This is a genomic window from Nocardia aurantia (assembly GCF_009604425.1).
In the GTDB taxonomy this organism is placed as follows: Bacteria; Actinomycetota; Actinomycetes; order Mycobacteriales; family Mycobacteriaceae; genus Nocardia; species Nocardia aurantia.
Genome location: NZ_WEGI01000011.1, coordinates 113,117 through 340,186, shown reverse-complemented (window position 1 = coordinate 340,186; position 227,070 = coordinate 113,117). Strand labels below are relative to the sequence as shown.

At 69.3% G+C, this 227,070-nt stretch carries 220 protein-coding genes and 5 pseudogenes (2 of these 225 only partly in view); 98 read left to right on the top strand and 127 right to left on the bottom strand.

Annotated elements, in window-relative coordinates; translation table 11 throughout:
- Positions 1-522, top strand: the 3' portion of a protein-coding gene (locus tag NRB56_RS25930; RefSeq protein WP_153346556.1) for a serine hydrolase. Its footprint begins 426 nt before the window's first position; only the last 522 of its 948 coding nucleotides appear in the window; its start codon lies beyond the left edge, outside the window; its stop codon occupies positions 520-522.
- Between the two features lie 91 nt (positions 523-613).
- Positions 614-1,645, top strand: a complete 1,032-nt coding sequence (locus NRB56_RS25925; RefSeq protein WP_153346554.1) for an ATP-dependent 6-phosphofructokinase — start codon at positions 614-616, stop codon at positions 1,643-1,645.
- On the opposite strand, the gene NRB56_RS25920 is transcribed toward NRB56_RS25925, so the two are convergent.
- The 5 genes from NRB56_RS25920 to NRB56_RS25900 all read right to left on the bottom strand — a co-directional run bounded on the left by NRB56_RS25920 (position 1,615) and on the right by NRB56_RS25900 (position 6,782).
- A complete protein-coding gene (locus tag NRB56_RS25920; protein ID WP_153346552.1) occupies positions 1,615-2,829 on the bottom strand; it encodes a hypothetical protein in 1,215 nt (404 codons plus the stop codon). The genes NRB56_RS25925 and NRB56_RS25920 overlap by 31 nt on opposite strands.
- 66 nt (positions 2,830-2,895) lie before the next feature.
- Positions 2,896-3,705 (bottom strand): NAD(P)H-binding protein, encoded by an 810-nt coding sequence (locus NRB56_RS25915; protein ID WP_153346550.1) that lies wholly within the window; start codon positions 3,703-3,705, stop codon positions 2,896-2,898.
- A complete protein-coding gene (locus tag NRB56_RS25910) occupies positions 3,702-4,322 on the bottom strand; it encodes a TetR/AcrR family transcriptional regulator (RefSeq protein ID WP_319943533.1) in 621 nt (206 codons plus the stop codon). The genes NRB56_RS25915 and NRB56_RS25910 overlap by 4 nt, the downstream gene beginning before the upstream one ends.
- Before the next feature lie 109 nt (positions 4,323-4,431).
- Positions 4,432-5,757 carry a serine/threonine-protein kinase gene (locus tag NRB56_RS25905; RefSeq protein ID WP_227838336.1) on the bottom strand — a complete coding sequence of 442 codons (1,326 nt, stop codon included), beginning with the start codon at positions 5,755-5,757 and terminating at the stop codon, positions 4,432-4,434.
- Positions 5,758-5,831: 74 nt separating this feature from the next.
- Positions 5,832-6,782, bottom strand: a complete 951-nt coding sequence (locus tag NRB56_RS25900; protein WP_153346546.1) for an undecaprenyl-diphosphate phosphatase — start codon at positions 6,780-6,782, stop codon at positions 5,832-5,834.
- A gap of 134 nt (positions 6,783-6,916) precedes the next feature.
- Here NRB56_RS25900 and NRB56_RS25895 point away from each other — a divergent pair, with 134 nt between their 5' ends.
- Positions 6,917-7,411 carry a MarR family winged helix-turn-helix transcriptional regulator gene (locus tag NRB56_RS25895; RefSeq protein WP_153346544.1) on the top strand — a complete coding sequence of 165 codons (495 nt, stop codon included), beginning with the start codon at positions 6,917-6,919 and terminating at the stop codon, positions 7,409-7,411.
- Here the strand turns inward: NRB56_RS25895 and NRB56_RS25890 are convergent.
- Both NRB56_RS25890 and NRB56_RS25885 read right to left on the bottom strand, forming a co-directional pair.
- Entirely contained in the window at positions 7,381-8,040 is a 660-nt protein-coding gene (locus NRB56_RS25890; RefSeq protein ID WP_319943532.1) for a response regulator transcription factor, read from the bottom strand. The genes NRB56_RS25895 and NRB56_RS25890 overlap by 31 nt on opposite strands.
- Before the next feature lie 470 nt (positions 8,041-8,510).
- Positions 8,511-9,767 (bottom strand): sensor histidine kinase, encoded by a 1,257-nt coding sequence (locus NRB56_RS25885; RefSeq protein WP_406603530.1) that lies wholly within the window; start codon positions 9,765-9,767, stop codon positions 8,511-8,513.
- Positions 9,768-9,933: 166 nt separating this feature from the next.
- Here NRB56_RS25885 and NRB56_RS25880 point away from each other — a divergent pair, with 166 nt between their 5' ends.
- Both NRB56_RS25880 and NRB56_RS25875 read left to right on the top strand, forming a co-directional pair.
- Positions 9,934-11,547 carry a hypothetical protein gene (locus NRB56_RS25880; RefSeq protein WP_153346542.1) on the top strand — a complete coding sequence of 538 codons (1,614 nt, stop codon included), beginning with the start codon at positions 9,934-9,936 and terminating at the stop codon, positions 11,545-11,547.
- Between the two features lie 31 nt (positions 11,548-11,578).
- Positions 11,579-12,922, top strand: coding sequence for an alpha/beta-hydrolase family protein (locus tag NRB56_RS25875; protein ID WP_319943531.1), 1,344 nt, complete (start codon positions 11,579-11,581; stop codon positions 12,920-12,922).
- 172 nt (positions 12,923-13,094) lie between these two features.
- On the opposite strand, the gene gatA is transcribed toward NRB56_RS25875, so the two are convergent.
- Positions 13,095-14,564, bottom strand: coding sequence for an Asp-tRNA(Asn)/Glu-tRNA(Gln) amidotransferase subunit GatA (gene gatA / locus NRB56_RS25870; RefSeq protein WP_153346538.1), 1,470 nt, complete (start codon positions 14,562-14,564; stop codon positions 13,095-13,097).
- Positions 14,561-14,857 (bottom strand): Asp-tRNA(Asn)/Glu-tRNA(Gln) amidotransferase subunit GatC, encoded by a 297-nt coding sequence (gene gatC, locus NRB56_RS25865; RefSeq protein ID WP_319943530.1) that lies wholly within the window; start codon positions 14,855-14,857, stop codon positions 14,561-14,563. The genes gatA and gatC overlap by 4 nt, the downstream gene beginning before the upstream one ends.
- 261 nt (positions 14,858-15,118) lie before the next feature.
- Between gatC and NRB56_RS25860 the strand changes: the two genes are divergently transcribed.
- Entirely contained in the window at positions 15,119-15,769 is a 651-nt protein-coding gene (locus NRB56_RS25860) for an ACT domain-containing protein (RefSeq protein ID WP_319943529.1), read from the top strand.
- A gap of 47 nt (positions 15,770-15,816) precedes the next feature.
- On the opposite strand, the gene NRB56_RS25855 is transcribed toward NRB56_RS25860, so the two are convergent.
- Together NRB56_RS25855 and ligA are read right to left on the bottom strand one after the other, a co-directional pair.
- Positions 15,817-16,323, bottom strand: a complete 507-nt coding sequence (locus NRB56_RS25855) for a GNAT family N-acetyltransferase (RefSeq protein WP_319943528.1) — start codon at positions 16,321-16,323, stop codon at positions 15,817-15,819.
- Positions 16,324-16,488: 165 nt separating this feature from the next.
- Positions 16,489-18,615, bottom strand: a complete 2,127-nt coding sequence (gene ligA / locus NRB56_RS25850; protein ID WP_319943527.1) for an NAD-dependent DNA ligase LigA — start codon at positions 18,613-18,615, stop codon at positions 16,489-16,491.
- A 109-nt stretch (positions 18,616-18,724) separates the two neighbouring features.
- Here ligA and NRB56_RS25845 point away from each other — a divergent pair, with 109 nt between their 5' ends.
- Entirely contained in the window at positions 18,725-19,144 is a 420-nt protein-coding gene (locus NRB56_RS25845; protein ID WP_153346534.1) for a PPOX class F420-dependent oxidoreductase, read from the top strand.
- Between the two features lie 33 nt (positions 19,145-19,177).
- Here NRB56_RS25845 and NRB56_RS25840 read toward each other — a convergent pair whose 3' ends face one another.
- Entirely contained in the window at positions 19,178-19,975 is a 798-nt protein-coding gene (locus NRB56_RS25840; RefSeq protein ID WP_153346532.1) for an ArsR/SmtB family transcription factor, read from the bottom strand.
- A gap of 64 nt (positions 19,976-20,039) precedes the next feature.
- Here NRB56_RS25840 and NRB56_RS25835 point away from each other — a divergent pair, with 64 nt between their 5' ends.
- Complete coding sequence (locus tag NRB56_RS25835; RefSeq protein ID WP_319943526.1) at positions 20,040-21,308, top strand: AAA family ATPase; 1,269 nt, start codon at positions 20,040-20,042, stop codon at positions 21,306-21,308.
- Between the two features lie 29 nt (positions 21,309-21,337).
- The gene (locus NRB56_RS25830; protein ID WP_153346530.1) at positions 21,338-21,697 is read left to right on the top strand and encodes a hypothetical protein; all 360 of its coding nucleotides are present in this window, start codon (positions 21,338-21,340) and stop codon (positions 21,695-21,697) included.
- A gap of 49 nt (positions 21,698-21,746) precedes the next feature.
- Here the strand turns inward: NRB56_RS25830 and NRB56_RS25825 are convergent, their stop codons facing one another.
- The 10 genes from NRB56_RS25825 to NRB56_RS25780 form a co-directional block, all read right to left on the bottom strand.
- On the bottom strand, positions 21,747-22,694 hold the full coding sequence (locus tag NRB56_RS25825) for an aldo/keto reductase (protein WP_153346529.1): 948 nt from the start codon (positions 22,692-22,694) through the stop codon (positions 21,747-21,749).
- A 75-nt stretch (positions 22,695-22,769) separates the two neighbouring features.
- Positions 22,770-23,825: a methionine synthase gene (locus NRB56_RS25820; RefSeq protein WP_153346527.1), complete on the bottom strand. Its 1,056-nt coding sequence runs from the start codon at positions 23,823-23,825 to the stop codon at positions 22,770-22,772.
- Positions 23,818-24,471, bottom strand: coding sequence for an HAD family hydrolase (locus NRB56_RS25815; protein WP_319943525.1), 654 nt, complete (start codon positions 24,469-24,471; stop codon positions 23,818-23,820). Before NRB56_RS25815 ends, NRB56_RS25820 begins: the two co-directional genes overlap by 8 nt.
- A complete protein-coding gene (mnmA, locus tag NRB56_RS25810) occupies positions 24,468-25,565 on the bottom strand; it encodes a tRNA 2-thiouridine(34) synthase MnmA (RefSeq protein ID WP_319943524.1) in 1,098 nt (365 codons plus the stop codon). The genes NRB56_RS25815 and mnmA overlap by 4 nt, the downstream gene beginning before the upstream one ends.
- Positions 25,562-26,848, bottom strand: a complete 1,287-nt coding sequence (locus NRB56_RS25805) for a cysteine desulfurase family protein (RefSeq protein WP_153346525.1) — start codon at positions 26,846-26,848, stop codon at positions 25,562-25,564. Before NRB56_RS25805 ends, mnmA begins: the two co-directional genes overlap by 4 nt.
- Positions 26,849-27,482: 634 nt before the next feature.
- The gene (locus NRB56_RS25800; protein WP_153346523.1) at positions 27,483-28,028 is read right to left on the bottom strand and encodes a hypothetical protein; all 546 of its coding nucleotides are present in this window, start codon (positions 28,026-28,028) and stop codon (positions 27,483-27,485) included.
- 299 nt (positions 28,029-28,327) lie between these two features.
- A complete protein-coding gene (locus NRB56_RS25795; RefSeq protein ID WP_153346521.1) occupies positions 28,328-28,663 on the bottom strand; it encodes a hypothetical protein in 336 nt (111 codons plus the stop codon).
- Positions 28,664-28,671: 8 nt separating this feature from the next.
- Entirely contained in the window at positions 28,672-29,082 is a 411-nt protein-coding gene (locus NRB56_RS25790; protein ID WP_153346519.1) for a YybH family protein, read from the bottom strand.
- Between the two features lie 369 nt (positions 29,083-29,451).
- Entirely contained in the window at positions 29,452-29,814 is a 363-nt protein-coding gene (locus tag NRB56_RS25785) for a VOC family protein (RefSeq protein ID WP_194290990.1), read from the bottom strand.
- Between the two features lie 703 nt (positions 29,815-30,517).
- Positions 30,518-31,255 carry an SDR family NAD(P)-dependent oxidoreductase gene (locus tag NRB56_RS25780; protein WP_153346517.1) on the bottom strand — a complete coding sequence of 246 codons (738 nt, stop codon included), beginning with the start codon at positions 31,253-31,255 and terminating at the stop codon, positions 30,518-30,520.
- A gap of 83 nt (positions 31,256-31,338) precedes the next feature.
- Between NRB56_RS25780 and NRB56_RS25775 the strand changes: the two genes are divergently transcribed.
- The 3 genes from NRB56_RS25775 to NRB56_RS25765 all read left to right on the top strand — a co-directional run bounded on the left by NRB56_RS25775 (position 31,339) and on the right by NRB56_RS25765 (position 33,705).
- Positions 31,339-32,004: a TetR/AcrR family transcriptional regulator gene (locus tag NRB56_RS25775; RefSeq protein WP_153346515.1), complete on the top strand. Its 666-nt coding sequence runs from the start codon at positions 31,339-31,341 to the stop codon at positions 32,002-32,004.
- Between the two features lie 106 nt (positions 32,005-32,110).
- Positions 32,111-32,932, top strand: coding sequence for an alpha/beta fold hydrolase (locus NRB56_RS25770; RefSeq protein ID WP_153346513.1), 822 nt, complete (start codon positions 32,111-32,113; stop codon positions 32,930-32,932).
- Between the two features lie 242 nt (positions 32,933-33,174).
- Positions 33,175-33,705, top strand: coding sequence for a dihydrofolate reductase family protein (locus NRB56_RS25765; protein ID WP_319943523.1), 531 nt, complete (start codon positions 33,175-33,177; stop codon positions 33,703-33,705).
- 32 nt (positions 33,706-33,737) lie between these two features.
- On the opposite strand, the pseudogene NRB56_RS40245 reads toward NRB56_RS25765, so the two are convergent.
- A pseudogene (locus tag NRB56_RS40245) lies at positions 33,738-34,047 on the bottom strand (proline racemase family protein); the annotation flags it as partial.
- A gap of 173 nt (positions 34,048-34,220) precedes the next feature.
- On the opposite strand from NRB56_RS40245, the gene NRB56_RS25755 reads away from it, so the two are divergent.
- Positions 34,221-34,916: a type 1 glutamine amidotransferase domain-containing protein gene (locus NRB56_RS25755; RefSeq protein ID WP_153346512.1), complete on the top strand. Its 696-nt coding sequence runs from the start codon at positions 34,221-34,223 to the stop codon at positions 34,914-34,916.
- 104 nt (positions 34,917-35,020) lie between these two features.
- Here the strand turns inward: NRB56_RS25755 and NRB56_RS25750 are convergent, their stop codons facing one another.
- Positions 35,021-35,545, bottom strand: coding sequence for a TetR/AcrR family transcriptional regulator (locus NRB56_RS25750; RefSeq protein WP_319943522.1), 525 nt, complete (start codon positions 35,543-35,545; stop codon positions 35,021-35,023).
- 97 nt (positions 35,546-35,642) lie between these two features.
- On the opposite strand from NRB56_RS25750, the gene NRB56_RS25745 reads away from it, so the two are divergent.
- A complete protein-coding gene (locus tag NRB56_RS25745; RefSeq protein ID WP_153346509.1) occupies positions 35,643-36,356 on the top strand; it encodes a type 1 glutamine amidotransferase domain-containing protein in 714 nt (237 codons plus the stop codon).
- A gap of 66 nt (positions 36,357-36,422) precedes the next feature.
- Here the strand turns inward: NRB56_RS25745 and NRB56_RS25740 are convergent, their stop codons facing one another.
- A complete protein-coding gene (locus NRB56_RS25740) occupies positions 36,423-37,037 on the bottom strand; it encodes a TetR/AcrR family transcriptional regulator (RefSeq protein ID WP_153346508.1) in 615 nt (204 codons plus the stop codon).
- A gap of 90 nt (positions 37,038-37,127) precedes the next feature.
- Between NRB56_RS25740 and NRB56_RS25735 the strand changes: the two genes are divergently transcribed.
- Together NRB56_RS25735 and NRB56_RS25730 are read left to right on the top strand one after the other, a co-directional pair.
- Complete coding sequence (locus tag NRB56_RS25735) at positions 37,128-37,841, top strand: SDR family oxidoreductase (RefSeq protein WP_153346507.1); 714 nt, start codon at positions 37,128-37,130, stop codon at positions 37,839-37,841.
- 15 nt (positions 37,842-37,856) lie between these two features.
- Positions 37,857-38,669, top strand: a complete 813-nt coding sequence (locus tag NRB56_RS25730) for an oxidoreductase (RefSeq protein ID WP_153346506.1) — start codon at positions 37,857-37,859, stop codon at positions 38,667-38,669.
- Between the two features lie 106 nt (positions 38,670-38,775).
- On the opposite strand, the gene NRB56_RS25725 is transcribed toward NRB56_RS25730, so the two are convergent.
- Both NRB56_RS25725 and NRB56_RS25720 read right to left on the bottom strand, forming a co-directional pair.
- On the bottom strand, positions 38,776-39,363 hold the full coding sequence (locus tag NRB56_RS25725; protein WP_153346504.1) for an NADPH-dependent F420 reductase: 588 nt from the start codon (positions 39,361-39,363) through the stop codon (positions 38,776-38,778).
- A 35-nt stretch (positions 39,364-39,398) separates the two neighbouring features.
- A complete protein-coding gene (locus NRB56_RS25720; protein ID WP_153346502.1) occupies positions 39,399-40,214 on the bottom strand; it encodes an inositol monophosphatase family protein in 816 nt (271 codons plus the stop codon).
- A gap of 138 nt (positions 40,215-40,352) precedes the next feature.
- Here NRB56_RS25720 and NRB56_RS25715 point away from each other — a divergent pair, with 138 nt between their 5' ends.
- The 3 genes from NRB56_RS25715 (at position 40,353) to NRB56_RS25705 (ending at position 43,357) form a co-directional block, all read left to right on the top strand.
- Positions 40,353-41,309 (top strand): LysR family transcriptional regulator, encoded by a 957-nt coding sequence (locus NRB56_RS25715; protein ID WP_153346500.1) that lies wholly within the window; start codon positions 40,353-40,355, stop codon positions 41,307-41,309.
- Positions 41,310-41,569: 260 nt separating this feature from the next.
- On the top strand, positions 41,570-42,883 hold the full coding sequence (locus NRB56_RS25710; protein ID WP_319943521.1) for a glutathione-independent formaldehyde dehydrogenase: 1,314 nt from the start codon (positions 41,570-41,572) through the stop codon (positions 42,881-42,883).
- A 60-nt stretch (positions 42,884-42,943) separates the two neighbouring features.
- Positions 42,944-43,357, top strand: a complete 414-nt coding sequence (locus tag NRB56_RS25705) for a GlcG/HbpS family heme-binding protein (RefSeq protein WP_153346498.1) — start codon at positions 42,944-42,946, stop codon at positions 43,355-43,357.
- 29 nt (positions 43,358-43,386) lie between these two features.
- On the opposite strand, the gene NRB56_RS25700 is transcribed toward NRB56_RS25705, so the two are convergent.
- Positions 43,387-44,007 carry a TetR/AcrR family transcriptional regulator gene (locus NRB56_RS25700; RefSeq protein ID WP_153346496.1) on the bottom strand — a complete coding sequence of 207 codons (621 nt, stop codon included), beginning with the start codon at positions 44,005-44,007 and terminating at the stop codon, positions 43,387-43,389.
- A gap of 172 nt (positions 44,008-44,179) precedes the next feature.
- On the opposite strand from NRB56_RS25700, the gene NRB56_RS25695 reads away from it, so the two are divergent.
- Both NRB56_RS25695 and NRB56_RS25690 read left to right on the top strand, forming a co-directional pair.
- Positions 44,180-45,013 (top strand): TauD/TfdA dioxygenase family protein, encoded by an 834-nt coding sequence (locus tag NRB56_RS25695; RefSeq protein WP_319943520.1) that lies wholly within the window; start codon positions 44,180-44,182, stop codon positions 45,011-45,013.
- An 87-nt stretch (positions 45,014-45,100) separates the two neighbouring features.
- Positions 45,101-45,727, top strand: a complete 627-nt coding sequence (locus tag NRB56_RS25690) for a carboxymuconolactone decarboxylase family protein (protein WP_153346494.1) — start codon at positions 45,101-45,103, stop codon at positions 45,725-45,727.
- Positions 45,728-45,803: 76 nt separating this feature from the next.
- Here the strand turns inward: NRB56_RS25690 and NRB56_RS25685 are convergent, their stop codons facing one another.
- From NRB56_RS25685 to NRB56_RS25675, 3 genes are all read right to left on the bottom strand, one after another.
- Positions 45,804-46,658, bottom strand: coding sequence for an aldo/keto reductase (locus NRB56_RS25685; RefSeq protein ID WP_153346492.1), 855 nt, complete (start codon positions 46,656-46,658; stop codon positions 45,804-45,806).
- Positions 46,659-46,774: 116 nt separating this feature from the next.
- Positions 46,775-48,061 carry an RNA polymerase sigma factor gene (locus NRB56_RS25680; protein WP_153346490.1) on the bottom strand — a complete coding sequence of 429 codons (1,287 nt, stop codon included), beginning with the start codon at positions 48,059-48,061 and terminating at the stop codon, positions 46,775-46,777.
- A gap of 11 nt (positions 48,062-48,072) precedes the next feature.
- Complete coding sequence (locus NRB56_RS25675) at positions 48,073-48,492, bottom strand: YciI family protein (RefSeq protein WP_319943519.1); 420 nt, start codon at positions 48,490-48,492, stop codon at positions 48,073-48,075.
- 221 nt (positions 48,493-48,713) lie between these two features.
- Between NRB56_RS25675 and NRB56_RS25670 the strand changes: the two genes are divergently transcribed.
- The gene (locus NRB56_RS25670; RefSeq protein WP_153346486.1) at positions 48,714-48,965 is read left to right on the top strand and encodes a hypothetical protein; all 252 of its coding nucleotides are present in this window, start codon (positions 48,714-48,716) and stop codon (positions 48,963-48,965) included.
- Positions 48,966-48,976: 11 nt separating this feature from the next.
- Here the strand turns inward: NRB56_RS25670 and NRB56_RS25665 are convergent, their stop codons facing one another.
- The 6 genes from NRB56_RS25665 to NRB56_RS25645 all read right to left on the bottom strand — a co-directional run bounded on the left by NRB56_RS25665 (position 48,977) and on the right by NRB56_RS25645 (position 53,448).
- Positions 48,977-49,576 (bottom strand): TetR/AcrR family transcriptional regulator, encoded by a 600-nt coding sequence (locus tag NRB56_RS25665; protein ID WP_153346484.1) that lies wholly within the window; start codon positions 49,574-49,576, stop codon positions 48,977-48,979.
- 108 nt (positions 49,577-49,684) lie between these two features.
- Positions 49,685-50,032, bottom strand: coding sequence for a hypothetical protein (locus NRB56_RS25660; protein ID WP_153346775.1), 348 nt, complete (start codon positions 50,030-50,032; stop codon positions 49,685-49,687).
- Positions 50,033-50,126: 94 nt separating this feature from the next.
- Complete coding sequence (locus tag NRB56_RS25655) at positions 50,127-50,861, bottom strand: hypothetical protein (protein WP_319943517.1); 735 nt, start codon at positions 50,859-50,861, stop codon at positions 50,127-50,129.
- Positions 50,858-50,986 (bottom strand): hypothetical protein, encoded by a 129-nt coding sequence (locus NRB56_RS39835; protein ID WP_264767066.1) that lies wholly within the window; start codon positions 50,984-50,986, stop codon positions 50,858-50,860. Before NRB56_RS39835 ends, NRB56_RS25655 begins: the two co-directional genes overlap by 4 nt.
- A gap of 21 nt (positions 50,987-51,007) precedes the next feature.
- A complete protein-coding gene (locus NRB56_RS25650; RefSeq protein WP_153346482.1) occupies positions 51,008-51,832 on the bottom strand; it encodes a CbbQ/NirQ/NorQ/GpvN family protein in 825 nt (274 codons plus the stop codon).
- Positions 51,833-51,924: 92 nt separating this feature from the next.
- Positions 51,925-53,448, bottom strand: a complete 1,524-nt coding sequence (locus tag NRB56_RS25645) for a nitric oxide reductase activation protein NorD (RefSeq protein ID WP_319943516.1) — start codon at positions 53,446-53,448, stop codon at positions 51,925-51,927.
- A 490-nt stretch (positions 53,449-53,938) separates the two neighbouring features.
- On the opposite strand from NRB56_RS25645, the gene NRB56_RS25640 reads away from it, so the two are divergent.
- Together NRB56_RS25640 and NRB56_RS25635 are read left to right on the top strand one after the other, a co-directional pair.
- Positions 53,939-54,808, top strand: a complete 870-nt coding sequence (locus NRB56_RS25640; protein WP_153346480.1) for a mycofactocin-coupled SDR family oxidoreductase — start codon at positions 53,939-53,941, stop codon at positions 54,806-54,808.
- 198 nt (positions 54,809-55,006) lie between these two features.
- Positions 55,007-55,942 (top strand): anti-sigma factor RsbA family regulatory protein, encoded by a 936-nt coding sequence (locus NRB56_RS25635; protein ID WP_153346478.1) that lies wholly within the window; start codon positions 55,007-55,009, stop codon positions 55,940-55,942.
- Positions 55,943-55,966: 24 nt separating this feature from the next.
- Here NRB56_RS25635 and NRB56_RS25630 read toward each other — a convergent pair whose 3' ends face one another.
- The 4 genes from NRB56_RS25630 to NRB56_RS25615 form a co-directional block, all read right to left on the bottom strand.
- Positions 55,967-58,336 carry a SpoIIE family protein phosphatase gene (locus NRB56_RS25630; RefSeq protein WP_153346476.1) on the bottom strand — a complete coding sequence of 790 codons (2,370 nt, stop codon included), beginning with the start codon at positions 58,334-58,336 and terminating at the stop codon, positions 55,967-55,969.
- Positions 58,336-62,595, bottom strand: a complete 4,260-nt coding sequence (locus NRB56_RS25625) for a HAMP domain-containing protein (RefSeq protein ID WP_194290989.1) — start codon at positions 62,593-62,595, stop codon at positions 58,336-58,338. The genes NRB56_RS25630 and NRB56_RS25625 overlap by 1 nt, the downstream gene beginning before the upstream one ends.
- 127 nt (positions 62,596-62,722) lie before the next feature.
- Entirely contained in the window at positions 62,723-63,136 is a 414-nt protein-coding gene (locus NRB56_RS25620; protein ID WP_153346474.1) for a YjbQ family protein, read from the bottom strand.
- A 28-nt stretch (positions 63,137-63,164) separates the two neighbouring features.
- A complete protein-coding gene (locus NRB56_RS25615) occupies positions 63,165-63,578 on the bottom strand; it encodes a low affinity iron permease family protein (protein WP_227838334.1) in 414 nt (137 codons plus the stop codon).
- Positions 63,579-63,689: 111 nt separating this feature from the next.
- Between NRB56_RS25615 and NRB56_RS25610 the strand changes: the two genes are divergently transcribed.
- A complete protein-coding gene (locus tag NRB56_RS25610; RefSeq protein ID WP_319943514.1) occupies positions 63,690-64,886 on the top strand; it encodes an arylsulfotransferase family protein in 1,197 nt (398 codons plus the stop codon).
- Positions 64,887-65,013: 127 nt separating this feature from the next.
- The gene (locus NRB56_RS25605) at positions 65,014-65,835 is read left to right on the top strand and encodes an IclR family transcriptional regulator (RefSeq protein ID WP_319943513.1); all 822 of its coding nucleotides are present in this window, start codon (positions 65,014-65,016) and stop codon (positions 65,833-65,835) included.
- 18 nt (positions 65,836-65,853) lie between these two features.
- Here the strand turns inward: NRB56_RS25605 and NRB56_RS25600 are convergent, their stop codons facing one another.
- The 10 genes from NRB56_RS25600 to NRB56_RS25550 form a co-directional block, all read right to left on the bottom strand.
- Entirely contained in the window at positions 65,854-67,293 is a 1,440-nt protein-coding gene (locus NRB56_RS25600) for a dihydrolipoyl dehydrogenase family protein (protein ID WP_319943512.1), read from the bottom strand.
- Between the two features lie 140 nt (positions 67,294-67,433).
- Entirely contained in the window at positions 67,434-68,903 is a 1,470-nt protein-coding gene (locus NRB56_RS25590; RefSeq protein ID WP_153346472.1) for a dihydroorotase, read from the bottom strand.
- Between the two features lie 25 nt (positions 68,904-68,928).
- Positions 68,929-70,293 (bottom strand): FAD-dependent oxidoreductase, encoded by a 1,365-nt coding sequence (locus NRB56_RS25585; protein WP_153346470.1) that lies wholly within the window; start codon positions 70,291-70,293, stop codon positions 68,929-68,931.
- 36 nt (positions 70,294-70,329) lie between these two features.
- The gene (locus NRB56_RS25580; RefSeq protein ID WP_153346468.1) at positions 70,330-70,962 is read right to left on the bottom strand and encodes an aspartate/glutamate racemase family protein; all 633 of its coding nucleotides are present in this window, start codon (positions 70,960-70,962) and stop codon (positions 70,330-70,332) included.
- Entirely contained in the window at positions 70,962-72,611 is a 1,650-nt protein-coding gene (locus NRB56_RS25575; RefSeq protein ID WP_319943511.1) for an MmgE/PrpD family protein, read from the bottom strand. Before NRB56_RS25575 ends, NRB56_RS25580 begins: the two co-directional genes overlap by 1 nt.
- Complete coding sequence (locus NRB56_RS25570) at positions 72,608-73,309, bottom strand: ABC transporter ATP-binding protein (protein ID WP_153346466.1); 702 nt, start codon at positions 73,307-73,309, stop codon at positions 72,608-72,610. The genes NRB56_RS25575 and NRB56_RS25570 overlap by 4 nt, the downstream gene beginning before the upstream one ends.
- Positions 73,296-74,030, bottom strand: a complete 735-nt coding sequence (locus NRB56_RS25565) for an ABC transporter ATP-binding protein (RefSeq protein ID WP_153346464.1) — start codon at positions 74,028-74,030, stop codon at positions 73,296-73,298. Before NRB56_RS25565 ends, NRB56_RS25570 begins: the two co-directional genes overlap by 14 nt.
- The gene (locus tag NRB56_RS25560; protein WP_153346462.1) at positions 74,027-75,091 is read right to left on the bottom strand and encodes a branched-chain amino acid ABC transporter permease; all 1,065 of its coding nucleotides are present in this window, start codon (positions 75,089-75,091) and stop codon (positions 74,027-74,029) included. Before NRB56_RS25560 ends, NRB56_RS25565 begins: the two co-directional genes overlap by 4 nt.
- A complete protein-coding gene (locus tag NRB56_RS25555; protein WP_227838333.1) occupies positions 75,088-76,107 on the bottom strand; it encodes a branched-chain amino acid ABC transporter permease in 1,020 nt (339 codons plus the stop codon). The genes NRB56_RS25560 and NRB56_RS25555 overlap by 4 nt, the downstream gene beginning before the upstream one ends.
- The gene (locus NRB56_RS25550; protein WP_153346459.1) at positions 76,104-77,354 is read right to left on the bottom strand and encodes an ABC transporter substrate-binding protein; all 1,251 of its coding nucleotides are present in this window, start codon (positions 77,352-77,354) and stop codon (positions 76,104-76,106) included. Before NRB56_RS25550 ends, NRB56_RS25555 begins: the two co-directional genes overlap by 4 nt.
- A gap of 222 nt (positions 77,355-77,576) precedes the next feature.
- Between NRB56_RS25550 and NRB56_RS25545 the strand changes: the two genes are divergently transcribed.
- Genes NRB56_RS25545 through NRB56_RS25530 form a run of 4 tightly spaced genes read left to right on the top strand, consistent with a single transcriptional unit; the run spans position 77,577 to position 81,872 of the window.
- Positions 77,577-78,764 (top strand): CaiB/BaiF CoA transferase family protein, encoded by a 1,188-nt coding sequence (locus NRB56_RS25545; protein ID WP_153346457.1) that lies wholly within the window; start codon positions 77,577-77,579, stop codon positions 78,762-78,764.
- On the top strand, positions 78,761-79,612 hold the full coding sequence (locus NRB56_RS25540; protein WP_319943510.1) for an HpcH/HpaI aldolase/citrate lyase family protein: 852 nt from the start codon (positions 78,761-78,763) through the stop codon (positions 79,610-79,612). The genes NRB56_RS25545 and NRB56_RS25540 overlap by 4 nt, the downstream gene beginning before the upstream one ends.
- A complete protein-coding gene (locus NRB56_RS25535) occupies positions 79,609-80,454 on the top strand; it encodes a cyclase family protein (RefSeq protein ID WP_153346455.1) in 846 nt (281 codons plus the stop codon). The genes NRB56_RS25540 and NRB56_RS25535 overlap by 4 nt, the downstream gene beginning before the upstream one ends.
- On the top strand, positions 80,451-81,872 hold the full coding sequence (locus NRB56_RS25530; RefSeq protein ID WP_153346453.1) for an MmgE/PrpD family protein: 1,422 nt from the start codon (positions 80,451-80,453) through the stop codon (positions 81,870-81,872). Before NRB56_RS25535 ends, NRB56_RS25530 begins: the two co-directional genes overlap by 4 nt.
- A 194-nt stretch (positions 81,873-82,066) precedes the next feature.
- On the opposite strand, the gene NRB56_RS25525 is transcribed toward NRB56_RS25530, so the two are convergent.
- Positions 82,067-84,031 (bottom strand): potassium transporter Kup, encoded by a 1,965-nt coding sequence (locus NRB56_RS25525; RefSeq protein ID WP_153346451.1) that lies wholly within the window; start codon positions 84,029-84,031, stop codon positions 82,067-82,069.
- 298 nt (positions 84,032-84,329) lie between these two features.
- On the bottom strand, positions 84,330-85,169 hold the full coding sequence (locus NRB56_RS25520) for a SigB/SigF/SigG family RNA polymerase sigma factor (protein WP_153346449.1): 840 nt from the start codon (positions 85,167-85,169) through the stop codon (positions 84,330-84,332).
- 345 nt (positions 85,170-85,514) lie between these two features.
- On the opposite strand from NRB56_RS25520, the gene NRB56_RS38455 reads away from it, so the two are divergent.
- From NRB56_RS38455 to NRB56_RS25500, 5 genes are all read left to right on the top strand, one after another.
- Complete coding sequence (locus tag NRB56_RS38455; RefSeq protein ID WP_194290998.1) at positions 85,515-85,775, top strand: hypothetical protein; 261 nt, start codon at positions 85,515-85,517, stop codon at positions 85,773-85,775.
- Positions 85,772-86,095 (top strand): hypothetical protein, encoded by a 324-nt coding sequence (locus NRB56_RS25515; protein ID WP_319943509.1) that lies wholly within the window; start codon positions 85,772-85,774, stop codon positions 86,093-86,095. Before NRB56_RS38455 ends, NRB56_RS25515 begins: the two co-directional genes overlap by 4 nt.
- A 187-nt stretch (positions 86,096-86,282) precedes the next feature.
- Positions 86,283-87,509: a PP2C family protein-serine/threonine phosphatase gene (locus tag NRB56_RS25510; protein WP_406603529.1), complete on the top strand. Its 1,227-nt coding sequence runs from the start codon at positions 86,283-86,285 to the stop codon at positions 87,507-87,509.
- On the top strand, positions 87,506-89,137 hold the full coding sequence (locus NRB56_RS25505) for a sensor histidine kinase (RefSeq protein ID WP_153346447.1): 1,632 nt from the start codon (positions 87,506-87,508) through the stop codon (positions 89,135-89,137). The genes NRB56_RS25510 and NRB56_RS25505 overlap by 4 nt, the downstream gene beginning before the upstream one ends.
- Positions 89,134-89,577, top strand: a complete 444-nt coding sequence (locus NRB56_RS25500) for a response regulator (RefSeq protein ID WP_153346445.1) — start codon at positions 89,134-89,136, stop codon at positions 89,575-89,577. The genes NRB56_RS25505 and NRB56_RS25500 overlap by 4 nt, the downstream gene beginning before the upstream one ends.
- A gap of 22 nt (positions 89,578-89,599) precedes the next feature.
- Here NRB56_RS25500 and NRB56_RS25495 read toward each other — a convergent pair whose 3' ends face one another.
- Complete coding sequence (locus NRB56_RS25495; protein WP_319943508.1) at positions 89,600-89,974, bottom strand: STAS domain-containing protein; 375 nt, start codon at positions 89,972-89,974, stop codon at positions 89,600-89,602.
- Between the two features lie 203 nt (positions 89,975-90,177).
- Here NRB56_RS25495 and NRB56_RS25490 point away from each other — a divergent pair, with 203 nt between their 5' ends.
- On the top strand, positions 90,178-90,588 hold the full coding sequence (locus tag NRB56_RS25490; RefSeq protein ID WP_194290988.1) for an ATP-binding protein: 411 nt from the start codon (positions 90,178-90,180) through the stop codon (positions 90,586-90,588).
- 238 nt (positions 90,589-90,826) lie between these two features.
- Here the strand turns inward: NRB56_RS25490 and NRB56_RS25485 are convergent, their stop codons facing one another.
- From NRB56_RS25485 to NRB56_RS25450, 8 genes are all read right to left on the bottom strand, one after another.
- Complete coding sequence (locus tag NRB56_RS25485) at positions 90,827-91,309, bottom strand: ATP-binding protein (protein WP_227838332.1); 483 nt, start codon at positions 91,307-91,309, stop codon at positions 90,827-90,829.
- Between the two features lie 544 nt (positions 91,310-91,853).
- Entirely contained in the window at positions 91,854-92,816 is a 963-nt protein-coding gene (locus NRB56_RS25480) for a lysophospholipid acyltransferase family protein (protein WP_227838331.1), read from the bottom strand.
- Positions 92,817-92,847: 31 nt separating this feature from the next.
- Complete coding sequence (locus NRB56_RS25475; RefSeq protein ID WP_194290987.1) at positions 92,848-93,699, bottom strand: GNAT family N-acetyltransferase; 852 nt, start codon at positions 93,697-93,699, stop codon at positions 92,848-92,850.
- A gap of 194 nt (positions 93,700-93,893) precedes the next feature.
- Complete coding sequence (locus NRB56_RS25470) at positions 93,894-94,718, bottom strand: YceI family protein (RefSeq protein WP_319943507.1); 825 nt, start codon at positions 94,716-94,718, stop codon at positions 93,894-93,896.
- The gene (locus tag NRB56_RS25465; protein ID WP_153346440.1) at positions 94,715-97,309 is read right to left on the bottom strand and encodes an MFS transporter; all 2,595 of its coding nucleotides are present in this window, start codon (positions 97,307-97,309) and stop codon (positions 94,715-94,717) included. Before NRB56_RS25465 ends, NRB56_RS25470 begins: the two co-directional genes overlap by 4 nt.
- Before the next feature lie 145 nt (positions 97,310-97,454).
- Complete coding sequence (locus NRB56_RS25460) at positions 97,455-98,717, bottom strand: glycosyltransferase family 4 protein (RefSeq protein ID WP_153346438.1); 1,263 nt, start codon at positions 98,715-98,717, stop codon at positions 97,455-97,457.
- Complete coding sequence (locus NRB56_RS25455) at positions 98,714-100,435, bottom strand: glycoside hydrolase family 57 protein (protein WP_319943506.1); 1,722 nt, start codon at positions 100,433-100,435, stop codon at positions 98,714-98,716. Before NRB56_RS25455 ends, NRB56_RS25460 begins: the two co-directional genes overlap by 4 nt.
- The gene (locus NRB56_RS25450; protein WP_227838330.1) at positions 100,432-101,223 is read right to left on the bottom strand and encodes a class I SAM-dependent methyltransferase; all 792 of its coding nucleotides are present in this window, start codon (positions 101,221-101,223) and stop codon (positions 100,432-100,434) included. Before NRB56_RS25450 ends, NRB56_RS25455 begins: the two co-directional genes overlap by 4 nt.
- A gap of 202 nt (positions 101,224-101,425) precedes the next feature.
- Between NRB56_RS25450 and NRB56_RS25445 the strand changes: the two genes are divergently transcribed.
- The 7 genes from NRB56_RS25445 to NRB56_RS25415 all read left to right on the top strand — a co-directional run bounded on the left by NRB56_RS25445 (position 101,426) and on the right by NRB56_RS25415 (position 107,617).
- Complete coding sequence (locus tag NRB56_RS25445) at positions 101,426-102,211, top strand: electron transfer flavoprotein subunit beta/FixA family protein (protein ID WP_153346436.1); 786 nt, start codon at positions 101,426-101,428, stop codon at positions 102,209-102,211.
- 41 nt (positions 102,212-102,252) lie between these two features.
- Positions 102,253-103,212 carry an electron transfer flavoprotein subunit alpha/FixB family protein gene (locus NRB56_RS25440; protein ID WP_153346434.1) on the top strand — a complete coding sequence of 320 codons (960 nt, stop codon included), beginning with the start codon at positions 102,253-102,255 and terminating at the stop codon, positions 103,210-103,212.
- Positions 103,213-103,612: 400 nt separating this feature from the next.
- Positions 103,613-105,007: an ATP-binding protein gene (locus NRB56_RS25435; RefSeq protein WP_153346432.1), complete on the top strand. Its 1,395-nt coding sequence runs from the start codon at positions 103,613-103,615 to the stop codon at positions 105,005-105,007.
- Positions 105,008-105,014: 7 nt separating this feature from the next.
- Positions 105,015-105,422, top strand: coding sequence for a roadblock/LC7 domain-containing protein (locus tag NRB56_RS25430; protein WP_153346431.1), 408 nt, complete (start codon positions 105,015-105,017; stop codon positions 105,420-105,422).
- Positions 105,423-105,430: 8 nt separating this feature from the next.
- On the top strand, positions 105,431-105,781 hold the full coding sequence (locus NRB56_RS25425) for a DUF742 domain-containing protein (protein WP_153346429.1): 351 nt from the start codon (positions 105,431-105,433) through the stop codon (positions 105,779-105,781).
- Complete coding sequence (locus tag NRB56_RS25420; RefSeq protein ID WP_153346427.1) at positions 105,756-106,382, top strand: GTP-binding protein; 627 nt, start codon at positions 105,756-105,758, stop codon at positions 106,380-106,382. Before NRB56_RS25425 ends, NRB56_RS25420 begins: the two co-directional genes overlap by 26 nt.
- Before the next feature lie 26 nt (positions 106,383-106,408).
- A complete protein-coding gene (locus tag NRB56_RS25415) occupies positions 106,409-107,617 on the top strand; it encodes a cytochrome P450 family protein (RefSeq protein WP_319943505.1) in 1,209 nt (402 codons plus the stop codon).
- 74 nt (positions 107,618-107,691) lie between these two features.
- Here the strand turns inward: NRB56_RS25415 and NRB56_RS25410 are convergent, their stop codons facing one another.
- Genes NRB56_RS25410 through NRB56_RS25395 form a run of 4 tightly spaced genes read right to left on the bottom strand, consistent with a single transcriptional unit; the run spans position 107,692 to position 112,210 of the window.
- Positions 107,692-108,924: a phthiocerol/phthiodiolone dimycocerosyl transferase family protein gene (locus NRB56_RS25410; RefSeq protein ID WP_153346424.1), complete on the bottom strand. Its 1,233-nt coding sequence runs from the start codon at positions 108,922-108,924 to the stop codon at positions 107,692-107,694.
- Entirely contained in the window at positions 108,921-109,193 is a 273-nt protein-coding gene (locus NRB56_RS25405) for an acyl carrier protein (protein WP_153346422.1), read from the bottom strand. Before NRB56_RS25405 ends, NRB56_RS25410 begins: the two co-directional genes overlap by 4 nt.
- 38 nt (positions 109,194-109,231) lie before the next feature.
- On the bottom strand, positions 109,232-110,911 hold the full coding sequence (locus tag NRB56_RS25400) for an AMP-binding protein (RefSeq protein ID WP_153346420.1): 1,680 nt from the start codon (positions 110,909-110,911) through the stop codon (positions 109,232-109,234).
- A gap of 15 nt (positions 110,912-110,926) precedes the next feature.
- The gene (locus NRB56_RS25395) at positions 110,927-112,210 is read right to left on the bottom strand and encodes a cytochrome P450 (RefSeq protein ID WP_153346417.1); all 1,284 of its coding nucleotides are present in this window, start codon (positions 112,208-112,210) and stop codon (positions 110,927-110,929) included.
- Between the two features lie 972 nt (positions 112,211-113,182).
- On the opposite strand from NRB56_RS25395, the gene NRB56_RS25390 reads away from it, so the two are divergent.
- Positions 113,183-113,461, top strand: a complete 279-nt coding sequence (locus NRB56_RS25390; RefSeq protein WP_153346415.1) for a hypothetical protein — start codon at positions 113,183-113,185, stop codon at positions 113,459-113,461.
- Between the two features lie 3 nt (positions 113,462-113,464).
- On the opposite strand, the gene NRB56_RS25385 is transcribed toward NRB56_RS25390, so the two are convergent.
- Complete coding sequence (locus NRB56_RS25385; protein ID WP_153346747.1) at positions 113,465-114,370, bottom strand: LysR family transcriptional regulator; 906 nt, start codon at positions 114,368-114,370, stop codon at positions 113,465-113,467.
- Positions 114,371-114,484: 114 nt separating this feature from the next.
- On the opposite strand from NRB56_RS25385, the gene NRB56_RS25380 reads away from it, so the two are divergent.
- Entirely contained in the window at positions 114,485-115,792 is a 1,308-nt protein-coding gene (locus NRB56_RS25380) for an NAD(P)/FAD-dependent oxidoreductase (protein WP_319943504.1), read from the top strand.
- Between the two features lie 321 nt (positions 115,793-116,113).
- On the opposite strand, the gene NRB56_RS25375 is transcribed toward NRB56_RS25380, so the two are convergent.
- Positions 116,114-116,818, bottom strand: coding sequence for an SDR family NAD(P)-dependent oxidoreductase (locus NRB56_RS25375; protein WP_153346412.1), 705 nt, complete (start codon positions 116,816-116,818; stop codon positions 116,114-116,116).
- A 193-nt stretch (positions 116,819-117,011) separates the two neighbouring features.
- On the opposite strand from NRB56_RS25375, the gene NRB56_RS25370 reads away from it, so the two are divergent.
- Both NRB56_RS25370 and NRB56_RS25365 read left to right on the top strand, forming a co-directional pair.
- Positions 117,012-117,911 (top strand): SAM-dependent methyltransferase, encoded by a 900-nt coding sequence (locus tag NRB56_RS25370; RefSeq protein WP_153346411.1) that lies wholly within the window; start codon positions 117,012-117,014, stop codon positions 117,909-117,911.
- Between the two features lie 51 nt (positions 117,912-117,962).
- Positions 117,963-118,604, top strand: coding sequence for a TetR/AcrR family transcriptional regulator (locus tag NRB56_RS25365; RefSeq protein WP_153346409.1), 642 nt, complete (start codon positions 117,963-117,965; stop codon positions 118,602-118,604).
- Between the two features lie 6 nt (positions 118,605-118,610).
- On the opposite strand, the gene NRB56_RS40550 is transcribed toward NRB56_RS25365, so the two are convergent.
- The 3 genes from NRB56_RS40550 to NRB56_RS25350 form a co-directional block, all read right to left on the bottom strand.
- Positions 118,611-120,257 (bottom strand): M4 family metallopeptidase, encoded by a 1,647-nt coding sequence (locus tag NRB56_RS40550; protein WP_194290986.1) that lies wholly within the window; start codon positions 120,255-120,257, stop codon positions 118,611-118,613.
- Positions 120,258-120,365: 108 nt separating this feature from the next.
- Positions 120,366-120,911, bottom strand: coding sequence for a DUF1697 domain-containing protein (locus tag NRB56_RS25355; RefSeq protein WP_153346405.1), 546 nt, complete (start codon positions 120,909-120,911; stop codon positions 120,366-120,368).
- Between the two features lie 66 nt (positions 120,912-120,977).
- A complete protein-coding gene (locus NRB56_RS25350) occupies positions 120,978-121,724 on the bottom strand; it encodes an acyltransferase (RefSeq protein WP_319943503.1) in 747 nt (248 codons plus the stop codon).
- A 331-nt stretch (positions 121,725-122,055) separates the two neighbouring features.
- On the opposite strand from NRB56_RS25350, the gene NRB56_RS25345 reads away from it, so the two are divergent.
- Complete coding sequence (locus NRB56_RS25345; RefSeq protein WP_153346404.1) at positions 122,056-123,381, top strand: outer membrane protein assembly factor BamB family protein; 1,326 nt, start codon at positions 122,056-122,058, stop codon at positions 123,379-123,381.
- A gap of 158 nt (positions 123,382-123,539) precedes the next feature.
- Here the strand turns inward: NRB56_RS25345 and NRB56_RS39275 are convergent, their stop codons facing one another.
- From NRB56_RS39275 to ctaD, 8 genes are all read right to left on the bottom strand, one after another.
- Positions 123,540-125,066, bottom strand: a complete 1,527-nt coding sequence (locus NRB56_RS39275; RefSeq protein ID WP_227838329.1) for a THUMP-like domain-containing protein — start codon at positions 125,064-125,066, stop codon at positions 123,540-123,542.
- 470 nt (positions 125,067-125,536) lie between these two features.
- On the bottom strand, positions 125,537-126,514 hold the full coding sequence (locus tag NRB56_RS25330) for a class I SAM-dependent methyltransferase (RefSeq protein ID WP_153346402.1): 978 nt from the start codon (positions 126,512-126,514) through the stop codon (positions 125,537-125,539).
- Between the two features lie 37 nt (positions 126,515-126,551).
- Positions 126,552-127,304: an enoyl-CoA hydratase-related protein gene (locus NRB56_RS25325; protein WP_319943549.1), complete on the bottom strand. Its 753-nt coding sequence runs from the start codon at positions 127,302-127,304 to the stop codon at positions 126,552-126,554.
- Positions 127,305-127,418: 114 nt separating this feature from the next.
- Positions 127,419-128,234, bottom strand: a complete 816-nt coding sequence (locus NRB56_RS25320) for an NUDIX hydrolase (protein ID WP_319943502.1) — start codon at positions 128,232-128,234, stop codon at positions 127,419-127,421.
- Between the two features lie 42 nt (positions 128,235-128,276).
- A complete protein-coding gene (locus NRB56_RS25315; protein ID WP_153346400.1) occupies positions 128,277-129,110 on the bottom strand; it encodes an ABC transporter ATP-binding protein in 834 nt (277 codons plus the stop codon).
- A gap of 53 nt (positions 129,111-129,163) precedes the next feature.
- Positions 129,164-130,024 (bottom strand): aminoacyl-tRNA hydrolase, encoded by an 861-nt coding sequence (locus NRB56_RS25310; protein WP_406603528.1) that lies wholly within the window; start codon positions 130,022-130,024, stop codon positions 129,164-129,166.
- Between the two features lie 386 nt (positions 130,025-130,410).
- Positions 130,411-131,637: a phosphoserine phosphatase SerB gene (gene serB / locus NRB56_RS25305; protein WP_153346398.1), complete on the bottom strand. Its 1,227-nt coding sequence runs from the start codon at positions 131,635-131,637 to the stop codon at positions 130,411-130,413.
- A 179-nt stretch (positions 131,638-131,816) separates the two neighbouring features.
- On the bottom strand, positions 131,817-133,553 hold the full coding sequence (gene ctaD, locus NRB56_RS25300; protein ID WP_319943501.1) for an aa3-type cytochrome oxidase subunit I: 1,737 nt from the start codon (positions 133,551-133,553) through the stop codon (positions 131,817-131,819).
- Positions 133,554-133,676: 123 nt separating this feature from the next.
- Between ctaD and NRB56_RS25295 the strand changes: the two genes are divergently transcribed.
- Entirely contained in the window at positions 133,677-134,720 is a 1,044-nt protein-coding gene (locus NRB56_RS25295) for an iron-siderophore ABC transporter substrate-binding protein (RefSeq protein ID WP_153346394.1), read from the top strand.
- Positions 134,721-134,899: 179 nt separating this feature from the next.
- A complete protein-coding gene (locus NRB56_RS25290; RefSeq protein WP_153346392.1) occupies positions 134,900-137,023 on the top strand; it encodes an MMPL family transporter in 2,124 nt (707 codons plus the stop codon).
- A gap of 232 nt (positions 137,024-137,255) precedes the next feature.
- On the opposite strand, the gene NRB56_RS25285 is transcribed toward NRB56_RS25290, so the two are convergent.
- From NRB56_RS25285 to NRB56_RS25275, 3 genes are read right to left on the bottom strand one after another with little or no spacing between them, the layout of a single operon-like run.
- A complete protein-coding gene (locus tag NRB56_RS25285) occupies positions 137,256-138,512 on the bottom strand; it encodes a type II toxin-antitoxin system HipA family toxin (protein WP_153346390.1) in 1,257 nt (418 codons plus the stop codon).
- Positions 138,509-138,985, bottom strand: a complete 477-nt coding sequence (locus tag NRB56_RS25280) for a helix-turn-helix transcriptional regulator (RefSeq protein WP_153346736.1) — start codon at positions 138,983-138,985, stop codon at positions 138,509-138,511. Before NRB56_RS25280 ends, NRB56_RS25285 begins: the two co-directional genes overlap by 4 nt.
- Before the next feature lie 2 nt (positions 138,986-138,987).
- Entirely contained in the window at positions 138,988-140,217 is a 1,230-nt protein-coding gene (locus tag NRB56_RS25275; protein ID WP_153346388.1) for a hypothetical protein, read from the bottom strand.
- 90 nt (positions 140,218-140,307) lie between these two features.
- Here NRB56_RS25275 and NRB56_RS25270 point away from each other — a divergent pair, with 90 nt between their 5' ends.
- On the top strand, positions 140,308-141,003 hold the full coding sequence (locus NRB56_RS25270) for a glycosyltransferase (RefSeq protein ID WP_194290985.1): 696 nt from the start codon (positions 140,308-140,310) through the stop codon (positions 141,001-141,003).
- Between the two features lie 221 nt (positions 141,004-141,224).
- Here the strand turns inward: NRB56_RS25270 and NRB56_RS25265 are convergent, their stop codons facing one another.
- The 3 genes from NRB56_RS25265 to NRB56_RS40240 form a co-directional block, all read right to left on the bottom strand.
- On the bottom strand, positions 141,225-141,587 hold the full coding sequence (locus NRB56_RS25265) for a hypothetical protein (RefSeq protein WP_153346384.1): 363 nt from the start codon (positions 141,585-141,587) through the stop codon (positions 141,225-141,227).
- Positions 141,588-141,672: 85 nt separating this feature from the next.
- On the bottom strand, positions 141,673-142,269 hold the full coding sequence (locus NRB56_RS25260; protein WP_153346382.1) for an LppA family lipoprotein: 597 nt from the start codon (positions 142,267-142,269) through the stop codon (positions 141,673-141,675).
- An 8-nt stretch (positions 142,270-142,277) separates the two neighbouring features.
- Positions 142,278-143,837: an alpha/beta hydrolase gene (locus NRB56_RS40240; RefSeq protein ID WP_153346380.1), complete on the bottom strand. Its 1,560-nt coding sequence runs from the start codon at positions 143,835-143,837 to the stop codon at positions 142,278-142,280.
- Between the two features lie 257 nt (positions 143,838-144,094).
- Here NRB56_RS40240 and NRB56_RS25250 point away from each other — a divergent pair, with 257 nt between their 5' ends.
- The 3 genes from NRB56_RS25250 to NRB56_RS25240 all read left to right on the top strand — a co-directional run bounded on the left by NRB56_RS25250 (position 144,095) and on the right by NRB56_RS25240 (position 145,595).
- A complete protein-coding gene (locus tag NRB56_RS25250) occupies positions 144,095-144,421 on the top strand; it encodes a hypothetical protein (RefSeq protein WP_153346378.1) in 327 nt (108 codons plus the stop codon).
- Between the two features lie 116 nt (positions 144,422-144,537).
- Positions 144,538-145,161 carry a DUF433 domain-containing protein gene (locus tag NRB56_RS25245; protein WP_153346376.1) on the top strand — a complete coding sequence of 208 codons (624 nt, stop codon included), beginning with the start codon at positions 144,538-144,540 and terminating at the stop codon, positions 145,159-145,161.
- Positions 145,158-145,595, top strand: a complete 438-nt coding sequence (locus tag NRB56_RS25240) for a PIN-like domain-containing protein (protein WP_153346374.1) — start codon at positions 145,158-145,160, stop codon at positions 145,593-145,595. The genes NRB56_RS25245 and NRB56_RS25240 overlap by 4 nt, the downstream gene beginning before the upstream one ends.
- 69 nt (positions 145,596-145,664) lie before the next feature.
- Here the strand turns inward: NRB56_RS25240 and NRB56_RS25235 are convergent, their stop codons facing one another.
- Positions 145,665-146,195, bottom strand: coding sequence for a hypothetical protein (locus tag NRB56_RS25235; RefSeq protein WP_153346372.1), 531 nt, complete (start codon positions 146,193-146,195; stop codon positions 145,665-145,667).
- Positions 146,196-146,335: 140 nt separating this feature from the next.
- On the opposite strand from NRB56_RS25235, the gene NRB56_RS25230 reads away from it, so the two are divergent.
- The gene (locus NRB56_RS25230) at positions 146,336-146,548 is read left to right on the top strand and encodes a hypothetical protein (protein WP_153346370.1); all 213 of its coding nucleotides are present in this window, start codon (positions 146,336-146,338) and stop codon (positions 146,546-146,548) included.
- On the opposite strand, the gene NRB56_RS25225 is transcribed toward NRB56_RS25230, so the two are convergent.
- From NRB56_RS25225 to NRB56_RS25200, 6 genes are all read right to left on the bottom strand, one after another.
- Positions 146,512-147,741: a TIGR02679 domain-containing protein gene (locus NRB56_RS25225; protein WP_153346368.1), complete on the bottom strand. Its 1,230-nt coding sequence runs from the start codon at positions 147,739-147,741 to the stop codon at positions 146,512-146,514. The genes NRB56_RS25230 and NRB56_RS25225 overlap by 37 nt on opposite strands.
- Positions 147,734-151,942: a TIGR02680 family protein gene (locus tag NRB56_RS25220; RefSeq protein WP_319943500.1), complete on the bottom strand. Its 4,209-nt coding sequence runs from the start codon at positions 151,940-151,942 to the stop codon at positions 147,734-147,736. Before NRB56_RS25220 ends, NRB56_RS25225 begins: the two co-directional genes overlap by 8 nt.
- The gene (locus NRB56_RS25215) at positions 151,939-153,084 is read right to left on the bottom strand and encodes a DUF2398 family protein (RefSeq protein ID WP_153346364.1); all 1,146 of its coding nucleotides are present in this window, start codon (positions 153,082-153,084) and stop codon (positions 151,939-151,941) included. The genes NRB56_RS25220 and NRB56_RS25215 overlap by 4 nt, the downstream gene beginning before the upstream one ends.
- Positions 153,085-153,105: 21 nt before the next feature.
- A complete protein-coding gene (locus NRB56_RS25210; RefSeq protein ID WP_153346362.1) occupies positions 153,106-154,650 on the bottom strand; it encodes a DUF2397 domain-containing protein in 1,545 nt (514 codons plus the stop codon).
- Positions 154,651-154,897: 247 nt separating this feature from the next.
- Positions 154,898-155,860: a class 1b ribonucleoside-diphosphate reductase subunit beta gene (nrdF, locus tag NRB56_RS25205; RefSeq protein WP_319943499.1), complete on the bottom strand. Its 963-nt coding sequence runs from the start codon at positions 155,858-155,860 to the stop codon at positions 154,898-154,900.
- 150 nt (positions 155,861-156,010) lie between these two features.
- The gene (locus NRB56_RS25200; RefSeq protein ID WP_194290984.1) at positions 156,011-156,517 is read right to left on the bottom strand and encodes a hypothetical protein; all 507 of its coding nucleotides are present in this window, start codon (positions 156,515-156,517) and stop codon (positions 156,011-156,013) included.
- A gap of 85 nt (positions 156,518-156,602) precedes the next feature.
- On the opposite strand from NRB56_RS25200, the gene NRB56_RS25195 reads away from it, so the two are divergent.
- From NRB56_RS25195 to NRB56_RS25185, 3 genes are all read left to right on the top strand, one after another.
- Positions 156,603-156,827, top strand: coding sequence for a ribbon-helix-helix protein, CopG family (locus tag NRB56_RS25195; protein ID WP_153346360.1), 225 nt, complete (start codon positions 156,603-156,605; stop codon positions 156,825-156,827).
- Positions 156,824-157,144 (top strand): type II toxin-antitoxin system PemK/MazF family toxin, encoded by a 321-nt coding sequence (locus NRB56_RS25190; RefSeq protein WP_153346358.1) that lies wholly within the window; start codon positions 156,824-156,826, stop codon positions 157,142-157,144. The genes NRB56_RS25195 and NRB56_RS25190 overlap by 4 nt, the downstream gene beginning before the upstream one ends.
- Before the next feature lie 238 nt (positions 157,145-157,382).
- Positions 157,383-157,844, top strand: a complete 462-nt coding sequence (locus NRB56_RS25185) for an RDD family protein (RefSeq protein WP_153346356.1) — start codon at positions 157,383-157,385, stop codon at positions 157,842-157,844.
- 74 nt (positions 157,845-157,918) lie between these two features.
- On the opposite strand, the pseudogene nrdE reads toward NRB56_RS25185, so the two are convergent.
- From nrdE to NRB56_RS25165, 6 genes and pseudogenes are all read right to left on the bottom strand, one after another.
- Positions 157,919-159,535, bottom strand: a pseudogene (gene nrdE / locus NRB56_RS40235) (class 1b ribonucleoside-diphosphate reductase subunit alpha); the annotation flags it as partial.
- 24 nt (positions 159,536-159,559) lie between these two features.
- Positions 159,560-160,747: pseudogene (locus NRB56_RS40230) on the bottom strand (LAGLIDADG family homing endonuclease); the annotation flags it as partial.
- Positions 160,748-160,753: 6 nt separating this feature from the next.
- Positions 160,754-161,329 (bottom strand): annotated as a pseudogene (locus NRB56_RS40225) (ribonucleotide reductase N-terminal alpha domain-containing protein); the annotation flags it as partial.
- The gene (nrdI, locus tag NRB56_RS25175) at positions 161,287-161,769 is read right to left on the bottom strand and encodes a class Ib ribonucleoside-diphosphate reductase assembly flavoprotein NrdI (protein WP_153346354.1); all 483 of its coding nucleotides are present in this window, start codon (positions 161,767-161,769) and stop codon (positions 161,287-161,289) included. The gene nrdI and the pseudogene NRB56_RS40225, both read right to left, overlap by 43 nt.
- A gap of 50 nt (positions 161,770-161,819) precedes the next feature.
- Positions 161,820-162,053 (bottom strand): redoxin NrdH, encoded by a 234-nt coding sequence (locus NRB56_RS25170; RefSeq protein WP_026343576.1) that lies wholly within the window; start codon positions 162,051-162,053, stop codon positions 161,820-161,822.
- Between the two features lie 516 nt (positions 162,054-162,569).
- Positions 162,570-163,133, bottom strand: coding sequence for an NAD(P)H-dependent oxidoreductase (locus NRB56_RS25165; protein WP_153346352.1), 564 nt, complete (start codon positions 163,131-163,133; stop codon positions 162,570-162,572).
- A gap of 91 nt (positions 163,134-163,224) precedes the next feature.
- Here NRB56_RS25165 and NRB56_RS25160 point away from each other — a divergent pair, with 91 nt between their 5' ends.
- Complete coding sequence (locus tag NRB56_RS25160) at positions 163,225-163,926, top strand: TetR/AcrR family transcriptional regulator (protein WP_227838326.1); 702 nt, start codon at positions 163,225-163,227, stop codon at positions 163,924-163,926.
- A gap of 10 nt (positions 163,927-163,936) precedes the next feature.
- Here NRB56_RS25160 and NRB56_RS25155 read toward each other — a convergent pair whose 3' ends face one another.
- The gene (locus tag NRB56_RS25155; protein ID WP_319943498.1) at positions 163,937-164,179 is read right to left on the bottom strand and encodes a MoaD/ThiS family protein; all 243 of its coding nucleotides are present in this window, start codon (positions 164,177-164,179) and stop codon (positions 163,937-163,939) included.
- Entirely contained in the window at positions 164,172-165,230 is a 1,059-nt protein-coding gene (moaA, locus tag NRB56_RS25150; protein WP_153346350.1) for a GTP 3',8-cyclase MoaA, read from the bottom strand. The genes NRB56_RS25155 and moaA overlap by 8 nt, the downstream gene beginning before the upstream one ends.
- A gap of 272 nt (positions 165,231-165,502) precedes the next feature.
- Here moaA and NRB56_RS25145 point away from each other — a divergent pair, with 272 nt between their 5' ends.
- The 4 genes from NRB56_RS25145 to NRB56_RS25130 are packed head-to-tail and all read left to right on the top strand — an operon-like array spanning position 165,503 to position 168,856.
- Positions 165,503-166,708 (top strand): molybdopterin molybdotransferase MoeA, encoded by a 1,206-nt coding sequence (locus tag NRB56_RS25145; protein ID WP_153346348.1) that lies wholly within the window; start codon positions 165,503-165,505, stop codon positions 166,706-166,708.
- Positions 166,705-167,934, top strand: a complete 1,230-nt coding sequence (moaCB, locus tag NRB56_RS25140; protein ID WP_153346346.1) for a bifunctional molybdenum cofactor biosynthesis protein MoaC/MoaB — start codon at positions 166,705-166,707, stop codon at positions 167,932-167,934. Before NRB56_RS25145 ends, moaCB begins: the two co-directional genes overlap by 4 nt.
- Entirely contained in the window at positions 167,927-168,364 is a 438-nt protein-coding gene (locus tag NRB56_RS25135) for a molybdenum cofactor biosynthesis protein MoaE (RefSeq protein WP_153346344.1), read from the top strand. The genes moaCB and NRB56_RS25135 overlap by 8 nt, the downstream gene beginning before the upstream one ends.
- 54 nt (positions 168,365-168,418) lie before the next feature.
- The gene (locus NRB56_RS25130) at positions 168,419-168,856 is read left to right on the top strand and encodes a Clp protease N-terminal domain-containing protein (protein WP_153346342.1); all 438 of its coding nucleotides are present in this window, start codon (positions 168,419-168,421) and stop codon (positions 168,854-168,856) included.
- Here NRB56_RS25130 and NRB56_RS25125 read toward each other — a convergent pair.
- Positions 168,847-169,281 carry a MarR family transcriptional regulator gene (locus NRB56_RS25125; protein WP_153346340.1) on the bottom strand — a complete coding sequence of 145 codons (435 nt, stop codon included), beginning with the start codon at positions 169,279-169,281 and terminating at the stop codon, positions 168,847-168,849. The two genes, NRB56_RS25130 and NRB56_RS25125, sit on opposite strands and share 10 nt — an antisense overlap.
- A 139-nt stretch (positions 169,282-169,420) precedes the next feature.
- Between NRB56_RS25125 and NRB56_RS25120 the strand changes: the two genes are divergently transcribed.
- The 4 genes from NRB56_RS25120 (at position 169,421) to NRB56_RS25105 (ending at position 173,533) form a co-directional block, all read left to right on the top strand.
- Positions 169,421-171,736, top strand: coding sequence for a sensor histidine kinase (locus tag NRB56_RS25120; RefSeq protein WP_153346338.1), 2,316 nt, complete (start codon positions 169,421-169,423; stop codon positions 171,734-171,736).
- The gene (locus NRB56_RS25115; RefSeq protein WP_319943497.1) at positions 171,714-172,139 is read left to right on the top strand and encodes a roadblock/LC7 domain-containing protein; all 426 of its coding nucleotides are present in this window, start codon (positions 171,714-171,716) and stop codon (positions 172,137-172,139) included. The genes NRB56_RS25120 and NRB56_RS25115 overlap by 23 nt, the downstream gene beginning before the upstream one ends.
- Positions 172,136-172,510 carry a DUF742 domain-containing protein gene (locus NRB56_RS25110; RefSeq protein WP_153346336.1) on the top strand — a complete coding sequence of 125 codons (375 nt, stop codon included), beginning with the start codon at positions 172,136-172,138 and terminating at the stop codon, positions 172,508-172,510. Before NRB56_RS25115 ends, NRB56_RS25110 begins: the two co-directional genes overlap by 4 nt.
- A 111-nt stretch (positions 172,511-172,621) precedes the next feature.
- Entirely contained in the window at positions 172,622-173,533 is a 912-nt protein-coding gene (locus NRB56_RS25105) for an LLM class F420-dependent oxidoreductase (RefSeq protein ID WP_153346334.1), read from the top strand.
- Between the two features lie 36 nt (positions 173,534-173,569).
- Here NRB56_RS25105 and NRB56_RS25100 read toward each other — a convergent pair whose 3' ends face one another.
- Genes NRB56_RS25100 through NRB56_RS25085 form a run of 4 tightly spaced genes read right to left on the bottom strand, consistent with a single transcriptional unit; the run spans position 173,570 to position 177,060 of the window.
- Positions 173,570-174,226 (bottom strand): MBL fold metallo-hydrolase, encoded by a 657-nt coding sequence (locus tag NRB56_RS25100; protein WP_153346332.1) that lies wholly within the window; start codon positions 174,224-174,226, stop codon positions 173,570-173,572.
- Positions 174,223-174,972 (bottom strand): class II aldolase/adducin family protein, encoded by a 750-nt coding sequence (locus tag NRB56_RS25095; RefSeq protein ID WP_153346330.1) that lies wholly within the window; start codon positions 174,970-174,972, stop codon positions 174,223-174,225. Before NRB56_RS25095 ends, NRB56_RS25100 begins: the two co-directional genes overlap by 4 nt.
- Before the next feature lie 23 nt (positions 174,973-174,995).
- Positions 174,996-175,955 (bottom strand): TAXI family TRAP transporter solute-binding subunit, encoded by a 960-nt coding sequence (locus tag NRB56_RS25090; RefSeq protein ID WP_153346328.1) that lies wholly within the window; start codon positions 175,953-175,955, stop codon positions 174,996-174,998.
- Between the two features lie 10 nt (positions 175,956-175,965).
- The gene (locus NRB56_RS25085) at positions 175,966-177,060 is read right to left on the bottom strand and encodes a homogentisate 1,2-dioxygenase (RefSeq protein ID WP_153346326.1); all 1,095 of its coding nucleotides are present in this window, start codon (positions 177,058-177,060) and stop codon (positions 175,966-175,968) included.
- Between the two features lie 230 nt (positions 177,061-177,290).
- Here NRB56_RS25085 and NRB56_RS25080 point away from each other — a divergent pair, with 230 nt between their 5' ends.
- Positions 177,291-178,091, top strand: a complete 801-nt coding sequence (locus tag NRB56_RS25080) for an IclR family transcriptional regulator (RefSeq protein WP_153346324.1) — start codon at positions 177,291-177,293, stop codon at positions 178,089-178,091.
- Positions 178,092-178,214: 123 nt separating this feature from the next.
- A complete protein-coding gene (locus NRB56_RS25075; RefSeq protein WP_153346322.1) occupies positions 178,215-179,063 on the top strand; it encodes a phytanoyl-CoA dioxygenase family protein in 849 nt (282 codons plus the stop codon).
- Between the two features lie 107 nt (positions 179,064-179,170).
- On the opposite strand, the gene NRB56_RS25070 is transcribed toward NRB56_RS25075, so the two are convergent.
- Entirely contained in the window at positions 179,171-180,211 is a 1,041-nt protein-coding gene (locus NRB56_RS25070) for an isopenicillin N synthase family dioxygenase (protein WP_153346320.1), read from the bottom strand.
- A gap of 128 nt (positions 180,212-180,339) precedes the next feature.
- Here NRB56_RS25070 and pucL point away from each other — a divergent pair, with 128 nt between their 5' ends.
- Positions 180,340-181,260: a factor-independent urate hydroxylase gene (gene pucL, locus NRB56_RS25065; RefSeq protein WP_319943496.1), complete on the top strand. Its 921-nt coding sequence runs from the start codon at positions 180,340-180,342 to the stop codon at positions 181,258-181,260.
- Here the strand turns inward: pucL and NRB56_RS25060 are convergent.
- The 5 genes from NRB56_RS25060 to NRB56_RS25040 form a co-directional block, all read right to left on the bottom strand.
- On the bottom strand, positions 181,242-182,735 hold the full coding sequence (locus NRB56_RS25060; protein ID WP_319943495.1) for a helix-turn-helix domain-containing protein: 1,494 nt from the start codon (positions 182,733-182,735) through the stop codon (positions 181,242-181,244). The two genes, pucL and NRB56_RS25060, sit on opposite strands and share 19 nt — an antisense overlap.
- Positions 182,736-182,843: 108 nt before the next feature.
- On the bottom strand, positions 182,844-183,932 hold the full coding sequence (locus tag NRB56_RS25055; RefSeq protein WP_153346318.1) for a CobW family GTP-binding protein: 1,089 nt from the start codon (positions 183,930-183,932) through the stop codon (positions 182,844-182,846).
- A 103-nt stretch (positions 183,933-184,035) separates the two neighbouring features.
- Complete coding sequence (locus NRB56_RS40545) at positions 184,036-186,171, bottom strand: N-acetylmuramoyl-L-alanine amidase (RefSeq protein ID WP_406603527.1); 2,136 nt, start codon at positions 186,169-186,171, stop codon at positions 184,036-184,038.
- A 142-nt stretch (positions 186,172-186,313) separates the two neighbouring features.
- Positions 186,314-186,781, bottom strand: a complete 468-nt coding sequence (locus tag NRB56_RS39265; protein ID WP_153346317.1) for a QcrA and Rieske domain-containing protein — start codon at positions 186,779-186,781, stop codon at positions 186,314-186,316.
- A gap of 78 nt (positions 186,782-186,859) precedes the next feature.
- A complete protein-coding gene (locus tag NRB56_RS25040; RefSeq protein ID WP_153346315.1) occupies positions 186,860-187,447 on the bottom strand; it encodes a sigma-70 family RNA polymerase sigma factor in 588 nt (195 codons plus the stop codon).
- 224 nt (positions 187,448-187,671) lie between these two features.
- Between NRB56_RS25040 and NRB56_RS25035 the strand changes: the two genes are divergently transcribed.
- The 6 genes from NRB56_RS25035 (at position 187,672) to NRB56_RS25010 (ending at position 192,907) form a co-directional block, all read left to right on the top strand.
- Positions 187,672-188,076 carry a hypothetical protein gene (locus NRB56_RS25035; protein ID WP_194290983.1) on the top strand — a complete coding sequence of 135 codons (405 nt, stop codon included), beginning with the start codon at positions 187,672-187,674 and terminating at the stop codon, positions 188,074-188,076.
- Between the two features lie 179 nt (positions 188,077-188,255).
- Positions 188,256-189,326, top strand: a complete 1,071-nt coding sequence (gene galT, locus NRB56_RS25030; protein ID WP_153346721.1) for a galactose-1-phosphate uridylyltransferase — start codon at positions 188,256-188,258, stop codon at positions 189,324-189,326.
- Positions 189,323-190,417, top strand: coding sequence for a galactokinase (gene galK, locus NRB56_RS25025; protein ID WP_319943494.1), 1,095 nt, complete (start codon positions 189,323-189,325; stop codon positions 190,415-190,417). The genes galT and galK overlap by 4 nt, the downstream gene beginning before the upstream one ends.
- A gap of 511 nt (positions 190,418-190,928) precedes the next feature.
- Positions 190,929-191,150: a DUF397 domain-containing protein gene (locus NRB56_RS25020; protein ID WP_153346313.1), complete on the top strand. Its 222-nt coding sequence runs from the start codon at positions 190,929-190,931 to the stop codon at positions 191,148-191,150.
- A 103-nt stretch (positions 191,151-191,253) separates the two neighbouring features.
- Positions 191,254-191,673, top strand: a complete 420-nt coding sequence (locus NRB56_RS25015; protein WP_153346311.1) for a PaaI family thioesterase — start codon at positions 191,254-191,256, stop codon at positions 191,671-191,673.
- 64 nt (positions 191,674-191,737) lie between these two features.
- Positions 191,738-192,907: a serine hydrolase domain-containing protein gene (locus tag NRB56_RS25010; protein ID WP_153346309.1), complete on the top strand. Its 1,170-nt coding sequence runs from the start codon at positions 191,738-191,740 to the stop codon at positions 192,905-192,907.
- A 9-nt stretch (positions 192,908-192,916) separates the two neighbouring features.
- Here the strand turns inward: NRB56_RS25010 and NRB56_RS25005 are convergent, their stop codons facing one another.
- Positions 192,917-193,600, bottom strand: a complete 684-nt coding sequence (locus NRB56_RS25005) for a TIGR04282 family arsenosugar biosynthesis glycosyltransferase (protein ID WP_319943493.1) — start codon at positions 193,598-193,600, stop codon at positions 192,917-192,919.
- Complete coding sequence (locus NRB56_RS25000; protein WP_319943492.1) at positions 193,597-194,262, bottom strand: glycosyltransferase family 2 protein; 666 nt, start codon at positions 194,260-194,262, stop codon at positions 193,597-193,599. The genes NRB56_RS25005 and NRB56_RS25000 overlap by 4 nt, the downstream gene beginning before the upstream one ends.
- Before the next feature lie 540 nt (positions 194,263-194,802).
- Here NRB56_RS25000 and NRB56_RS24995 point away from each other — a divergent pair.
- From NRB56_RS24995 to NRB56_RS24985, 3 genes are read left to right on the top strand one after another with little or no spacing between them, the layout of a single operon-like run.
- On the top strand, positions 194,803-196,143 hold the full coding sequence (locus NRB56_RS24995; protein ID WP_319943547.1) for a hypothetical protein: 1,341 nt from the start codon (positions 194,803-194,805) through the stop codon (positions 196,141-196,143).
- Positions 196,144-196,148: 5 nt separating this feature from the next.
- Positions 196,149-196,844, top strand: coding sequence for a response regulator transcription factor (locus NRB56_RS24990; protein WP_153346307.1), 696 nt, complete (start codon positions 196,149-196,151; stop codon positions 196,842-196,844).
- Complete coding sequence (locus NRB56_RS24985) at positions 196,834-197,913, top strand: sensor histidine kinase (RefSeq protein WP_153346305.1); 1,080 nt, start codon at positions 196,834-196,836, stop codon at positions 197,911-197,913. Before NRB56_RS24990 ends, NRB56_RS24985 begins: the two co-directional genes overlap by 11 nt.
- A gap of 20 nt (positions 197,914-197,933) precedes the next feature.
- On the opposite strand, the gene NRB56_RS24980 is transcribed toward NRB56_RS24985, so the two are convergent.
- From NRB56_RS24980 to NRB56_RS24955, 6 genes are all read right to left on the bottom strand, one after another.
- Complete coding sequence (locus tag NRB56_RS24980; RefSeq protein ID WP_319943491.1) at positions 197,934-198,995, bottom strand: NAD-dependent epimerase/dehydratase family protein; 1,062 nt, start codon at positions 198,993-198,995, stop codon at positions 197,934-197,936.
- A gap of 122 nt (positions 198,996-199,117) precedes the next feature.
- Entirely contained in the window at positions 199,118-200,320 is a 1,203-nt protein-coding gene (locus NRB56_RS24975) for a cytochrome P450 (RefSeq protein ID WP_153346303.1), read from the bottom strand.
- A 363-nt stretch (positions 200,321-200,683) separates the two neighbouring features.
- Positions 200,684-201,547 carry an LLM class F420-dependent oxidoreductase gene (locus tag NRB56_RS24970; RefSeq protein WP_153346301.1) on the bottom strand — a complete coding sequence of 288 codons (864 nt, stop codon included), beginning with the start codon at positions 201,545-201,547 and terminating at the stop codon, positions 200,684-200,686.
- A gap of 78 nt (positions 201,548-201,625) precedes the next feature.
- Complete coding sequence (locus NRB56_RS24965; RefSeq protein WP_319943490.1) at positions 201,626-201,925, bottom strand: winged helix-turn-helix transcriptional regulator; 300 nt, start codon at positions 201,923-201,925, stop codon at positions 201,626-201,628.
- Positions 201,926-202,120: 195 nt separating this feature from the next.
- Positions 202,121-202,441: a hypothetical protein gene (locus NRB56_RS24960; RefSeq protein WP_153346299.1), complete on the bottom strand. Its 321-nt coding sequence runs from the start codon at positions 202,439-202,441 to the stop codon at positions 202,121-202,123.
- Positions 202,442-202,494: 53 nt separating this feature from the next.
- Entirely contained in the window at positions 202,495-203,784 is a 1,290-nt protein-coding gene (locus NRB56_RS24955; protein ID WP_194290982.1) for an aldehyde dehydrogenase family protein, read from the bottom strand.
- A 277-nt stretch (positions 203,785-204,061) separates the two neighbouring features.
- Here NRB56_RS24955 and NRB56_RS24950 point away from each other — a divergent pair, with 277 nt between their 5' ends.
- The 9 genes from NRB56_RS24950 to NRB56_RS24910 all read left to right on the top strand — a co-directional run bounded on the left by NRB56_RS24950 (position 204,062) and on the right by NRB56_RS24910 (position 210,997).
- Positions 204,062-205,111 carry an AraC family transcriptional regulator gene (locus NRB56_RS24950; protein ID WP_194290981.1) on the top strand — a complete coding sequence of 350 codons (1,050 nt, stop codon included), beginning with the start codon at positions 204,062-204,064 and terminating at the stop codon, positions 205,109-205,111.
- Positions 205,112-205,166: 55 nt separating this feature from the next.
- The gene (locus tag NRB56_RS24945) at positions 205,167-206,216 is read left to right on the top strand and encodes an AraC family transcriptional regulator (RefSeq protein ID WP_194290980.1); all 1,050 of its coding nucleotides are present in this window, start codon (positions 205,167-205,169) and stop codon (positions 206,214-206,216) included.
- Positions 206,217-206,294: 78 nt separating this feature from the next.
- Positions 206,295-206,894, top strand: a complete 600-nt coding sequence (locus NRB56_RS24940; protein ID WP_153346291.1) for an HdeD family acid-resistance protein — start codon at positions 206,295-206,297, stop codon at positions 206,892-206,894.
- Positions 206,895-207,959 (top strand): methyltransferase, encoded by a 1,065-nt coding sequence (locus tag NRB56_RS24935; protein WP_153346289.1) that lies wholly within the window; start codon positions 206,895-206,897, stop codon positions 207,957-207,959.
- Between the two features lie 465 nt (positions 207,960-208,424).
- Complete coding sequence (locus NRB56_RS24930; protein WP_319943489.1) at positions 208,425-208,805, top strand: hypothetical protein; 381 nt, start codon at positions 208,425-208,427, stop codon at positions 208,803-208,805.
- Positions 208,802-209,581 carry a F0F1 ATP synthase subunit A gene (gene atpB / locus NRB56_RS24925; protein WP_153346287.1) on the top strand — a complete coding sequence of 260 codons (780 nt, stop codon included), beginning with the start codon at positions 208,802-208,804 and terminating at the stop codon, positions 209,579-209,581. Before NRB56_RS24930 ends, atpB begins: the two co-directional genes overlap by 4 nt.
- 72 nt (positions 209,582-209,653) lie before the next feature.
- The gene (locus NRB56_RS24920) at positions 209,654-209,911 is read left to right on the top strand and encodes a F0F1 ATP synthase subunit C (RefSeq protein ID WP_153346285.1); all 258 of its coding nucleotides are present in this window, start codon (positions 209,654-209,656) and stop codon (positions 209,909-209,911) included.
- Between the two features lie 7 nt (positions 209,912-209,918).
- Positions 209,919-210,425, top strand: coding sequence for a F0F1 ATP synthase subunit B (locus NRB56_RS24915; protein ID WP_153346283.1), 507 nt, complete (start codon positions 209,919-209,921; stop codon positions 210,423-210,425).
- Positions 210,422-210,997 (top strand): F0F1 ATP synthase subunit B family protein, encoded by a 576-nt coding sequence (locus tag NRB56_RS24910; RefSeq protein ID WP_153346281.1) that lies wholly within the window; start codon positions 210,422-210,424, stop codon positions 210,995-210,997. The genes NRB56_RS24915 and NRB56_RS24910 overlap by 4 nt, the downstream gene beginning before the upstream one ends.
- Before the next feature lie 150 nt (positions 210,998-211,147).
- Here NRB56_RS24910 and NRB56_RS24905 read toward each other — a convergent pair whose 3' ends face one another.
- Positions 211,148-211,516 carry a VOC family protein gene (locus tag NRB56_RS24905; RefSeq protein ID WP_153346279.1) on the bottom strand — a complete coding sequence of 123 codons (369 nt, stop codon included), beginning with the start codon at positions 211,514-211,516 and terminating at the stop codon, positions 211,148-211,150.
- A 62-nt stretch (positions 211,517-211,578) separates the two neighbouring features.
- Here NRB56_RS24905 and NRB56_RS24900 point away from each other — a divergent pair.
- From NRB56_RS24900 to NRB56_RS24890, 3 genes and pseudogenes are all read left to right on the top strand, one after another.
- A pseudogene (locus NRB56_RS24900) lies at positions 211,579-212,019 on the top strand (MarR family winged helix-turn-helix transcriptional regulator); the annotation flags it as partial.
- 91 nt (positions 212,020-212,110) lie between these two features.
- The gene (locus NRB56_RS24895) at positions 212,111-213,034 is read left to right on the top strand and encodes a DMT family transporter (RefSeq protein ID WP_319943488.1); all 924 of its coding nucleotides are present in this window, start codon (positions 212,111-212,113) and stop codon (positions 213,032-213,034) included.
- Between the two features lie 39 nt (positions 213,035-213,073).
- Entirely contained in the window at positions 213,074-213,700 is a 627-nt protein-coding gene (locus NRB56_RS24890; RefSeq protein WP_194290979.1) for a TIR domain-containing protein, read from the top strand.
- Between the two features lie 270 nt (positions 213,701-213,970).
- Here the strand turns inward: NRB56_RS24890 and NRB56_RS24885 are convergent, their stop codons facing one another.
- The 3 genes from NRB56_RS24885 to NRB56_RS24875 form a co-directional block, all read right to left on the bottom strand.
- On the bottom strand, positions 213,971-214,594 hold the full coding sequence (locus NRB56_RS24885; RefSeq protein WP_153346273.1) for a hypothetical protein: 624 nt from the start codon (positions 214,592-214,594) through the stop codon (positions 213,971-213,973).
- Positions 214,595-214,867: 273 nt separating this feature from the next.
- Entirely contained in the window at positions 214,868-215,449 is a 582-nt protein-coding gene (locus tag NRB56_RS24880; protein ID WP_153346271.1) for a carboxymuconolactone decarboxylase family protein, read from the bottom strand.
- Positions 215,449-215,769, bottom strand: a complete 321-nt coding sequence (locus tag NRB56_RS24875; protein WP_153346269.1) for a hypothetical protein — start codon at positions 215,767-215,769, stop codon at positions 215,449-215,451. The genes NRB56_RS24880 and NRB56_RS24875 overlap by 1 nt, the downstream gene beginning before the upstream one ends.
- Before the next feature lie 328 nt (positions 215,770-216,097).
- Here NRB56_RS24875 and NRB56_RS24870 point away from each other — a divergent pair, with 328 nt between their 5' ends.
- From NRB56_RS24870 to NRB56_RS24860, 3 genes are all read left to right on the top strand, one after another.
- Entirely contained in the window at positions 216,098-216,772 is a 675-nt protein-coding gene (locus NRB56_RS24870; protein WP_194290978.1) for an MspA family porin, read from the top strand.
- Between the two features lie 106 nt (positions 216,773-216,878).
- Positions 216,879-217,166 carry a hypothetical protein gene (locus NRB56_RS24865; RefSeq protein ID WP_153346265.1) on the top strand — a complete coding sequence of 96 codons (288 nt, stop codon included), beginning with the start codon at positions 216,879-216,881 and terminating at the stop codon, positions 217,164-217,166.
- Positions 217,167-217,330: 164 nt separating this feature from the next.
- On the top strand, positions 217,331-217,873 hold the full coding sequence (locus NRB56_RS24860; protein ID WP_153346263.1) for a DUF308 domain-containing protein: 543 nt from the start codon (positions 217,331-217,333) through the stop codon (positions 217,871-217,873).
- 24 nt (positions 217,874-217,897) lie between these two features.
- Here the strand turns inward: NRB56_RS24860 and NRB56_RS24855 are convergent, their stop codons facing one another.
- Positions 217,898-219,643, bottom strand: coding sequence for an MFS transporter (locus NRB56_RS24855; protein ID WP_153346261.1), 1,746 nt, complete (start codon positions 219,641-219,643; stop codon positions 217,898-217,900).
- Positions 219,644-219,874: 231 nt separating this feature from the next.
- On the opposite strand from NRB56_RS24855, the gene NRB56_RS24850 reads away from it, so the two are divergent.
- The 4 genes from NRB56_RS24850 to NRB56_RS24835 all read left to right on the top strand — a co-directional run bounded on the left by NRB56_RS24850 (position 219,875) and on the right by NRB56_RS24835 (position 223,950).
- The gene (locus NRB56_RS24850; RefSeq protein WP_153346259.1) at positions 219,875-220,687 is read left to right on the top strand and encodes an SDR family oxidoreductase; all 813 of its coding nucleotides are present in this window, start codon (positions 219,875-219,877) and stop codon (positions 220,685-220,687) included.
- Positions 220,688-220,705: 18 nt separating this feature from the next.
- Positions 220,706-221,944 carry an acyl-CoA dehydrogenase family protein gene (locus NRB56_RS24845; RefSeq protein WP_153346257.1) on the top strand — a complete coding sequence of 413 codons (1,239 nt, stop codon included), beginning with the start codon at positions 220,706-220,708 and terminating at the stop codon, positions 221,942-221,944.
- A gap of 11 nt (positions 221,945-221,955) precedes the next feature.
- The gene (locus tag NRB56_RS24840) at positions 221,956-223,023 is read left to right on the top strand and encodes a phosphotransferase family protein (RefSeq protein ID WP_153346255.1); all 1,068 of its coding nucleotides are present in this window, start codon (positions 221,956-221,958) and stop codon (positions 223,021-223,023) included.
- A gap of 111 nt (positions 223,024-223,134) precedes the next feature.
- Positions 223,135-223,950 (top strand): acyl-CoA thioesterase domain-containing protein, encoded by an 816-nt coding sequence (locus NRB56_RS24835; protein WP_319943487.1) that lies wholly within the window; start codon positions 223,135-223,137, stop codon positions 223,948-223,950.
- A gap of 60 nt (positions 223,951-224,010) precedes the next feature.
- Here NRB56_RS24835 and NRB56_RS24830 read toward each other — a convergent pair whose 3' ends face one another.
- The 3 genes from NRB56_RS24830 to NRB56_RS24820 all read right to left on the bottom strand — a co-directional run.
- On the bottom strand, positions 224,011-225,117 hold the full coding sequence (locus tag NRB56_RS24830) for an acyl-CoA dehydrogenase family protein (RefSeq protein ID WP_153346253.1): 1,107 nt from the start codon (positions 225,115-225,117) through the stop codon (positions 224,011-224,013).
- Between the two features lie 118 nt (positions 225,118-225,235).
- Positions 225,236-226,417, bottom strand: coding sequence for an acyl-CoA dehydrogenase family protein (locus tag NRB56_RS24825; protein ID WP_153346251.1), 1,182 nt, complete (start codon positions 226,415-226,417; stop codon positions 225,236-225,238).
- Positions 226,418-227,070, bottom strand: the 3' portion of a protein-coding gene (locus NRB56_RS24820; RefSeq protein WP_153346249.1) for an SDR family oxidoreductase. Its footprint extends 112 nt past the window's final position; 653 of the gene's 765 nt are visible here — the last part of the coding sequence; its start codon lies beyond the right edge, outside the window; it ends in the stop codon at positions 226,418-226,420.

The window sequence follows — 227,070 nt, the reverse complement described above, 5'->3', positions numbered from 1 at the left end:
ACGGTCATGACCGAATCGGACAATTCGTCCGGCGACGTGCTGTGGCAGGCGCTGGGTTCGGCGGACGCGGCCGCGAAGGCGGTCACCGCCGTGCTGCGGCAGGGCGGTGACCAGAAGACCACGGTGTCCTCGTCGCGGACCCGCGCGGATCTTCCGCCGTATCTGCAGACCGGCTGGGCGTTGACCGATCAGCTGCGGTTCGTGTCCCATATCCCGTGCCTGCCCAATGCGGATGCCATGCTCGCGCTGATGATCAAGGTCGCGTGGAATCAGCAGTGGGGCCTGGCGAAGCTGGACAACACCCAGTTCAAGAGCGGCTGGGGCACGGACACCAACGGCAACTATCTGATCAGGCAGTTCGGCATCATCACCACGTCGTCCGGTCAGGTCGCGGTCGCGATTGCGGCACAGGCGAATTCGGGCACGCTCGACGCCGGCACCCAGATCGTGACGAAGGTGTCGGATCTGGTGTCGAAGCATCTCGACGAGCAGGTCGGCGGAACCTGCGCGAAGGGGCGCTGACTCGGCGCGTCACATACCTGCTCGCGCGGCGCGCCGGGGACACCCGGGGGCGAGGCTGCGCGGTTCGCCGCGGCCCGGCAAGATAGGCGGTATGCGCATCGGAGTCTTGACCGGCGGTGGCGACTGCCCCGGACTGAATGCCGTCATCCGCGCGATCGTTCGCACCGCGAACGGTCGATACGGTGATGCGGTCGTCGGCTTCCAGGACGGCTGGCGCGGTCTTCTCGAGGACCGCAAGATCAACATCCACAACGACGACCGCACCGACAGACTCCTGACCAAGGGCGGCACCATGCTCGGCACCGCCCGGACCAACCCGGACGTACTGCGCGCGGGCCTGGGCCGGATCAAGCGGACCCTCGACGACAACGGCGTGGAGGCGCTCATCCCGATCGGCGGCGAGGGCACCCTGACCGCCGCCAGCTGGCTCGCCGACGAGGGCGTCCCGGTGGTCGGCGTCCCGAAGACCATCGACAACGACATCGATTGCACCGACACCACTTTCGGGCACGACACCGCTGTCACCATCGCCACCGACGCGATCGATCGGCTGCACACCACCGCCGAATCGCATCAGCGCGTGATGCTGGTCGAGGTGATGGGCCGGCACGCCGGGTGGATCGCGATGAACTCCGGCATCGCCGCCGGCGCGCATCTCACGCTGCTGCCCGAGGTGCCGTTCGATGTGGACGATGTCTGCACGATGATCAAACGCCGCTTCCAGCGCGGGGATTCGCATTTCATCTGTGTGGTCGCCGAGGGCGCGAAGCCGGTGGAGGGCTCGTTCCACCTCCGCGAGGGCGGTATCGACGAGTTCGGGCACGAACGGTTCACCGGCGTCGCGCACCAGCTGGGCGTGGAGATCGAACGGCGGATCGGCAAGGAGGTCCGCACGACGGTGCTCGGGCACGTGCAGCGCGGCGGCACGCCGACCTCGTTCGACCGGGTGCTCGCGACCCGGTTCGGTGTGCACGCCGCGGAGGCGGTGCACCACGGCCGGTTCGGGCAGATGGTGTCGCTGCGCGGCACCTCGATCGATCTGGTGCCGCTGTCGGAGGCCACCAAGCAGCTGAAGCTGGTCCCGGAGAACCGCTACGAGGAGGCCGCCGCCTTCTTCGGCTGATCCACGGCTGTCGGGTCATTCACGATCGGCGGCTCACCCGCGGCCATCGGCTCACCTGCCGCCATCGGCTCACCCGCGACCGCCGGCCGACCCGCGACCGCCGGCTGATCCACGGCGCGGGCGCGGCGGGTGCGGTAGCGGACGAGCGCCCACAGCAGCAACGCCTCCGCGAGGGCCGTGAACACCGTGAGAAACTGGCTGAAGTAGCTGGCCAGCACGTTCACCACGGTCAGCGACACCACGTCGGACCAGATGCCGAGGCGCACACCGAGTTCCACCCGGCCGCGCAACCAGGCGACCGCCGCGGCGCCGAATCCGGCCACGACCACCACCTGGCCGACGGCGGCGATGCCCAGGCCGGTCAGCGCCTTCCAGCCGCGGCCGGAGGTGATGTCGAGCATCCGGTCCAATTCGTTCCAGGCTGGATGCCATCCGGCGATGACCACGGCGCCGAGCACCAGCCGCAGCAGCGACCACACCGCGTGCGCGATCATCACCGTGATCAGGCCGGTGCGCAGCGCCGGCAGCGGCAGCAGGGCCGCTTCCAGCCGGCGGCCCAGCGCGGCCAGGCGATGGCCGACCGGCGGTTCGGTATCGCAGGGCACCTCGTCCAGATAGGTGGTGAGGGCCGTGACCAGCACGCGCTGCTGCGGTCCGCACCGGACCGGATCGATCCGGGCCAGTTCGGCGCGCAGCAGATCGCGTCGCGCGGTGCTGATCTCGTCGCCGATCGACTGGCCGATCTCGGTGATCACCGCGGCCAGCGCAAGTTCCGGGGTCTCCCCGCGCCGCCGGGCCGTGTACCGGGCGACGGCGACCACCAGCAGGAAGGCGAGGTAGATGATCGGCGCGGCGAGCGGGAAGAAGTAGTTGTTGTTGGCGGTGATGAACTTGCCCACCTCATCGATGAACAGGCCCAGCCCGACCCCGGCCAGCAGCGCGGCCCAGATCATCGCGGTCCGGCCGGAGGACAGCAGCAGCAACAGGCAGGAGATCACCAGCAGCAGGCCGCCGAACAGCGCATGCGCGATGTGGTAGGTGGCGCCGCCGATCTTCGGATAGCCCGAGGCCATCAGGTAGAGCCGGGTGATCACCACGGTGATCCCGAAGGCCACCGCCATCAACGTGACCCAGCGGCCGGCCTCGGGGCGCCACTGCACCTTGGTCGTCTGTGAACCGAACACGGTTCACGATGGCACACCCGCGCCGAATGTGGGCGCGATGGCGCACATTCGCCGTGGTGAGCGGTATCAGACTGCGGCGGAGCGGAATTCGGCGGCGTGATCGGCGGCCCATTGCGCGAAGGTGCGAGCGGGTCTGCCGGTCACCGATTCCGAGGTCGGGCCGACCGGCACCGGGCCGTCGCCGCCGGCGGCCCACATGTCGAGGACCGGGCGGAACAGGAACTGTGCCGCCTGCTCGTAGCTGATCCGCTCGATGCGCAGCGGCCGGCCGGTGGCCTCGGCCAGCAGTTCCACCATCCGCCGGATCGACAGCGACTCCGGGCCGGTCAAAGGGTAGATCTTGCCGGCGTGGCCCGGCTCGGTCAGGCTGGTGACCGCGGCGTCGGCGAGATCGGCCTCGTGGATGGGATTCTGCTGTGCCTCCGGGAAGGGCAGCCGCACGACGTCGTCCGCGCCGGACAGCCACATGCGCGCGTTGCCGGCGAAGGCGCCCGGCCGCAGGATGGTCAGGGGCAGACCGGCCTCCTGCCACGGTCGCTCGACCGCCAGGTGCCGATCACCGATGGGATTGCCCGGGGTCTCCGCGGCCACCGAGGAGAGCAGCGTGATGTGCTGCACGCCTGCGGCTTTCGCGGCGGCGATGAGGGCGTCGATGCCGTCGTGGGCGGCGTACAGGAAGGCGCGTTCGATGCCGTCGAACGCGGCGGTGGCGGAATCCGGATCGGCGGGGTCGAGCCCGAGCACCGGCACGCCGCCGGGCAGGGTGGCGGCGTCGGGCCGGGAACTGGTGGCGCGCACCGATTCTCCGGCCGCGAGCAGGGACGCGATGACGGCGCGGCCGACCTGGCCGCGGGCGCCGGTGACGAGGTAGGTCACTGGACTTCTCCTTCTTCGATCGTCGATGGGCCGAACCGAGTGATCATGCGCTGCAACTGTTCCGCGTAGCGCTGCTCGAATTCGGGTGTGCGCGCATCGGTTCCGAACAATTCGCGCACGGTGCCGGGCAGCAGCAGCGGAGCCATGACCATGGCCTCCACCGCCAGCCGGACCGAGGCCGGGTCCAGCTCGGCGGCGATCTCACCGCGCTGTTGCCGTTGTTCGGTGGCGGCCAGATCGTCGGGGGCGGCCGGATCGGGCTCCGGGGCCTCGTCGGACAGGCCGCGCCACATCAGCATTCGCGCGCCGCGCGGGTCGGCGAGCGCGTGTCGCAGGTACCGCACGGCCAGCTCGCCGAGCGGCAGGTCCGGATCGGCGAATTCCGATTCCCGTTGCAGCCAGCGCTGTTGCAACGCACGGTACAGGCCGGCCTTTCCGCCGAAGTAGTAGGTGATGAGCTGTTTGTTCACCCCGGCCCGGGTCGCGATGTCGCCGACCCGGGCGCCCGCGTAACCGCGTGCGGAGAATTCGTCGAAGGCGGCGTCGAGCAGACAGCGCTTGGTGCGCTCGGCATCGCGGATACGGGCGTCGGATTCGGGGGTCCGATGGGCGGGCACGGGGCCAGCCTAGCAAGTAATTTTACAAACGGATAATAAATTTAGACGGATGGATGACAACCGAGGCGAGCGGCGAAAATGCCGACGGATCAGTGCGTTTCGCGTGGGATCAGAACAGGTGTGTGAGGCTGTGCCGGGGCGTCACCGGCTGGTCGTGCTCGTGATCGCCGGAGCCGGGCAGGATGACGAGAACCACGATGCCCACCAGAACCAGCAGGACGGCCAGCCCCAACAGGATCCACGCCAGCGGCCGCGCCGAGCGCGCCGGAACGGGTTGCGGCCCGGCCGGATTCGGCGGAAAACCGACCTGCTGCGGGTAGGGGCCCGGTGGCGGGAAGGCCGGGGCGGGATCGGCCGCGCGCCCGCGCGGCGACGCCGGACCGACCGGCAGCGGGACGGAACCGGCCGGCGGTGGCACCGTTGCTGCCAGGAGCACGGGGCCCGCCGGGGCCGGTGGATAGGACCGGCGGACCGTCAGGTCCGCCGAGCCGCTCGAATCATCCTGGGGCGCAGGGGCTTCGGGCTCGATCGGTTCCGGGATGACCACCGGGACCGGGGCGCCGAACGGGGCCGGATTCACCACGATCGGCTGCGGTATCGGCGTGGGTGCGGTGAGCGCGTGCCGGGCGGCCGCCGCGAATTCCGCGCAGCTGCCGTAGCGGTCGCCCGGGCGCTTGGCCAGGCCGCGGGCGAGGACCGGATCCATCGCGGGCGACAGGCCCGCCCGGCGCATACTCGCCGGCGGCACCGCCAGTTGCAGGTGCCCGTGGATCACCTCGGAGGGATCGGGCGAATCGAACGGGCCGGTCGCGGTCAGCAGCCAGTACAGCGCGCACGCGAGGGCGTACTGATCGGAGCGGTTGTCCAGGGCCTGCCCCGTCATCTGCTCCGGTGACGCGTAGGCGAGGGTCGCTGTGAACATGCCCGCCTGGGTCAGGTGCGTGGAATCCTCACGCAGCCGGGCGATTCCGAAATCGGTGAGGAAGACCCGCTCGCCTTTACCGGCGCCGGAGCGGGCCAGCATGATGTTGGCGGGCTTGACGTCCCGATGCAGCACGCCCCGACCGTGCGCGTAATCCAGTGCGGCGGCGACACCTTCGATGATCTGCACCGCCCGCTCGAGCGGCAGGGTGTGCGGGTGCACGCTGGCCGCGTCGACGCCGTCGACGTACTGCATGCACATCCACAGCTGATCGGCCTCGGCGCCGCGGTCGTACACGGCGACGATGTTCGGGTGGTCCAGCTGCGCGGCGAGATCCGCCTCGCGCTCGAACCGCGCGCGAATCTCCGCGTCCGCGAACAACTCCGGATTGAGCAGCTTCAACGCCGTGAGCCTCGGCAGGCGTGGATGCCGGGCCAGATACACCGAGCCCATCCCGCCCTGCCCGAGCAGTCGCTCGATGGTGAACCCGGCGAAGACGTCACCGCTACGCAACAACCTACGGTCCCCCTTCCGGTGACGTCCAAGCTCGAAATCCTAGCCGATCCCGCCCCCGGGACCGTAGCCGGTCAGGCGAAGCGGAGGATCGACAACAGTCCGGCGATCAGGCAGTACACCGCGAACGGCATCAGGGTCCGGGTCTTGAAGAACCGCTCCAGGAATCGGACCGCGAACCACGCGGCGAGGCCGGCCACGATCGCACCCACGATCGACTGCCCGATGATGTCGTGGCCCTGCGGGCCCGCCAGCGTCGGCAGCTTCAGCACACCGGCGGCGAGGATCACCGGGGTCGCGAGCAGGAAGGCGAATTTGGCCGTGTCCTCGTGGTCCAGTCCGCGCAGCAGGCCGCCGACCATAGTCAGACCGGACCGGCTGAAACCGGCCAGCAGCGCACCGGATTGGGCGAAGCCGATACCCAGCGCGTCCTTCCAGGTCAGATGCGCGAGGCGTTCGCCGGACTCGGACCGGATCTCCTCCTCGACGCTGACCCCGCGGGCCTGCGCCGCCTCCCGCGCCTCGTCCTCTGCGAACTTGCGGCCGTATTCGGCGAGGCTGGGCGCGTTGCGGCGGCGCAGGCCCTCACCGACGATCAGCACGACGCCGTTGAGCATCAGGAAGATGCTCGCGAAGATCGGTTTGGCGAACATCGTCCGCAGCGGATGTTCCAGCAGCAGACCGAGAATGCCGACCGGGATGGTGGCGAGGATGATCAGCCACGCCAGCCGCTCGGTCGAGGTCTCGATGGAACGGTGCCGCAGCGTGGCGAAGAACGCGACGATGATGTCGCGCCAATCCCGCCAGTAGTAGATGAGCAGCGCGATCGCCGTGGCGACGTGCAGGGCCACCACGAACGCGAGATACGGTGTGCCATGGTCGGAATCGCCCTCGGTGACCAGCTCCTGCCAGGAGCCGCCGATCCAGGCGGGCACCAGAACCGAGTGACCGAGGCTCGAGATGGGGAACAATTCGGTGACGCCTTGCAGGGCACCGATCACGATGGCTTGGATGTAGGTGAGCATCGGTGACGAGTCTCCCACGCGCGAATTCGGAACATCCGCTCACCCGGCCGACGCCGACGGGTGGCGGCGTCGCCGACAGCGCCTGTGGTATACCGGTTCACCCAGGTCAGAGCCGAGAACGGGAGAAGGGTGGCATGGAGAAACCCACCGACCGGGTCGAGTTCGAATGCATGCTACTCGGCCGCTACGCCCTCAACCAGCGGTATCGGCGCGACGGGACGCCGATCCTGGACCGCAGCGCCTACCTGTTGCTGAGCCGGCTGGAGCTGGAGGGGCCGATGTCGATCGGGCAACTCAGCGACGCGTTCCATCTCGATGCCTCGACGCTGAACCGGCAGACCGCGGCGCTGTTGCGCGGTGGTCTGGTCGAGCGGATCGCCGATCCCGACGGTGGCGTGGCACGCAAGTTCCGGATCAGCGCCGCCGGGGAGAGGCGGCTCGACGACGAGCGCACCACCAATATCGGGGCGCTCACCGATCTGATGGACGACTGGGCGCCGGCGGATGTCACGGCCTTCGCGGATTATCTGCAGCGGCTCAACAGCCGGATCGAGGATCGCGCGGGGCAACCCTGGCCGCGGCCCGGGGTGCCGGTCGATCAGCCGGGTGTCACCAGTCCGGATTCGTAGGCCAGCACCACCGCTTGGGCCCGGTCGCGCAGATTCAGCTTCGAGAAGACCTTGGAGACATGGGTTTTCACCGTCTGCTCGGCGACGAACAGGGCCGCGGCGATCTCCGCGTTGGACATGCCGGTGGCGACCAGCTCCAGCACCTCGCGTTCCCGGGGGGTCAGCGCGTTCAGCGCGGGCGCGGCGACGGGGCGGGCCCGGCGGCGGGTCACGTCGTCGATGAGGCGGCGGGTGACCGTCGGCGCCAGCAGGGCCTGGCCGTCGGCCACCACCCGGACGGCTCGGACCAGTTCCTCCGCCGGCGCGTCCTTCAGCAGGAATCCGCTGGCTCCGGCGCGCAGGGCCTCGTACACGTAGTCGTCGATGTCGAAGGTGGTGAGCATCAGCACCCGGACGGGCGGATCGAATCCGGCGGCGAGGATGGTGCGGGCGGCTTCCAGGCCGTTCATCTCGGGCATGCGGACGTCCATCAGGACCACATCGGGACGGAGCCGTCGGGCCTCGGCGACCGCGACCACACCGTTGGGTGCGTCGCCGACGACGCTGATATCGGATTGCGCGGCGAGCAGCGCCCCGAAGCCCTGCCGCACCATCGCCTGATCGTCGGCTATCAACACGGTGATCGGCACGCACTACCTCGCTGGAACGGGGACGCAGGGACTCTCAGTGTGGCACGGGGGTCGAGGGCCGCCGCCGCGCGGACCATCCGGACGAAACGGGTGACGCCGGGCCGGTAGTGCCGATAGCCGCGCCGGTCGGCGGGTGGGCCGAACTCTGCAGGGACAGGTCGTGATCGTGGTGGACGATCAGGAGGCAGGTGCGCCCCGGCAATGCGCACCAGGCCGGGGTGGGTCGGAGCCACTCCGTGCGGCCGCACTCATCTGCCGGGCGGCTGAACCGAACTCATGCCGGATCACCCCGTTCTTCCAGCGGACGAACTGCCGACGGCACGGACGGACCAGCAGTCCCCGTGACCGAGGCGGGTCGACTCGTCCGGTATCGAGCCGATGGCCCATCCGAGTCGATCATCGGTTCGGCAACGCTGTGATCGGACGGCGGCAGGATCGGTGGCCGTGGCCGGGTCGGCTTTCGCGGGCTGTCATGCGAGGACGGCCGTGGGTGTCATCGGGCCGGTTGCCGGGAGGGTGAAAGCGGCCGACAGCGGCAGGGTGGCTCGGACCTCGAAGCCGCCGTCGGGGCGCGGGGCGGCGTGGAAGGTGCCGCCGAAGGCGGCCGCGCGGGCCTGCATGCCGGCGATGCCGGTGCCGGGGGCGCCGATCGTGGCGGGGACCGTGCCGGGCTCGTTCGCCACCGTGAGTTGCACGATGCCGGCGCGTACTGCCAGGCCCACGTGGACGGCGGTGCCGGGGGCGTGCCGCGACGCGTTCGACAGCGATTCCTGCGCGATGCGATACAGGGCGAGGCCGACGGTGTCCGGGACCTCCGACAGGGGGCCGTCGACCGTCCAGTCGATGGTTACGCCGGCCCGGCGGGCGCCGGCGAGCAGGTCGAGCAGGTCGACGGCCGTGGGTTGCGGGGCGTGGTCGGCGAGCTGGCCGTCGCTGCGCAGCAGGCCGAGCATGCCGCGGATCTCGTTCAGCGCGGAGCGGGCGGAGGCGCCGATGGATTCGAATTCGGCCACGGCGGCCGGGGACAGCTCGCCCACTCGGTAGGGGGCGGTCTGGGCCTGGACCACGACCATCGACATGTGGTGGGCGACGACATCGTGCAGGTCGCGGGCGATGCGGGCCTTCTCCTCCAGGATCGCGCGGCGCGCCCGCTCCAGCTCGTTCTCCTCCTCGCGCTCGACCAACGCCCGGCGGGACAGCACCAGCCAGCGGACCAGTAGGCCGAACGCGACCAGGCCGGTCATGGCCAGTGGCCACGCCAGGCCGGCGGAGCCGAGGCCGTCCTGGCGGGCCATCGCGGTGCCGAACAGCACCGCGGAGGCGCCCCAGCCGATCAGCACCAGGCGGATGTCGGCGCGCACCGCCGTGCAGAACAGCAGCGCGAACAGGGCCAGGATGTGCACTACCTGGAACGGCAGGTGCTGATCCGGCTGGTTCGGGATGATCAGCGCGATCCCGGCCGCCGACGCGGCGGAGATGGCCCAGCCGAGGCCGGGGTTGACCCGGATCAGCGCGAACGGGAACGCCGCGAGGCCGGCGATGAACGGCTGGGCCGCCGCGGGCACCTGGTGGGTGAGGTGCAGCGTCGGCCAGGCGACCGCGAAGAAGATGCCGGTGACCAGCGCGGTCATGCCGTCGAGCAGCCATCTGCGCCGATTGTGGTCGCGCACGGTGGCGACCGCCTGCCGCCCGAGGTGCGCCCTGCGGGTCCTGTCACGACTTGCCATTCCTCGAGAGTACGAATCGCGAGGCGAGCCGTCTTCATACCCACGGGCCAAATCACACCCCTACCCCGGTATGAGATCGGGCTCTTCGGTCCCTCCTGTCGGCGAGCGGCGAATCCGTCGCGAGCGGGAGGTGGGATTCGGGATCCGATTCCTAGCGTCGGCTGCCATGAGCGACACCACTCGACGGCGCGTCCGCTGCGTGCTCGGCTCCGCCGCCGTCCTGACGATGCTGACCACGACCGCCGTTGCGGCGCCGGTAGGGGCGGCCACGGTTCCGTCCGGCGGCGCGGCCGTGCCCGAGAACCCGTCCGCCCGAGTGGCGGTGCTGAATCTGACCGGCGCACAGCCGGATTCGGCGACACTGCCGGACGACTTCGCCGTGAGCGCCGGATATGTGCCGGGGATCCGGGACGGGCTGCTGGTCGATCCGAGCGGCGACTGCTCCTCGCCGGTCCCGCTGCCCGCCGATTTCACCGTGGCCTGCCAGGCCCACGACCTCGGCTACGACCTGTTGCGATACGCCTACGACCACGGCGAACCGCTCGGGCCGTGGGCCCGGCAGGCCGTCGACGCCGGCTTCGGACGGCATCTGCACACGATCTGCGCGGGCCGCGCCGATACGGTGAGCCGGCTCGGGTGCGATCTCGTGGCCACGACCGCCGACACGGCGGTCGACCTGAACTCGCGGCGGCAGAATTACGCGACTCCGCTGCCGGAGAACCTGTTCGGGCATCAGCTGTCCGGAAACTCCTCGGGGACAGAGCTTCTGCGGTTGATGGGGCTCGCCTTCGCGCTGGGTGCGCTGGCGGGTGGGCTCACCCTCGCCGGGCGCAGAATTGCCGGTCGTCTGCGGAGGAAGGGTGAGAGGGGCGGACGGCTGCCGCTCCCTTCACAGACCGGTCCTTTTCCCCTCGGGGCGTTCCGGACCGGGACACGGTCGGCCGGCGCGCGGCGGCTGTCCGCGCCCGGGGCCGCCGGGCGCTGGTCGGCGGCCCCCGGATCCGATGCCGTCCGGCTCCGCGCCGACCGGGCGGATACCGTGGACCTCGATATTTCTCGTTCGGGGACAATCGAATTGGATGTTCGCCAGCCGAGCGCCGACGGCTCGATCACCTTCCGGCCGGTCACCGGCCTGCTCGGCACAGCCGTGAACCCGAACGAGCGGGAGAACTCCGGACGGCAGGCCGCCGAGTCGGGAGGCGGCGGATCCGTCCCGGCACGGGCGAGCGTCGGAATCTCGGATTCCGCTCGGCCACAGGCGAGTCGGCCGAACGCCAGCCAACCGACCGCCGCTCGGTCGAGTGTCGTCGCATCCGTCGCGGCCGAACCGGATGCCACCGGACGCGAGGCCGGCCCGCGCACGCTGGTGGCTGCTCGGCTCAACGACCCCGCCGCCGCAACCGGCACAGTTGCAACGGCAGCGGTCGAGGACGAGAGCGGCCCGCACGCGCTGGGGGCCGCTCGGTTCGACCACCGCGCCACCGGATCCGGCACAGGCGGGCCGGTAGCCGTCGGGGACCAAGCCGGCCCGCGCACGCCGGGGGCCGCTCGGCTGCACGACCCCGCCGCCGAAACCGGCACAGCCGCAACGGCAGCGGTCGGGGACGAGGGCGGCCCGCACGCGGTGGGGGCCGCGTGGTTCGACTATCGCGCCGCCGAAACCGGCACAGGCAGGACGGTAGCGGACGAGGACGAGGCTGGACCGCGCGCATTGCGGGCCGCGAGGTTCCGCGCCGGGTCGTTCGGCTCTGCGGCCGCCGGGCCCGACGTGGCGTGGTGAGGTAGACATGTTCTCGGGCAGAGACTTTCGAGTGTCCCGACGAATCCCCCTGCGGTATCCGCGGATCGGGACCTCGGCGGCGGTGGCGGTCGGGGTGGTCGTGTCGTTGGCGCCGGGGTTGTTGCCCCGCACGTCGACCGCGCAGGGGTTGTTGACGGGGCTGCTGGTGGCCGTGTCGCTCGCGTTCGCGGGTGGTGTGCGAAAAGTGTTGTCGCGGTATATGTCCGGGGGTGGCGTATCGGACCGGTGGCGGGGTCCGGCGGTCGCGGTCGGGGTCGTCGCCGTCGGCGCGGCCGTGGCGCACGCTCAGCATTGGCAGAACGCGCTGCGTGCGGCGATGGGGCTGCCCGATATCGATGGCTGGTACTGGCCTCGGTGTCTGAGCGGGGCCGCGCTCGACGTGGGGCTGCTGGCCGGGATCGGGCTGGGGGTTCGGTGGGTGTGGCGGCGGCTCGGGCCCGCTCGGGGGGTCGGGCTCGTGGTGGTGGCGGTGCTGGCCGCGCAGTTCGTTCTCCTGCCGACGGTGGCGCAGTGGCGGCAGTCGGCCTATGCGGCGGCCAACGCGGCGATGGATCCGGCTGTGGTGCAGCCGGTTTCCTCGGCTCGGTCGGGTAGTGCGGTGTCGGCGGTCAGCTGGCCGTCGCTGGGTGCGGAGGGCAGGAAGTTCGTGGCGGGAGCGCCGAACCGGTCCGTGCGGGTGTATGTCGGTCTCGAGTCCGCCGCGGACCTGAATGCGCGAGTGGAGCTGGCGATTCGGGAACTCGAGCGTTCGGGCGGACTGACCCGCGGCAACCTGGTCGTGGTGGTGCCCACCGGATCCGGGTGGATCGATGCGCGCGCGGCGGCGGGGTTGGACGAGCGGTTCGCCGGCGATGTCGCGCTGGTCGGCTTGCAGTATTCGGAGGCGCCCAGCTGGGCGACGTTCGTGTTCGGCCGGAAGGCCGCCGAGACCTCGGCGCGGGCGCTGTTCGCGGCCGTCGAGCGGCGATTGGACGAGTTGCCGGTCCGGCCGAAACTCTATGTCTACGGGCAGAGTCTGGGGGCGGCGGCGGGTAGCGCGGTCTTCGGCGGGAACGCTGAGCAGGTGCGCCGGATCTGTGCCGCGGTGTGGGCCGGGCCGCCGGCCAACCGAGTACACCGCGCGAGCGCGACGGTACTGGCCAACTCCTCCGACCCTGTAGTGCGCTGGTCACCCCGATTGCTGTGGCATGCACCGGACCTCGCCGGGACTCGGCTCGATGCGCCGCTGCCCCAATGGCTTCCGGTGATCAGTTTCGTGCAGACGTCGGTGGACCTGCTCGGTGCGCTGGGGCCGACCCCGGGCCACGGCCACCGGTACGGCACCGATCAGGGGACCGCGATGGGGAGTTGCTGACGGAGTACAAGTCGAGCGCCCGCACACATGAGGCGGCACGGATACTCCCCCCGTCAATTCCGGGACCGAGGTCGCAGGCCGTCGAGAATGTTCCGGCGATGTGCGCCGAGAGCGGTACGCGCGAAACGGGTTTCGGCGGGCACCTGAGGTACCCGCCGAAACCGTTGCCGGGTCAGGAGATCGGGCCGCGGGCCGCTTCGTAGGAGGCGCCCACCCGGTACAGGCGGTCGTCGGCGAGGGCGGGGGCCATGATCTGGAGGCCGACCGGCATGCCGTCGTCCTCGCTGAGGCCGGACGGGACCGACATCGCGCAGTGACCGGCCAGGTTGGTCGGCAGGGTGCACAGGTCGGACAGGTACATCGCCAGCGGGTCGTCGACCTTCTCGCCCAGCTTCCACGGGGTGAACGGGCTGGTCGGGGAGACCAGGACGTCGACCTGTTCGTAGGCGCGGTCGAAATCCTGGGCGATGAGGGTGCGCACCTTCAGCGCCTGGCCGTAGAACGCGTCGTAGTAGCCGGCCGAGAGGGCGTAGGTGCCGATCATGATGCGGCGCTTGACCTCCGGGCCGAAGCCCGCCTCGCGGGTGGCGGCCATCACCTGCTCGGCGCTGTGCTGACCGTCGTCGGCGACGCGCAGGCCGTAACGCATCGCGTCGAAGCGGGCCAGGTTGGACGACACCTCGCTGGGCAGGATCAGGTAGTACGCGGGCAGGGCGTGCTCGAAGTGCGGGCAGGACACCTCGATGACGTCGGCGCCCAGATCCTTCAGCGTCGCGACCGCGGCGTCGAAGGAGGAGATGACGCCCGGCTGATAGCTGTCGGAGTGCAGCTCCTTCACGACGCCGACCTTGATGCCGCTCAGATCGGCGCGGGCGCCCTCGCGGGCCGCGGCCACCACGTCGGGCACGGGGACGTCGCGGGAGGTGGAGTCCTTGCGGTCGTATCCGGCGATCACCTGGTGCAGCAGCGCGGTGTCGAGCACGGTGCGGCCGCAGGGGCCGCCCTGGTCGAGCGAGGAGGCGCAGGCCACCAGGCCGTAGCGGGAGACCGTGCCGTAGGTGGGCTTGGTACCGACCGTGGCCGTGACGGCGGCGGGCTGCCGGATGGAACCGCCGGTGTCGGTGCCGATCGCCAGCGGCGCCTGGTACGAGGCCAGGGCGGCGGCGGAACCACCGCCGGAGCCGCCGGGGATGCGGTCGTGGTCCCACGGGTTGCGGGTGGGGCCGAAGGCCGAGTTCTCCGTCGACGAGCCCATGGCGAACTCGTCGAGGTTGGTCTTGCCCAGGATGGGGATGCCGGCCGCGCGCAGCTTGGTGGTGACCGTCGCGTCGTAGGGCGGGACCCAGCCCTCCAGGATCTTGGAGGCGCAGGTGGTGGGCATGTCGGTGGTGGTGAAGATGTCCTTCAGCGCCAGCGGCACACCGGCCAGCGGGGAGGCCACGGTACCGGCGGCGATCTCGCGGTCGACCTCGGCGGCGGCGGCGAGCGCCCGGTCGCCGGCCACGTGCAGGAACGCGTGCAGCTCGCCGTCGACTGCGGCGATGCGGTCCAGATGCGCCTGGGTGACCTCGGCCGAGGACACCTCGCGGGTGTGGATCTTCTCCGCGAGTTCGGCGGCGGAGAGTGTGGTCAGCTCGGTCATTCGCCCTCCCCCAGGATCTGCGGAACCAGGAACCGCTGCTCGTCGACCGCCGGCGCGCCGGACAGCGCCTCGCCGGGGGACAGGCACGGCTCGACCATGTCGGGCCGGGTCACGTTCGTGGTGGGATTCGGCGACGCGGTGGCCGGGACATCGGCGGCGACCTGCGAGATGACCTGGACGTGGCTGAGGATCGAATCCAGCTGCCCCGCATACAGGTCGAGCTCTTCGTCGGTCAGGGCGAGCCGGGACAACCGGGCGAGGTGTGCGACCTCGTCGCGGGAGATGGCGGGCACCGCGGGGACCCCTTTCGGCAGATTGAGGTACTGATCCGCCCCGCGGCGACCGAGTGGCCGTCGAGCGGGACGGATACAGCCTAGCGAGTCCGTCGGACAACCCGCGCACAGGAGGCGGGCGTACGGGCACAATTACGGGTGTCGGCCGTCTCCTCGGCCGCCCGCGCGCTTCGGCTCGAATGTCCGAGGCGGTGGGTGTAAGTATTGCGAGACTCGGGTATCCGACCAGGGCCCGGTTGCACCAGAAAGGAAGGAACGCACGTGTCATATCTGCTTCGCGTGCAACTTCCGGATCGCCCAGGAAGTCTCGGCTCACTCGCTCTCGCGCTGGGCGGCGTCGGCGCCGACATCCTGTCGCTGGACGTGGTCGAACGCGGCGCCGGATTCGCCATCGACGATCTGGTGGTCGAAGTGCCGCCCGGCGCCCTGCCCGACACCCTGATCACCGCCGCCGAATCGCTGGCCGACGTGCACGTGGATTCGCTACGGCCGTACTCCGGGATGCTGGACACCCATCGTGAGCTGGAGCTCATCGATCAGGTCGCCGGCGCCCGCGACGATCGGCTGCAGGTGCTGGTCGACGGGGTGCCGCGGGTGCTCCGGGTCGGCTGGTGCACGGTCGTCGACATCGGGTCGCAGGGGGCCTACCGGGTCGTCGGCAGCCCGAGCGCCCCGGAGACGCAGGCCGCCTCGGCGCCGTGGATGCCGCTCGAGAAGCCGATGGTGCTCGACGGCGAGGCCGACTGGGTGCCGCAGATCTGGAAGGACATGGACACCAAGCTGGCGGCCGCCCCGCTCGCCAACACCGGCAAGGTGCTGCTGCTGGGCCGGCCGGGTGGTCCGGACTTCCGGCCGTCGGAGGTCGCCCGGCTGGGTTATCTCGCCGGCATCATCGCCACGGTCCTCGGCTGACTTCGAGCAACACGTGTCATCCTCCCGATTTGCGGAAGTTGACCGGATCAGATCGGCGCCAGCCGCATGACCGTGAGCGGTTTTCCGGAGCCGGTGTACCAATCTCGTTCAGGGACATGGACGAAGCCGATCCGTTCGTAGATGCGCCGCGCGTCGGCCATGGTCGGCATGGTGGTCAGGACGACCGCCGGATAGCCGGCCCTCCGCGCGGTGTCGAGGACCGCCCCGACCAGAGCGCTTCCCACTCCCCTGCCGCGCGCGATCTTCGCGACGGCGAGCATCCGGAATTCCAGTTCGCCCGGCCGCGCGATGTCGGCGTACGGGGTGCCCGGCTCGACGACGGTGAGCGAACCGAGCAGTTCGCCGTGGCGCACCGCGACCAGTACGTCGGCTGCCTGTGCCCGGGTCTCGGTGTCGAGCAACGTCGAGAGATACGGACTGTCCGGATCGACGTGCCCCTCCCCCAGATACACCGAGACGGTCAGCGCCCCGATCTCCCCGTATTCCGCCGGCTGCGCCGGCCGGATGTCGAACCTGTTCTCGCCTGAACCCACGCTTCGATACTGCCCAGGCGCGGCGGTGACCGGCCACCCGGGTCGGCATGCGCGCATCGGGGCACGCGATATCACGTGGAGCAGCCTGCTGAGCAGGCGTGGCCCCGGGCCCCGACGCGACCCCCGGATCCGTTCCTCGGATACGGCTGGGCAGCAGTGCGCGGGCTACTGGGCCGGGTCGGCGGCGCCCGCCTCGCCGGTTTCCGCCGTGGCGGGCGACACCGCTTCCGGGCCCGACTCCAGGAGTAATCGGAACCCGTCCTCGTCGAGGATCGGGACGCCCAGCTCCTCGGCCTTGGCGGCTTTGGTGCCCGGGGCCTCGCCGATGACCACGAAGGCCGTCTTCTTCGAGACCGAACCGGCGGCCTTGCCGCCGCGGACCAGGATCGCCTCCTTCGCCTCGTCGCGGGAGAAGCCCTGCAACGAGCCCGTGACCACGATCGACAGGCCCTCGAGGGTGCGATCGATGGAGGCGTCGCGTTCGTCGGCCATCCGCACACCGGCCGCGCGCCACTTCTCGACGATGACGCGATGCCACTCGACCGTGAACCACTCCACGACCGCGGCGGCGATGGTGGGGCCGACCCCGTCGACGTCGGCCAGTTCCTCGACCGAGGCGGCCTCGATGCGGGCCATCTCGCCGAATTCCGCGGCCAGGGCGCGGGCCGCGGTGGGGCCGACATGCCGGATGGACAGGGCGACCAGCACCCGCCACAGGGCGCGGTCCTTGGCGGCGTCGAGGTTCTGCAGCAGTCGCTTACCGTTGGCGGACAGGCTGCCGTTCTTGTTGGTGAACAGCGTGGTGCCGAGCAGTTTCTCCTCGGTGAGGTCGAACAGGTCGCCCTCGTCGCCGATGACGCCGGATTTCAGCAGGTCGATCGCGGCCTCGTAGCCGAGCGCCTCGATGTCGAAGGCGCCACGACCGGCGACGTGAAACACGCGCTCCCGCAACTGCGCCGGGCAGAATTGCTGATTGGGACAGCGGATGTCGGCGTCACCCTCCTTCTCCGGGGCCAGTTCGGTGCCGCATTCCGGACAGTGCGTGGGCATCACGAAGGCGCGTTCGGTGCCGTCGCGGACGTCGACCACCGGGCCGAGCACCTCGGGGATGACGTCGCCGGCCTTGCGGATGGTGACGGTGTCGCCGATGAGCACGCCCTTGCGGCCGACCTCGGCGGCGTTGTGCAGGGTGGCCATCGAGACCGTGGAACCGGCGACGGTGACCGGTTCCATCACCGCGAACGGCGTGACGCGGCCGGTGCGGCCGACGTTGACCTGGATGTCCAGCAACCGGGTGGTGGCCTCCTCCGGCGGGTACTTGTAGGCGATGGCCCAGCGCGGCGCGCGGGAGGTGGCGCCGAGGCGGCGTTGCAGCGAGAATTCGTCGACCTTGATCACCTGGCCGTCGATCTCGTGCTCGATGTCGTGCCGGTGCTCGCCCCACCAGCGGATCCGCTCGAGGACGGCGTCGGCGCCCCGAACCCGCCGCGTGTGTTCGGAGACCGGCAGGCCCCAGGCCGCCAGCGCGCGGTACGCCTCGTGCTGGGACTCGGGGGCGAAGCCCACCATCCGGCCGAAACCGTGGCAGATCATGTGCAGCGGCCGCCGCGCGGTGACCGCCGGATCCTTCTGGCGCAGCGAACCGGCCGCGGTGTTGCGCGGATTCGCGTACGGCGGTTTACCTTCCGCGACGATGGCGGCGTTGAGCTCCTCGAAATCGGCGACCCGGAAGTAGACCTCGCCGCGCACCTCCAGCAGCTCCGGGATCGGGAACTCGTCGCTCACGCTGAGCTGGGCCGGGATGTCGCCGATGGCGCGGGCGTTGAGCGTGACGTCCTCACCGGTGCGGCCGTCGCCGCGGGTGGCGCCGCGGACCAGGCGGCCGTGCTCATAGACCAGGTTCAGCGCGACCCCATCGATCTTCACCTCGCAGACGTAGTGGATGTCGGTGCCCGTCTCGGCTTCGACGCGGCTGATCCACGTCCGCATATCTGCCTCGTCGAACACGTTGTCCAGCGACATCATCCGCTCGAGGTGGTCGACCGCGGTGAACTCGGTGGCGAAGCCGCCGCCGACCAGCTGGGTGGGCGAATCGGGGGTGCGCAGGTCCGGGTGGGCCTCCTCCAGCGCCTCCAAACGCCGCAGCAGCGCGTCGAATTCGCCGTCGGAGATGATCGGCGCATCGCGGACGTAGTAGCGGAACTGGTGATCGCGCACCTCTTCCGCCAGCTGTTGCCACTGGGTCCGCTCGTCGCCCGTCGCGGGCCGGATCTCGATCCCCGATTCGCTCACGCAGGCAGATTAGCCCAGCCCACCGACATATCCCGGCGGCTGTTCCCGCACGTCGTGGCGTATCCGGCCGGTCGGGAACAGTCCACCGGCACGGGCCGTTGCAGCCGGTATGGAACTCGATGCCGCACTGGATTTCGCCCGCACCACGCCGCGTTCGGTGCTCACCACGCTCCGCCGCAACGGTCGTCCGCAACTGTCGAACGTCACTCATGCCATCGACGACGCGGGGGTCGTCCGGATCTCGATCACGGCCGATCGCGCCAAGTACCACAATCTGCGCCGGGAGCCGTGGGCCGCGCTGCACGTGACGAGCGCCGACTTCTGGCAGTACGCGGTCCTGGAGGGTCCGGTGGAGCTGACCCCGCCCGCGGCGGAGCTCGACGACGCCACCGTCGAGGAGTTGATCGCCTACTATCGGGCGGCCAGTGGCGAGCATCCGGACTGGGACGACTACCGGCGGGCCATGGTCGCGGATCGCCGTGCGGTGGTGCGGATTCGGCCGGATCACGCGTACGGCATGCTGCCCTGAGCGATCCGGCGGTGGCCCGGAGAACGATCCGGGCTACTTCGCTCCCGGGCCGCCGGGCAGGGTGTCGCCGGTCTCCAGCAGCGTCTTGAGGTTGGCGAGGATGTGCGGCCAGCCGCCGCTGACCGCGCTCAGCAGGCCGCTGCCGGGCGCGAAATTGTCGTGCACCACAGTCAGTTTCACCGATTCGCCCTGCGGTTCGAGCTCGAAGGTGACCCGCGAGCGGGGTTCCCGGGCCCAGGCCGCCACCTGCTCGGGGTCCAAGTCCATCGCGGAGGCGAATTCGGGTGTGAAGGTGTGCCAGGTGTACGAGAGTTTCCGGTAGGGATCGGATTCCAGCACCTGCTGCTCGGGATCCTTTCCGGTCCAATTCTTCTCGTGCCACACCAGCTCCGAGCCGGGGCGCCAGTCGGTGTCGAAACTCGCGCCCCAGTAGCGCCGGGTGAACGCCGGTTCGGTCAGCGCCCGCCAGAGTTGTTCCGCGGTGGTGCGGATGTAGGTGGTGTAGACGAATTCGTTGCTCATGGTCGCGCTCTCCAATGCGGTCTTCAGGTCGGCGAGGGCGTGCACCCGCCGGTGGTCGTAGTGGTGGATCCAGCGGTCGGAGATGGCGTTGATGGGTTCGGCGTTCAGGTAGTGCAGTTTCTCCCGGCCCCGGCGGCGGGTGGTCACCAGATTCGCCGCCTCCAGCACCGCGAGATGTTTGCTGACCGCCTGCCTGGTCAGGCGGAGGCCCACGCACAGCTGCGCCAGGGTCTGACCGTTGTGCGCGTTCAGACTGTCCAGCAGGAGCCGGCGGCTGGGGTCGGCCAGTGCCTTGAACACCTCGTCCATCGGACCATCCTCCATATGCAACCCTTCAGTTGCATATGCCTACCATAGGCAACTAAAAGGTTGCGTGTCAAGGCTCGCATCCGGCCTCGCGAAACGGCAGGATGGCGGGGTGTTGCGCAGCTTCCAGGTGACGAATCATCGGTTCCTGGCCGGACCGCAGGAACTGCGGCCGGTCGGCAACCGGTCCGGTGCGCTGCCCGCACCCGTGACGGCGATCCGGGGCGCGGTCGCCACCGGCAAGTCCAGCCTCGTCGACGCCCTCGCCCATATGCGGGACGCGGTGCTGAACTCGGTGTCCGGCTGGGATCCGTACGCGGGGCCGGTCCGCGCGCCGCATCTCGGATTCGCCGACCGCCCTTCGGAATTCGCCGTCACCTTCGTCGCCGAGGGGGTGCCCTACAGTTACGGATTCCGGCTCGACCGGGCCGACGTCGTCGAGGAATGGCTGCACACCAGCCCGCATCAGCGCAAGCGGGTGGTGTTCGAGCGTTCCGGGGAGCAGATCCGGATCGGCGCGCAATTCGATTCGGCCCGTTACGGTATCGGCGCACTGACGCCGCTGGTCCGGCCGAACGCGCTGCTGCTCGGGCTCGCCGGGCAGTTGCACGCCGAGGCGCTGACACCGGCGCATCGCTGGTTCGCCGATCGCCTCGACGTGGTGGGCGGGGCCGGTGATCCGCGGGAGATCGAGCATCGGCTCGGCAGCCATCTGTCGCGGTCGGCCGAGCACGCCGCGCGGTTGCTGACGCTGCTGCGGGGGGCCGACCTGGGTGTCGAGGACATCCTCGTGCCGGCGCCGGATCCGATGTACGCCGACTATCTGCGCGAGCTCGACGGGGAGATCGCCGTCGCCACCAAGGAGGCCGACGCCTGCCTGACCACGCCGGGGCATGCCGTCGAGCTGGAGCACAGCCACGGGCTGACCCCGGCCGCGCTGAATCGGGAGTTGGCCAATCTGCGGGCCGCCCGCGACACGCTCTACGCCCGGATGGCCGACCGCCGCGGCGTCGGCGTGAGCCTGGTGCACACCGGCGTGGACACCGCGATCGATGTGGCGGCGGAATCGACCTCGACGCTGGCGCTGCTGCGGCTGCTGCCCGCCGTGCTGGACGCGCTGGACATCGGTCGGGTGCTCGTCGTCGACGATCTCGACCTGCACCTGCCCACGGACGTCGCCGCCCGGCTGATCGCGATGTTCACCGAACCGGACACCAATCCCCGTGGCGCACAACTGATCTACACCACACGCGCGGAGCCCGCGGCGGCCCGGCACACCTCGGTATGGTCGCTGCACCGGACCGAATCGGGCACCGGCGAACTCGTCGCGCGCTGAGCCCGGCGGCGCCCGCCTAGCATGGAGGCATGCTGCTACAGATCGGTTTCATCGTGGTGCTGGCGGGTGTGGTGATCGTGCTGATCACCCGATACCGCGGCGGGCCGAGGGCCGGGGCCGGGTGGCGGGGCGCGCCGCAACTGGAGAGCGGCACGCTGTACGTCACCGGGGTCAGTCCGCGACCGGCCGGACAGGGCGAGGAATTCGTGACGCTCACCGGGAACGTCTCCGGGCCCACGGTCGCGAACGAGACCGTGTACGGCCGGTTCGTCTGGGACGTCAACCAGTGGCCATCCCCCGGCGATCAACTGCCGGTCGCCTACCCACCGGGCAAGCCGGACCGGTGGCAGTTGAGCCATCCCGGAGCGCGGCCGCTGTTCGGCAGCTGAACCGGCCCGGTGCGGCGTGGCCGAACCCGCGAGCAGCCGCTCGCCGGATTCAGCCTGCGCTCGCCTGCTCGAGGGCGCGCACGTCCTCCTCGTCGAGGATCAGCTGTGCCGCCGCACCCAGTTCCCGCAACTGCTCGACCGAGGTGGCCGAGGCGATCGGCGCGGTGATGCCGGGGCGGGTCAGTTGCCAGGCGACGGCGACCGTCGCGGGCGAGACGGTGTGTTTGTCGGCGACCGCGTCCAGCGCGGACAGGATGCCGAGGCCGCGCGGGTTCAGGTATTTCGGCACGGTGCGCGCGCCGCGGGGGCTCTTGCCGAGGTCGGCCTCGGAGCGGTACTTGCCACTGAGGAAGCCGGAGGCCAGCGGGCGGTAGGTGACCACGCCGAGCTTCAGGTCGGCCACCACCGGTGCCAGGTCGGTCTCGTAGTCGGCGCGGTCGTACAGGTTGTACTCGGGCTGGACCGCCGCGTAGGCGGGCAGGCCGGTGCGGGCGCTGATCTCGGCGGCCTCGCGCAACCGGGCGCCGCTGAAGTTCGAGGCGGCGATCGCGCGGACCTTGCCCTGTTCGATCAGCGTCTGGTAGGCGCCGAGGGTCTCCTCTTGCGGGGTCTCGGCGTCGTCGCGGTGCGAGTAGTAGAGGTCGATGTGGTCGGTTCGCAAGCGGCGCAGCGAATCCTCCGCGGCGCGCAGGATGTTCTTCCGTGACAGGCCCGGACGGTCCGGCATGCCGCCGACCTTCGTCGCGATCACCACGGAGTCGCGTTTGCCGGAACGCTGGAACCAGCGGCCGATGATCTCCTCGGATTCGCCGCCCGAATTGCCCGGCACCCAGGCCGAATACACGTCGGCGGAGTCCACGGAGTTGATGCCGGCGTCGGCGAGCGCGTCCAGCAGCGCGAACGAGGCGCTCTCGTCCACCGTCCAGCCGAACACGTTGCCGCCGAACACGATCGGCGAGATCTGCAGACTCGACGTTCCCAGTGATCGCAACGACATCGGTTGCACTCCTTCCGAATTCGGAATTCGATTCGTCCCATCATTGCATCCGGGTCGCGCTCCGGCAGGACCGAACTATTCGAAGGTCAGCGACTCCGGTTCCTCGGTGTAGGCGCGGGCGACGTCGGCGGCCAGCGCGAGGGTACGGCGGGCCCAGGTCAGCGGGGCGGCGCCGAGGCCGCAGGCCGGGGTGATCAGCACGCGTTCGGCGAGCAGGCGGCGCGGGAAGCCCAGACGGTCGATCAGCCGGACACCGGGTTCGGCCATGTCCCGCCAGGTCGGCGGCCGCGCCGGGGCGGTGGTCGGAATCAGGCCGAGCGCCACGAACTTTCCGTTGTCCAGTAGTTCGCCGATGCCGTCCAGATCGGCGGTGCCGACGGTGGCGAGGTCGAAACCCACCGCGGCGGCGGCGCTGTCGCGCAGGAAACCCAGGGCGGGTCGATCGGCGCAGGTGTGCACCAGCACGGGTCCGGTCTGCGCGGCCACGACCGTGTCGAGCAGGTGCAGCGCCTCGGGTTCGGGCAGGGCGCGCACCGTGTTCAGAACGCTTGCGCCGGTGAGGGTTCCGGCCAGCACGTGCGACAGCGACGGTTCGTCCAGCTGAACGACGACGGAGGTGTTCAGGCGTTTCGCGACCTCGGCGGCGTGCCGGGCCACGCCCTCCGCGAGCGACTCCGAAAGATCGCGCACCGCACCGGGATCGGTGAGCAGGCGGTGCCCGTTGACCAGTTCGACCTGAGCGGCGAGCGTCAGCGGGCCCGCGGCCTGCACCTTCACCGGGCGGCCGGAACCACCGAGACCCGCTGTCTCCCAGGCTTCTTCGAGAGCATCCAGATCGGTGCGGAGCAGGTCGCGGGCGCGGCGGGAGAGCACGCCGGGCCGCGCGGCCAGCCGGTAGCCGCGGGTGGAGGTGTCGAAGCGGAGGTCGACCAGCAGCGCGGAGGCACGGCCGACCAGATCCGAACCCGGTCCGCGGCCGGGCAATTCGACCAGATGCGGTAGCTCGCCGAGTTCGCCGACGATGGTGGCGGCGGCCTCCCGGGCGTCGGTGCCGGGCCAGGAGCCGACCGCGGTCGCGATCCCGCCGCGCAGCAGCGCGGATTCCGTTGTCACGTCGTCGACCTCACTCATTTGCGTTCACCTGACCGGAAAACGCCGCAGTACAACGGCTTCCGGCGAAATCCGCATACCAGTCCGGGAAGGCCGACAGGTCCGGCAGCGTCACGTCGGCGCCGTAGGCGCTCAGCGCCACGAGATCGAAGGATCCCGTCGCCACCCCCACCGCGACCGCGCCGGCGGCCCGGGCGGCGTCGATGTCACCGGTGTGGTCACCGACGTAGGCGGCGGCGCCGAACCGGCGCAGCGACTCGCCCTTGCCCGCGCCGAACACCCCGCCCACGACCTCCTCGACCGGCAGGCCGAGGAATCGGACAGTCCGCTCGGTATCGGCCTCGTTCTTCCCGGAGACGACGATCACCCGGCCGCCCGCCGCCCGGACCGCGGCGATCGCGGCCGCGGCGCCGGGCATCGCGGTGGTCACCGGGATCGCCACGTCGCGATACATCGCGCGGTAGCGGTCGGCCATCGCCGCGACCCGCTCCGGCGGGAACCAGTACCCGATCTCCACCTCGAGCGGCGGCCCGATCCGCGACACCACCGCGTCGGTGTCGATCGGCACCCCGGTCTCGGCGGACAGCAGGCGATAGACGGCGGCGATCCCGGCCCGGCTGTCGGCCAGCGTCAGATCGAGGTCGAAACCGATCGCGGGGGCCGTCACCGGGAACTGTCCGTCAGTGCCCGCTCGGTGCCGCTGATGGTTCCGCTGCCGATCACCGCGTCGCCGGCCGGGTCCGGTCGGTACAGCACCACGGCCTGACCGCGGGCCACGCCCGTCAACGGCTCACGCAGCCGGACCACCAGGCCGCCGTCGGCCGCCTGCGCCACCGCCGGGGCGGTGCCGCCGTGCGCGCGCACCTGCGCCACGCACTCGATCGGGCCCCGCGGGGCCGTACCGGAGGTCCAGATCGCGCGGTCGGCGCGCACGGCCTCGACCCGGAGCTCCTCGGCGGTGCCGATCCGGACCGTGCCGGTGCCGGGATCGATGTCGGTGACGTAGCGCGGGCGGCCGTCGGCGGCCGGGCCCGGCAGGCCCAGGCCCTTGCGCTGGCCGATGGTGAAACCGTGCACACCCTCGTGCTCGCCGAGCCGCTGCCCGTCCGAGTCGACGATCGCACCGGGCCGGACCCCGATCCGCGCACCCAGGAAGGCCCGGGTGTCGCCGGACGGGATGAAGCAGATGTCGTGCGAATCCGGCTTGTTCGCCACCGCCAGGCCCCGCTCGGCGGCCTCGGCGCGGATCCGCGGCTTCGGGGTGTCGCCGATCGGGAACATCGCCCGGGTCAGCTGATCGGCGGTGAGCACGGCGAGCACATAGGACTGGTCCTTGTCGCCGTCGACGGCCCGGCGCAGCACCCCGTCCGCCAGGCGGGCGTAGTGACCGGTGACGACGGCGTCGAAGCCGAGCGCGACCGCGCGGTCGGCCAGCGCCGAGAACTTGATCTTCTCGTTGCAGCGCAGGCACGGATTCGGGGTCTCGCCGGCGGCGTAGGAGGCGACGAAGTCGTCGATCACGTCCTCCTTGAACCGATCCGCGAAATCCCAGACGTAGAACGGGATTCCGAGCACGTCCGCGGCCCGGCGGGCATCGCCGGCGTCCTCCTTGGAACAGCAGCCGCGCGATCCGGTGCGCAGTGTCCCCGGCGACGCCGACAACGCCAGATGCACACCGACCACCTCGTGTCCGGCATCGACCGCGCGTGCGGCCGCCACGGCGGAATCGACGCCGCCGCTCATCGCAGCGAGCACTCTCACCGGCTTCCCTCCTGTGTCAACTGGTGCCGATCGCCTGGCCCTTCCTGATCACGCCCGCCGCGCCGGGAACCGGCCCCGGCCAAGCCCGCGGCGCGGGCCCGCTCCACCACCTGCGGCAGCACCGCCAACAACCGGTCCACATCGGCCCGAGTCGAGGTGTGCCCCAACGAGAATCGCAGCGAACCGCGCGCGGTGCGGGCATCGACGCCCATCGCCAGCAGTACGTGACTGGGCGCGGCGACACCCGCCGTGCAGGCCGAACCGGTGGAACATTCGATCCCGGCGGCGTCGAGCAGCATCAGCAGCGAATCGCCCTCGCAGCCGGGAAAGGTGAAGTGCGCGTTGCCCGGCAGCCGGCCCGCGCCCTCGGGACCGTTGAGCACCGTATCGGGCACCTCGGCCCGCACCCCGGCGATCAGGGTGTCCCGCAGCGACAGCAATTCGACCGTGCGCGTGGACATCTCGGCGACGGTGCGGCCCAGCGCGGCCGCCAGGCCGACGGCGGCCGGTACGTCCGAGGTGCCCGACCGCAGATCACGCTCGTGGCCCCCACCGTGCAGCAGCGGCACGCAACCCACCTGCCGCCCCAGCAACAGCACGCCGACCCCGTGCGGCCCGCCGACCTTGTGGCCCGCGAAACTGGCCGCCGCCAGCCCGCTCCCACCGAAGTCGATGGGCAGCTGCGCCGCGGCCTGCACCCCGTCGCTGTGCATCGGGACATCGAATTCCTGTGCGACCGCGGCCAATTCGGCGACCTGCTGGATCGTGCCGACCTCGTTGTTCGCCCACATGACGGTGACCAGCGCGACCTCATCGGCATGCGCGGCCAGCGCCGCCCGCAGCGTGCCCGGCGACACCACCCCGTCCCGATCGACGTCGAGCAGGGTCACCCGGGCGCCCTCGTGCTGCTCCAGCCACTCGACGGCGTCCAGCACCGCATGGTGTTCGATACCGCTGACCAGGATGCGGGTGCGCCGCGGATCGTCGTCGCGCCGGGCCCAGTAGAGGCCCTTGACGGCGAGGTTGTCGCTCTCGGTGCCGCCCGAGGTGAAGATCACCTCCGAGGGCCGCGCCCCCAGATCGGCCGCGATGGACTCGCGCGCCTCCTCCAGCATCCGGCGCGCGGTCCGCCCCGACCCGTGCAACGACGACGCGTTACCGGCGACACGCAGGGCGTCCGCCATAGCCTCGACCGCGGCGGGGTACATCGGTGTCGTGGCCGCGTGATCGAGGTAGACCGTCTGGGGCACCGCACCGACCGCACCCGGAAAAGCCGACTTCATGACCAATGAACCCTATCCCACGATGACCTGCGTGTTCCTGGGGTATCCCCCCGCTGGCTCGATTCGCACCACCAGGTGCAAGCCGCTGTGGGTGCGACGGTATTCCCACGACCCCCGCGCACGAGCATCGACCTGCGCAGCGGCACGGGCCTGCCGTCCCTCCACGGGATGGGTGTACACGTTCAGGGGGGTGGTGTTGTGGTCCGCTCCACAGCGGCCGCCGGCGGATCGTCACCGGCTGCCCGTGGTGTGCATGGGTGGATCACGCGGAGCTGGACATCATGACCGGCCGCGTCTGGGCAGTCTTGCACCAAGGCGCTGTACCTCACCTGGCTTGCGGACGCCTATCTCGATGCCGGAGCCGACGCTGACGCTCTGGCAAACGTTCGCGAGGCATGTGCACTGGCCGGCGGCGATCGCTCGACCGCTTCAGCACGACCGCTGGTACGAGTACGCGAGGTCGCGCAACGGTGCGTGGCGGCCGTGAACGGCGGCACCTGCCTCGCGTGCAAAGAGTCCTGGCCGCAAGAGGACCTTCCGTGGCTCGCCCGTTTGGTAGGCGCTCCACTCCCCGAGGAAATTCTCGGCGCGAGACTCCTCTGGTTCTGGCTCGCTCGTCAGCCCGCGTTACTCGTCATGGGTTCAGCCAAACGACCCTGGTTGCTCCACCGAGGTTGCTGACGCAGCTGTTGACCATGCCGCCGATGTTCCAGTTGGTCGCTGCCTGCCACCACCAGCTGACAAGGCTGTTCGCATCCCCGGTGTCCAATGACCGTAGGGGCGAAATGTCCCAGTTGTAATCCCGAGACCCAGGCGTGAACGTGCCGTTGAGGTGGCCCTGAGTCGCCCAGGCGTAGGCGGTGCCGCTTTGAGCCTTGACTACAATCGCAAGGGCGACATTGTAGTTGCCGGCTCCCGAGTCATGGAAATGTCCAGAGAATCTACTACCCCCAGCGCCAAAGACAGTCAAAGCCCCCCATCCGCCGACCGGCACGCCCGAATGGAAGACGATAGGCCCGGTGTTCAGCGTGGTCTCACCGTGCGCGCGCGTGACGAATTGGCTCGGTTCACTCGACTCACGATCCGCCGATATTTCGGATCCCCCACTTACCAAGGAAACGCCCTCGGCAGTGAGCTTTACTTCGTACGTGCTAGTGACGTCTACATCAGCGACACTCATAGCGTCTCCTCATGTTGAGATGTTGAGCATGCGTCACAAACTTTTGCAATGGCCGATTAAAAAATTTTAGCCCTCGCTTCCCGCTCGCGTCTACCCGTCGTGAGGGTTGCCCTTGCCCTTTCGGGCGAGTTCCGGTAAGGCGCGCCATATCGGCAGCGACGACGGCCCGCTTACCGTTGGGGAGGCTGTAGCGGATCTTGAAGCCCTTGAAGTAGGCGAGCTGGGTCCGGGTGTGAGAAGACGATTCACCTTCCGTCTCGACCGCCGTCGTTCGGCGGGAAGAGAAAAGTTTCTCTTTTTCACTGCTTTTGTCGACTTGGTCCCTTGTCAGGTGTTTCGTTTCCTGACAGCGCGCTCCAGCGCTGGGCGATGATCCGTATCAGTGCGGGGTACACCAACAGGTGCCGGAAGGGTTTGAGGAAGGCCATGACCGCGCGCACCGGTAGTGGCGCGCCGTTGGGAAAATCATTGTCGTGAACGGCCGAGATAAGTCGAGGGAAGTCGTCGGGTCCGCCGGGTGTCGGCAATGCCCAGACGTCTTCGATCTCGAAGTCGGGCGCGATCTCGTGGATTCGCCACGGTATTTCGCTGTGAGCGGCGCGCGGCAGGCGCGTCGTGCCTACGGAAAGGATCATCGTGTCGCCTATCCGGGAGATCCGACTGCTCTTCGACAGTCGAGGATGGCGAACCGCCACGACCCGTCGGCCGACGGGCGGGCGACGGCCGTCGTCGTTCCGGTCGGCGAGATCCGGGCGCCGGTCGGCAACGTCGCCTCGAGGTTCCAATCAACGATGATCAGGGCCGTGTCGCCCCCGATCAGGGTAGACTTGGGCTTGTTGGTCAGGTGAGCCCGAGTCGCGACCGTCTGGACCGTCTCGGCGCGCAGCGCCTCATGGCCGGTGATGACTTTGCCGCTGAAGGTGTGCATCGTCGCGTCCGGGTGGAACAGCTCGAGGACGGCGTCGGCGTCCCCAACGTTGAGGGCGTCCGCGTACGCGAACGGGAGGCGGGCCGGATCAACGATCCGGGTGTCGACAGCTTTCTCGGAGTTCACGACTGACTCACTCCTCGTTTCGATCCGGGATCCCCGGAGCCGGCACGACCACCTCGCAGAAGGCCGGGTCGACCAGCCGCACCGATTCTACCTTCCGGCTCACTCCCGCCGGCCCATGCCCGACCCACGAGTGATCTCGACTCGAGCCCGTTCCGGGGTCCCGGCAATCGTCGAAAAGCAATGCGTACGTGTGATGTCGGTGTCAGGGTGGCGCTCTCGACTATCGCCGATCGTGGTCATTCGGAATATGCGCTACCCGGGTGCTCGCGGTTGCGGGCGCAGGCGCTCGGCGATCCTGTCCGGGGTGGCACGAATTCCCTCATCACGTTGGAGTCCGTCGCGGACCGGGTCCGCGACGGACTCCAAAGGTCAGCCGGCGACCAGACAGAACGGGTGACCGGCCGGATCCAGCAGCACCCGCCACCGGTCGCCGCCCGGCTGCTGGTCCGGCCTGACCGCGCCGAGTCCCAACGCCGACTTCTCCGCAGCGTCGAGGTCCTCGACGCGAAGGTCCAGGTGTAACTGCTGCGGCACGTCCTGACCGGGCCACCGCGGGGCCCGGTATCCGTCGACCCGTTGGAAGCCCAGGTCGCAACCCGAACCATCGGTCAGGGCGACGAACTCGTCAGCGGCATAGCCGAGTTGCATGCCTGTCAGCTCTTGGTAGAACCGGGCCAGAGCCCGAGGATCGGCGCAGTCCAGAGTCACGCCTCGCAGCGTGGCGATCGGCATCGTCCACTCCTTGGTCATCCACGTTCGCGGGCCGCGCGGCGGCCGCAGGTAGTCATCCAACCGCACTGCGGTGGCCCGGCTCCACTCCTTTTCGGGCGGCGGACAGCGCTCGTCTCGGGCTGGGTCGTGTGCGCCGTTGCACCACCATCCGCTGGGAGGACCCGGGCGACGGCCAGCGGGACGCGCGTGGTGGGCGCGAAGCCGAGACTGCGGAAGCGCTGCGGCGAGTTGGGCTGTCCTGCAACTCATCCGGCGTACACGTCGCAATTCACTCGTCGTCGGTGGATATGGGCGCGCGTGAACGGCGACAGGCGGGCCACATCGAAGCAGCGGCTCAGGCTTGTGTGGAAGATCTTGAAATCTGTTGTCAAGGAATCGGTCTCGGTAGCCGGAGATCGAGCAACTGCAGCGATGGGTCTTCACCGTCGCGACCCGCAAGCTCAGCGAGCAGGCCCGCCGGGAAGCAAGACTCTCGCGAGAGGCAGGACAGTGGCAGACGGACACGGATCGGACGGCCCGCGACTCCGATCCGGTCCACACCCACGCGGTGGCCCGGTTCACCGTCGACGAGATCATGAGACTGCCGACGAATCAGCGCATCGCTCGTTGCTTCGGGCGCACTGGGCCGCGTACGACGCAGACGCGCGGCCGGGAGTGCGCCCCATCGCTTCGTGGGAACCGGATGCGCACCACCGGCCGTCGTTCAGGCCCGGGTGTAGCCGCCATCGGCGAAGAGTTCGGCGCCGGTGACGAACGACGAGGCGTCCGAAGCCAGGAAGAGGGCGGCCTCGGCGATTTCCTCGGCGTCGGCCAGCCGCCCCAACGGCACGACGGCTTCGGCGAACTGGTCGACGCCCGGCCCCGCGGCGGCCAGCAGGCCAGGGGTCCGCGTGGGTCCCGGGCTGAGCACGTTGACCCGGAATCGGCGCTCCCGCGACTGCCGGGCCCAGTTGTGCACGAGGTTGCTCACCGCCGCCTTCGAAGCGCTGTAGACCTCGAGTTGCTCATTGGGCCGCACGCTGTTGCTCGAGCCGACGACCAGGATGGAGGCGTTCTCCGCCAGCAGCGGAAGCGCCTTCTGAACAGTGAACAGTGGGCCCTTGACGTTGACGGCGAGCGTCAGGTCGACGTTCGCCTCGGTGTGGGCGCCGAGCGCGGCGTCCGCGACGATTCCCGCGTTGGCAACCAGCACGTCGATGCGTCCGGCCTCCTCGCGAACTCGCGCGTAGAGCGTGTCCAGGTCGGCCAGGACCGAGACGTCGGATCGTACGCCGGTGGCCGCAGGGCCCATCTCCTTGACTGCCGCTTCGAGGCGGCCGATGTCCCGGCCGGTCACGAAGACCCGTGCGCCCTCCCGGACGAAGCGGTGGGCGATGGCCAGCCCGATCCCGCTGGTCCCTCCGGTGATCACGGCCACCTTCTCCTGTAGCACGCCTTGCATGTCGAACCCTTCAGTTATGGAATGGATCGTCCATAACATAGGCAGTAATGGACGATTGAGTCAAGAATGGATAGTCTGAGATCATGGCCAGGCCACGCGCATTCGACGAACGCCAAGTCCTGAATCGGGCCCGGGAACAGTTCTGGGCTACCGGCTATGCAGGAACCCGGATGGACGACATCGCCCAGGCGACCGGCCTGGGTAAGGGCAGCCTGTACGGCGCATTCGGCGACAAGGGCAAGCTGTTCCATCGCGTGTTCGGCGACTGGTGCACCGCAGTCGTCGAGGTGGCCGAAGGGCGGCTGGCAGGTGGCCCGGACGCAGAGGCCTTGGCCCGGCTGTCGGGATACGTGCACCTCATGGCGGAGAACACCGCCTCCGACACCGAGCGCCGCGGGTGCCTGTTGGCCAAGGGCGCGGCGGAACTGGCCCAGCGCGATCCGACGGTTGCCGGACGGTCGGCCGAGACCATGACGGCACTGCTGACGCTGCTGCGGAAGGAGATCAGCGCCGCCCAGCGCCACGGCGACATCGATAGCGCTGCGGATCCGGAGCGGCTGGCGGCACTGCTGCTGACGGTGGTCCGCGGTATCGAGGCGGTAGGCAAGGCCGGCCTGGCCCCGGAGACGCTGCGGAACATCGCAGACACCGCACTGGCGGTCCTGCCCATGCCCGAGGGGCAGAAACGCCTCGCAACCGGGCACAGTCCGGGCCGCGAGAACCAACTCGGTGCCATCACGGCCAGATGATCCGCCGGACAGCACTCAGAGGGTGTTTCCGGCCTGCGCGCTGTGACATCCTGGTGGGGTTGTGGGGGCATCGCCCGGATCCGGTGGTCGGCAGAAGCGGGACACGATGGTGGCGAGACGGATCACGACGGCGGCGGGTGTCGATTTCTCGGTCGAGGTTGAAGGCGTCGGGGCGCCGTTGGTACTCGTCGCCGGGGCAGGAGGGAACCGGTCGACGTGGGATCCGGTGTGGCCGCAGCTGAGTTCGATCCGCCGATCGGTCCGGTACGACTTGCGTGGTTGCGGCGCTTCGACCGACCGCACCACCGGCGCATTCCGTCACGCCGACGATCTGGCCGCGCTGCTCGATCACCTCGGTATCGAGCGCGCCACCGTCGCGGGAGTTTCGATGGGTGGACGGATCGCGCTCGATTTCGCGCTCGATCACCCCGGCCGAATCGACCGGCTGGTATTGATCAGCCCGAATGTGGCCGGCTGGGACTGGTCACCGGAGTGGGAGCACCACTGGCGGCAACTCACCACCGCGGCGCACGAGGGAATGCTCGACCGGGCTCGCGACCTGTGGTGGCGCCATCCGCTGTTCGCGACGGCCCGCCGCGACCCCACACTGGCGGCACGTCTGCGGGCCGACATCGCCGCGGACAACTGCCGTGCCTGGCTCGACGCGGACCGCGAGACACCACCACAGCAACCGCACGTCGAGCGCCTGGCCGAACTGACCGTGCCGGTGCTGCTGATCACCGGCAGCGACGATCTGAACGACCTGCGGGTCATCGCCGAAATCCTCACCGCGATGGTCGCAGATCTGCGGCGCGTCGATCTGACCGACACCGGTCATCTCACACACTGGGAACGGCCCGCCGACACGATCCACGCCATCGTCACCTTCCTGTCCGACACCGACATCCGTTCCGCTGATTCCGGTTAGACACCGACGGGCACCTCCACGACGGTACGGACGAGCTACACGGCGTTCGGCACAAACCGAACATCATGCAGCACAACCGGATTCGACGCAGCCGATTGCGCTGACGACCTGCTCGGCAGCGTGGTCGCCTATCGGTCGGCCTGGAATACCGGGGAACGATTCCGGTCAGGCGCTACTGCGTCCGCCGATGAATTCGGGCGGCCGGCGCCGTCTCATCGGTGACTCGACGAAAGGACGAATTCGTGCAAATCCTGGCGCGCCTGTGCATGACCGCTGACGGCTATGTGACGACGCCGGACGGCTGGCCGCCCCAGGTCATCGATCCGGTGCACGGTCCGGGCAGTCACGGCATCGCCGACTTCCTGAAGACCTGCGAGGCCGCCCTGATGGGTCGCACCACCTTCGAGCCCGCGCTGACCGCCGATCGCTGGCCGTGGCCGGACCTGGAGGTCTTCGTGCTCGGCTCGCACCGGCCCGAGGGCACTCCCGACGATGTGACCGTCGACGACGATCCGGAGCGGCTGCTGGCGAAGATCCGCGCGGCCAATCGCGGGGGCGATGTCCATCTCATCGGCGGTCCCGGCACGATCGAGACCTACCGCGCCCTCGGTGTTCTCGACAAACTCGAACTCGTGGTCCTGCCGTTCCTCGTCGGCAGCGGCATGCGCCTGACCGATTCGCTGAGTTCACAGACCGGTCTGGAATTCGAGAGTTCGCGGCCGTTGGACGGCGGTGCGGTGGAGATCGTCTATCGAGTGCTGCCGCACCACTGACAGGTTCGGTGGCTCGTGCGCGTGGCCGGTGATCATGTCGGCCAGGTATCGGACAGGGTGTATCCGGTCGGGAACGGGTCGGCGGGATCCACGGCGAGCGGTCCAGGCGTCACGACCACCGCGTTACGCGCGGTCAGCACTCCCTCGATCCGGGACAAACTCGGTCTAGGTGATTCCGGCGAATTCCGGGTTCTCCGGGTGTACGACCGGAATCTGCTGGGCTGCTGACGTTTTCAGCACTCGCCCGAGATCGCAGAGATCACGGGTCTCGACGGGGGTGAGCCGCAGGCCCAATTGCTGGGCGTCTACGAGCACGTAGGCCATCCTGTCTTCGCGGACGTCGTGTACAACACCCGCCCGGGGTGTGGGACAAGGGCTTCGCCACGGAGCACCGGCACGCCCAGTGCCCGGGACGAACTCACCGCACCACGACGGTGCGCCCCTCATCGAGGTCGCCGGCGCGTATATGTTCGGACCGACCCACCGACCATCACCTACCGCCCCGAGGAGATCCGATGCCGAAGATTCTGTTCGTCATGACCGGCGCCGACCACTGGACGCTCGCCGATGGTTCCCAGCATCCGACCGGCTACTGGGGTGAGGAATTCGTCGCTCCGTACGAGGCCTTCACCGGGGCCGGCCACCAGGTCGTGGTCGCGACGCCCGGCGGTGTCGTGCCGACGGTCGACAAGAACAGCCTTGCACCACAGGTGAACGGCGGACCCGACGGAGCAGCGCGGATCACCGCGGCGGTGCAGACAATCGGCGAGTTGCAGCACCCCATCCGGCTCGAGGACGTCCGGCTCGCCGACTATGCCGCGGTGTTCTACCCCGGCGGCCACGGCCCGATGGAAGACCTCGCGGTGAATGCCGATTCGGCGCGGCTGCTGACCGACACGCTGAACTCCGGCAAACCACTCGCCATCGTCTGCCACGCCCCGGCCGCACTACTCGCCACCGCCGACGCCGACGGCGTTTCGCCGTTCGCCGGATACCGGCTGACCGGGTTCACCAACGCCGAAGAGGCCCAGGTGGGGTTCGCCGACAAGGCCAAATGGCTGCTCCAAGACCGTTTGGTCGCCCTGGGCACCAATTTCCGGGAGGGCGCGCCGTGGGAACCCCACCTGGAGCAGGATCGCAATCTCTACACCGGTCAGAACCCGGCCTCGTCGGGCCCCTTGGCGAATGAGGTCGTCAGCGCGCTCCAGTGAACCCTGTGCCCGGGGCGGCCCGTCCGGAAATCTCGCCGGTCGGCACGGTGCCCACCACGGGTAATGTAAGCAACGTACACATTGCCGGTCGCCAGGCCGCCCTACTACCCTCGACCCGCTACCTCGAGTATTGCGGCCACCGCCGAATCGACCCGTTCGGTCACGACCTTCGGCGACGAAGCATCCCACTTGCCGTCGAGGTGCAAGAAGGCGAGCCCGTGCACCAGCGCCCAGACCGCAATCGCCATCGGCTCCGGATCGACATCCGGAAATACTTGCCGCACAAGCGATTCGACATACTCGTTGATCGCCTCCGCAGCCGCGGCACGCTCGGGATCGGTCGGATCGCAGGGTTCGGCGAACATCACCCGGAACATCCCGGGACGCGTCAGAGCGGACCGGACGTACGCGTTCGCCACGGCAGCCAGGCCTTCGGGCGTGGCCTGCGCGGGGTGGGCCGCAGCCATCTGTTCGGCCAGTTCCCGATAGCCCACCGCCGCAACCGCGGACAGCAGCGCATCGCGGTCGGCGAAATGGCGGTAGGGCGCCGCGGTGGACACCCCCGCCCGCCGCGCCGCCGCGCGCAACGACAGTTCGGCGACCCCGCCCTCGGGAGGAGAATTTCGCACCACGGTCGTTCGGGACGAGATCGAACTGAATCGCCACGAGGTCGCCGGACCACCGAAACGCAAGTCTTCGCACCGGTACTACAGGAGGTACGAGAATATGACCAGAGTGTTGTTCGTGGTCTCGGCCGCGGACCGCTGGACCTTGAACGACGGCACAATCCATCCCTCGGGATACTGGGCAGAAGAGGTCGCGGTCCCCTACCGGATCTTCTTTGAAGCCGGCTGGGACATCACGGTGACCACGCCCGGGGGAAAGGCACCGACGCTCGACCAGCGCAGCCTCGGCCTCACCGCCGGTATGCCTTGGAAACTCCGGGCGGTGAAGAATTATCTCGACGGTATCCATGATGTCCTCGCACACCCGGTAGCGCTGGACACCGTCGATCCGGACTCCTTCGACGTGGTGTTCTATCCCGGCGGCCATGGCCCGATGGAGGATCTCGCCTACGACGCGACCTCCGGCGCGCTGCTGACGAAACGATTGGCCTCCGGAAAGCCGCTCGCCCTGCTCTGCCACGCACCGGCCGCGATTCTGGCCGCGACCACACCCGACGGCAACTCGCCCTTCGCCGGCTACCGGATGACCGGACTGTCCAATCGCGAGGAACTGCTGAACCGGTTCGCCAGGAAGGCACCCTGGCTCCTCGAAGACAAGCTGAAAGAGGCGGGCGTCGACTATTCGAAGGCCCGAATTCCGTTGCGGCCCCATCTCGTTGTCGATCGAAATCTGTACACCGGGCAGAATCCGCAGTCCTCGGAGAAATTGGCCGAGCGGCTGGTCGCCGATGTCGGCGCGAATTCGACGAAATAGATCGAGCACCGATCGGCGGACGCTCCCACCGGCACGGCGCGGCCTGATTCCGCGCCGTCCATATTGTCAGCATCCGTTCCGCGGCAGTGGATCACGGACACCGGCAGCGTCGAGCAGAATGGTGGCGGTTTCGATGGACAGACCGTCGAGAGGGTGGGCTTGAACAACCGACCTGGCGCTGGCCCCGTCGAAGACGAGGGTCAGCCGGCGGGCGAGGAGGTCGGGGTCGTGCGCGCCGGCGCGCTCCGCCTCGTACCGGAAGAATGCGGTGAGCCCGTCCTTGTGCCGGCGGGCGACCACGCTTGCCGGATGTTCGGGCGATTTGAGCTGGACCGCCGCCGCCACATACGGACAGCCGCGAAACTGCTGGATCGGCTCGAGGTGCTCCAGTTGTTCGAAGACGTGCAGTATCCGCTCGCGCGGTGACCGATTGTCGTCGTCGGGCGGTAGCAGGGCGGCCCGATAATCCGGCGCGACGCCTTCCAGGCTCGCGGCCACGAGTTCGTCCTTGCTGTTGAACAGCTTGTACATCGATCTCTTGGAGACGCCGGCGGCTCTGCACAACGTGTCGACCCCGATGTGGACGCCCTGTTCGTGGAACAGCCGCGCGGCGGCGGCGAGCAACCGCTCGCGCGGCGACGCGGCGTCAACGGGTGCCCCGGGCGGTGTCGGATACGTCATGAAACCGACACTACCCATTCCCTTGCGCCATGGAAACCGATCTGTTTACTCTTGTGGAAACAGATCGGTTTCCTCGAAGGGGTTGTGCGTATGACCAGCATCAAAGATTCGGTAGCACTCGTCACCGGCGGCAGCCGTGGCATCGGCAGCGCGCTCGTGGACGAACTCCGGGTGCGTGGCGCCGCGAAGATCTACGCCACCGCACGCGATCCGCGAACCATCGCTCATCCGGACGTGATTCCCCTCGCGCTGGAACTCACGGATCCGGACGCGGCGGCGGCGCTGGCAGATCAGGCGCCGGACGTGACGATCCTGTTCAACAATGCCGGGACCTCGCTGGGCTCCTCGTTCCTGGACTCACCGATCGCCGAGGTCCGCCGCGAATTCGACATCAACTTCTTCGGACCGCTGTCCGTCGTCCGCGCGTTCGCCCCGGTCCTGGAACGCAACGGCGGCGGCCACATCCTCACCGTTCACTCCGTGCTCTCGTGGCTCGCCGTCCCGGGCAGCGATGCCTACGGCGCGTCCAAGGCCGCGCTGTGGTCACAGACCAACTCCCTGCGACTCGCCTTGCGCCCGAGCGGAATACGCGTCACCGGCCTGCACGTCGGCTACGTCGACACCGACTTGACCGCGGGACTCGATGTTCCCAAGACCTCGCCGCACAGCGTCGCGGCGCAAGCGCTCGACGGTATCGAAGCCGATGTGCTGGAAGTCCTCGCCGACGACCTGACACGGCAGGTCAAGGCCGGCCTCGCCGCCGACCCGGCGGTCCTCTATCCGCAAACCGTAACCAGCAGCTAGTCACAGGAGTTCGCCATGAGCACAACACAGCCCGTCGCCATCGTTTCCGGCGCATCCTCCGGTATCGGAAGAGCGGCCGCACTCACGTTGGCGGGCAACGGATTCCGGGTGATCGGAACCAGCCGCCACACCGCGAAACCTCCCCCGGCCGGGGAAGTGACCTACCTCGATCTCGACGTCACCGAGGACGATTCGGTGGCCACGCTCGTCGCGGAGGTCATCGCGCGATTCGGCCGCATCGACGTCCTGGTCAACAACGCCGGGATCGGCGCGGCCGGCGCGGCCGAAGAAAGCTCGGTGGCGCAGGCGCGCGGCGTCTTCGACATCAACGTCTTCGGCATCATCCGCATGACCAACGCCGTCCTACCGCACCTGCGCTCCCAGGGCAGCGGCCGCATCGTCAACATCTCCTCCGTCATCGGGATCATTCCGCAGCCCTACATGGCCGTTTATGCGGCCTCGAAGCACGCGGTCGAGGGCTACACCGAATCGCTGGATCACGAGGTCCGCGAATACGGCCTACGCGCCCTGCTCGTCGAACCCGCTTGGACCAGTACCGCTTTCGACGCCAACAGCGTGCAGCCCGACCGGCCGCTGGACGTCTACGCCACGCATCGGCGAATCTTCGCGGAGTACATGGCCGACGCGGTCGAGAGCGGCGACGACCCTGCTCTGGTGGCCGAGGCGATCCTCGCCGCCGCCACCGACACCAAGCCCAGACTGCGTTACCCCGTGGGCCGAACCGCTCGGGTCGGCACCATGCGCCGGCTGGTCCCCGCCCGCATGTTCGACCAGCAACTGCGCAAACTCAATCGGCTACCCGCCTGACAACCCACACCGACCATATTTCCCCGAGGCGCCACCGTCGACGAACTCCGCACCTGGGCCGACGTCGCCGGGACAGCCTGCGACCTCCCGACGAGACCCTCGGTCCTCAGCGAGCTATCGAGATGGCGAAGGGTGCGAACCCGCTGGATCGGATCACGGGCGGGACGAACAGGATTGCGGCTTCGGTGGCCCGCGCGGTCTCGATCCCGCCGAGGTCGGTGATCCACTCCCGGTGCCAGCCGAGATCGGCGAGGATCCCCGCGACGATCTGCTTGGCCGGCGGGGCGTCACCGGAGAGAAACACCGTCGGTGCCTGGGTGAGGACGGTGGGCGCGGTCATCACCGAGTACAACATCGTGTTGAGCGTCTTGACCACGCGTGTCTCGGGCAGGGCCTGCTGGAGTTGTTCCGCGAGGCTCGATCCGGGGTAGAGCAGGGCCGCGGGCAGTCCGTCCGGTCCGTCGACGGTGGCGTTGGAGACGTCGACGAGGATGGTGCCGCGCAGGGCATCGCGCAGGGCGGTGAGCCGGTCGAGCGAGCCCGCGCCGGGGGTGGCGTTGATGACGATCTGTGCCGAGCGCGCGGCGTCGGCGACGGCAGAGCGGTCGGGGGCGGTGACGTCGTGGCCTGCCCGGGTGAGGGCGGTGGCCAGGCCGCCGCCGACGCGGCCACGGCCGAGGATGGTGATCTTCATGGGGGTGCTCGCTTTCGCGGTCGGTGTTCGGTGGGTCAGCGGGAGAGTGTGGTGACGGCGGCGGCGTGCACGCCGGGCGCGGTGGCGAGGAAGCTGTCGCTGTCGGGGGTCCACGGCCGTCCGTCGGTGGTGGAGATCCGGCCGCCGGCTTCGGTGACGAGCAGGGCACCGGGGAGCAGGTCGGCGCGGGCGCCGGCGAATTGCCAGAAGGCGTCGATACGACCGGCGGCCACGTTCGCCAGATGCAGGGTGGCGGGCACGGCGACCCGCACGACGAGCGCGTCGAGGAACATCTCGGTGATCGAGGCGCCGACGCGGCGCACGACCTTCTCGTCCTCGTCCGGTCGCGCCTGGCTCGTGGCGACGATGCCGAGCCGCAGATCGGTTGTCGCCGAGACGCGCAGCGGGCGGTCGTCGAGGTGGGCGCCGGCGCCGGTGAGCGCGGTGTAGGTGTCGCCGGTCAGCGGCAGGTGGACAACGGTGAGTACGGGCTGGTTGTCGCGTACGAGGGTGGCGGTGACCGCCCATTCCGGCAGACCGTGCAGGTGGTTGACGTTGCCTTCGGCCGGATCCACGACCCACCATTCACCGCCGGGCAGTGCCCCGCCGTCCAATTCCTCCTCGACCCAGCCCGCGCCGGGGCGCAGCGCGTGCAGGCGGGGGCGCAGCAGGTCGGCGACGGTGTCGTCGTTGACGGCGAGGGCGCGCACGAGTTCCTCGCGGGTCCGGTAGGTGACGACGTCGCCGAAACGGTCCCGCAGGGCCGAACCCGCTGTGCGGACGGCGATCTCGGTCTGGGTGAGCAGTTCGGCGTCGGTGGCGGCACTGCTGGGCAGGGTGGGTTCGGGCATGGCGGTGCTCCTTGGCTGTGGAGGGGATTGATCGGCCGGGCGGGCGGGAACCTCTGGTTCTCCCGTGGTCTTTCTACGACGGTAGGACCGGCTATCGTTAACAGCAAGTGCATGTAGAACACGGATAAGATGACTGTCATGCAATTGGATTTGAATCTGCTCGCGGCGCTGGACGCCCTCCTCGAGGAAGGCAGCGTGGCGGGCGCGGCAGATCGGCTGCATGTCACGGCTCCGGCGATGAGCCGCAGTCTGGGCCGGATCCGGCGCACGACAGGCGATCAGATCCTGGTCCGCACGGGCCGCACGATGACTCCGACGCCGTACGCGCTCGCCGTCCGCGAGCAGGTGCACGACCTGTTGCAGCAGGTCCGGGGCGTGCTGGCGCCGAGCCGCGCACTGGACCTCTCGACCCTCGAACGCACCTTCACGCTGCGCTGGCACGACGCACTCGTCGCCCTGAGCGGTCCGGCGCTGCTCGATGCCGTGCGGGCGCAGGCACCGGGAGCGCGGCTGCGTTTCATCGCGGAATCGAGTATCGACACCTCCGAATTACGTCGCGGTGAGGTCGATCTCGCCGCCGACGCGGACCGCCCGGCCGCGCGCGAGATCCGCGCCGAACGAGTCGCCGAGACACGGCATGTCGTCATTGTGCGGCAAGGACATTCGCTCACCACCGGTGAAACCGTCACTGCCGCAATGTATGCCGCAGCCGAGCACCTCACCGTCTCGAGGCGCGGACGACTGACCAACCTGCTCGACGACGCGCTCGCCCGTCTCGACCTCACCCGCCGCGTGGTGGCGACCGTGCCCACCGAGCGCGCGGCGTTCGAGTTCGTGCGTGGCAGCGACCTCGTTGTCACGGCGCCGGAATCGACAGCGCGGTCGGCTGTTTCGGACCTCGGGCTGGTGCTGCTGCCACTTCCGCTCGACGTGCCTCCTGCCGCGGTCCACCTGTCCTGGCATCAGCGCTACGACACCGACCCCGCCCACGCCTGGCTGCGTGACCTCGCCCGGAACGCGTTGGCGGGCGCGATGGCGAGGCCGGTATCCACCGCCGGCAGCGCAGCGAAAGACAGGACTGAACCGTCTGCGTGACAACCATTTTCCCCGGATGCCATCGAGGGACGAGCGGAACACAAGTTCCGGCTTCGAGTCGGACCGGCAGCGCCTCGGTGGCCATGTCGGATGTCCGGTTCGGGGTGGTGGACATGGTCCCGGCATCACCCCTTTACCTGCGACGGGAGGAGCCGCCGGAGCCCTCGAATCGACAAAACCGATCCAGACCCCCCTGGCGATCGTGGAGCCGGGAGAGGAGACTCCAAGGTGAGGTAATGCGACGCTTGTAGTTGCGCTCTGTGGTGGGTTGTGACGCGAAATATGTTGCGTGCCACATTTTGATATCGGCCACAGCGCCGCTGTCTCGTCGTCTGCTCAGCGAAACGATTTCATTCGGTCGGTCGCTCACATCTAGCCGCTTATGGGCCCTGGCCGGGCAATATCCGGAATGCCGCATGTCAGGGAGTGTCGAGATGAAAGCACTTGTCTATGACGGGCCCCGTGAGGTCCATGTGAAGGATGTGCCGGATGCGAGGATCGAGCAGCCGACCGACGTGCTGGTGAAGATCACCAGCACCAACATTTGCGGGTCGGATCTGCACATGTACGAGGGCCGCACCGATCTGGAGCCCGGGATGGTCCTCGGTCACGAGAATCTGGGGATCGTCGCGGAGGTGGGCGATGCGGTGGTCAAGGTCGCCACCGGGGACCGGGTGTGTCTGCCGTTCAACATCGGTTGCGGTTTCTGCCGCAACTGCGAGGAAGGGTTGACCGCGTTCTGCCTGACGGTGCACCCGGATCCGGCGATGGCAGGCGCGGCCTTCGGTTTCGCCGGGATGGGGCCGTTCTGGGGCGGACAGGCGGAGTATCTGCGGGTGCCATTCGGTGACTTCAACTGTCTGCGACTGCCCGAGGACGCCCAGGACAAGGAAACCGACTACGTGATGCTTTCCGATATCTTCCCCACCGGATGGCACTGCACCCGCTTGGCCGACATGCGACCCGGCGATTCGGTGGTCGTCTACGGAGCCGGGCCGGTCGGCCTGATGGCGGCGTACTCGGCGATGATCCAGGGCGCGAGTCAGGTGATGGTCGTCGACCGTCACCCCGACCGGCTGCGGCTGGCCGAGCGGATCGGGGCCACACCCATCGACGACTCCCGCGGCGACCCGGTCGAGCAGGTCCTCGACGCGACCGGCGGGCACGGCGCCGACAAGGGTTGTGAGTGTGTCGGGTACCAGGCGCACGATCCGCAGGGTCACGAGGACGCCGCGATGACGATGAACCGGCTCGTCGATTCGGTGCGCTTCACCGGGCACATCGGCGTGGTCGGCATCTTCCTGCCCCAGGACCGCAACGCCTCCGACGAACTCGAGCGCAAGGGCAAGATCGCCTTCGACATGGGAAAATTCTGGTTCAAGGGGCAGAAGGTCGGTACCGGACAGGCCAACGTCAAGCATTACAACCGGCAACTGCGTGACCTGATCCACCAGGGCCGGGCCACACCGTCCTGGATCGTCTCCCATGAGCTCCCGCTGGCCGAGGCCGAATCCGGCTATCAGCATTTCGATGCGCGCGACGACGGATGGACCAAGGTCGTACTGCATCCGTGAGGCTCCGACCGAGAGGAGTACAGCGATGACGATGGCATTGCGGACCGGGACAGGTGCGTCATGACGGTGAACCAGACCTCGGTGTCTCTCGACGATGCGCAGCGGGTGATCGCCGCCGGCCGGGCCAAAGCCGCCGAGATCGAGTCGCCGTCGAATATCGCGGTGGTCGATGCCGGCGGCAACCTCGTCGCCCATGTGCGGATGGACGGCGCGTGGATCGCCAGCATCGACATCTCGATCGACAAGGCATTCACCGCGCGAGCGCTGGACATCTCGACCGCGGACCTCGCGGCCGATGCGGGGCCGGGCGGGCAGTTCTACGGGATACACACCTCCAACGGTGGGCGCATCATGATCTTCGCCGGCGGTGTGCCGCTGCGGCGCGACGGCCGGGTCGTCGGCGCGGTCGGTGTCAGCGGCGGCACCGGGGAGCAGGACAAGGCCGTCGCCGAGGCGGCCGTTGCGGCCATGTGACCACCCGTTATAACTGAGCGATTGCTTAGTCAAAGTTCATCGGCCGGCGGCCGGGGGTCCGGCGCCGGGGGCGGCATTTCGAATCGGCGCAGGTAGCGTTCGACCAGCGCCAGCATCGACGCGTGCCCGCCCGCGATGCCGAGGGTGCTCTCGAGGACGAGGGTGCGGCCGATGGAGGCGATGAGCACCGACATCGCATCCGGGGGGAACGCGGCGGTGTCGAGGCCGTGCTGCCGCATGACGAGAGTGAGTGCGGTGACCTGGATGTCGCGGTAGCGTTCGCCGGCGGCGGCGAGTTCGGCGCGAATCTCCTTGCGGTGGTTGGCCAGAGCCATGAACTCCAGCAACAGCCGGGTACCGCGCGGGTCGAAGGTCTGCTCCCACAACGCCTGCAGCGGCTGATCGGAGGCCAGCGCGGCGCGCAGGCGTTCGAGGTTGAGCTCGGTACCGCGGCGGAACACCGCGAGGTACAGGTCATCCATGCTCGGAAAGTGATAGTGCAGCAGCGGCGCCTTGACACCGGCCCGGGCGGCCACCCGCCGCGACGTCGCCGCCGCGTAGCCCTCCTCGAGCATGATCTGAGCGGTCGCCTCCATCAGCACACGGCGCGTCTCACCGGCGGCAACCGCACGCTTGCTCGGAGCTGGCATTCGAAGTCCTGTTCTGCCGGTCGGACGCGGTGGAGCATTGTGACCTCTTGACGTGGCACGACGTCGATGTTACTCATGTACCAGCCCGAATCACTGTGCGATCGCTCAGTAAGGGTGGCTCTGCCGTCCGACATCGGGCGAGGGGCGATCGAGTGAACCGGAGGGATCGACCGTGAGCATCACCGTCACCCCGTTGTCGGACTCCATCGGCGTCGAAGTCCGCGGGCTGACCGGCGCGCAGCTGGTCGACCCGGCAGTCGCCGGGCAATGCACGCACCTGCTGCACCGGCACGGCGTCGTGGTCTACCGCGAGGCCGCCGTCGGCGAACCGGACCTGGTCGCGTTCAGCCGGCTGCTCGGCGAGGTCGTCGTCGCGCCCCACGGCGGGCTCGCCGACCATCCCGAGATCTCCCCGGTCACGCTGGATCCCGCCAAGAGCACGCTGGCCGACTACCGGCGCAGCACCTTCCACTGGCACACCGACGGGCTCACCGACGACGTCCCGCAGAAGGCGACCCTGCTGATCGCCCGCGAAACCGCCGCCGACGGCGGCGACACCGAATTCGCGAACACCTACGCCGCCCACGAGGCGCTGCCCGAAGCCGAGCAGGCGCGACTGAGCACGCTCCGGGTCGTCCACAGTTTCGCGGCCTCGCAACGGCTGATCCATCCCGACCCCACCGCGAGACAACAGGCGCAGTGGGATCGGATTCCCGCGCGGGAACATCCCCTGGTCTGGAACCGGCCCGACGGGCGGCGGTCGCTGCTGATCGGCGCCACCGCCGCGGAAGTGGTCGGCATGTCACCGGCCGAGGGCCGCGAGCTGCTCGACGACATCCTCGGCTGGACCACCCGGCCCCGGTTCGTGCTGCGCCACTCATGGCACGTCGGAGACCTCGTGGTCTGGGACAACACCGGCCTGCTGCACCGCGCGCTGCCCTACGAACCGACCTCGCGGCGGCTGATGCACCGCACCACCCTCGTCGGCGAGGAGAAGGTCGCATGATCGCCCCGATGGCATCAGAACTGCGGCCGCGCAACGACACTCGCGTGCTCCCCGGCGAGGGCGCCGACGGTGGCAGGACGATCTGAGATGGCACGCATCCCCCCGCTCCCGATCCGGGAATGGCCCGCCGAGATGCGCGACGCGCTCGCCGCCATGGACCCGCCCGAGCCGCGGCATCCGCCGGCGCTCAAGCAGGACCGGCCCATGGCGCGAAACACGCTGGGCACCTTCGCCCACCACCCGGCGCTGGCACGGGCCTTCTTCACCTTCAACGGGCACGTACTGCGGGCCACCACCCTGTCCGAACGGCAGCGCGAACTGCTGATCATGCGGGTCGCGCTACTCCGCAAGTCCGGCTACGAATGGGTGCAGCACCTGTTCATGGCCCGCGACGCCGGACTGTCCGACGAGGAGGTCTCCCGCATCGCCTACGGGCCCGACGCCCCGTTCTGGGATCCACTGGACGCCGCGCTGCTGCGTGCCACCGACGAACTCATCGACGACGGGGCGATCGGCGAAACCACCTGGGCCGTCCTGGCTTCGGCGCTGGACGCCAGACAACTGCTCGACGTCATCTTCACCGTCAGCGCCTACGACGCGATCGCCAGGATGTTCAAATCCGTCGAGGTCGAGATGGACGACGACCTGCCCGAGCTGACCGCGCGCGCCAACCGGAAACAGTTGCCCCACAACGGCGCTGAGATCACCCACTGAACTCGCGTGCGGTGCGACGGATCGGGGGACGGCACTGCCGGGGACCGCCGGCGAGGCCGTCGGCGCGCACCGGGTCTCACTTGCCGCTGTACACGGGAAATACGCTGTGGTCGCCGTAGTCCCGGGCTCGCATGTGTCGCAGGAGGTCCATATCGTCGTCGGTGAGAACGAAGTCGACCTGGGCGTTGCTGCGCATGTGGTCGGGGTTGGCGGTCTTCGGCAGCGAGACGGTTCCGAGTTGCAGGGTGTAGGCGATGCACAGCTGCGGCACGGTCACGCCGTAGCGGTCGGCCATCGCCCGGACGTCCGGGTTCTTCAGGATCTCCCCGTGTGCGATCGGTGAGTAGGCCTCCACCACGATGTTCCGGCTCTCGCAGTAGGCGATGAGGTCCAGCGGGGTGTTGCCGGCGTGGACGAGCAACTGGTTCACCTGGGGGGCGACCGTGGCTTCCCGGGAGATGTTCTCCAGGTCGTGCTGCTCGAAATTGGAGACACCGATCGACCGGAGTTTGCCGGCCCGATGAGCGTCCTCCAGCGCACGCCAGGCCTCGCGGTTGCCCTCGGCGTAGTCACCGCCGCGGAAATCGTCCCAGGGCTGGGGGCTGTGGATCAGCATCAGATCGACGTAATCCAGCCCCAGCCTGGCCAGGGAACCGTCGATCGCGGCGACCGCGCGGTCGTAGTCCTTGATCTCGGCCGCCAGCTTGGTGGACACGAACAGGTCGCCGCGGGGGACGCCGCTGGTGCGGACCCCCTCCCCCACTCCTCGCTCGTTGCCGTAGGCCTGCGCGGTGTCGATATTGCGGTAGCCGATCGCGACGGCCTCGGTCACCGCGGCGGCGGCCTTGTCGTCGTCGATGAACCAGGTGCCCAGGCCCAGCTTCGGGATGGGTAGCCCGTTCGACAGCGTGTACGTTTCGGTCAGAATCATGACGTCCGCACTCCTTCGCCTCGTGGTGTGGCCCGCCCCTACCGGCAGCCGAGTACCCACGATGGCGGCGGGTACCGATCCGCCGGTCCGATCGACACCGCCTCGGCTGTCCGCGGTCAGTCGAGATCGGCGAGTTTGCGTCGCAGTACCGTCTGCTCGCGGGTGTTGCCGCACAGTCGCAGGGCGCGTTCCAGTTCGGCGCGTGCCTGGCCGGTGCGGCCGAGGCGGAGGAGCAATTCGCCGCGGACGCTGGGCAACAGGTGTGAGTGCGACAGTGTCCCGGCGGCCGTCAGTTCGTCCACGATCGGCAGCGCCGCGGCCGGTCCGTGCGCCATGGAGACCGCCACCGCGCGGTTGAGGTCGACGACCGGTGACGGTGCGAGCCGGCCGAGCACCTCGTAGAGCAGCACGATCCGTTCCCAGTTCGTCGCGTCGACCGACGTGGCGACCGCGTGGCATTCGGCGATCGCCGCCTGCACCCCGTAGGCGCCGAGGCCCCGGCCGATCCGCTGGGCGCGGGTCAGGGCGGCTCGGCCCCGGCGGATCGCGCTGCGGTCCCAGCGGCGGCGGTCCTGGTGTTCCAGCAGCACCGGTTCACCGTCCGGTCCGGTGCGGGACGGGAAGCGCGCCGCGGTCAGCTCCAGCAGCGCCAGCAGGCCGAACGCCTCGGCCTCGTCGGGCACCAGGCGGGTCAGCACTCGCGCGAGGCGCCGGGCCTCGCCGGCCAGGTCGAGCCGGATCAGATCGTCACCGGACGTGGCCGACGATCCTTCGGTGAAGATCAGGTAGACCACGCTGAGGACCGTGCCGGTCCGCTCGGCCCGCTCGGCGGCGGTGGGCACCGCGAACGGTACCCGGGCCGCCGCGAGGGTCTTCTTCGCCCGGGTGATCCGGGCCTGCACGGTGGCGGTCGGGATCAGGAACGCCTTGGCGATCTCGTCGCTGGTCAGACCGCCGACGACGCGCAGGGTGAGCGCCACCCGCGCCTCCCGCGACAGCACGGGGTGGCAGCAGAGGAACATCGACGCGAGCACGTCGTCGTCGATCCGATCCGGGTCCCACAGCACGTCCTCGGCGGCGCGGACCGGATCGGCGCTCGCGTTGCCGGCGGCGAGGCCGCCCTCGCCCAGGTCGTGGGCGAGGGCGGCATACCGTTCGTCGCGGGCGGACCGCCGGCGGAACGCATCGATCGCGCGGCGCCGGCCCACGGTCAGCAACCATCCGGCCGGGTTGCCGGGCACGCCGTCCCGCGGCCAGGTCACCAGCGCCTCCGCGAAGGCCTCCTGGGCGAGGTCCTCGGCGAGCGCGAAGTCGCCCGTGTAGCGCGCCAGGGCGCCGACGATCCGGGCGGATTCGATCCGCCAGACGGCCGCGACCGCGTCCCGGCCGGTGTGGTCCGACATCGCGGCGGCGCTCAGAGCTGGCCGGTCGCCTCCCGCCAGGCCCGTTCTTTCCGGATCCACTCGTTGTCCTGCGGGAACTCGTCGATGCTGGTGACCCGGCGGATCTCGCACTTGGAGCCCGGGCCGGCCAGCGGCGCCCGCTTCGCCCACTCCACGGCCTCTTCCTTCGAGGCGACCTCGACGATCCAGTAACCGCCGAAGAGTTCCTTGGTCTCGCCGTACGGCCCGTCGGTGACCACCGGCGGCTGGGACGAATAGTCGACGACCACTCCCTCGGTGGCGGCGTCCAGGCCTTCGGCGGCGACGAGGACGCCCGCCTGGATCATCTCGTCGTTGAACCGCCCCATCGACTCGACGATCTCGCCGAAGTCGACGTTCTGGAACGCCTCGAACGACTCGTCGGTGGCTCGCATGATCAACATGTACTTCACGGTTTCCGCTCCCACTCTGTCCGGATCCCTTGTTCGGACCCTCTCATCCCTGGGTCGAACGACGGCGCCGCCGATCGACACGTCCGCCGAGGAATTCTTCCGGCAACCTACATCGCGCCGCGGCCGCTACTCGGCAGCGACCGTTGACTGCGTGTGGATCGAGGGTCACGCTCGAACGGTAGGACCGAGATCACCGCTGTCACCGAAGGAGGGATCGACCGATGCCTGGTGAACATTTGTCCGAGGAACCTCAGGCGGAACGCGGCCCGGAGGGCTCACGGGACACCGGGGCCGATACTCCCGGCGGCGGGCCGGCGGATCGCCCGGCGGGCACGATCGATGAGGAGGAAACGACCTCGTCACACGATCGAGAACCGGCCCCCGGCACGGTCGGCACCACCGGCACCGAAACGCCCGGAGACGCCGAACCGGCCGTGCCGCCCTACGAGGGACGCACCGGCGCCGACCGGTAGCGCGGCGGGTCTCAGCGCACGCGGACGCTGTCCAGGGTTCGCGTCACGAAGTCCGCGAGCACGCCGTCGCGGTTCGCCCAGTCGTGCATGGTCGTCAGCAGGGCATACAGGCCCAGGAGGAAGAACACCGCGCTGTTCATCGGGGTCACCTGCGCGGAGACCTCTCCGCGCTCCTGCGCGGCCGCGATCTCGCGGGCGATCAGCACGATGACGGCATGATTCGCGCTCTCGTCGACCGGTGGCCTGCTCTGGGAGAAGTGCAGCGCCAGCAGATCCCGGAACAGGACCTGGCCGAGCCGCTGCTCCAGGGCCAGCACCAGCCGGACCGTCTCCGCCAGGATCGCTCCCAGGTCCCGGTGCCGGTTGGCGAATCGGTTGAGCTGGGCCGCGATTCGATCCTCCTCCCGATTCTCCACCTCGAACAGCACGTGTTCCTTGGTGGGGAAGTGGAAGAAGAATGTTCCGTGGGCCACCCCCGCGGCGGCGACGATGGCACCCACGTCCGCCTCGGCGATGCCGGCCCGCTTGAACTCGGCCATCGCGGCGCCGAGCAGACGTTCGCGAGTCTGCATGCGCTTGACCTCGCGCACCGACGGACCGTCCACCACCATCGCCGCTATCCGATCTCCGTGTGGACCGAGCCGGTCCGCGGGTTGTGCTTCGCACAGTATCGCGCGGGGGCCCGGCGGCACTGTGCTGGGTACCGTCGCCGGCGGCCCCTACTTCGGTGCTCCGTGCTGGGCGGCTTCGCGGGCGGCACGGTCGTTGTGGATGCGGACCAGTTCGCGGAAACCGAGCCGGTGGTAGCCGGGGGTCGGCTGGACACCCCACTGGTCCTGGGCCTTGTTCTTGGCCTGCGCACCCTCGGGCGGCCCGAATATCGGGTAGGGGACCTGGCATTCCTGGGTGTCGTCGGAGTACTGGATCTTGCGCAGTTCGCTACAGATCTGGGTGAGGCTCAGCGTCGGGTAGCCGTAGTAGACGGCCATGAACGGCAGGGTGAACGCGCCTTCGATGACGAGGGCGACCAGGCAGATCAGGGTGACCCGCTGGATCCATCTGTGCATGTTCGCGTACACCGGGCTGGTTCCGGCCGGTAGGTCCTGGGCCGCAGTGTCTTTCGTGGTGGGTGAGGTGGTCACGGCAGTGCTCCCGGGGGTGTCAGTCGGTGAAGATTTCGCGGTTGACCGTGTGCAGGTACGGGATCGCCAGGAATGGGCTGATGTAGAAGATGTCGTAGAGCCACCAGCCGACGACCGGGAAGATCGTGCCGTGGTATCGGACGTCCGCGTACATGGTCATGTTGAAGACGTAGGCGCACCAGATCACGATGCCCATCCAGCAGGTGATGATCATCCACTGCCGGCCCCAGCTCTTCATCTGGAGGAACCCGATCGCGGCGGCGACGCGCATCGAGAACACGGTGAGGATCAATCCGTACACATAGGACTTCTCGCCGGGGCCCGCGGCGCCGCCGACCCACAGCTCGTTGTAGTGCCAGAAGTAGCCGCCGTCGAACATGTTTCCCCAGCCGACCAGCAGCACCCGGCTGAGCAGGGTGTGGTTGCCGATCATGTCCATCGCCCAGCCCAGGCTGTTGAGGCAGCCGTCGATGAGGACGAGGTAGCCCAGCAGGGTGACGATCATCGGCCGTACCGACAATCCGGCCCGCAGGGCGCGGCGCTGTAATACGACGCCGCGCAGGAAGATCGGCAGCCCGAGGATGCCCGGCGCCCACATGCCCATCAACGCGGCGCCGGTGATCATCCATTTGTCGGCGGCGCGTTGCGCGCGGCGGGATTCGTCCTCGTGTTCGTCGAGGGCTGACGCGGGTACGGTCCCGGGTGGCGCGATGTCTTGTTTCGCGTTGCGGCGGTGCAGGTTCGGGAGGTTCACAGGTCCCACCAGCCTCGGGCGAAGGACATGTACAGCTGGATGCCGAACATCGTCAGCAGGAAGCCGTAGATGACGATCTGCAGGACGATGAGCGCTCGCTTCCGGTCCCGTTCTTGTCGGTCCATGTCGAATTCCTTTCTCGCAGTTCAGGAGATGGCCGGCGCATCGGCGGAGCGCAATGCGGCGGCGGCGATTTCGCGGAGCCCGTCGGTGATCGCCCCGTCGGTGCTCAGGGGGGCCAGGACGCAGGCTTCGGCGGCTTCGAATTCGGTTGCGCCGGAGACGATCAGGTGGGCGGCTGTCACCAGTACCCGGGTCGAGGGTGGTTCGAAGTGGAAGGCTCGATCCGCGGCGCGGACGGCGTTGGCGCACCGCACGAGTCGCTGCGCGACCGCGAGCGGGACACCGGTTTCCGTGGCGACGGTCTCGGCTTCCGCCGCCGGCGGGAGGTAGGTCATCGCGAGGGTGACGAACCGTTGCCGGAACGAGGGTTTGAGCTCCTTGAGCGAGCCGCGGTATGCCGGGTTGTAGGAACACACCAGCATGAATGTGTCCGGGGCGGTGACGATTTCGCCGGCCCGGTCCAGATACAGCGTGCGCCGGTGGTCGGTCAGGGAATGCAGGACCGCCAGCGAATCGTGGCGGGCCTCCACCACCTCGTCGAGATAGCAGATCGCGCCGGCTTTCACCGCGCGGGTCAGGGGTCCGTCGGTCCAGACCACATCGCCGCCGGTGACCATGAAGCGGCCGACGAGATCGGAACTGGTCAGGTCGTCGTGGCAGCTGACGGTGACCAGTGGCCGTCGCAGGGTCGCCGCCATGTGCTCGACGAACCGGGTTTTCCCGCACCCGGTGGGGCCGGTCAGCATGACCGGCGCGCCGCGGTGGAACGCGTGCTCGAACAGGGCCGGTTCGTTACCGTGGGCTCGGTAGGCGCCGGTCCGCCGGGCCGTGTCGGGTTCGGTGGTCATGGCCTCTCGGTCCTGTCGTGATCGGTGGTCATGGCGTCGCGGTCCGGTCGGGTTCGGTGGTCATGGCGTCTCGGCTGTGTCGGGTTCGGCGATCATGCGGCGACCAGTTCGCGGTGGACGTGGGCGAGCACCCGCGGCAATTCGTCCACGCGCCGGATGCGCCGGGAACGTAAGGGGCCGAACACTTCCGGCAGCGGGTCGACCCGGACCGGACCGACGCCGATGTAGTAGACGCACACGCCCGCCTCGGCCGCTTCCTCGACCGCGTGGGCGGCGTCGGCCCAGGCGTAGCGGCCCTCGTAGCCCTCGTCGGAGATCAGCCCGTCGCCGATGACGATCAGCAGCCGACGTCGCGCGGGCTGCGCCAGCAGCCGGGCGGTGAGGTGCCGCAGCGGTGCGCCCAGCCGGGTGTAGCCGCCGGTGACCAGGCCCTGCGCACCGGGCGGCACGAAACGCCGGTCGGTGAAGTCCACGAGGCACCGCACCTCGACCCGATGCCGGGTGTTGCCGGTGAACACGAAGACACCGTGCCGCTCCCGCGCCACCGTCATCGCCCGCGACAACGCGTCGGCGCAGGCCAGTTCCAGCCGGAAGGCCGCCCCGCCCCGCGCACCCAGCGATGAGCTGCCGTCCAGCAGCAGCGCGGTCGTGACGTCCCGGCCGGCGGGCAGCAGATCACGAAATACTCTGGGCTGGGCCGCTTTTCCGGTCATCACGGCGATGTGGTGATCGACGTACCGGTCCACGTCGAGGTCGGCGCCGTCCTCGAGCCCGCCGGTCACGGCCCGGTGGGTGGGCTGCTCGAACCAGCCGCGCAGGTCGGCCGGGACCGTGGTGCGCTCGGGAACGTGGCCGGTGTGCGGGCGTTCCACGACCGCGACATGGTCGCGCAGGAAGCGTCCGGTCCACGCGTTCCACTCCGGGTACGGGATGCCGGGCCGGCGGTCGGGGGTGACCTCGACATCGTCGTCGTCCGGGCGGCTCGGCGGTGGCAGATTCGGGTTGGGGACGCCGCCGTCCCCGCCGACCGGCACCGAATACGGCCGGGGGCGACGCCTGAGCCGGCTGGTCCACGGCAGGCGACCGTAATTGCGCCGCAACCGCTCCAGCGATCCCGCCGCGGCCGGGTACGCCGACGGCAACCCGCCGAGCAGCGGATGCGGAACCGGCGGATTGCCGGAGCCGGCCAGGGCGATCGCGTGATCGAGCATCGTCGCGGCGTCCGTGTCCGCGGCCGTGGGTTCCAGATCGGGTACGGCCCTGCGTAGTTCGTCGAACAGTCCGGGCCAGGTCGACGCGATCCAGCCGAGCGCGACACCGGCCTCGACCCGGACCAGCGCGCGCGATTCCCGGGCCGACAGCGTATCGAGCCGGTAACCGGCAACCCGTTCCTTCGACGGTGAACATTGCAGCGCCACAGCACATGTCACCAGCCGGCGGGGCCACTCCGGCGGATACGGAACACTGACCGAAGTCAGCGTCTTGTCGAGACCGAACCGCCGGCGCGGCCCGGTGACCAGCCGGGCGCCGCGGCGCCGGCCCTCCCCGAACGCCGCGGCGGTGAGTGCGCAGCTGCGCTCCAGGACCAGCGCGTCGGCCGTGGCGGGGCCGGTCACGACGCGCCACCGTGGACGGGCGACGTCCGGCTCAGAAGGTGCCCAGTTTGCTGAACATCCAATACCAGAACCCGATGATCAGGGCGGTACCGCCGTACGCGGCGATGTACCGGACACCTTCCCACAGCCATAACATGCTCGGACCTCCTCGGTGACGGGTTGCGACGGGATACGGACGCGGCCTCGGACGGCGGTGCGGCCGGGCGGCCGGAGACCCAGATGATCATGCGCGCCTTGCTCTTTCGTGTCCGCGACCGACACCGCGTGGTCGCCGTGCGGGTCGCGTCCTCTCGACTGCCAGTTGTAGAACACGATACTGACTCAAGTCAATGGTTTATGACCTGATCTGGCGAACTTGTGTCGAGATATGTTGTCGTACAGTCGATTTGGATGCACATTGAATGATTCAGCGGACATGAAGTAGTATCCAGTCAGTCGATGGGAGACCGAGCCGCAGTCGTGGCGAGCCGCAGGTTCCCCCGGCGGCGGGATGTCCCGGCCGGAGGCGCGGGGACCACAGGCCAGACAGGAGGTTGCCGTGACCGACCGACTCCTCGGCAGAGTGGCGTTGGTGACCGGCGCGGCGCGCGGTCAGGGCCGCGCGCACGCGGTCCGGCTGGCCGGCGAGGGGGCCGACATTCTGGCCGTCGATCTCGCCGGTCCGCTGCCGCCCGCGGTGCCCTACGATTCCGCCACCCCCGACGACCTCGACGAGACGGCGAAACTCGTCGAAGCCACCGGCGGGCGGATCCGGACCGCCGTAGCGGACACCCGCGATCTCGACGCCCTGCGTGCGGCCGTCGACGCGGCCGTCGCCGACTGGGGCCGGCTCGACATCATCGTCGCCAACGCGGGCATCGCCATTCCGCAAACCTGGGACGCCATCACCGCCGAGACCTTCCGCGACACGATGGACATCAATGTCACCGGGACCTGGAACACGATCGCCGCGGGCGCGCAGCACATCATCGACGCCGGCCGGGGTGGCTCGATCATCCTGATCAGCTCGTCCGCGGGAATGAAGGTGCAGCCGTTCATGGTGCACTACACCGCGAGCAAACACGCGATCACCGGGATGGCGCGCGCCCTGGCCGCCGAGCTCGGCCGGCACGACATCCGGGTCAACAGCGTCCATCCGGGACCGGTCAACACCCCGATGGGCAGCGGCGACATGGCGGCCGCCATCAGCCGCGCGCTGGAGACCTTCCCGCGACTGGCCCACATGAACACGCCGTTCCTGTCCGGATGGGTGTCCGAGCCGGAGGACGTCGCGGACGCGGTCTGCTGGCTGGCCTCCGACGAATCGCGCTACGTCACCGCGGCGCAGATACCCGTCGACCAGGGCGCTGCCCAGTATTGATCGGCCGTGCTCACCCGGCATTCCGTCGTCGGCGGCGGACCCGTCGAGCGCGGCGGCGCGGCTCGCCGGGCAGTCGATGAGCCGCGTCACGCGGGGCGATCCGGACCGCCCGGACATCCGGGTTTACGGTGTATCGGTGAGATCGACGTCACCAGTCCCGGCACGCGGCGGTCCGCCCGCTGTCGAAATGGTTCGGCGATGATGTCCGCGGCAGCCGGCGGCCCGTTCCGCCATCCGGCCTTCTTCTATCGAAGTCCGGACGAATACGTCAGCGGCACAGTGGCTTTCGTCCGTGCGGGCCTGGCCGCCGGGGAGCCGGTGGCCGTATCGGTGCCGCCCGCCAATCTGGCGCTGCTGCGCGCCGAGCTGGGGGGCGACGCGGCGTCGGTCCGGATGCTCGACATGACCGTCGAAGGACGCAATCCGGGGCGGATCATCCCCGGGGTGTTGTGCGCCTTCGCCGACCGGCAGGCCGGCGGCCGGGTGCGCATCATCGGCGAGCCCATCTGGGCCGGGCGGTCGCCGATGGAGTATCCGGCGTGTGCGCAGCACGAGGCGCTGATCAACGCGGCGTTCCAGGGGCGGGAGGTCACCATCCTGTGCCCGTACGATCTGACGGCCCTGCCCGCGCACATGGTCGAGGACGCCTGGGCCACCCACCCGACGGTGATCGGGCCCGACGGCGAAATCGTCAGTGCCGCATACGATCCCGATCGGATCGTGGACACGTACAACCGGCCGTTGCCGGATCCGCCGGCGACCGCGGTCGTGCTCGCGTTCGACGGGGGCACGCTGGCGGGGGCGCGGCGCCGCGCGGCGGATTTCGCGCGCGACGCCGGAATGGGCGAGCGGCGGATCGCCGAGGTGGAGCTGATCGTCGGCGAGGCGACCGCCAACTCCGTGGTCCACGCCGCCGGCGGCGGCACGCTCGAATTGTGGAGTGCCGACGCGCACCTGCACTGCCGGATCCGCGACGGCGGGCATATCGCCGACCCGCTGGCCGGGCGGCTGCCCGCGTCCCTGACCACGCCGGGCGGGCGTGGTCTGCTGCTGATCAACCATCTCGCCGATCTGGTGCGGATCCACACCCGGCCGGCGGGGACGACGCTGCACGTCCAGATGGCACTGAGCTGATCAACCCGCGGCGGTGCCGCCCGATCAGCCCGGCGGCGGGCTGTCGCCCAGCCCCACCTGGATGCCCACCACGCAGGTGTCGTCGTCGGCGTCGGCGTCGCTGTGGGCGAGCAGGTGGTCCAGGCACTGGTCGAGTGTTCCCCGGAAGCGGGCCGCATCGGCGAGCAACTTGTCCACGCACTCATCGATCGGCCGGTCCCGGCGCTCGATCAGGCCGTCGGTGTAGAGCAGGAGGATGTCGTCGGGCTGCAACTGGATCTCGGCCTCCTGATACGTCGCCTCCTCCACGGCGCCGAGCAGGATCCCGTCCAGGGCGGGCAGGGCGCCGGCGCTGCCGGACCGGATCAGCACCGGCGGGAGATGACCGGCCCGCGCCCACCGCAGCACCCGGGTCTGCGGGTCGTAGAGGCCGCAGACGGCCGTCGCGAAGATGTGGTCGGTCAGGGACCGCGCCACCGAGTTGAGCCAGGTCAGCATCTGCCCCGGACCGGCGCCGGTGGCGGCGAGACCGCGCAGGGCGTTGCGCAGCACGACCATGCCGGTGGCGGCCTCGAGACCGTGCCCGGTGATATCGCCGACGGAGATCATGATCTGCTTGGAGGGCAGCACGATCGCGTCGTACCAATCGCCGCCGACCGTGTAGTCCTGCTCGGACGGCTGATAGCGGACCGCGATGCGCAAGCCGAACGCGTCGATGGCCGGGGTCGCGGCGGGCATGATCGCCTGTTGCAACTGCCGGGCCAGCCGGCTCTGTTCGGCGGCGTGCTGTTCGGTGTGGGCGAGCCGGTCCTGACTGGCCGACAGGGCGGCCTCGGTCCAGTGCTGGGCGGAGATGTCCTGGTAGGCGCCCCGGACACCGAGCAGATGACCGGCTCCGTCGACGATCGGTTCCGCGATGATGCGGATGTGCCTGGTCTCTCCGTTGGGCCGGACCAGGCGGAACGCGGCCGACGCGGCGCGGCGGTAGCGCAACAGGGTCCGCAGCAGCCGCTTCACGTCCTCGACGTCGTCGTCGTGGACGTGGCCCGGCAGCTGGGCCAGCGGGATCGGTGCGGCGCCCCGGGGCAGTCCGTGCAGCGTGTACAGCTCGGCGCTCCAGGTGATGTCGCCGGTGGCCGCGTTCTCCTCGAAACCGCCGACGCGACCGAGCCGCTGCGCGTGCTGCAACAGGGCGGCCAGCCGGGCGGTCTCGTCCTCGATGCGCCACACCACCAGCACCGCGTCGCGATGCCGGCCGATGCTGAGGGCGGCGGAGACGGTGAGCGGGATCCGGTCGACCAGTTCGGTCAGCGACACCCGGTCGGCGCGGTAGGTCTCGCCCGTGGCGAAGACGTGCTCGATCAGCTCGAACAGCCGGCCCTCGCCCGCGGCCAGGGGGTACGCCTCGAACAGCGACGCGCCCTGGATCAGGCCGCCGGGGCGGCCCGCCGGATCGATGAAACACCGGTTGACGTGCCGGATCCGGAAGTCGGTCACGCTGCCCTCGGCGCCGAGCTCGGGTATCAGCACGAGGGCCGGATCGAACAGGCCGTCGGCGAGCCGGGTCAGGTCGGCGACGTCCCGGTGATCGGGCGAGTTCCAGGGGGCGGGATCGGGTTCCAGGGTGTGCGCGCACAGTTCCGCCAGCGCCTCCAGTTGCCGCTGCACCCGCGGCGGCTGCGGCTCGATCGGATGCGGCCAGCACACCTCCAGCACACCGATCAGCTTGCCGCCGGTCCCGGCGGGGATCGCCGCCCGGCCGCCGTCCCGGCCGCCGATCGACGGCAGGCCCGACTCCGCCAGATTGTCGATCCACTGGGTGTTCCGCCGCATCAGCGCCTGCCGGGCCGGGGTCGACACGCCCGGTGGCACGTACCGCCAGCGCTCGGCCTCCTGCGGGTCGATGCCCGCGAAACCGGTCAGCGTCAGCGAGGCGTCGGCGCCTGCGGACCACAGCGCCACGGCGGTGCCCCCCAGCGGGGCCACGGCGTGTTCCAGGACGGACCGGGCGACGCGCTGCGCGTCGCCGGCCGCCAGCAGTCCGCTCTCGGCGGTCCGCAGTTGCACGGGCGTCACGGACCGGCCCGGTGTGGTGGTGCGCAGCAGGAATTCGTCCACCACCGCGCTGACCTGGTCCTGCGCGGTCTGGTTGACCAGATCGGCGGCCAGTTCCAGCGGGGTGACGCCCGCCTGCCCGGCCAGCGCGTCGAGTTGCCGGGCGGCCTCCGACGGCCCGCACCGCAACCGCTCGATCAGCAACCCCTTGGCCATCTCGATCAGCGCGCGGCCGTCCGCGGTGGCCTGGGCCTCCCGGATCTCGCCGCGCAGCCGTTCCACGGTCGCGGCGAGGCGGCTGACCGCCGGTGGTTCGGGGCCGTCCGGCGCGGGGCCGGCGGCGATATCGGGGTCGGTCATCACGCGCCCAGCCACTGCTGGATGCACGCGAGCAGCACGTCCGCGTCCACCGGTTTGGTGACGTAGTCGTTGGCGCCGGAGGCCAGACTCTTCTCCCGGTCGCCGAGCATCGCCTTGGCTGTCACGGCGATGATCGGCAGGCCCTCGTAGCGCGGCATCGAACGGATCTTCGCGGTCGCGGTGTAGCCGTCCATCTCGGGCATCATGACGTCCATCAGGACCAGGTCGGTCTCCGGATGGTCGAGCAGGGTGTCGATGCCCTCGCGCCCGTTCTCCGCGTGCAGCACGGTCACGCCCTGGAGTTCGAGAATGCTGCTGAGCGCGAACAGGTTCCGGGCGTCGTCGTCGACGAGCAGCACCGTGCGACCGGCGAGCCTGCCCTCGGCGCGTTGCGGCGCGGGGTCGGGGGCCTGCTCGCCGCGCACCAGCGGCAGGACGTCGCCGGGCGCCTCGGCGGTGATGTGCAGCGCGATGCGTTCCCGCAGTTCGTCCAGGCTGGACAGCAGTTCCAGGGGGTGGCCCTCCGCCCGTTGCCGCAGCAGGTGTTCCTGTTCCGCGTCGAGCCGGCGGTTGTTGTGGCCGAGCACGGGCACCGTGCTCAGCGCCGCGTCGCCGTCCATGGTCTCCAGCAGGCGCAGGGCGGCGAGGTCGGGCATGTCCAGTTCCAGGACGACGCAGTGGAACGCCTCCGCGGCCATCGCCGCCGCGGCCTCCTGCACCCCGATCACGGTGACGACCTGGACGGGTCCGCGCGGGTCGGTGCGGTCGGCGAGGTCGGCCACCGCACTCTGCGCGACCAGGGACAGCAGGCCCTGGGGGCGCTCCTCGACGACCAGCAGCCGGCGCGGCTGCTGCGGCGCGGCGGGGGGCGCGGGATGTTCGGCGGACCGGTGCGGCAGCGCGTTCGGGGCGTCCACCGGCGGCAGGTCGTGGAAGTCCGGCCGGGCCACCGGCAGGTAGAACGTGAACGTGCTGCCCTTGCCGAGCGTGCTCTGCGCGGTGATGGCGCCGCCGAGCAGGTAGGCGATCTCCCGGCTGATCGACAGGCCCAGGCCGGTGCCGCCGTATTTGCGGCTCGTGGTGCCGTCGGCCTGCTGGAACGCGCCGAAGATGGAGTCCAGCTGGTGTTCGGCGATCCCGATCCCGGTGTCGATCACGCGGAAGGCGATCGCCGGGCCGTGGCGGCGGGCCGCGGGCGGCAGCTCACCGGCCGGCGCGGGCTCGATGCGCAACTCCACGGAACCGGTCTCGGTGAATTTCACCGCGTTGGACAGCAGGTTGCGCAGCACCTGCCGCAACCGCGAATCGTCGGTGAGCAGTTCGATCGGCAGGCCGGGCGCGGTGGTGACCCGGAAGCCGAGACTCTTCTGCGTGGTCATCGGCCGGAACGTGGCCTCCACGTAGTCCAGCAGCTTGCGCAGCGGCACCGACTCCGGCGAGACGTCCATCTTGCCCGCCTCGACCTTGGACAGGTCGAGGATGTCGTTGATCAGTTGCAGCAGATCCGAACCCGCCGAATGGATGATGCCCGCGTACTCGACCTGCTTCGGGGTCAGGTTGCGGCTCGGGTTCTGGGCCAGCAGCTGTGCCAGGATCAGCAGGCTGTTCAGCGGGGTGCGCAGCTCGTGGCTCATGTTCGCCAGGAATTCCGACTTGTACTTCGAGGCCAGCGCGAGCTCCTGGGCGCGGGTCTCCAGTTCCTGGCGGGCCTGCTCGATCTCCAGGTTCTTGGCCTCGATATCGCGGTTCTGGGTGGCCAGCAGCGCCGCCTTCTCCTCCAGTTCCGCGTTGGACCGCTGCAGTTCGTCCTGCTGCACCTGCAGTTCCTCCGAGCGGGCCTGCAACTCGGTGGTCAGCCGGCGCGACTCGTCGAGCAGTTCGTCGGTGCGCGCGTTGGCGACGATGGTGTTCACGTTGACCCCGACCGTCTCCATCAACTGATCGAGGAAGTCCCGGTGGGTGCCGGTGAACCGGTGCAGCGACGCCAGTTCGATCACGCCGAGGACCTGGTCCTCGACCACCATCGGCAGCACGAGCAGGTTGACCGGCACGGTCCGGCCCAGCCCGGAGGAGATGGTGATGTAGTCGCCCGGCACGTCGTCCACGGCGATCGTGCGGCGGCTGCGGGCCGCCTGCCCGACCAGGGACTGACCGAACGCCAGGCGCGGCGTGCCGGCCGGTTCGTCCGGACTGCCGTAGGAGCTGATCAGGCGCAACTCGGGTTGTTCCGCGGTGTCGTCGGCCAGATAGAAGGCGCCGAACTGCGCGGAGACCAGCGGCACCAGCTCGTCCATGATCAGCTCCGCGACCACGTTCAGGTCGCGCTGGCCCTGCATCAGGCCGGAGATGAGGGCGAGGTTGGTCTTCAGCCAGTCCTGGTCGCGGTTGGCCCGGGTGGTCTCGCGCAGCGATTCCACCATCGCGTTGATGTTGTCCTTGAGCTCGGAGACCTCGCCGGACGCCTCGACGGTGATCGAGCGGGTCAGGTCGCCCTCGGCGACGGCGCTGGTGACCTCGGCGATCGCGCGGACCTGCCGGGTGAGGTTGCCGGCGAGCTCGTTCACGTTCTCGGTCAGCCGCTTCCAGGTGCCGGAGACGCCCTCGACCTCCGCCTGGCCGCCGAGCCGGCCCTCGGACCCGACCTCGCGCGCGACGCGGGTGACCTCGGCCGCGAAGGCGGACAGCTGGTCGACCATCGTGTTGATCGTGGTCTTCAGCGCGAGGATCTCACCGCGGGCGTCCACATCGATCTTGCGGGTCAGATCGCCCTGCGCGACCGCCGTCGTGACCTGGGCGATGTTGCGGACCTGGTTGGTCAGGTTGTTCGCCATCGAGTTGACGTTGTCGGTCAGGTCCTTCCAGGTCCCGGCCACGTTCGGCACCCGCGCCTGGCCGCCGAGGATGCCCTCGGTGCCGACCTCGCGGGCGACACGGGTGACCTCGTCGGCGAACGCGGACAGCGTGTCGACCATCGTGTTGATCACCCCGGCCAGCGCCGCGACCTCGCCCTTCGCCTCGACCGTGATCTTCTGGCTCAGATCGCCGCGGGCGACCGCGGCCGCGACCTGCGCGATCGAGCGCACCTGACCGGTCAGGTTGGACGCCATGACGTTGACGTTGTCGGTCAGGTCCTTCCAGGTGCCCGACACCCCGCGGACCGTCGCCTGGCCACCGAGATTGCCCTCGGTGCCGACCTCACGGGCGACGCGGGTGACCTCGTCCGCGAACGACGACAGCTGGTCGACCATCGTGTTGATGGTCTCCTTCAGCTCCAGGATCTCGCCGCGGGCGTCGACCCGGATCTTCTGGGTCAGATCGCCGCGGGCGACCGCCGTGGTGACCTGGGCGATCGAGCGGACCTGCGCCGTCAGGTTGTCGGCCATCACGTTGACCGATTCGGTGAGGTCCTTCCAGGTGCCGGACACGCCCTTCACGTCGGCCTGGCCGCCGAGCCGGCCCTCGGTGCCCACCTCGCGGGAGACGCGGGTGACCTCGTCCGCGAACGACGACAGCTGGTCGACCATCGTGTTGATCGTGTTCTTGAGCTCGAGGATCTCGCCCCGGGCGTCGACGGTGATGTTCTGGGTCAGATCGCCGCGCGCGACGGCCGTGGCGACCTGGGCGATCGAGCGCACCTGACCGGTCAGGTTGGAGGCCATGACGTTGACCGACTCGGTCAGGTCCCGCCAGGTGCCGGAGACGCCCTTCACATCCGCCTGGCCGCCGAGCATGCCCTCGGTGCCCACCTCGCGGGAAACGCGGGTGACCTCGTCCGCGAACGAGGACAGCTGGTCGACCATCGTGTTGATCGTGGTCTTCAGCGCGAGGATCTCACCGCGGGCGTCCACGTCGATCTTGCGGGTCAGATCACCCTGCGCGACCGCCGTGGTGACCTGGGCGATATTGCGCACCTGCGAGGTCAGGTTGCCGGCCATGAAGTTCACCGAGTCGGTGAGATCGCGCCACACCCCGCCGACGCCCGGCACCTCGGCCTGACCGCCGAGCCGGCCCTCCGAGCCGACCTCGCGCGCGACGCGGGTGACCTCCGAGGTGAACTGCGACAACTGGTCGACCGTCCCGTTGAACACGGTGGCGATCTCACCGAGCAATCCGTCCGCGTCCGTCGGCAGCCGCATGCCGAAATCCCCGTCGCGGACCGCCGTCAAACCCGCCAGCAGTTGATGGAGTTCGGCCTGTCCCGCAACCGCGGCAGCCTCCTCCGAGGTGGCCGGCATCGCGGCCGCCGTCGTGTCCGTCATCGTCACCCTTGCCTCGAAACACATCCGACACGGGCGGCTACCCACTGAACCGGCCACGAAACATGACCATCCCGTGACTGCGGACGGTACACCGGCGAGACCCTCCCGTCAGGCACGGACCACCTGATCACCCCGGCAGGAACGACAACCGCACCTGCCGGACCGGGTTGTCGACATTGACATCGACCATCGCCACCGACTGCCAGGTGCCCAGCGCCATCTCGCCCGCCAGCACCGGGACCGTCGCGTAGGGCGCGATCAGCGCGGGCATCACATGGGAGCGGCCGTGGCCGGGGGAACCGTGCGCGTGCCGCCAGCGATCGTCGGCGGGCAGCAGGTCACCGAGCGCGGCGAGGAGGTCGCCGTCACTGCCCGCACCGAGCTCGATCAGGGCGATGCCCGCCGTGGCGTGCGGCACGAAGACATGCAACAGGCCGTCCCGGCCGGCCGCCGCCTCCCGCAGGAAGGCCGAACAGTGCGGGGTGAGGTCGTGGACGGTCTCGCGGGAACCGGTCTTCACGTCGATCAGCGTGCTCTGCATGGGCACCATCGTCCCCCGCGCACCCCGCTCAGTCGGAACTCTCGTGATTCTCGAGGCCGACGGCGGCGAGCAGTTCGCGGCGATCGCGGGCCAGCGGACGCTCGTCGCTGTGCAGGGCACCCATCAGATCGGCCAATCCGTCGGCGATGGCGTTGAGTTTCTGCTGCATCGCGGCGTCGGAGCGTTTCTGGGTGTTCTGCAACAGCGCCACCAGCAGGAACGTGATGATCGTGGTGAGGGTGTTGATGATCAGCTGCCAGGTGTCGAGATCGGTGAGGGTCAACGTGGGCGCCCACACCACCACGATGAGCACGCACAGGCAGAAGAACCAGGCCTGCGAGACGTGGTCGCCGACGGCGGTCGCGAAGCGATCGAAGATCGACGGGGTGCCCGCCTCCGACGGCATGATCGGATGTTGGGGATGAGCATCGTTGCCGGACATCGCGACTCCTGAGACTCGGCGGGACGTGCGGTGGATACCCCGCGCCGGGTCCAGGAAACCGGACCGGGTGGTTGCCAGAGGATTCTCACGAAAGCTGGTTATCTTCTCGCCGTGCGAAAGTTATTGCGTCCGTTGTCGGTGGTCGCGGGTGTGTGCGCGGTGCTGCCGGCCACCGCCCTGGCCGGGCCGCCGCCCACGCTGACCGCCGGCGTCGCGGCCTACACCGTCGATGTGAATGTGCCGGACGGGAATCCGGGCACGAAGGTGTTCTACTCCGAGGGGCTCAGTGCCGCCGCGGTACTGCCGAAAGCCCTGGCGGAGGCCGCTTCGGTGCTGCCCGGAGCGAAACCGGCGAATGTCATCGCCGACAAGGACGGGCACGTGGTGTGGCGCTACGAACCCCCGGCGGGGCAGGACGTCAGCAACTTCCGTACCCAGACCTATCAGGGCCACAAGGTGCTCACCTGGTGGCAGGGCACCACCGGGATCGGGCACGGCAGCGGCGCCGACTACATCGCCGACGAGCACTACGACATCATCGCCACGCTCACCCCGGGCGAGGGCTACACCTCGGATGTGCACGAGTTCCGGCTGACGCCCGACGGGCGCGCGCTGATCACCTCGTACCGCGAGGTGCCCGCCGATCTCACCGCGATCGGCGGCCCGGCCGACGGGACGGTGCTGGACACCGTCGCCTCGATCGTCGACGTGGCGTCCGGGAACGTGTTGTTCCGCTGGAGCGCGCTGGATCACGTGCCGCTCACGGACACCCGGGTGCCGAAGCCGCAGACCCCGGGCTCGGCGACGGATCCCTATCACATGAACTCGATCGCCCTGGATCCGCAGGGGAATCTGGTGATCTCGATGCGCGACACCTCCACGGTGTACGACGTGGACGTGCACACCGGCGACATCCGGTGGCAGCTCGGCGGGGCGCATTCGACGTTCGAGCTCGGGCCCGGCATCGGGTTCGCGTATCAGCACGACGCGGAATTCGCCGACGACACCACGCTGCGGCTGTTCGCCAACAACTCCGCGGAGCCGACCAGCTCGCTCGGGCCGTCGAGCGTCGAGTGGATCCATCTCGACTTCGCCGCCCGGCGGGCGGCGCTGGTGCGCGACCAGCCGCATCCCCAGCAGCTCACCGCCTACGCGATGGGCAACGCGCAGGGGCTGCCCGATGGCAGCACCCTCGTCGGCTGGGGGACGGCCTCGCACATCTCCGAGTTCTCCGCGTCCGGGCAGATGCTGTACGACGCGCGCCTGCCCTCGGGCACCTATCGGGCCTATCTCGACGCCTGGCCCTGACCGGGCCGGTTCCTCGGAACATATTGTGCCGCCCACCGGAACGATTCACCCGGTGGGCGGTACAGTATGTGCTAACTGGACTACAAACGTTTCGTTCAGCGAAACGCGAATCCGAGGACTGTCGACTGTGACAATCAAGAGTACCGCCGGGCGCAGGCCCGCACCGGCGGCCGACAACGCCGGAACCGAGGCCGCGGCCCGGGTGGCGGATGTCCTGCTGCTGTTCACCGGGGGCCCCCGCTACCTCGGGGTGAGCGCGATCAGCCGCGAGCTGGGCCTGTCGAAGGCGGTGGTGTACCGCATCCTGCAATCGCTGGTCTCGCGGGACGTGCTCGCCACCGACGACGGGATCTCCGGATATCGGCTGGGCGCGGCCGCGGCCGCGCTGGGCGCCAGTGCGCTGCGGCGCTTCGACGCGCGGACGGTCGCCACGCCGGTGCTGCGGCGCTTGCGCGACGAGACCAGCGAGACGACCACGCTGTCCGGCCTGGTCGGTGACGAACGCGTCTACCTCGACCAGTTCGAGAGCCCGCGCGAGATCAAGATGACCGTCGAACTCGGCCGCCGCTTCCCGCTGCACGCGGGCTCCTCGGGCAAGGTGATCCTCGCGTTCCTGCCCGAGGAGCGACGGGAGACGCTGCTGCACCGGCCGCTGGATTCGCTGACCGACAACACCATCACCGACGAGGCGACGCTGCGCGCGGCGCTCGCGGAGGCCATCCGCGAGGGGGTGGCCGTCTCGCTCGGCGAGCGGCAGGCGGGCGCGGGGTCGGTCGCGGCGCCGCTGTTCGGACCGGGCGGCGAGGTGCAGGGGTCGATCAGCATCTGCGGCCCGCAGTACCGGTTCACGCCGGAGGTGATCGAGCACTACCGCGCGCTGATCCGCGCCGCCGCCGAGGAGATCCGGACCAACTGGAGCTGGCTGCGGGACCGGCCCGGCCGGGACTGACGGTTTCCCGGCTGCGGCCTACCGGTCGCGGTAGGCCTCCAGCAGCCGCAACCAGACCTCGCTGATCGTCGGGAACGACGGCACCGCGTGCCAGAGCCGGTCGACGGGCACCTCACCGGTGATCGCGATCGTCGCCGAGTGCACCAGTTCCGCGACGCCCGGCCCGGCGAAGGTGGCGCCGAGGATCACCCGGCGTTCCGGATCGATCAGGACCCGGGCGCGGCCCCGATACTCGGGTTCGTACTGCGCGGCGCCCGCCACGGCGCCGATGTCGTAGTCGACCACGTCCACCGCGCGCCCGGCCTCGGCGGCGTCGGCCGTGGTGAGACCGACCGCCGCGATCTCCGGATCGGTGAACACGACCTGCGGCACCGCCTCGGCGTCGGCGGTCCCGGTGTGCCGGCCCCAGCGGCCGGTGTCCAGCGACTCCCCCTGCGCGCGAGCGGCGATCACCGCGCCGGCGATCCGCGCCTGGTACTTGCCCTGATGAGTCAGCAGCGCACGGTGATTCACGTCGCCGACCGCGTACAGCCAGTCGCCGTCGACGTCGGTCACCGTGTAGGAGTCGTCGGTGGGCAGCCATCCGCCCGGGGTCAGGCCGACGGACTCCAGGCCGAGGTCCGCCGTGCGGGGCGCGCGACCCGTCGCGAGCAGCAGTTCGTCGGCGACGAGCCGGCTGCCGTCGGCGAGGGTGAGGTGGACGGCGTCGTCGGCGCCGCGCTCGGCGGCGGTGATCGTGGTGTTGAAATGCAGTTGCACTCCCGCCGCCAGCAGCCGTTCGGCCACCAGATCCGCGGCGAAGTCCTCGACCCGGCCCAGCAGCCGCGACGCGCGGGCGACGAGCGTGACCTGCGCGCCCAGGGCCTGCCAGGCGGTGGCCATCTCGGTGGCCACCACCCCGGCCCCGAGGATCGCCAGCCGGCCCGGCACCGCGTGCGCGCTCGTGGCCTCGCGACTCGTCCACGGCCGCACCGCGTCCAGGCCCGGCAGCGGCGGCAGGGCCGCGCTCGTGCCGGTGCACACGACCACCGCGTGCCGCGCCGCCAGCAGTACGGTGTCACCCTCCGGGGTGCGGACGCTGACCCGCCGGGGCCCGTCGAGCCGTCCGTGCCCCCGCACGAGATCGACCTTCACCGATTCGAGCCATTCGACCTGACTGTCGTCCTTCCAGTCGGAGACCATGCGGTCGCGATGCCGCAGCACCGCCGCCGCGTCGAGCGGCCCGGTCACCACACTGCCGACGCCCGGGAATCCGGTCGCCTCGCGATACAGCAACGCGGGCCGCAGCAGCGCCTTGCTGGGTTCGCAAGCCCAGTACGAACATTCGCCGCCGACCAGTTCGGATTCGACGATCACGGTGGAGAGCCCGGCGGCACGGGTCCGGTCGGCGACGTTCTCGCCGACCGGACCCGCCCCGATCACCACGACGTCGTAGCTGCGAATTTCGTTGTCGGACACGGTTTCACCTTCCGGTTGTCGGATCAGCGGCCGGGTGCCCGCTGGGTGATCTCCTGCAGGAACCAGCCGTTGCCGTCCGGATCGTCGATGCAGCCCTTGCAGGCTACCCGGCACGGCGGCCGCCACACCCGTCCCGAGGATCAGCGCCCGCGACGCACGAACTGCCCGATCGGGTTGCCGACCACCTTGCCGTCGGCGAACACCTGGTGGCCGCGGACGAAGGTGTCGGTGACCTTCGCGGTCATGTCGAAGCCCTCGAACGGGGTGTACTCCTGGGTGGATTCCGAGTCGGCGGCGCGGACGGTCCACTGCACGTTCGGGTCGACCAGCGCGATGTCGGCGTCGTAGCCCTCGGCGATGGTGCCCTTGTTCCGCAGGCCGTAGCGCTGAGCCGGGTTGGCGGACAACAGCTTCGCGATCCGCTGCAGCGACAGGCCGCGCTTGGTGCCCTCGCCGACCAGGCCGGGCAGCAGGTACTCGGCGCCGCCGAAACCGGACTTGGCGAGGAAGACGTCGCCGCGGTCGGCGCCGAACTTCAGCTCGTCCCGGCAGCAGGCGTGATCGCTGACGACCCAGTCGATATCGCCGGCCAGCATGTGCCGCCACAGGGCCTCGACGTCCTCGCGCTCGCGCAGCGGCGGGTTCACCTTGCCGCCGATGCCGACGGCGGTGTCCACATCGGCGAGGAGGTGGCCGATGGTGACCTCACGGCGGAAGTCGATGTGCGGGAACGCCTTCTGCATGGTGAGCGCGGCCGACAGCGCCTTCTCGGAGGACAGGTGCAACAGGTTGATGTTCGGCAGCTGGGTCTCGTGCGCGAGGTACGAGGCGATGGTGACCGCCAGGCCCTCCGAATGCGGCGGGCGCGAGGCGCTGTAGGCGCGCAGACCGGTGAGCGAGCCGTCCTGTTCGACCAGCTTGGTGTAGGCGGTCATGATCTCCGCGGTCTCGCAGTGCAGCGACAGCGAGATGTGCGGCGCGTACTCGGTGAGGATCTCGCGGGCCTTCTGCACGCCGCGCATGACGAACTCGAAGTGCGCGATGTCGTAGCGCTCGTCCGGCGGGATCATCAGGAAATCGCTCTGGCTGGTCGACCGGCCGTGCAGGCCGTGGCTGCCGTAGAACATGAAGATCTTGAACGACGTGACGCCGAATTCCTCGACCAGGAACGGGATCTCCTCGATGTGCTGCGCGCTCATCGGGGCCAGGTGGTAGGCGTAGTCGACGTAGGCGTTGCCCTCGGACAGGCTCAGCACCTCGGGGAAGAAGTCCCGGTAGCTGCCGCCCTTGTTCAGGTAGTACTGGCCGGTGCGCATGTAGGTCAGCGAGGTGGTGACGCCGCCCTGCGCGCTGGCCCGGCTCTCGGTGCGGGTGTCCTCGGACAGCTCGTTGTAGATGCCCCAGTGCTGGTGCGCGTCCACCACACCCGGGAAGGCCAGCAGGCCGCGGCCGTCGACCACCCGGGCCGCGTCGTCGGCGGGCAGGTCCGCGGCCACCCGGACGATCTTGCCGTCGTTCACCGCGATGTCGAGCAGCGCCGGCTGCGCGGTGTCGGGGTCCTCGGGCCGCACGACCCGGACATTCTTGATGAGCAGTTCGGTTGTAGCCATGTCAGTCGAATCCTTCGCGTGAAATTCAGGCCGTCCGGCGAGCGACGTCGCCCGCGGCCAGGTAAGCCAGCCCGAAGGCCGGTAGGAGCCCGTTACCGGGCAAATATCCGGCGGCGCCGTGACCGGAGATGCTCGCCGCGGCGCCACCCGCGGCGTACAGGCCGGGAATCGGCCGGTCCTCGGCGTCGACCACGGTGGCGTGCTCGTCCACGAGCAGCCCACCCTGGGTGTGGAACAGCGCGGGCACCACCCGCACCGCGGCGTATCGACCGTCGAGCGGCCGCTCCCAGTTGGTGCGGCCGTACGGGTCCGGCTGCTCGCCGCGCGCGATCGCCTGCGCGGCAGCGAGTTCCGCGACCAGCGCGTCGGCGGGCAACCCGGTCGCCGCCGCCAGTTCGGTCGCGTCGTCGGCCCACACCACGGCCCCGGAGGCGACCACGTTCCGGAAGTCCTGGAACGCCTGGCACTGCTCGAAGATGGTCTCGTCCAGCACGATCCAGCCGGTCGCGCCCGGACGGGCCGCCAGTTCCGCGGCATACTCGGAGTAGCCGCGCGTCTCGTTGCCGAAGCGGTGACCGGTCGTATCGACCAGCACCGCGCCGTGGATGATCGTCGCCCAGCCGAGCAGGGTGCCCGCGCTCGCCGACACCGCGCCGTGCCCCTGGTACGCATCCAGGAAACCCGTTGCGGCGCCCAGCTTCTCGCCGATCCGCAGCGCATCGCCGAGCGACCGGTCGCTACCCTGGTAGAGCGCCTCCGCGATCTCCGGCAGATACCGCCGCACCAGATCGCGATCCGCGCCGAAACCGTTGGTGGCCAACAGGACCGCGCGGGTCGGGATCTCCTCCTCGGTACCGTCCGGATACCGGACCACCGCCGCGCGCACCCCCTCGGCATCGGTGAGCACGTCGACCAGCGTTGCGGGCACGAGCATCTCGATGTTCTCGTGCTCGGCGACCCGGCGGGCGAGATGATCGATGACGCCCGACCCGTGCCGGCCCTCGATCGAATGGCAGCGTGGCACCGCGTGACCCGGATAGTTGAAGTCGGTCACCAGCGACAGCGGCAGCCCGACCGAATCGTGCAGCCACTCCACCAGTTCCGCGCTCACCCCGGCGAGCGTGCGCGACAACCGCGGCTCGGCCTGATTCTTGGTCTTGGCCATGATGTCGGCGACGAAGGTCTCCGGCGAATCCTCGATCCCCGCCTCCCGCTGCCAGCGCGAACCCGCGCCGGGGAACATCGCGGTCGACATGGAGGTGTTGTTGCCGCGCCGGAAATGCTCGCTCGCCTCGACGACCAGGACGCTCAACCCCAGCTCGGCAGCGCGCAGCGCACCGGCGAGACCGCCACCGGCCCCGGCGACGATCAGATCTGGCCCGTCACTCATCGATGCTCGCCTCCGTTGCGGCACAACTACTCGGCATCACGCCTCCTCGACGGCGAGGAGGCGCAGCGCCAGCTCGGTCGGGTCGACGATGCGAGCGGGCAGGTCGGCGGGTTCGACGTCGACGGCCGAGCAGCCGTTGATGACGGCGGTCGCACCTTGTTCGGCGAGGTCGCGGACGGCCTCGCCGAGCGCCCGGTTCCAGACGTCGGTGTCGGCGATCGCGCTGAACGGGAGGTCCAGGACACGGCTACCGGCGTAATGGGCGCTCAGGCCGTAATCGGCGATGCGCTTGTCGAATTCGGCGGCGATGGCCTCGTTGCGGACGACCGCGCCGAAGCGGATTCCCTTGCCCGCCAAATGGGTCGCGGACAGTTTGAGCAGACCGTGCACCGGAACGTCGGTCTCGGAGACGGTGTCGGGGACCGCCGGATCCAGGACGCAGTCCGGGAAGGCGAGGTCGAAATCCGTTCCGGCCGTGGCCAGTACGGCCGCCACCTCGCGCTCGGAGGCCCGCACGGATTCGCCCGTGTCCAGCGACGTCGGCGCTGCCTCCCCGACGTCGCGGAGTTCGATCCGCAGGCCGGGTGGCGCGAGCCGGTCGTAGCGGTCCTGCCGGCGCCGGATCTCCTCCGGCGGCAGGTGGATGGGCGTCACCGCGAAGGCACGCATCAGTTCGTCTCCTTCTCTTCCTCTTCCGTACCGCCCAGCCCGCGCAGTGCGTCGCCGACGCGGGGCAGGCCGGGCAGGTCGTGACTCAGCGCGACCGCGCGGTCCACGAATTCGGGCTGCCCGGGCAGCCAACCCTTCAGCAGGGCGATCACGTCCTGTTCGCTCAGTGGGTGATGATCGGCGTCGCCGATCGGGTTCGGCACCTCCCGGACCAGCGTGCTGCCGTCGGCGAACCGGACCGTGGCCCGCACCGCGCGCTCGGCGGGCAGCCTGGCCGTGAGATCGTCGGCCGCCACCAGCCGCACCCGGCGGGCCAGCTCCCGCACGGCCGGATCGTCGAGCGCACTGTCCGGGCCGACCGTGCCGGTCAGCGCCGCGGTGGCGACCACGAACGGCGTGGAGAACATGGCCGACAACCGGTTCGACCACTCGGTCCCGGTCAGACCGGCCCCGAGCGCATGGCTCTCCACCAGGATCCCGGTGATGCCGTCGGTCCGGAATCCGGGCTCGCCACGCAGATCCAGCAGCGCGTCGGCCGCCGGATGGGTGAACGAGCACGACGCGTGCCGCTTGAAATAACCCCGGGTGATGTCCCAGCGCACCCCGAGTTCGTCGGTGAGCTGCGCCGAATCGAACTGTCCCAGCAGCGTTCCCAGCGACAGCGCGGCCGTGCCGGTGTTGCGGGCCATGCCCGCCGCCGCCATCCGCGCGGCCGCCAGCCCGGACATCGCCGAAGCCCCCATCCACGCGTTGCGCACCGGATTACCGTCGGTCGCCGAATCGAAATGGCCCGCGATCGCCATCCCCGCACCGGTATCGATCGCCGCGGCCGTGGCCTCGGCCGAAAGTCCCAGCAGCCGAGCACATCCGGCCGCAGACCCGGCGACACCCCAGTTCCCGTGCGGGTGCACACCCGCCCGCGCGCTGGTGGCCCGCCCGAATCGGGACGCCACCTCATAGGCGGCGAGCAGCGCGGCAGCCGTGTCGGCGCCGGTGCTGTCCAGTTCTGCAGCCAGCGCCAGCACGGCCGGGAACCCGTGCGCGGCCGGATGCCCCTTGGCGAACTTGTTGCCCTCGTCCAACTCCAGCGAGACCAGGGCCATGGCATTGAGCCAGGCGGCGGCATCGGTGGCGACCGTCCGACCGGCTCCGACCAGCGGCGCCGAACCGGCCGGAGCACGCCAAACCTTCCGCAGCGCACCATGTTCCGGCAACGAAGCACCGACCGCCGTCACGCCGAGCACATCGAGCAGTACCAGCGAGAGCCGGTCGATCACCTCGGCGGGAACGGCCCCGGCATCCAGCCCGGAGACCCAGGCACCCAGCGCCGCGGTCGCGGTGGCGGTACCGGGCGTCGCGGCACCCGCGGCCTTCGAAACCGCCGGCCCCGAACCCGATTCGGACTGCGAAGCACCGCCCGACCGGGCACTGCCGACCGCAGGCGCTGCCATACCGGCGGATTCGTCGCGTGAAGCTGCGGCGGCGCCCACCGCGGACGCATCGGTGACCGGTTCCGGACCCGATCGGACCAGCCCGGCGCGGGAGACGGCGAGCGCCCCGGCAGCTGCGCCGAAAGCGGCTGCCGCACCGGCGGATTCGCCGGTCGTTGTCCCGGCGACCCTGGCATCGTGCGCGGATTCGGAATTCACAGGCCCAGATACGCCTTTCGCACTCGGGGATCGTCGGCCAGTTCACTGCCGGTGCCCTGCAACACGATGGACCCGCTCTCCAGCACATAGGCCCGATCGGCAATGGCCAGCGCCTGTTTCGCGTTCTGCTCGACCAGCAGCACCGACACCCCGGTGTCCCGGATGCGTTGCACGGCCTCGAGCATCAACCAGGTCAGCTTCGGGGACAGGCCGGTGGACGGTTCGTCGAGCATCAGCAGTTTCGGGCCCGCCATCAGCGCGCGGCCGATCGCGAGCATCTGCTGCTGGCCGCCGGAGAAGGTCTCCGCGACGGTGGTGCGGCGTTCCGAGAGGATCTCGAACAGCGAATACACCTCGGCGAGGGACCGTTCGGCCTGTTCGGCGGTGCGGGTCCAGGCGCCCATCCGCAGGTTCTCCTCGACGGTCAGCGTGCCGAACAGCGCGCGATCCTCGGGGACGTGGACCAGGCCCGCGCGGACCAGTTCGTCGGGGCGGCGGCCGGCGGTCACCGCCCCGTCGAAGGTGATCGTGCCGGACAGCGGCGCGATCTGGCCGCAGATGCTGCGCAGCGTGGTGGTCTTGCCCGCGCCGTTCGCGCCGACCAGGGCCACGATCTCGCCCGCGCCGACGCGCAGGTCGATCTCGTGCAGGATCTGCATCCGGCCGTAGCCGGCGGACAGGCGCTCAAGCGTCAGCATGGGTCGGCTCCTCACCGAGATAGGCGTCGATGACCCGGGGATCGCTGGTGACCTCTTCGGGCGAGCCGACCGCGAGCACCCGGCCCTGGTCGAGAACCAGCACCCGGTCCGCGAGGCGCATGACCGCGGCCATGATGTGCTCGATGAACAGCAGGGTCACACCTTCCTGTTCGCGCAGCGAGGCGAGCAGGTCGAGGACCGGTTCGCGTTCGGCGGGGACCAGGCCCGCGAGCACCTCGTCCAGCAGCAGCACCTTGGGCCGGGACGCCAGCGCGCGGGCCAGTTCCAGGCGTTTGAGCCCGGCCGTGGGCAGTTCGGTGGAGACGCGGTAGGCCCACGGGCCGAGGCCCACCCGATCCACCACGTCCAGGGCGTGTTCGCGCAGCTTGCGGGCGCCGAGCCGGTGATGCTGCGCGGCGAGGCTCACGTTCTCCAGCACGGTCATGCTGCCGAACGGCCGCATCAGCTGGAAGGTGCGGACCATGCCCGCCCGCGCGATCTTCTCCGGCGCGGCGCCGGTGACGTCGCGACCGGCGAACGAGACCCGGCCGGTGTCCGGGCGGATCGCCCCGGCGACCACGTTGAACAGCGTGGTCTTACCGGCGCCGTTGGGGCCGATGATGCCGAGGATCTCGCCCTCGGCGACGTGGAAGTCCACGTCGGACAGTGCCCGCAGGCCCCGGAACGCCTTGCCGACCCCGTCGACCTGCACGATGCTCATCGCCGCCACCTCGCCGCGATCGTTCCGACAATTCCCTTCGGCAGCAGCCGGACGATCAGGATCAGCAGCACCGCGTACAGCGCCACGTCCAGCCCGCTGCGGCCCTTCAGGAAGTCCAGGAAATCCGGCGGGGTGCGCAGCAGCGTGGCCGTCACGTCGGTCAGCGAACCGATGATGATCGCGCCGAGGATCGGTCCCCAGATGGTGCCGATGCCGCCGATCACGACCGGCACGATCGCCTGGATCGACACGGCCGACCCGAACCCGAGATCCGGGTTCACGAACAGGTAGTACTGCGTGTAGAAGGCGCCCGCGACCGCGGTGATCGCGGCGGACAGCCCCACGGTCATCAGCTTGTAGCGCAGCACCGGGGTGCCCAGCGCCGCGGCGGCCAGTTCGTCGTCGCGGATCGCGGTGACGTAGCGGCCGGCCCGCGAGTGCAGGAAGGCGATGCTGACCGCGACCGCGGCCCCGGCCAGCGCCAGCGCCACCCAGAAGTAGGCGTGCGAATCGGCCGGGAACTGGAGTTTCCACAGCGAGGAACCCTGGATCAGCGGGACGCTGAAGCCGACCGACTTGTTGGCGAACTTGCTGCTGGTCACGATCAGCCGCAGCATCTCGGCGAAGGCGAACGTGGCCAGCGCGAAGTACGCGCCCTGCAACTTGTAGCGGAACGAGAAGTAGCCGATTATCACGGCCACCGCGGCGGCCACCGCCATGCCGGCCAGCATCCCGATCCACGGCGAGACGTTGTGCTTCACCAGCAGATACGCGCTGGTGTAGGCGCCCACCCCGAAGTAGGCCGCGTGGCCGAAGCTGAACATGCCGCCGAAGCCGCTCATGATGTTCCAGCCGACGGCCATCAGCGCGAAGATCAGGATCCGCACCGCGACCGCGCCTTGGGCCGAGGGCAGGATCGCGGGCAGCGGGATGGCGAGCAGCACCAGCACGGCGAGGATCGCGAACTGCCGGTTGGCGGGCCGCAGCGGCGGCGCCTTGACCGAGGCGTGCGCCGGACCGGCGATGGTGATCGCACTCGGCGTCGTCGTGGCCGTACTCATGAGGTCTTCCTTCCGAACAGTCCCTGCGGGCGGAGGAAGAGCACCAGCACGAACACCACGAACACACCCAGCAGCGAGCTCTGGCCGCCGAGGTAGATGGTGGTGAGCTGCTCGACCAGGCCGATCAGCAGGCCACCGATCAGGGCGCCGACCACGTTGCCCATCCCGCCGAGCACCACCACCACGAACGCGGTGATGTTGAACTGCTCGCCGAGGGTGGGCGACACCGTGACCAGCGGTCCGGCCAGTGCGGCCGCGGCACCGGCGCACGCGGTGCCGATCGCGAAGGTCACCATGTGGATGCGCCGGACGTTGATGCCCACCAGCTGCGCACCGGTGCCGTTCGCGGCGACCGCGCGGATCGCCGTGCCCAGCCGGGTCCGGCGCAGCAACCAGAACAGCACCCCGCCCAGGGCGATCGCGCCGAGGAAGGCGTACAGCCGCGATCCGGCGACGACCGCGCCGAACAACGAGAACTGGAACTCGCCGGGCAGCTTGATGCTCTTGGGCTCGGCGCCGAAGAACATCAGCAGACCGTTCTCCAGCAACAGCGACAGACCCAACGTGATCAGCAGCTGATTCTCCAGAGAGCGGGCACCGCTACCGGACAGCAAGCCACGATAGACGATCGCGCCGACCAGGAACAACGCGGGGGTCGCGATCAGCAGGGTGAGATACGGATGCATCCCGGTGCTGTCCACCAGCCCGAACGAGATGAACATGGCGACGGCCAGCAGAGCGCCGTGCGCGAAGTTCACGATGTCGAGCACGCCGAAGATCAGCGTGAGGCCCATCGCGATCAGTCCGTACAGACCGCCGGTCAGGATGCCGGTGACCACCGACTGCCAGACCACCAGTCCGCTGTGCGAGCGCAACAGCGCCACCACGATCGCGAGGACGAGGACCACTACGACCACGCCGGCGCGGCCTAGGAAGGAACGGTCCACCGCGAAACGGCGGGCCGGGGGCGCGGTGTCGGGATCGACCACCGCCTGTGCTGTCTGGATATCGCTCATGGCCGCCATGTCACCTGGTATTCGGGCCGGGATTCGGCCTTCTCGGGGGGATACACCTGCTTCACCTGCCCGGCCTGGACCTGCATCAGGACCGGTGCGGCGTTGCTGTTGTCGCCGTTGCCGGCGAATGCGATCGGACCTTTGCCCACGGTCAGGGGTGCGACCTGATTCGCGGCGATCGCGTCGCGCACCTTCTCGGTGTCGGTGCTGCCGGCCTTCTCGACCGCCTGCGCGATCACCTGGACCGCGTCGTAGGACAGCACCGCGCCGGTCCGCATCGGATCACCGAAGGTGCGCTGGTACTGCTCGCGCAGGGCGGTGGTCGGCGGGTTGGTCGCGTCGTAATGGTAATTCGTGTTGAAGTACAGGTCGCCGAGCGCTCCCGCGTCGGAGACGAACTTCGGCTGATCGTAGGCGCCGTTGGTGACGCCCCACACCGCGGACAGGTCCGGCTTCACCGAGGCGATCGCCTTCGCCGCCAGCAGGCTGTCGCGGTAGTAGCCGGCGATCGCCAGCACATCCGCGCCCGAGGCCTTGACCTGCGTGATCTGTGCGGTGAGGTCGCTGACGCTGGCCGCGTCGTAGCTGATGTTCGGACCCAGCGCGATGCCGAGCTGCTGTGCGGCGGCATTGAACGCGTCGGCCGCGCCGCTGCCGAAATCGCTCTGCTCGTGCAGGAAGGCGACCTTGTGCACCGGCTTACCGGACTGCTCGGACACCTGCTTCAGGTACTGGGCCGCGGCCGTCGCGATCACCTTGCTGCCCGGCTGCACGCGGAACACGTACCGGTAGCCGTGGGCGAAGATGGTGTCGCTGGCGGTCACGTCCATCACGAACGGCACCCGGTTGCGCTCGGCGACCACGGAGACGTTCGTGCTCACCGCGCTCTGGTAGGTGCCGACCAGGCCGACCGCGCCGGCCGAGATCAGCCGCTGCGCCTCGCTCTGGCCGATGTCGGCCTTGCCCTGGGTGTCGCCGGTGACCAGCTCGACCTTGCGGCCGCCGAGGGATTTGATCCCCCCGGCCGCGTTGATCGCGTCGACCGCCAGCTGCGCACCCCGGCGCATCTGCAGGCCGTCGACCGCGTTGGACCCGCTGACCGGATGCAGCGCCCCGATCTTGACCGGGCCCTTGTCGCGCTGGCCGGCCGCGCCGGCGGCCCCCATCGGGGCCGACCCCCCGCACCCGGCCACGATCGCGAGCAATGCGCACGCGCCGAGCGCGACGATGAGCTTTCGCGCGGACATGTCACCTCGTTCCGATTAGAGAAACGTTCTGTCTGATGCGGGCTATCGTGACACCCGTCTCGCCCCAGGTCAATATTTCCTCGTAACTTGACGTACACGCACTATCAGTGCGAACTTGGTGAACAGCCGGGGACCGTCGCCCCGAAACCTGAAGTTCACAATCGTTCCTCTTGGCGAAACGACGGAGATTGCCGGTGGGACGCCAGAAAGGCAGGTACTCCCATGGCGGGCGCATTGTCCGGGATCCGGGTGCTGGACACGGCCACCCTGTTCGCGGGTCCGCTGGCGGCCACGATGCTCGGCGACTACGGCGCCGAGGTCGTCAAGATCGAACACCCCGCAGGCGACCCGGTCCGCAGCCACGGCGCGCAGCGCGACGGCGTCGGCCTGTGGTGGAAGATGCTGGGCCGCAACAAGAAAGCCATCACCCTCTATCTCGGTTCGCCCGAGGGCCAGGAGATCTTCCGCAGGCTCGTCGCCGACGCGGACGTGGTGATCGAGAACTTCCGTCCCGGCACCCTGGAACGCTGGGGCCTCGGCTACGAACAGCTGCGCGAGATCAACCCCGGCCTGGTTCTCGCGCGCGTCACCGGATTCGGCCAGATCGGCCCGTACGCCAAGCGACCCGGCTTCGGCACCCTCGCCGAGGCGATGAGCGGGTTCGCCGCGATCAGCGGTGAGCCGGACGGCCCGCCGATGCTGCCGCCGTTCGGCCTCGCCGACGGAATCGCAGCGCTGACAACGGCTTTCGCCGTCATGACGGCCCTGCGCGCCCGCGAGCAGACCGGCCACGGGCAGGTCGTCGACCTCGCCATCATCGAACCGATCCTGACCCTGCTCGGCCCGCAGGTCATCGCCTACGACCAGCTCGGTCAGTTGCAGCCGCGCACCGGCAACCGGTCCACCAACAACGCGCCGCGCAACACCTACCGCACCCGCGACGACAGCTGGGTGGCGATCTCCACCAGCGCGCAGTCGATCGCGGAGCGGGTCATGCGCCTGGTCGGGCGCCCGGAGTTCATCGATGAACCGTGGTTCGCCACCGGCGCGCAGCGCGCCGAGCACGCCGACGAACTCGACGAGGCGGTCGGTTCCTGGATCGCCGCCCGCGACCGGGACGAGGTGGTGAAGGCGTTCGAGGAGGCCCAGGCCGCGGTCGCCCCGATCTACAACGCCGCGGACGTGATGGCCGACCCGCAGTACGCGGCGCTGGGCACCATCGCCACCGTGCAGGACGACGAACTCGGCCCGGTCAAGATGCAGAACGTGCTGTTCCGGCTGTCGGAGACGCCGGGCGCGATCACCTCGGCCGGCGCGCCCCTGAGCGCGCACACCGCCGAGATCCTCGGCCACTACGGGGTCGACGAGGCCGAATTGGCGCGACTGCGCGACAAGGGCGTCGTCAAGTGACGCCCCGCAGCTGGCTCTACGTCCCCGGTGACCGGGCGGACCGGATCGGCAAGGCCCTCGCCGGGCCCGCCGACGCGGTGATCCTCGATCTCGAGGATGCGGTGTCGGCGGCGGACAAGGACATCGCGCGGCGCAACGTGCTGGCGGCGCTGGCCGCCGGGCATCCGGCGTACGTGCGGATGAACGCTCCGGACAGCGCGGTCGGCCAGGCCGATCTGCGCGCGCTGGCCGACGCTCCCGGAGCGCTCGCCGGGGTCCGGGTCCCCAAATCCGAGGACCCCGGCGAGTTGCGCCGGGTGGCCGACACGCTCGGCGTGCCGGTCTACCCGGTGCTCGAATCCGCGCTCGGTGTCGAGCGCGCGCTCGACCTCGCGACCGCGCACCCGATGGTCGCCGGAATCTCGCTCGGCGAGGCCGATCTGGCCGCCGACCTGCGGGTCGCCGGCGGTGAGGCGCTGAGCTGGCCGCGGTCGCGGATCGTGGTCGCCGCCCGCGCGGCCGGGCTGCCCAGCCCGGTGCAGAGCGTCTGGACCGCGGTGCGCGATCTGGACGGACTGCGCGCGAGCACGGCCGCGGGCCGCCGGGCCGGTTTCTTCGGCCGGTCGGTGATCCACCCCGCGCAGATCCCGGTCGTGCACGAGGTGTGCGCGCCGGATCCGGCCGAGACGTCCTGGGCCCGTGAGCTGATCGAGGGGCTCGCGGCGTCCAGGGCCGCGTTCGTCGACCGCAACGGACAGTTCGTCGACGCCGCGATCGTCGCCCGCGCCCGCTGGGTGCTGGAGATCGCCGACGCCACCGAGCCGCAGGACAGACACGACGAGAACATCCAGGAAGGTCATCTCCTATGACACGCACCCAGGACCCGCTGCTGGCGGCGGTATCGGGCGGAGTCCGGCTCATCGAGCTCGGCCAGCCGTTCTTCACCGGAATGCCGTGCTCCCCGAACCATCCGGGCTTCCGGATGACGCTGATCCGCCGGCACGGCGACATGCAGCGGCCCGACGGCGGTTCGGCGGCGAACGAGATCATCGTGACCGGCGGGCACGTCGGCACCCACATCGACGCGCTGTCGCACGTCAGCCACTGCGGCAAGCTGCACGGCGACGTCGACGCGGCCGAGGCCCAGCTCGGCGGCGCGTTCAAGACCCACGGCGCGGAGAACCTGCCCGGCCTGCTGCGCCGCGCGGTGCTGCTGGATGTGGCCGCGGTGCACGGCGTTCCGACCCTGGACCCCGGATACGGCGTCACCGCCGCGGATCTGGACGCGGCGGCCGAACTCGCCGGGGCCGAACCGGGTCCCGGCGACGTGGCGCTGATCCGCACCGGCTGGGCCCGCAACTTCGGCGACCCGGCCGCCTACATGGGCAAGGATTCCGGCGTCCCGGGCGCGAATGTCGAAGCGGCACAATGGCTCGCCTCCCGCGGCATCGTCGCCACCGGCGCGGACACCACCGCCTACGAGCAGATCCCCGCCGGCGCCGGGCACGCCGTGCTGCCCGTGCACCGAGTCCTGCTGGTGGAGTCGGGCATCTTCATCATGGAACACCTGAACCTGGAGGAAATCGCCGAATCCGGCGTGCGGGAGTTCGTCTTCCTGCTCGCCCCCCTCCGCATCGTCGGCGGCACCGGCTCCCCGATCCGCCCGCTCGCGGCGGTGTCGGCGCATACCCACGGAGGCTCTCGGTCATGACACAGGCGAGTGGTACGACGCGGACGATCGTGCAGCGACTGGCCGAATTCGCCACGGACGTGCGGGCGAACGGCCTCGCGCCGGAACTGCGGGCCGATGCCGCCCGCCGGGTGCTGGACGTGCTCGGCAACAGCCTGGCCGCGACCTCGGAGAAGCCCGGACAGGCCGTCGGCGAGCTGGTCCGCGAGTGGGGCGGCTCCGGCCGTGCCACCGCGATCGGGTCCGGCGATCGGCTGCCCGAGCCGAGCGCCGCGCTGGTCAACGGAACCCTCGCGCACTCACTGGATTTCGACGACACGCATCTGCCGTCGGTGCTGCACCCGTCGGCCTCCGTCGTACCGGCGGCGCTCGCGGTGGCCGAGGCGCGCGGCGCTTCCGGGGCCGCGCTACTGGATGCCATCGGCGTCGGCGTCGAGATCACCGTGCGGCTCGGCATGGCCGGATACGATGAGGCACTGGGCAATTCGGTGTTCTTCGAACGTGGGCTGCACGCGACCGCGATCTGCGGCGCACTGGGCGCGGCGGTGGCCTGCGCCATGCTGTCCGGCGTCGACGAAGCCGGTATCGCCGACACCCTCGGTATCGCGTCGAGCATGGGTTCCGGTCTGCTGGAAGCGAACCGGACCGGCGGCACGGTCAAGCGGGTGCACTGCGGCTGGGCCGCGCACGCGGCGGTGACCGCGGCGGGCATGGCGCGCTTCGGGATCACCGGCCCGCCGACCGTGCTGGAGGGCAGATTCGGTCTGCTGCAAGCGTTCTGCGGCGACCAATCCGATCCCGACGCGATCACGCGCGGCCTCGGCGAGCAGTGGGAACTGCCCGGCATCTTCTTCAAGCCCTACCCGTGCAACCACTTCACGCACGCGGGCATCGACGCCGCCCGCGCGCTGCGGGCCCAGGGCGTCACCGCCGCCGACATCGAATCGCTCGAATTGGGCGCGCCCACCGCGGTATTGCGCACGATCGGCGAACCGCGCGCGGACAAGATCCACCCCAGCTCCGGCTATCACGCCGCCTTCTCCGGCCCCTACACGGTCGCGGCGGCGCTGCTCGGCGGCGGCGGGCTCGGCCTGTTCCACGACGATTTCACCGATGCGGCCGCGGCCGATCCGGAACGGCTCGCGCTGGCGGCCAAGGTGACCTGCGTTCCGGACGCGCGCTGCGACGAGATCTTCCCGCACCAGTTCCCCGCGGTCCTGCGGGCCACCCTGCGTGACGGCCGGGTGCTGGAGGAGCGCGTCGACGCCAATCGCGGCGGCGCGGCGAACCCGCTGTCCGCCGAGGAACTGGCGACGAAGTTCCGCCTCAACGCGACCCGCGTGGTCTCCACGGAGACCGCCGACCGGATCACCGCACTCACCTACGGTCTCGCGGAACTGACGGATCTGTCCGAACTCACCGGTCTGCTGCACGCCTGATCGGTATCTGCCACCGATCGACGAGGATCGGTGTACCGGGGTGGAGGGCTCGAACCTTCGGGCCCTCTACCGCCGGATGTCCGAAACAGGCTGTGCGAGCGGCACTTCGGACCCAGGCCACGCCACCACCACCCTCGCACCGCCGCGCCGCGACCACTCCGACACCCCTGCGCGGCAACAGATTCGGCGGTTGCTCACACCTCCAGTCGATACGCCAGGACCACGGTCCGATCCCGTGGCAGACCGAAGTAGCCGGCGGCGTCGGCGGCGAGGTACGAGGTCGCGATGAAAAGCCGTTTGCGCCAGCGCATCATGGTCCGGGCCGGACCGGGACTCAGCTCGATGGTGGACAGGAAGTACGAGGCCTCCTCGAGATCCAGCGGTCCGTCGGTGGCGGCCGGATCGACCCCCGCCAGCGCCTTGGGCACGTCCGGCGTCTCCAGATAGCCGTAGCGGGCGGTGACGTGCGCGATCCGGTCGTGGGCCGGGCCCAGGTGTTCGACCACGAGTCGGTCCGCGTCCGGCACCCGTGGCACCGGCCGCACCTCCAGCGCCAGGATCACGATGTGCTCGTGCCGGGCGTGCGCGTGTTCGGCCATGGCGCGCAAGGCCAGTGGCGCGGTGTGCTTGTCCCGATCCAGGTAGATCGCGGTCCCCGGCACGCTCGCCGTGGGCGGGCTCCCGGCGACCAACTGCTCGACGAACCGGTGCAGCGGCCCCTCTCGCCGGATCCGTTGTGCGGCAACGAGTTCCCGCCCACGCTGCCAGGTGGTGAGGACCACGAAGACGGCCGCGGCGATCAGCAGCGGCACCCAGCCACCGTGCGCGAACTTGGTGAGGTTGGCGGCGAGGAACAGCAGGTCCACGGTGAGCAGCGGCGCCGCGCCCACCACGATCAGCCACCGCGGCACGTTCCACCGCGCCCGCGCCAGGAAGAAGAACAACAGGGTCGTGATGGTGATGGTGCCCGTCACCGCCATCCCGAAGGCGTAGGCCAGCGCGCCCGAACTGCGGAACGCGAACACCAGGGTCAGCACCGCGACCAGCAGCAGCCAGTTGACCCACGGCACGTAGATCCGGCCCGGCCGCGACGCCGAGGTGTGCGTGATCCGCAGCCGGGGCAGGTATCCCAGCCGGGCCGCCTGCGACGCGACGGAATACGCGCCGGTGATCACGGCCTGCGCGGCGATCACCGTGGCCGCGGTGGCCAGCAGCACCACCGGCAGCCGGGCCCACGCGGGCGCGAGCAGGAAGAACGGGCTGCTCGCGTGCGCGGGATCGTCCAGGATCAGCGCGCCCTGACCGAGATAGCTCAGCGTGCACGCCGGGAACACCAGCACCAGCCACGCGCGGGTGATCGATCGCCGCCCGAAATGGCCCATATCGGCGTACAGCGCCTCGGCCCCGGTCACCGCGAGCACGATCGCCGCCAGCGCGAAGAACGCCGCACCGAAGTGCCCGGCGAGGAACCGGACCGCGCAGACCGGTGACAGCGCCGTGAGAATGCCCGGCCGCCGGGTGATTCCGGCGATCCCGCAGGCGCCGATCGTCACGAACCACGCGATCATGATCGGCCCGAACAGCCGCCCCACCGCACCGGTCCCCCACCGCTGCACCAGGAACAGCGCGACGATGATCACGACGGTGATCGGCACCACGAACCCGCCGAACCCGGGCCGGATCACCTTCACCCCCTCCACGGCGGACAGCACCGAGATCGCCGGGGTGATCATGCTGTCGCCGAAGAACAGTGCGGCGCCGAAGATTCCGAGCGCGGCCAGCACGGCGATCAGCCGCCGCCCGTGTCCCGCGCCCCACCGGCGCACGAGCGTGATCAGGGCCATGATCCCGCCCTCGCCGTCGTTGTCGGCGCGCATCGCGAGCAGCACGTAGGTCAGCGTGACGATGATCGTGACCGACCAGAACACCAGGGAGACAACGCCGTACACCTCGTCGGCGCCTGCCCGCAGCGGATGCGGATCATCGGGATCGAACACCGACTGCAGGGTGTAGATCGGACTGGTCCCGATATCGCCGAACACCACCCCCAGCGCCCCCACCGCCGGACCCCACCGGGCGGTGTCGCGCACCCGCGCCCCGGCGGTCCGGCGGACCGTGAACGCCGGGCCACCGCCGACCGTCCCGTGCACCTCGACCATCGGCCCGCTCCTCACGAAACTCGTTGCGCCGCGGACCGTCCGATCGCTCGGGCGCGGGTCCGCGACCGGAAGCGCACGAGGGAATGTGCGCGAATATCGGGGAAATACCGCCGGATTCGACGACTATTCCCCGGGACGGCCGCCTCCCGCGGGTCATCCCCCGTTCCGGGCCGCCGCGCCGCATTCCCACCGGCGATTCGCGCCGAGCGACTGTGCCGGCAGCGCGCACCGAGCAACGCCCGCGCCCCCGGAACCAACGTTCCGGGGGCGCGGGCGTGAACGCGCTGTCGGCCGGCCCTCAGGCCACCGTCGACAACTCCCGCGGATTCACCGCCTGCTCGCGCAGGCTGGCCAGCGTGCGCGAGAGCAGTCGCGAGACCTGCATCTGCGAGACGCCGATCTCACGCGCGATCTCGGCCTGCGTCTTGCCGTCGCCGTAACGCATGATCAGGATGCGGCGTTCGCGCTCGGGCAGCGCCGCCAGCAGCGGGCCCGCGGTCAGCGTCTCCTCGACCAGGTTGTAGCCGTTGTCCTCGACCGCCAGCCGCTCCAGCTGCGAGACGGGCCGGTCGCCCTCGTCGCCCGTGCCGGAGTCGGTGTCCAGGGAATCGGTGGTGTAGCAGTTGCTCGCGATCAGCGCCTGGGTGACCTCACCGGGCTCGATCCCGAGCTCGTCGGCCAGCTGCTGCGCGGTGGGCGAATGCCCCAGCCGCTGGGACAGCTCCGGGACCACGGTGGACAGCCGCTGCTGGATCTCCTTGATCCGCCGCGGCACCCGCACCGCCCAGGTGCTGTCGCGGAAGTACCGCCGCACCTCACCCATGATCGTCGGCACCGCGAACGACAGGAACGGCGCGCCGTTGCCGGGGTCGAAGCGGTCGACGGCCAGGATCACGCCGACCGCGGCGATCTGGGCCAGGTCGTCGAAGTCGACGCCACGGCCACTGTAACGACGAGCGATGTGTTCACCCAGCGGCAGGCACTTGGCGATGATCTCCGACCGCAACCGCGCGTGCTCGGCACCGCCGGCGGGAAGATCCGCCAGTTCCTTCAGCCAGGGCTCGATGTCGTCGTATGAATCGCCCTTGCTCTTGACGCCGACTGCCGTTCCGGTGCGAGCCGCGTATTCACTTGACATAACCAATTCCTCACTATGGGATCCGCAGATTCCGTGTACTGGTTCGTTACCCAGCCCTCGGCAGCCGAATCTCTCCCTGTGACGAGCGACACAGATCATTTCGGCCGGGGCCGCCGGACCAGGCGTTTTTCCCGGCAGCGTTCCCGTGCCGGCCGCCGTCGCATCCCGACCGTCGGCGAAGGCCGCGAATACCCCTCCTTCCCGGCCCGAAACGCCGCACCGCGCGATGCCGCCCCGATGTGTTCCGTTCGACAGCCGATCGCGTCCGGCGCCACGCGTTTCGGCGGGACCGCGCGGGGCACCCGTCCCTCGGAAGGCGCGACCACCCCGAAGGAGCAACTTTCGATGACCTCACCCGCGATGACCGACCTCTCTCCCGCCCCGGCCCGGCCGGGTCCACCCGACGCGATCCTCGACAAGATCGACTGGCCCGGCGTACTGCTGCTGTTGCTCGGTGTCGCGGCCCTCGGCTGGACCGTCACCGGCGGCGCCGGGCCGCGCATCCTGGGCGGTTCCGTGGCCACGGTCGTCGCGCTGGTGGCGGGATTCGGCTGGATGGTCGCCGAGTACACCCGGGTCCGTGCCGAACGAGGAGGCCGACAGTGAATCGAATCCGAACCGGTGCCGCCGCGGCGGCCGCGCTGGCCGTCGTCACGCTGCTGGTCGGCGGCTGCGACAAGGCGAAAGAGGCCGTCAACAAGGGCGGTGACACCCCTTGCTCCGAGTTCACCGCGCAGGATCAGGACAAGCAGCGCGTGACCGTCCGCAAATATCTCCAGAACGACACCAAGGTCACCGAGACTCCGTCCCCCGATACTGTCGACGGCGCCATCGGGGCCATCTCACTCATGTGCCGGGCCCAGGCGAACCCGGACACCCCGATCCGGAACGCCGATCTGTCCGGCATCCTGATCCCGAAGAAATAGCACCTCACGGTTGGCATAACCGGCCGAAACGGGAGGTCCCGGGACGTTTGCTGCGCGTGCGACACAACATCGGATACGATCTGACTGCCCCGTGGTCCAGAAACCGGCCGCGGGGCAGTACTTTGCGCTCTGCGCATCGCGGGTGATGGGAGTCCATGCGTTGCCGAATCCGGCAAACCGCGAGCCGGTGTCCGACGGAGACCGTCCACGGGACGGAATCCAGGCCGCGTCGACACCCACTCGAGCCGATGTGCTGCTGATCGAGGACGATCCCGCCGACGCGCTCCTGGTCGAGGCGCTCGTCGAGGACGGGGACCTCGGCATCCGGCTGGACTGGGTCCGATCGGTCTCCGAGGGGGTCGAATACCTGCGCGACCGGACCCCCGACTGTGTGCTGCTGGATCTGAACCTGCCCGACGCGCAGGGCTTGGAGGCCCTGGGCCAGGTGCGAGCCGTCTCGGACGCGGCCGTCGTGGTCCTCACCGGCCTGGACGAGAAGCTCATCGGCCTGGCCGCGATGGCGGCCGGCGGTCAGGACTACCTCGTCAAGGGCCGGGTCGAGCCCGATCTGTTCGACCGCGCGGTCCGCTACGCCATCCAGCGCAAGCAGGCCGAACGGACCAGCGTGGCCCTCCAGGCCAGTCAGCTGCGGGCGGAGGAGAACGCTCGCCTGGAGCGCGGTCTGCTGCCCACGCCACTCCTGCGGCCCGGCAGCGGGGTAGCCGTCGTCCCGCGCTATCGACCCGGCCGTGCCCACGCCCTGCTGGGCGGCGACTTCTACGACGTGGTCGAGGACCACGACGGCACGGTGCACGCGGTGATCGGCGACGTGTCCGGGCACGGCCCGGACGCCGCGGCCACCGGCGTGGCGCTGCGGCTGGCGTGGCGTACGTTGGTACTGAGCGGCGTCACCGGAATTCGCCAGCTCCGGCTCATGGAGAAGGTACTGCTGGCCGAACGCTCCGACCGGCAGACATTCGCCACCGCGACCACCCTCACCCTCTCCCCCGCGGAACACACGGCCACGGTGTTGCGCGCGGGCCACCCCGGCGCCCTGATGCGCTCGGCCACGGGCTGGGACTGGGTCGAGGTGCCCGGCGGACCGGCCCTGGGCTTCGCGATCGGCTCCGGCGACGAGACGACCTGGCCCGAGACCACGCTCGTGCTACCCGAGGACGCGGCGCTGACCCTGTTCACGGACGGATTGTTCGAGGGCTTCGTCGACGAGTCCCGGGACCGGCTCGGCGAGGAGGGCCTGCTCGCGCTGGCCCGTACGGTCGGATCCGTGGGCCCGGACGAGTTCCTGGACACGCTGATCGACCGGGTCGAGGGCCTCGCGGCCACGGCCGGCGGACTCGACGACGACGTCGCGCTCCTCTATCTCTACTGGCAACGACACCAGGCGGCACCATGACGGCAGACGAACCACGTGTTCCGCGCAATCCGGCCGGTCGGCTCACCACCAGCGCCTGGTTCCAGGCAGTGCTGGGCGCGATGATTCTCGTGGTCGTCGTGGGGGCCGTGCTGGGCGAACGGGTGATCACGGGCACCTCCAGCGCCAGCGATCAGCTGCTCGACCGCTCGCTGCCCGCGCAGCGGGAGGCCTTGCAGTTCCAATCCGCACTGGTCGATCAGGAGACCGGCGTCCGCGGCTTCGTGATCACCGGGCAGCAGCAGTTCCTGGATCCCTACAACCAGGGCGTCACCGCCGAACGCGACTCGGCGCAGCACCTGCGGCAGCTGCTGTCCGGCGAACCGCGTCTGCTCGCCGACCTCGACGACATCGAGCAGGCGGTCGACCGGTGGCGCACGACATATGTGCAGCCCCTCCTCACCACGCCCGCGGCGACCCGTCCCCAGGGCGACACCGACACGATCCAGGGCAAGAAGGATTTCGACAACATCCGCGCCCTGTTCGAACGACAGAACCAGCACCTGAGCGACTCGGTCGCCGCCGACTCCGCGGACCTGCGGCATGCGCGCACCGTGCGCGACGGCATCCTGCTGGCCTTGCTGGCGCTCTACCTGGCGACCGGATTCATCCTGCTGGCCCTGGTCCGGCGGCTGGTGGTGCGCCCGCTGGCGGCGCTCACCGCCTCCTCACGCCGGGTCTCGGCCGGCGACTTCACCTCCCACATCGACGCGCACGGCCCGGCCGATATCGCCGCGGTCGCCGTCGCGGTGGAGGAGATGCGCCGGCGCATCGTCGCGGAACTCGAATCCGCCCGCCTGCAGGAGACGCGGCTGCAGGAGCAGAAGACCTCTTTGCACGCGCAGTCCGTCGAATTGCGCCGCTCCAACGCAGAATTGGAGCAGTTCGCCTACGTCGCCTCGCACGATCTGCAGGAACCGTTGCGCAAGGTCGCCTCGTTCTGCCAGTTGCTGGAGAAGCGATACGGCGACAAGCTCGACGATCGGGCCACGCAGTACATCACCTACGCGGTCGACGGCGCCAAACGGATGCAGGTGCTGATCAACGATCTGCTGTCCTTCTCCCGGGTGGGCCGGATGGCCGACGACACCGTGCCGGTGGAGCTGGCCCAGCCGCTCGGCCGCGCCCTGACCAACCTCGCGACCGCGATCGACGACAGCGGCGCGCGGGTGAGCCTGCCCGACGATCTGCCGCGCATCGAGGGCGTGCCGGTCCTGCTGACGATGTTGTGGCAGAACCTGATCGGCAACGCGCTCAAGTTCCGGGCCCCGAACCGCGTCCCGGAGATCCGCATCTCCGCCGCGCCGGCCGAGGACGAACCCGGCTGGCGATTCGTGGTGGAGGACAACGGAATCGGCATCGAACCGCAGTACGTCGAGAAGGTGTTCGTGATCTTCCAGCGCCTGCACAACCGCGACGAATACGGCGGCACCGGCATCGGCCTGGCCATGGCGAAGAAGATCGTCGAGCACCACGGCGGCCGGATCTGGGTCGACACCGAATACTCCCCCGGCACACGCATATGCTTCACCCTGGTCGGGTCGACGCCGGCGCCCGAGAACGAGAACAGCACCGCTCTCCCCGACGACAGCGAAGGACCGCGCCCATGATCAGTTCCGCCCAGCCGATCGACATCCTCCTGGTGGAGGACGATCCCGCCGACGAGTTGATGACGCGAGAGGCGTTCCAGGACAACAAGATCGGCAACACGCTGCACGTCTGCACGGACGGCGCCGAGGCGCTGGACTTCCTGTACCGGCAGGGCCCCTACGCCGAAGCCCCCCGCCCGGATCTGATCCTGCTCGACCTCAATCTGCCCAAGTACGACGGCCGGGACGTGCTGGCCCGGATCAAGGCGGATCCGGATCTGGCCTCCATCCCAGTGGTGGTGCTCACCACGTCGGCGGCCGAGGAGGACATCCTGCGCAGTTACGCGCTGCACGCCAACGCGTACGTCACCAAGCCGGTCGACCTGGATCAGTTCGTGGCGGCGATCAAGCAGATCGACGACTTCTTCGTCCAGGTCGTGCGGTTGCCGCCGCGGCGCTGACCGCGCCGCGGCTCGGGCAACGTCAGACGGTCCCCGGACCGGCGGTCAGGGCCTGATCCAGCGAATCGAACAGGGCCAGGACCTTGTCCAGCCCGGTGACCTCGAGCGGCCGGCGCACCTGCGGTGACACCACCACGCGCAGCTGTCCGGCGTCCGCCTGCGCGGCCTTCAACTTCTCGGAAGCGGCGAGCAGCACGCTGAGTCCCACCGAACCCATGAAATCGACCCCGGACAGGTCGACGATCGGTGCGGTGACGCCCGCTCCGACAGCCTCGAGCGCAGCGCTCAACTGCGGTGCGGAGGTGATGTCGATCTCCCCCTCGGCCGCGACCACGACGGTGTCACCCTCGTGGCGCTGCGACACGGTCAGCAGTTGCGAAACTCCGCCGTCGCTCACGGTCACTTCCTCCTCTGTCGTTCCCGGCCGTCTTGCCGTTCGATCTTCGCCGATTCGGCATTCGCCCGGGAACGGCTTACCCGTTTTCGTCTCGCCGAATCACCGACTCGGCCCCCGTTTTCGGTCGCATAACCCGGCACCGCAAGGGTATGTCTCCGAAAGTGCAGAGGTTTCCGAAAGTCGGGCAGAGAGGACAGTGCAGGATGCCAACTGCGCGCACGCGATCGGTGGACTCCCCGGCTCCCCTTCGGCTCACCTTTCCCGCGCAGGCATCCGCACTCGCCCCGTTGCGACGTGCGCTGCGGCAATGGCTGACCCAAGCGGGTCTGAATGCCGAGCGCACCGCTGATATGGTACTGGCCGTGACCGAGGCGTGCACGAACGCCGTGGAACACGCCTACGGCCCGGAACCGGGCACGATCCGCGTCGATGCCGACCTGCTCGGCGACGAACTGCGCATCGTGATCGTCGACGGCGGGCACTGGAAGACGACCAGCGACAGTGCGGACAATCTCCGGGGCCGCGGCCTCGCGATCATGCGTGCGGTGGTCCCCGACACTTCCATCTCGACCAGTCCGGCGGGCACCACGGTCGAGCTCCGGTCCCACCGCTGACGGCAATTCCGGCCCCACCGCCGACAGCAGCTCCGGTCCCACCGTTGACAGAAAATCCGGCCCCACCGCTGACAGAAACTCAGGCCCCACCGTTGACAGCAGCTCCGGTCCCACCGGTGCGAGCAACTCCGGCCCCACCGCCGACAGCGCGGCCCGCGCCGAGGACGGTGAAATTCGCCCGGTGCGCGGCATCGCGCCGCCGGGATCACTACCCACAGTCAGCGGTCACCGGGGCCGCTCAGAACTCGTCCACATCGCGCTGCCGCCCGAAGCGCACGGTGACCGGATAGCCACCCAGTCCCTCGTCGTACGGCTCGCAGCTCGCTTCCATCCAGTCGGTCAGCGCGGCCACGATGTGCCGGCCGAAGCTGTCGTCCTCCAACGCGTCCTCGGTGCGCGACACCAGCGACACCCGGACCTCGGCCCCGCGCGCGTCGTAGCGCAGCTCGCATTCGAGTTCGCGGCCCGGATCGGCGGCCAGCATCAGCGCGGTGGCGACCTCGTCCAAGGCGACCCGGACATCGGTCACCACGTCGAGGGTGAAATCCGCGGTGAGCAGCACGGTCTCGGCGACCGCCCGCAACATCGCCAGCTGTGACACCACCGCCGGCACGCGCACCCGGAATTCGCCGAGATAGGCCGGCCCACCCTCTTCCGCGTCCTCCGAGCCCCCGGCGGGAAACTCCGCCGTGCTGTCGTGTTCCGCCCCATTGCCACCCACCGGACCGACGCTGCGCAGCCGGCCTCGGCCGGCGCCGCCACGTCGCGGTGACCTCCGCGTGTTGTCCACCACCCGATCACAACCTGTTCTGTCCGTCCCGTTTTCCCGAGACGTACCCATCGGGTATCCAGGAAAACGGCCAACGGTCTGCGAAATTCGCCCGACGACAACGATCTCGTCCGATCGTACGGTTACCGCCCGGCACCTGTGCTACCGGGCCGTCACCGGCATGTCACCCCGGATCACCGCCGGCGACGTTCCGTCGCGCCGTCTCCGGCAGAGCAGCATTCCCCGACCATCGCCGACAACGTCCCACCGGCGGTTTCCGACGACGACGGACCCACGGCCGTCCCCCACCCCGTGGTAGCCGAACCCGGCCATGTCCGCCGGGGCCGACCCTGGGTGCCGAACCCGGCCACGTCCGCCGGAGCCGACCCTGGGTGCCGAACCCCGCCACGTCCGCCGGAGCCGACCCTGGGTGCCGAACCCCGCCACGTCCGCCGGAGCCGACCCCGTGGGTGCCGGACCCGGCCACGACCGCCGGTCAGCCGATCCCGGCGACCCCGGCGCGGTCGGGCACGATCGCGCGGGTCGGGCCGCTGCCGACGGCCGTGGCGTGCGCGTCGATATCGAGCACTTCCTCGCCCCGCATGGCCTGCTCGCACCGGCGGGCCAGCTCGTGGCGATCGGCGCCCGGCTGCTCGATCGGCAACAGTGTGATCTCCGCCACTACCCCCCTGGAGCGCAGCACACGCCGCGCCGAGTCCAGGAAGGTGTCGTCACCGACGAACCCGGGAACGGTGGTGAGTTCCCCCGCGGCGTCCAGGTAGCGCATCCGGACCGGCTGCACCGGCGCACCGGAGTCGACCGCGGACTGGAACAGCGCCGGGCGCAGTGAACCGTGCGCGCGGCCGCACCAGGTGGTGCCCTCCGGGAACATGCCGACCCGCTCGCCGGCGGCCAGCCGTTCCGACATCACCGCGATCACCTCGGGCAGTTGCCGCAGCCGCTCCCGATGGATGGGAATCACGCGCATGATCCGGGCCAGCCCGCCGAGCATCGGCCATTCGATCAGATCGCCGCGGGCGACGAATCCCATCGGATCCATCGCCGCCAGTGCCACCACGTCGGTCCAGCCGACGTGGGCGGACACCACCAGCAGGCCGCGCCGATCCCGGGACCGCCGGCCGCGGCGACCGGCGGGCGTCGCGGACTCGCCGCGCAGATCGATGATTCGCAGGCGAAAGCCGCAGGCGCGCAACAGCATCCGGGCGCCGCGGCGGTGCATGCGTTCCCGCAGCGGGCGCGGGGTCAGCAGGTTCGCCGCCGGGAAACCGGCGAGCAGCCCGGCAACGGCGGCGATCCGCGCCACCATCCGCAGCCGGCCGGCCTGCGGGCGGACGTCCACGCAGCTGGGGACGCACGGACTGACCGGCATCCAGGCGTGCACCGGCGCCGCCGGCGGACAGGCGAGCCCGGAAGTATCGGGAGACATCAAGGCGGGCATGGCGTTTCCGTCCGTCCTCGTAAGTACCGGGTTATCGGCCGTCGAAGTTGTTCGCGGCCGACTGCAACCGCTCCAGGTAGCGGCGGTTGATGGTGTCCAGGCCCAGCAGCACCACGAAATCGGCGACGCCGAAATCGGGATCGTGCGCGGGCTCGCCGCAGATCCAGGCGCCGAGCCGGAGGTAGCCGCGCAGCAGGGGCGGCAGCTTCGGCCGGGCCGGCGGCGTCAGTTCGTCGAGGGTGCGGCCGTCGACCATGACCGGATTGTGCGGACGGGCCCAGCGCGCCGGATCGGCGGCGTGCTTGGCGAGCACGAGATCCCGGACGCCGCGCACGTTCGCGCCGATCGGGTCGGCCGGGCTCTCCTGCATGGGCACCGACGCGCAACCCATTACCCAGTCGTAGCCGGTGAGCTGGATGTAGTGCAGGATGCCGGCCCACATCAGGGTGACCACGGATCCGTTGCGATGCTCGGGTACCACGCAGGCGCGGCCCATCTCGACGATCCGCTGCCCTTCCGGGTCCATCGCGGTGAGATCGAATTCGGTCGCCGTGTAGTAGCCACCGGCCGCCACGACCTTGTCCGGCGGCAGCATCCGATAGCAGCCGACGAACTCGTCGGTGGCGTTGTCGCGCACCAGGAGATGGTCGCAGTGCTCGTCGAACCGATCGGCGTCGAGCCCGTCGGGGCTGTCGGGGATGTCGAACCCGGGCTCCCCCTTGAACACCCGGTACCGCAGCCCCTGCGCGGCCCGCCGATGCTCGAGATCGGACGATACGACCAGGGAGTACTGTGAGCGTTCCGTGCCCGGTGCGACCGGGGCGGGCGCCGCGGGCGACGACGGCGGGAGCAGGCTGGGGTATGACACTGCCGGTGTTGTCATGACCTGATGAAGCCAGTCCGAATCGGCCCCGGGGCAACCTCCGAGTGTCGTCCCGATGCCAGTCCGGTGAACGAGACAGCGGTCACACGCGGCGTTCACCCACATGATGCCCGGCGTTCGCTCAGCGACCGGAAGGGGCCGCTGCCGAACGCGATCCGAGCCGGCGACGGTGGCTCGCCGGCGGTGGGCGCCGGTCAGCCCGCCGAGGGCAGGCTCTCCCCCTGGACCAGTTCGATGTCGAGGTCGATCTTCACCGTGGTACCCACGACCGCGACGCCGACCCGCACCATGGCGTTGTAGTCCATGGCGAAGTTCTCGCGGTGCAGGAGGGTTTCGGCGTGGAAGGCGGCGCGGGTGCCGCCGTACAGATCCGGGCCGCAGCCGCCGTAGGTGAGGTCGAGCTCGATCGGGCGCCGACGGCCGTGCAGGTCGAGTTCGCCCGCCATCACCCAGGTTTCGCTGCCGGTGCGACGTAAACCGTTGCCGGTGAACGAGATCAGCGGATGGTGCTCCACATCCAGGAAGTCCGCGGACCGCAGGTGGTCGTCGCGCATCCGCACCCCGGTATCGATGCTCGCGGCCTTGATCTCCGCGTAACCCGTGGAGTGCTCGAAGGTTTCGGCGATGTCGAGCCGGCCGCCGACCTCCGCGAACCGCCCCCGGATACTCGCGATGCCCATGTGCCGCGCCGTCGCCACCACCGTGGAGTGCTCCGGATCGATCGTCCACGGGCCCGGCGGCGGCAGCGCGATCGCGGTCGCCTCCGGCACCAGCCGCAGCTCGCCGAGTACGCCGCCGCCGTCGGCGCCGATGCGGGCGATCCGGGCCTCCGGCTGATATCCGGGCGCGGTGACCACCGCGGTGTGCATCCCCGGCGGCAGCGGCCCGGTGGCCGCGGCACCGGAGGCGTCGGCGACGACGCGGACCAGCTGGCGGCCCTCGAGATCGGTGACGGTCAGCACCGCGTCCGGGATCGGCCAGCCGTTGGGGGTGCGAATCTGCACATCGAGACCGGTCACTGCATATCCTCCGTCTGGTCGTAACCCAGTCGTACGTTGTGGTCGAATTCGCCCGACGCCAGCGTCACCCGGCTGGTCACGGGCGGATAGCCGCGCGCGACCACGCGATAACTGCCCTCGGACAGGTCGGGCACCAGGTAACGGCCGTCCGCGTCGGTGCGGGCACTGCCCACCGTCGCGCCCGACTCGTCGAGCACGCTCACCCAGGCGTCCGGCACCGGGCGCCCGTCGGCGGAGACCTCGCCGGTCAGCGCCGCCAGCGAGCCCAGTTCGATGTCGTAGTGCAGTACCCCGGAGTCCGGCACCGACAGGGTGGCCGCGGCGGGCCGCAGCCGCGGGGCGACCGCGACCAGGGTGTAGACCCCGGCCACCATGCCCGGGTAGGAGTATTCGCCAGCGGATCCGCTGACGGTAGCCCCGATCACCTCGCCGCGCATATCGGTCAGGGTGACCGTGGCGCCGGGCACCGGTTCGCCGTCCCCGGCGCGGCGCACCACCCCGGACAGCTCGCCGGAGCCGTGCAGGGTGACCTCCACCCGCAGCGGGCCCAGGTCGACGGCGAGATTCAGCGCGGTCGGCTGATACCCACCGGCCGACACGATCAGCACGTAGTTGCCGGGCGCGGGCTGTTCCAGGCCGAAGGCGCCGTCGCGATCCCCTCGGGCCCGCGAAACCTGGTGTCCGCGTTGATCGATCAGCGTGAGTACCGCGCCCGCGACCGGCACGCCGTCGGCGCGCAGCACCCGGCCGGCGAGATCGCCGCCGGCCCCGGCGGGCGGCGCCGCCGGGAGCATCGCCACCGCCCCGGCCGGATCGGCGGCGGGCCGCTGCCCGGCGCCGGCGAACCCGTTGCCGTTGGCCAGCGCCGCCTTCAGGCCGCTGCTCAGCGCGGCGTACCGCGCCTGTTCGGCGGCGGTCGCGGTATCGACGGCGAGCATCGGCTCGGGTGCGGAGATCGCTTGCGCGGCACCGAGATAGACCTGATCCTCGGCCCACTCGGGGTCGTCGGCCGGGGTCGGCTCGGCCGGCTTCGCCACGGGGTCCAGCAAGGGGATCTCCTTCATGAACAGCAGCACCACACAGGCCAGGAGCGCCACGCCCGACGTCGAGTACAGCACAACGTGCAGCGAATCGGTGAAGCCGATCAGGATGGGATCGCGCACCGTGGCCGGCAGCGCGTCGATCACCGACGTATTCGCCTGCAGGTCACCGAGTCTCGCGGCATCGAAGCCGGGCGGCAGCATCCCGCCGAAGGCCGCGAGGATCTTGTGCGGCAGCTGGTTGAACAGGATGGTCAGGAACACCGCGACACCCAGCGTGCCGCCCACCTGGCGGAAGAACGTGGAGGAGGCGGTCGAGACGCCCATGTCCGACCGGGGTCCCGCGTTCTGCGCGGCGATGGTGAGCGTCTGCATGCAGCAGCCCAGCCCGAACCCCAGCAGCACGGCGATCAGCAGCGGTTCCCACAGCGGACTGTCGTAGGCCACCTGCGCGTACAGCAGCGCCCCGGCCGCGATGACGGCCGTCCCGGTGACCGGCAGGATCTTGTACCGCCCGGTGCGCCGCACCACCTGGCCGCTCATCAGCGAGCCGACCACGATGCCCGCCACCATCGGCAGCATCAGCAGGCCCGCCTTGGTCGGCGAGAAACCGCGCACCACTTGCAGATACAGCGGCACCATGCTCAGCGAGCCGAACATCGCGATCCCGACGATGAAGCCGCCCACGATGGTCACGGTGAAGGTGGCATTCCGGAACAGCCGCAACGGGATCAGCGCCGCGTCCTTCATCAGCGCCTCGGCGACGAGGAACAGCACCAGCCCGGCCGCGCCGATCCCGAAGCACAGCAACGCCTTCGACGAGGCCCAGCCCCACGCGCGGCCCTGTTCGGCCACGATCAGCAGCGGCACCACGCAGATCGTCAGCGCCACCGCGCCGTACCAGTCGACCCGCACCTGCCGGCGCTCGTGCGTCAGGTTCAGCACCCGGGCGACCACGATCAGGGCGAGGATGCCGACCGGCACGTTGACCAGGAACACCCAGCGCCAGCCGTCGAGCCCCCAGAGCTTGTCGTAGCCGGAGAACAGCCCGCCCAGCACCGGCCCCAGCACGGTCGAGCCGCCGAAGACCATCATGAAATAGCCCTGGTACCTGGCCCGTTCGCGGGCCGGCACGATATCGCCGATGATGGTGAGCACCAACGACATCAGGCCACCGGCGCCGAGTCCCTGGAAGGCGCGGTACCCGGCCAGCTCGTACATCGAGCCCGCGAAGGTGCAGGCCGCCGATCCGGCCACGAAGATGGTGATCGCCGCGAGGAAGAACGGCTTGCGCCCGTAGATGTCGGCGAGTTTGCCGTACAGCGGGGTGCTGATCGTCGACGTGATCAGATAGGCGGTGGTGGCCCAGGCCTGCTGGTCGAAACCGTGCAGGCTGTTGGCGATTCGCACGATCGCGACACTGACGATGTTCTGGTCCAGTGCGGCGAGGAACATTCCCAGCAACAGCCCGGACAGAATGGTCAGGATCTGGCGGTGCGACAGCGCCGGGGGCGCGCTCGCGGCCGATGAGTCGATACTCGGTGTCGTCATGAAAGTTGATGCCCTGTTCGGTACGGCTACGCCGTGGTCGACAGTCCGCCGAGCGTGGCGCCGAATTATTTACTTAGCTTCTACAATTACTTGATTGCGGAAACTATACATACCCGGGACAAGTGTCCAGCAACCGCGGGGGATACTACAGCGGATTGCTCGGATCGCGTTCGGGGAGCGGACGTTCAGCGATGGGAGGCCGCGCCGACGGATTACGGACCCGGCGCTTGGCAGACTCGTACACCTGTACGGTCTCGGCGGCGACGACATCCCAGGAGAAGTCGGCGGTGAGGCGGGCGCGGGCCGCGCGGGCCCGGTCCTGGGTGGCCACCGGATCGTCGAGGACCGCGCACACCGCGTCGACCAGCCCGTTCACGTCGGCGGGCGCGAACGAGGCGCCGGTGACGCCGTCCACGACCAGTTCACCGAGACCGCCGGCGGTCGAGGTCACCAGCGGGGTGCCGGCGGCGGCCGCCTCCAGGGCCACGATCCCGAACGGCTCGTACCGGCTCGGCAGCACGATCGCGTCGGCGCCGTGCAGCCAGCCCAGCAGTTCGGCGTGGTCCAGCCGGCCGACGAAATTCACCGCGCGGGCCACCCGATGCACCCGGGCGCGCTCCTGCAGCCAATCGAATTGTGTTCCGACACCGGCGATCGTGAGCGTGGTGCCCGGATGCGCGCGCCGGATGCGGGGCAGCGCGGCGATCGCGTCCTGGATCCCCTTCTCGTACTCCAGCCGACCGACGTACAACAACCGCGGCGGCTCGGAGCGCGGGCCGCGCTCGCGAAAGGTCCACGCCCCCACGTCGATTCCGTTGCGGATCACCGAAACCCGCGCCAGCCCCGGCCCGTACAGCCGCTCGACCTCGTCCTGCATCGAGGCCGAACAGGCGATGAGCGCGTCGGAATCGCGGGCCAGCCACCATTCCACCGAATGCACCTGGCGGTTGACCCGGCCGGACACCCAGCCGCTGTGCCGCCCCGCCTCGGTGGCGTGGATCGTGGAAACCAATGGTACGTCGTAGTATTCGGCCAGCGTGATCGCCGAATGCGCCACCAGCCAGTCGTGCGCGTGCACGACCTCGGGGGTCCAGCCGTCGGCGATGCCCGGCTTGCTGAGCGCGATCCCGGCGCGCACCATCGCGTGGCCCATGGCCAGCGTCCACGCCAGCATGTCCTCGCCGAAGTCGAAACAGGGCGGATCCTCGGCGACGGCGACCACCAGCACGCCGTCCTCGATGAAGGAATGGGTCGGATGGGTGGAGGCGTCGGTGCCCATCGGCCGCCGCGCCAGCACCACCACCTCGTGCCCCGCCGCCGCCAGTTCCGTGGCGAGGTGGTGCACATGCCGCCCCAGCCCCCCGACGACCACGGGCGGATATTCCCACGACACCATCAGAATTCTCATGCTGGTCCCTCCGCCCGCGTCGGGGCGGTTGCCTCCGCCCGGGTCGGGCCGGTTGCCTCCGCCCTTGTCGGGCCGATTGCCTCCGCCCGCGTCGGGCCGATCGACTCCGCCCGCGTCGGGCCGATACTTTCCGCCCGGGCCGGGCCCATCGGCGCCGTGCCTACGGAAGCTACCGTCTCGCGGCCAACCACGCGAGGAGTAACCGAGCCGAGCCGGCGGGCGTCCAGCGCGGGGAACACACCGTCGGCGATCGCCCACCCGTCGGCCAGTTCCCGCGCCCGCGCGGTGTGCCCGGCGGCCAGCGCGCCGGCCAGCTCCCGCACCGCGTGCGCGTGCTGGTGGGCCCGGTCCCGGGCGTAATCGGCGGCGGAGTCCTTGCTGACCATGAAGGCCCAGTCGCTGGACACGGTCAGGATCGCCTCGCGCAACAGCTGATCGGCCACCCGGTCGCGCAGGCCGGCGCGGCCGGTCTCGGCGGCGTGCTTGTCCAGGGTGTCCAGCGCCAGCCGCACCACGTCGGCGTTGAGGTCCACCAGATCGCGCACCTGGTCACCGGCCCACACCCGCCAGTCCTTACCGGACCCCCAGGACGAGTCGGCCAGCGGGATCGGCTGTCCCACATACCCGTCCGCGCGCGCGTCGGCGAGGGTGCCGACGGTGACCCCGGCCTCGGGCAGGGCCCGCAGCACCTGTTCGAGCCACTGCGGGCCCTCGTGCCACCAGTGCCCGAACAGTTCGGTGTCGAAGGCGGCCACCACGAGCGCGGGCCGGCCGAGCCGTTCGGATTCGTCCCGCAGCCGCCGCCGGACGGTTTCGACGAAATCGGCGACATCGCGGCGCACCGTCTCGGCGGCGAGGCCGGGATCGTAGGGCGCCTTGTCCGGGCCCGCGACATGCTTGCCGGTGACCCGTGCCGGTTTCAGGCCGGTGGCGTGGTCGTAGTGATGAAAATCACGGTAGGCGCCGTGGCCCGGATAGCCCGATTTCGGCGACCAGACCCGATAGCTGACCTGGAGATCGCGCCCGAACGCCACCACGCCGGAATCCCACACCGGGCGGCCCAGTGCGGTGTCGCCGCGCAGCGCGGGACCGTCGACCATGAAATGGGTCACACCGGCCGTGGCGTAGCCGGATTCCATGCCGGGGGTGAAGCCGCATTCCGGCGCCCAGATCCCACCGGGGGTGTATCCCCAGCGGTACCGGGCATCGGCCAGGCCCTCGGTGAGTTGGAAGGCGCGCAGGCGCGGATCCAGCAGCGGCTGAAAGGGATGCGCCAGCGGGCCACCCAGCAGTTCGATCGTGCCGGCCTCGACCAGGCGCCGCCACACCGGCGAACCGCCGTGCCGCCAATGCTTTTCGAAGTCGGCGAGCGCCTGCGCCGCCTGCCGGTGCTCGTACCGGCCGAGCGCGACCTCGCCCGCGGCGGCGGCCTCGTCGGCGCGCAGTTGCCAGTTGCCGAGCCAGTGGTGCATGCCCGCGAGGCAGTGCGGATCGTCGAGCTGGGCCGCCAGCACCGGCGTGACGCCGAAGCTCAGCAGCCGCGAACGTCCTTCGGCCGCAAGCCTTCCCAGCATCCGGGCGAGCGGGATGTAGGTGGCCGCCCAGGACTGGTACAGCCACTCCTCACCGACCGGCCACCGCCCGTGCCGGGCCAGCCAGGGCAGATGCGAGTGCAGGACCAGCGCGAACCGGCCCGGTACGGGCCCGGCTGCCGTCACGGCTTCACCGCGCAGGCCACCAGGTCGAGGCTCGCGTCGATATCCGCGCCGATCAGCTCGAAATCGCCGGTGCGCACGGCCGCGACGTCGGCGGCCAGTTCCGCGGGCCACGGCTCACCGGCCAGCGCGCGCTCGATCTGCGCGTCGATCAGCGATCCGCCCCACTTCGCGTCCAGCGCCGCCAAGCGCGGGCCGTGGTGCACGCCGTCCATCGACTCGATCCGGAAACCGGCCTCCCGCAACAGTTCCGAGAGTTCGGCCGCGTTCAGCTCGCGGGTGTGGAACGGGTTGAGCGGGGTGTCGCGGCCCGGCGAGAAGGTGATCCGGTTCGGCGTGCTGATCAGCAGCCGGCCGCCCGGCCGCAGCACCCGCAGGCATTCGCGCAGGAAGGCAGGCTGATCCCAGAGATGTTCGATCACCTGGAAATTCACCACCACGTCCACGCCGGCGGTGGCCAGCGGCAGATCGGCGAGGTTGCCCCGCACCATCGCCACCCGCGGGTACGCCGCGCGGACGTGCGCGGCGGCGGCGATGTCGTAGTCCAGCCCGAGCACCGCCGTGGCGACCTCGGCGATCATGTTCGCGCCGTAGCCCTCTCCCGCGCCCGCCTCCAGCACGATCCGTCCGGCGCAGCGGTCCAGCAAGCGCGCGTAGACGATCTCGTGGCGGCGGAACCAGTAGTTCTCCTCCGGGATGCCCGGCACGGTCCGCTCGCCGGTGAGCGGCAGCGGTTCGATCGGCATGCCCGGCGCCGACGCCGGTGGGGAATAAGAGAGAGCCTCGCTCATCCTGCCGACGTTAGCGGTTGCCTTTATCACAACTGCCGCCCGACCCGGTCATGCCGAACATCACGCGCTAAGTTACCCTTGAGTAACTTAGCGTGGGGTAATGTCCGCAGAGAGCTGAACCAAGCCACACCGTGGACGTACGGCGATACCGATCGTGCGACCCCATCCACGTGCACACCGAACAGGAGGTCGACGCAGACCAATGCCGAACATCGTCGTACTGATCAAGCAAGTGCCCGATACCTGGTCCGAGCGCAAGCTCACCGATGGTGACTACACCCTCGATCGCGAGGCCGCCGACGCCATCCTCGACGAGATCAACGAGCGGTCCGTCGAATCCGCGCTGCAGATCAAGGAAGCACAGGGCGGCGAGGTCACGGTCCTCGCCATGGGCCCGGAGCGGACCACCGAGGCCATCCGCAAGGCGCTGTCGATGGGCGCCGACAAGGCGATCCACATCAAGGACGACGCCATCCACGGTTCCGATGTCGTGCAGACCGCGTGGGTGCTGGCCGGCGCGCTGGGCCAGGTCGAGGGTGTCGAACTGGTCATCGCCGGCAACGAGGCCACCGACGGCCGCGGCGGCGCCGTGCCCGCGATCATCGCGGAGTACCTGGGCATCCCGCAGCTGACCCACCTGCGCAAACTCACCGTCGACGGCGACAAGGTCACCGGCGAGCGCGAGACCGACGAGGGCGTGTTCAGCCTCGAGGCCACCCTGCCCGCGATCGTGTCGGTCAACGAGAAGATCAACGAGCCGCGGTTCCCGTCCTTCAAGGGCATCATGGCCGCGAAGAAGAAGGAAGTTCAGGTGTTCACCCTGGCCGACCTGGGCATCGACCCGTCGACCGTGGGTGTGGGCAACGCGGGAACGGCCGTCACCGGCGTGACCCCGAAGCCGCCGCGCACCGCCGGTCAGAAGTCCGCGGACGAGGGTGAGGGCGGCAATCAGATCGCTCAGTACCTGGTGTCCCAGAAGATCATCTGACACCGGCCCACCGACTTCGACGAACGTCCAGGAGAACAGAAATGGCTGAAGTACTCGTGCTCGTCGAGCACGCCGACGGCGCCCTCAAGAAGATCACCAACCAGCTGCTGACCGCCGCCCGCACCCTCGGCTCCCCCGCCGCGGTCGTGACCGGCGCGGCCGGCACCGGCGACAAGCTGGCCGACGCGCTGACCGCCGCCGGCGCCGAGAAGATCTACATCGCCGAATCCGACGATATCGAAGGCTTCCTCGTCACCCCCAAGGTCGACGTCCTGGCCGGCCTGGTGGAGTCCGCCTCCCCCGCCGCCGTGCTGGTCGCCGCCACCGCCGAGGGCAAGGAGGTGTCCGGTCGCCTGGCCGCGCGCATCGGCTCCGGCCTGCTGGTCGACGTCATCGGCATCGAGGCCGACGGCACCGCCAAGCACTCCATCTTCGGTGGCGCGTTCACCGTGGACGCCAAGGCCACCGGCGACGTGCCGGTGATCTCGGTGCGCCCGGGCGCGATCGAGGCGGTCGCCGAGGCCGGCGCCGGCGAGAAGGTCCCCGTCGAGGTGCCCGCCCAGGAAGAGGGCGTCACCAAGGTCGTCAACAAGCAGCCCGTGGTGGTCGGCGGCCGCCCCGAGCTCACCGAGGCCGCGATCGTGGTCTCCGGTGGCCGCGGCGTCGGCAGCGAGGACAACTTCCACAAGGTGATCGAGCCGCTGGCCGATTCGCTCGGCGCCGCGGTGGGCGCGTCCCGTGCCGCCGTCGACTCCGGCTACTACCCGGGCCAGTTCCAGGTCGGCCAGACCGGTAAGACGGTCTCGCCGCAACTGTATGTGGCACTGGGCATTTCGGGCGCCATCCAGCACCGGGCCGGCATGCAGACCTCGAAGACCATCGTCTCCGTCAACAAGGACGAGGAGGCGCCGATCTTCGAGATCACCGATTTCGGCATCGTGGGCGACCTGTTCAACGTCGGGCCGCAGCTGACCGAGGCGGTCAAGAACCACAAGGGCTGAATCCGGCAACCTGTAAAGGTAGCCAGCAACCGGTAGCCGGCAAACGGAGACCCCAGTCGAATTCGACTGGGGTCTCCGGCATTTCCGGACTTCCGGTACATCTCCGGACGTCACGGACTTACGGCCGTCTGGCTGAAAATCGACATACCAAGCGGTACATAACGTTTCGGTAGCTGTCTGCTCGATTTGCTGATAACGTCAGGGCTCATCGAATACCCGAGCCGGTTCCTCGGCAGGTAAGTACAAGAAGTGAATCTTCCTGTCCGGTATACCCGATTCGAGCGTTTGCACATGGCGGCGCAGTACCCGGCGCCGCCGACCCCTCCGAAGGATCCCGACCGCACGGTCGGCGAGTTGAGGAAAGGACAGGCGACCGGTCCGCCGGCAACGTGGATACCTGATGAATCAGACTACCGCCGTTACGATTTCGTGGATTCTAGGCGCATGCCTGGTACTGGCCGTCGCGGCCGCGCTCTACGCGTCGTACTACGCTGCACGGCAGTACGACCGCGCCGAGGCGGCCCGACGGGCCCTACAGACGCGCGCGGAAGAGTTCGAACATTTCACCGGCAGCACGATGCGCTACATCTCCGACTCCGCCCGCCGCGGCGAGACGCCGTTGGAGAAGCCCGTCGTCAGCACCGACCCCGACTTCGCCCATGCGCTACATCGCTTGGCGGACAACTATGTTCACGATATTCATCGGGTCCGCGCGGAGACCAGGGAGCTGACCCTGCGCGAGGCCGAGAGCGAGACCAGGGCGGCGGTGGCCCGCACCGAGCAGGCCGTCCGCGGCGACGTGGAGACCAGCGCCCGGGACGCGACCGGCGGCGCCGTGCGCGCCTTCGGCACCTCGGTGGTGAGCATCGGCGCCGACGTGAGCCAGGTGGTGAGCGTCGCGCTGCGCAAGCACCGCAGTGACGCGGTCTACGAGACGCTCATCCACATCGATCACAGCGTGCAGCAGATGATCCATCTCGCGCAGTCGTACGTGATCGTCTGTGGCGGTCTGCCCGGCCGGCGCTGGCCGCGGCAGCTGCTCACCGACGTGGTCGGCGGCGCGATCGGCCGAGTCCGGGAGTACACCCGGGTGCGCCCGCAGCAGCTCGACCGGATCGTCGTCAGCCGCGCGGTGGAACCGCTGGTGCACACGCTGGCCACGTTGCTGGACAACGCACTTCGGTATTCGCCGCCGAACTCCTATGTCGACGTCAGCTTCCAGGAGGGCCACCACGGCGTCACGATCCTGATCGACGACGCCGGCGTGCGGATGAACGCCGACCAGCTGGAGGAGACACGGGAGGTGCTGTCCGGCGAGCGGGTGGTCGACGTGCTCCATCTCGGACTCACCCCGCGAGTCGGGTTCCCGGGTGTCGCCGCACTGGCGCGGCGCTACGGGTTCACCGTTCATATCGACGGGCCCAATGCCTACGGGGGCATGCGTGCCATGGTGTTCGTTCCGGAGGCACTGCTGACTCCCCAGGAGTCGCCGGTTCCCACTCCGGAGGTCGCGACCCGCGAGGCGAGGGGCTCGGGACAGGAGCCGACCATCATCGAGCCCGAGACGGCCCCACAGAACGTTCCCGAAAGCACCAACGGCGGCCTGCCGCGCCGGCGCCGCCGGGCGGCGGCGCTGACCGCCGTACCCCACACTCCGGAGGTCTCGGGCGGATACGCGGAGGACGAGGGCCGTTCCGGCGGCGCCGAAACCCTCCCCCGTCCGGAGATCGCCGCGGAGTGGCGCATCGGCTCCCAGACCGGTCGCGCAGCCGCATACGAACACACCGAAGGATGACATCCTGATGGGTACACCTGGTTCTGCTGTTTTCGATACCAACAAACTGTCCTGGACACTCGACGAGCTCAACGTCCCCGGCGTTCGGTTCTCGGTACTGCTGTCCGAGGACGGGCTACGGATCGCGCACACCGGTGACATCACCGTCGATGACGCCGAACGCTTCTCGGCGGCGGCATCGGGCCTGCGCTCCCTGGGCAAGGCGCTCGGCGAATTCTGTGGTTCGACCGATACCGTCCGCCAGAACATGACCGAGTACGACGGCGGCATGATCTTCATCACGGCGGCCGGTCAGGGTGCGCTGCTGGGCGTTTCCACCACGATCGAGGTGGACGTCAGCCTGGTCGCGCACCGGATGAACGAACTCGCGGTGCGGGTCGGCCGCGAACTCGGTAGCTTGCCCCGGAAGGGGTGACCCCTCCCATGAACACCCCGTGGAGCGATCCCGATCTGGTCCGGGCCTATGTGCGAACGGGTGGGCGATCACGTCCCACCCGCGACATCGATCTCGTGACGCTGGTGACGGCGGCACTGGACCCGGCGGCCAACGCCACTCCCGATGCCCGGCGCGTGATGAGCGTCTGCGATCGGCGGGGTGCGCTGTCCATCGCCGAGATCGCCGCCTACCTCGACCAACCGCCGTCCGTGGTGAAGATCATCGCGTCCGATCTGCTGGACAGCGGTCATCTGACCATTCCCACTCCGGTCGATCACCTGCCGGAGGCCGCTTTGCTCGAGGAGGTACTGAATGGGCTCCGCGCTCTCGCCGTCTGAGCGCGCCGAGGTGGTGCCGCAACGCACCGTCGAATACGTGCCCGCGACTGTCACCCGTTCCGTGAAGCTGCTCGTCGCGGGCAATTTCGGAGTCGGCAAGACCACCTTCGTCAGCAGCGTGTCGGAGATCAAGCCGCTGCGGACCGAGGAGACCATCACCGAGGCCAGCATCGGCGTCGACGACATGGCCCATCTGCACGAGAAGTCGACCACCACCGTCGCCATGGATTTCGGGCGGATCACGCTGAATCAGCGGACCGTGCTGTACCTGTTCGGCACCCCCGGTCAGCAGCGCTTCCTGCCGCTGTGGGAGGAGTTGGCGCGGGGCGCGCTCGGCGCGCTCGTCCTGGTCGACACCCGGCGCCTCGACAAGGCCGACGAGGTGCTGGCCCATCTCGAGGAGCGGGGCGTGCCGTTCGCGGTGGCGGTCAACGAGTTCGACACGGCCCGCCGCTTCCCGCTGGACGACATCCGCGATGCGCTGGACCTGGAACAAACCACCCCGCTGATCAGCGTGGACGCCCGCGACCGCCGCACCTGCCTGCAGTCGCTGATCACTCTCGTCGAATTCCTGTTTCGTCGTCTGGAGCCCCATTCGTGACACAACACCCGGTAGACGATCGCCCGGTGCACCTCGACTCGCCCGGAGGCACCGCCGGTCCGCGCGTGCCGCTCTACACCCCCGAGTTCGCCGCCGATCCGCACGCCGCCTACGCGGAGATGCGCCACCGTTACGGCCCGCTGGTGCCGGTCGATCTCGCCCCCGGCGTCCCGGCGACGCTGGTCGTCGGTTACCGGACCGCGGTGCGAATCCTCAACGATCCCGACCACTTTCCCGCCGACCCGCGCATCTGGCAGAAGAACGCGCCGGCGGACTCGCCGATCATGGCGATGCTGGAATGGCGCCCGAACGCGTTGCGCAGCGCGGGAATCGAGCACGCGCGGTACCGCAAGGTCAACACCCACGCGCTCGACGGCGTCGACCTGCACGCCCTGCACGCCACCATCGAGCGGCTGGCCGTCCCGCTGATCAACCGGTTCTGTGAGAGCGGCAGCGCCGAACTGATCGCGGACTACGCCTTCCCGCTGACGTTCGCCGTGTTCAACGCCATGCTGGGCTGCCCGGACGAGCTCGGCGAGCGGATCGCGTCGAGTATCGCGATGGTGTACGAGGGTGTGCCCGAGGGCGGCGATCTGCTCACCGCGGCGCTGATGGAGCTCGTGAACCTGAAACGCGCTCATCCGGGTAACGACGTCGCCACCCGGCTGATGCAGCATTCGGCCAATCTCGACGACGCCGAACTGGCCAATCAGATCGTCACCCTCTACGGCGCGGGCACCGAGCCGGAGCAGAACCTCATCACCAACACCCTGCTGCTCATCCTCACCGACGACCGCTTCGCCGGGCGCGGCTGGCACGGACGCAGTCTGTCCATCTCGGACGCGCTGAACGAATTGCTGTTCACCGACCCGCCGATCTCCAACTTCAGCGTGTCCTACCCGCGGCAGCCGGTGTTCATCGAGGGGCAGTGGCTGCCGGCGCATCATCCGGTGGTCATCAGCCTGTCGGCGGCCAACACCGACCCCGAGGTCGGCGCCCGCGCGCACACCGGGAACCGATCGCATCTGGCCTGGAGCGCCGGCCCGCACGCGTGTCCCGCGCGTTCGATGTCGTACGTGATCGCGCACGACGCCATCGAGCAGTTGCTCGATGCCATCCCCGAGCCGCACCTCGCGGTGCCAGCCGCCGAATTGACCTGGCGGCCGGGACCTTTCCACCGTTCGCTGACCGCGCTGCCGATCACGTTCCCGAAGTCGCCGCCGCTGACGGTATGAGTCGCCGCCCCTGACGGCATGCCACCGGTCCCCGGAAATCGTTCCACCGGAACGTTTCCGGGGACCGCCCCGTCTCAGGCCACGCCGACGCCGGCCAGGTACGACCGCAGCGCCGTCAGCCGCCGCTGCCTCGGCTCGACGGCGACCGACTGCGGCGCGCTGATCTGCACCCGCAGCCGGCCCTGGAAGATGTTGACGAAATACAGTGTGGTGCCGGGTGTCTCGGCCAGGCCGACGGTGCCGGGCCGCCGCGGCCGGTGATAGATCGTGGCGTGGAAATCCTCGAATTCCAGGCCGTCCGGCACCGGGGGCGGCACGATCGTCTGCCAGTTGGTGGTCAGCACCGCGCCGGGGCCGTGCCCGGATATCGCGCCGAAGGCCTCCGGCAGCCGCAGGGCCGAATCCCGGACGGTGCCGTCGACCAGTTCGGCGCGCAGATTGTCGGCGAAGGCCCGGGCGATGTCCACCTGATCGGTGACCCCGGCCGGGGGCCGGAATCGGCCGATGCCCAGGACGGCCGTGCCCGCGGTGACCGGCGTCGGCGGCCTGGTCACCGCGCGCATGTTCATCGGATAGTGGAAGCGGATGCCGTCCGGGGACAGGCCCAGGCAGTCCGCCTCGGCCCGGACGATCGCGGCCGTCACCAGGCTGTTGACCGTCACCAGTTCGCGTTTCGCGATCTCGACCAGATGCTCGGTCTCCGCAGCCGTCAGGCGCAGCGACAGGATGTTCGGCACCGAACCGGCGGCGACCGGTTCCGGCGCGCGCGGCGCCGATCCGGTCCGCCGCTCGGGGGGCCGGCCGGACAGCAGTTCCTCGGCCGAGGCCGGGAACTCGTGCGGCACGACCATGAAGGTGCGGTTCTCCGTCAGATCGGTGTAGTACGACCACATCTGGGCCAGCATCGCCGAGGCCGACAGGGCGTCGGCGATGCAGTGGTGCACGAGCAGGGTCACCACCGCGCGGCGGCCGTCGCGGACCACGTACAGGCCCGCGAGGGCGTTCTCCGGATCCGGGTCGGCCCCGGCCAGCGGCTCGTCGAGCCGGCCGTCGCGGACGGACGCGGCGAGCCGGGGACCGGGAGCGGGCGCAACCAGGTTGTGGCCGTGGCCGTCCCAGCTCAGACAGGCGGTGAGTACCGGATGACTGTCGAGCAGCGCGTCGAACGCGTCCGCCAGGGTGTCGGTGTCGAGCGTGCCGACCGTCCGCAGGGACAGCCCGATGTACTCGCCGAACCCGACGAACATCTCCTCGCTCGGCGCGAGCTGCCTGATCTTCGAACCGTGTTGGGCCGCAACGGTGCTCATTGTCCGCCGTTCGCCTCGCGCAGGCCTCCGATTTGGGTCACCAGGTCCGACAGGCTCTGCGCGGGCGGCACCGCCGCCGTCATCAGGGTGACACCGAACATGTGCTCGAGCTGGGTGACGGCACGGAGTTGCTTGATCGAATCCGCCCCCTCGATGTGCAGCAGAAGGGTCTCCGGTTCGAGAGCATCGGCGGGGACGTCGAATTCCCGGGAGATCACCTCGACGACGGACTTCCACAGTTCGTCGGTCCGCAACGATTGACTGGTCATGGTTCCCTACTTCTCGCGTGATTTTCTCGGTGACGTCTCTAGGCGGGCGCGGCGGTGGCGTACCGGCTGCGCACCAGGGACCGCTGCCATTTCCCGCTGGTGGTACGGGGAATCGAGCCCGGCTCCAGCATCGCGACGCGGATCGCGCCCGCGCCCACCCCGAGCGCGTCGACGACCACCGCGCGGATCTGCCGCTCGACCGCGGGTGCCCGCTGCGGGTCGTCGCATTCGGCCGCGACCAGGATGTGCTCGGTCTCCGCGTCGTGGACCGCGACGGCCACGCAGCGCCGGCGGTGGACGCCGGGCACGCTGCGCGCCACCTCCTCGACGTCCTGCGGAAACAGGTTGTGCCCGTTGACGATGATCATCTCCTTGGCCCGGCCGGCGATGAAAAGCTCACCGTCGTCGACGAATCCGAGATCACCGGTGCGCAGCCAGCCCTCGTCGAACAGCGCCGCCGTCGCCGCCGGCTCGTTCAGATAGCCGGTGGTCAGATTGGGTCCCCGCAGCTGGATCTCGCCGAGTTCACCCGGACCGGCGGCCCCGGCCGGACCCATGATCCGCAGGGACATGCCCGGCAGCGGAGAGCCCAGCGCGACAACGGCTTTCGCTGCGGCCGAGGCCGGATCGACCGGGGCGGCCAGCCGCCGGTCGGCGAGGATGTCCCGATCGACGTGCAGCACGCGCGGCGCGCGGCCCGGAACCCGGAGCGTGACAGCGAGGGTCGCCTCCGCCATGCCGAAACACGGGTACATCACCCCCGGGCCGACCCCCCAGGGCGCCAGCGCGTCGGCGAACCGCCGGATCGTGGCCTCCCGGATCGGCTCCGCGCCGTTGAACGCCAGCCGCCAGGCGCTCAGGTCCACCGGTGCGGACATCCGGTCCACCGTCCTGATCACCAGGTCGTAGGCGAAGTCGGGCCCGGAGGTGATCGTGCCGCGGTGCTCGGCGAGGTAGGTCAGGTAGCCGGCGGGGTCCCGGACGAACGACAGCGGGCTGTGGACGTGCACGTCCGCGCCGGCCAGCGTCAGGGCCAGCGGCGCGAACAGGCCCATGTCGTGGTAGTGCGGAACCCATTGCACCAGAACATCTTCCGGGCCGATTCCGGCGGCGGTCGCCAGCCCGTGCGCATGCGCGAGCACGGCCGCGTGGGTCAGCACGACGCCCTTGGGATTTCCGGTACTGCCGGAGGTGAACTGGATCACCGCGGGTGAGCCGGGTGCGACGTCCGGCAGCCCCGCGGTTCCGCCCCCGTCCAGTTCGCGCGGTGTCCAGCAGGTCAGCCCCGGGTGCCGGGCCCGCAGCGCGGTGCCCAGATCGGCCAGATCCGGTTCGACGATCAGATGCCGGATGCCCGCGGCCTCGATGATCCGGGCGTAGCCGGCCACCTCGGTGTCGAGGTCACCACGCACCGGCCGCAGGGCCAGGGCGGTGGCGGCGGCGCCGGCGGCCATCACGCCGATCATGCTCTGCCAGATGTTCGTTCCGGGAATCGCCAATACCGCGACCACGTCGCCGGGACCCACTCCCGCCGCCCGCAGTGCGCGCGCGACGCGAAATCCGCCCTCGCACATATCGATCAGCGTCGTCTCCGCTCGAATCTGCGGGAAATACCAGTGCGACCGGTCGGATTTCCGGGCCGCCGCGGCGAGCGCATCGGGAATGGTCATATCCGCGAACGGATCGTGGTCCGGGCGTGGCGACGACACGACAGTCATGGGTGGTCATCCCTTTCACTTGCGGCGGGGTTCCGCCACGACTTCGAGTCGGGTGAATGTCCGGACGACGCTGGAATTCTCACGCTGCGGCGGAGCGGCGAGGCGCACACTGTCGTAACGTTGTGCCAGTGCCCGGAAGGCGGCCTCGGCGACGGTCAGCGCGAAAGCGGCTCCCACACAACGGTGTGTTCCGGTGCTGAACGAGAGAATTCGCCGCGGATCCACGCCGCCGGTGCGGAAACGGTCCGCGCGGAAAGTGTCCGGCTCGGGGAAATGCGCCGGATCCCGGCCGAGCGCGCCGTAACAGACCAGGACAGTGGTGTCCTGCGGAATACGCATACCGTTCAGGGTCGTGTCGGCGACCGCGAACCGGGTGCCGAGCTGGACGGGCGGGTCGTACCGGACGATCTCCTGGACGAAGGAGGCGAGCAGCGCGTCGTCGGTGCGCAACCGCGGGAGCAGGCCGGGCTGCTCGCACAGGGCCGCGATCCCGGCGCCGAGCAGGGATACGGTCGTGACGGCCCCCGCCGCGAACAGGAAGGCGATGGTGCCGGCCAGACCGTCCTCGTCCTCGGCCGGCCAATCCCGGGCGAGCTCCGCGACGATGCCACCGCCGCCGTGCCGCTGCCCGGGCAGCATCCGGTTCCGGATGTACGCGTCCAGCTGCTCCGCTTTGGTATTCGCCGCCGCCAATCCGGGGTCGGGCGGATTGTGCGGGTTGTAGGCGAAACCGGCGGAGTCCAGTAGCGAGAACACGAACGGTATGTCCGACGGTGGGATGCCGCAGAGCTCGGCGATGACGGCGTTCGGAATCGTGGTGAACGAGTGCGTGGCATCGGCGATGCCGTCCTGTTCCCGCGGCTCCAGATCGGCGCCCGCAGCGGCGTGGCGCTCGAACAGCGATCGCAGCGCCACGACATTGGCGCCGGTGAACATTCGCAACAGCAATCGCCGGGCGCGCAGATTGTCCGGCGGATTCTGGTACAGCAGAATGTTGTACAACGCGACGACCGCCGGATGATCACGCCAGCCCGCCAGTGCCCGGTCCGCATAATCCTTGTCGGGCACGTGAAAGCGCCGCGGATCGAGCAGGACCTCCGAGCACGCCTCGTATCCGGTCACCAGGACACTGCGGGAACTGATCGGATAGACCGGCGAATGTTCGCGCAGCGCCGCGTAGGAGCGGTGCGGATCGACCCAGCCGGACGGTGTGAACAAATCCAGAAGGGCATTGGTGGCAGCGAATTCGACCACGGGCGCCCGGGTTTCGAGCATGCGGTCCGGGGTTGTCGAGCTCATGGCGGTGATCCCCAATCGGTAATCGGTCTCGATCCACCTGGGGACAGAGCTCTGCCCTCGTAGCGGCGATCGAGAAGTAAATCGAATACGGCCGAAGTTTCCCAGCCGTGTAATCGAACCTCCTTGGCACCACCGTTATTCGGATGAGCGGGACCGATCCTGATGATGGCGCGACAAAACAAACTCCTTGCGCAACAATGCCTTTCTGGCCGAATCCCTGCGGTCCATGACAGACCCGGGGACAGCATAGCACGACACGCCCGCAACAAGTGGTGCGGCCGTACAGTTTTCGCGCAGCATCCGGCGAGCGACCGAGTCGCTACCCGGTTCCGGCCGGAATCTGAAACACACTGCACCGCAAGTATTTCGGCTCATCCGAGCGACATTCGGAATACCGTCACCCACTCCGGGAAACCATCTTCCCCGGATGCGTTCCCTCCCTGACCACTCGATCAGGGGTCTCGACTCCGGCCATCTGTTCAGACTCAAACAACATGCGCTGTAGGCACTTTCGCCGCCGCCTCGGATCCGGACGCGACGCTGCCGTTCGGCGGCACAGGCGCCGAGATCGGACCGCCTCCGGCCTGCCCCCGATTCCGGGGGCGCCGTCCGCACGCGATCTGCCGCGCGCCCGATCCGGCGCCGCGCACCCCGCCCGATCCGCCGGATGTCGCAATCGTGCTACTTGTCCGCAATCGAGGATCAGGCGCCCGCCCGCCGCGCGCCCCGGCCGCCGCATCCGCCCGCACCCCTTCTCCGGTCGTACGGACCGCTCATCGATCCCTACGGACTTTGTCCCGCACCCAACGTTCGCCGATCCATGGACCACCGACCGGCAGGCGGCTGTGCTACCGGGCCCGAGTGAGCGACGGCGGGAACGACCGTAGATTTCACGAAACGGACACATTTGAAGTGTTAAGGTTTCAAAATGGGGTGCCGCGGGCCCCGACCCGCCCGGAAAGGAACAGCGCCATGCGAGTTCTCGCTGTCACCCTGATCACCGGAGCCCTGCTCTCCGGTGTGCTGACGATCGACGCGTCGGCCGCGCCCCCGGTCCCGATCGCCGCCGGACTGCCGTTGACGGCGGAATACCCTGACGCGGAACAGATCACGATCGGCAGCGGCTCGAGCGCCACCCCGGCGATCCCGTTCAGCCTGCCCGGCGCGCTCGTCACCGGCTCCGCGACCGAATCGGCCGGCCTGCGCTGGCTGGGCTGGTGCTACACGGTGGGCGCCTGCGGGGTGCGCTGACATCTATTCCGGCGCGGCGGATTCGCCGGGCCCCGGCTCGTCGGTCGGGGGGTCGGCGCGCACACCTTGCAAGGTGGTCAGCAGCGTGTCCAGGATCGGTGACGGCCGGGCGTCGGTGCGCAGCACCGCGGAGACCGGCACCCGCAGCGGCCGCCCGGCCAGCCGCAGTGTCGCGATGCCCTCGGTGGCGCTGTCGGCATAGAGGATGGTCCACGCGTCGGGCCGGTTGACCAACTCCATCGTCGCGGTGTGATCCGGCGGGATCGGCGGGCCGTAGGCCGGGCGGCCGGGCAGATAGGCGGCGCGCACGATGTTGTGCAGCAGGATCTGTTCCTGCTCCGGCGGGAGCAACAGTGGATAACCGCCGAGATCGGCGAGCGTCACATTCTCGCGGCCGACCAACGGGTGGGCCGTCGACACGGCGATCACGAGGTTCTCCACCCACAGTTTCCGGACCGTCAGACCGGGGTGATCGACGCTGCCGCGGATGAGAGCCATATCACAGTCACCGTCCGCGACGGCCGCGATGCGCTGCCGGAACGGCTTGATGACGAACTCGATCTCGGCCCCCGGATGGGCGGCCCGCGCGGCGGCGATGGCCGACAGCGACCGGGTTGCGAAGGACATGTTCGCAGCCAGGCGAATTCGCGGGCCGGATGCTCGCACAGCTGCGCGGATCGCCGATTCCAGGCTGAGCATCTGTTTGGCAAGGGGAAGTAGCCGGGTGGTCGCGTCGGTGGGAACCACGGACCTGGTGGAGCGCTCGAACAGCTGTGTGCCAAGATCGTGCTCGAGCCGAGCGATCTGATGACTGATAGCTGATTGCGATATGAAACACCGCGCGGCGGCCCGGCTGAAGCTGAGTTCCTCGCACACCGCGACGAAGTAAGCGAGCTGCCGGAGTTCCATCGAGATCTCCATTCATGAACGATCTAGATAAGAGTCATCTGAATTATGCGCCCTGACCCGCGGAACAGCCAGATTCGGAATCGCGTTTACTAATGGCAGAAGGAGGAGGTCATAGTGGACGAGGATCTGCGGGTCCAGCACGACATCGAGACCACCGATGTGGTCATCGTAGGGTCGGGCTTCGGCGGACTCGCCGCAGCGAAGCAATTGAGCAAATCGAGGGTGAACTACGTCCTGATCTCGAGCACGCCGGAACACCTGTTCCAGCCACTGCTCTATCAGGTTGCCACGGGCGTGCTCCCCTCCGGCGACATCGCGCCGCCGATCGCCGACATCCTGGACGGCCGCCGGCACCGCAACGCCGACGTACGGCTGGGCACCGTCGTCGATCTCGACGCGGACGCCGCCGTGCTCACCTACGACACACCCGAGGGGCCGCGCCGGATCCGGTACTCCTCGCTGATCGCCGCCACCGGCGCGAGCCAATCCTATTTCGGCCGTGACGATTTCGCCGAGAAGACCTATTCCCTGAAGACCATCGCCGATGCCGAGCGGCTGCGCGCGCAGATCAAGCGCGCGTTCGACGAGGCCGCGCACGCCGACGCGGAGACCCGCAAGCGGCTGCTGAGCTTCGTCGTCGTGGGCGCCGGGCCGACCGGCGTCGAGGTCGCGGGTCAGCTGAAGGAACTGTCGAAACGGCACTACCACGAGGACGTCTCGGTCACCCTGGTCGAGGGCGCGGGCGCGGTGCTGCCCCCGTTCGGCGGCAGCCTGTCCGAGTACGCGCTGAAGTCGTTGAGCGGCAACGGTGTCGACGTCCTGCTGGACACCTTCGTCACCGACATCGACGCCGGCAAGGTCACCGTCAAGAGCAAGGACGGCGTGGAACGGCTGATCGCGGCCGAGACCGTGGTCTGGTCGGCGGGCGTGCAGGCCGGTGGCTTCGCGAAGCTGCTGGCCGAGGTCACCGGCTGCGCGACCGACCGCGCGGGCCGGCTGCTCATCAACCAGGACTGCACGGTCGGCGGCCATGCCGACATCTACGCCATCGGCGATATGACGTCGCTGAACGGCTACCCGGGCCAGTCGCCGACCGCGATGCAGGAGGGCCGGCACGTCGCCGACATCATCCGCCGCAAGAAGCAGCCGGGCACCCCGTTCCGGTACAAGGACAAGGGTTCGATGGCGGTGATCAGCCGATTCAGCGCGGTCACCAAGCTCAGCGACAAGCTGAAGTTCACCGGCACCCTGGCATGGCTCACCTGGCTGGCGGTGCACCTGTTCTACCTGGTCGGGTTCCGCAACCGGTTCGTCGCCGTGCTGTCCTGGCTGGTGGCGTTCATCGGTACCGGGCGACCCGGATTCCAGGAGGCCGACCGGCAGGCGCAGGCGGTCCCGATACCGCAGCAACGCGCGGCCTGACCGCATTCGCCCGCCTACGAGGCCCTCCGAACCGGATCGGTGCGGAGGGCCTCGCCCTATTTGCCACTCCCACACGGCAGTCGGCCGCGCGCCTCCGGCACGGTCGTGCCGCGCATGCCCGGCAGGGCCACTGCCGCACCCCCCGCGCGGCCGTGGCTACACCCCCGCGCGGCCATCGCTGCACATATCCGACATCGCAGTTGGGCGCGCGCCCTCGCACGGCAGTTATCTGCGCTTCCCAGTGCGGTGTGCCTACGCGCTCCCTCGCGGCCGAGTCGGCGTCCCCCGCACACCCGTTGTCTACTTGTCCAGGGCGCGAGGCTACGCGGCGCGGCCCACCTCGGCGGCCGTGGTCGCCATCGCGAAGAACTCCTCGGCCAGTTCGTCCGGATGCACCCGCGGGACCTCGTTCGGCTCGACCGTCGCGAAATGTCCCGAGTCGAACAGGGTCTGGGCCGCGCTGCGCTCGATCAAGCGGCTGATGAGCAGGCTGCCGACCCGTACCCCGCGGTCCCGCACCTGTTGATCGATCGCGTGCAGATAGTTGAGCAGGCCGGAACTCGGCACACTCACACTCGCCAGCGCGGCCTGCGTCTCCCGTACCGCGATGCCCTGCGCGATCAGCACCGCGCCGGAGCCGCGCTCGAGCATGCCGGGCAGCAGCGCGTGCGTGATGCGGACCGGGGTCAGTAGATGCAGCGGCAGCCAGGTACGCAGCGTGTCCACGTCCAGTGACAGCGCGTCGACCGGCAGCCGCGCGACGTCGCCCGGACTGTAGAGCGCCACGTCCGGAACCCCGTGACGGCCTTGCAGTTCCGCCAGCGCGGCGTCGACCTGCGCGTCGTCGGCGAGGTCCGCGTACAGGACGTCGGCGGTGACGCCGTCGGCGGTGAGGGCCGCGCGCAACTGTTCCAGCGTGTCCTTGTTCCGCGCCGTCAGCGTCACCGAATAGCCGGCGCGGCCGAAGCGGCGGGCCGCCGACAGGCCGAGGGCGGGACCGGCGCCGAACAGTGCCAGGTGGGGCATGTGATGTCCTTCCAAAGTCGAGAGGGTACTCAAGTTGAGTATGCTCTCGAGATAGCGTCACGTCGAGTCGGAGGGCGAAGATGCGCGCGTTCCCGGACGCGCTCGGCGAGTCGCGGCGTCCGCACGTAAGATGCTGCGATCGAAGGAGTTTCGGGTGCACGGGCATCCGGTTCCGCGATCAGGGGGTCCAGTCATGGGCGATCGGGATTTTCCCGCGGGCGAATTCGGCGCCAACGGGCCGTCCGCCGCTCGCATCTACCACTACCTGCTGTCCGGGGAGCCGATCCTCGAGGTCGACCGGCTGCACGCGGAGCACCTGACACGGATCGCTCCGCACGGTGGCGTACTGGCACAACACAATCGGAACTTTCTGCAGCGCGCGGTCACCTACATGGCCGAGCGGGGGGTGCGGCAGTTCCTCGACATCGGGTCCGGGCTGCCGACGGCCGGCAACACGCACGAGGTGGCGCGCGCCGTCGCACCGGACAGCCGGGTGGTCTACGTCGACTACGACCTGGAGGCGGTGCACCGCTCCCACGACCTGCTGGCCGCGCAGGGCGCGCTGGGCAGTGCGACTGTGCTGGAGGCCGACCTGCGCGATCCGAAGTACATCCTCGACCATCCGGATGTCGCGCGGCTGATCAGCCACGACCTGCCGGTGGGGCTGCTGGTCGTCGCGGTGTGGCATTTCGTGCCCGATTCGGATCGGCCGCTGGAGGTCATGGCGACATTGCGCGAATGGCTGCCGCCCGGCAGCTGTGTCGCCATGAGTCACCTGTCGCTGGACGATGTCGATCCGGATTTCCGCGCGCGGGCGGTCGCCGGCATGGCGGAGTACAACCGGGTGGTGACCGATCAGGCGACGCCGCGCACCCGGGCGGCGTTCACGGAGTTCTTCGACGGCTTCGCACTGGTCGAGCCCGGGGTGGTGTACGCGCCTGACTGGCGGCCCACCACCGCACCCGATTTGCGGCCCGCCGCCGTACCCGATTTGCGGCCCGCCGCCGCACCCGATTTGCGGCCCGCCGCCGCACCCGACCCGGCCGACGTGGCGCGGCAGGGCATCTTCGCGGGGGTCGCGATCAAGCCCTGATCGGCCGGTCGTCCGGCGCCGGCGGCTCGGGGGCATTGTTAGGCTGGGAAGATGGTGGATCTCGCGCCGCGACCGCGACGCCGCGACGCCCGGGACAATCGGGACAAGGTACTCAGCGCGGCGCGGCGACGATTCGCCGCCGACGGCCTCGACGCCTCCCTGAACGCGGTGGCCCGCGACGCTGGTGTCAGCATCGGCACCCTGTACAACCACTTCCCCACCCGCGCCGAACTGATCGACGAGACCCAGCTGGACCGGGTCGAGGAGTCGGTGCGCAGCGCCGAGGCGGCGCTGCGGGCCGCGGACCCGTGGACCGGGCTGACGCAGCACCTGACCACGATGGCCGAATTACAGGCCGCCGATCGGGGTTTCACCGATGTCTGCGTGCGGCCGCTGCCCGCGGGCAGCCGGATCGAGGCCGCGAAACACCGTGGCCAGGAACTGTTCCGCGAGCTGATCGCCCGGGTCCAGGCGGCCGGGGTGCTGCGGCCGGATGTCGACGTCACCGATATCGGGCTGCTGTTGTGGTCGGTGGTGCGCGCCACCGAAGGGGTGCGGCCGCAGGCCCCCGAGGCGTGGCGGCGGCATGTGGCGATCCTGCTCGACGGCCTGCGCACCGCCGCGGCGCACCCCCTGCCCGGACAGCCGCTGGATCCCGAGATCCTGCGCGTGGCAATGGAATCCGGCCGCTGAGCCCACTCATGCCTTCTCCGCGACGACGGGGATCTGCACCGCGTCGACGGCCTCGTGCACCTGGGCGCAATCGGCGGTCGTCAGGCCCGCGAGAGCGTCCGCCACGGCATCGCGGCAGGCGGTGAGCAGGGTGGCTGCCAAGGCCGGATAGTCGGCGCTGGGATAGAGCTGGGTCTGCACGGTCCAGTACAACGCCGCGGCCTTGACCAGGCCGAGGCCGCGTACCGTCCGGCCGTTGAAGGTGTCCCCGTCGGTGATCAGATAGGCCAGCTTGTTGCCCACACCGCTGTTGGTGTGCACGCCGCCGCGGTCCGGTACCCGGTTGCGGTCGGAATAGACGGCCGGCTGCCAGCCCGGCCCGCGGTACACCTCCGGCTGATGCCCGGGTCCCGAACGCGGCGAACGCATATCGCGGATCACCCCCACCTCGGTGCCGTTGCCGACCTTCCAGCGGTCCTCCGGCGCGTGCGGGATCCGTTCGGTGGTCAGTTCGGTGAACTCGCCGAAGACGTCGGACATGGATTCGTTGATCGCGCCGGATTCGTTGAGATAGTCGAGCCCGCTGGTCTTCTCGGTGACGCCGTGCGTGAGTTCGTGCGCCACCACATCGATCGCGACCACCGGTGCGCCGATCACGAAGCCCACGCCCTCGGCCCAGTAGGCGTTGCGATACGGGCAGGCCACCACGCACACCCGCACCACCGACCGCAGCGCGGGGCCGTTGCGGTCGTGGGCGTCGATCCCGATGAGATCGGTCAAGCTGTCCAGGCCGGTGTAGCGGTGATAGAAGACGTCGGTGTCGCCGATCCAGTCGTAGACCTCGTTCGCGTCGTCCTCGTCGGTGACCGGCGGACCGCCTTCCGTGCGCACCACCGGATAGCTGCCGGGCCCGCCGCAGGGGATGTCGAGGCGCAACTCGTCGCCGCCGGAATCGGCGTCGCAGATCACCCGGATCAGATCCTCCGCCGTCTGCCAGGCGTCGAGCACCGTCCGGGAGTCGGTGGCGTCGACGAACACCCGCCACCCGCGGTCGCCGACGGCGAGATCGAACCGGTAGGCCGGGCGCGCGACGTGCTCGCTGCGGCCGCTGCCGGACAGACCCGGGTCGTACCAGACCGAGCTCTCGGACCGCACCCGCACCGCGGCCGCCTCGGCGCGGGCCAGTTCGGCGGTGCGGTCCAAGGCGGCCGACCGGGCCGCCGCGGTCGGGGCCGGAGCCTCGGCCGGGAACCGGCCCAGGAGTTGTTCGGCGAGTGCGCCGGTGACCGAGAGCAGGGCGCCGTCGGCCTTCAGCGCCATCGCGACGCCGCCACCGTAGACCGGCACCGCGTCGACCGACTGGGTCAGGCGCACCGTGGTTCCCGTGCCGCGCCGCGACACCCGCTGGACCGCCAGATCGGCGGCCGGCCGGGAACCGAACACCTGCGCGACATCCGGTGCGTGGGCCACCGCCGCGCGGCTCGGATCGGCGGCGCCGCCGGGCGCCGGCACCGGCGCGTCGGGCACGACCTGGCGGACCGATCCGCCGGAGTTGCGATGAATCGTCTTGGGGCTGTTCACCAGTGAGGGTGGCGGCTGCGCCACCACGGTGACGGCCGGGACCGCCATCAGAGCCAGAACGAGACTCGCCACCACCGCTGGACGTACGAACATGCCAGAGCCTCCCGTGCCGGTCGCCATAGCAGACGCGTATCGAACAGTACTGTCGGGTGCCCCGATTCCCTGGCATCTCGATTCCGGCCGCGCCCGGCGGCCGGTCCCCTACAGCTTCGCCAGCACCTTCTGCACCGTGAGCCAGGTGCGCGTGGTGATGTCCTTGCCGTACATGCGTTCCAGCCACGCCATATGGCTCGGCGTGCTCCCGCCCTTCGAGTTGTCGATGACGGCGAACACCGCCCGCGCGGCGGCGTCGTATCCGAGGATCTCGATGACGGGAGCCAGCTCCGCCGGCAGCGGCCGCGACGGTGCGCCCGGCGCATCGCTCTTCACGAAGGTGACGGTGAGATAGCTGCCGCGACCGTGGGTGCGCTCACCGAAGGGTGCGGAGTCGACCAGTTCCCGCAACTCGTCGCGACTGCGGATCAGCGTGCCGCCGGCGATGCCCAACTCGGACGTCAATGCCTTCTGGATACGCGATTCCAGTGCGGGAACATCGGTTTCGGTACTGCCGAAGACGATGTTCCCACTGGTCAGTACCGAGCCGACGGATTCGAAACCCAGACCGGTGAAGACCTCGCGCAACTTCTCGCCGCGCATATTCGGATTGGTCGGCATGATCCCGCGGAGCAGGGCGGCGTAGCGAATCATGCGGCCGACCGTACCGGTTGCCACCGACAAGCTCCGGCCGCCCGACCCGGAAGTGTGTGCGGATGTTCAGCGCGCGGCGGTTCCGGCCTTCTTGCGCGCGATGTCCGCCAGCGCCGCCTCGTGCCGGGCCCGCTCGTCGGCCGCCTCGTCCCAGGCCTGCTTGCGGTTCTTCACCACTCTGGCCGGTGCCCCCACCGCGATGCCGAAGTCCGGGATGTCGCCGCGCACCACGGCGTGCGCGCCGAGCACGCAACCGCGCCCGACCCGGGTGCCGCGCAACACGGTCACCTTCGCCGCGATCCAGGTGTCCGGACCGATGCGGACCGGGCTCTTCACGATGCCCTGATCCTTGATCGGCATCGTGACATCGTCCATCCGATGGTCGAAATCGCAGATGTAGCACCAGTCGGCGACCAGGGTCGACTCCCCGATCTCGATGTCGAGGTAGGTGTTGACCACGTTGTCCTTGCCGAACACCACCTTGTCGCCGATGCGCAGCGAACCTTCGTGGCAGCGAATGGCGTTGCCGTCACCGATGTGCACCCACCGGCCGATCTCCATACGGGCCAACTCAGGGGTGGCGTGCACCTCGACCCGGCGGCCCAGGAACACCATGCCGCGCAGGACGATGTGCGGGTTGGCCAGCCGGAACTTCGCCAGCCGCCAGTAGCGCACCAGATACCACGGCGTGTACGCGCGGTTGGCGAGCACCCACCGCAGTGACGCCGCGGTCAGGAATCGGGCCTGTTCCGGATCCCGCCGACGCGAACCCCGCCAGCGTGCGCGCAACGGTGCGCCCCACATGCTCGTCACGAACTGCTCCTCGTGTCCTCGGGCGACCGTATCTTGTTCCGCGGCGTCCTTCCGCGGTGCCGACCGTGAGCTATCAGGGTACGTTCGCCGCACCCGCGAACGCTCCCCGCCCTCGTGACGCCGGGAAATCCGGCGAACCGGTTTCCGGGCGAGGCAGGCGGTCACGGTGTCGGCCGGAGGGGTTAGGGTCATGCAGGCCCGTACCAGCAGAGGGGAGCACAGTCAGGTGCGTCACAGCAGCCGGCGACCCGAGCACAGCGAGCACGACCGGCGTGCAGGGGATACGGAGGGATCGAGCGCGGCGGCGCGCAGTGTCGGCGCCCGCGCTCGGATGTCGTTGCGCCGAAAGGCTTTCCGGGTAGCGCTGCTCGGCACGCTCGGACTGCTGGCCCTCACCGCGTGCAGCGGCGGCCGCGAGGATCTGTCGGTCGGGCCGGGCAAGGGCTGGCCCTCGGCGTTCCACGACTCCCGCAACAGCGCCACCAGCCCGGTGTCCGGTTCCCGCCACCTCACGCTCGGCTGGTCGCGGCCCATCGGCGGGCCGGTCATGTCGGCGGCCACCGTGGGCGCCCAGGGGCAGGTCTTCGTCACCACCCGCACCGGCAACGACTGCACCGGCAATCCGGGCATCACCGGATCCGTCTTCTCCTTCCAGATGCTCAGCGGCCGCAAGCGCTTCTGCAACGTGCTCGGGCCGGACGCGATCGCCACCACCTCGGCGGTCGACGGCGCCTCCAACGTGTACCTCGGCGACAACGGCGGCGTGAACTCGTTCACCCAGATGGGTCAGCCGCGCTGGCGCACCCCGGTGGCCGGTGTCCCGGTATCGGTGCAGTTCACCGGCGACGGCCGGGTACTCACGGTCAGCCAGCTGGGCCAGATCGACGTGCTCGACCGGCAGACCGGCGACCGCGTCGCCGCCACCTATCAGGCGCTGGGCGAGCCCGACTACATGAAACTGCCCGATCTGCCGCGCCCCCCGGACGGCCAGGGCATCGACGACTGCGCCTTCGGCTGGCCGCACTGCCCGGTCGCCAACGTGTCGGCGGTCGACCCGGGCTCGGGCCGGTTCTACGTCACCGTGTGGCGCCCCGGCTCGGCCACGGCGTCGCTGGCGGCTCTGCGCTACGCGGACAAGACGATTCGCCAGGACTGGAGCGCCGACCTGCTCACCGAGGGCAGCGCCACCAGCCCCACCCTCTCCCCCGACGGCAAGACCGTCTACGTCGGCGACAATGCGGGCCAACTGCTCGCCGTCGACGCGGGCGACGGCCACCGGAAATGGGCCCAGCCACTGGGCTTCGCACCGATGGGCGCGATCTCGGCCGCCGACGGCCTCCTGATCCCCGGCGGTGACGACGGCCACCTGGTGGCCCTGCGCGACCGCGGCGACACCGTCGACATCGCCTGGGAGCGCAAGGATCTACAGATCCGCGGCCGTCCGGTACAGACCGCCGGCGACACCGGCTACGTGGTCGCCGCCATCGGCACCGGCCTGAACCTGGTCACCTTCGACACCCGCACCGGCGCCACCGTGGCCTCCGCCGTCCTGCCCGACGCCCAGGGCACCACGGTGGGCACCGCGATCGGCGCCGAGGGCGAGGTCGTGGTCACCACCCGCATCGGCGAGGTGTACGCCTTCAAGCCGGAGAAGTAGCCGCGGGCGGCGTCGCACACCGCGCCGACCGCTCCTGGTGCGGACACGACCGGCATCCGTGTGCGACGGACCCGCACGCCACCGGCGGGGATCCGCCACGGCACGAGACCGGAACCGACGTCCGGCCGGTGCTGTTCCCCGGCGGGACGAAGCCCCGATCAGCGTGTGACCGAAGGAGTTTCGCAGAGGAACACCGTCGGCGTCGCCCCGATCCGCGTCACGACCAGAGTGAGCGGGGTACCGCCGCGCGGCCGCAGCCGGGCCCGCAACGCGTCCGGATCGAGATCCACACCGCGCGTGAGGATTTCCAGTGGACCGCAGTCGCGGCGTTGCAACTCCGCCCGCAACGCCTTCTCCCGGAAGTCGAGCCGGTCGAGAATCCGGAACCCCCGCACCCTGTCCGGCACCCGATCCCCGGTGAGATAGGCGATGCGCGGATCCAGTTGCCACAGGCCGTGTCTCGCGGCATAGTGCCGAACCAGCCCGGCCCGCACCACCGCCCCGTCCGGATCGACGATCCAGTCCCCGGGCTCCCGCTCCGGAATGTCGTCCGGCTCGGCATCGGTGATCGTCCAGCCCGGCCCATTCGTACTCAGCACCGACGCCCGGCGCGTCACCCCCGGCGTAGCGAGCCCGGCCGACCACAGACACGCCTCCCGCACCGACCCGTCCAGCGACACCACTTCGACCTCCCCGTGCCACCGCATCCCCCCGAGTCCGTCCGAGCTCCGCCCGGCACCCCGCCCCCGTCCGCTCCCGCCCGGACCGCCCCGAGCGCCACGCCGCCGGGACTCCCGGCCGCCCCCGCTGCCCTCGGCTCCGGGCAGTGGCGAAACGCCACCGCCGGAGCCACCCTCCCCCGCTCCGCGTACCGATGCCGCATCGCCGGACCCGAAAGTCCCGCCCTCCGGCCGTACTCCGCCATCGCCGGGCCGGACCTCAGCGGCGTGCGGAGCCGGCCCCGTCCCGCTGTAGTCCTGTTCGGCCGCAGGTGTTCTCGCGCCGACTCCGGGCACGCCACCCGGTGCGCCGGATCGGCCGGGCACGCCCACCAGGAAGCTGTCGAAGTCGATACCCGGCGCGCACTTCACCACGAGGTCCCGGCCCGCATACGCCTCGATCAGATCCGGCAGCGGCGGTTGCAGTTTCGCCGGATCGTAGGTCCGGCGGCCGTCCGCGCGCCGGGCCGGATCGGCGATCACCACGGTCCCGATGCTGCACGGCGCCAGCGCGTCCGCGCGCGCGAGCAGCACGTTCGACGCACCGCCGAGATTGTGCGCCGCCATCGCCAGCCGCACCCCGTCCAGATCACTACCCAGTACCGACGGGCAAACCTGTTGCAGCGCAGCCAGTTCCGCACCGACGGAACAGGTCACGTCGTGCACCGCCCGCCCGGCCAGCCGGCGCGCCCGATGCGCGGCCACCACCGTCGGCGTCGCCTGCTGCAACGCGTCGTCGTCGAACAGCCAATGTTCGGCCCCCGGCAGCTTCACCGCGGCCCGCCGCCGCAGCCGCACCGTCTCCACCAGCACCCCGGCCCGCTCCCCGAAGTCCCGCCGCACCCGCTCGAGGTCGCGCACCAGACTGGCGGCGGTCAGCGGCAATTCGTCCACCGCAGCGAGCGCCGCTACCCCCTCCTGGCCACCCAGGTACCCGACATCCGCTCGCGAGAACCGATAGCCCATCACCCTTCCCTCCGACCCGGATCCTGCGGCCCGATACGCCACCGCGAAACGGTCGCACCGCACCGACCGTAATTCCCCTCGACGCCTCGATATCGGCTGCCGTGCGCGACAACAGGCACCGTTCGCCGCCCTCGGCGGAACCGAATCGTCCACAGTGCGCCTGGCACGAGAATGCCACTGTCACACGACATACGAACGCGGCCCCGGGAGCGCGCCACCCGAATCTCGACGAGAGCATCGCCACCGGACGTACGCATCCGGTAAGCCTGCGGAGTCCGTGAACGCACGGCCACAGCGCTTTCGGTCGTGTGCGGAAATCCGGCCCACCTGCCGGGGGCACGCAGTCACCACGCCCGGCACGGCCTGCTGCCGCCCCGGCGCCGGCGGTGTGCCGGAATCAGCACCGCCGCACCGGGTTACGTCGTCGCCCACCGGGCACGCGCGGTCACGATGTGCCGCACGGCCCCGGCCTACCGGCCCGAAGCGCCCGGCTTCACACCCGTGAGCATGGCGTTGTAGAAGAACTGCCGGGGAACGACGCGGCGCATGACATTCTCGTCCAGCCAGCTCAGGCCCAGCCAGGCGCGGTACATCACCATGCGGTAGCGCCAGGTGAGTTTCTCGTCGGGCACCGCCGCCTCGAAGGTGCGCACCGGCCAGCCCCACAGCGCCGCCGCGAACTCCTCGGTCTCGGCGTGCACGTCGACCGCGCCGGCCCGGGTCGCCATGCCCTCGAGGTCGGCCGGATCGAAGGTGTGCAGGTCGACGACCGCCTCCAGCGCCGCCGCGCGCGAAGACTCGTCGAGCTCCTCCTGCGGCCGCCGCCAGCCCTGCAGGAACGGCAGTTTGGTGATCTCGGTGGTGACCTTCCAGGTGGCCTGGCCCAGTCTGCGCGCGTACCGGTTGCCGATGGTGGTCGGCTCACCGGCGAAGACGAAGCGGCCGCCCGGCTTCAGCACCCGCAGGCATTCCTTCAGCGCCAGCTCCACGTCCGGAATGTGGTGCAGCACAGCGTGTCCGACCACGAGGTCGAAGGTCTCGTCCTCGTAGGGGATGGTCTCCGCGTCGGCGACGCGACCGTCCACGTCGAGGCCCAGGCGCTGCGCGTTGCGGGTGGCGACCCGCACCATGCCCGGGGACAGATCGGTGACCGAGCCCGATTTCGCGATGCCGGACTGCATCAGGTTCAGCAGGAAGAAACCGGTGCCGCAGCCGAGTTCCAGCGCCCGCTCGTACGGCAACACCGCATTCGGCGCCACCGCGTCGAAACGCCCCCGCGCGTAGGCGATACAGCGCTCGTCGTAGGAGATCGACCACTTGTCGTCGTAGGTTTCGGCCTCCCAGTCGTGATACAGCACCTGGGCGAGCTTGTTGTCGGCGAGGGCGGCCTGTACCTGTGCTTCGGTGGCGTGCGGGTTGGGCGCGGGATCGTCGGGGCGTCCGGTCATGGTGGCCAACCTTACTCGAGGGTCAAAATCGCCGCTGTCAGCGACCCGAGAAATCCGCGGAGCCGGGACCGTCGGCCAAATAAGAACGTGTTCCTATGCTGCGGTCGGCGGTCGCGAACAGCTCCGCCCACTCCACGCGGGCCCGTTCGGCACCGTGCGGACCGGCCTCGAACACCCGCTTGGCGGCGGCCAGCGCGAGCCGCGGGCCGCCGACGAAACGCCGGGCCCACCGCAGTGCGGCGAGGTATACGTCGTCGGGCGCGACCACCTCGTCGACCAGGCCCAGCGCCGCGGCCTCGTCCGGTCCGACGAACCGGCCGGTGTACACCAGATCCTTCGCCGCGGCGGGCCCGATCAGCAGGCTCAGGCGGCGGATTCCGGCCGGCGGCAGCAGTCCGGCGCGGATCTGCGGCAGGCCCAGTTTGACGTTGTCGCCGATGATGCGCCGATCGGCCCCCAACGCCAGCTCCAGACCGGCGCCGAGGCAGTAACCGCTGATCGCCGCCACCGTCGGCTGCGGCAGGCGGGCCAGGCAGCCGAGGGCGGACTGGACGTCGCCGGCCATCGCGCGCGCCTGCTCGACGGTCAGCCGGGCCGCCTCGGCGAGGTCGTCACCCGCGCTGAACACCCGCTCGTCGCCGTACACCACGACCGCGGCGATCGACTCGTCCTCCCCCAGCGCGCGTGCGGCGCCGGCCAGTTCGAACGCCAGCTGCGCGTCGATCAGGTTCGTCGGCGGCCGCGCGAACCGCAGCACGGCGATTCCGGCCTCGGGCCGTTGCACGCTCACATATTCGGCGTTCGCCGCCGACTGGTGTCCGGCGTTCGCCGCCGACTGGTGTCCGGCGTTCGCCGCCGGCTGGTGTCCGACGCTCGCCGCCGGCTCGGTGATCACGGTCTACTACTACCAGCGCCGGTGTGCCGCGGGCAGATCGGCGTAGTACGCGTCGCAGTCGGGGAACACCAGGCGGATCCGATCACCACCCCGCTCGAGCACCGGCAGTACCGTTTCGATATCGCGGTCGGCGGCGAAAAGGTCTGCGGCGGAAGCGAATCCGTGGAGTGTGCGCAACTGGGTCCAGGTCGGCCCGAGCAGTTCGTCGGCGCCGGCCCGCCAGCTGTCCAGGACGGCCGCGGGCGTGGCCCACCGCACCTCGCTGGCCTCGGAGGTGGCGCCGTCGGCCCGCTGCCCCGCGGGCAGCATCGCCACGAAGAAGTGGGTGTCGTAGCGCCGCGGCGAGATCTCGGGGGTGATCCAGTTGGCCCAGGGCCGCAACAGGTCCGCGCGCAGCACCAGCCGCTCCCGGGACAGGAATTCGCCGAGCGTCAGCTCGCGGCGCACCAACTGCTCCCGCACCGCGCTGTGGGTCTCGGCCTCGGTCACGACGGTATCGGCGGTCGGTCCCGCCAGCAGCACGCCGCACTCCTCGAACAGCTCCCGTACCGCCGCGCACACCAGCGCCCGCGCTCGATCCTCGCCGACGCCGAAACGCTCGCCCCACCACGCCGCGTCCGGCCCGGCCCAGCCGATATCGGCCACACTGTCCGACACGTCCACCCCGCCGCCCGGAAACACGGTCACCCCGGCGGCGAACGCCATCCCGTCGACCCGCCGCTGCAGAAACACCTCGGGCCCCGACGCGCCGTCCCGGACCAGAATCACGGTGGAGGCGTCCTTGGGCGCCGCCGGCGATTCCGCCCCGGCAATGATCTCACTCACCTTCGCACCATAACCGCCGCACGATCCGGCGCGAGGAGGCCCCTACCGGCTGCGGTGGCGGCCGAAGCGGTGCGAGCGGCGGGCGAAGTACCGGCCGTCGATGCGGTTGAGGGCGATCGACTGGTGGAACGCCTCGCTGAGGTTCTCCGCGGTCAGCACGTCCTCGAGCAGGCCCTGCGCGACGACGCTGCCCTCCTTGAGCAGCAGGCCGTGGGTGAAGCCCGGCGGGATCTCCTCGACGTGGTGGGTGACCAGCACGGTGGCGGGCGAGTCCGGGTCGGCGGCCAGATCGCCGAGTTTCTCCACCAGTTCCTCGCGCCCGCCCAGATCGAGGCCGGCGGCGGGCTCGTCGAGCAGCAGCAGTTCCGGATCGGTCATCAGGGCCCGCGCGATCAGGACCCGCTTGCGCTCGCCCTCGGAGAGGGTGCCGTAGGCGCGATCGGAAAGATGTTCGGCGCCCAGGCTTTCCAGCATGTCGACCGCGCGGTCGACGTCGACGTCCTCGTAGCGTTCGCGCCAGCGCCCGAGCACCGCGTAACCGGCGGAAACCACCAGGTCGCTGACCTTCTCGTCCAGCGGCACCCGCGCGGCCACCGCGGCCGACGAGAGACCGATGCGCGGACGTAGCTCGTTGATGTCGACGCGGCCCAGCTTCTCGCCGAGCAGCATGGCGACGCCCGAGGTGGGGTGCATCTCGGCGGCGGCCATGCGTAGCAGGGAGGTCTTGCCGGCGCCGTTGGGGCCCAGCACAACCCAGCGTTCGTCCAGCTCCACCTGCCAGGTCACCGGACCGACCAGGGTGTGGCCCGAACGCCGGACGGTGACCTCGTTGAAATCTATGAGTAGATCGGGATCCGGTTGCGGCACGGGGTACATCTTTGCCGACCCGTCCGGTCCATCGTCAACTCGGTCGGTTCGCGTGGTCTGTGTCATCGGTGACTCTCGGGCGGAATGGATGTCGTGTCACTGTCGGGTACTTCGAGCGGGTGCGCGGCCGGTACCGCGATCACCGTCATGGAACCGGGTGCGACCTCGGTGAACCCGGCGTCGCGGACCGCGACGGCGGTGCCTTCGGGCACCCGATCGCACAGGGCCGCCCAGTGTTCGCCGGCGGCGTCACGCACCGAGCACCGGAAGCCACGCCGGGACCAGGCGAACGCCTCGTCCACCGGGAGCGCCCCCGCGAGCAACATACTCGCGTGCCCCACCTGTGCGGCGGCCTTTCCGACCGTCATCCCCAGATCCGCGTTCACCCACAGCACGGGCAGCGCCGGATCCGGCGGACCCGGCTGGTCGGATTCCAGTTCGGTGCCGCCGATCTGCAACCGGCGGATTCGCGGATCGATGGCGCCGACAGGCCCGGGAACCAGCGCCCGCGCCCGCGCGCCGTCCGTCTCCACGGTCACCCCGTCGGCCTCCCCGGCGGCCGTCCACTGCGCCCCTCGCGCACGCCGGGCCACCTTGCGAATCCGGGACCGCTTCCAGGTCAGATACCGCTGCTCCCATTCCCCACCGGGACCGACCCGAGGATCCAGGCACAGCGCGACCGCGGCCGACGCGGCGGCGGCGAGCAACGCGCTGCGCACCGGCACGTCACCGTTCTTGGGCATGTACAAGACCATCTGCATGGCCTGCACGAGTGCGGGATCGTCGGGATCGCCACCGCCGCCGTAACCGGTCGCGAGTTCGGCGTGCCGGACGGCGAATTCCGCCCGTTCGTCGGCGGCCACGCCGAGGGACACCCTGCCCGCCGGCCCCGCACCCGGGACGACATCGGTGGTCGCCGGCACCGCATTTCCACCCGACGCACTCTCGGGCTCGGCACCTCCGGCCGAGGAAGTCGGCCCAGCCGGAGCGTCCGAAACCACCTCCATCGCAACATCTCCGGTTGCGGCGACCGCCGGGGTGGCCGGAACCTCCTCCGCCACGGCATTTTCGGTCGAGGCGTCCTCCGTCACAGCGTCCCGCGCGGCGACGGGCTCGAGCACAGTCGAAATGCCCTGCACCTCAACGTCTTCGGTTGCGGTGACCGAAGCGGCGGACGCACCCGGTCGCACCACACCGTCGGCCGACGACGCGGCTTCGGCGCAGCGGCGGGACGGCGCCCCGTGCGCCGGGTCCGCCGGTGATCCGCCGGGCGACGCGGCGTGACGGGTGTCGGATTCCGATGAGCCCATCAGCGCAGCGGCACCCGGCGCAGCAGGCCGTCGCGGGCGTCGGCCGCCTCCACCTCTTCGCGGGTCACGCCGAGGATGAACAGCACGGCGTCCAGGAACGGGTGCGACAGCGCCGCGTCGGCGACCTCGCGCAGCGCGGGCTTGGCGTTGAAGGCGATGCCGAGGCCCGCGGCGTTGAGCATGTCGATGTCGTTGGCGCCGTCGCCGACCGCGACGGTCTGTTCCATCGGCACCCCCGCGTCGGCGGCGAACCGGCGCAGCGCGACCGCCTTCCCGGGCCGGTCGACGATCTCGCCGATCACCTTGCCGGTCAGCTTGCCGTCCACCACCTCGAGGGTGTTGGCCTGCACGAAATCCAGCTCCAGTTCGTGCGCGAGCGGCTCGATCACCTGGCGGAAGCCGCCGGAGACGACCCCGCACCGGAAACCGAGCCGGCGCAGCGTCCGGATCGTGGTGCGGGCCCCCGGGGTCAGCTCGATCGTGTCGGCGACCTCGTCGATGACCGTGGCGTCCAGCCCGGCCAGCGTAGCCACCCGCTGCCGCAGCGATTCGGCGAAATCCAGTTCCCCGCGCATCGCGGCCTCGGTGACCCGGCGTACCTCGTCCTCGACCCCGGCGTGCGCCGCCAGCATCTCGATCACCTCACCCTGGATCAGGGTGGAGTCCACGTCGAACACGATCAGCCGCTTGGCCCGCCGGGCCAGTCCCGCGCGCTCGACCGCCACGTCGACGTTGCGCCGCGCGGCCACCTCGGCCAGCCCGGTGCGCAACCGGGTCTCGGCCTCCGGACTGCCGGACGGCACGGTGATCATCAGTTCCAGGCCGGTGACCGGATAGTCGGCGATCCCGCGGATCGCGTCGATGTTCACGCCCTGTCCCGCCAGCTCGCGGGCGATCGAACTGAACGCCTTCGCGGTGACCGGACTGCCCAGCACCACCACCGCATGGGTCGACAACCGGGCGCCGGCGACGGAATTCGCGCCGATCTCGACCGCGACCTCCATGCCGACGGTCGCCATGGCGTCCTCGAGCTGATCCTGCAGATCCTCCGGGTCGGCGGGCGAGGTCACCAGCACGCCGAGGGTGAGGCGGCCGCGGATCACGACCTGCTCGACGTCCAGCAGATCGACTCCGTGCCGCGACAGCGCCGCCAGCAGTACCGACGTCACACCCGGCTTGTCGGGGCCGGTGACGGTGACCAGCACGGTCGTCTCGGGCTCGGCCAAGTCTGGAACTCCGTTTCTCGCGAACTCGCCCCGCGCGCGGGGGCACGTCGGCCCGGTCATTCTGTCAGCCGCGCGACCGCACCGGGTCACCGGGCAGCGCCTCGAGACGGACGGACGACCGGTCCGTAAAACAGCGCGGCGGCCGTCCGAAGACGACCGCCGCGAGGGCCTTGCGGGTGCTAGCTCAGCACCTTCTCCGACTCGTGCAGCTGATGCGACTTGCTGCCCCAGCCCACATGGGCCTCGGCGCGCATCCGCTCCACCATGTGCGGGTAGTGCAACTCGAACGCCGGACGCTCGGACCGGATCCGCGGCAGCTCGTAGAAGTTGTGCCGCGGCGGCGGGCAGGTGGTGGCCCACTCCAGCGAGTTGCCGTAACCCCACGGATCGTCGACCGTCACGACCTCACCGTACCGGTAGCTCTTGAACACGTTCCAGATGAACGGCAGGGTCGAGGCGCCCAGCACGAACGCGCCGATCGTGGAGATGGTGTTCAGCGTGGTGAAACCGTCGGTCGGCAGGTAGTCGGCGTACCGGCGCGGCATACCCTGCGCGCCCAGCCAGTGCTGCACCAGGAAGGTGGTGTGGAAGCCGACCATCGTCGCCCAGAAATGCCACTTGCCCAGGCGCTCGTCCATCATGCGGCCGGTCATCTTCGGGAACCAGAAGTAGATGCCCGCGAAGGTGGCGAACACGATCGTGCCGAAGAGCACGTAGTGGAAGTGCGCGACCACGAAGTAGGTGTCGGACACGTGGAAGTCCAGCGGCGGGCTCGCCAGGATGACGCCGGACAGACCACCGAAGAGGAAGGTCACGAGGAAGCCGACCGAGAACAGCATCGGTGTCTCGAAGGTCAGCTGACCTCGCCACATCGTGCCGATCCAGTTGAAGAACTTCACGCCGGTCGGGACCGCGATGAGGAACGTCATGAAGGAGAAGTACGGCAGCAGCACCGCGCCGGTCGCGTACATGTGGTGCGCCCACACCGCGATCGACAGCGCCGCGATGCCCAGTGTCGCGTACACCAGCGTGGTGTAGCCGAAGATCGGCTTGCGGCTGAAGACCGGGAAGACCTCCGACACGATGCCGAAGAACGGCAGCGCGATGATGTACACCTCGGGGTGGCCGAAGTACCAGAACAGATGCTGGTACAGCAGCGTGCCGCCGGTCGCCGGATCGTAGATGTGGCCGCCCAGGTGCCGGTCGTAGGCCAGCGCCATCAGCGCGGCGGTCAGCAGCGGGAAGGCCAGCAGCACGAGCACGCTGGTCACGGCGATGTTCCAGGTGAAGATCGGCATCCGGAACAGCGTCATACCCGGGCAGCGGAGGCAGACCACGGTGGTGAGCATGTTCACGCCGCCGAGGATGGTGCCCAGACCGGAGACGGCCAGGCCCAGGATCCACAGGTCACCGCCGACCCCGGGCGAGTGCACGATGTCCGAGAGCGGGGTGTACGCGGTCCAGCCGAAGTCCGCGGCGCCGCCGGGGGTGATGAAACCCGCGGTCGCCATGGTGGCGCCGAACAGGTACAGCCAGTAGCTGAAGGCGTTCAAGCGCGGGAACGCCACGTCGGGGGCGCCGATCTGCAGCGGCAGCACGATGTTGGCGAAGCCGAACACGATCGCGGTCGCGTAGAAGAGCAGCATGATCGTGCCGTGCATGGTGAACAGCTGGTTGAACTGCTCCGGCGACAGGAACTGCAAGCCCGGGCGGGCGAGTTCGGCGCGCATGAGCAGCGCCATCAGGCCGCCGATCATGAAGAAGGACATCGCCGTCACCAGGTACATCACACCGAGGACCTTGGGATCGGTCGTGGTGACGCACTTGTAGATGAACGAACCCTTCGGACCCAGACGCTGCGGATACGGCCGAGTCGCTTCCAACGTGGGGACTGGCTGAGGCTCTACAGCAGTCACTGATCCTCCTGACGGTCGGCTTGCGCTACGACAGATCGTAAACCGTGCTGCCGCAAGCCTCCCGCCGGGTCCTACTCTGTGTCGTAATTGGGTGTCACCGGGTCCGCGTGTACCCTCCCCCGCATGCCGGTGATCGAGGTCGACCACACCCGAAACACTCGAGCGCGCAACAGCACCCGCCGCGGGGCCACCGCCGGCGCGGCCCTCGCGGTGCTGGTCTCGGGAGTGCTGGCCGGTTGCGCCGGCGGTACCACCGACGCCGAGAGTTCGATCGTCCGCACTACCACCAATGTCGCCGGCGCGGCCGTGGTGGGTATCGAGCGCGACACCCGCCAGGCCTGCCCACTGCCCACCGCCCCCGACAAACCGGGCGCCGACCCGCAGCGCATCGTGGTCCTGGACACCGCCGCCCTGGACGCGGTCTGCGCGCTGGGCCTGTGGGAACGAGTGGCCGGCGCGGCCACCCTCTCCGGCCCGTCCCCGCAACCGGCCTACCTCGGCACGGGCCTGGCCAAGGCCCCCGGCGTGGGCACGGTCGGCAGCCCCGACCCCGCGAAGATCGCCGACCTGCACCCCGACCTGATCCTCGGCAGCACAGGCGACGGCGACCGGTCCGCCCTGCAAGCCGTCGCGCCCACCGTCCTGGTCGACCCCGGCGCCGACTGGCAGGACCGCTTCACCGCATACGCGACGGCCCTGGGCCGCGGCGCGGCCGGCGCGAAGGCCCTCGACGACTACCGCACCACCGCCCGCGAAACCGGCTACGCGATCGCCGCCAACTTCTCGCAGGCCTCGGTGATTCGCTTCACCGACAAGGACATTCAGGTCCAGGGTGACGACACGTTCGCCGCCGCCGTCCTCACCGACACCGGCGTGCAGCGCCCCGTCGCGCAACGCGGACACTCCTTTTCGGTCACCGCCCTCGGCACCGACACCGAACGCGCGAAGGTCGAAGGCGACCTCATCTACCTGATGTTCGACGGCACCCCCGGCCGCGAACACGCCGAATCCGTTATGCACAGCAAGGATTGGAAGAAGCTCGGCGCCGTCGCCGACCGCCGCGAATTCGCCGTCGACGACACCATCTGGCACGGCTCCGGCATCACCGCCGCCCGCGCGATCCTGGAAGATCTGCGCCGCACCCTCAACGGCTACGTCACCGACTGATTCCGATCGCCCCCGGGTTGCCGAACTCCTGGGATGATCACTCGAATCTCATTGGCACCAGGGGTGTTTCAGGGTAGGTAGGGGTTCACCCGGATTCCCGATTTCAGGGTGCCGCCCGCAGCGCCGCCGATCCTACGATCGAGCCGACCTCATCGGACGCTGCCTGCGACGGAGACCTCATGTCCGCTCCCCCTGCCCCCGATTCGACCACCCTGGCGAGCCGCCTGGCACGCATCCCCGGCGGCCGCCGCACGAAATGGATCGTGCTGGCCGCGTGGCTGATCGCCATCGTCGCCCTCGGCGGCTTCGCCGGAAAACTGAACGGCGCCGAGAAGAACGACAACATCCAATGGCTGCCCGGCGCAGCCGAATCCACCCAGGCGTACCAACTCGGCCAGCGCTTCGGCGGCGCCGACGAGGTCCCGGTCGTCTTCGTCTACGAACGCGCCGCCGGCCTCACCGACACCGACCGCGCGGTGGCCGCCGCCGACACGGCCCGCTTCGCCCAGGTCCCCGGCGTGGCCGCCGCCTCGATAGTGGGCCCGGTCCCCTCGAAGGACGGCCAGGCCATGGAGGTCCTGGTCCCGATCCCGGTGGGCCACGGCGGCTGGGACACCATCGGCGCCACGGTAGGCAAACTGAAGGACGCCGCCGGCCCCCATCCACCCGGTTTGTCGATGCTCCCCACCGGCCCCGCCGGCTACGGGGCCGAATTCTCCGCGGCCTTCAAGGGAATCGACGGCACCCTCCTGTACGCGACCGCCGCCGTGGTGATCGTCATCCTGCTGCTCACCTACGGCCCGATGCTGTGGATCCTGCCCCTGATCGCGGCGGGCGGAGCCCTGTCGGTGGCGATGAGCGCCGTCTACAGCGCGACGGGAATGGGCCTCACCGTCACCGCCCAGAGCGCCGGCATCCTCACCATCCTGGTCTTCGGCGCCGGAACCGACTACGCCCTCCTGCTGATAGCCCGCTACCGCGAGGAACTCCGCCGCCACGAGGACAAACACGAGGCCATGGCGGTGGCCCTGCACCGAGCCGGCCCCGCGATCCTCGCCAGCGGCACCACGGTGATCATCGCGATGCTGGTTCTCCTTGTGGCAGAACTGAATTCGACCAAGGGCGTCGGCCCGGTCTGCGCGATCGGCGTAGCCGTGGCCCTCCTGGCGATGCTGACCCTGCTGCCCGCCCTCATGGTGATCCCCGGCCGCTGGATCTTCTGGCCCCGCCACCCGAACTTCGGCACCGCGGACCACACCGCCACCGGAATCTGGTCCCGCATGGGCGACTTCATCGCCGGCCGCCCCCGCGCGGTCTGGATCGGCACCGGCGCGGCCCTGCTGGCCCTGTCCTTCGGCGTCACCGGCCTGCACAACACCGGCATCGCCAACCAGGACGCGTTCACCAAAACCACCGACGCCGTCCGCGGAAACGAAGCCCTGGCAAGACATTTCGACCTGGGCACCGGCTCCCCGGTAATCGTGATAGCGAAAACGGCCAGACTACAAGAGGTCTCGTCCGCCATAGCCGCCACCCCCGGCGTCACCGCCCCCTCGGCGGCCCACACCAGCGGCGACCTGATGCAGATCCAGGCCACCCTCACCGACGCCCCCGACAGCCCCGCCGCCGGCGCCACCATCGACCGCCTACGCACCACCCTCCACACCATCGAGGGCGCCGACGCGAAAGTCGGTGGCGACACCGCGATCCGGACCGATATCGAACGAGCCTCGTCACACGACAACCGAGTAGTGGTCCCGCTGGTCCTGCTCGTGGTGATGGCCATCCTGATGCTGCTCCTGCGCTCCCTCCTGGCCCCCGTCCTGCTCACCCTGACGGTGGTCCTGTCCTTCTTCGCCGCCCTCGGCCTGAGCACCCTGGTGTTCCACGCCGCCGGCTTCCACGGCGCCGACCCCGCACTCCCCTTGCTGGCCTTCGTCTTCCTGGTAGCCCTGGGCATCGACTACAACATCTTCCTGATGTCGAGAGTCCATGAAGAAGCCAAGACCCACGGCACCCGCCGCGGCGCCCGCACCGGCCTCTCCGCCACCGGCGGCGTGATCACCTCCGCCGGCCTGGTCCTCGCAGGCACCTTCGCGGTCTTCGCCACCATGCCGATGGTCGCCTTCGCCGAAGTAGGCCTGGTCATCATGATCGGCGTCCTCCTGGACACCCTGATAGTCCGCTCGATCCTCGTCACAGCCCTCAACCTCGACCTCGGCGACCGAATCTGGTGGCCCAGCCCCCTCTCCCGCCGCCGGGACCCGGACCCGGAACGAGAACCGGTCCCGGCCCTGAACTGATCCGGTCCACACCGGCAGAGGCTCTCCGTGCCCGCACGGAGAGCCTCTGCATTCTCGTGACCGGTTGTCCCACAAAGCGATCCACCGACCCGCCATTGATCGGAAATCTTATCATCACCATAAAGACGATAAGCGCCCATAATATGATGCACATCACGATATAGCCGGTTATCGTCAGAATACTGAGGATAAGAGTCGACCAGGTTCGGACAGACCGACGGGCACACCCACGTCACCGGGCAGGCGAGCGAAGCTCATCCCGCCGCTCGCTGATCATCCGTTGCAGCCGCCGCGTCGCCTTCTCGTCGAAGCCGATGTCCGAGACCCGGTCGATATACGGTTCGGCGGCATCGACGATACGCGCCAGACCGCGTTGGACAGCGCGCTCGGCGACACCGAGACGCGCAGCGGCATCGATCCACCACCGGTAGGCCAGTTTCCCGTCCCGGCCGTACAGCGACAGGGCCATGGGATCACTCCAGGACAGATAGGGCTGAGTCGTCAACAGGTCGTAAGCCGGCGTCACCTCCCACACCCCGTCGGGCTTCTGCCCGATGGAGAGATTCTTTCCATGCAGGTCACCGTTCCCGATCAGGTAACTGAAGGCTGCGATCTCCAACATCCGGACGATCGCCAGCGGGTAGGACCCGCCGCCGGCGGTCACCGCGTCGGCAAGAGCTTTCATCGCTTCCTGCAAGGAGATTCGATACTTCGCGGCCGGATACCGTCCGCTGACCTGACATGCGTCCTCTTGGGCCAACTTTCGGACACCGTTGCGTTCGACGATTCGATCGAAGCGATCGACGAACAGGGCGGTGCGCCTGCGACCGTCGGCCGCGAGCTGGTGACGCGGAACCCGAATCCCACAGGCCGCCGCCATGTCGAGGAAGAAGTTCTCGTTCTCCACCAGGCACGGATGGTCCGGCGGATTGAGCTTCAGAATGGCCGGCCCACGGGTGGTCGCCACCGGCGTGGAGATCATCTGCGCGGAGACCTTGACCTGCACACCGGGCAGTCCCGCACGGTCGACACCCCCGGCGTCGGCCGAAGTCGCCTGGGAGAACAGTGATTCGAAGTCCGCCTCGGCGGTGTCGGCGCCATCGAACATCGGCACCGGGTCCGCCGGTCGGCTACCGGCCGGAACCACCTGCACATCACCGATCGTGTCCGTGCCGACCGCGAGCAAGAGGCTGAAGTGATCATCCTCGCTCGTGCGCGCCGCAGTCGTGATCGCACTGAGCCGCAACCCTTCCGGCAGCAGTCCGGCGAAGAACGGCGGCACCGAACCTCCGCTGGCCGAATACCGGCCGGCCCGCTTGGGCAGGGTGAATGCCACCGGTGGCGCCGACGAATCGGCCAGATAGGCGTCGGAGTACGCGAATTCGACGACCTCACCGGCCCGCCGGAGCTGTCCGGCAAGGAGCCCGGCCTTGTACACATCCGCCGCATCGATCGCCCGCAGTGAACCCAGATCCGGAAAAGCGGTCATCGGCGAGCGCTCCGATCGGTACCGAGATCAGCCGCGCCAGCCGGAAGTACCGTCGCGGACGCCTGCGACATGGCGACGAGCGTGGAGCCGAGGGCGTCCAATACGCGAAGCGTGACATCGAGCGTCGGTGAGATCCGGCCAGCCTCGACATTACGGACGGTCGAGATGCTGACGTCCGCCAGATCCGCGAGGTCGAGTTGCGTCAACCCGAGAGCGTGCCGACGTTTCGCCACGAACTCCGCGAATTCGGTCAGCGGCCCGACATCCGTTCTGGCCCGCCGACGAGGCTGAGGCCGAGTCACCCGATCACCTCCCTGCACGAACGACTGACACGAAATACGACGAATTCGAGTCAGGCTATCACTCTCCTGGCAACGATAAGCGTTGACATAGTGACCCCAGTCACAAAATCCGCGCTTAACAGCACAATAACAGCGATAGCCCGCGCGGCCCACCTCTCGAACCGCCCCCATGATCACCTGCGCCGAGTGATCCACCAGACGCCGGCCAGGATCGTCACGCTGAACAGCAACAGCCCACCACCCAGTTCGGCGATGAGGCCGACCCGGCCCGGCAGACTGAGCGCGCCACTGAGGGTCACGTTGAGGGAACCGACCGCGAAGGCGATCATCGCGGCGAACAGAGCCACCATCTCGATGGAACGGTACTGGTTGCGCTGGGTCGAATCGGCCAGCTCCCGCAGCTCCGCCCGGTACCGCTCGGTCAGAGCGGCGACTTCTCGGCCGTGTTGCGCTGCGGCCGTACGCATCTCGTCGGCATGTCGCGCGCTGATCCGCTCGTAGGTGATCATCTGCTCCTCGAGCCGATACTGCTGCTGCAACAGGTCGTAACTGACCCGCCACCCCACCCGGGGCAGTTTCCGCAGTGCCGCGCCGATGCTGTCGAGCGCGGCATCGTAATCACCACACAGCCGCTGCCCGATCGCCAGCCGATAAGCGAAGATGTGATCGTCCGGATACAGTGCCACCGCCTCCGCGGCATGCGTGCGCAAAAGCTCACCGCGCCCGGCGAATTCGACACTGATCGCCACCCCGTTCAACGCGACGTCCACCGCCTCCCTGGTGCGACCCGGCGCCTGCCACGCCGTCTCGAACAGCGACCGCGCGTGCTCGGCCGTGATCCGCCTGCTACCGAACGCCGCCAGCGCCCGCAGCGCGACGAAAAGCGGCTTGTCCCAATAACTGTGGCTGATCGACACCGACAACGGCGAGGACTCCAGGAACTGCGCCAGTTCGTCGAAAGCGTAATCGGCACGCAGCTTCCCGGCGTGATACAGCGTCGCGAAGTAGGCGCGCTCACCGGTGCGATCGGCGGCGATGATATCGGCGGTGGCGTCGGCGATCTCCCCCGCCGAATCCACGGTGTCCCGGGTGATGAACGCGTAACCCATCGCCCACTTCTCCCGCACCGCCTCCGCATGATCGGCCGCGACGTGCTCCGTCAGCCACCCCGCACAGTCCACAGCCGTGTACAACGACGGCGAATCCCGAAACCGCAAGTTCCAGTACCGATCCGCACAGATCAGATACGGATCGGTCGCGAAATCCGCGGAAGGAACGGTGAACTGCGGCTCGACCCCCTCGGCAACATACCCGCGCGCCAGCCGATCGCAATCACTGTCCAACTTGCGCGATCCGGACACCGCGAGTGCGGCCAGCGCTCGTTCCACCGATGCGTGATCCATCCCGACCCCTGCCCTCCGATGCCAACGCCGTCGCTGCCTGCTTACCACACCCCGCGCCACGATGATCATGACAATGGCAGACTGACCGCCATGCGGGTCGAGGTCATCACAGCGGTACACGATGCCTACGCCCATTTCCTCTCCGCAGCATGGAAATCCCTACGCGCCCAAACCCATCCGGACTGGCGCTGGCTGGTCCAGATCGACGGCCCCGAGGCCGCCGCCCTGCCCGCACTCGTCGCCTGCGGCGCCGCCGGCGACCCCCGAGTCGAGGTGGCCGCCAACGGAATCCGGGTCGGCCCCGCCGTCACCCGCAACGTCGCCCTCGGCCGCACCCACGCCTCCCTGATCCAGAACCTGGACGCCGACGACGAACTCGAACCCGACGCCCTCACCGCCCTGTCCTCCGCGCTCCAGCAACACCCCACCGCGGGCTTCGCCGCCGGCCCGGCCCGCGACCTCCTCAACTCCGGATCACTGGTGGACTTCCCGATCCCCCTCCCGCCCGGATTCACCACTCGCGGAACCATATTCGAATACTGGACCACCCACGAACGGCTACCGATCCACCCGGCCGGCGTGATGTGGCAGCGCAACCTCCTGCTCACCTGCGGCGGCTGGGCCGGCCTGGAAGGCATGGAGGACACCGCGCTCCTCCTGTCGGCCTCGGCGCTGGCCCCCGCCGCGCTCCTCGACACCGTCACGTTGCGCTACCGCCGTCACCGCGCGCAGCGCTCCAAAAAAACCACGGATTTCGAGGGGGGGGGGGGAGTCATTTACGGCTGATTCACCAGCGCTGCCGCACTTTACTGACGGGACCGGTCTGGGCGGCACCACACCAGCCGTGAGGTCGTCGATACCCTCGCCGGCTCATCACCAGAGCCGCTGCCAGGTCGAGACCAGCGAGATGACCTGGCGTCGCTGACGAATACCGATGCATCGAGCACCGCACGGCCGGGAACCACTCCGGTAACACCCACGCCGCGTCACCGGCCGATCCGGATCAACTACCAGCCGCTGTCCCGCCAAGCGGAAGTGCTGTCGAGTTCCTCGTAGGCATCCTGCTCCCGCACCGCACGAGTGGGCGCCGGTTCCGGATCTGTACCCGTGAAGGTGAAGATTGCCGCGACCCGCGAATCGTCCCGCAGCTCCATCAGCGCACTCTCGGCCCGAAAGTCTTTGTCCGCGACAGCGGCCCGGTACGCGGCGAGCACTGACCCCGCATCGGGAGTCGACACCGACAGCAACCGATTCTCGCTGTCCACGACCACCTGCACACCCTGGACGACACCGACGCCCCGAACCTGCTCCAACGCCCGCCCGGCTCGCTGCACCTTGCTACCGAGTTGCTCGGAATCATTGCCTGACAACGGTATTCATTCCCTTCCACCGTGTAGCCGGGTCATGACGAAACGTTCGATCCGGGTAAAGTGCGGAACAGCGACCTACAGTCGCTCATCGCGTGGGCTGCCCCGAGGACGGCGGCTCAGCCGTGCCGGTCTGAGACTTCACCGCTGCGGGCAACCGGCAACCGGTGCTGCTGCTGATGACGGCACTGCCGTTGCTACCGACCGACAAGTTCGTACCTTCAGCGCTGTAGAAACGGGCATCGTGATCACCGGGCTTGTCGACCATCGACTCGCTGTTGGTAGCACCCAGACCGGCAGCCAGTTCCCGAGCACGAGCAACTACCGCCGGCCACACCGCATCCGGAATATCAGCAGAACCAACGAAATTCCGCAGGAATACCTTCTGCCCTTGCGTTCGATCGTAGGGGGGATCGCAATCGGCCGGCGATCGCTCATCCATCCAGGTCCACGCCAGGCCCGGAATTAACGAACTCATATACGATGCGAGCTCTTCGACTACCCGCTCGACCTGCCCCTCAGTCTCTTCCAGTGTGGGCAACGGGACGAGTTGCCCTGCCGCTTTCGAGGTCTCGGCAGGCCCTGTCGCCTTGTACGGATCATCGAGCATCTCACCACATCCTGTTGCCATGAGTATCAGGACTGCCATCATTGTCGCGGTCACATATTTACCCATACGGTTCATTCGGTCACCTAGGAAGTCAGCCAGTGGACGATTTCGTGCGCATATCGTTCGGAAACTTCGAGCGGGCCACCACCAGGGTTCACCTGAATCGGCCGGTCAGCCCCGGATACCACGGCGGCGATGTTCCAGCCCGACGTTCGTAACTGGTTGTTGCCGCCCACTCGCGGATATTGGGAATGTCCCACCGATTCTTCTCGATGCACCCCGTCGCTGGTGATCGTGGCACCAGTCTCCAGATGCGTGAACGCCGAAATATTGTCCGGGCTGGGACCGAAAGCATTGAAATGAGCCACGGGATCGCCGTGCGCGCTCATCTCATACAGGTGACCGGGCCGCAGTCCGAGTTGCTCGGGCACCGATCTGTCCACCACATCTGGGAGGCCGGCCAGCAACGGGGCGTGAGACGTCGAGACATCCAATCCAGGAGAACCGTAGACAGCGAGATCATCGACAGGATGCCGGCCAGGCTCCTGCAACGCCAGACCTGTCATCAACGAACCGTACGAATGCCCAACAGCAGTCAAATGCATACTCCCATCATGAGCGGCCCCCAGCCCGTCATAGAACGACGCCAACTTCGGGGCACCCCGACGAGCCATCCCATCATCGGCCACATCGACATAATCTCCTGGATGGTCTAGACCGGCCTGCGGCAGATCCGCACCAATCCACGCAATACTTGCCACTTGCTGACTCTGTCGTGGATCGCCCTGCGGTAGCCTGCGAAGCTGGCTCTGCGCGACTTGTCTGATATTGGCAGCTTCGCCAACCATGTTCCCCAGTGAGTTGCCGACACTGGTATTCAGTCCACCGGCGGACACGGAAACATTCGCCGAAAGGTCCGGATTCCCAATGCCAACCGCCGCGTGCGTCATGGCACCACTTTGCGTGTCCAACAATAGAAGCATCCGATCCGGCTTGTTCCCGATTGTGTCCTGAATCGCCTGCAAGTCCCGCTGCTTGCCTGCGACCGCCGGGTCTCCGGCTCGGGCGCGGGCGAGTTCGTCGTCGAGTTTGATGCGATTGTAGTGGTCCCGATCGGTGGCGGGCAGGCCATTGCGATTACCGAGGTACTGGTCGTGCTGCCACAGAGCGTCCTTCTCCGCAGGTGTCAAGGTGTCCCAGAAGTCGTGCAGCGCTGCAGGATCGGCCGGTAGCTGGGCGGTGCCGTCGAGTATGGCCTGCACCCGGCCGGCCGGTGGTGGTGCGGCGTCGGGGTGCTGCTCGTACGCATCGAGGTCGCGCAGGCTGGTAGTGATCGCTTGTGCCGCTGTGGTTTCGGTCTCACCGAACTGGGTCAGCAAGTGTTTCACGCGTACCTGGAGACTGTCGGCCTGAGCTTGCAGGATCTGCTGGACCAGCACCGCGGTCATCGGACTGCCCTGACCGTTGACCCCGAGGGGGACTTTCGGCGCGGTCACATTCCCATCCTCGTCCACGGTCATCCCGGCGTCCGGTATCTCGTGGTCGACGATCGGCAACAGCGCGGACCTCGTCGCATCCAGTTGCGCACCATAGGAGTTGTACCGGTCGGCCAGCGTCAGCAGCGCCGACCCGATGTGGTTCACCGCCAGATCGGCCGCCAGCGCGCGGGCGGCCTCCGCGGCCTTCGCACCGGCGCCACGCCACCCCGCCCCGATCCGGGCGATTCGCTCTCGGCGGTTGGCTGCTGGCCCGCAGCGACGGAACCATCACCCCGGGCATCCATGCCCTCGCCGTCCTCGCCCCGGCGACCGCACACGGCGCGCCGGTGCCGGCCCCCATCCACCGCTGGCCGGAATCCGGCACGGTCTGACAATCACACCCGATTCACTTGGAGCACACCATGATCCGCACCATCACCACCATCCTCGGCGCCCTCACCGCCACCGCTCTCGCAGCCGGCCCGGCCCATGCCGACCCGCGAACCTGGCTCAACGAAGGCACCCAGGTCGTCGGCACCGACGTCCTGCCGGGCCTCTACCACACCGACGGCCCCCTCTCGAACGACCACGGCTACTGCTTCATCACCTGGCTGCCCTACCTCGGCGCCCGCGATTCCGCGGCCACCGACATCCAGTCCTACGACGGACCAGGCTACGTCCGGCTGGAAGCCGGCGAGGTCATCGAGGTGGACGGCTGCGCCTGGGTTCACGAGAATTACCATCCCTGAACAGCACCGGAGGACCGGGGTGGTAGTAGCGGGGGCGGTTGTAGTTCATACTGAAGCACGGTCCACGATCATCTCGGTCCACCAGCCGACTACGACGCGAACGAGGAGTCTCGGGCATGTCATTCCCACCCGATATCACCTCAGCACTGTCGGGGGTTACTCCATCGCAGCTCCGAAACTGGCGTCGGGGTCCGTCCCCGCTGCTCGTCCCCGAGCACGGAGTTCGTCCAACGCTGTACTCCTTCCGCGATGTGGTCGCCCTCCGCACAATGGCGAAGCTACGCGGTGAAGTATCGCTACAGAAGGTCCGCAGAGCGTTCCGGTCGTTGAAAAACCTGGACCTGACCGATCACCCGTCCCGGTACAAACTGGTGACCGATCATGACTCGATTTTCCTGGTCGAGGACGACGGCGCGACCGACCTGGTTCGCCGACCGGGCCAGCAAGTGCTGGTCGAACTCGATGATGTGCTGGCGCCATTCATCAATCTCCGCAAGGAGAGGGTCGTCGACTTCCGGCGGCCGCGGCCACACTTGCAAGTCCGCGAGGCTCGAGCAGGCGGTTGGCCGACCATTGCCGACACTCGGGTGCCGTTCGACACCATCGCTCGCCTGGTTGCCGGTGGCGATATAGACCCGTCCGAGGTCAAGCGGTTTTATCCGGGGGTAGACGCTGAGGCGGTGGCCGACGCCGTGAGCTTCCAGCAGCAGATCGAGAGAATCGGCGGCCATACCGCGTGAAGTTCTTCCTCGACGAAAATCTCGACCAGACGTTGCCCAAGCACCTCGAATCGATCTTCACGAGCAAGAAGCGCGAACAGCCGCATGAGTTCATAGGCGTGAAGAACATCGACGCCAAAGGTGTGGCGGATGTTGCTCTGTTCCCGTTGGCCGCGCAGGCGAGGGTGAATGTCTTTGTCACTGGCGACATCAACCAGATGAAACGGCCGCTCGAGCGCCGGGCGTGCCGTGATGCCGGCCTGCACTGGCTCGGTGTCCATTTGGAGACCAAGGCTCGCGGCTACCATGTCCTCGCCGGTCCAGCCGCGGCCTTGATCCATGGGTTGCCGTTCGTACTGGACAGGCTCGAGCAGTCGACTCAGCCCCAGTTGTTCCTGTTGCGGAAGCTTGAACGAAATTTCACGCAGGCATTCAAGTTGACGGAAGATCTATAGCTCGAGTAATCGAGTCGAATTGTTACGGCCACGGCGCTGCTGCTGTGGCCGCTAATTCAGTTTCGAGGTTCAATCGGTTTTCGAAGCTCCATCTCCCACTGATATTGAGTATGCAGGCATAAATCGCGACTGCCAATTGGCCAAGCCTGCACGGATAGTCCGATCATCGTCTTCCGTGAAGTCCGGCGGGGCATCATCACATCCTGGCACATCTCCAACAAAAAGCCTTCCATGCCCCGCAGTCACCACCAGACGTGACTGGGGATTCAGCCCGAGTTCGAACGACAAACTCGAACCACTGACCCGGCAATTAGAAGTCAGGATTATATGCGAATACCAACCGGACCGTCTATTTCCCCGCCATTCGAGGTGCTCGATCGACTCGAATGCGATAATGGCGGCATTCCCCTCATCGACGTGAAGCGCTCCGCGGCAATCCAATAAAATCCATACGACACCTGCCGCGACCTCGTACAAAATGTCGAGCACCTGCGCCTCCAGAAGGCCATCATCCTCTTCCAGAGGGTTGAAATCCAGTGCCGTATCCGCGATCATGCTCGGATCAGCCATCTGCTCGCGAAGGAAAGTCATGAGATTCACTTCGTAAAACTCCGATGCCACCAAGGACTAGATTTCGGCCCGAGGTATGGCCGCAACTCATCGAGAACCTGAGTGGCCTGAACGACCACGCCGTTCGGATCTGGGCACAACAGCGAGAGTCACATGCGAGAGTCCGACACATGAGCGTCGTGGCCGAGGTGGTCTGCTCCCCGGAAAGCGCCAACACGCATGCCAACCGCGCGGCGATGCGACGACGAACGGTCCGGTTCGGGGACCGATCGATCGTCTGCGAGTGGCATGCCAAGCTGGAGCCGACCCGGAACCGCGTTCACTTCGCCATCGAGGAGGACAGGGTCTACATCGGGTTGTTCGTGGACCACTTGCCGACCTGAGGCGGAGGATCGGCGGCACCTTCGGCCAGATCCGCCATCAACTCACGCAGCACCGACTCCTCGTGCAGATCCCGCCCCGTCGATCTGTGCACTTCTGCCAGCGAATCTCCCTCGCCCGCACCGAAATACCCGATGTAGGTGCCGATATCGAAACGCCACGGTTCGGCCTCGGGCGCAGCCGTCCGCACGGTATCCACGATGACGAATCCCGCCGTGTCGATATCCGCCCGTACCCATACCTCGATGCCCGCGTCGGCGGCGCCGGCGATCAGGTCCAAGGCGGCCAGGGCCGGCACCCCATCGGTGCAGATCAGCGGCGCACAGCGCTCCCCCAACTCGTCCGCCGCGGCCTCGACGACAGTCGGGTTCTCGCATACGTAAATCCGCGTCGGTAACGGCTCGAAATGCCACGGTTGCAACAGGTCCCGCAGCGTCAGCCAGACCGGGGCGCCGGGCCGGGTACCAGCGGTGATGTCCAGCGGCAGGTTCAAGGTCAGCACCCGGGACGACACCGTATCGCAGCGGACGCCGGCAGCCGACCACACCGCGCGCCATTCGCGCCCGGGACGAGCCGGCCGCGCGATACCGGTCTTCACCGCGATGAGCCGGGCCACCGCTCGCCCCAGTTCGGTGTCGTAGTCCAGGGCGTGCGCGTCGTGGGTGACGGTGGCCGCCAATTGTGCCAGCCGCAACGACGGTCCCTCCCAAGGCAATCGGGCCCACACCGCCGCCACTCGTTCCGCCAGTCCGGCGGCCCGCCCGCTGCCGGGCTTGGGGATGCTCCGATCGGCCAGCCAGCGCTCGGTCACCTCGGGCGGAACCCCGGCGGCATCGAGTATTTCCAGGACCCGCGTGCTTTCCTGTTGCGCTGCCAGATGTTCGGCATCCCGGGTCTCTCGGCGATCGACCAATGGCTCACCGTCGAGCGTCTCGACGAACGGCCGCACGGTGTACCCGTGGCCGGCGAGCCCGGAGGCCAACGCGTACAAGGTGACCGGCCGACGGGACACCTCCCATGCCGTCCCCAGCAGCCGCCCCACCTGCCGGCGCTCGTCGGAAGACAATGTGACACTGAGGCTCCCGCGATCCAGTCGACCACCGCGCTGGGCCCGCCGGCGGACGGCGTCGAGCACCCTGGCCGGCCCGGGCAGCGCCGCCCAGTCCCGGAGGCCCTGCGGCACCGGCTTATTCATCGCCGAGTCCGAACAGTCCCTCGTCCGGCGCCACCGCGCCGGCGACGAACCCCAGCCGTTCGACGTCGAGGGTGGTCAGTGTCCCGCCGCACCACAGGTACGGAAGCACATCCACCCCCGGCAGGTGCCGTTCGCGAGCCAGGTCGTACACCGCGACCGCCGGTACGGTCTCGTAATTGCACCATTCGTCGTGGGCGGTCAGCATGATGTCGAGTTCGAAGTCGACGGTCAGGCCCATGAAGGAGGCCTTGATCTGGGTGTCCACCCCGGTCATCGCCTCGTCCAGCCACACCCACCGGGGCGCGTGCGCGACCGCGGCGTCGTAGGCGACGACAGCGGCGGCGAACAGCGGCTGGGACAGCAGCACCACCTTCTCACCGCCGGATTTCGCCCCGTGCCGGGCCGCGTCGAACAGCGACCATCGACTGGTCGATCCCGGCCGGTACTGCAGCGTGATCTTCAGCCAGCCGCGGTAGTCGAGCGCTCGCGTGAGCTGCTGTTTCCAGTCCGCGACGCCTTCGGCCGCAGCGTCGCTGCGGGCCTGATCTATCTTGCGGGACAAGAACTCTCGCACCATCTCCTGCCGCTCCGGCGACAACTCGGCGTACCCCTGGCCGAGGGCGCCGACGACGGCCTCCGCGTCCGGGTCGGACGGGTCCGCTTCGCACACCACCCGTACCGCGTGCCCCTGCCTGGTCGGATGGGAGACGAGATGCGTGTTGATGTTGGCGAAAGTGCGAGTGGTGTAGTCCAAGCGGTCCTTCAGATGTTCGATGAAGGTCGAACCGAGCAGGGTCGCGAGTACCCGCTGCTGCTCCGCGTCGTAGCTCTCCCGTTGTCCCCGAACCAGTTCCGCCAGGGTATCGGCGGCATCGGGTGGCAGCTCGAAGCCGTGCGCGGCATCGCTGTGGATCTCCACCCGGGGCAGCGTGTCGTCCTCGTCGAGTACCCGCGCGTCCTGCGACGGCAGCAGTGCCTGCCGGAGCTCCTCGAGCTTCTGCACGCAGGCGCCCCAGGCCCTGGACTGATCGGCCTCCTCGGCCTTCACCTCGATCGTGCGGCGGATCGCGGCCGCGAGTTCCCGCGCCGACTGCACCACGCGGCGTTGCGGCAGTTCCAATTCCAGGGTGCGCGCCAGCCCCGCGTCGACCGCCTCCCAGAGCGCGGTCATCGCCGCATCGCGCCGCTGCTCGGCCTCCGCGCGCCGCTGCTCATGGCTTTCGAGCACATTCTCGGCGGTCAGCTGCGCGGACTGGGCCTTGATCAAATGCTCGGAATGGGATTCGATCTGTTCGGCGAGGCTCGCGCGCTGCTGTTCGAGGTCCTTCTTGCGGTCGAGTTGCTGACGGGCACCGGTGCCGAGGGATTGTTCCGCGGTGCCGAGTCTGACTTCCGACTGGCGCAACCGGGTGGCGGCGGCGTCCCGTTCGGCTTGCACGGCCCGGAGGGCGTCGAGTCGGTCCTGATGGGCGGCCAGCACATCGGCGAGTGCGTCCTCCAGCCAGCGCAGTTTGTCGAGGGCATGCCGATAATCGGTCAGGTGATTGCCGAATCCGGTCAGCGCGTGCTGCTGGACGTCGAGGTCGGTCAGCCGGAAACCGTGCGTGCCGGCGTAGTCGGCGAATGCGGCTCGCGCATTGTCCAATCGGCTCAGATCGGTGTTGTGGATGCTCTCCGCGGTGGTGAGTGCCGCGGTGTGCGCCAGCCGCGATCGGCAGCGTTCCGCCCACCGACTGACCGCGTCGAACACGGTGCGTTCGCCTGCCAGCGGAACGGTGCGGGCTTCCATGTCCAATCGTGCCAGTGCGGTGTTCGCGGCGCCGAGCTGCTCGTCGAGCTCCTCGATCCGCCGATCCAGTTCGGCCACTTCGCTTTCCAGCTGCGCGATGAGCCGCGCTCGTGCCGCCGCCCGTGCCGCCGCGCCGAGGTATGCGGCCGGAGTCCGGGCGGCGGATCGGCCGGTCAGTCCACCGAGCCGCCAACTTCCGTCCGCGGCATACCAATCGCCGTCCGCCGCCGCATCGGCGCGCTCGCGCCAGCCGAAACCGGCCAGAATCCGCGCGACGACCCCGGCGGATACCCCACCGGCCGAAACCGGCTCCAGGACCGACGACAGATTCGGCCCGGCGGCCGGATCACCGATCGGCACAACGATATCCGTCGATGCGAAGTCGATCGATCCGTCCGGCGAGATCCAGGCGTCCAGCAGTCCGGAACCGGCCAGCGCGGCCTCCAGCACCGAGAGCGCCGAAACATCCAGGCTCGCTGCCGGATTCACCAGGCGCCACAGCGGTGCACCACGGCTCTCGGTGAGTGCGGGCCGGTGTCGCCGCTGCCACGACACCGGCTCGGGAGGCTCGGACTCCGTACTCCGCCGGGCGGTTTCCAGCCGTGCTGCCACAGCCGCCCGGTCGGTTGCCACGGGCGCCCGCTCGAGCCGGATCGCTTCGGCCCGCTCGGTCCAGGTCTTCCGGAACACCGCGATATGTGCGCGCATGGCCTCGGTCACCGACGGTGGCTGCGCCGGGCTCGTGCCCTCGTCGTCGATGACGGTCATGTCCGCGATCAGGTCGTACCACCGGCCGGGCAGCTCGCCGGCACAGACCGCCACCGACGCCTCGGCCGCCCACGCCCGCACCTGCTCGGTGAGGGTTTCGGCGGCCTGCCGGACCTCGTTGCCGGCCCGATCCTCGGCCGCGGTGGCCTCGTGCAACACCGCGGCCGCCGATTCGACGGCCTGCGCGGACCGGTCGGCCCGCCGTCGCTCCTCGGCCTGCTGCCGATCCAGCTTCCGGAGTTGCTCGAAACGCTCGGTCCTGGAATGGTATTCGCCGTGCAGGGCATCGGCATCGCGGCCCGGCAGATGCCGCGCGAGCGCTCCCGCCAGCCCGGCCCCGTCCGCCGTGCCGGTCAGCAGTTGTGCCACGCTGTCGACTTCGGCGCCGGCCCGGACGGTCTCGTCCTGTGCGGCCGTGGCCCGGTCCCGGGCCTTGCGCTCCGCGTCCCGCTCCCGCTGCTCCCGAGACGCGATCACCGTCATCTGCGAACGCAGCGCGGCACTTTCACGACGCAGGCTTTCCACCCGCCCCGCGGCCGTGACCGCATCCTGGTATGCCTGGGATTCCAGCAGTTCCTGCAATGCCGCGTCGGCGTCGGTGTGCGCGGACTTGACCTGCACCAATACCGTTCGCGTCGAATCCAATTCGGCGCGAGCCCGCTCGACCTGCCCTTCGGCCGTCTTCTTGTCCGCGGTGGTGCGGTCCAGTTGGGTGGTGGCACCGGCCATCTCGTCCGCCCGGCGGCGCAACACCACTCGCGTCCAAGGCCGCCAGCCGGACCGGACGAACGCGGCTATCGCGGTGGCGGCATCCTCGGTGCGCTGCATCGCAGACCGCAGCTGTTCGAGATGCTCCCAGCCATCGGCGAGCTGATCGACTTCGTGAGTGGCCAACGGCGGCAGCGCATCCCGCAGAGTGGCGGCCAGGCTGGCGGGGTTGAGCCGCTCGCCCAGTTTCGGCTTGCGGAGCTGTTTGAGGAGTTCCGTGAGGTTGTCGTACGACTCGGGCGCCAGTCCGAACAGCTCGTCGGCCAGCCGGGCCCGGTAAGCGGCGGCGCTCGGCGGCATGGTGATCCCGTCGAGTTTCTTCAGATCCTTCTGCTCGATCGCCCGCCCGTCGCCGATCAGCCGGAAATCCGGTCCCAGCCGCAATCGGGTGACGAAATGCCAGGTGCTCACCGGCGTGGACCCGGTGCCGGCCCGAGCCGACGCGCCGAGGCCACAGGTGAAGAAATGCTCGGTCCCGTCGTCGTCGCGGCGGCCGAACTCCACCCAGGCGTAGCCGAGGCCCGCGTCCGCGGGTGGCCGCGGATCGTCACCGTCCCCAGTGGGCAGCAGGTTGAACCGCATGGTCCGATGCTGGGAACCGAACGGGTCCAGTACCGACGGTGCGATCTCGCCACGCAGCAGCATCAGGGTGGTCAGCTCCAGCACCTTGGTCTTGCCGGCGCCGTTCCCGCCGCGCAGCACCAAACGTCCATCGGCGAACCAGAATTCGGCGTCGTCGTACTCCCACAGGTTCGCGATGCCGACCCGCAGCGGCTGCCAGCGGGTCCGGGCCGGCGCCGGCAGCCCGCCGTTCTGCGCGGCCCACAACCAGGCTGCCTCATCCTGCAGACCAGCGCGGTCCAGCGTCCCGGTCACGGTGCGTCCTCCAATCGAGCGGTCATCGCCACGACGCGCGGATCGCGGTACCGGGCGGCGATCGGGGTGAGCTGCCATCGGTCCGGCCCCGAGCCCGGGCGGATCAGATCCAGTGCCCGCAGCAGTTCCAGCGCCCGCTCCCGCCGGGCGGTGTCGGACACGATCTCGGCGGTGATCGACTTGGGGTGCCGCACCGAGACCTCCGTCACCGCCGCGGTCAGATCCGCCTCGCTCACCGTATCCGTGTCGTCGCGGCGCCGGTACAGTTCGTCGAGCACCATCAAACTGACGAAGTCGATCGCCCGCAACCGCGGGAACGGCAGGTCGGTGTCGGCCTCGTCGGCGGCGATCAACGCCAGCCCCTCCGCCCGCTGCTCGACCACCCAGCCGGTCATCTCGGTGCACCAGGCCACAATTCGGCTGCGCTGCCGGATCAGATACGCCCGCTGCGCCTCGGTCAGGTCGCCGTACAGGCACACCGGCAGTTCCAGTATCCGCCGCATCACCGAAAACCGTTCGGCGCCTTCGGTGATCGCCGGACCGCGGGTACCCAGGGCCGCCGCGAACGCGGCCGGATCGATCATGCGCAGCAACATCTCTCGCCGCACCTCGTAGGTGCCGCCGATCTTGTCGACCCGGCGCGCCCACCCGTCGCGCTGTTCGTCCCCACCGGTATCGGCGGGCGCCAGCGCGCCGGTCGACAGCAGCAGCTTCACCGCCGCCGCGAACAGTTTCCGCTCGGCGAACCGATCCGGATCGTAGGCGGTGAGTCCGGCGTCGTCGCGGCCCGTCAGCACCCGCACCCGATCCGACAGGTCCTGGGTGGTGGTGATGTCCTCGGCGTCCTCGGCCGCCGCCGCGGCCAGCAGCGCCAGCACCAGCGCCCGCCGCGGCGGCAACTCGACGCGGCGCGGCGCGATCACCGTGTCCCCCAACGGTAATCGGAACAGCCGGGCGCCGGTGTCGGTGACGACCAGCCGGTAGCCGAGCCGGGAGCTGAACCAGTGGGACAGCTCCGGCCGATGCCCCGGATGTCGCACCAGGCCGAACAGTTCCGGGTCCCGGCGCCGATCGAGCACCGGCTGGGCGAGCAATCCCACGAATGCACGCCGCCGGTCAACCTCGTCCCTGGTCCCGCCCATGTACTGAACGATAGCCCGCGGCTAGGACAGTGCCGGTTCGAGCTCGAAGAACCAGTCCCGGGTGACGAACCGGCCCCCGGCGGTCTCGAGGGTGGTGGTCGCACCGCCGGGCGGTCCCGTCAAGGTGATCTGCCAGCGCCCGTCCTCGGTCACGGCGATCCGCCGCGGTTCACCGTGGCGGGCCCGCGCGACCGCGAGGAAATCCAGCAGCACCTCCAGTTGCGGTTCGGTCAACGGCGCCCACGTGGACATCGAAGTGCCGGAGCGCGTTCGCAACTCCGCTTCGGCCGCCAGTCGCTGCGCCCGCGCCGCGGATCGGGCCCGGCGTGCGGCCGCCCGACCGGCCGAATTGTCGATTGCCTTGGTGCGCTTGCCGACTGCCGCGCGATGTCCGTGCTCACGGAACCGCGCGGTGATCGGAGCCGGTTCCGCGTCGGCCCACGCCACCGCGTGTTCGTCGGCGCCTTCGGCGGGGACCAGAAGATGCCGGGCCGAGAAGACACCCACCGCGGTATCCCACATCCGCCACGCGGACTCGTCGTCCGGGGCGCGTTCGATCGAGCGTGCGAGCGCCAGCAATTCGCTGCGCCGGGTGAGCGCGCCACCGGTGTCCATGAGGATGTGCATGTTTCGCGCCCAGGGCGCCACCAGATCGCGCAGCTGCCGCCGCAGGCGGCGGGCCTGACCGTCGCCGCCGGCGAACCAGCCGCGCAGCGCCGTCCAGGTGCCCACCCAGCGCCGTACCTGTGGTTCGACGATCGCGTCGGCCGCGTCCGGCGGCAGCGCGCCCCGCACACAGGTCCGCCAGATCTGTTCGGAGAGAAGCGGTTCCAGCTCGTCGATCAAGGCCGCCACGGTCGGGGTGTAGATGTCGACCTGCTCACCCCACATGCCGACATAGGATTGCAAAGTGCGCCACAGTATTTCCTGCTTGCCGGGATCCGGCGCGCCGGACAGCGCGTGCGCCAGACTGCGCTGCCACGTCCGCGCCGCCACCGCCATACCGTGTTGCAGGGTGATGATCTGCTGATATTCAGCGGCCGCCGCCGGAAATCGCCGCTCCCGCACGGCAACCGCGAACTGGTGCAACCGGTCGTGGATCGCCCGCGGTGCGAGGGTCAGATCCGCCGCCGCATCCTCGTCGGATCCCAATTCCTGGGTCCAGAACGCGTGCAACCGGGCGGCGACCGGAGTCAACTGGAAGCGATCCCGCCGGCGCAGGAAGTCCTCCCCGGTGCGCGCCGGTTCCTGCCACCGGGTCAGGACGCCCCAGTTCACCAGACTGTCCAGCCGTCCGTCCAGCGGGAACACCTCATCCCGCACCAGGCGATCGGCCACGGCCGATTCGACGCGCTCACCCAGCCAGGCCCGCAGCCGTGCCCCGATCTCGTCGAACGACATCCCGGTCAGACTGGTGTCCTGAGCCTCCAGCATCACCTCGACGATCGCGCGATACTGGGCCGCGAATCGCGACGTCAGGTAGGCCGGAACCAGCTCCTGACCCGGTAGATACGCCGCCCACGGATCGGTACCGGCCGCTTCGGTCGTCTCGTCGCCCGCCGTCATACCGGCCAACCTTACCGAGTCGGAATTCCCAGGTCCTCGTCCATTGGGGCATCCCGATCATCGCTCCGGCCCGAGTCGCACCGGTAGACGCTCGAGCCGGCGGAAGGTGACACTGCGACGCCAGGGACCTCACCGCGGCTTACCGGGTGAGGAGTAGGCGGTGACCTCCGCCGACGCCGTGCGACCCGTCGCAACGGATGTCATCGGCGCCGGCGCCGGACCGGGACGCCTGCTCGGTCGACCTGTTTCAGAATTCCCAGTCCTCGTCTTCGGTGTTCACGGCCTTGCCGATGACATAGGAACTGCCCGACCCCGAGAAGAAGTCGTGGTTCTCGTCCGCATTGGGCGAAAGCGCCGACAGGATCGCCGGATTCACATCCGTCTCGTCCTTCGGGAACAACCCCTCGTACCCGAGGTTCATCAACGCCTTGTTCGCGTTGTACCGCAGGAACTTCTTGACGTCCTCGGTGAGCCCGACCTCGTCGTAGAGATCCTGCGTGTACTCCACTTCGTTCTCGTACAGTTCGAACAGCAACTCGAACGTGTAGTTCTTCAGCTCATCGCGCTCGGCCTGGGTGAGCGGCTCCAGCCCCTTCTGGTACTTGTACCCGATGTAGTACCCGTGCACGGCCTCGTCGCGGATGATCAGCCGGATCAGATCGGCGGTGTTGGTGAGCTTGGCCCGCGAGGACCAATACATCGGCAGATAGAACCCGGAATAGAACAGGAAGCTCTCCAGCAGCGTGGAGGCCACCTTGCGCTTCAGCGGCTCGTCGCCCCGGTAGTACTCGAGGACGATCTCGGCCTTGCGCTGCAGATTGCGGTTCTCCTCCGACCAGCGGAACGCGTCGTCGATCTCGCGGGTGGAGCACAGCGTGGAGAAGATCGAGCTGTAGCTCTTGGCGTGCACCGACTCCATGAACGCGATGTTGGTGAGCACCGCCTCCTCGTGCGGCGTCAGCGCGTCCGGAATCAGGCTGACCGCGCCGACCGTCCCCTGAATCGTGTCGAGCAGGGTGAGCCCCGTGAACACCCGCATGGTCAACTGCTTCTCGTTGGCCGTCAACGTGTTCCACGACGGAATGTCGTTGGACACCGGCACCTTCTCGGGCAGCCAGAAGTTACCCACGAGCCGATCCCAGACCTCGGCGTCCTTCTCGTCGGTCACACGATTCCAGTTGATCGCAGACACCCGGTCGATCAGCTTCACGCCCGCTCACTCACCCTTCTACCTCGCCCATTCGTCATCGGGAAACACTACTACTGGTGTACGACAACGACCTACAGCACAACACCTTGTGTCTTCACACCATTCTCCTCCGAACGGAGGAAGGTGGCGACCGCCCGGACCGGCGGGCCGTCAGGACCCCAGCGTCGCCAGGACGGCGGCCTCCGCGACCGGCCAGGTCGGCGTCGGCATCACCCACTCGGGCGCCGGCTCGGTCTGGAGACCGAACCAGAACAGATGCGGCACCAGCCCGTGTAGCGCGCGATGCACATCGAGCCGGTCATCGATCATATGAGTGATCCCGAGGTCGGCACAGTGCACCGCCTTGTCCTTGCGGGCCCGACAGAACCGTACATGATCGCGCGGTACCCCCGTGGCACCGTAGAAATCGTGGTGATCGAGCCACTGCCGGGTCCGCTCCTCGATCCGCGGCCCGCACTTGGAGATGACCCACGCCCCGTCGAACAGCGGCACCAGCCGGGCCAGCGCCTCGAACGCCCCCGCACTCGGCGGACTGCTCAGCGCCTCCTCGGCCCCACCGGACAGGAACACCGTGTCCTCACCCCCCGGCTCTGCCGCCGCCCCCTGGACAACCCGGCCGAAATCGATCCCCAGCCGGTATCGCGAAACTCTCTTCATCACCACTCAGCATGCCGCCGGCCGACATCGGGTTCCACCGATTTACCACCGACTGCATGTGTTACATTTTGCGTTACACTGACGTATGGGAACGCTCAATGTACGCACCGACGAAGCCATGGAAATCGCGCTGGACAAACTCACCGCGGGCACCGATCGGACCCGTTCGGAGGCAGTTCGCTACGCCCTACTGCGCACCTACAAGGAACTGCTGCTCCAGCAAGCGACCGATGACGCCGAGCGGCTGGCGGTAGATCAGGACGATCAAGCCGAGATGCTGGCAATCCAGCGGTTCATGGGCGTTGCATGATCTTCAGAGGGGCGATCTACGAGATCAAAGCGCTGCCCGGCGCGCGCGGACACGAGCAGCAAGGCCATCGGTACGCGGTGATCATCCAATCGGACCGTTTCCCTTCCAGCACCGTCATCGTCGCGATGACGTCGACCAGCGCAGGGCCGGCCGTATACCGGCCGGTCATCGAGTTCGACGGCACGCAGACCCGCATTCTCACCGATCAGACCTTCGCTGTTGCCCCCGAACGACTCGGCGCGTTCAAAGGAAGTCTGGATGGAACCGAACTGGCCGAACTGGATCGGGCACTGATGCTGAAGCTGGGACTGTTCTGACCGGATGCGGGTGATCGAAGCGCCACCGGGCACCCGCTGACATGGTCTGCCATCGAAAGCGTCCGCACAGAATCAGCCGTTAATATCCCGGCCCGCCGACCCGAATACCACATCGAGCAAGCCTGGTCGTCCGGCTCTCGACACAGACTGTCCCGCAACAAGATCAACCAGCGCGCGCAGTCTGCGATCACAACCGGACGCCGAGCGATTCACCAGGACGATGAGGTGGGATGTGGCAATGAACGAGCAGCGGCACCGGACCGCGATGAACGGCACGGCCCGATCGGCGACCCGCTCCGGCGCGGCGACCACCTCTCGGCCGGAGGCGATGGATCTGTTCGCGCGCAGCCGCTGGTTTCCCGCGCTCGGTGAACGGACGCGCACGCTGCTCGTGGTGCTCGGCTTCCTGGTCGACACGGCCCTGCACGCGGCGGTCGCGGCCGGAGTCTGGTTCGCCGCCTCCGCACACTCCCTCGGCAGCCAGCCGGCCATCGTGTGCGCCGTACTCGCTTGGGTGGCGGTCTCGTTCGCGCACCGGACATTCTTCCAGCGCCTGACCTACACCACCATCGGCAAGGCCGTGTTCGGGCTGCGCCTGCACAATCCCGGCGACTATCCGATCACCCTCTGGCAGTTGATCAAATTCTGGTTCTGCGCGGTGTTCATCTGCCTGGCGAACGTCGCCGACGTGTTGCCCTGACACACAGCACACGCGACGGCCGACAACCGCACAGGGTGCCTCCGACACGGAAACACCCTGTGCGACAACAACTTCTAGAGCATGCAGCTCACGCAACCCTCGACTTCGGTCCCCTCCAGCGCCATCTGCCGGATGCGGATGTAGTACAGCGTCTTGATTCCCTTGCGCCAGGCGTAGATCTGCGCCTTGTTGACCTCGCGGGTGGTGGCGGTGTCCTGGAAGAACAGCGTCAGCGACAGGCCCTGGTCCACGTGCTGGGTGGCCGCGGCGTACGTGTCGATGATCTTCTCGTAGCCGATTTCGTATGCGTCCTCGAAGTATTCGAGGTTGTCGTTGGTCATGTAGGGCGCCGGATAGTAGACCCGGCCGATCTTGCCCTCCTTGCGGATCTCGATCTTCGACGCCACCGGGTGAATCGAGCTGGTGGAGTTGTTGATGTAGGAGATCGAGCCGGTCGGCGGGACGGCCTGCAGATTCTGGTTGTAGATACCGTGTTCCATCACCGAGGCTCGCAGTTCGCGCCAGTCGTCCTGGGTCGGGATGCGCACCCCGGCATCAGCGAACAGTTGCCGGATCCGGTCGGTCGCCGGCTCCCAGACCTGTTCGGTGTACTTGTCGAAGTACTGCCCGCTGGCGTACTTCGAATTCTCGAAACCGCCGAAGGCGCGGCCGCGTTCGATCGCCAGCCGGTTGGAGGCGCGGATCGCGTGGTAGGCGATCGTGTAGAAGTACATGTTGGTGAAGTCGACGCCCTCGGTGGATCCGTAGTGGATCCGCTCGCGGGCCAGGTACCCGTGCAGGTTCATCTGGCCGAGGCCGATGGCGTGGGATTCGTTGTTGCCCTGTTCGATCGACGGCACCGAGTGGATGTGGGTCTGGTCCGACACCGCGGTGAGCGCGCGGATCGCGGTCTCCACCGAATGGCCGAAATCCGGCGAGTCCATGGTCTGGGCGATGTTCAGCGAGCCCAGATTGCAGGAGATGTCCTTGCCGACCTTCGCGTAGGACAGGTCGTCGTTGTAGATCGACGGCGTGGAGACCTGCAGGATCTCCGAGCACAGGTTGGAGTGGGTGATCTTGCCCGCCACCGGATTCGCCCGGTTCACCGTGTCCTCGAACATGATGTACGGGTAGCCCGACTCGAACTGCAGCTCGGCCAGCGTCTGGAAGAACTCGCGCGCCTTGATCTTGGTCTTGCGAATCCGCTTGTCGTCCACCATCTCGTGGTACTTCTCGGTGACGTCGACGTCGGCGAACGGCTTGCCGTAGATGCGCTCCACGTCGTACGGCGAGAACAGGTACATATCCTCGTTCTTGCGAGCCAGCTCGAAGGTGATGTCCGGGATGACCACACCGAGCGACAGGGTCTTGATGCGGATCTTCTCGTCCGCGTTCTCCCGCTTGGTGTCGAGGAAGCGATAGATGTCGGGGTGGTGCGCGTGCAGGTACACCGCGCCCGCGCCCTGGCGCGCGCCGAGCTGGTTGGCGTAGGAGAACGAGTCCTCCAGCAGCTTCATGATCGGGATGACGCCCGAGGACTGATTCTCGATCTTCTTGATCGGCGCCCCGTGCTCGCGAATGTTGCTGAGCAGCAACGCGACTCCGCCGCCGCGCTTGGACAGCTGCAGCGCGGAGTTGATGGAGCGCCCGATGGACTCCATGTTGTCCTCGATGCGCAGCAGGAAGCAATTGTGCACGACGGTGCCACGAATCGAATACGTGTGTGTGCCTTCGACATGGAGGTTGTACACCTGTTCTGGGGCCTCGGCCGTGCGTTCGATCGCGCGAACACCGTAGACGTGACGGCCGTGCACCACCTGGAAGGTGCTGCGCTTCGTGCCTTTACGACCGGTGTAGTTGTGCAGGTTCTTACCGATGTCGTAGATGAAGTCCTCGTTCGTACCGGGCAGCCCGGGCACGAACACCTGCCCGGTCGGATTTCCGGCTTGGTTCAGGTAGGTACGAACAACCGACATGATGCCCAGCCGCCGCAGGATCAGCTGAACTTGGTCGACCAGTTCCGGGTTCACCAGATCGAGCACCATCCCCCCGGTCGTGCTGCACCCGTCCCCTCTGAACAGCCCTGCCAGCAGGCCGCGCTGGAAGTCTTCGTTCGCGGTTAGTACGTAGTGCGGGAGACGCTTGGCGTTGTAGCCGGTTCCCGCCAGCGACAACAGCAGCGACGCCACGGCCTGACTGTTACAGACCATCCGGGTGGAATGATCCGAGTGGTTGGTGTGCAGGGACAGATCGACACCGAACACCTGCTTGAAGGCCATACCGAGTTCGACATGGTATTCGACCTCGTGCGCACCGAGGGTGAAGTGAACGCCGTTCGGCCGCAAGTCCGCAACACCCGATCGCTTGGACACATGCCCTTCGGCGACGTACCAGCCGAGGATCAAGCCCAGCTCGTAGGACTCCTCGACGTAGCGGTTGACCGCAACGAAGCGCCGGCTGTGCCGCTGCTTGTTCCGATGCTTCGCATCCACATTCACCTTGTGGATCAGACCGTCCACCTCTTCGTGGAGACCCTCACCGACATGATCCATGAGATCGAGGACGCGACGCGGCCGCTCGTCCAGTGGCGCCGTGGTCACGATGAAGTCGGACGGGTGTACGTCCTGTGCGGCCAGCCACACGAAACCGCGGAAGGGATCGGCGCCGTCACCATCGATCAGCGTTTCGACCTCGCGCGTCGTCCAGACCAGAATGGGATGCTCCGGGGTGCAGAGCAGCGGCTCTTTGTGGCCGAAGTGCGAAATCGATACCAGTGCTTGATCATTCGAATTCTCAACGAGCGTCTCCACGGTCGCGTAGGACCCATCGTGGGAGAGCACCCGGTCGCCGGGCCGCAACGTCTCGATGGCGCGCGGCCCCTCCGGCGTGTCCACCGGGGTGCCCGCCGGGAAACAGGAAACCGGCTCGCCGCGCTGCTGCTTGCCCGAGTTGAGGAAGGTCGGGGTCGCGGGCTGGAAACGACCGGAGATGATCTCCTCGACCAGCTCCTGCGCCAGCTTCTCGTCGCCGTCGGCGAGGGTCAGCGCGACCATGCAGACGCGGTCCTCGAACCGCTCCAGGTAGCGCTTGCCGTCGAACGTCTTGAGCGTGTACGAGGTGTAGTACTTGAACGCGCCGAGGAAGGTCGGGAACCGGAACTTCTTCGCGTACGCCTGCTGGAACAGCTTCTTCACGAACGGCCGGCTGTACTTGTCCAGTACCTCGGCCTCGTAGTAGTTCTCCCGGACCAGGTAGTCGAGCTTCTCGTCCAGGTTGTGGAAGAAGACGGTGTTCTGGTTGACGTGCTGCAGGAAGTACTGACGGGCCGCGGCGATGTCCTTGTCGAACTGGATCTCGCCGTTCGGGCCGTACAGATTGAGCATCGCGTTGAGGGCGTGGTAGTCGAGGCCCTCGGTGGACGCCTCACTACTGACCTGACGCTCTAGGCGGGCCGTCTTTCCGGCCGGTGCTGTGGTCGTTGCCAAAACAATCCCAATCCCTCTCGGACGCGCTCGACGTCCTCCGCGGTTCCCATGAGTTCGAAGCGATACAGGTACGGCACCCCGCACTTGCGGGAGATGACCTCTCCCGCATAGCAGTACGTCTCACCGAAGTTGGTGTTGCCGGCCGCGATGATGCCGCGCAGCAACGCACGATTGTGTGGATCGTTGAGGAACTTCGCCACCTGCCTGGGGACGAACTCCTTGTCGGATCGGTTGCCCCCCAGCACATGCCGGCCGCCACCGTAGGTGGGGCAGATCAGCACATAGGGCTCGTCGACCCGAAGCGAGTCGGCGGTGTGGAGCGGGATACGAAGCGCCGGGAGACCCAGCCGCTCGACGAAACGATGCGTGTTCTCGGAGGCGCTCGAGAAGTAGACCAGCGGCCCCTCCCCGCCCGTGCGAGGCAGATCGGTGTCGATCATCGCAGCCGCACCCCTTCCCGGCCGCCCGCTCGCCTGGAGCGGGCAGCGATTCAGGCCACCAGAGCGGCCAGGGACTTGATGCGGTCCGGCCGGAAGCCGGACCAGTGCTCGTCGCCGGCGACGACGACCGGGGCCTGCAGGTAACCCAGCGCCATCACGTAGTCACGCGCGTCGGGATTCTCCGAGATGTCGATGACCTCGTAGTCGACGCCGACCTTGTCCAGCGCGCGGTAGGTGGCATTGCACTGGACACACGCGGGCTTGGTGTAAACGGTGACGGTCATGAGTATCCCTCTCTGTTCATCCTCGACCCGATGCGACCTTGCAGTGCACGACTGAGCAGATCCGTGTGGTGCTGCGCGTGCCCCGGAAAGAACGACAGCATCGGGAGGTGTCCAGCCAACGCCGGGCGCATACCGCCACCGGACCGGCCAGGGCCCGGCTCTGCCGGATTCCCTGCCGTGACCGGCACGGAATCCGCGTCGCCTTTCGGTGGTCGAGACACTACACCTAGTGGCCGACAGATTCATACGACACGACATGTAGCGAGTCACACGGATGGAATTCGCCCGTGGCAAGTACCTGGACAGACGATCCCGCAACTCGACACGACAGTGGTGCAGATCACGATTTCACACGACAGTTCCTTCTCAGCAAACCCATCTCTCCCATTCGTCACAGTGATCCCATCCATCCCGGAAGCACCGGGGACCCCTCGGATCACCGAAAAGGGCCCGCCCCCGGCGCGGTGCGACGGGGGCGGGCCCTGGAACCCGGAGCGCTCCGGGGCGGCTGACGGATCAGGCGGCGATCCGAGCAGTCCGCTCGACCAGCTCGCGGACCGCACCGGCGAGCTCGGCGATGGCCTCGGCGTCCTGGCTCGGCACGGCTTCGGCGAACCGCTGGCCGATGGTGCCGAAGTGCACGGTGGCCTCCTCCACGACGACCGCGCCGGCGATGCCGAGCGCCTTCACCGTGTCGGCGTGCGCCCACTTGGCGGCGTTCGAGCTGATCGACGCGCTGATCACCGCGGCGGGCGTGCCCTTGATCGCGCCGACACCGTACGGCCGCGAGGCCCAGTCGATGACGTTCTTCAGCGCGGCCGGGATGGTGCCGTTGTACTCGGGCACGAACAGCAGCAGCGCGTCCGCGGCGGCGACGGCCTCGCGCAGGGCGACGGCCGCGGCGGGCACCCGGCCCTCGACATCGAGGTCCTCGTTGTAGAAAGGAATATCGCCGAGGCCCTCGTAGATGCTCACCTCCACGCCCGACGGGGCGGTCTGCGCCGCGGCCTCGGCGAGTTGCCGATTGATCGACGCGGCACGCAGGCTGCCGACGAGCGCGAGAATGCGAGTCTGGGACATTGACAATTCCTCCTGAAGCGGTGTTGCGGCGGGTGACGCCTGTACGACAGGATAACCGGACCATGGTCCGCTTTCATTCCGACCCCAGAGGATGCCAGTCGTGAGCCGCGACACAGCCGATCCGTCCGATCCGTGTACCGAGAACCACGGCACCGCGCTGCCGTTCCAGCTCCCGATCGAGCCGGTCTCGGTGGACGCGCCCGGTTCCGATCTCATTCCGGGCCTGTCGGTCCTCGGGCATCCGGAGCGCAGCGACGCCGCCCGCAACCGGCAACTGCTACTCGACGCCGCCGAGCAACTGGTCCGCGAGGAGGGCGCCGACGCGGTCACCATGGACGCGGTGGCCAAGCGCGCCGGCGTCGGCAAGGGCACCGTGTTCCGCCGGTTCGGCAACCGCGCCGGCCTGATGCTCGCGCTGCTGGACCAATCCGATCGGAAGATCCAGGCCGCCTACATGTTCGGGCCACCACCACTGGGTCCCGACGCGCCGCCGCTGACCCGGCTGATCGCGTTCGGCCGCGCCCGGATGGCCCTCATCCAGGTCGAGGGCGAACTCCGGCGGGCCGCCGACCGCGGCACCCACGCCAGCGCGCCCTACAACATCGCCAAAACCCATGTGGCACTGCTGCTCCGGCAGGCCGGCGCGCGCGGCGACGTCCCGCTGCTGGCCGACACCCTGCTCGCGAGCCTGGACGCGGCCCTGGTCCTGCACCAGATCCGGGTCCTCGGCTACACCCCGGAACAGATCGAGAACCACTGGGAACACCTGGTCCGCGCGATCGTCGCCGCGTGACCGTACGGCCTCATCCGCCCGCGAACGGCGGCAGCACGTCGACCCGGGCCGTGAGCACGGCGGCGTCGTCGCGGGTCAGCTCGTCGTCGATGAGGAAGGCGCACACCTTGAGCATCGGGTCCAGACCGGGCCCGTAGGTCCCGGTGAGGACGCGGCGCAGATCGGCGACGGTGGCCTCGGCGGGCAGGTCGAGACGTTCGCTCGCCTTGCCGACCGCGTCGGCGATGGCGGCGAAATAGCGGATCTCAACCACCGATTGCTCCCATCGTTCGTTCCGGCGGCACGAATCCCGCGGCGCCGATGCCGTGGCCGGCCCACTTGTTCCACATCGCGCCCCGCCAGACGGCGGCCACCTCGGCGTCGGAGGCGCCCGTGCGCAACAGGCTGCGCAGATCGTATTCCTGGTCGCTGAACAGACAGGACCGCACCATCCCGTCGGCGGTCAGCCGGGTACGGTCGCAGTCGCCGCAGAACGAGCGGGTGACCGAGGCGATGATGCCGACCGTGGCGGGCCCGCCGTCGACCAGCCAGGTCTCCGCCGGCGCGGACGGGTCCGAGCGGCCGATCGGCTCGAGCGCGAAGCGGGCGCCGAGCACGTCCAGCAGTTCGGCGGCGGTGATCATGTTCGCGCGGGCCCACTCGTGATCGGCGTCCAGCGGCATCTCCTCGATGAACCGCAGCTCACACCCCTCGTCGAGACACCAGCGCAGCAGATCGGCTGCGCCGGAAAGGGTTTCGCGCATCAGGACCGCGTTCACCTTGACCGGCGCCAGCCCGGCCGCGTGCGCGGCGCGGATACCGGCCTGCACGGAGGTCAGCCGGTCGCGGCGGGTCAGCCGGGCGAATCCGGCGCGGTCCACGGTGTCCAGCGAGACGTTGACCCGGCGCAACCCGGCCGCCGCGAGGCCGCGCACCCGGTGTTCCAGCCCGACGGCGTTGGTGGTCATCGCCAGCGGCGTGCCCGGCACCGCCGCGCGGCAGCCCCCGATGATCTCCTCCAGATCGCGGCGCATCAACGGCTCGCCGCCGGTGAACCGGACCTCGCGCACCCCGAGCTCGCGCACCGCCAGCGTGACCAGCCGGACGATCTCCGCGGCCGACAGCAACTCGTCGGCCGGGATGGCGGGCAGGCCCTCCTCCGGCATGCAGTAGGTACACCGCAGCGAACACTTCTCGGTGATCGACACCCGCAGATCCCGCGCGACCCGGCCGAACTTGTCGACCAGCTCGGGTGTGTCGGGCCGGCCGTCGAGCGTGGGACGTCCGCCCCGCACGGCGGGAAGCCCCATGAGAACGACGGTCATCCGCCCATTATGTCCACTCCGCGATCTCACGCCCACCCGGCCACCACCGGTGAGCAGGGCCGCCGGCGGGCCGATCAGGCGGCCGATCGGCCCATTTCGCCGAGGGTGCGGCGGCATTCACAGAATTGGTCCGCAACTCCGGAAATTCCCGGCAGCCGATCGGCATCGATATCCGGACCCCGCCGGCCGGACCCGCTCGGCGCCCCGGCGGACGCACCGTCGGCGGAGCGGTGACCGGTCGGAACCGCGCCCCCCACCGTTAGGCTGGCCGCATGAATACCCGGCCCGCACCCGCTTCGGCGTGGTCCGTCGAAGCGCATCGCGATCGCGTCGAGCAACTGTTGCGCCCACTGGCCTGGCGCGAGATCGATCGGGTCCCGATGACCGCGGCGCTGGGCCGGCGGCTGGCCGCGGACGTGGTCGCGCCGGTGGATCTGCCGGTGTTCCGCAATTCGGCGATGGACGGATACGCGGTGCGGTCCGCATCGCTGGCGACGGTGCCGGTCACGCTGCCGCTGGCGGGTGTGATCGCGGCCGGCGATCACGGCGGCACGCCGCTGCCGGACGGCGCCGCGCTGAAGATCATGACCGGTGCGCCGCTGCCCCCGGGCGCCGACTGCGTGGTCCCGGTCGAGGACACCGTCACCGACGGCGTCACGGTGACGATCGAACAGGCCCGCGCCACCGGCGATTTCGTTCGCGAGCCGGGTACCGACGTCCGGACCGGCGATCTCCTGGTGGCGGCCGGGACGCTGGTCGCGCCCCGGCACATCGCGGTGCTGGCCGCGGTGGGACTCACCACGGTGCCGGTGTTCCGGCCGGTGCACGCGGCCGTGCTCACCACCGGCGACGAACTGGTGCCCGCGGGCACGCCGCTGGGCCCCGGGCAGATCTACGACTCCAACGGGATCGCCCTGGCCGCGGCGCTCGCCGCCAACGGCGTCGAGGTGGTGTCGATCGAGCACAGCCGCGACGACGCCGCATCTTTCCGGGAACAGCTCACCGCCGCAACGGAATCCGCGGATGTGGTGTTCACCTCCGGCGGCGTGTCCAAGGGTGACTTCGAGGTGGTCAAGGACGTCCTGGCCACCCTGGGCGGCGAATTCGGTTCCGTGGCCATGCAACCCGGCGGTCCGCAGGGCCTGAGCGTGATCGGCGGAGTGCCGGTGCTGAGCTTCCCGGGCAATCCGGTGAGCACCCTGGTGTCGTTCGAGGTGTTCGCGCGGCCGATCCTGCGCGAGCTCGCGGGCCTGCCCGCGATTCCCGGATACGCTGTGCCGCTGCGTGTGCCGGTGCGGTCGCCGGCCGGGCGGCGGCAGTTCCTCCGCGGTCGGCTGGAATCCGGTGGGGTGACACTGGTTTCGGGGCCCGGATCACATCTGATCGCCGCGATGGCGCAGGCCGACGTCCTGATCGACATACCCGCGGCCGCCACCGAACTGGCCGCGGGCACGACTGTGGAAGTGCGGGAACTATGAGCGAGCAGACCGGCGATCCCCGGTTGTCCCATGTGGATTCGGAGGGCCGTGCCCGGATGGTCGACGTGAGCGCCAAGGCCGACACCGTGCGGACCGCGCTCGCCGCCGGCATCCTGCGCACCACGGCGCGGGTGGTGGAACTGGTCCGCGCCGACGACATGCCCAAGGCCGATGTGCTGGCCACGGCCCGGCTGGCGGGCATCATGGGCGCGAAGAAGACCTCGGAACTGATCCCGCTGTGTCATCAGCTGGCGCTGTCGTCGGTCGACATCCACTTCGGTTTCACCGCCGACGCCATCACCATCGAGGCGACCGCGAAGACCAAGGGCCCCACCGGCGTCGAGATGGAGGCCCTCACCGCCGTCGCCGTCGCCGGGCTCACCCTGCACGACATGGTCAAGGCGATCGACCCGGCCGCCGTGCTCGACGGCGTCCGCCTGCTCACCAAAGATGGTGGCAAGCACGGACATTGGGAACGGGAGCAGTCGGCCTTCCAGCCGCCCACGACATCCGACACCGAACCGGCGCACACCCCCAGCGGCAGCCCGGATCCCGCCGCCGCCCAGCCTGTTCCCGGCGAATCGGCCTCTCCACGAACGGATTCGACCGGCCCGTCGACGCCGGGCGACGAGCCGCCCCGGCACGAACACCGCCACGAGGGGACGCCGCACGAGCACGGCCACGGGCGGCCCGCCCCCGAACCACCCGCCGGCACGCCCGAACCGGACGGTTCCGCCGAGTCCGCGGACGAGCCGCCGCGCGCCGCCGTGCTGGTGGCGTCGACCGGCACGGCCGCCGGCACCCGCCTCGACACCACCGGCCCGGTGCTGGTCGACTGGCTGCGCGGCCGCGGCTTCATGGTGCGCGGACCGCTGGTCTACCCGGACGCCGAGATCGCCAACGGGCTGGCGGACGCGCTGACCGGCACCCCCGCCCTCGTGATCACCACCGGCGGAACCGGCGCCTCCCCCACCGACGCCACCCCGGAGGCGACATTGGCCGTGCTCGACCGGGAGTTGCCGGGTGTGGCCGAGGCGATCCGCCGCTTCGGCGCCGAGAAGTTCCCGCTGGCGGCCCTCAGTCGCGGCGCGGCGGGACTCGTGGGACGCTCGGTGGTGATCAATCTGCCCGGTTCCCCGGGTGGCGTCCGTGACGGTATCGCGGTGCTCGAGCCACTGCTCGAACATCTGCTGGCCCAGGTGGCCGGAGGAGGTAGGCATGACTGACACCCTGTCGCCCGTGCGGCTGACCCGGATCGACGAACGGCCGCTGGACCCGGCCGAGGTCGAACGGGCGGTCAGCGGGCCGGAATACGGCGCTGTGGTGGTGTTCACCGGCAAGGTCCGCGATCACGACAGCGGGCAGCCGGTCTCGGCGCTGGAGTACTCGGCGCATCCGCAGGCCGAACAGTTCCTGCACCGGGTGTGCGCCGAGGTGGCCCGCGAGTCCGGGCTGCCGGTCGCGGTCGCGCATCGGGTGGGCGCGCTGACCATCGGCGATCTGGCGGTCGTGGCCGCGGTCGCCGCGCCGCACCGGGCCGAGGCGTTCACCACCTGCGCCGCGCTGATCGATCGGATCAAGCACGAGGTCCCGATCTGGAAACGGCAGCAGTTCGCCGACGGTATGTCCGAATGGGTCAACGCCTGCGGGCACTGATCACGGAATGCGAAACCGGTTGTCCCGTCCGCGTGGCGCGGCCATCATCGGAACATGGTCACCGGAAACCAGGGGGTCACCCTCACCCCGCGCATGAACTGGATCCTCGGCTACGCGGAGGCTGTCGCCCGGGAGCGCGGCCACGCCGAGGCCGGCGCCGACCACCTGCAACTGGCCGTCCTGCGCGATCCGGTCGCGGTGCCCACCCAGGTACTGGGCCGGCTCGGCGGCGACCGCGAGCGGCTCGCAGAACTGGTGAGCGCGGCGCTCGGCGCGGCGGGCTACCGGATGAGCGCCGATCGGTTCGCGATGCTGCGGGCCGCGGGCGATATCGCGAGCGAGTTCGGTCACGATCACATCGGCGTCGAACATCTGCAACTGGCGATCCTGCGCCTGCCCGACTGCGCGGCCGTCCGCGAACTCGCCGCCGCCGGACTGTCGGCGGACACCTTCGCCGCGGAGCTCGCCGCCGCGATCCGCGCCTACGCCTGAGCGGTGCCGCGGTCCAGATTCCGCTCGATCCGGCGCAACGCGTCCAGCACGGCGACCCGTTCGGCCGCGGTGAATCCCGCGAGCGCGCGCTCGGTGAGCTGCGCACCGGCCTCCTCGATGCGATGTTCCAGTTCCCGGCCACGGTCGGTCAGATGCAGGCACACCAGGCGGCGATCGGTCGGATGCGGCGCGCGGCGCACCAGTCCCGCGGCCTCCATCCGGGTGGTCGCCCGGGTCACGGTCGGGGTGGCCAGGCCCAGCCGTCTGGCGACCTCGCCCGGCGCCAGGCCGTCCTCGGCCCACAGGCAGCGCAGGATGAACTGCTGGCCCTCGTAGACGCCGTGCTCGGCATAGGCGGCGGCCGCCGCGACGGCCAGGGCGTGCTTGGCCGACCAGAAGGCGGTCTGGAAATCGTCGTCGCTCATGGTTCGTCCAGCGTAGAACCACCGTCGGCGCAACCGATCACGAACGGATCGGTCGCACCGGCGTCCACTCGTGTTGCCGCTGGGCGCGAGCGTCGGCGAAACGGTCGCGGGAGCATTCGGTAATCGTTACAGTATGCCGATGTTCAAGGCGAGGACCGGCGGGGTACGCACCCGCATACTCGTGATCGCGTTCGTCCCGAGCCTGGCGCTGCTGAGCATCGGTGTCGGCACGGCGGGTTATCTGTACTCGGAGAGCCGCGACTCCCACGACTGGCTGGCGGTGCTGGGTGGCACCAACACGATCGGCGGCCCCCTGGTGGACGCGTTCCAGCAGGAGCGGATGCAGTCAATGTGGTTACCGTCCGGTCAGGGAGATCCGGCCGCGCTGGCCCAGGCCCGGCAGAAGGTGGACGACGCGCTGCGCGCGGTCGCCCCCGTGCAGCAGATGGTCAACAGCAACGCCTACGGCAAGCGCGCCTCCTACGCGGAGGAGGGTTTCAACACCCTGACCGCGTCGATGCCCCGGATGCGGGCTGCCGTCGACGCCGGGATGATGCCCCCGGACAACGTCTACGGCGTGTTCAACCAGATCCTGGACGGTGTCGAGAGCAGCGGCACCGGTGTGGTGAAGGACGCGCCCAATCCGGCGATCACGCTGGAGATGCAGCACGGGCTGCAGTTGCTGCTGGCGCTGGAATCGCTGTCGCGCAGCATCGCACTGACCGGTGTCGTGCTCGGCGGCACGCCCCTGCCGCCGGCGCTCGCGGACGACTACCGCAACCAGGTCGGCTTCTATCGCACCGAGATGCCGCCGCTGACCACGCAATTGATCGGGACCGACAACGACGTCGCCAAGGCGATCGTGAGTTCCCCGGCCTGGCAACGCCTGGCGGCGATGGAGGAATGGGTCATCAACCCGCCCCTCACGAAATCCGGTGCGGTGCAACCGCCGCCGATGTCGATCGCCGAGTGGCGCGCGGCCGCGACCGATGTCTCCACCCGCATCCTGCAGTTGTGGGAGGAGGAGAGCGTCAAGACCAACAAGGCGGCGCTGGACGCGGTGAACCGGACCTCGCGCAATGCCGCGCTGGCCGGCGGTGGCGCGCTGGCGATCTCGGTACTGGCCTTCGTGATCGCGGTTCTGCTGGCGAACCGGCTGATCGGCCGGCTGCAGCGGCTGCGGACCCAGACCCTCGCGCTGGCCGAGCAGCAACTGCCGGATGTGACCCGTCGGCTCGCCGCGGGTGAGCAGTTCGACACCGCCACGCTGTCCGCGCATCTGGACTTCGGCAGCGACGAGGTCGGTCAGGTGGCCCGGGCCTTCACCCAGGCGCACAACGCCGCGATCGGCGCGGCCGTCACCGAGGCGCGGACCCGGGAGGGCGTGCGCGCGGTCTTCCTGAACATCGCGCACCGCAGCCAGGTGGTGGTGCACCGGCTGCTGGAGATCCTCGACGAGGCCGAGTCGCAGCAGGAGGATCCGGCGACCCTGGACACCCTGTTCCGGCTCGATCACCTGGCCACCCGCGAGCGCCGCAACGCGGAGAATCTGATCATTCTCGGCGGCGGGGTGCCGGGCCGGCAGTGGCGCCGGCCGGTGCCGCTGGTGGAGGTGGTGCGCAGCGCGGTCGGCGAAACCCTCGACTACGTCCGGGTGCACGCCTCCCGGATGCCCGAGGCGCACGTGATCGGCGCGGTGGTCGCCGACCTCATCCATCTGCTCGCGGAGCTGGTCGACAACGCCACCTCCTTCTCGCCGCCGCAGTCGAACGTGACCGTCACCGGTGCCACGGCGGGCCGGGGCGTGGTGCTCGAGATCATCGACCAGGGTGTGGGGATGCAACCCGCGGACATGGAGCGGATCAACGGGATGCTGTCCGAGCCACCGGATTTCGGCGTCGCGGCGCTGACGTCCGATTCCCGGCTTGGCCTGTTCGTGGTGGCCCAGCTGGCCGGGCGGCACGGTATCTCGGTGCGGCTCGCCGACTCCGACTACGGCGGCGTGCGCGCCATCGTGCTCATCCCGATGTCGCTGGTCGCGGCGCCGGACACCGTGGCCGTCGATCATCTGCCGGATCGGTTCACCCGCATCCCCGATCCCCCGGCCACCGGCGAGTTCCCGGCCCTCGCGCCGTCCTGGCCGATGGCCGCCACCGCGGCCACCACCACGGGACGGCACGCGGTACCGGGCTCACCGCAATCCGCGGCGCGCACCGGCCGCACGGAGTACCCGACCCGGCCGGCGTTGCCGAGGCGGCGCAAACAGGCCAGCCTCGCGCCGGAACTCGCCGAGCCCCGGAGCACCGAAGGCGATGCGCAACAGCCACGCTCGGCCGAGCAGACCCGTAATCTCTTCACCGCCATAGACAATGGAACCAGGCAAGGGCGGCGGGAGATCTCGTCCCGTCCCCGCGGAGAACAGGAAGGCGAAGGTGACCTCTTCCAACGCAGGTGATCTGGACTGGCTGCTCGACGATCTCGTCGATCGCCTGGCAGGAGTGCGATTCGCGGTGGTGCATTCCACCGACGGGCTGTTGCTGGGCCGGTGCACGTCGATGAGCCGGGAGGACGCGGAGCACTTCGCCGCGATGTCGGCGACGCTGTACGGGCTGGCGCGGTCGGCGGGCAACCGGTTCGACGGCGGCGGCGTGCGGCAGGCCGTGGTCGAGCTGGACCGGGCGGTGCTGTTCGTGACCTCGGCCGGCGACAACGCGTGTATCGCCCTGCAGGCCAGCGAATCCGCGAACGTGGGGATGGTGGCGTACGAGATGAATCTGACGGTGGCGCGAGTGGGCCAGCACCTGTCGACGGATGCGCGCAACAATCTGCCCGACCATGTGGAGCCCCGGTCGTCATGACGCGCTTCGGTCGGCCGTGGTTCGACGACGAGGCGGGCCCCTTGGTCCGCCCGTACGCGGTCACCCGTGGCCGCACCCTCGGGTCGGGCCGGGAACTGGACATGTTGACGCTCGTGGTGACCAGATCGTCGACGGTCCCGTTGCGGCGGCCCGAGCCCGAGTACCCGGAGATCCTCCGGCTGTGTCACATACCGCAGTCGGTGGCCGAGGTCTCGGCGGTGCTGCGCCTGCCGTTGGCGGTGACGAAGATCCTGGTGGGTGATCTCATCAACGACGGGCATCTGAACTTCCGGGCGCCCGCCGGCGCCGACACCGGCCCCCTGGACCTGTCGATGTTGCGCTCCGTCCTCGACGGAATCCGGAAGCTGTAGCGCGGCAACCCGAATCGGCCTCCCCCGGCGCATCCTCCCCGCTTCGCGTTGATTTTGTTAGCCGACTCACGATACGATCGATGTCCGGCTAACGACAAGAGGACGCACTCCATGAAAATCGGTGTCAGCTTCGCCAACTTCTCTTTTCCACTTCCCGTCGCCGAATTCGCCGCCACCGTCGGCGATCTCGCCCGGCAGGCCGACGACGCCGGCTTCGACAGCCTCTGGGTGATGGACCACTTCTTTCAGATCCGGGTCACCGGCGAACCACCGGAAGCGCCGATGCCCGAGGCATACACGACGCTCGGCTTCCTCGCCGGTCGCACCGACCGCATCCGGCTCGGCACCCTCGTCACCTCGGTGGCGTACCGGCATCCCGGCGTGCTGCTGAAATCCGCCACCACCCTCGACGTATGGAGCGGCGGCAGAACATATTTCGGCGTCGGCGCGGGGGCGCCGTTCAATCCGGTACCGCAGGGTCCGGGCACCGGCTTCGAGGCCGAGGGCCTCGGCATCCCCTTCCCGCCACTGGCCCGGCGGTTCGAACAGCTCGAGGAGGTGCTCCAGATCGCCCACCAGATGTGGTCCGGCGACGAAACCCCGTACGCCGGAACGCATTACCAGCTGCCCCGGCCGCTGAACTCGCCGAATTCGGTCCAGCGCCCGCATCCGCCGATCCTGGTGGCGGGCAGCGGTGAGCAGAAGACCCTGCGCCTGGTCGCCCGTTACGCCGACGCCTGCAATCTGTTCGACCTCCCGGGCACCGGCTACGCCGACAACCTGACCCACAAGCTCGACGTGCTCCGCAAGCACTGCGCCGACCTCGGCCGCGACTACGACACGATCGAGAAGACCGTCGCCTCGCACATCGACACCGACGGCGACCGCGGCGAATTCCTCGCCCACATGCGCGATCTCGCCCGTCTCGGCCTCGACCACGTGCTGCTGTCCCCGCCGGGACCGTGGACCCGCGCCCGCCTGACCACCCTGGCCGAACTGCTGCCGGAACTCCACGCCCTCTGATCGCCCCGATCGTGCGGCAGCCCGATAATTTTCGGGTCACAGTGTCAGGGGTGTGCCGTGCTCCGGGACGGCCACCGCACAGCTCGGAGGTGCCAGTTGCCGCAGCAATTGGTGGTGGAGCAGGCGGTGGACCGGGGCGAGACCCGCCTCGTGGATGGGGACGGCCGTGCGAGGGGCGAGCGCGCGGAGGTAATCGATCGCTTCGCCGATCTTCATCCAGGGGCCGCCTACCGGGATGAGGACCGTGTCGACGGTCCCGGCCGGCGGGATCGCGGTGAGGTCGTCGCCCGGGTGCAGTAGGCGGCCATCGATGAGGTAGCCGTTGTTGGCCATCGCGGGCAGGCCGGGGTGGATGCAGGCGTGCTCGCCACCGAGCACGTCGACCCGGACGCCGCCGATTCGGATTCGGTCGCCGGGTGCGGTCGCGCGGGCGTCGAAGCCGGAGTCGGTCAGGGTGGCGGCGGTTTCGGGGTCTCCGACGAGGACGGCGTCGCGGTTGTGGGTGAGCAGGGTTGCGAGGCGGTCGATGTCGAGGTGGTCGGGATGACGGTGGGTGACGAGGACGGCCGTGAGATCGCGGAGATCCTCGAAACCGGTTGCGTAGGTGCCGGGATCGATCAGGATTCGGATTTCCGCGGCGCGAGTGGATATTTCGGCCAGTACACAGGCGTGGCCGTAGTGGGTGAGGTTCATTCCGGTCGGTGCTCCGGAAGATTCGGGTTCGAGTGCGCTGCGCCCGGGAGCGTGCGGTGTGCGCGGGTCGCGGTTCTGACCAGGTAGCGCCATCCCGCGTCCAGCTGTGCCGGATTCCAGATCTGATCTCGCTTGAATCGGGTTTCCGATTCGTCCGACCATCGCAGCGGGCCGCCGGCGGCCACAGCCGAAAGCTGTGTGCGGCAAGCGCGTTCGAGCAGGACGGCGTACATGACGGCGGTGGCGGGATCGGGGCCGACGGTGACCGCGCCATGGTTGGGGATCAGGATGGCGGAGGCATCGCCGAGGTCGCGGGCCAGAGACCGCCCGAGTTCACGGGTCGCGATCAGGGCGCCGGTGCGGGTGAATCTCGGTAGTTGCGGGTGGGTGAAGGGGACCGCGTCATGGGAGATCGGCAGCAAAGGGGTGTCCAGGGACGCGAACGCGGCGAGGGCAGGGGCGTGGGTGTGTACGACGCAACCGACATCCGCACGGCGGGACATGATCTCGGTGTGGATCGGGAATTCGATGTGGCGCCGTCCCGCGCCGTCGAGTACCGCGCCGTCGGGGGCGACGAGGAGTACTCGGTCGGCGTCCACCTCCTCGAATCCCCAGGTCGCCGCTTTCATCCAGACGCCCTTGCCGTCCGGGTCACGGATCGAGGCGTGGCCCCACACCATGTCGGTCAGGCCGGCGGCGGCGAGGGCTCCACTGGCTCGCACCACGTCGTGCACTGTGTCGTTCATCGATGTCTCCGGCGGATCGGGCGTCACTCGTACCATGCCTCGGCGGCCGGGTGGAGCCGGAGATCGGAGACGAGGCCGGGGCGGACGGCGGTGTACGAGATGCCCATGGCGTTGTCGAGGAACTCCGGCCGGTTGAGGGCACGCAGGATGGCGCGGACCAGTTCGGGGTCGGTATCGGCGCGTCCGTAGATGTACTGGTGACGCCAGCCGAGGGTCGGTTTGTCGGAATCGACTCCGAGGAACAGGCGTTCGGGAATGCTGACCCGTTGTGCCCCGAATTCGCGCCGGACAGTATCGAGGGCTTCGTCCTCCAGGGTGAGGAATGTGAGGTCCCGCAGGACAGACAGGGCAGTGGTCCAGGGGGACGCCAGGTTGACGAACATGAAGACCCCGTTGGCGAGACCGGTGGCGGATTGATGGCGGGTGTATTCGGCGAGCTGACTCTCGGTCTCGTTGGAGACCCAGCGCGCGGGCAGGCCGTCGCCGGGGTCGTCGTGCCGCAGTCCGCGGGCATACGGCGGGGGGTCGTCGCCGCCCCAGCTCCTGATGTCGTCGGTCGACAGGCCGTGCAGTTCCAGGATTCGTTCGCCCCAGGCGCGCAGCAGTTGGTCGGCCGGCGGCATGATGGGTTTCCAGGGGAATTTCGCCTCGCCCAGTTGCCGCAGGGTCTCGACGCCGGACGTGCGGTCGACCGCCGCGACCAGCCAGGTGGGCAGATTCACCGCGGCGATGACGCGCAGGTCCGGGTCGCGGAGGTCGGCGAGCGGGCCACGCCGGTGCTGGGCCCAGTCGACGAACGGGGGCATCGTCACGCCGATCTCGCATTCGCCGGCGGAGACCGCCCGGACGTTGAGATGGTCGTAGCGGGTCCAGTCGAGATCGAGCACGATGTCGTCGACGGCGAGCACCTTGCGCAGGCTCGCCGCCACCTCCCACCACAGCGATCCGGCAAGGCTTGCAGCGGTTTTCACGGTTCTGGTCATGTTGATGTCCTTATCGGCGCTGCTGGTCGGTCGCGTACGCCTCGTACGCGGCGGTGAGGGTCAACGGCCGGACGACGTCCACGTTCAGCAGATACGTGGTGAAGCGCGCCGGTCGCTCGGGTTGGCTGAACGGGTTGGCGTCCGGACCGTGGTGGGCGCCTTGCGGATTGACGTAGAGCAGGCCGCTCCGGTGTGCGGTGGCGCCCTCGTCTTCGCTGCCCAGGATGAACGACACTTCGTCGTAGTCGACGTTGCGATGGTAGGGCGGCACGAAGGAGGAATCGGGGTCGCTCTGCATCGGGCGGGGCGTGAACGTGCAGATCCAGCAGCCGGGTGCGTCGAACGTCGCATATCCGCTGGGCGGGATGTCGAGGCGTTCGGCGGAGATGGACCGGATGTCGCGGATGTTGAGCCTGAACGGTGCGACGGTGCCCTGCCAGCCGACCACGTCCATCGGGTCGAACGGATAGAAGATCGACGACAGCCGGCCGGTCTGCTCGACCACCACCTCCCATTCGCCGGACTCGTCGCCACGGGCCGGATCGGGTTCCGGCGTCTCGAGCACACCGAAGTCGAACGGGACGTACTGCCCGAGCACGCCGCGCTCCGGGAATCCGATCGGGCCGGTGGTCCGTACGACGTAGAACAGATTGTCCGTGGTCTCGGGGACCATTCGGTAGGTGACGGCCTTCGGAACGACCAGGTAGTCGCCCTCGCCGAAGCGGAGCGGGCCGAAATCGGTGCGCAGCACTCCCCTGCCGCGTTGAACGAAGATCAGTTCGTCGCCGTCGGCGTTACGGTAGTGGAACGGCATCGGTTCCGACCGGTGGGAGACGGCGACCGCGACGTCCTCGTTGAACATCAGCACGGTCGGGAGTGCCCGGGGGTCGGTGCGATCGGGCAGATCCATGACATTCGTATCCGCCACGGTGTTCCGGAACGGTCCCTCGATCCGGGTCCACGCCGTCGCCGGGTGCCGGCGGTACAACATCGCCTGGTCGCCGGCGAAGCCGTGGCGGCTGTACTGGTCCTCGTAGGTTCCCTCGGGCCGTTGCGCTTGCCCCTGCCGGGAGACCACGCCTTTCGATTCTCGGAACACGCCCATCCGCTCCACTCCTCGCCCCGATCGGCTTCGATCCTTGTGCCGCAATGCAGAACTTTTGTTCTTCTATGCGGACTAGTCAATCACGAAGGCCATCGCATTCGGACTAAATTCTTCACAGCAGAAATTCAGTTCTGCCCAGCGGACATTTCGGCCACGTCAGGCCGGCATGATCGCTCGGGGAGGCGACCACCTCGGTTCCGCAACGCAGACACGTGGTGCGATACCGTTCCATGGTGAAGAACGGATCGCCGCAGGCCGGCCACGGAACCGCCCGGCCGAAGTATCCGGTGGGGTCGGTGGACAGCGCGTTGCGGTTGCTGCTGCTGGTCAGCAGTCGGCCCGAGATCCGGCTGTCGGACGCCGGCCGGGAACTCGGGATCGGGCGGTCGACAGCACATCGGCTGATGCAGATGCTGGAGTTCTACGGGTTCGCCGCCCAGGATCCGCGGACCCGTGCGTACCGGCCCGGTCCGGCACTCGCCAACGCCGGCCTGCAACTCGTTTCCAGCGTCGATCTGCGCGAGACGGCGCGACCACACCTCGAGATGCTGGCATCCGGCGTCCGGGAGACGGTGTATCTCCAGTCGCTGCGCCGCGATGGGCTGGTGATCTGCCTCGACTCGGTGGAGGGCCCGCGATCGCTGCGGGTCGGGGCGCGCACCGGCGAGACGATGCCCGCGCACGCCACCGCGGGCGGCCGGGTGCTGCTGGCCGCCCTGCCGGACGCGACCGTCGAGAAACTGCTGCCGAATTCGGTGCTGCCCGGTTTCACCGAACACACGATCACAGACCGTGACGCGTTGCTGCGGGAGCTGACCGAGGTCCGGAAGCGCGGCTACGGCGTCTCGGTCGGCGAGCTGGAATCCGACATCGGCGGAGTCGGGGTCGCGATCCGGGATCCGATGGGACGGACCCACCTCGCGGTGGCCGTGGCCGTACCGTGCACCCGCCTCACGGACGCCGACGAGCCGGTGATCGCCACAGCCGCGGGCGAGTGCGCCGATCGGATCAGCGCGGCGCTCGGCGCCTGATCCCGTCGTCGTCGCGGACTGAGCGACCCGACCCACGATCGTCAAATACCGGAAACGATCGGCTGATTCACTGGGAGGATCGTTTGCCGACAATTTGTTCGATCGACGCGGAGGTGGCCATCGATGGGTGTGCTGGACGAGCCGGGGGTTTTCGACGTCACGGATCCGGTCGGGATCTGCTGGCACTACCAGATGTACGGCTACGCCGTGGTGCGCGGACTGCTCACCGAGGCCGAGGTGGACACGGTCGAGGCCGAATGCGTGGACGCGCAGCGCCGGGTGATGGCCGGGGAGTTGCCGAAGCGCTACGGCTCCACCATGTTCCTCGACGACGCCACGAAGGCCGAGGCGTTCGCGAACTACGTCGAGCACATCACGGAACTGTCCCCGGCGGTGCGGCGAGCGGTCACCGAGACCCGGCTGGTCGCGCTGATCCGGCAGGTGCTCGGCGAGAACCTCTGGCTGGGCGCGGATCGCAGCGCCGGGATCGTCTACCAGGACGCCCGGCCGGGCCGGGAATCCGGGTACACCCGCATCGGCTGGCATTCGGACTGGCAGTCCGCGCCGAGTCTGGACATCTGGCCCGCAACGGCTTTCACGATCCACATCGATGCGACCAGTCCGCAGAACGGTTTCCTGCGGGTGGTGCCCGGCAGCCACCTGTGGGCCACGCCCGCGCCCTACCGCAACATCAACAACGTCGAGGTGCCCGCCACCGCCCGGCCCGCCGGGGGCCGCACCGCGACCCCGCCACCGTTCCCGATGCCGTTGGGATTCGAGAAGATTCGCGGCGAGGTCCCGGTCTACGCCGAACGCGGCGACGTGCTGCTGCACGATGCCTACCTGTGGCATTCCGCGGCCCGCGCCACCGACGACGACACCACCCGGCGGCACGTCCGCGGCGGCTGGTTCACCGGCACGGAACCGGCGCCGGAACTCGCGGACGAGTTCATCAAGAACGCGGCGCGCTGAACTCGAGCGCAGCCGGGCGGTGCGGGGCGGGCGCCCGGACGCGGTAGCGAGCAGGCGCCGCCGTTCGCCCGTCCGGCCCGCGCCACCGTGCGGCGGACGGGACGGCGCTAGCCCTGCGCGGCCCGGACCCGGGCGGCCTCGCGCTCGGCGTGGGGGTTGCTGCGGCCCTGCCGCGAGCCCGCCAGTTTCGCCGCGATGTGGTCGCGCACCACGATCGGCTCGTACGCCGAGCCGTCCGCGCCGATGTGATCCGGCAGGGTGGCGATCACCGCGTCGACGTTGCCGTCGTGGAAGAAGGCCGCGGACCGGCGGCGGCGCACCGTGCCGTCCACGATCGGCGGCCGCACCCGGTGCAGCGTGGACAACCATCGGTCGTTGGTGAGCCGGGCGGTCAGATCGCCCAGATTCACCAGCAGCGCACCGGGTTCCGGCGACACGTCGTGCCAGCGGCCGTCGGCGCCGAGCACCTGCAGCCCCGCCACCCGATCAGCCCACAGCACGGTGACGATGCCGAAGTCGGTGTGCTCCCCCATGCCGGTCGGCTCGCCGGTCACGGTGGTGTGCTCGGGCAGCGCGTAGTTGTTCATCCGCAGGACGTCGATCGAGTGATCGGTCAGCCGCGCGAAGAAGTCCGGCGGGAGATCCAGTGCCGCGGCGAAGATCCGGGTCAGGGTGCGGGCCACCCGGCCGGCGTGCTCGAAATAGCCGCGCACCGCCGGCTCGAAGCCAGGCAGCTCCGGCCACACGTTGATCCCGTAGTCGGCCTCGGACAGGTCCAGGCCCGGGAACGAGCGCGCCTCCGCGCCGACGTTGAACGCCTCGAAGAAGTCGTTCGCCCCGGCGGATTCGATCCCGAGGCTCAGGCTCAGCGCCTCGCTCTTCGGCGGGCTGTACCCGCGATTGGCGCCGGCGACCCGGTACGAATTCTTGAATTCGGCCGGGCTGCCGAAGAATTCGTCGATCGCCCCGGCGAGCCCGGCCTGCACCGCGTCGGGGATGCCGTGCCCGAGGATCTGCACGAAGCCGATCCGGCCGCACGCGTCATCGATCTCCCGCGCGACCCGGGCCCGATCCTCGTCGGCGCCCCCGGCGACGAAGGGGGTGATGTCCACCACGGGCACGTCGAACGGTTCGGGCGATGTCGGCATGTGCCCAGGGTAGGTCCGCGGGGGCCGCCGGGTCTTTGTCCGGAAGACCGAAACGCCGCGCGGCCGGAGCACCGGATTCGTCGTTCGTACAGATCCGCTCGAACCGTGCGTCCGGCACAGTGGAGGATGTGACCGATTCGACCGGCAAGATCGTCCTCGGCGCCGACCGGTACGGCAAGGCCGAGAACCGGGTGGTGCGCATCTATCGCGACACGCCCCGGCACGAGATTCGTGACCTCAACGTATCGTCGTGCCTGCGTGGTGATTTCGCGGCGGCCTACACCGTCGGCGATCAGAGTTCCGTGCTGCCCACCGATTCGCAGAAGCAGACGATCTACACCTACGCGAAGACCCACGGGGACGGCAGCATCGAGGAGTACGGGCTGGCGCTGGCCCGGCACTTCGTCGACGACATCGCGCCGGTGCAGTCGGCCCGCATCGAGATCGAGGAGTACGCCTGGGAGCGGGTGATCGCCGGCGGCCGCCCGCACGAGCACACCTGGACCCGGCGCGGCCCGGAGGTGCGGATCGCGGCGATCACCGTGGCGGGCAGCGGCGCCGAGCGCCGCGAATGGGTGATCGGCGGCGTCCGGGATCTGGTGATCCTCAAGTCCACCGGCTCGGAGTTCGCGGGCTTCCTCACCGACGAGTTCACCGTCCTCGAACCCACGCGGGACCGGGTGATGGCGACCAGCCTGGTGGCCCGGTGGCGCTTCACCACACCGCCGGACGACTGGGACGCCACCCACGCCGGCATCCGCGCCGCGCTGGTCGAGCGGTTCGCGCTGCTGCACTCGAAGGCGTTGCAGCAGACGCTGTTCGACATGGGCCGCACCGTGCTCGAGGCGTATCCGTGCCTCGCCGAGATCCGGCTGTCCGCGCCGAACAAGCACCACTTCGCGTACGACCTGGCACGTTTCGGCGTCGACAGCACCGACGAGGTGTTCCACGCCGACGACCGCCCGTACGGCCTGATCGAGGCGACGGTACGGCGCGAGGACGCACCCGACGCCGGAATCGCCTGGGACACCTACACGGGGGCGGTCTGATCGCGAGCGCGCACGGCGAGGAACAGGTCCAGCCGATCGTCCAGCCGGCCCAGATCCCGGCCGGTCAGCTCCTCGACCCGCCCGATGCGATAGCGAACGGTGTTGAGGTGCAAATGCATTCGATCGGCGGCCTGCCGCCACGATCCGGCACAGCCGAGGAAGACCTCCAAGGTCTCCAGCAGTCCGGCGCCGGTGCGCCGGTCGTAGTCCACGACCGGGCCCAGCACCCGCTCGGCGAACCGGCGCTGCAGTTCGCCGGGCACCGCGGTGAGCAGGCCGAAGGCCGAATCCACATCCGCGACACGGACATTCACCGGACCCTCGCCGCCGACGGACGCGGCCGCCGCGGCGGCGGCCACCGCACCGGCGGCGGATTCGCCCGCGCGGCACACGCTCACCCCGGCCCGCACCACCGCCCCGGCCAGCACCGGGGTCAGCCGCTCCAGCCGGCGGCGCAGCACCGCGGCGACCTCCTGTTCCGCACCGGTTACCCAGGCGGCGACCCGGCCGGCCGGATCGACGGTGGTCTGCGCCGCCGGCAGGACGTCGTGCAGCAGGGCGCGGACCGTGTCCCGGCCCGGCGCCGACGAAACACCTTCCACCGCATCATTGTTCACGGGCGGGACGACATCCAGCACCACCGCGAGCACCGGGCCCGGCGGCGGTTCGGCCCGCATCCGATCGCTCATCTCCCAGGACAGCCGCAACTGCTCGGCGTGGCGCATCCGGTACAGCTCGGCGACGGCCGCCAGATCGGCCGCCGCCCCGTCCGGCTCGAGTTCGCCGTGCTCGTCGCGAACGACCAGGTACCACAGCGTGATCCGATCGCCGAGCCGCCCGCCGACCGGCCACACCGCGTATCCGTCGCGCAGGGTCAGCGGCAACCGGTACGCGCCGGCGGCAGCGGTGATCACGTGGTCGGTCACCTCGTCGTCCGGCGCGCCCGCGCCCGCCACCACGGTGCCGGTCGAGGTGAGCAGCCAGGCCCGCACGCCGCAGTCGCGCGCGAATTCGCCCACCAGCGCGTCGATGTCGCGACCGTCGGCCACCGCGGTCAGCAGCCGCCGCTGCCGGGCCAGCCCGGATTTCACCCGGCGCAACCGGGTTTCGGCGTTGCGCTCGGCGAGATGCTCGATGATCCGGCTGAACGGCAGGCTCTCCGGCACCTCCAGCAGCGGCAGTCCGTGCCGCGCGCAGGCGCCGACCACATCCTCGGGCACGTGCCCGTACAGCGACTGCCCGGCGGCCACCGCCACCGCGCCCGCCGCGGCGAGCAGTCCGATGTAGTGCGCGCTGTCGTCCGCTTCGCGCCGCCACACCAGTCCGGTGCAGACCAGCGCGCCCGGCGTCACGAACGGTAGCGGATCGGGCATATCGGTGACACAGATACGGGCCACGGCCCGGTCGAGCGCCACGGGCTGCGCGTGCCGCAGCCGTAACGACAACGGTTCCTCCAGCATGTCCCGCACCAGCACGGCACACCTCCGGTCCCTCGGTACAACGTGCCGTCACCGTAGAACCGCGGTATTTCACCCGTATTTCCGCCGGATCACGCTGGGGTCCGCAGACCGGCTACGCCGTCGTTACCGATCGATCAGGTCGGACGTACCGTCCGGTACGGAATCCTCCTCGACGGTCGGCTCGGCGGGCTCCCGCGGCACGTAGCGCCAGACATCCAGCAGGGACCGCTCGTCGAGCGGCTCCGGTCCCGGATGCTCGGTGGCCCGCAATTCCGCGACGACCGCGGTCGTGTCCAGGCCGGATCCGATCAGTACCAGGGTCGTCGTCACCTCGCCCCCGGGAACGGGCTCGAATACGAGATGCCGCCCCACCAGATGCACCAGGAACCGGTTCGGGTCCCCCGCGGCGGCGAACCGCACCCAGCCCTTGGCCCGGAACACGCCGGCCGGCGGCGCGGACAGCAAGGCGAGCAAGCGTGCGGGATCCAGCCCGGCGGCCGTCGTGAACGTCACGGTCTGGTAATCGTCGTGCAGGTGCCGGTGGCCGTCCACGTCGTGATCGTGCTCGTCGGCCAGCAACTCGTCGAAGCTGAGCTGTTCGGCGACCGTCGTGGCGGCCCGCTCCGGTGGATCGAACAGCAGCCGGGTATCGATCCGCCCGAACGAGGTGGCGTGTACCGGTACGCCGCCGACCAGATCGCCGATCCGCCGCCGCACCTCGGCCAGCCGCGCGGCCGGCACCCGGTCGGCCTTGTTGATCACCACCAGATCAGCCAGCCGCAGGTGCTCGGCGAGTTCCGGATGCCGGCCCAGGGTGTCGTCGACGTGCTCGGCGTCGACGACCTCCAGCAGGCCGCCGTAACACAGCCGCGGATCGTCGCTGCTCAGCACCATGCGGATCAGATTGCCCGGTTCGGCCAGGCCGCTCGCCTCGACCACGATCACGTCGATCCGCTGCCGCGGATCGGCGAGCCGGTCGAACATCTCGCCGAGTTCGCCGACGTCGACCGCGCAGCACACGCACCCGTTGCCCAGCGACACCATCGCGTCGACCTGCCCGGCGACCAGCAGCGCGTCGATGTTGACGGCCCCGAAGTCGTTGACCACCACGCCGATTCGCGCCTCCCGCTGCCGGAGCAGGTGGTTGAGCAGTGTAGTCTTCCCCGCTCCCAGGAACCCGGCCACCACCACCACAGGAATCGGACGCCGCATCCGCACCACCCTAGTGGCCCGCCGCGACCCGCTTCCACGGCACACCGCCGGAAACGGGTCGCGCCCCGCACCCGGTGTGGGTGCGGGGCGCGACGGCCGTGCGTTACTTGTTGGGGGCCAGCAGGGTGGCCACCAGGGTGTAGGCCAGGTTGATCAACTCGGAACTCACCATCGAGTTGTCCATGCCCAGATTCTTCGCCAGCGGCAGCAGCAACTGGACGACCGTGCCGACCAGCGAGTCGGCCATCCCGCCGTTGCCGGGCCCGGTCTGCGGGAACGCCCCCGCCGGGCCGGACTGGCCGGGCAGCGTGCGGTTTCCGGTGGACGGGCCGTTCGGCGCCGACTGCGACCCCGGCGCGCCCTGATACCCCGGGCTACCGGGATATTGCGGCATCCCGAACGTGCCCGGCGGATACCCCTGCAATCCGCTCGACGCGCCCGGAGTACCGGGCTGAATCCCCGCGGTTCCCGGCTGCGCACCCACAGTACCCGGCTGCGCACCCGCAGTACCCGGCTGCGCGCCTGGAGTGCCCGGCTGCGCGCCCGGAGTGCCCGGCTGGAAACCCGGTGTTCCGGGCTGAATTCCCGGCGTCCCCGGCTGGACACCGGATGTGCCCGGCTGTGCGCCGGATGCACCCGGCGCGACTCCCGCCGGGTCCGGTTGCGCGCCCGGAGTACCGGGCTGAATTCCCGCGGTCCCCGGCGACATCTCCGGCGCACCCGGCTGCGCCGCCGGACTACCCTGCTGGATTCCGTAGGCGCCCGGTGAACTCGGCGCCAGCGGCGCCTCCGCCTCCCGGGTCATCGAACCGGGTGTCGACACGGGCATCCGGACCGGCGGCCCGAGTGGCGCCGGAGCGGCCGGCTCGGGCGCGGCGTTCGCACCCGCCGGAGCCACCGCACCCGGCGCCGCCGCCTCGGGAGCGACCGCGCCGGAACCCTGCGCAGCCGGCACCTCCTGCGGCGAAACAGCTTGCGGTGCAGCCGGTTCCGGAGCCACACCGGCCGGCGCACCACCCTGCGGCGCAACGGCTTCCGGCGTAGACGCTTCCGGAGCCGCGTTCCGCATTCCCGCAGTCTCGGGCATACCACCCTGCGGCGCAACAGCTTCCGGCGCAGACGCCTCCGGAGCCGCGTTCCGCGTCCCCGCAGTCTCGGGCATACCACCCTGCGGCGCAACAGCTTCCGGCGCAGACGCCTCCGGAGCCGCATTCTGCGGCCCGACAGCCTCGGGCGCGGTGCCCGGCCGCGCATCCGAGTTCGTCGCACCCTCCGGAGCGGCGCCACCCTCCGGAGTGTTCGAACCCGGTGCGGCGCCCGGGTTCTCACCGGGTGCGCGGTTCATCGCCGGAGCCACGCCGCCCGGCCGGGTGGCGTCCGGATGCGTGGCGTCGGCGTTGCCCGACTGTCCCGCACCTTCGGTGCGCGCGGGCGCGCCGCCGGTCATACCCAGCAGATATCCGGCCAGGCCCGTGGTGATGACCACGGCGTGCTTCAGCTGCCCCTCCGGCGATTCCAGCAGTTTCGCGTCGTCGGCGTTGCCGCCGTTGCCCATCTCGACGAACACGTCCGGCACCCGGGTGAGCGCCGGTCCGGCGATATCGCCGCGGGTCTGCAACCCGTCGACGACACCGGCGTAGTTGGCCGGCTCGAAACCGGCTTGGACGTACGCGTCCCGCATCGCCCGCGACGCGGCCAGACCCGCCCCGGACTGCACCTGGTCGGCCACCGAATCCGGGACCGGCAACTGCGGCACGATCAGGTGGAAGCCGTGATCCTCCGCGGGCGCGCTGTCGGCGTGGATACTGATCGCGATGTCGGCGCCCGACCGATTGGCCGCGGCGGCGCGTTCGTCGACGCAGCCGCCCCAGCCGGTGTCGTCCGGACGGCTGAGCACGACCTTCGCCCCGAGCGCTTCCAGCGACTGCTTGACCAGCTGCGCCACGTTCCAGTTGACGGTGTGCTCCGGCACGCCGTTCATCGTCGTCATGCCGGTGGTCTGGCATGCCTTGGTGCCGCCGCGGCCGTCGTCGACCGGGCGGTTGAGATCCTCGGTGTGGTTGGGACCCTGATGGCCGGGGTCCAGGAATACGGTCTTGCCGGTCAGTTTGGCCGCGATACCCGGGGCTTCCGGGGATGCGGCCGATTCGGCCGCCGGGAACAGCCCGACGGAGACGGCGACGGCCGCGGCCGTGGTGGCACAGCGCAGACCGGCCTTGGTGATGCTTGGTTGCTTCATGTTCGGACGGCGCACCCGGAGCGGGGCGCCCCTCCTTCCCACTAGTAACACCAAACCCAGCGGCTCACTGTGGCAACAACAGCACCAAAAGACAACCGACCAACCGCTCCGTTATCGAACAGTTACCGTCAGCCGAGCGAATTCAGCCGTGCACGATCTGGTCGCCCTCGACCCGGACCGGCCGCGTATCCAGCGGCCGGGACGCCGGCCCCGCGGCCACGGTGCCGTCGAGATGGAACGAGCTGTTGTGGCACGGGCATTTGATCAAACCATCGGCAACCTGATTGACCAGACAGCCGAGATGCGTGCACCGTGACGAGAATCCGAGGAACGACCCCGCCGCGGGCTGGGTCACCACCGTGTCACCGACGATAACGCCGCCACCCACCGGCACATCGGCGGTCCGGGCCAGCCCGGTCGCCGGCTGTTGCGTCGGCATCGGATGCGGCGCCGCCGGCTGCGACGAGCCGGCGGGCGGCGCGGCCGGCGAATCGCCCCCGCCGCAGGCGGTGACCAGGCCGAGCGTCGCCGCGGCGGCACCGGCGCCGGCGAGGGCGGTGCGGCGGTCGAGCGAGCCCGTGCCGTCGATGCGGTCGATGAACCGAGTCATGAGTGACCTTCCTTGCTCCACGCGAGCGGCGCCCGCGCGGGCGCCCCACCCAGGCAACGATGCCAGAGGGAAAGCGGTTCAGCGATGGCGCGTTCCGGTCGCGGGAGCGTGAACGGGCGCGCGCCGCAACGACTGGAGCGCGTAGTGCACCCGGGTCTTCACGGTGCCGACCGGAACACCGAGGTCCTCGGCCACGTCGCGGTACGGCCGATCGCGCAGGATCACCTGCACCACCGCGTGCCGCTGCGGATCGGGCAACCGCGCCAGCAGTTCGTCGACCAGTAGACCGTCCGCCACGGCATCGGCGAAATCCGGCCGGGCCCACCGTGATTCGGCCCCGTCGGCGAGGTCGTCCCAGCCGGTTTCCGGCGGCCGCACCGCCCGCATCCGGACGATGTCGATGAGCACGTTGCGCTCGATGGACGACAGCCAGGTACGCATGCTGCCGAGCATCGGGTCGTAGGTGGCGCAGGCGCGCCAGGCCCGCAGCAATGTCTCCTGCACGGCGTGTTCGGCCAGGCCGGCGTCGCCGAGCCGCTGGAACGCCCGCCAGTGCAGCAGCCCCTGTTCGGCGGCCAGGACCGTGGCGAGCCCGGCCTCGGTGCACAATCGCGCGCACCTGGGACCGCAGATCGGCGAATGAAGTTGTTGGATCGGAACACTCATGTCCGCAATATCGCGAGGCGCGCGCGAAAGGCATCACCGCGCGGCCTGGGACGGTGACCGATCGGCGGCCCCGGACATGGTGACCGCGCACCGATTCCCCCGACTCGGCCGTGCGCGCGCGGCGATTCTGTTAGACCGGACGGACGGCGGATTCGACATCCGCCGGTCCGAACGCGGAGCAGCCGAAATCGGCGGCCTCGCACACTATCCGGAGGAGGACCGCCGTGCGCGGACGGACGCTCGTCACCGCCGGGACCGTGGCCGCCACGGTCACCGTGCTCGGAACCGCCCTCGCGGGCGCCGATCCGGGGACGGCGATCCCCGGCGACGGCCTGTATCGGGTCGGTACCGATATCGCGCCGGGGATCTACCAGTCCGCCGGATCCCCGGACCCGGCGTCGGGGTGTTTCTGGCAGCGGCTGTGGCATGTGGCCGAGCCGGGCGACGCGACCGATCCGAACCATTACGTCGTCGCCGCCGATTGGACCCATGTCACCCCGGTCCGGGTGCTGATCAGGCCGACCGACGTCGCGTTCCGCACCACGAACTGCGGCGCCTGGGTCGCGGTGCCGCCGCCGCCCGCGTCCGGTTCGTCCGGTCCCGGCACGCCGTACGGCACCGAGTACTGATAGCCGGGGCCACCCGGCCGATACCGGTCCCGGCATCGGCACCGGCGATCCGGGCCGGGCTGGGCCGGGCTGGGCCGGGCTGGGCCGGGCTGGGCCGGGCTGGGCCGGGCTGGGCCGGGCCATGTTAGCGCTAACATTCATCGTGTAGTGTCCGCGTGGTGATCACCACCAGGCATGCACTGGCCGATGGCCGGGAGATCCTGTACTTCGACGAGACGCCGGTGACGAGGGTGGCGACCGACCGTCGCGATCTCCCGCACACCACCACCGCCTCCGAGACCCGGTTCGATCCCCTGCTCGGCGAATGGGTGGTCTTCGCCTCGCACCGGCAGACCCGGACCTTCCTGCCGCCGGCCGACCTGTGCCCGCTGTGCCCGTCCACCCCGGAGCGCGCGACCGAGATCCCCGAATCCGACTACCAGGTGGCGGTTTTCGAGAATCGCTTCCCGTCGTTGTCGACCACCGTGACGAAAGTCGATGCGACAGTAGAAGGTTCACCGCTGACACCGCTGCGCGAGGGGTTCGGCCGCTGCGAGGTGGTCTGCTTCACCAGCGATCACGATTCGTCCTTCGCGCGGCTGGATCCGGCGCGGGCCCGGCTGGTGCTCGACGTGTGGGCGCACCGCAGCGCGGAGCTGGCCGAGATCGACGGCGTCGCACAGGTCTTCTGCTTCGAGAACCACGGCGAGGAGATCGGGGTGACGCTGTCGCATCCGCACGGGCAGATCTACGCCTACCCGTTCGTCACGCCGCGGGTCGCGAAGATCTCGGAGAACCTCGCGCGGCACCGGAAGGCGCACGGCGGCAATCTGTTCGAGGATCTGCTCACCACCGAGCGGGCGAGCGGCCGGCGGGTGGTGGCGGCCAACGCCGAGTGGACGGCCTTCGTGCCGCCGTTCGCGCGCTGGCCCTACGAGGTGCAGCTGTATCCACACCGCCGGGTGGCCGACATCCCCGATCTCGACGACGCGCAGCGCGAGGGCTTCGCCGCGCTGTATCTGGACGTACAGCGGCGCTTCGCGCACCGCTTCGACACCCCGATGCCCTACATCGCCGCGTGGAACCAGGCGCCGACGGTGAGATCCGGTGCACCGCGCGCGGAGTGGTGGCTGCACCTGCAACTGTTCTCGATCCGCCGCGCGGCCGGGAAGCTGAAGTATCTGGCCGGCTCGGAGTCCGGCATGAACGTCTTCATCAGCGACACCACCCCGGAGACCGTGGCGGCCGAGCTGCGGGAGGTGACCGCGTGAGCGGGGAGTGGGTGGCGCCGGGCCGGGTCAACATCATCGGCGAGCACACCGACTACAACGGCGGCTACGCGCTGCCGATCGCCCTGCCGCACGTGGTGACCTGCCGTGCCGCAACGACTTCCGACGGCCTGGTGCGAGTGTCGTCGCGGCAGCATCCCGGCGAGCGGATCGAACTGCCCGTCGCCGGACTGGCCGAGGCCCAGGTGTCCGGCTGGGCCCGCTATCCCCTGGGGGTGGTGCACGAATACGTCCGCCGCGGGCACCGGATCACCGGCCTCACCGTGGAACTCGACGGCGCGGTGCCGGTCGGCGCGGGCCTGTCGTCCTCGGCGGCGGTGGAATGTTCGGTGGCCGTGGCGATCCGGGACCTGTTCGACCTGCCGGTCACCGCCGCGGATCTCATCGACATCGGCCGGACCGCGGAGAATTCGTACGTGGGCGCGGCCACCGGCACCCTGGACCAGTCCGCCTCGGTGCTGTGCACCGCCGGGCATGCCCTGTTCCTCGATTTCGGGGCGGGCGAGCACGCGCAGGTGCCGTTCGACCTCACCGCCTCCGGGCTGGAACTGCTTGTGGTGGACACGAATACGCCACATCAGCTGGTGGACGGCGACTACGGCGAGCGCCGGCGGGAATGCGAGGCCGCCGCCGCCGCGCTGGGCGTGCCGGAGCTGAGCGCGATCACCGATCCCGCCGACGTGGCGCGGATCGGCGACCCGGTGCTGCGCCGCCGCGCACGGCACATCGTCTCCGAGAACGCGCGGGTACTCGCGGTCGTGTCGATGTTGCGCGAGGGCCGCGATCCGCGTGCCATCGGCCCGATCCTCACGGCCGGACACGCCTCGCTGCGCGACGATTTCGCGATCTCGACCCGGCAACTGGACAGCGCGGTGGCGGCGGCGCTGGCCGCGGGCGCGCACGGGGCACGGATGGTCGGCGGCGGATTCGGCGGCAGCGTCATCGCGTTGACCGATGCCGACCGGACCGGACATATCGAATCCGGAATCACCCGGATGTTCCACACGGAAGGTTTTTCACCGCCCCGAGCCTTCGTCGCCGTTCCCTCCGAAGGAGCGCACCGGGTGTCGTGAGCCCGTTTCAGTGACCGAATTCACACCTGTCGGCGACATCGTCGCGAACGCTTTTGTATCGCAACATACCGAAACCCGCTGCGAATTCAGCGAATTGTCTTCGGCCGCATGCACTCACGGATGCAAGCCCGTATGCACGTGCACCTCTACGGCTTACGAAAATTTCGGCTCATTTCCAGCTATCTGAATCAATAACGCCCCATGGGAACAGAAGCAGCGCACTGTCAGTCCGAGCAATGATCTAGCAATGCAGACGAACAGGATCAACGGCACACAACGGCCGAGGTTGAAGGTACCCGGTTCGGCCTCCTGGTTTGCAAATCTCGCAAATAGGGGTACCGCTGCGGCGAAACGGGACCGTACCGTGGAGCACGATTAGCCCGGCTATCCGCGGGAATATCCCTGTCGATAATCGTCGCCGGCTGATCCCCAGGGGGATTCGATCGGTTCCAACGGATTCCGGCCTGGCAGCGTCGCCCGCATACAGTCACCAATCACCTCGGAGGTACCGATGATCGACCAGAATGCGACTCGCGCCGTGGATCTCGACTGGCGCAAGTCGAGTTTCAGTGGACCGGACGGTAACTGCGTCGAATGCGCCGAGTTGCCCGGCGGCGGCGTGGCCGTCCGCAACAGCAACAACCCGGAGGCCGGCACCCTCGAGTTCACCCGCGCGGAGCTCTCGGCCTGGATCCTCGGCTGCCGCGCCGGCGAATTCGACTACCTGGCCTGACCCCCGGTAACCGCGCACCGGGCAGTGGGGCACGCCGCCCGGATCGCGACGATTACCTGAGAGGTCATGGATCGAGCCTGCCCTGGTAGGGCAGGCTCGATCCATGACCGACAACCCGCTACCCGACCACGAGGGCACGGCCCTGTTCCACCGCACCATGCCCTTCACCGCCCGCCTCGGCGTCGAGGTCCTCGCACACGGCGCGGACCTGGTGCGCAGCCAGCTGGCCTGGTCGGCCGACCTGTGCACGCTCGGCGACGCCCTGCACGGCGGCGCGCTGATGTCGCTGGCCGACGCGACCGCCGCGGTGTGCGCGTTCCTCAATCTGCCGGAGGGCGCGCAGGGCACCACCACCGTCGAATCCAAGACGAACTTCCTGCGTGCCGTCCGATCCGGGTACGCCGTCGCGACCGCCCGTCCCCTGCACGCCGGACGCCGATTCGTGGTCGTGGAGACCGAGATTCGCGACAACACGGACGCGCTGGTCGCCAAGACGACCCAGACTCAGGCGGTATTACCGTGACCCGCCGCGGAATGCGCACGCCCGGTGCCGCGTTGGACGTGGCCATGACGGATCGGGTACTGCGATGACGGCGATCGATGGAACGGTGGCACTGGGATTCGAGCCGGTGCGCGACGCTTTCGCGGCGAATTTCGACAAGGCCGGCGAGGTGGGCGCCGCGGTCGCGGTGTATCGCGACGGGCAACCGGTGGTGGATCTGTGGGGCGGACAGGCCGATCCCGCCACCGGCCGGCCCTGGCAACGCGACACCCTGCAATTGGTGTACTCCGCCACCAAGGCGGTCACCGCGGCCGCGGCCCATCTGCTCGCGCAGCGCGGTGAACTGGACCTCGACGCACCGGTGGCCCGGTACTGGCCGGAATTCGCCGCCGCCGGGAAGGCCGGAATCCCGGTGCGCCAGTTGCTGTCCCATCGCGCCGGGCTGCCGGCGCTCGATCGCCCGGTCCCGCTGGCCGACGCGCTGGCCTGGGATCCGATGGTCGCGGCCCTGGCCGCGCAGCGTCCCCTGTGGGAGCCGGGCACCGCGCACGGTTACCACGGCCGTACTTTCGGCTGGCTGGTCGGTGAGGTGATCCGCCGGGTGTCGGGCCGGTCGCCGGGTCGCTTCGTGGCCGAGGAGATCGCGGGCCCGCACGGCATCGACTTTTTCATCGGACTACCGGACACCGAGCGGAAGCGGGTGAGCCGCTTGGTCTTCGCGCCGCAACCGGACTACTCCGCGATCCCGATCGACGAGATCCCGGAGTCGCTGCGTCCGCTCCTGGCGGCCGCCCGGGATCCGGAATCCCTGTCCAGTCGGGCGTTCTCGGTGACCGACCCGCCGAATCCGGATTTCGACTCGGCCGAGGTGCAGGCCGCGGAGATCCCGGCCAGCAACGGTATCGGCACCGCGCGCGGCCTGGCCCGGTTCTACGCGACGCTGATCGGCGAGGTGGACGGGCGTCGGCTGCTGACCGCCGGCACCCTCGCCGACGCCACCCGCGAACAGGCCGCGGGCACCGATGCGGTGATCCTGCTGCCGAGCCGGTACGCCTCCGGATTCATGCTGCCCACAGCGGAATTCCCCCTCGGCGGCCCGGCCTCGTTCGGCCACCCGGGACGCGGCGGCGCACTGGGCTTCGCCGACCCGGCCCGCGGGCTGGCCTTCGGTTACGTCACCAACTACATCGTGGAGGGCAGCTTGGATCCACGCGCCGCCGACCTGGTCGCGGCGGTGAACACGGCCTGGGACTGAGTCTTCCGGCTACACGGTCACCCGGAGCCGGTCCGCGCGCAGCCGCGCCACCGCCCGCGCGAACTCGCCCGGACGGGCGGCGGCGACCCTGTCCACCTCCGCGATCGTGTCGACGTCGGTGAGCGTCGGTAACCGCCGCAGCCGGCATCCGTAGCGGCGCAGGGCCGCACCGGTGAGCTCACCGGTGCGGGCGGTCGACATGGGCACCGTGACCAGGATGCTCGCCGCCGCCGGATCGGTGAGCCCCAGCGCCCACCAGCCGCCGTCGGTCGCCGGGCCGAGCACCGTGTCGCCACTGGTCAGCAGCCGGGTCGCGCACGCGGCCAGCAGATCCGGACCGGCCTGCGGGGTGTCCATCCCGATCTGCAGCACCGGACGGCCCAGGTAGGACGCGTCCGCGTGCGCACCGGCCAGCCGCTCGCCGAAACTGCCCTCCGACTGCGGGACCACCTCGAAATCGGCCAGCGCCGCGCCGATCTCGTCGGCCCGCTCGGCCCGCTCGAGATCGCCGGTCCACGAGACCATCCGATGCCGCACGCCGCTGCCGCGCACCGCCGCCAGGGTGTCCAGCAGCGCCGCCGCCGCCAGTCCCGCCGCCTCCTGCGGCGAGAACGGCGGGGTCAGACGGGTTTTCGCGAATCCGGCGATGGGCGCCTTGGCGATCACGAGCAGGGTGGCATCGATCGGCGTCACAGCACACTCCAGAAGTCCCGCACGGCGCCGACGGTGCCACGCACCGAACCGGAGACCTTCGAGACCCCGTGCGTGCGTGGCCGATAGCGGACGTCCCGCTCCACCACTGCCCAGCCCGCCCGTGCGGCGCCGAGCAGCAACGCCAGCGGGTAGCCGGATCTGGGGTGCAGCGGCCCGAGCGCGAGCAACCGCTCCCGGCGCAGCACCCGCACGGCGGCGAGGTCGTGGATCGGCAGGCCGTGGCGGCGGCGCAGCACAGCGGCCAGGACCGCGTTGCCCGCCCGGGCGTGCCACGGCCAGGCGCCGCGCGCGACGGCCCGGCGCCGGCCCGCGACCATGTCCACGCCGGGCACCAATTCGCTTGCCAACATGGGGATCTCGCCGGGATCCAGGGAACCGTCCCCGTCCAGCACCGCCACCAGTTCGGTGTCCGCCGCGCGGATCCCGGCGTGCACGGCCGAACCGTATCCCGGCGTCGGCTCGGTCACCACGGTCGCACCGGCCGCGCTCGCCACCGCCGCGGTGCCGTCGGTGGAGGCATTGTCGACGACGATCACCCGGTATCCCGGTGGCACGGCGGCCAGCACCCCCGGCAACGCACCCGCCTCGTTGTGGCACGGAATCACCAGGGTGATGTCCCGCGCCTCGTGTGTCTCGGTCACGGCATCGACCGTAGGGCCGCGAGGCCGCGCCGGACCCCTGCGACGCGGTGACGAAAGTATGACGGGAACAGCACCATTCGACGCGGGCGGTCCGGAAGGCGGCGGAGGTGGACTCCTCGGCCGGACAACCCGCCACACCATGCCGAGCCGCGCGGGGACGAGGCACGGCCATGCCCAGATAACCCCTTGCTCGGTCGGCAACCACAACTTCCTCGGTGCCCGGTGCGCGGCATCGCCTCCCGGCCGCCGTCGGGAACACCAGCGCGATCGAGCCGAGACCACCTGGATCGCGAGCGGGGCCGCCCCGCTCCGATCGGATTCGACAGGCGGCCCGCGCCGTCCGCGAATGCTCCGGACCGACCGCAGCGGTACGGGTCTCTGGCTCGTCGACCGCCCGGCATACGGTCGACCGGCCCGGTGACGAAAGTGTGACAACCCGGTCGGGTGTGCCGATCGCCGGGGGTCCGCCGAGGGCCGCGGCCTATCGTGAAGCCCGTGCAGCAGGCGGTCGTCACCGAAAATCCCCGGCGTGCCCGCGGTATCGCGGCGTGGACGTGCGCCGGGGTCGCGGCGCTGCTGGTCGTAGTGGCGTTCGCGCTGCCTCAGCTGCGGGGCCCGGAGTGGGGCCGGCACCTCTACGCGGCCGCGGCCCCGATCTTCGGCATCTGGGGTCCGCACGTCGGCTGGGGTACCGGACCGGCGGTCGCGATCGCGGTGGCGGTCGTGCTGTTCGGACCGGATCTGGCGCGGCGGCTGCCCTGGCGGCGGCTGCTGACAGTGTCCTGGCTGACCTCGGTGGCGTGGACGTTCGCGCTGGCGATGGTCGACGGCTGGCAGGTCGGTTTCGCCGGAAGGCTCACCCGCCGGCACGAATACCTGTGGGAGGTCGGCGGAGTCCGGGACATCGGTGCCATGTTGCGGGGATTCTCCGGGCGGATCCTGGATTTCCGGCCCGACTCGTGGACGACACACGTCTCCGGCCATCCACCCGGCGCGCTGCTGACCTTCGTGCTGCTGGACCGGCTCGGCCTCCGCGGCGGCGCCTGGGCCGCGTGGCTGTGCGTGCTCGTCGGGGCCAGTGCGGTGGCGGCCGTGGCGGTCGCGCTGGACGCGCTCGGCGCGGCCGATCGCGCCCGGGCGGCGCTGCCTTTCCTGGTTCTCGCGCCCGCCGCGGTCTGGGTCGGGGTGTCGGCCGACGGATTCTTCGCCGGGGTCACGGCGTGGGCGGTGGCGCTGCTGGCCGTCGCCACCCGGCAGCGGCCGGGATGGCCGGTGGTCGCGCTGGTCTCGGGGCTGCTCTTCGGCTACGGCCTGTACCTCAATTACGGCCTGACGCTCATGGTGGTCCCGGCGGCGATGGTCCTGGCGGCGCGGGGTTTCCGCCCGGCGGCCCCGGCGCTGATCGGGGTGGCCCTGGTGGTGGCGGCGTTCACCGCGGCCGGATTCTCCTGGCTCGACGGCTATCACCTTGTGGTGCAACGGTATTACCAAGGTATCGCCTCAGAGCGGCCGTACTCCTATTGGGTGTGGGGCAATCTGGCGGCCACCGTCTGCGCGGTCGGCCTCGCGACCGCCGCCGCGCTGCCCGAAGTCGTTCGCGGGGTGGGTCTTCCGGCGATCACGAGCCGTGCCGGACTGATAGGGCGGTGGCGCGCCGCGGTCGATCCGGCGGCCCTGCTCGCGGCGGCGGGGCTGCTCGCCATCGCGGCGGCCGACATCAGCGGGCTCAGCAAAGCGGAGACCGAACGGATCTGGCTGCCGTTCGACGTCTGGCTGCTGGCGGCCACCGCGCTGCTGCCCCGGCGCGCGGCCAGCTGGTGGCTCGCCGTGCAGGCGGTCGCCGCCCTGCTGCTCAACCATCTGCTGGCGACGAACTGGTGACGGCGATGCGGATCCTGGTGGCCGACGACGACCCCGTGGTACGGGAGGTGGTCCGGCGCTATCTGGAGCTGGACGGCCTCACCGTGGTGGAGGCGGGCGACGGCCCCGACGCCGCGGACATCCTGTCGCGCAACGAGATCGATCTCGCCGTCCTGGACGTGATGATGCCGCCGCCGGACGGTGTGGAGCTGTGCCGCATCGTCCGCGCCGGCCCGCATCCGCAGATCCCGATCATCCTGCTGACCGCGCTCGGCGAGGAGGAGGATCGGGTGGTGGGCCTGCTGGCCGGGGCCGATGATTATGTCGTGAAACCGTTCAGCCCACGGGAACTGGCGTTGCGGGTGGCCTCGGTCCTGCGGCGCGCCGCGCAGGCCCGGCCCGGTCCGGAACGCGTGATCCGCAGCGGCGACGTCGAATTGCGGCCCGAGGCTCAGGCAGTGCTGGTCGGCGACCGGCGCGTCGAGCTCACCGCGCGCGAATTCGATCTGCTCACCTTCCTGATCGGCCATCCGCACCAGGTGTTCAGCCGTGACGAACTGCTGGAACGGGTGTGGGGCTGGACCTTCGGCGACCATTCGACCGTCACCGTGCACGTGAAGCGGCTGCGCGCGAAACTCGGCGCCGCCCACCGGATCGAGACCGTCTGGGGCCGCGGCTACGCCTGGGGCCGGCCGGGGACGGGGGCCGGCGATGCCGCATGACATCCCCGCCCTGATCTGTTACGCGCTCGCCGGATCGGTACCGGTCACGGCACTGGGCGCGCTCGCGATGCGGATCACCCACAACCGGAGTCTCACCACCAGCATGGTCGTGCTGGTGCTGATCCCGACCCTGGCGACGCTCGCCGGCCTGATCGCGGTGAGCGGGCTGATGTTCACCCACGAACTGGAGCGAAGCGCCATCGTCCTCGCGGTGGTGACGGCGGTCGCGGTGCCGGCGGCGATCGTGCTGGGCCGGGCTCAGGCCCGGAAGACGGTGTGGCAGCGGCAGATGCGAGAACAGGAGCGGGCCGCCGAGCAGTCCCGGCGGGAACTGGTGGCCTGGGTCAGCCACGATCTGCGGACCCCGCTGGCGGGCATCCTCGCCATGAGCGAGGCCATCGCCGACGGTGTCGTCGACCGGCCCGAAACCCTGGAACGCTATGCGCAGCAGATCGTTCGGGAAACCCACCGGCTGTCGGCCATGGTGGACGACCTGTTCGAGATGTCGAAGATCAACTCCGGCGCCCTGCGCCTCACCCTCGAACCGGTGGACCTGCGGGAACTGATCGACGAGGTCGCCGCCACCACCGGGCCGTCGGCGGAACGCGCCCGGATCCGGCTGTCCGCCCGGCAGCCGGCGGCGCCGATCCCGGTGTGCGGCAACGACCGCGCCCTCACCCGCGTGATCACCAACCTGGTCGCCAACGCCATCGAGCACACCCCGCCGGGCGGCCGCATCGATGTCGTCACCGGCAGCGCCGACGGATACGCCTGGGCCCGCGTCGACGACACCGGCCCGGGCATCGCGCCCGCCGATCTGCCCCGCATCTTCGAGGTCGCCTACCGCGGCAGCGCCGCCCGCTCCCCCGCCGCCACCGGCATCGGCAGCAACAGCGGCATGGGCCTGGCGATCGCGGCCGGGCTGATGCGGGCCCACCAGGGCGAGATCACCGCCCACAACCGAGAGGTCGGCTGCCGCTTCGAGATCCGGCTCCCGCTAGTCTCGGATGACAGCACGGCCGACCGCCGGGTGTCGCCCGTCCACCCGAACGAAGTGCAGACCGGCTGAACGCCCGGACGGCCGATCCGTCACCGCCACTGCGGCGCGCCGACCGCTGCGACGGAACGCAATGGGGCGGTGGCGAATTCGGCGAGACCATCGGCGGGGTGCACGGCGGCGGTGAAATCCAGCAGCGCGCGGGCCCGCTCGGGCGAGGCGACGATGTGCCGCACGTCCCCGGGCCGGTATCGACCGGTGACGACCGGTGGTGTGCCGCCGTGTGCCCGGGCGAGCAGCTCGGCGACCTCCAGAATGCTGATCGGGACACCGGAGGAGATGTTCAGCGCGGCGAATCCGGGCAGCGGGCGGTGCACGGCGGCGAGATTGGCGGCGGCGACGTCGCGGACGTGCACGAAATCCCGCATCTGGCCGCCGTCTTCGAACACCCGCGGCGCGCCACCGGCGGCCAGTGCCGAGCGGAAGATCGCGGCGACTCCGGAATACGGCGTGTCCCTGGGCATTCCGTCGCCGTAGACATTGTGGTACCGGAGGGCGGTCACCGATCCGCCGGTGGCCGCGGCCCAGGCACCCGCGTAGTTCTCCTGGGCCAGTTTGCCGGCCGCGTACAGGCTGCGCGGCGACAGCCGGCTGTCCTCGTCGATCGCCGCCCAGCGCAGCGGCCGGCCGGTTCCCGGGTGGAGATGGTCGAAGCAACCCGCGTCGAGATCCGCGCGGCGGCGCGGAACGGGCTCCACCGCAGCGGAATTCGCGTCGACATACCGCCCCTCGCCGTAGACCACCATCGAGGACGCGAGGACCAGCCGCCGTACCCCGGCCGCCGCCATCGCCGCGAGCAGCACCGCGGTGCCGAGGTCGTTGTGACTGGCGTACGCGGGCGCGTCGGCGGCGTCGACGCCCGCGCCGACCACCGCCGCCTGATGGCAGACCACATCGACGCCGCGTAACAGCCGCGCCATCGCCTCGGGTTCGCGCACGTCGGCACGGTGCACCCCCTCCGGCGGGCTCGCCGCCGGTCCGTGCGCGGCGGCGAGCATCAGATCCGCCGCGACCACCTCGTCACCGGCCTCGGACAGCGCGCGCCGGATGTGCGACCCGATGAAACCGGCGGCGCCGGTGAGCAATACCCGCACGGCTCAGCAGCCCGCGATATCGGAGGGATTCATGCCCGGAATCCTCCCCGAATCACGGGTCCGCACAGCCACGAAACGCCGTCGGCGGCCGCGAGGTCAGACTTCCGTCACAAACCGCCGGCTCACCACCCCACCATCAACTCGCTCGGCCCGCGCACGAGCAACCCTGTCTTCCAAGGGATTTCATCCGGCGGTACCGCCAGATGCAGCGCGGGGAAGCGGCGCAGCAGCGAACTCAACGCGACCTGTAGTTCCACGCGCGCCAGCTGGGCGCCGAGACAATGGTGCGCGCCGTGCCCGAAGGCCACGTGCACGCTGGTCTCCCGGGTGAGGTCCAGCCGCTCGGAATCGGCGAAGACCGCGTCGTCCCGATTGGCCGACTGGATGCTCGCGAACACCGCCTCGCCGGCCCGTACGGTGACGCCCCCGAGTTCGACGTCCTCGGTCGCCACCCGGGCGAAGGCGGCGCCGCTGCCGAGCTGCACGTAGCGCAGCAACTCCTCCACCGCGGCGGGCACCAGATCCGGCCGCCGCAGCAGCAGTTCCCACCGATCCGGATCGCTGAGCAGCACATAGGCGAAGTTGGCGATCTGGTTGGCGGTGGTCTCGTGGCCCGCGATCAGAATGGTGACGCCGAGGTTGACCAGCTCCGCCTCGCTGAGCCGGTCCTCGTTGTCGCGCGCGGCGACCAGTGCGCCGTACAGATCGTCGGTGGGGGTGGCGCGCCGCCGGGCGACCAGTTCGGTCAGATAGTCCTCGAGCGCCGCCCGGGCCGCGCGAATCTGCGCCAGCGAGTACGCGGTCGTGGCCATCACGGTGTCGGAGAAGTCCCGGAACCGATGGTGTTCCTCGGGCGGGACACCGAGCATCTCGCAGATCACCGTGACCGGCAGCGGCAGCGCCAGCCCCCTGACCAGATCGGCCGGCGCGCCGGTGCGTTCGACGGTGTCGAGCAGGCCGTCGGCGATCTGCTGTGCGCGGGGCCGCAATTCGGCCACACGGCGCGCCGTGAACGCCTTCGACACCAGCTTGCGCAGCCGGGTGTGTTCCGGCGGATCCATGCTGAGCAGTGAATTCGCCCGCGCGGGTTCGGGTGTGGAACGCGGAATGTCGTCGCGGCCGACGGTCACGGCGCGGCTGAATCGGGGGTCGGCGAGCACCCGCTTGACATCCGCGTAGCGGGTGACCAGCCAGCCGTCGCCGCCGTAGGGCAACCGGATGCGCGAAACCGGTTCCTCCCGGCGGAGTGTCGCGAACAGTGGATGGATCTCGAGTCGAACCGGCTCGCCGAACGGGTACTGGCGAACCTCGGTGGGGGCGGTCATACGGTCTCCCTGGTCGTCACGGACGGTGGGTTCCCTGCCGGAGAAAATCCTTACTCCAGCTAAAGTATTACTCCCGCCTGCCACTGTCAACGATCGAAACACATTATGAAAAGCCATCTTTCACGTCGAAGAGCATCAAACTGCTTCGTTCACACAGGCTTTCATTCACAGCGTGCAGACCGGTCGGACCGACAGCTACCGCGGCGCAGCCGCGGCCCGGAGACCGGCCGTACCCTTGACGACGCCGCGAGCTGCACCGATCGGCGGCACGGGGGCTCGGCAGCCGGGCGCGACCGGAGGCCCGGGAGTTACCACGAAAAACGCCCGTCGCGGATGCGGCGGGCGTTCCCGGGACGACGGGGATCAGAGTTCGGCGATCCGCGGTACCAGATCGGCGACGCGCTCGACATATTCGATCGGATCGCCGTCCGGCATCAGATCCAGCTGCGTGATACCCAGTCCGGCAAGGGCTTCCGCACCGACCAGGAAGGCATCCGGATCATCGAACACCGGGCCCATGTACAGGGCCGTCTTGCGGATGGCGTCGTAGTCGCGGCCCTCCGCGTCGCAATGCTTGCGCAGCACGTCGAGCTTCGCGGACACCTCGTCGGGCGTCGTGGCGAACAGGTTGCACGCGTCGGCGTAGCGCGCCACCAGCAGCAGGGTCTTCTTCTCTCCACCACCGCCGATGAGGATCGGCGGCCGCGGCCGGGTCAGCGGGGCGGGTACGCACAGCGTCTCCGCCAGCTGGTAGTGCCGGCCCTCGTACGGCCCGTTGTCGTCGCTCCACATCTGCAGGCAGATCTGCAGCGTCTCCTCGAGTCGTTCGAACCGCTCGGCCACCGGCACCACGGGGACGCCGAGGCCGACCTGTTCCCGCTCGTACCAGGACGCGCCGATGCCGAGGTGTGCCCGGCCGCCGGACAGCACGTCCAGCGTCGTGACGATCTTCGCCAGCAAACCCGGGTGGCGATACATGACGCCGGTGACGAGCACGCCGAGCTCGATCCGCTCGGTCAGCGCGGCCACATAGCCGAGGGTGGTGTAGGCCTCCAGCATGGGCTCGTCGGCCGTGCCGCGAAGCTCCATCTGGAAGTAGTGGTCCATCACGGTGAACCCGGCGAATCCCGCCTGCTCGGCGTCGCGCGCGGTGGCGCCGAGCGTGGTGGCGATCCGGGCGGGATCGGACGGATGGGAGAAGTTCCAGTAGTGCAGGCTCAGGTCCATGGGGTAGCTCCTCGCGTGGAGATGGCAGGCCTTGTCGATCTTCACCCTAATCCGGCGCCCGCCGCAGGCCCGAACCGCCTACCGCCGGTCGCGGCCGGATTCCGTCTTGTCATCGTAATCGGCTCGGGCGGTTGCAATCTCGCCGATATGGGTGTACGCCCACCCCCGTAGTACGGCGACCGCCTCGCACAGGCTGCGGCCCAGCGGAGTGAGCGTGTACTCGACGGTGGCCGGAACCGTCGGATACACCCGCCGCGTCACGATGCCGTCCCGCTCGAGCCCGCGCAGCGTCTGGGTCAGCATCTTCTGCGTGATGCCCTCGATGCGCCGGCGCAACTCGGAGAACCGCCAGGTGCCGGGTTCGAGCGCGAGCAGCACGCCCGCACCTCGATGGTGACACGCTGATTCCGGCCACGATCGCGGCCACCCGCCGCTCGCGGGCCTCACCGCACTGCGGCTCGCTACGCCGGCCGGGTGCTGTTCGGCCAGTGAGCATTCGCCGCGACTGCCGAAAACGGTTCGGCGACAGCATGACCCGGGAACCGGCCCGGCGGACACCCGCCGGGCCGGCCCTCAGCGCGGCGTGATGCGCCCCGCCTCGACCAGCACCCGGTAGGCCGTCGCCTTGCGCGCGCACTCGGCGACCGTGCATTCCAGATGTTCCTGCATGGTGCGGTGGGCCTCCGGAACATCCGGAGTGTGATCCGGCGCGCTGTGCGGGATCAACAGCACCGGCGGGGCGAGCGCCGGGGCCGCGATCTCGGCGAGGATGCGCTGCCGGATCTCCGAGACGGTACGTCCGGACGAAATATGTTGCGGGCGGCGGCTCATCGCCACCGAACTCGAGACGCCGATCAGGACGAGAGCGGCGCCGAAGATCTGCCAGCCGATCATCGGATGTCCTCACAACCTTTGCCGTGTGTCGAAAGTTCTTCCTGTCGTGGGTGTTACAGATGTGCCGGCATCAGGTGCACCGACACGTCCGCGACGGCTACCCGGGCCGCCACGATTCGACCGGCCGACTCCCTTCCCGTGGAGTCGTCGGAGGTCCAGATGCTCGCGGCCGGGCCGCACGGATCGTTGATCAGCGCGAGCGCCGCCTCGGCGGATTCGACCCGCATCACCGGCAGTACCGGGCCCAGGGTCTGTTGGGTCAGCACGCTCATGGTGGGTTCGACGTCGGCCAGCACGGTCGGCTCGAACACGTGGTCGCGCCCGGATCCGCCGATCCGCAGCGACGCGCCCTTGGCACGGGCGTCGCGCACCTGTTCGTGGACGCGCCGCACATGCGCCGACGAGGTCATCACCTCCGAGTACTCGCCGGGCTCGGGGGTCCAGCCCGCCACCTCGGCGGTCAGCCGCTCGACGAACGCTTCGTAGCAGGCGGATTCGACGAAGATCCGCTCGATGCTGTGACAGTTCTGCCCGCAATCGGACAGGCCGCCGAGCGCGATCCCCGCGGCCGCGCGATCCAGGTCGGCGTCGGCGAGGACCAGTGCCGCCGATTTGCCGCCGAGTTCCAGCCGGCACGGCACCAGCCGCGCGGCGGTCCGCAGCGCGACCATCTTCCCCGTCTCCGGCGATCCGGTGAAGTGCACGTAGTCGACCGTGTCGACGAGGGCCGGGCCGGCATCGCGGCCGACCACGAAGTCCAGCACCGGCGGCGCGCCCAGTTCGGCCCAGCCGCCGACCAGCGCGCGCACCGTCAGCGGCGTGAGCGACGACGGCTTCACCAGCACGGCCGACCCGGTCAGCAGCGCCGGGATCGCGTCGAACACGGTGACCGCCAACGGATGTGCCCACGGCGCGACGACGCCCACCACCGGGCACGACCGATAGGCGATCGCCAGATGCGAGGAGACCGTCGGCAGCGCGTGCGGCCGCAACCGTTGCCCGTGCAGGAATTCGGCCCCGTGGGTGCGGTGGTAATCGAGGGCGTCGAGGCACAGCCGGAACTCGCGCATCGCCGCAGCAACCGACTTTCCGGTCTCCGCGGCGAACAGGTCGACCAGTCGCTGCCGGTTGGCTGCGAGCCAGTCGCGGAACTGCGTGACCCATCGCGTGCGGCCGACGACGCCCATACCGCGCCAGTCGATCTGGGCCGCGCGCAGGCCGGTGACCAGGGTCCGGACCCGCTCGGGGGTGTGCATCGGCAACGTGCCGAGCACGCGCCCGTCGCCGGGGGCGGACACGGTGATCCAGGCGTTCCTGACAGCGGGCGATGGCGTGAACGGCATGCGTCTACTCACTCCGGGTGCGGGGAAAGAGGTACTGCCGCACCATGTCCGGGTCGTCCGGATCCGGACTCCCGGTGCGTCGGCAGCACCGGACATGGTGTGACACAGAGAAACCGTATGGCTAATCAACATCCGGCAACCAGTGTGCATTGGGACAGAAATCTGTGGATTTGGGACCGCGCTCAGCAAACTTACCGCGACGAGAGCGTACCGCGAATGTGACATGAGCACAGCGGATTCCCGGCGAAGCATGCGCGGAGTCTGCGACCATTTGCGGGTGGACGATGCCACGATCACCAATCCGTCCGCTCGCCTGCGCTCCATCGCCGGCGCAGCGCTGTTGGTCGAGTTCGCGGAGTCGCGGGGTCTCGCCGCGTCCGCGATCCTGCGCGGCACGGCGATTCCCGAGGATTTGCTGCGAGATCCGCACGGTGAGATCACCTACGCGCAGGAACTCACCCTGCTGCGCAACCTCGTCGAGGGGGTCGACGACGAACCGGGCCTGGGACTCATGGCCGGACTGATGTGTCACCCACCGTCACTGGGCGTGCTGGGTTTCGCGGTGATGTCCAGTCCGACGGTGCGGCACGCGGCGGAGGTCGCCCTGCGCTACGGCGACATGTGGTTCACCTTCGCGCCGCACCGGCTGGAGGAACAGGGCGACCTGTTCCGGGTGGTCCGCGACGACACCGTCCTGCCACCGGAACTGCGCCGCTTCGCCCTCGAACGCGACGTGGCCGCGATCTCGACCATCCAGCAGGACATCATGCAGATGCGGCTGCCGATGCTGGCGGTGCAGGTGACTGTCGGCGCGCACCCGATCTACGAGATGTTCGCCACCCTGCTCGGCGTCGAGACCATCGAATTCGACTCCCGCCGAACGGTTCTGACCGGAAAGCGGGCCACCCTGGATCTGCCGCTGCCGAGCGGTAACATCGCCACCGCCCGGTTCTACGAGCAGCAGTGCGTGGATCTGATCCAGCGGCGGCGCAGCCGCGACGGGGTCAGCGGCCGGGTGCGCGAACTGCTGATCCGCCGCGGCGGCATCGCCGATCAGGCGCACGTCGCCGCCGATCTCGACCTGTCGGTCCGGACGCTGCGCCGCCGGCTCGCCGACGAGGGCACCACCTATCGCGAACTGTCCAGCGAGACAATCGGAATGCTCGCCGAGGAGCTGCTCACCGCCGGGCTCACGGTGGAACACGTCGCGGGCCGGCTCGGTTACTCCAGCACCTCGGCGTTCACCGCGGCGTTCCGGGCGTGGAAAGGCCAGTCCCCCGGGCATTTCGCGCGCCGGCACCGCGGCCGGGTGACCGACCGGGTGTAGCGCGGGGCCGGGATTTCCGGGACACGGCCACCGGGACTCTGCGACCATGGGCCGCATGGACGATGCCGGGGCACTGGATCGATCCGCCCGCTCACGCTCGGTGAGCGGCGCGGCCCTGCTCGTGGACTTCGCCGAATCCCGGGGCCTGACGGCCGAAACGATACTGCGCGACACCGGAATTCACCCGAACCGGCTGCGCGACGACGATGTCGGGATCACCTACGGCCAGGAGATCACGCTGCTGCGCAACGTGGTTCACGGCGTGCACGACGAACCGGGCCTGGGCCTGATGGCCGGGATGATGTGTCATCCCACCCGGCTGGGCGTGCTCGGCTTCGCGATCATGACCAGTCCGACCATGCGGCACGCGGCCGAGGTCGGGCTGCGCTACGGCGACAGCTGGGTCACCTACGGCACGCACCGGTTCGAGCTGCGCGGCGCCGAGTACCGGATCACCCGCGACGACAGCATGGTGCCGCCCGATCTGCGCAGGTTCGCGCTGGAACACGATTTCGCGGCGATCGCCACCGTCACCCAGGACATGATGCAGACCCGGCTCCCGCTGGTGCGGGCGCGGGTCACGATCGAAGCCCACCCGATCTACGAGATGTTCGCCACCCTGCTCGGCGTCGACCGGCTGGACTTCGGCGCCGAGCAGTCGGCCCTGATCGGCCGCGCGAGCACGCTCGACCAGCCGCTGCCGCAGGGCAGCGCCGCCACCGCCCGGTTCTACGAACAGCAGTGCGCGGACATCCTGCAGCGCCGGCGCGGCCGGGTGGGGATGAGCGACCGGGTACGGCAGTTGCTGATCCGCCGCGGCGGGGTCGCCGACCAGAACCGGATCGCCGCCGATCTCGACCTGTCGGTCCGCACCCTCCGCCGCCGGCTCGCCGACGAGGGCACCACCTACCGCGAGCTGTCCAACGAGACCATCGGCATGCTCGCCGAGGAACTGCTCACCGCGGGGCTCACCGTCGAACACGTCGCCACCCGGCTCGGCTATTCCAGCGTGTCCGCCTTCGCCGCCGCCTTCCGCACCTGGAAGGGCCAGTCCCCGGGGCACTTCGCCCGGCTGCACCGCGGGCGGGTCACCTCCGGAGTATGACCGTGACCGGCCCGAGATTGATTGAATTGATACTGGCGAACTGTTCGCTACCCCATGATCTCGAATTAGTGTTCCGGTATGACAACCAGCAATCATGCAGCCGACACGATGTACGAGGGGCCGTTGCACTCGTTGGCCCGCAGCGCCTGGGAGTCGCTGCTCATCATCGGCGTCCTGGCGGTGGCCCTGGGCATCATGGCCCTGGTCTGGCCCGGCCCGACACTGGTGGTCGCCGGAATCCTGTTCGGCATCTACCTGCTGGTCTCCGGCGTATTGCAGCTGGTCGCCGCGTTCGGGCCGCACGTCAGCGCGGGCTGGCGGGTGTTGTCGCTGGTCAGCGGAATCCTGTCGTTCATCCTGGCGTTCTTCAGCTTCCGTGAGATCGGCAACTCCATCGTGCTGCTGGCCCTCTGGGTCGGTATCAGCTGGCTGTTCCGCGGCATCACCGTGGCGGCGGGCAGCATCGAGTCGCCGCGCGGCCTGCCCGGCCGCGGCTGGGCGATCTTCTACGGCGCCATGCTGATCATCGGCGGCGTCGCGCTGGTGATCTGGCCGATCCACGCGATCACGACGCTCACCCTGGTGGCCGGCTGGTGGCTGATCATCATGGGCATCCTGGAGGTCGTCTACGCCTTCCAGGTCCGCAACGGCGCCAAGGCCGTGGCCGGCCGGTTGTAGATGGACCGGATCCTGCAGGTCGGGATGGCCTATCAGGGGTCCCGCACGCTGCTCAGTGCCGTCGAGCTCGATGTGTTCACCGCACTGTCGGACGGTCCGCTGCCACTGGACGCGTTGCGCGACTGGGTGGGCCTGCACCCGCGCGGGGCGCGTGACTTCCTCGACTCGCTCGTCGCGCTGGGCATGCTGCACCGCAACGGCGGTATCTACAGCAACACCACCGAGACCGGCCGGTACCTCAACCGGAAGTCGGAGGACTACATCGGCGGCTATCTGGAGATGACGGCCACCCGCAGCTACGGTCACTGGGGTCATCTCACCGAGGCGCTGCGCACCGGCCGGCCGCAGAACGAGATCCGCACCGGCGGCGACTTCTTCGAAACCCTCTACCGCGACAGCCGCGCGCTGCGCGGTTTCCTGCAGGCGATGACCGGGCTGTCGCGGCCCAGCGCCACCGCGCTCGCGGCCGGATTCCCGTGGGAGGAGCGCGACACCGTCGCCGACATCGGCACGGCGCAGGGCGAATTCCTGCGCATCGTGCTGAACGAGCATCCGCGGCTGCGCGGCATCGGATTCGACCTGCCGATCGTGGAACCGATCTTCGCCGAACACCTGGCCCGGCTCGCGGAGCGGACCGCGTTCGTCGCGGGCGACTTCCTCGGCGATCCGCTGCCCGCCGCCGACGTGCTGGTCTTCGGCCACATCCTGCACGGCTGGGACCTCGACACGAAGCGAATGCTGTTGCGCAAGGCGTACGAGGCGCTGCCCGAGGGCGGATCGGTGATCGTGTACGGCTCGCTCGTCGACGACGGGCGCCGCACCAACACCCATGCCCTGCTCAGCAGCCTCACCATGCTCATCGAGACGCCGGCCGGCGGCGAGCACACCCCCTCCGAATGCCGGAACTGGATGGCGGAGGCGGGATTCGGGGCCGTCTACACCCAGCGACTGACCGGCACCGAGTCGATGGTGTGCGGCACCAAACTCACCCGCGCCCGCGCGGCGCACGACGCCGGGCGGGCCGCGTTCACGGATCCGGGCCGGCCGGGCGCCGACCGCGGGTAGCCGCCGGTTCGACCGGATGCCGGCAGCCGCGGCCCGGCAAATGGAATCCTCTCGTTCAGCTGTTGTTTTTATAAAACATTTGCAATTCCTTGGTGATCGGATGGCGCCCGCAAAAGCGCGGTCCGGCCCGGTCGGAACGCTGCGCCGTCCGAGGCATCGAATGATGTCCGAATTTCGCCGAAGGTTCGCCTGGTCCGAGCCGAGGATATCCGGCAATTCACAGCTTCGACAGCTCTCGGCACATCCGACGACGTCGACGCGGCATCGATAATTTCGGCGACCGACACCCGGCAATGTTAGCCGCGAGATGGCCGAAAGCGCCGAACGGACATCCGGGGAAGCAGATTCAAGATCAACCAAACAAAGATCAAAAGCATTGCTACACAATGACCTTCCGATGTGTATGCTAACCATCAATCACGACCCCCACTACGAGGTGGGTTCTACGGCGAGGCGGTGTCCCAAGTGAACCTGGACCGGATCCGATTGCGCCGCGCGGCCTATATAGCGGTCGCCTTCGGCGTTCTGGCACTGGTTGCCACAGGTCCGCTGCACCGATTGTTACTCGGTGTCTTCCTTTGCGCCGGACTCGGGTTGGGTTGGCTCAACGCCAATCTCACCTATCGGACGGTCACCCGCATCACGCGTTCGGAAGCACCCAGTAAACAGGCCCTGCTGGCGACTACCGCATTCCGCCTGCTCGGCCTCACCGCCCTGGCCATCGTGGTCGGAATCCTGGCACGGCCCGACGGCATCGGAATCTTCTTCGGTGTGGCCGTCTTCCAAGTGATCATGGTCCTCCAGACCGTCGTGCCCGAACTGAAAGCGCTGCGCGAACTGTCATGACGATCCTCGCTGTTCCCCTGGCCCGGACGACCGGATCGGTCGCCGTCCTCGCCGATACGAAGATTCATGTCGGCGAACACGCGACCGCGCATTTCCTCGGACTGGAGTTCGATCTCGACACCATCGTGTCGACCGCCGTCGCCGCCGCGATCGTGATCGCGCTGGCATTGTTCCTGCGCGCGAAGATCACCTCCGGTGTGCCCAACGGCGTGCAATTGTTCTTCGAAACCGTCACCGTGCAGATGCGTGATCAGGTGGAGAGCGCGATCGGGCTGCGAGTGGCGCCGTACGCGCTGCCGCTCGCGGTCACGCTGTTCACCTTCATCCTGCTGTCGAACTGGTTGTCGGTATTGCCCATGCAATACGGCTCCGGCGAATTCATCGCGCCGCCGGCCTCCGACGTGAACTTCGTGTACGCGCTGGCGTTGTTCGTCTTCGTGTTCTATCAGGGCGCGGGTATCGCACGACGCGGTCCGATCACCCATTTCAAACTGCTGCTGAAGGGCCACACCGGCTGGGGACCGATGGTGTTCATCAACGTCATCGAGGAGATCGCCAAGCCGCTGTCGCTGTCGCTGCGATTGTTCGGAAACATGTTCGCCGGTGGCGTCATGATCTCGGTGATCACGCTGTTTCCGTTCTGGATCAGCTGGGGCCCGAATGCGATCTGGAAGTTGTTCGACATGTTCGTCGGCTTCATCCAGGCATTCATCTTCTCCTTGCTGACCGTCCTCTACTTCAGCCAGTCCATGGCGCTGGAGCACGAAAACCACTGACCGGCGAGCCGGGCGGTGAACCATTGACCGGCAACGGTCGGGGCAACTGCGTTCGAGAACAGGAAGTGAAAAATGGCAGACGCAACTACGGCGGCCATCGTCCAGGGTGCACTCATCGGTGGTGGCCTGATCATGGCGGGCGGCGCCATCGGCGCGGGTATCGGTGACGGCCTCGCCGGCGCGGCGCTGATCAACGGGGTCACCCGGCAGCCGGAGGCCGAGGGCAAGTTGCGCGGCAACTTCTTCCTCACCGTCGGTCTGGTCGAGGCGGCGTACTTCATCAACCTCGCCTTCATGGCATTGTTCGTATTCGCCACTCCCGGTAAGTAACTCGATCATGCCGCCCCGCACAGATGTGGCAGCCGAGGGGAACTTCCTCGTCCCCAACGGCACCTTCTTCGCCGAACTGATCATCTTCGTGATCGTGCTCGGAGTCATCTGGTTCATCGTGGTGCCGCCGATCCGCAAGGTATTGGCGGACCGCGAGGAACGGGTCGCCGCGACCGCGGCGAACACCAAGGAAGCCAAGGATGTGTTCGCCGAAGCCGACGAGCGCTACCAGACGGCCCTGACCAAGGCCCGCGCCGAAGCGGCCGAAATCCGTAACGAGGCCCGCGCCGAAGGCCGGGCCATTCTCGAAGAATTGCGCAACGAAGCGCAGCAGCAAGCCGACGAGATCGTCGCCGAATCCGCGGCGCAATTGCGCGCCCAGGCCGATCAGGTGTCCGCGGAGCTGCGCGAGGCCGTGGAACCGCTCGCTCAAACCCTGGCCGACCGCGTGGTCGGCGGCGATCGGCACGCAGGCACCGGCGCCGGACACCAGACAGGACGGGCCTCGTCATGACCTACACTCCCGGCGTGCTCGCCGAGGACGGATACCACATCACCATCCAGTGGTCGGTATTCCTCAGCCAGCTGGTCGGTTTCGCGGTCATCATCGCGTTGATCGTGAAATACGTCGTGCCACCGTTGCAGAAGATGATGGCCAAGAGCCAGGAGACGGTGCGCAAGCAGCTGGAGGAGAGCGAGCAGGCGGCGACGCGACTGGAGCAGGCCAAGGCGGCCTACGACAGCGCGCTCGCCGAGGCGCAGGCCGAGCTCGAGCGCATGCGCGAGGACGCCCGGGAGGACGCCACCCGCATCATCGAGCAGATGCGCGAGGCCGCGCAGACGGAGGTCGAACGCGTCCGCAAACAGGGCCGCGACCAGATCACCGTCCTGCGCCGCCAGCTCATGCGCGACCTCGAGGCCGACCTGGCCGCCGCCATGCTGGCCTGCACCGAGGAGAAGGTCCAGGAGCAGGTGGCCAGCCCCGAGGCCGTGAACGAGAGCATCGAGAAGTTCCTCGACGACCTCGAAACCCTCGCCAACGCCTCCCCCGCCGTCCGCCGCTGGGCCCTGTCCCGCTGGAACTGACCCGGCCGCAACGGTTCTCGACCATCCGCGCCCCGGCACTGCGCACAGTGCCGGGGCGCGGTGCCTTCCGCTCCGGCACCGCACGACCTGTCGGCTGCGCCGGCGCCGGCGCCGCGTCGGCTGCGCGGGACGGCGCCGGCGATCGGCCGATCAGGCCCGGTCGTGGAGAGTGATGTGATAGCCGTCGGGATCGGCGAAGGTGAACGTCCGGCCGAACGGGCCGTCGATCGGTGCGGCGACGATGGTATGACCGTGGTCGACGAGAGCATCGTGAACGGCCTGGACATCCGTGGCGTGGAACCAGATCGCGGCGCCGATGCCGGGCCGGGCAGCGGAGGCGAGGTCGGTGCCGGGAACGACGTCGCGGAGTGCGAACGCGATCGGCTTCGTCTCGAAGACGACGGCGTGCGGAGGTCCGGTCCGCGAGCGGACGAGGCCGAGGTACTGCTCGTAGAACGCCTGTGCGGCGTCGAGGTCGCGCACTTGGAGCGAGATGAAGTCGGGTCCGGTAGCCGGCATGGCGGCACTCCTTCCTTTGTGTCAGTTTTCTGACACAAACCACTATATGTCAGAATACTGACATGAGTGGAGACGGGGTCGACCTCGAGACGTCGGTGGCCTATCTGCTGAAGGAGGCGTCGAGCGTGCTGCGCACGGCCATGGAGGAGGTGCTGCGGCCGCTCGGAATGAGCGTGACGCACTACTCCTGCCTCGAGTTGCTGGCGCAACGGCCGGGCTTGTCGAACTCCGAGCTCGCGCGGGGCGCGTTCGTGACCCGGCAGTCGATGAACGTACTGCTCCGGACCCTGGAACGGGAGGGCCACGTGACCAGGCCCACGGAGGCGCCCGTCGGGAAGGTTCTCCCCGTCCGGCTCACGCCGCGCGGACGGCGGAGCCTCGAGAAGGCGACCGTGGCGGTCCGGTCCGTCGAACTCGCAATGCTGGCCGGCTTGACCGAGACCGAGCAGTCGACAGCATTCCGCCTCTTGCGCAGCATGATCCATTCCCTGCGCGACGGCGCACAGCCTGTTCCCCGGCCGCGCGGCACACCCGCTGTCGACCATCCCGGAAAAGGCGTAGCGAGCCGCACACTTCGGCCCTAGCCTCACCACGGTGGCGAATGCGATCGGTGACGAGGTCGGACGACGGCGGATGCGGTCGGGCCTGATGTGGGCGACGGTCTCCGCCGCGGCCTTCGGCCTCTCCGGTGTGCTCGCCCGCGCCCTGATCGACGCCGGCTGGAGCGCCGGCGGTGCGGTGACGGCCCGGGTGGTCGTGGCGGCCGTGGCCCTGCTGCCGATCGCCGTGATTCGACTGCACGGCAGTTGGAACCTGCTGCGCCGCAACCTTTCCCTCCTCGGCGGCTACGGACTGATCGCCGTCGCCGGCACCCAGCTGGCCTTCTTCGAAGCGGTGGCGCACCTGCCGGTCGGCGTGGCACTGCTGATCGTCTTCGCCTCACCGATCGCCGTGGTGGCATGGCTGTGGGCCCGCGACCGGCAGCGCCCCACCCCTGCGACCATGATCGGCACGATCTGCGGGCTCGGCGGCCTGGTGCTGGTGGTCGACGTGGGCAGCGGCAACGTCGCCTGGTCCGGCGTCGCCTGGGCCCTGGCCGCCATGCTGGGTTCGGTCGTCTACTACCTGCTGTCCGCCCGCGACGACGGCGAACTACCGGGAATCGTGCTGGCGGCCGGGGGTCTCGTGGTCGGCGCACTCGTCCTGTCGATCGCCGGAGCCACCGGCGTCCTCGCCCTGCACGGATCTGCGGATCCAGCGCGATTCCGTGGCTTCACCACCCCCTGGTGGACGGTGGTCCTGGTGCTCGGCATCGTCACCACCGCCCTCGCCTACGTCTCCGGGATAGCCGCCACCCGCCGACTCGGCGCCCGACTGGCCTCCTTCACCGGCCTGTGCGAGGTGGCCGCCGCCCCGCTGCTGGCCTGGGCCCTGCTCGGCCAGCCGGTCCGATTCCTCCAATTGCTCGGCGGCGCGATGATTCTCATCGGCGTCGCCGTGGTCCGCAGCGATCGGTAACGACGTCGGCCGATCCCTGCGGATGACTACTACCTGAAGGTGTTCTTCGGAGACGTACCGTCGACTCTATCCGGCAAGGTTGCGGATCTACGCAAAGATTTCAAGCGTTATATTAGGAAACTCACCGAGACTCAAGAGCAACTGCCATTGTTCGACGAGCTCCCGGAAGCTTCAAAAACCGTGCCTAGCAAGACAATTCCATCAGCCGTTGGCGGCTACCAGGTCTTCATCGTGCATGGTCATGATGAGCTGGCGAAGGAATCCGTCGCTCGGTTCTTGCACGACCTTCTCGGCCGTCCGCCGGTAATCCTGCACGAGCAGGCTGACCTGGGGCGCACCATCATCGAGAAGTTCGAAGCACATGCCGCTCAAGCTGCGGCTGCGATCGTGCTACTCACCGCTGATGACAAGGGCGCTGCCAAGGATGCCGTCGACCTCAACGCACGTGCTCGACAGAACGTGATCCTGGAGCTTGGATTTTTCATCGGAACGCTCGGTCGCGCTCGCACCATCATCCTTCACGACCCAGGGGTCGAGCTTCCCAGTGATCTTCTCGGTGTGATCTACATCAGGCGCGACCCTGAACGTAACTGGCGTTCTAGGGTTGCCAAGGAACTGCGCGAAGGTGCGAAGCTGAACTGCAACATGGACGCTCTGACGAGGTGACTGCTGGCTGTGCCGCCTATTCCAAGCGGCACAGTGCACAACGATCAGTGCAGCTCAGGAACCTTGTCAAGCAACCGCTTGGTTTCTGCCGACGGTTTAGAAAGCCATACCGTTCCTTCCACCGCACGAATCGCCCCGGCCGGCCCTCCGGTCTTCCGCCCGCGATGGGAAGCGCGCCGACGCCGACTGCACACCCCTGGTAGACAGTACTTTCACCTCGGCCTACACCGGTCCAGCGCGAAGTGTCTGCCTCCGCGCGAGGGCGATGAATCACGTGCGGCCGCTGTGCGGGTGCCAGCCGAGGCCGCCGCGCAGCACACTGCTCGAACTGAGCATGCCGCCTCCGGTATCGACACTGCCGAACCGGTAGATCACCGGCATCCGCCCCGCCGTGTTCAACATCGGTGTGGCATAACCTCCACTCCGAACCCGCTCGCCGATCGCCGGTGCCACCACGTGATTCCGAACCGACAGGTAGTACCACATCGCCGCACCCACGACTCCGCCCGCGAGGCCCGCGGCGGCATAATTCAGGGCGCTGTCGTCGTCCCCGGGGAAGTTCTCGTCAGCGTCGTCGCATTCGCTGTCGTCCACCCGTGTGCCGTTGACGGCATCCGCGCACACGGCCGCGAAATCCACATCCTCGGCCTGCGCCGAAGTCGTCGTGGTTCGTGCCGGAATCGTCGTGGTCCGCGTCGTGGTCGGAGCGGGTGCGGACGTGGTGCTCATGTTCTGCGGCACCGTGCTCGCGATCGTGGCGACCACCGGCGTCGGTTGCGATTCGGTCCGCTCCGGCGGTGCCGGCAATCCACAACTCGTACTCAGATACACACCCGCAACCGCCGGGACCAGAATCAGTACGGGCACCACGCCACGCTTTCGGTATTCGACCATCTGGACGACTCATCCCCGTTTCGATCGGGATACAAAACGGGACAATCATTCTCCGCCACAGAAGGTTTGGCAATACCGCAACCACAAAATGCCTACTAATGCACGAGAAAGCTCGTTCACAGAGTCCGATCCGTCCGGTTTCGCGCCCCGCTGATCGAACCGACCCTTCCGTACGTTGTGGAGCGCCTACGATAACGAGAATTCGAGCCGGGTTTTCCGCAGCGTTCAATGTGATGCACTCGCACGGCATTCGGGCATTCGGTTACGGCAGCACTACCGATATCCCCGGCGCAGCAAGAACTTCGCGCCGGCGTCGAAGCCTTCGACGTCCAGCACTTCGAAATCGAAGGCGTCGGCGAGATGGTCTGTGAGGTCGAAAGCGGCGCAGACCGCGAGCGCGTCCTCGATCTGGCGGGGTGTGACGCCGGTGGACAGGACCGCGCGCATGTCGTCGGCGGTGACCGTTCCCTCCCGGACCAGCGTGCCGAGCATCCGGAGCGTCGCGCGCAGGCCCTCCTCGAGGGGGGCCGTATCCGGATCGGCCAGTGCGGCTGCGACTTTCGCACTGTCGCCGTATGCGCGGCTCGCGGTCGCCGTATGGGCTCCGACGCAGAAGGCGGTGTCGTTCACCGTGGACACGTAGGCCGCCATCAACTCCCGGTCGGCGACCGACCAGTCGGAGGGGCCGCGCATCGCCTCGTGGGTGAAGGCCTTCGCGCGCTCGCCGTAGAACTCGGGCCGATAGAAGACCAGTTTGGCGGCGTCCGGCATCGGATGGCCGGAGAACAATCGGACCATGGCGAACAGCAGCTTCGTGCCGCGGCGATAGCCGTGATCGAGTACGCGGGGGCGCATCAGCGACGCTCCCCGGTCGCCGCGGCCAGGGCCGCCAGCCCCGCGTCGTACAGCCGGGTCGCGCGGCCGACCGCCGCGCACACGACCAGCTCGAACAGCTGATCCTCCGTGTGACCGGCGGCCGCGGCGGCGGCGAAATCCGCGTCGGTGATCAGCGCCGGGCCGGTGACGACCTTGCCGATCAGCACATCGATCGGCGCGGGGAGAGCCGTGTCGCCGAATGCCGCGGCACGCAACTCCGGCGAGGCCGTACCCGGCCCGTGCAAGACCTGCTCCACCAACGCTCGGTGCGCTGCTCGTTTCGCGTCCGGATCAGACATGTGCCCTCCGTCTCCCTCCAGCCCGGTCACCCGTTTCCGCCTGCCCCGGCCGGCCACCATCCCGGACCGGGTAGGACGCACTCTCAGGGGGGCAATGTACCCGCAGGCACCGACAGCAACGGACAATCCGCACCGCCGCGAATCCGGGCACGAACCGCGGCTGCGGCTCTCCACCCGCACACTCGAATTCGCCGTACGGGCTCGGCCGACACGCCTCTCCGTTGGGAACCGACCGCCATATTCCCGCATATGATTGCCAGTCGATAGCTGAATGGATCTGTTCCTAGTGTCGAGCCAGCATCTCTTTGCTTCGAGGACAGGATCAGGTATGCGACGTGCGCTCGTTGTCGTCGCGGCACCGGCCGCGGCAAGCATGCTCGTCCTGGGCGTGGGGGCCGGTCCCGGATCAGGTCGTGCCCAGGCACCCGGGGCCGAGATATTCGGTACGGGAATCCATCTGACGGCAGCGGTGGACAGCATCGGGGTGAACCCGCCCGGTGACCGGACGCCGAACCCGATGCCCTTCTCGCATGCTGTGCAGACGTCCGGGACCTACTCGGTGACCGTGTCGGGTGACCGGATCACGTCCGGTCAGGCGGTCGCGGGGTTCATCCTCGGGTGTGCGGTCAATCTGGCGAACGGCTTCCCGGTCGGACTCGAGCCCAATCAGGGGTTGAGCCTCGGTTTTGCCCCGACGTTCGACACCCCGGCCGACGGGACCGCACCGACCGTCACTCTCGGGCCCGCCGTCGTCGGGATCCTCGGCCTGACCGAGGACCTCATGGTGACCTTGGCGCCCGGCCAGGTCACCGTCGCGACGTCGGTGACGGCCAATCTGGACGACAAGACCACCTTCCCGTACCACATCACGTTCAACAATTCCGCGTTGAATGTCGCGCAGTGCGTAACCCCGGTTTCGGCCGTCCCCTTCGTCACCACCACCGTGAGCAACTCCCAGGGGACGGTGCAGACCACCGCTTACAGCGACCAGTTCGTCTTCTGAGACCCGCAGACGCAGAAACTCGCGGTTCATGAACAGCCGGTCGCACCGTGCGAGGAACCGTCACGATGGTCTCGGAATTCGACCATCGACGAAGGAACCGACAATCATGTGCGACTCCGTCTACCGGGAACGCTCTCACCTCGTGGCGCACCTCGCCGCCCTCTATCCCAGTGTGCGCGTTCATGATCCGGAGGAACCCGACGCGCCGACCGTCGTGACGGTCCGCTTGCCGTCCGGGCCGGCCGGCTGGCACATCAGAAACTGCGACCTCCACCTCTTCGAGCATGTTCCGCCGGGCGACAACCGCTACGACGGCTACGACACCGCGGAGAAGTACCGCCGCCTGGACGAGGCGACGAGGTTGCTGGCGAGCCGGAGGCCGCCTCCGTGGTGACAGCCGCCGATCCGGGTCGATCGGCGGCAGGAATCTCCGTCCGGCACGACTCACCGCCCGTGAGCTCCGGCTCACCGCCGGTCGACTGCGTTATCGTGCAGGTCGAATCGCTTTTTGCTCACAATTTGCCTGCTGCGGTGCGTCAGATCCGGAAGGAGACGACTGTGGTTCATCGGGTGATCGAGCCGGGCGGTCCGCCGTTGGTGGCCGGACGCGGGTGGTGGGCGGTGTTCATGGGTCTGGGGTCGGTCGTCACCACGATCGGGGTGGCGTTGCTCAGCCGCGGCGGCGATCCGGCCGGACCGTCGGCGGCGGCCGTCGCGTCGGGGCTGCTCGCCGCCGGGGCTCTGGAGATATTCGGTTGTCGCGCAGGTGGTTTCGGGGTCGGGCTGGAGCTCGTCACGGGGGCCGCGGTGATCGCGCTCTGGCCGGATCTCACCGCCGATCCGCTGGCGTTGCTGGCCGGGGCGGTCCTGGTCGTCGTGGGCCTGACCCGGCTGGCGGCCACCGTGACGACCACGAATCCCCGCACCGGTGACGGTTTCGTGGTCGCGGTCGTCTCGGCGGCGATCGCCCTGGCCACCGGGCTGGCATTGGTGTATCGGCCCGAGGCCGTCGAGGTGCCGCCGGCGGTCCCGCTCAGCATCTGGCTGATGCTGCAGGGATTTCGCGACGTGTCCTTCGGACGCACGCTGCGCGCGGGCTGAGCCGGGGCACCTCGACGATCCGGGCTACTTCACCGGGTCCGCACCGTGCAGTTCCGACAGGCTCTGTTGCACGAGTTGCTCGTGCCGCTCGGCGTCCTCGCGGGCGCGCCGCGGGCTCCACCGGCCGGACATCACGAAGATGAACGGCACGAACAGCAGCTCGGCCGCGAAGCAGACCCACCACCAGACCTGCCACTGCCGCGGATTGTCGTGTTGAGCCTTCTTGACGTCGGCGCTGTGCTCGGCCAGATAGGCCAGATCCTCCGGCGGCACCGGATTCGTGCTCAGCTGCCGCAACCGCGCCGCCGCACTGCTCGGATCGGCGGCCACGCCGGCCTTCACCAGCTGCTGGACCGCCGCCGCACCGGCCGCCGCATCCGTCGGATTCGCCTTCAGCGCGGCCAGGGTCTGCGGCGACACCGCCGAGATGGTGGCCACCTGCTGCGGATACTCCTCGACGATCGCCGAGATCCGCGACCCCTGGTCGACCAGTGTGGAGGCCGCCGTCGCCACGAAGGTGAACGCGAACAGCGACACCGTGACCACGATTCGCACGATCCAGCCCCAGATCGCCAGACCGGTGGCCGTGGCGGCGGGGTTGTGCTTCTCGACGGTCTCGGTGAAGGCCGCCATCCAGGCGCAGTACGCCAGGCCCAGGCCGATCGCGCTGATCGTCATCACCAGGGCGAACTGGTAATACGTGGTGCCCGGATGGGTGGCCAGCGCCGCGAAGATCCCGGTGGCGACCAGATTGATCACCGCGCCGATGACCATGAACGGCTTGCGCACCCGGATCTTGTCGGACAGCACGCCGGCGATCAGCAGCGTGACCGCGTCCGCCACCCAGTACCAGTTGGCCAGCGCGTTGGCCCGCGCCTCGGAGTAACCGAAGACGGTGACGAAGTAGATGACGAAGAACCCGACGGCGATGTAGTAGAAGAACAGGAACATGCTGACGCCGAAGGCCGGGCCGAGGATGTCCAGTTTCAGCAGCCTCCGCCACTGATTCTGCAGGGCCTCTTCGACATTCAGGCCCTTCGCGCGGGCCTCGATCAACTCCCGGTCCCGCATGCTGACCATCAGCTGATCGCGCAGCCGCGGCGACAGTTCGCGCAATCCGAAGAACGCGATCACCGCGACCACGAATCCGACGATGCCGCAGACATAGAACTGGAAGCGCCACTCCGTGTGCGAGTCCAGGGTGTGGCTGGAGACCTCGGTGACCACCAGACTGCCGAGCACCGGGCCCATGGTCCAGAAGCTCATCGCCGAGGCCCGCCCCAGCTGGGGTGAGAAGTCCCGGATCAGCGCCGGGGTGGCGACCAGCATGATGCCCTCGACGATGCTCAGCAGCGCGAACAGCACGTAGTACCACCCGATGCCGTGCGCGTTGGGCAGGCCGAACAGCACGATGGCCGCGGTGATGAACAGGCCGAAGACGACGAGATTCGCCCGGCCCCAGCGGTCGGCGAGACCGGCGGTCAGCGAGCCGAAGGCGCCGACCAGGTTGCCGACCACCGACACCATCACGAATTGGGTGAAGCTGAATCCCAGATCACCGATGATCTTGGTCGCGACAGCGCCCGGCACGTACAACTCGTAGTACAGGACGATGGTGGCGAGCACGGTGATCGCCAGATAGGTGTAGCGGGGAAGGGTGTCCGGGTAGTGCGGAAGCGCGCGTCGCCAGATCCAGTCGGCGGGGCGGTGGACGGAGGGGTCGGCATCCGGAGTGGGTGCGATCTGATCGAGCACAGGTACCTCGCTCAAAGGGCCGGCGATACGGACCGGCCACGACCGAGATCTGCGCAGATCCATACCACTGACCACCGAATGTGATTCAGAGCACAAAAGGTAACCAAACATGAATCCGGCGTCAAGTCTCAGTTTTCGCCGACCTGGCCGGTCCGAACGGCTTTCCGGGTAGGACCGCCGAAGTTGACATCGGATTCAAGTACACTTGGCCGGGCTCGAACGGACCCGCCGAGAGAGGATCGTGGGATGCGGATCAACGACAGCGTCGCCGTCGTCACCGGCGCGGCGGGCGGCATCGGCGCCGCCGTCGCGCAACGACTGCTGGAGCACGGCGGCAAGGTCGCGCTGAGCGACATCGCCGCCGACCGGCTCGCCGCGACCGTCGCCGGCCTGGCGGACCGGTTCCCCGGCCGGGTGCTCGGCCGGCCCGGCGACGCCGCCGACGAGTCCGACCTGATCGCGCTGATCGACTCCGCGACAACGACTCTGGGCCCGGTCGAGCTGTTCTTCGCGAACGCCGGTGTGGGCGGCGGCCCGGGTCTCGCGGCCACCGACGCGCAGTGGGAACAGGCGCTGAACATCAACCTGATGGCGCACGTCCGCGCCGCGCGGCTGCTGGTGCCGGGGTGGCTGGAGCGCGGCAGCGGATATTTCGTCGGCACCGCCTCCGCCGCCGGCCTGCTCACCCAGATCGGGTCCGCGACCTACTCCGCCTCCAAGCACGCGGCGGTCGGCTTCGCCGAATGGCTCGCGGTCACCTACGGCGACCGCGGCGTCCGGGTCAGCTGCCTGTGCCCGATGGGCGTGGACACCGCGCTGCTCACCGGCTTCGGCGCCGACGAGGCCGCCGACACCAGGCTGGCCGCCCGCGCGGTCACCGGGGCGGGAAAAGTCTTGCAGCCCTTGGATGTCGCCGATCTGGTGATCGAGGCCGTCGGGGACGAGCGGTTCCTGATCCTGCCCCACCCCGAGGTCGGGGAATTCCTGCGGCGCAAGACATCCGACCACGACCGCTGGATCCACGGTATGCAGCGTTACCGCACCACGCTGGAATCCTGACCAGGAGAGGACCTTTCGATGGACATCTTCACGCCGTCCGATCGCTCGCTGAAGTACCAGCACGAACTGCTGGCCTTCATGGACGAGCAGGTGTACCCGGCCGAGCCGGTCTACGAGGAGCAGATGGCCGCCTCCGGCGACCCGCACCACCACCCGCGCATCCTCGAGGATCTCAAGGCCGAGGCCCGCCGCCGCGGCCTGTGGAACCTCTTCCACCCGCATCCGCAGTGGGGTCCGGGCCTGTCCAATCTGGAGTACGCGCCGCTGGCCGAGATCATGGGCCACAGTCCGGCACTGGCCCCGGAGGCGTGCAACTGCGCCGCCCCCGACACCGGCAACATGGAGGTGTTCACCCTCTTCGGCACCGCGGCCCATCACGAGCGCTGGCTGCAGCCGCTGCTGGAGGGCGAGATCCGCTCGGCGTTCGCGATGACCGAGCCGGGCGTCGCCAGCTCCGATGCCACCAACATCGAGATGCGCATGCGCCGCGACGGCGACCACTACGTGCTCAACGGCCGGAAGTGGTTCGCGTCCAACGCGATGCACAAGAACTGCAGGGTGCTCATCGTGATGGGCAAGACCGATCCGGACGCCCCGAAGCACCGGCAGCAGTCGATGATGGTGGTACCGATCGACGCCCCCGGCGTCACCGTGGTGCGGAACCTGCCGGTGTTCGGTTACCGCGATCGCGAGGGCCACGCGGAGATCACCTTCGAGGACGTGCGGGTACCGGTCGAAGACGTGCTGAAGGGCGAGGGCGAGGGTTTCGCGATCAGCCAGGCCCGGCTCGGCCCCGGCCGCATCCACCACTGCATGCGCGCCATCGGCATGGCCGAACGCGCCCTCGAATTGCTGTGCGCGCGAGCCGAATCCCGAACCACGTTCGGGCAGAAGATCAGTGACCGCGCCAACATCCAGGACTGGATCGCGGAGGCCCGCATCGATATCGAACAGGCCCGGCTGCTGACCCTGAAGGCCGCGTGGATGATGGACACCGTCGGCAACAAGGCCGCCCAGGTGGAGATCGCCGCGATCAAGGTCGCCGCGCCGAACATGGCGCTGCGCATCGTCGATCGCGCCATCCAGGTGTACGGCGGCGCCGGCGTCACCGAGGACTTCCCGCTGGCCAGCATGTACGCGCACCTGCGCACGCTGCGGCTGGCCGACGGCCCGGACGAAGTGCACAAGCGCTCCATCGCGCGCGCCGAACTCGGTAAGGTGCGAGCCAAGGCCGCGCCGGCGGGTGCGGGCGCCTGAGGAGTATGCGTATGCCGTCCGACAACCCGGTGACCGAATCGCCGGCCGTGATCCGTCCCGGCGACACGGGATTCGAGATCGATCAGGCGGAATTCAGCGCCTGGCTGGACACGCTCGGCCTGGCGTGCACCGCTCCGGTGCAGGCCGTCCGGGTCGGGGTCGGCCAATCCAACCTGACCTTCCGGATCACCGATGCCCAAGGGCGGCAATGGATTCTGCGCCGTCCCCCGCTGGGTCACCTGCTGGCCTCGGCGCACGACGTGGCCCGCGAGGCCCGCGTGATGGCGGCGCTGGCCCCCACCGACGTGCCGGTGCCGCGGATCCACGACGTACGGCACGAGGGCGAGGTGGCGCTGGTGCTGATGGAATGCGTGGACGGCCTGGTACTCGACCGGCCCGCACCGGCGGAACAACTGACCCCCGCACTGCGGCACGCCGTCGGCACGTCCCTGATCGGCACGCTGGCCCGCATCCACGCGGTCGACCTGACCGCCACCGGACTCGACACCCTGGCCAGTCATTCCTCCTATGCCGCACGGCAACTCAAACGCTGGCCCGCGCAATGGGAGAAGTCGAAGACCCGGGATCTGCCGGTACTCGACCGGCTCACCGCGCGGCTGCGCGCGGCGGTCCCCGAACAACGCGAATTGTCGCTGGTGCACGGCGATTACAACCTGCGCAACGTGATCGTCTCGCCGGACACCGGTGAGCTCACGGCCGTACTGGACTGGGAGTTGTGCACACTCGGCGACCCGCTCGCCGACGTCGGCAGCCTGCTCGCCTACTGGCCGCGGCCCGGCGAACCCTCGATCCCGGGCGTGGATCTGTGCCTGCTGCCGGGCTTCCCGCCGCGCGAGGAACTGATCGACCGATACCTCGAGATCACCGGCCGCGACCGGAAGGCGTTGGCGTTCTGGCATTCCCTGGGCCTGTGGAAGCTGGGCATCATCGCCGAGGGCGTCCTGCGCCGCGCCCTGGACAATCCGCGCAACCGGGCCCAGTCCGGCACGCCGACCACCGATCTGGTGGACGAGCTCATCGGCCTCGCCGATCGGGTCGCCGCCGACGCGGGAATCTGAGCCGGCGGTGCCGGCGGGCGGCGATAGTGTGAGAACAAGCACTTGTTGGGTTACTGTTCCGCAAGTTGCCGGATTGTAACCTGAAAGGGTAATCATCGCAGGAGGATTCCCGTGGCGCAGACCGAGCATTCCGAGCCGTACTTCACCGAGAAGGACGGCGCGCTGCTACCGGCGCCGCATGCGCGCAGCTGGTGGACGCCGGGCATGCTGCACGGCCGGCTGCTCGCGGGACTGCTCGCCCGAGCGCTGGAGCGGGCGCATTCCGGCGAGGATCTGCACTTCGCGCGCCTGACCGTCGACATGTTCCGCAACGCGCCGATGGAGCCGCTGCGGGCCACGACCGAGCGGGTGCGGGAGGGCCGCCGCATCCGGGTGGCCGACGCGGTGCTGCACTCGTCCGTCGGCCCGGTCGCCCGCGCCTCCGCGGTGCTGCTGCGCCGCGGGGAGCAACCGACCGGTTTCGTGCCGAACGTGCCCGAGTGGAATGCGCCGCCGCCGGATCAGTTGCCGGACACCATGAAACCCGAATTCCCGATCCAGATGTTCGATGCGGAGAACAACCCCATCCACTACTGGGGCGACAGCGGCACGCTGCGCCGCCGGATCTGGGTGCACGAATTCTCCCCGTTGGTTGCCGGGGAGTCGCTGTCACCCTTCGTCCGCGCCGCACTGGCCGCCGATGCCGCCAGCCCGATGACACATGCCGCGAAGAAACTGGAATTCATCAACGCCGACTACACCCTGCTGCTGAGCCGGCTGCCCATGACAGATGTGGTCGGCCTGGAATCCGGCGGCCACATCAGCGAGGACGGCATCGCCGTCGGCCACGCCACGGTCTACGACATCGCGGGCGCCATCGGCCACTGCACCACCACGGCTCTGGCCAACACACGCACCACCGGCAAGCATCCGAAGGCCGCACCCTGACCGCGTGCTCACCCTCATCGATGAGCACGCGGATCCGGATGCGGCCGACGCGTTCCCGGGTCAGGCCGGTAGATCGACCAGCCCCGCCAGCCGTGCGTGGTGCGCCGCCGCGGTGCCGTAGGCGATCTGATCGGCCTTGGCCCGCTTGAGATACAGGTGCGCCGGATGCTCCCAGGTCATCCCGATACCGCCGTGCAACTGGACGGCCTCCTCCGCGGCGAGCACCGCGGTGTCGGAGCAGTACGCCTGGGCCAGCGCCGCCGCGACCGAACTGTCCGGATCCTGCTCCGCGAGCGTCGCGGCGGCGTAACGCGCTGCGGCACGGGCGGATTCGACCCGGACGAACACATCGGCCAGCCGGTGCTTGACGGCCTGGAAACCGCCCACGACCCGGCCGAACTGCTTGCGCACCTTGAGATATTCGACCGTGGCGTCCAGGCACCACTGCGCGACGCCGACCTGCTCCGAAGCCAGCAGCGCCGCACCGGTTTCCAGCGCGCGCTCCACCGCGTCCCGGGCGGCGTCGCCCTCGGCGAGCAGCGTGCCCTCGGCGCCGGCGAACGTGAGATCCGCGATCGGCCGGGACATGTCGAGCGACACCACCGGCGCGATCCGCGCCCGGTCGGCCGGGACGGCGTACAGCCGCGGCCCGTCCGCGCCGGTGGCCGGGACGAGCAGCACGCCCGCGCCGAGTGCGCCTGCGACGGAACGGATCTCGCCGGTGAGGCGGCCGTCCGCGGCAGCGGTGACGGTGGGCGCGATCGTGGTGGCCGGCAGCGGCGTCGCCAGCGCGGCGATCGTGCCGTCCGCGACCTCGGCGGCGAGATCCCGGGCCCCGGCGGCGAGCAGGGCGGTCACCGCGACCACCGAACTGGTCAGGAACGGCACCGGCGCGACCGCGGCGCCCAGTTCCTCCAGCACCACCGCGGCCTCGCGGGCGGTCGCCCCGGCGCCGCCGAGATCCTCCGGCACGAGCAGACCGGCGAGGCCCACCTCCGCCGAGAGTGTCCGCCACAGACCGGGATCCGCCTCGGCGCCGTCGTACAGCGCCGCCACCTGCGGCGCGGACAGCTTGCGCGACAACACCGATCGCACCGAGGCGCGCAACGCCTCCTCGACATCGGTGTACAGCAGATCCACATCCGCACCCGGCGGGACTGTGCTCATCGGCCCGACTCCTTCCACGACATCATGTGCCCGCCGGCGGTTGCGTTGCGCGCGGGGACCATCGGCGCACCGCGGCGGAAGTTCCGCGAAATCGGCTGTCCGCCAACGGATACTCGGCTCATCGGGGCAGATCCTTCCACGGGATCCCCTTGTCGCCGCGCGGTTCCGGGGGCAGGCCCAGTACGCGCTCGCCGACGATGTTGCGCAGCACCTCCGAGGTGCCGCCCTCGATCGAGTTGCCCTTCGCGCGCAGATAGCGGTATCCGGCGTCGCGGCCGATCATGTCGACCTTCTCCGGCCGCCGCAGCGTCCAGTCGCCGTAGCGCAGCCCGTCCTCGCCGAGCAGTTCCAGTTCCAGGCCGCTGAGCTGCTGGGCCAGCCGGGCGAAGGTCAGCTTCAGCGCCGAGCCCTCGGGCCCGGGGCGGCCCGCGGCCAGCTTCTGCCGCAGCCGGGCGCCGGTCAGCCGCGCGACCTCCGCCTCGACCCACAAATTCAGCAGGCGCACATGCAGTTCCGGGTCGCGCAGTTCGGGACGCTCGCGCCAGGTACGAGAGACCGGGCCGATCATGCCGCCCTCGCGGGGAATCGCGATGCCGCCGATGGCGACCCGCTCGCTCATCAGCGTCGCGTTGGCCACCTCCCAGCCCTGGCCGACCGCACCGAGCCGGTTCGCGTCGGGAATCCGCACGTCGGTGAGGAACACCTCGTTGAACTCGGCCTCACCGGTGATCTGCCGCAGCGGCCGCACGTCGACGCCGGGATCGGTCATATCGCAGAGGAAGTAGCTCAGGCCCGCGTGCTTGACCGCGTCCGGATCCGAGCGGGCCAGCAGGATGGCGAACCGCGCGTTCTGCGCGCCGGAGGTCCACACCTTCTGGCCGTTGACGACCCAGTCGTCGCCGTCGCGGACCGCGCGGGTGGCGACGCCGGCCAGGTCCGAGCCCGCGCCCGGCTCACTGAACAGCTGGCACCAGATCTCCTCGCAGGTGAAAAGCGGTCGCAGATAACGCTTCTGCTGCTCCTCGGTGCCGTAGGCCAGGATCGTCGGCGCGGCCATGCCGAGGCCGATCGGGTTGCGGCCGCCGTCGGTGTCCGGCGCGCCGGCCGCGGCCAGCAGCGAGTTCACGTGGTTCTGTAGTTCGCGGGCCAGACCCAGCCCGCCCAGACCGACCGGGAAATGCACCCAGGCCAGCCCGGCGTCGAATCGGGCCCGCAGGAATTCCACGGTCCCGGTGCTCGCCGGATCGTGCTCGGCGAGCAGCTTCGCGACCCGGGTCTCGATCTCGTCGATACCGGTCATTCACACACCACCTGTCAGGGTCACGCCGCCGTCGACGACCACGACCTGGCCGGTGAGCCACGCCGCGTCGTCGGAGGCGAGGAAGGCCGCGACGCTGCCGATGTCCTCCGGCACGCCGAGCCGTCGCAACGGATAATGACGGGCCACCTCGTCCTCGTGGCCCTCGTAGAGCGCGGTCGCGAACTTGGTCTTGACCACGGCCGGCGCGATGGCGTTCACCCGGACCTTCGGCCCGAGTTCCACGGCCAGCTCCTGGGTCAGGTGTACCAGCATGGCCTTGGTCGCGCCGTAGAAGGCGATGCCGGGCGCGGGTTTCAGGCCCGCGACCGAGGCGACGTTGACGACCGCGCCGCCGTGCTCGCCCTGCCACGCCCTGTGCGCGACCTGCACCCAGGAGATCGCGGACAGGCAGTTCACCTCGACGGTCTTGCGGGCCGCCCCCAGGTCCAGTTCCAGCAGCGGCCCGTAGACCGGGTTGATGCCGGCGTTGTTGACCAGCACGTCGAGCGAACCGAAGGCGGCGATCGTGCGCTCGATCGCCTCGGCCCGATGGTCGGGGTCGTCGGCGCGGCCCGCGACCGCGAGCGCGTGCTCCGGGCCACCCAGTTCGGCGACCGCCTCGTCCAGCGCCTCCGGCTTGCGCGCGGTGACGC

Coding starts and splice junctions, on each gene's coding strand:
- NRB56_RS25020 (WP_153346313.1), top strand. CDS start 190,929: ATGATCGACCAGAATGCGACTCGCGCCGTGGATCTCGACTGGCGCAAG.
- NRB56_RS25390 (WP_153346415.1), top strand. CDS start 113,183: ATGCGAGTTCTCGCTGTCACCCTGATCACCGGAGCCCTGCTCTCCGGT.
- NRB56_RS25010 (WP_153346309.1), top strand. CDS start 191,738: ATGACGGCGATCGATGGAACGGTGGCACTGGGATTCGAGCCGGTGCGC.
- NRB56_RS24940 (WP_153346291.1), top strand. CDS start 206,295: ATGACAACCAGCAATCATGCAGCCGACACGATGTACGAGGGGCCGTTG.
- NRB56_RS25290 (WP_153346392.1), top strand. CDS start 134,900: ATGTCCGCTCCCCCTGCCCCCGATTCGACCACCCTGGCGAGCCGCCTG.
- NRB56_RS25775 (WP_153346515.1), top strand. CDS start 31,339: ATGGCCAGGCCACGCGCATTCGACGAACGCCAAGTCCTGAATCGGGCC.
- NRB56_RS25770 (WP_153346513.1), top strand. CDS start 32,111: ATGGTGGCGAGACGGATCACGACGGCGGCGGGTGTCGATTTCTCGGTC.
- NRB56_RS25785 (WP_194290990.1), bottom strand. CDS start 29,814: ATGCCGATCGCCACGCTGCGAGGCGTGACTCTGGACTGCGCCGATCCT.
- NRB56_RS25730 (WP_153346506.1), top strand. CDS start 37,857: ATGAGCACAACACAGCCCGTCGCCATCGTTTCCGGCGCATCCTCCGGT.
- NRB56_RS25345 (WP_153346404.1), top strand. CDS start 122,056: ATGTCGTTGCGCCGAAAGGCTTTCCGGGTAGCGCTGCTCGGCACGCTC.
- NRB56_RS25500 (WP_153346445.1), top strand. CDS start 89,134: ATGATCAGTTCCGCCCAGCCGATCGACATCCTCCTGGTGGAGGACGAT.
- NRB56_RS25525 (WP_153346451.1), bottom strand. CDS start 84,031: ATGGTCGAGGTGCACGGGACGGTCGGCGGTGGCCCGGCGTTCACGGTC.
- NRB56_RS25225 (WP_153346368.1), bottom strand. CDS start 147,741: ATGAATAAGCCGGTGCCGCAGGGCCTCCGGGACTGGGCGGCGCTGCCC.
- NRB56_RS25780 (WP_153346517.1), bottom strand. CDS start 31,255: ATGCAAGGCGTGCTACAGGAGAAGGTGGCCGTGATCACCGGAGGGACC.
- NRB56_RS25665 (WP_153346484.1), bottom strand. CDS start 49,576: ATGGTGGTGGACGGTCCGTCGGTGCGCGAGGTCAAGCGCATGCAGACT.
- NRB56_RS25680 (WP_153346490.1), bottom strand. CDS start 48,061: ATGTCGGACCACACCGGCCGGGACGCGGTCGCGGCCGTCTGGCGGATC.
- NRB56_RS25110 (WP_153346336.1), top strand. CDS start 172,136: ATGACGCGCTTCGGTCGGCCGTGGTTCGACGACGAGGCGGGCCCCTTG.
- moaA (WP_153346350.1), bottom strand. CDS start 165,230: ATGACCGTCGTTCTCATGGGGCTTCCCGCCGTGCGGGGCGGACGTCCC.
- NRB56_RS25095 (WP_153346330.1), bottom strand. CDS start 174,972: ATGAACGACACAGTGCACGACGTGGTGCGAGCCAGTGGAGCCCTCGCC.
- NRB56_RS25625 (WP_194290989.1), bottom strand. CDS start 62,595: ATGACGGACACGACGGCGGCCGCGATGCCGGCCACCTCGGAGGAGGCT.
- NRB56_RS25410 (WP_153346424.1), bottom strand. CDS start 108,924: ATGAGCACCGTTGCGGCCCAACACGGTTCGAAGATCAGGCAGCTCGCG.
- NRB56_RS25650 (WP_153346482.1), bottom strand. CDS start 51,832: ATGACCACCGAACCCGACACGGCCCGGCGGACCGGCGCCTACCGAGCC.
- NRB56_RS24915 (WP_153346283.1), top strand. CDS start 209,919: ATGCCGCCCCGCACAGATGTGGCAGCCGAGGGGAACTTCCTCGTCCCC.
- NRB56_RS25460 (WP_153346438.1), bottom strand. CDS start 98,717: ATGAGAATTCTGATGGTGTCGTGGGAATATCCGCCCGTGGTCGTCGGG.
- NRB56_RS25190 (WP_153346358.1), top strand. CDS start 156,824: ATGATCTTCAGAGGGGCGATCTACGAGATCAAAGCGCTGCCCGGCGCG.
- NRB56_RS25395 (WP_153346417.1), bottom strand. CDS start 112,210: ATGAGCTCGACAACCCCGGACCGCATGCTCGAAACCCGGGCGCCCGTG.
- NRB56_RS25555 (WP_227838333.1), bottom strand. CDS start 76,107: ATGAGCGATATCCAGACAGCACAGGCGGTGGTCGATCCCGACACCGCG.
- NRB56_RS24830 (WP_153346253.1), bottom strand. CDS start 225,117: ATGAGCACAGTCCCGCCGGGTGCGGATGTGGATCTGCTGTACACCGAT.
- NRB56_RS40545 (WP_406603527.1), bottom strand. CDS start 186,171: ATGAAGCAACCAAGCATCACCAAGGCCGGTCTGCGCTGTGCCACCACG.
- NRB56_RS25230 (WP_153346370.1), top strand. CDS start 146,336: ATGAGCGTCGTGGCCGAGGTGGTCTGCTCCCCGGAAAGCGCCAACACG.
- NRB56_RS24850 (WP_153346259.1), top strand. CDS start 219,875: ATGCGGATCAACGACAGCGTCGCCGTCGTCACCGGCGCGGCGGGCGGC.
- NRB56_RS25090 (WP_153346328.1), bottom strand. CDS start 175,955: ATGACCAGAACCGTGAAAACCGCTGCAAGCCTTGCCGGATCGCTGTGG.
- NRB56_RS25425 (WP_153346429.1), top strand. CDS start 105,431: ATGAACACCCCGTGGAGCGATCCCGATCTGGTCCGGGCCTATGTGCGA.
- NRB56_RS25245 (WP_153346376.1), top strand. CDS start 144,538: ATGTCATTCCCACCCGATATCACCTCAGCACTGTCGGGGGTTACTCCA.
- NRB56_RS25210 (WP_153346362.1), bottom strand. CDS start 154,650: ATGACGGCGGGCGACGAGACGACCGAAGCGGCCGGTACCGATCCGTGG.
- NRB56_RS25100 (WP_153346332.1), bottom strand. CDS start 174,226: ATGAACCTCACCCACTACGGCCACGCCTGTGTACTGGCCGAAATATCC.
- NRB56_RS25840 (WP_153346532.1), bottom strand. CDS start 19,975: ATGGACGAGGTGTTCAAGGCACTGGCCGACCCCAGCCGCCGGCTCCTG.
- NRB56_RS25170 (WP_026343576.1), bottom strand. CDS start 162,053: ATGACCGTCACCGTTTACACCAAGCCCGCGTGTGTCCAGTGCAATGCC.
- NRB56_RS25120 (WP_153346338.1), top strand. CDS start 169,421: ATGTTCAAGGCGAGGACCGGCGGGGTACGCACCCGCATACTCGTGATC.
- NRB56_RS24870 (WP_194290978.1), top strand. CDS start 216,098: ATGCGACGTGCGCTCGTTGTCGTCGCGGCACCGGCCGCGGCAAGCATG.
- NRB56_RS25560 (WP_153346462.1), bottom strand. CDS start 75,091: ATGAGTACGGCCACGACGACGCCGAGTGCGATCACCATCGCCGGTCCG.
- NRB56_RS24955 (WP_194290982.1), bottom strand. CDS start 203,784: ATGCCGTTCACGCCATCGCCCGCTGTCAGGAACGCCTGGATCACCGTG.
- NRB56_RS25195 (WP_153346360.1), top strand. CDS start 156,603: ATGGGAACGCTCAATGTACGCACCGACGAAGCCATGGAAATCGCGCTG.
- NRB56_RS24875 (WP_153346269.1), bottom strand. CDS start 215,769: ATGTCTGATCCGGACGCGAAACGAGCAGCGCACCGAGCGTTGGTGGAG.
- NRB56_RS25745 (WP_153346509.1), top strand. CDS start 35,643: ATGACCAGAGTGTTGTTCGTGGTCTCGGCCGCGGACCGCTGGACCTTG.
- NRB56_RS25080 (WP_153346324.1), top strand. CDS start 177,291: ATGGTGAAGAACGGATCGCCGCAGGCCGGCCACGGAACCGCCCGGCCG.
- NRB56_RS25585 (WP_153346470.1), bottom strand. CDS start 70,293: ATGAGTGACGGGCCAGATCTGATCGTCGCCGGGGCCGGTGGCGGTCTC.
- NRB56_RS25480 (WP_227838331.1), bottom strand. CDS start 92,816: ATGCCCGCCTTGATGTCTCCCGATACTTCCGGGCTCGCCTGTCCGCCG.
- NRB56_RS25635 (WP_153346478.1), top strand. CDS start 55,007: ATGATGTCCGCGGCAGCCGGCGGCCCGTTCCGCCATCCGGCCTTCTTC.
- NRB56_RS39275 (WP_227838329.1), bottom strand. CDS start 125,066: ATGGGCTATCGGTTCTCGCGAGCGGATGTCGGGTACCTGGGTGGCCAG.
- NRB56_RS25520 (WP_153346449.1), bottom strand. CDS start 85,169: ATGTCAAGTGAATACGCGGCTCGCACCGGAACGGCAGTCGGCGTCAAG.
- NRB56_RS25660 (WP_153346775.1), bottom strand. CDS start 50,032: ATGCACAGATGGATCCAGCGGGTCACCCTGATCTGCCTGGTCGCCCTC.
- NRB56_RS25015 (WP_153346311.1), top strand. CDS start 191,254: ATGACCGACAACCCGCTACCCGACCACGAGGGCACGGCCCTGTTCCAC.
- NRB56_RS24885 (WP_153346273.1), bottom strand. CDS start 214,594: ATGGTCGAATACCGAAAGCGTGGCGTGGTGCCCGTACTGATTCTGGTC.
- NRB56_RS25295 (WP_153346394.1), top strand. CDS start 133,677: ATGCCGGTGATCGAGGTCGACCACACCCGAAACACTCGAGCGCGCAAC.
- NRB56_RS25700 (WP_153346496.1), bottom strand. CDS start 44,007: ATGCCAGCTCCGAGCAAGCGTGCGGTTGCCGCCGGTGAGACGCGCCGT.
- NRB56_RS25465 (WP_153346440.1), bottom strand. CDS start 97,309: ATGACGACACCGAGTATCGACTCATCGGCCGCGAGCGCGCCCCCGGCG.
- NRB56_RS25285 (WP_153346390.1), bottom strand. CDS start 138,512: ATGACCGCTTTTCCGGATCTGGGTTCACTGCGGGCGATCGATGCGGCG.
- NRB56_RS25370 (WP_153346411.1), top strand. CDS start 117,012: ATGGGCGATCGGGATTTTCCCGCGGGCGAATTCGGCGCCAACGGGCCG.
- NRB56_RS24905 (WP_153346279.1), bottom strand. CDS start 211,516: ATGCCGGCTACCGGACCCGACTTCATCTCGCTCCAAGTGCGCGACCTC.
- NRB56_RS25720 (WP_153346502.1), bottom strand. CDS start 40,214: ATGCCCGAACCCACCCTGCCCAGCAGTGCCGCCACCGACGCCGAACTG.
- NRB56_RS25040 (WP_153346315.1), bottom strand. CDS start 187,447: ATGAGTGTTCCGATCCAACAACTTCATTCGCCGATCTGCGGTCCCAGG.
- NRB56_RS25270 (WP_194290985.1), top strand. CDS start 140,308: ATGCGGGTCGAGGTCATCACAGCGGTACACGATGCCTACGCCCATTTC.
- NRB56_RS24960 (WP_153346299.1), bottom strand. CDS start 202,441: ATGATCGGCTGGCAGATCTTCGGCGCCGCTCTCGTCCTGATCGGCGTC.
- NRB56_RS25880 (WP_153346542.1), top strand. CDS start 9,934: ATGAGCGACACCACTCGACGGCGCGTCCGCTGCGTGCTCGGCTCCGCC.
- NRB56_RS24840 (WP_153346255.1), top strand. CDS start 221,956: ATGCCGTCCGACAACCCGGTGACCGAATCGCCGGCCGTGATCCGTCCC.
- atpB (WP_153346287.1), top strand. CDS start 208,802: ATGACGATCCTCGCTGTTCCCCTGGCCCGGACGACCGGATCGGTCGCC.
- NRB56_RS25165 (WP_153346352.1), bottom strand. CDS start 163,133: ATGTCCCAGACTCGCATTCTCGCGCTCGTCGGCAGCCTGCGTGCCGCG.
- NRB56_RS25545 (WP_153346457.1), top strand. CDS start 77,577: ATGGCGGGCGCATTGTCCGGGATCCGGGTGCTGGACACGGCCACCCTG.
- NRB56_RS25215 (WP_153346364.1), bottom strand. CDS start 153,084: ATGGGCGGGACCAGGGACGAGGTTGACCGGCGGCGTGCATTCGTGGGA.
- NRB56_RS25160 (WP_227838326.1), top strand. CDS start 163,225: ATGCCAGTCGTGAGCCGCGACACAGCCGATCCGTCCGATCCGTGTACC.
- NRB56_RS25385 (WP_153346747.1), bottom strand. CDS start 114,370: ATGGAACTCCGGCAGCTCGCTTACTTCGTCGCGGTGTGCGAGGAACTC.
- NRB56_RS25105 (WP_153346334.1), top strand. CDS start 172,622: ATGAAAATCGGTGTCAGCTTCGCCAACTTCTCTTTTCCACTTCCCGTC.
- moaCB (WP_153346346.1), top strand. CDS start 166,705: ATGAGCGAGCAGACCGGCGATCCCCGGTTGTCCCATGTGGATTCGGAG.
- NRB56_RS25715 (WP_153346500.1), top strand. CDS start 40,353: ATGCAATTGGATTTGAATCTGCTCGCGGCGCTGGACGCCCTCCTCGAG.
- NRB56_RS25755 (WP_153346512.1), top strand. CDS start 34,221: ATGCCGAAGATTCTGTTCGTCATGACCGGCGCCGACCACTGGACGCTC.
- NRB56_RS25900 (WP_153346546.1), bottom strand. CDS start 6,782: ATGCTCACCTACATCCAAGCCATCGTGATCGGTGCCCTGCAAGGCGTC.
- NRB56_RS24845 (WP_153346257.1), top strand. CDS start 220,706: ATGGACATCTTCACGCCGTCCGATCGCTCGCTGAAGTACCAGCACGAA.
- NRB56_RS25580 (WP_153346468.1), bottom strand. CDS start 70,962: ATGCGTGCCTTCGCGGTGACGCCCATCCACCTGCCGCCGGAGGAGATC.
- NRB56_RS25670 (WP_153346486.1), top strand. CDS start 48,714: ATGCCTGGTGAACATTTGTCCGAGGAACCTCAGGCGGAACGCGGCCCG.
- NRB56_RS39265 (WP_153346317.1), bottom strand. CDS start 186,781: ATGACTCGGTTCATCGACCGCATCGACGGCACGGGCTCGCTCGACCGC.
- NRB56_RS25590 (WP_153346472.1), bottom strand. CDS start 68,903: ATGGCTACAACCGAACTGCTCATCAAGAATGTCCGGGTCGTGCGGCCC.
- nrdI (WP_153346354.1), bottom strand. CDS start 161,769: ATGATCGACACCGATCTGCCTCGCACGGGCGGGGAGGGGCCGCTGGTC.
- NRB56_RS25445 (WP_153346436.1), top strand. CDS start 101,426: ATGCCGAACATCGTCGTACTGATCAAGCAAGTGCCCGATACCTGGTCC.
- NRB56_RS25365 (WP_153346409.1), top strand. CDS start 117,963: ATGGTGGATCTCGCGCCGCGACCGCGACGCCGCGACGCCCGGGACAAT.
- NRB56_RS25400 (WP_153346420.1), bottom strand. CDS start 110,911: ATGACTGTCGTGTCGTCGCCACGCCCGGACCACGATCCGTTCGCGGAT.
- NRB56_RS25565 (WP_153346464.1), bottom strand. CDS start 74,030: ATGAGCATCGTGCAGGTCGACGGGGTCGGCAAGGCGTTCCGGGGCCTG.
- NRB56_RS24825 (WP_153346251.1), bottom strand. CDS start 226,417: ATGACCGGTATCGACGAGATCGAGACCCGGGTCGCGAAGCTGCTCGCC.
- NRB56_RS24985 (WP_153346305.1), top strand. CDS start 196,834: ATGCCGCATGACATCCCCGCCCTGATCTGTTACGCGCTCGCCGGATCG.
- NRB56_RS25430 (WP_153346431.1), top strand. CDS start 105,015: ATGGGTACACCTGGTTCTGCTGTTTTCGATACCAACAAACTGTCCTGG.
- NRB56_RS25490 (WP_194290988.1), top strand. CDS start 90,178: ATGCCAACTGCGCGCACGCGATCGGTGGACTCCCCGGCTCCCCTTCGG.
- NRB56_RS25280 (WP_153346736.1), bottom strand. CDS start 138,985: ATGGGGGCGGTTCGAGAGGTGGGCCGCGCGGGCTATCGCTGTTATTGT.
- NRB56_RS25630 (WP_153346476.1), bottom strand. CDS start 58,336: ATGACCGACCCCGATATCGCCGCCGGCCCCGCGCCGGACGGCCCCGAA.
- NRB56_RS25475 (WP_194290987.1), bottom strand. CDS start 93,699: ATGACAACACCGGCAGTGTCATACCCCAGCCTGCTCCCGCCGTCGTCG.
- NRB56_RS38455 (WP_194290998.1), top strand. CDS start 85,515: ATGACCTCACCCGCGATGACCGACCTCTCTCCCGCCCCGGCCCGGCCG.
- NRB56_RS25800 (WP_153346523.1), bottom strand. CDS start 28,028: ATGAGTGTCGCTGATGTAGACGTCACTAGCACGTACGAAGTAAAGCTC.
- NRB56_RS25250 (WP_153346378.1), top strand. CDS start 144,095: ATGATCCGCACCATCACCACCATCCTCGGCGCCCTCACCGCCACCGCT.
- NRB56_RS25505 (WP_153346447.1), top strand. CDS start 87,506: ATGACGGCAGACGAACCACGTGTTCCGCGCAATCCGGCCGGTCGGCTC.
- NRB56_RS24935 (WP_153346289.1), top strand. CDS start 206,895: ATGGACCGGATCCTGCAGGTCGGGATGGCCTATCAGGGGTCCCGCACG.
- NRB56_RS24910 (WP_153346281.1), top strand. CDS start 210,422: ATGACCTACACTCCCGGCGTGCTCGCCGAGGACGGATACCACATCACC.
- NRB56_RS25450 (WP_227838330.1), bottom strand. CDS start 101,223: ATGAGCGAGGCTCTCTCTTATTCCCCACCGGCGTCGGCGCCGGGCATG.
- NRB56_RS24945 (WP_194290980.1), top strand. CDS start 205,167: ATGGACGATGCCGGGGCACTGGATCGATCCGCCCGCTCACGCTCGGTG.
- NRB56_RS25620 (WP_153346474.1), bottom strand. CDS start 63,136: ATGCAGAGCACGCTGATCGACGTGAAGACCGGTTCCCGCGAGACCGTC.
- NRB56_RS24880 (WP_153346271.1), bottom strand. CDS start 215,449: ATGCGCCCCCGCGTACTCGATCACGGCTATCGCCGCGGCACGAAGCTG.
- NRB56_RS25690 (WP_153346494.1), top strand. CDS start 45,101: ATGGCACGCATCCCCCCGCTCCCGATCCGGGAATGGCCCGCCGAGATG.
- NRB56_RS25825 (WP_153346529.1), bottom strand. CDS start 22,694: ATGTCGTTGCGATCACTGGGAACGTCGAGTCTGCAGATCTCGCCGATC.
- NRB56_RS25315 (WP_153346400.1), bottom strand. CDS start 129,110: ATGTACCCCGTGCCGCAACCGGATCCCGATCTACTCATAGATTTCAAC.
- NRB56_RS25145 (WP_153346348.1), top strand. CDS start 165,503: ATGAATACCCGGCCCGCACCCGCTTCGGCGTGGTCCGTCGAAGCGCAT.
- NRB56_RS25355 (WP_153346405.1), bottom strand. CDS start 120,911: ATGATTCGCTACGCCGCCCTGCTCCGCGGGATCATGCCGACCAATCCG.
- NRB56_RS25130 (WP_153346342.1), top strand. CDS start 168,419: ATGGTCACCGGAAACCAGGGGGTCACCCTCACCCCGCGCATGAACTGG.
- NRB56_RS24865 (WP_153346265.1), top strand. CDS start 216,879: ATGTGCGACTCCGTCTACCGGGAACGCTCTCACCTCGTGGCGCACCTC.
- gatA (WP_153346538.1), bottom strand. CDS start 14,564: ATGACCGAGCTGACCACACTCTCCGCCGCCGAACTCGCGGAGAAGATC.
- NRB56_RS24975 (WP_153346303.1), bottom strand. CDS start 200,320: ATGACCGCCCCCACCGAGGTTCGCCAGTACCCGTTCGGCGAGCCGGTT.
- NRB56_RS39835 (WP_264767066.1), bottom strand. CDS start 50,986: ATGGACCGACAAGAACGGGACCGGAAGCGAGCGCTCATCGTCCTGCAG.
- NRB56_RS25275 (WP_153346388.1), bottom strand. CDS start 140,217: ATGGATCACGCATCGGTGGAACGAGCGCTGGCCGCACTCGCGGTGTCC.
- NRB56_RS25420 (WP_153346427.1), top strand. CDS start 105,756: ATGGGCTCCGCGCTCTCGCCGTCTGAGCGCGCCGAGGTGGTGCCGCAA.
- NRB56_RS25615 (WP_227838334.1), bottom strand. CDS start 63,578: ATGTCCGGCAACGATGCTCATCCCCAACATCCGATCATGCCGTCGGAG.
- NRB56_RS25640 (WP_153346480.1), top strand. CDS start 53,939: ATGTCCCGGCCGGAGGCGCGGGGACCACAGGCCAGACAGGAGGTTGCC.
- NRB56_RS25435 (WP_153346432.1), top strand. CDS start 103,613: ATGAATCAGACTACCGCCGTTACGATTTCGTGGATTCTAGGCGCATGC.
- NRB56_RS25185 (WP_153346356.1), top strand. CDS start 157,383: ATGAACGAGCAGCGGCACCGGACCGCGATGAACGGCACGGCCCGATCG.
- NRB56_RS25260 (WP_153346382.1), bottom strand. CDS start 142,269: ATGAACCGTATGGGTAAATATGTGACCGCGACAATGATGGCAGTCCTG.
- NRB56_RS25440 (WP_153346434.1), top strand. CDS start 102,253: ATGGCTGAAGTACTCGTGCTCGTCGAGCACGCCGACGGCGCCCTCAAG.
- NRB56_RS25740 (WP_153346508.1), bottom strand. CDS start 37,037: ATGACGTATCCGACACCGCCCGGGGCACCCGTTGACGCCGCGTCGCCG.
- NRB56_RS25550 (WP_153346459.1), bottom strand. CDS start 77,354: ATGTCCGCGCGAAAGCTCATCGTCGCGCTCGGCGCGTGCGCATTGCTC.
- NRB56_RS25070 (WP_153346320.1), bottom strand. CDS start 180,211: ATGCCGACATCGCCCGAACCGTTCGACGTGCCCGTGGTGGACATCACC.
- NRB56_RS25075 (WP_153346322.1), top strand. CDS start 178,215: ATGGGTGTGCTGGACGAGCCGGGGGTTTTCGACGTCACGGATCCGGTC.
- NRB56_RS25055 (WP_153346318.1), bottom strand. CDS start 183,932: ATGCGGCGTCCGATTCCTGTGGTGGTGGTGGCCGGGTTCCTGGGAGCG.
- NRB56_RS25375 (WP_153346412.1), bottom strand. CDS start 116,818: ATGCCCCACCTGGCACTGTTCGGCGCCGGTCCCGCCCTCGGCCTGTCG.
- NRB56_RS25925 (WP_153346554.1), top strand. CDS start 614: ATGCGCATCGGAGTCTTGACCGGCGGTGGCGACTGCCCCGGACTGAAT.
- NRB56_RS25685 (WP_153346492.1), bottom strand. CDS start 46,658: ATGATTCTGACCGAAACGTACACGCTGTCGAACGGGCTACCCATCCCG.
- NRB56_RS25405 (WP_153346422.1), bottom strand. CDS start 109,193: ATGACCAGTCAATCGTTGCGGACCGACGAACTGTGGAAGTCCGTCGTC.
- NRB56_RS25085 (WP_153346326.1), bottom strand. CDS start 177,060: ATGGGCGTGTTCCGAGAATCGAAAGGCGTGGTCTCCCGGCAGGGGCAA.
- NRB56_RS25735 (WP_153346507.1), top strand. CDS start 37,128: ATGACCAGCATCAAAGATTCGGTAGCACTCGTCACCGGCGGCAGCCGT.
- NRB56_RS24970 (WP_153346301.1), bottom strand. CDS start 201,547: ATGGACCTGAGCCTGCACTACTGGAACTTCTCCCATCCGTCCGATCCC.
- NRB56_RS25795 (WP_153346521.1), bottom strand. CDS start 28,663: ATGATCCTTTCCGTAGGCACGACGCGCCTGCCGCGCGCCGCTCACAGC.
- NRB56_RS25830 (WP_153346530.1), top strand. CDS start 21,338: ATGCTGCTACAGATCGGTTTCATCGTGGTGCTGGCGGGTGTGGTGATC.
- NRB56_RS40550 (WP_194290986.1), bottom strand. CDS start 120,257: ATGTTCGTACGTCCAGCGGTGGTGGCGAGTCTCGTTCTGGCTCTGATG.
- NRB56_RS25530 (WP_153346453.1), top strand. CDS start 80,451: ATGACACAGGCGAGTGGTACGACGCGGACGATCGTGCAGCGACTGGCC.
- NRB56_RS24920 (WP_153346285.1), top strand. CDS start 209,654: ATGGCAGACGCAACTACGGCGGCCATCGTCCAGGGTGCACTCATCGGT.
- NRB56_RS25895 (WP_153346544.1), top strand. CDS start 6,917: ATGGAGAAACCCACCGACCGGGTCGAGTTCGAATGCATGCTACTCGGC.
- NRB56_RS25125 (WP_153346340.1), bottom strand. CDS start 169,281: ATGAGCGACGACGATTTCCAGACCGCCTTCTGGTCGGCCAAGCACGCC.
- NRB56_RS25845 (WP_153346534.1), top strand. CDS start 18,725: ATGGAACTCGATGCCGCACTGGATTTCGCCCGCACCACGCCGCGTTCG.
- NRB56_RS25200 (WP_194290984.1), bottom strand. CDS start 156,517: ATGAAGAGAGTTTCGCGATACCGGCTGGGGATCGATTTCGGCCGGGTT.
- NRB56_RS24990 (WP_153346307.1), top strand. CDS start 196,149: ATGCGGATCCTGGTGGCCGACGACGACCCCGTGGTACGGGAGGTGGTC.
- NRB56_RS25330 (WP_153346402.1), bottom strand. CDS start 126,514: ATGACCGGACGCCCCGACGATCCCGCGCCCAACCCGCACGCCACCGAA.
- NRB56_RS25535 (WP_153346455.1), top strand. CDS start 79,609: ATGACACGCACCCAGGACCCGCTGCTGGCGGCGGTATCGGGCGGAGTC.
- NRB56_RS25705 (WP_153346498.1), top strand. CDS start 42,944: ATGACGGTGAACCAGACCTCGGTGTCTCTCGACGATGCGCAGCGGGTG.
- NRB56_RS25135 (WP_153346344.1), top strand. CDS start 167,927: ATGACTGACACCCTGTCGCCCGTGCGGCTGACCCGGATCGACGAACGG.
- NRB56_RS25805 (WP_153346525.1), bottom strand. CDS start 26,848: ATGAAGTCGGCTTTTCCGGGTGCGGTCGGTGCGGTGCCCCAGACGGTC.
- NRB56_RS25570 (WP_153346466.1), bottom strand. CDS start 73,309: ATGCTGACGCTTGAGCGCCTGTCCGCCGGCTACGGCCGGATGCAGATC.
- NRB56_RS25820 (WP_153346527.1), bottom strand. CDS start 23,825: ATGAGTGAGGTCGACGACGTGACAACGGAATCCGCGCTGCTGCGCGGC.
- NRB56_RS25885 (WP_406603530.1), bottom strand. CDS start 9,767: ATGGCAAGTCGTGACAGGACCCGCAGGGCGCACCTCGGGCGGCAGGCG.
- NRB56_RS25725 (WP_153346504.1), bottom strand. CDS start 39,363: ATGAAGATCACCATCCTCGGCCGTGGCCGCGTCGGCGGCGGCCTGGCC.